Source organism: Rhodococcus sp. BP-241 (assembly GCF_019836145.1).
Lineage (GTDB): Bacteria > Actinomycetota > Actinomycetes > Mycobacteriales > Mycobacteriaceae > Rhodococcoides.
Genome location: NZ_JABUEI010000009.1, coordinates 1 through 202,156, shown reverse-complemented (window position 1 = coordinate 202,156; position 202,156 = coordinate 1). Strand labels below are relative to the sequence as shown.

Annotated in this window: 173 protein-coding genes and 1 tRNA gene; 79 read left to right on the top strand and 95 right to left on the bottom strand. The window is 67.6% G+C overall.

Annotated elements, in window-relative coordinates; genetic code table 11:
• Nucleotides 1-844 precede the first annotated feature (844 nt).
• The 3 genes from HQ308_RS17965 to HQ308_RS17955 are packed head-to-tail and all read right to left on the bottom strand — an operon-like array spanning nucleotide 845 to nucleotide 3,326.
• Nucleotides 845-1,483: a 3-oxoacid CoA-transferase subunit B gene (locus HQ308_RS17965; protein WP_222628178.1), complete on the bottom strand. Its 639-nt coding sequence runs from the start codon at nucleotides 1,481-1,483 to the stop codon at nucleotides 845-847.
• The gene (locus tag HQ308_RS17960; RefSeq protein WP_222628180.1) at nucleotides 1,480-2,136 is read right to left on the bottom strand and encodes a 3-oxoacid CoA-transferase subunit A; all 657 of its coding nucleotides are present in this window, start codon (nucleotides 2,134-2,136) and stop codon (nucleotides 1,480-1,482) included. Before HQ308_RS17960 ends, HQ308_RS17965 begins: the two co-directional genes overlap by 4 nt.
• On the bottom strand, nucleotides 2,136-3,326 hold the full coding sequence (locus HQ308_RS17955) for a thiolase family protein (protein ID WP_222628181.1): 1,191 nt from the start codon (nucleotides 3,324-3,326) through the stop codon (nucleotides 2,136-2,138). Before HQ308_RS17955 ends, HQ308_RS17960 begins: the two co-directional genes overlap by 1 nt.
• A gap of 84 nt (nucleotides 3,327-3,410) precedes the next feature.
• On the opposite strand from HQ308_RS17955, the gene HQ308_RS17950 reads away from it, so the two are divergent.
• The 5 genes from HQ308_RS17950 to HQ308_RS17930 all read left to right on the top strand — a co-directional run bounded on the left by HQ308_RS17950 (nucleotide 3,411) and on the right by HQ308_RS17930 (nucleotide 8,247).
• A complete protein-coding gene (locus HQ308_RS17950) occupies nucleotides 3,411-4,316 on the top strand; it encodes a LysR family transcriptional regulator (RefSeq protein ID WP_222647400.1) in 906 nt (301 codons plus the stop codon).
• A 215-nt stretch (nucleotides 4,317-4,531) separates the two neighbouring features.
• Nucleotides 4,532-5,734: a cytochrome P450 gene (locus HQ308_RS17945; RefSeq protein WP_222647399.1), complete on the top strand. Its 1,203-nt coding sequence runs from the start codon at nucleotides 4,532-4,534 to the stop codon at nucleotides 5,732-5,734.
• Nucleotides 5,731-6,708, top strand: coding sequence for a PDR/VanB family oxidoreductase (locus HQ308_RS17940; protein WP_261770264.1), 978 nt, complete (start codon nucleotides 5,731-5,733; stop codon nucleotides 6,706-6,708). Before HQ308_RS17945 ends, HQ308_RS17940 begins: the two co-directional genes overlap by 4 nt.
• 112 nt (nucleotides 6,709-6,820) lie before the next feature.
• Nucleotides 6,821-7,330: a hypothetical protein gene (locus tag HQ308_RS17935; protein WP_222628187.1), complete on the top strand. Its 510-nt coding sequence runs from the start codon at nucleotides 6,821-6,823 to the stop codon at nucleotides 7,328-7,330.
• A gap of 17 nt (nucleotides 7,331-7,347) precedes the next feature.
• Complete coding sequence (locus HQ308_RS17930) at nucleotides 7,348-8,247, top strand: LysR family transcriptional regulator (RefSeq protein WP_222628189.1); 900 nt, start codon at nucleotides 7,348-7,350, stop codon at nucleotides 8,245-8,247.
• Nucleotides 8,248-8,314: 67 nt separating this feature from the next.
• Here HQ308_RS17930 and HQ308_RS17925 read toward each other — a convergent pair whose 3' ends face one another.
• From HQ308_RS17925 to HQ308_RS17875, 11 genes are all read right to left on the bottom strand, one after another.
• Nucleotides 8,315-9,214 (bottom strand): dioxygenase, encoded by a 900-nt coding sequence (locus HQ308_RS17925; RefSeq protein WP_222628191.1) that lies wholly within the window; start codon nucleotides 9,212-9,214, stop codon nucleotides 8,315-8,317.
• Nucleotides 9,211-10,341 (bottom strand): maleylacetate reductase, encoded by a 1,131-nt coding sequence (locus tag HQ308_RS17920; protein ID WP_374198542.1) that lies wholly within the window; start codon nucleotides 10,339-10,341, stop codon nucleotides 9,211-9,213. The genes HQ308_RS17925 and HQ308_RS17920 overlap by 4 nt, the downstream gene beginning before the upstream one ends.
• A complete protein-coding gene (locus HQ308_RS17915; RefSeq protein ID WP_308115485.1) occupies nucleotides 10,290-11,012 on the bottom strand; it encodes an alpha/beta fold hydrolase in 723 nt (240 codons plus the stop codon). The genes HQ308_RS17920 and HQ308_RS17915 overlap by 52 nt, the downstream gene beginning before the upstream one ends.
• Entirely contained in the window at nucleotides 11,009-11,770 is a 762-nt protein-coding gene (locus tag HQ308_RS17910) for an SDR family NAD(P)-dependent oxidoreductase (protein WP_308115484.1), read from the bottom strand. The genes HQ308_RS17915 and HQ308_RS17910 overlap by 4 nt, the downstream gene beginning before the upstream one ends.
• A gap of 41 nt (nucleotides 11,771-11,811) precedes the next feature.
• Complete coding sequence (locus HQ308_RS17905; RefSeq protein WP_222628196.1) at nucleotides 11,812-13,017, bottom strand: VOC family protein; 1,206 nt, start codon at nucleotides 13,015-13,017, stop codon at nucleotides 11,812-11,814.
• Nucleotides 13,018-13,019: 2 nt separating this feature from the next.
• Nucleotides 13,020-14,039, bottom strand: coding sequence for a fumarylacetoacetate hydrolase family protein (locus HQ308_RS17900; RefSeq protein ID WP_222628199.1), 1,020 nt, complete (start codon nucleotides 14,037-14,039; stop codon nucleotides 13,020-13,022).
• Complete coding sequence (locus HQ308_RS17895; RefSeq protein WP_222628201.1) at nucleotides 14,036-14,458, bottom strand: nuclear transport factor 2 family protein; 423 nt, start codon at nucleotides 14,456-14,458, stop codon at nucleotides 14,036-14,038. The genes HQ308_RS17900 and HQ308_RS17895 overlap by 4 nt, the downstream gene beginning before the upstream one ends.
• Nucleotides 14,455-15,933 (bottom strand): aldehyde dehydrogenase, encoded by a 1,479-nt coding sequence (locus HQ308_RS17890; protein ID WP_222628203.1) that lies wholly within the window; start codon nucleotides 15,931-15,933, stop codon nucleotides 14,455-14,457. Before HQ308_RS17890 ends, HQ308_RS17895 begins: the two co-directional genes overlap by 4 nt.
• Nucleotides 15,934-16,110: 177 nt before the next feature.
• A complete protein-coding gene (locus HQ308_RS17885; protein WP_222628206.1) occupies nucleotides 16,111-16,956 on the bottom strand; it encodes a CoA ester lyase in 846 nt (281 codons plus the stop codon).
• A complete protein-coding gene (locus tag HQ308_RS17880) occupies nucleotides 16,953-18,116 on the bottom strand; it encodes a CaiB/BaiF CoA-transferase family protein (protein WP_222647398.1) in 1,164 nt (387 codons plus the stop codon). Before HQ308_RS17880 ends, HQ308_RS17885 begins: the two co-directional genes overlap by 4 nt.
• Complete coding sequence (locus HQ308_RS17875; RefSeq protein ID WP_308115814.1) at nucleotides 18,113-19,363, bottom strand: NAD(P)/FAD-dependent oxidoreductase; 1,251 nt, start codon at nucleotides 19,361-19,363, stop codon at nucleotides 18,113-18,115. The genes HQ308_RS17880 and HQ308_RS17875 overlap by 4 nt, the downstream gene beginning before the upstream one ends.
• A 133-nt stretch (nucleotides 19,364-19,496) precedes the next feature.
• Here HQ308_RS17875 and HQ308_RS17870 point away from each other — a divergent pair, with 133 nt between their 5' ends.
• On the top strand, nucleotides 19,497-20,459 hold the full coding sequence (locus tag HQ308_RS17870) for a LysR family transcriptional regulator (RefSeq protein ID WP_222628210.1): 963 nt from the start codon (nucleotides 19,497-19,499) through the stop codon (nucleotides 20,457-20,459).
• Here the strand turns inward: HQ308_RS17870 and HQ308_RS17865 are convergent.
• The 8 genes from HQ308_RS17865 to HQ308_RS17830 all read right to left on the bottom strand — a co-directional run bounded on the left by HQ308_RS17865 (nucleotide 20,420) and on the right by HQ308_RS17830 (nucleotide 27,407).
• A complete protein-coding gene (locus tag HQ308_RS17865; RefSeq protein WP_222647397.1) occupies nucleotides 20,420-21,646 on the bottom strand; it encodes an NAD(P)/FAD-dependent oxidoreductase in 1,227 nt (408 codons plus the stop codon). The genes HQ308_RS17870 and HQ308_RS17865 overlap by 40 nt on opposite strands.
• The gene (locus HQ308_RS17860; RefSeq protein WP_222628213.1) at nucleotides 21,643-22,464 is read right to left on the bottom strand and encodes a mesaconyl-C4 CoA hydratase; all 822 of its coding nucleotides are present in this window, start codon (nucleotides 22,462-22,464) and stop codon (nucleotides 21,643-21,645) included. Before HQ308_RS17860 ends, HQ308_RS17865 begins: the two co-directional genes overlap by 4 nt.
• Nucleotides 22,461-23,852, bottom strand: coding sequence for an MmgE/PrpD family protein (locus HQ308_RS17855; RefSeq protein ID WP_222628215.1), 1,392 nt, complete (start codon nucleotides 23,850-23,852; stop codon nucleotides 22,461-22,463). The genes HQ308_RS17860 and HQ308_RS17855 overlap by 4 nt, the downstream gene beginning before the upstream one ends.
• The gene (locus tag HQ308_RS17850; RefSeq protein ID WP_222647396.1) at nucleotides 23,849-25,036 is read right to left on the bottom strand and encodes a cytochrome P450; all 1,188 of its coding nucleotides are present in this window, start codon (nucleotides 25,034-25,036) and stop codon (nucleotides 23,849-23,851) included. Before HQ308_RS17850 ends, HQ308_RS17855 begins: the two co-directional genes overlap by 4 nt.
• Nucleotides 25,033-25,224, bottom strand: coding sequence for a ferredoxin (locus HQ308_RS17845; protein ID WP_222628219.1), 192 nt, complete (start codon nucleotides 25,222-25,224; stop codon nucleotides 25,033-25,035). The genes HQ308_RS17850 and HQ308_RS17845 overlap by 4 nt, the downstream gene beginning before the upstream one ends.
• A gap of 173 nt (nucleotides 25,225-25,397) precedes the next feature.
• Nucleotides 25,398-25,682 (bottom strand): antibiotic biosynthesis monooxygenase family protein, encoded by a 285-nt coding sequence (locus HQ308_RS17840; protein WP_222628220.1) that lies wholly within the window; start codon nucleotides 25,680-25,682, stop codon nucleotides 25,398-25,400.
• A complete protein-coding gene (locus tag HQ308_RS17835; protein ID WP_261770265.1) occupies nucleotides 25,679-26,197 on the bottom strand; it encodes a flavin reductase family protein in 519 nt (172 codons plus the stop codon). Before HQ308_RS17835 ends, HQ308_RS17840 begins: the two co-directional genes overlap by 4 nt.
• Nucleotides 26,198-26,207: 10 nt before the next feature.
• On the bottom strand, nucleotides 26,208-27,407 hold the full coding sequence (locus HQ308_RS17830; protein WP_222647395.1) for an acyl-CoA dehydrogenase family protein: 1,200 nt from the start codon (nucleotides 27,405-27,407) through the stop codon (nucleotides 26,208-26,210).
• 270 nt (nucleotides 27,408-27,677) lie between these two features.
• Between HQ308_RS17830 and HQ308_RS17825 the strand changes: the two genes are divergently transcribed.
• Together HQ308_RS17825 and HQ308_RS17820 are read left to right on the top strand one after the other, a co-directional pair.
• Nucleotides 27,678-28,619 carry an SDR family oxidoreductase gene (locus HQ308_RS17825; protein ID WP_222628226.1) on the top strand — a complete coding sequence of 314 codons (942 nt, stop codon included), beginning with the start codon at nucleotides 27,678-27,680 and terminating at the stop codon, nucleotides 28,617-28,619.
• Between the two features lie 118 nt (nucleotides 28,620-28,737).
• Entirely contained in the window at nucleotides 28,738-30,114 is a 1,377-nt protein-coding gene (locus HQ308_RS17820) for an MFS transporter (RefSeq protein ID WP_222647394.1), read from the top strand.
• Between the two features lie 63 nt (nucleotides 30,115-30,177).
• Here HQ308_RS17820 and HQ308_RS17815 read toward each other — a convergent pair whose 3' ends face one another.
• Both HQ308_RS17815 and HQ308_RS17810 read right to left on the bottom strand, forming a co-directional pair.
• A complete protein-coding gene (locus HQ308_RS17815) occupies nucleotides 30,178-30,723 on the bottom strand; it encodes a helix-turn-helix domain-containing protein (protein WP_261770266.1) in 546 nt (181 codons plus the stop codon).
• Nucleotides 30,724-30,787: 64 nt separating this feature from the next.
• Nucleotides 30,788-32,002 (bottom strand): 12-oxophytodienoate reductase, encoded by a 1,215-nt coding sequence (locus HQ308_RS17810; RefSeq protein WP_222647393.1) that lies wholly within the window; start codon nucleotides 32,000-32,002, stop codon nucleotides 30,788-30,790.
• A 236-nt stretch (nucleotides 32,003-32,238) separates the two neighbouring features.
• On the opposite strand from HQ308_RS17810, the gene HQ308_RS17805 reads away from it, so the two are divergent.
• Nucleotides 32,239-32,634 carry a 5-carboxymethyl-2-hydroxymuconate Delta-isomerase gene (locus HQ308_RS17805; RefSeq protein WP_222647392.1) on the top strand — a complete coding sequence of 132 codons (396 nt, stop codon included), beginning with the start codon at nucleotides 32,239-32,241 and terminating at the stop codon, nucleotides 32,632-32,634.
• A gap of 65 nt (nucleotides 32,635-32,699) precedes the next feature.
• Here the strand turns inward: HQ308_RS17805 and HQ308_RS17800 are convergent, their stop codons facing one another.
• Nucleotides 32,700-33,446: an SDR family NAD(P)-dependent oxidoreductase gene (locus HQ308_RS17800; RefSeq protein ID WP_222647391.1), complete on the bottom strand. Its 747-nt coding sequence runs from the start codon at nucleotides 33,444-33,446 to the stop codon at nucleotides 32,700-32,702.
• A 161-nt stretch (nucleotides 33,447-33,607) separates the two neighbouring features.
• On the opposite strand from HQ308_RS17800, the gene HQ308_RS17795 reads away from it, so the two are divergent.
• A complete protein-coding gene (locus tag HQ308_RS17795) occupies nucleotides 33,608-33,997 on the top strand; it encodes a nuclear transport factor 2 family protein (protein WP_222628235.1) in 390 nt (129 codons plus the stop codon).
• Between the two features lie 34 nt (nucleotides 33,998-34,031).
• Here HQ308_RS17795 and HQ308_RS17790 read toward each other — a convergent pair whose 3' ends face one another.
• A complete protein-coding gene (locus HQ308_RS17790) occupies nucleotides 34,032-34,844 on the bottom strand; it encodes an IclR family transcriptional regulator (protein ID WP_222628237.1) in 813 nt (270 codons plus the stop codon).
• 146 nt (nucleotides 34,845-34,990) lie between these two features.
• Between HQ308_RS17790 and HQ308_RS17785 the strand changes: the two genes are divergently transcribed.
• The 10 genes from HQ308_RS17785 to HQ308_RS17740 all read left to right on the top strand — a co-directional run bounded on the left by HQ308_RS17785 (nucleotide 34,991) and on the right by HQ308_RS17740 (nucleotide 46,318).
• Nucleotides 34,991-36,232: an FAD-dependent monooxygenase gene (locus tag HQ308_RS17785; RefSeq protein ID WP_222647390.1), complete on the top strand. Its 1,242-nt coding sequence runs from the start codon at nucleotides 34,991-34,993 to the stop codon at nucleotides 36,230-36,232.
• 23 nt (nucleotides 36,233-36,255) lie between these two features.
• On the top strand, nucleotides 36,256-37,953 hold the full coding sequence (locus HQ308_RS17780; protein ID WP_222647389.1) for a thiamine pyrophosphate-binding protein: 1,698 nt from the start codon (nucleotides 36,256-36,258) through the stop codon (nucleotides 37,951-37,953).
• A 53-nt stretch (nucleotides 37,954-38,006) separates the two neighbouring features.
• Nucleotides 38,007-38,429: a heme-binding protein gene (locus HQ308_RS17775; protein WP_222647388.1), complete on the top strand. Its 423-nt coding sequence runs from the start codon at nucleotides 38,007-38,009 to the stop codon at nucleotides 38,427-38,429.
• A gap of 101 nt (nucleotides 38,430-38,530) precedes the next feature.
• Nucleotides 38,531-39,823, top strand: coding sequence for a Rieske 2Fe-2S domain-containing protein (locus HQ308_RS17770; RefSeq protein ID WP_222647387.1), 1,293 nt, complete (start codon nucleotides 38,531-38,533; stop codon nucleotides 39,821-39,823).
• Nucleotides 39,824-39,832: 9 nt separating this feature from the next.
• Nucleotides 39,833-40,789: a PDR/VanB family oxidoreductase gene (locus HQ308_RS17765; protein ID WP_222647386.1), complete on the top strand. Its 957-nt coding sequence runs from the start codon at nucleotides 39,833-39,835 to the stop codon at nucleotides 40,787-40,789.
• On the top strand, nucleotides 40,786-41,187 hold the full coding sequence (locus HQ308_RS17760) for a nuclear transport factor 2 family protein (RefSeq protein ID WP_222647385.1): 402 nt from the start codon (nucleotides 40,786-40,788) through the stop codon (nucleotides 41,185-41,187). The genes HQ308_RS17765 and HQ308_RS17760 overlap by 4 nt, the downstream gene beginning before the upstream one ends.
• 87 nt (nucleotides 41,188-41,274) lie before the next feature.
• Nucleotides 41,275-42,747 (top strand): aldehyde dehydrogenase, encoded by a 1,473-nt coding sequence (locus tag HQ308_RS17755; RefSeq protein WP_222647384.1) that lies wholly within the window; start codon nucleotides 41,275-41,277, stop codon nucleotides 42,745-42,747.
• A 40-nt stretch (nucleotides 42,748-42,787) separates the two neighbouring features.
• Complete coding sequence (locus HQ308_RS17750; RefSeq protein ID WP_222647383.1) at nucleotides 42,788-44,401, top strand: FAD-binding oxidoreductase; 1,614 nt, start codon at nucleotides 42,788-42,790, stop codon at nucleotides 44,399-44,401.
• A complete protein-coding gene (locus HQ308_RS17745; RefSeq protein WP_222647382.1) occupies nucleotides 44,398-45,327 on the top strand; it encodes an oxidoreductase in 930 nt (309 codons plus the stop codon). Before HQ308_RS17750 ends, HQ308_RS17745 begins: the two co-directional genes overlap by 4 nt.
• Nucleotides 45,328-45,385: 58 nt before the next feature.
• Nucleotides 45,386-46,318 carry a LysR family transcriptional regulator gene (locus HQ308_RS17740; RefSeq protein ID WP_308115813.1) on the top strand — a complete coding sequence of 311 codons (933 nt, stop codon included), beginning with the start codon at nucleotides 45,386-45,388 and terminating at the stop codon, nucleotides 46,316-46,318.
• Nucleotides 46,319-46,327: 9 nt separating this feature from the next.
• Here HQ308_RS17740 and HQ308_RS17735 read toward each other — a convergent pair whose 3' ends face one another.
• From HQ308_RS17735 to HQ308_RS17710, 6 genes are read right to left on the bottom strand one after another with little or no spacing between them, the layout of a single operon-like run.
• Nucleotides 46,328-47,320: a cyclase family protein gene (locus HQ308_RS17735; protein WP_222647380.1), complete on the bottom strand. Its 993-nt coding sequence runs from the start codon at nucleotides 47,318-47,320 to the stop codon at nucleotides 46,328-46,330.
• Complete coding sequence (locus HQ308_RS17730) at nucleotides 47,317-48,270, bottom strand: fumarylacetoacetate hydrolase family protein (protein WP_308115812.1); 954 nt, start codon at nucleotides 48,268-48,270, stop codon at nucleotides 47,317-47,319. The genes HQ308_RS17735 and HQ308_RS17730 overlap by 4 nt, the downstream gene beginning before the upstream one ends.
• 44 nt (nucleotides 48,271-48,314) lie before the next feature.
• On the bottom strand, nucleotides 48,315-49,253 hold the full coding sequence (locus tag HQ308_RS17725) for a VOC family protein (protein WP_222647378.1): 939 nt from the start codon (nucleotides 49,251-49,253) through the stop codon (nucleotides 48,315-48,317).
• Nucleotides 49,250-50,269 carry an amidohydrolase family protein gene (locus HQ308_RS17720; protein WP_222647377.1) on the bottom strand — a complete coding sequence of 340 codons (1,020 nt, stop codon included), beginning with the start codon at nucleotides 50,267-50,269 and terminating at the stop codon, nucleotides 49,250-49,252. The genes HQ308_RS17725 and HQ308_RS17720 overlap by 4 nt, the downstream gene beginning before the upstream one ends.
• Entirely contained in the window at nucleotides 50,266-51,390 is a 1,125-nt protein-coding gene (locus HQ308_RS17715) for an FAD-dependent monooxygenase (RefSeq protein WP_222647376.1), read from the bottom strand. The genes HQ308_RS17720 and HQ308_RS17715 overlap by 4 nt, the downstream gene beginning before the upstream one ends.
• Nucleotides 51,387-52,373, bottom strand: a complete 987-nt coding sequence (locus HQ308_RS17710) for a fumarylacetoacetate hydrolase family protein (protein ID WP_222647375.1) — start codon at nucleotides 52,371-52,373, stop codon at nucleotides 51,387-51,389. The genes HQ308_RS17715 and HQ308_RS17710 overlap by 4 nt, the downstream gene beginning before the upstream one ends.
• Nucleotides 52,374-52,624: 251 nt before the next feature.
• Here HQ308_RS17710 and HQ308_RS17705 point away from each other — a divergent pair, with 251 nt between their 5' ends.
• On the top strand, nucleotides 52,625-53,827 hold the full coding sequence (locus tag HQ308_RS17705; RefSeq protein ID WP_222647374.1) for an MFS transporter: 1,203 nt from the start codon (nucleotides 52,625-52,627) through the stop codon (nucleotides 53,825-53,827).
• Between the two features lie 38 nt (nucleotides 53,828-53,865).
• Here the strand turns inward: HQ308_RS17705 and HQ308_RS17700 are convergent, their stop codons facing one another.
• Nucleotides 53,866-54,606 carry an IclR family transcriptional regulator gene (locus HQ308_RS17700; RefSeq protein ID WP_222647409.1) on the bottom strand — a complete coding sequence of 247 codons (741 nt, stop codon included), beginning with the start codon at nucleotides 54,604-54,606 and terminating at the stop codon, nucleotides 53,866-53,868.
• Between the two features lie 99 nt (nucleotides 54,607-54,705).
• On the opposite strand from HQ308_RS17700, the gene HQ308_RS17695 reads away from it, so the two are divergent.
• The 5 genes from HQ308_RS17695 to pcaD are packed head-to-tail and all read left to right on the top strand — an operon-like array spanning nucleotide 54,706 to nucleotide 59,722.
• Nucleotides 54,706-55,890, top strand: coding sequence for a 4-hydroxybenzoate 3-monooxygenase (locus HQ308_RS17695; RefSeq protein ID WP_222647373.1), 1,185 nt, complete (start codon nucleotides 54,706-54,708; stop codon nucleotides 55,888-55,890).
• Nucleotides 55,890-56,636 (top strand): protocatechuate 3,4-dioxygenase subunit beta, encoded by a 747-nt coding sequence (pcaH, locus tag HQ308_RS17690; RefSeq protein ID WP_222647372.1) that lies wholly within the window; start codon nucleotides 55,890-55,892, stop codon nucleotides 56,634-56,636. Before HQ308_RS17695 ends, pcaH begins: the two co-directional genes overlap by 1 nt.
• On the top strand, nucleotides 56,626-57,267 hold the full coding sequence (gene pcaG / locus HQ308_RS17685) for a protocatechuate 3,4-dioxygenase subunit alpha (RefSeq protein ID WP_222647371.1): 642 nt from the start codon (nucleotides 56,626-56,628) through the stop codon (nucleotides 57,265-57,267). The genes pcaH and pcaG overlap by 11 nt, the downstream gene beginning before the upstream one ends.
• The gene (locus tag HQ308_RS17680) at nucleotides 57,264-58,577 is read left to right on the top strand and encodes a lyase family protein (RefSeq protein ID WP_222647370.1); all 1,314 of its coding nucleotides are present in this window, start codon (nucleotides 57,264-57,266) and stop codon (nucleotides 58,575-58,577) included. The genes pcaG and HQ308_RS17680 overlap by 4 nt, the downstream gene beginning before the upstream one ends.
• Nucleotides 58,574-59,722, top strand: a complete 1,149-nt coding sequence (gene pcaD, locus HQ308_RS17675) for a 3-oxoadipate enol-lactonase (protein ID WP_222647369.1) — start codon at nucleotides 58,574-58,576, stop codon at nucleotides 59,720-59,722. The genes HQ308_RS17680 and pcaD overlap by 4 nt, the downstream gene beginning before the upstream one ends.
• Before the next feature lie 13 nt (nucleotides 59,723-59,735).
• On the opposite strand, the gene HQ308_RS17670 is transcribed toward pcaD, so the two are convergent.
• From HQ308_RS17670 to HQ308_RS17655, 4 genes are read right to left on the bottom strand one after another with little or no spacing between them, the layout of a single operon-like run.
• Entirely contained in the window at nucleotides 59,736-61,256 is a 1,521-nt protein-coding gene (locus HQ308_RS17670) for a long-chain fatty acid--CoA ligase (protein WP_222647368.1), read from the bottom strand.
• A 28-nt stretch (nucleotides 61,257-61,284) separates the two neighbouring features.
• On the bottom strand, nucleotides 61,285-61,746 hold the full coding sequence (locus HQ308_RS17665) for a MaoC family dehydratase (RefSeq protein ID WP_222628304.1): 462 nt from the start codon (nucleotides 61,744-61,746) through the stop codon (nucleotides 61,285-61,287).
• Nucleotides 61,743-62,648, bottom strand: a complete 906-nt coding sequence (gene couO, locus HQ308_RS17660; RefSeq protein WP_222647367.1) for a 4-hydroxyphenyl-beta-ketoacyl-CoA hydrolase — start codon at nucleotides 62,646-62,648, stop codon at nucleotides 61,743-61,745. Before couO ends, HQ308_RS17665 begins: the two co-directional genes overlap by 4 nt.
• Nucleotides 62,645-63,553, bottom strand: a complete 909-nt coding sequence (locus tag HQ308_RS17655) for an SDR family NAD(P)-dependent oxidoreductase (protein WP_222647366.1) — start codon at nucleotides 63,551-63,553, stop codon at nucleotides 62,645-62,647. The genes couO and HQ308_RS17655 overlap by 4 nt, the downstream gene beginning before the upstream one ends.
• Before the next feature lie 105 nt (nucleotides 63,554-63,658).
• Here HQ308_RS17655 and HQ308_RS17650 point away from each other — a divergent pair, with 105 nt between their 5' ends.
• Nucleotides 63,659-64,084 carry a MarR family winged helix-turn-helix transcriptional regulator gene (locus HQ308_RS17650; RefSeq protein ID WP_222647365.1) on the top strand — a complete coding sequence of 142 codons (426 nt, stop codon included), beginning with the start codon at nucleotides 63,659-63,661 and terminating at the stop codon, nucleotides 64,082-64,084.
• Here the strand turns inward: HQ308_RS17650 and HQ308_RS17645 are convergent.
• Entirely contained in the window at nucleotides 64,053-65,648 is a 1,596-nt protein-coding gene (locus HQ308_RS17645; RefSeq protein WP_222647364.1) for an IclR family transcriptional regulator, read from the bottom strand. The genes HQ308_RS17650 and HQ308_RS17645 overlap by 32 nt on opposite strands.
• Nucleotides 65,649-65,852: 204 nt before the next feature.
• Here HQ308_RS17645 and HQ308_RS17640 point away from each other — a divergent pair, with 204 nt between their 5' ends.
• A complete protein-coding gene (locus HQ308_RS17640; RefSeq protein WP_261776278.1) occupies nucleotides 65,853-66,923 on the top strand; it encodes a maleylacetate reductase in 1,071 nt (356 codons plus the stop codon).
• Nucleotides 66,920-67,858: a dioxygenase gene (locus HQ308_RS17635; RefSeq protein ID WP_222628323.1), complete on the top strand. Its 939-nt coding sequence runs from the start codon at nucleotides 66,920-66,922 to the stop codon at nucleotides 67,856-67,858. Before HQ308_RS17640 ends, HQ308_RS17635 begins: the two co-directional genes overlap by 4 nt.
• Before the next feature lie 22 nt (nucleotides 67,859-67,880).
• On the opposite strand, the gene HQ308_RS17630 is transcribed toward HQ308_RS17635, so the two are convergent.
• The gene (locus tag HQ308_RS17630) at nucleotides 67,881-68,528 is read right to left on the bottom strand and encodes a TetR/AcrR family transcriptional regulator (protein ID WP_222628326.1); all 648 of its coding nucleotides are present in this window, start codon (nucleotides 68,526-68,528) and stop codon (nucleotides 67,881-67,883) included.
• Nucleotides 68,529-68,662: 134 nt separating this feature from the next.
• Between HQ308_RS17630 and HQ308_RS17625 the strand changes: the two genes are divergently transcribed.
• From HQ308_RS17625 to HQ308_RS17600, 6 genes are all read left to right on the top strand, one after another.
• Nucleotides 68,663-71,323 (top strand): bifunctional 3-(3-hydroxy-phenyl)propionate/3-hydroxycinnamic acid hydroxylase, encoded by a 2,661-nt coding sequence (locus tag HQ308_RS17625; protein WP_222647362.1) that lies wholly within the window; start codon nucleotides 68,663-68,665, stop codon nucleotides 71,321-71,323.
• A gap of 200 nt (nucleotides 71,324-71,523) precedes the next feature.
• The gene (locus HQ308_RS17620) at nucleotides 71,524-72,678 is read left to right on the top strand and encodes an acyl-CoA dehydrogenase family protein (protein ID WP_222647361.1); all 1,155 of its coding nucleotides are present in this window, start codon (nucleotides 71,524-71,526) and stop codon (nucleotides 72,676-72,678) included.
• Nucleotides 72,675-73,694: an LLM class F420-dependent oxidoreductase gene (locus tag HQ308_RS17615; RefSeq protein WP_308115810.1), complete on the top strand. Its 1,020-nt coding sequence runs from the start codon at nucleotides 72,675-72,677 to the stop codon at nucleotides 73,692-73,694. Before HQ308_RS17620 ends, HQ308_RS17615 begins: the two co-directional genes overlap by 4 nt.
• A complete protein-coding gene (locus tag HQ308_RS17610; protein WP_222628332.1) occupies nucleotides 73,691-74,695 on the top strand; it encodes an NADP-dependent oxidoreductase in 1,005 nt (334 codons plus the stop codon). Before HQ308_RS17615 ends, HQ308_RS17610 begins: the two co-directional genes overlap by 4 nt.
• Nucleotides 74,696-74,777: 82 nt before the next feature.
• Entirely contained in the window at nucleotides 74,778-75,251 is a 474-nt protein-coding gene (locus tag HQ308_RS17605; protein WP_222628335.1) for a helix-turn-helix domain-containing protein, read from the top strand.
• A 289-nt stretch (nucleotides 75,252-75,540) separates the two neighbouring features.
• A complete protein-coding gene (locus HQ308_RS17600) occupies nucleotides 75,541-75,879 on the top strand; it encodes a hypothetical protein (protein WP_222647360.1) in 339 nt (112 codons plus the stop codon).
• 41 nt (nucleotides 75,880-75,920) lie between these two features.
• Here the strand turns inward: HQ308_RS17600 and HQ308_RS17595 are convergent, their stop codons facing one another.
• Nucleotides 75,921-77,126 carry an aminotransferase class V-fold PLP-dependent enzyme gene (locus HQ308_RS17595; RefSeq protein ID WP_222647359.1) on the bottom strand — a complete coding sequence of 402 codons (1,206 nt, stop codon included), beginning with the start codon at nucleotides 77,124-77,126 and terminating at the stop codon, nucleotides 75,921-75,923.
• 167 nt (nucleotides 77,127-77,293) lie between these two features.
• Here HQ308_RS17595 and HQ308_RS17590 point away from each other — a divergent pair, with 167 nt between their 5' ends.
• The 9 genes from HQ308_RS17590 (at nucleotide 77,294) to HQ308_RS17550 (ending at nucleotide 85,471) form a co-directional block, all read left to right on the top strand.
• Nucleotides 77,294-78,469, top strand: a complete 1,176-nt coding sequence (locus HQ308_RS17590; protein ID WP_222647358.1) for a PLP-dependent aspartate aminotransferase family protein — start codon at nucleotides 77,294-77,296, stop codon at nucleotides 78,467-78,469.
• Nucleotides 78,462-79,067 carry a helix-turn-helix domain-containing protein gene (locus tag HQ308_RS17585; RefSeq protein ID WP_222647357.1) on the top strand — a complete coding sequence of 202 codons (606 nt, stop codon included), beginning with the start codon at nucleotides 78,462-78,464 and terminating at the stop codon, nucleotides 79,065-79,067. The genes HQ308_RS17590 and HQ308_RS17585 overlap by 8 nt, the downstream gene beginning before the upstream one ends.
• On the top strand, nucleotides 79,060-79,797 hold the full coding sequence (locus HQ308_RS17580) for a B3/4 domain-containing protein (protein ID WP_222628348.1): 738 nt from the start codon (nucleotides 79,060-79,062) through the stop codon (nucleotides 79,795-79,797). Before HQ308_RS17585 ends, HQ308_RS17580 begins: the two co-directional genes overlap by 8 nt.
• A 3-nt stretch (nucleotides 79,798-79,800) precedes the next feature.
• Nucleotides 79,801-80,466, top strand: coding sequence for an FMN-binding negative transcriptional regulator (locus HQ308_RS17575; RefSeq protein ID WP_222647356.1), 666 nt, complete (start codon nucleotides 79,801-79,803; stop codon nucleotides 80,464-80,466).
• A gap of 127 nt (nucleotides 80,467-80,593) precedes the next feature.
• Nucleotides 80,594-81,268, top strand: a complete 675-nt coding sequence (locus tag HQ308_RS17570; protein WP_222628354.1) for a GntR family transcriptional regulator — start codon at nucleotides 80,594-80,596, stop codon at nucleotides 81,266-81,268.
• Between the two features lie 284 nt (nucleotides 81,269-81,552).
• Nucleotides 81,553-82,083 carry a DoxX family protein gene (locus tag HQ308_RS17565; protein WP_222628357.1) on the top strand — a complete coding sequence of 177 codons (531 nt, stop codon included), beginning with the start codon at nucleotides 81,553-81,555 and terminating at the stop codon, nucleotides 82,081-82,083.
• A 306-nt stretch (nucleotides 82,084-82,389) separates the two neighbouring features.
• Nucleotides 82,390-83,595, top strand: coding sequence for an acyl-CoA dehydrogenase family protein (locus HQ308_RS17560; RefSeq protein ID WP_222647355.1), 1,206 nt, complete (start codon nucleotides 82,390-82,392; stop codon nucleotides 83,593-83,595).
• Nucleotides 83,596-83,702: 107 nt separating this feature from the next.
• Complete coding sequence (locus HQ308_RS17555) at nucleotides 83,703-85,085, top strand: amidohydrolase family protein (protein ID WP_222628363.1); 1,383 nt, start codon at nucleotides 83,703-83,705, stop codon at nucleotides 85,083-85,085.
• Complete coding sequence (locus tag HQ308_RS17550; RefSeq protein ID WP_222628366.1) at nucleotides 85,082-85,471, top strand: nuclear transport factor 2 family protein; 390 nt, start codon at nucleotides 85,082-85,084, stop codon at nucleotides 85,469-85,471. Before HQ308_RS17555 ends, HQ308_RS17550 begins: the two co-directional genes overlap by 4 nt.
• Before the next feature lie 242 nt (nucleotides 85,472-85,713).
• On the opposite strand, the gene HQ308_RS17545 is transcribed toward HQ308_RS17550, so the two are convergent.
• Together HQ308_RS17545 and HQ308_RS17540 are read right to left on the bottom strand one after the other, a co-directional pair.
• A complete protein-coding gene (locus HQ308_RS17545) occupies nucleotides 85,714-86,370 on the bottom strand; it encodes a polysaccharide deacetylase family protein (protein ID WP_222647354.1) in 657 nt (218 codons plus the stop codon).
• Nucleotides 86,367-87,068: an alpha/beta fold hydrolase gene (locus HQ308_RS17540; RefSeq protein WP_222628371.1), complete on the bottom strand. Its 702-nt coding sequence runs from the start codon at nucleotides 87,066-87,068 to the stop codon at nucleotides 86,367-86,369. Before HQ308_RS17540 ends, HQ308_RS17545 begins: the two co-directional genes overlap by 4 nt.
• Before the next feature lie 123 nt (nucleotides 87,069-87,191).
• Between HQ308_RS17540 and HQ308_RS17535 the strand changes: the two genes are divergently transcribed.
• On the top strand, nucleotides 87,192-88,094 hold the full coding sequence (locus HQ308_RS17535) for an SDR family oxidoreductase (RefSeq protein ID WP_308115809.1): 903 nt from the start codon (nucleotides 87,192-87,194) through the stop codon (nucleotides 88,092-88,094).
• Nucleotides 88,095-88,205: 111 nt separating this feature from the next.
• On the opposite strand, the gene HQ308_RS17530 is transcribed toward HQ308_RS17535, so the two are convergent.
• The 5 genes from HQ308_RS17530 to HQ308_RS17510 all read right to left on the bottom strand — a co-directional run bounded on the left by HQ308_RS17530 (nucleotide 88,206) and on the right by HQ308_RS17510 (nucleotide 94,518).
• Nucleotides 88,206-89,150 (bottom strand): LLM class flavin-dependent oxidoreductase, encoded by a 945-nt coding sequence (locus tag HQ308_RS17530; protein ID WP_222647353.1) that lies wholly within the window; start codon nucleotides 89,148-89,150, stop codon nucleotides 88,206-88,208.
• 170 nt (nucleotides 89,151-89,320) lie between these two features.
• A complete protein-coding gene (locus tag HQ308_RS17525) occupies nucleotides 89,321-90,568 on the bottom strand; it encodes an acyl-CoA dehydrogenase family protein (RefSeq protein ID WP_222647352.1) in 1,248 nt (415 codons plus the stop codon).
• The gene (locus tag HQ308_RS17520) at nucleotides 90,565-90,867 is read right to left on the bottom strand and encodes a YciI family protein (protein ID WP_374198543.1); all 303 of its coding nucleotides are present in this window, start codon (nucleotides 90,865-90,867) and stop codon (nucleotides 90,565-90,567) included. The genes HQ308_RS17525 and HQ308_RS17520 overlap by 4 nt, the downstream gene beginning before the upstream one ends.
• Nucleotides 90,868-90,887: 20 nt before the next feature.
• Nucleotides 90,888-91,943, bottom strand: coding sequence for a VOC family protein (locus HQ308_RS17515; RefSeq protein ID WP_222647350.1), 1,056 nt, complete (start codon nucleotides 91,941-91,943; stop codon nucleotides 90,888-90,890).
• Nucleotides 91,944-92,793: 850 nt separating this feature from the next.
• Nucleotides 92,794-94,518 carry a BCCT family transporter gene (locus tag HQ308_RS17510; RefSeq protein WP_222647349.1) on the bottom strand — a complete coding sequence of 575 codons (1,725 nt, stop codon included), beginning with the start codon at nucleotides 94,516-94,518 and terminating at the stop codon, nucleotides 92,794-92,796.
• A gap of 311 nt (nucleotides 94,519-94,829) precedes the next feature.
• On the opposite strand from HQ308_RS17510, the gene HQ308_RS17505 reads away from it, so the two are divergent.
• Both HQ308_RS17505 and HQ308_RS17500 read left to right on the top strand, forming a co-directional pair.
• Nucleotides 94,830-96,095 (top strand): aromatic ring-hydroxylating dioxygenase subunit alpha, encoded by a 1,266-nt coding sequence (locus tag HQ308_RS17505; RefSeq protein WP_308115808.1) that lies wholly within the window; start codon nucleotides 94,830-94,832, stop codon nucleotides 96,093-96,095.
• A 31-nt stretch (nucleotides 96,096-96,126) separates the two neighbouring features.
• A complete protein-coding gene (locus HQ308_RS17500; RefSeq protein WP_222628389.1) occupies nucleotides 96,127-97,326 on the top strand; it encodes a hybrid-cluster NAD(P)-dependent oxidoreductase in 1,200 nt (399 codons plus the stop codon).
• 31 nt (nucleotides 97,327-97,357) lie between these two features.
• Here the strand turns inward: HQ308_RS17500 and HQ308_RS17495 are convergent, their stop codons facing one another.
• The 7 genes from HQ308_RS17495 to HQ308_RS23100 form a co-directional block, all read right to left on the bottom strand.
• Nucleotides 97,358-98,140 (bottom strand): IclR family transcriptional regulator, encoded by a 783-nt coding sequence (locus HQ308_RS17495; RefSeq protein WP_222647348.1) that lies wholly within the window; start codon nucleotides 98,138-98,140, stop codon nucleotides 97,358-97,360.
• A 62-nt stretch (nucleotides 98,141-98,202) separates the two neighbouring features.
• Nucleotides 98,203-99,393: an FAD-binding oxidoreductase gene (locus HQ308_RS17490; protein WP_222628405.1), complete on the bottom strand. Its 1,191-nt coding sequence runs from the start codon at nucleotides 99,391-99,393 to the stop codon at nucleotides 98,203-98,205.
• A gap of 62 nt (nucleotides 99,394-99,455) precedes the next feature.
• Nucleotides 99,456-100,685, bottom strand: coding sequence for an allantoate amidohydrolase (locus HQ308_RS17485; RefSeq protein ID WP_222647347.1), 1,230 nt, complete (start codon nucleotides 100,683-100,685; stop codon nucleotides 99,456-99,458).
• Nucleotides 100,682-101,296: a HutD family protein gene (locus tag HQ308_RS17480; protein WP_222647346.1), complete on the bottom strand. Its 615-nt coding sequence runs from the start codon at nucleotides 101,294-101,296 to the stop codon at nucleotides 100,682-100,684. The genes HQ308_RS17485 and HQ308_RS17480 overlap by 4 nt, the downstream gene beginning before the upstream one ends.
• On the bottom strand, nucleotides 101,269-102,915 hold the full coding sequence (gene pruA / locus HQ308_RS17475) for an L-glutamate gamma-semialdehyde dehydrogenase (RefSeq protein WP_261776260.1): 1,647 nt from the start codon (nucleotides 102,913-102,915) through the stop codon (nucleotides 101,269-101,271). Before pruA ends, HQ308_RS17480 begins: the two co-directional genes overlap by 28 nt.
• A 61-nt stretch (nucleotides 102,916-102,976) precedes the next feature.
• On the bottom strand, nucleotides 102,977-103,891 hold the full coding sequence (locus HQ308_RS17470; protein WP_222628425.1) for a proline dehydrogenase family protein: 915 nt from the start codon (nucleotides 103,889-103,891) through the stop codon (nucleotides 102,977-102,979).
• Between the two features lie 747 nt (nucleotides 103,892-104,638).
• On the bottom strand, nucleotides 104,639-104,833 hold the full coding sequence (locus HQ308_RS23100) for a hypothetical protein (RefSeq protein ID WP_374198540.1): 195 nt from the start codon (nucleotides 104,831-104,833) through the stop codon (nucleotides 104,639-104,641).
• A 298-nt stretch (nucleotides 104,834-105,131) separates the two neighbouring features.
• Here HQ308_RS23100 and HQ308_RS17465 point away from each other — a divergent pair, with 298 nt between their 5' ends.
• Complete coding sequence (locus HQ308_RS17465) at nucleotides 105,132-105,632, top strand: LysE family transporter (protein ID WP_222647345.1); 501 nt, start codon at nucleotides 105,132-105,134, stop codon at nucleotides 105,630-105,632.
• A gap of 360 nt (nucleotides 105,633-105,992) precedes the next feature.
• Here HQ308_RS17465 and HQ308_RS17460 read toward each other — a convergent pair whose 3' ends face one another.
• The 3 genes from HQ308_RS17460 to HQ308_RS17450 are packed head-to-tail and all read right to left on the bottom strand — an operon-like array spanning nucleotide 105,993 to nucleotide 108,923.
• Nucleotides 105,993-107,162 (bottom strand): thiolase family protein, encoded by a 1,170-nt coding sequence (locus HQ308_RS17460; protein ID WP_222647344.1) that lies wholly within the window; start codon nucleotides 107,160-107,162, stop codon nucleotides 105,993-105,995.
• A 49-nt stretch (nucleotides 107,163-107,211) separates the two neighbouring features.
• Nucleotides 107,212-107,679 carry a MaoC family dehydratase gene (locus HQ308_RS17455; RefSeq protein WP_222633456.1) on the bottom strand — a complete coding sequence of 156 codons (468 nt, stop codon included), beginning with the start codon at nucleotides 107,677-107,679 and terminating at the stop codon, nucleotides 107,212-107,214.
• 11 nt (nucleotides 107,680-107,690) lie between these two features.
• Nucleotides 107,691-108,923, bottom strand: coding sequence for an FAD-dependent monooxygenase (locus HQ308_RS17450; protein ID WP_222633457.1), 1,233 nt, complete (start codon nucleotides 108,921-108,923; stop codon nucleotides 107,691-107,693).
• Between the two features lie 81 nt (nucleotides 108,924-109,004).
• Here HQ308_RS17450 and HQ308_RS17445 point away from each other — a divergent pair, with 81 nt between their 5' ends.
• A complete protein-coding gene (locus HQ308_RS17445; protein ID WP_222633458.1) occupies nucleotides 109,005-110,642 on the top strand; it encodes a helix-turn-helix domain-containing protein in 1,638 nt (545 codons plus the stop codon).
• Nucleotides 110,643-110,646: 4 nt separating this feature from the next.
• Here HQ308_RS17445 and mmsB read toward each other — a convergent pair whose 3' ends face one another.
• The 7 genes from mmsB to HQ308_RS17410 all read right to left on the bottom strand — a co-directional run bounded on the left by mmsB (nucleotide 110,647) and on the right by HQ308_RS17410 (nucleotide 116,486).
• Nucleotides 110,647-111,558, bottom strand: a complete 912-nt coding sequence (mmsB, locus tag HQ308_RS17440) for a 3-hydroxyisobutyrate dehydrogenase (RefSeq protein WP_222647343.1) — start codon at nucleotides 111,556-111,558, stop codon at nucleotides 110,647-110,649.
• Complete coding sequence (locus tag HQ308_RS17435) at nucleotides 111,555-112,310, bottom strand: nitroreductase (RefSeq protein ID WP_222647342.1); 756 nt, start codon at nucleotides 112,308-112,310, stop codon at nucleotides 111,555-111,557. The genes mmsB and HQ308_RS17435 overlap by 4 nt, the downstream gene beginning before the upstream one ends.
• Entirely contained in the window at nucleotides 112,307-112,765 is a 459-nt protein-coding gene (locus tag HQ308_RS17430; protein ID WP_222647341.1) for a nuclear transport factor 2 family protein, read from the bottom strand. The genes HQ308_RS17435 and HQ308_RS17430 overlap by 4 nt, the downstream gene beginning before the upstream one ends.
• Before the next feature lie 32 nt (nucleotides 112,766-112,797).
• Nucleotides 112,798-113,805: a PDR/VanB family oxidoreductase gene (locus tag HQ308_RS17425; RefSeq protein WP_308115807.1), complete on the bottom strand. Its 1,008-nt coding sequence runs from the start codon at nucleotides 113,803-113,805 to the stop codon at nucleotides 112,798-112,800.
• Nucleotides 113,806-113,813: 8 nt separating this feature from the next.
• Nucleotides 113,814-114,836 carry a Rieske 2Fe-2S domain-containing protein gene (locus HQ308_RS17420; protein WP_222647340.1) on the bottom strand — a complete coding sequence of 341 codons (1,023 nt, stop codon included), beginning with the start codon at nucleotides 114,834-114,836 and terminating at the stop codon, nucleotides 113,814-113,816.
• Between the two features lie 156 nt (nucleotides 114,837-114,992).
• On the bottom strand, nucleotides 114,993-115,688 hold the full coding sequence (locus tag HQ308_RS17415; protein WP_222633463.1) for a VOC family protein: 696 nt from the start codon (nucleotides 115,686-115,688) through the stop codon (nucleotides 114,993-114,995).
• A 42-nt stretch (nucleotides 115,689-115,730) separates the two neighbouring features.
• On the bottom strand, nucleotides 115,731-116,486 hold the full coding sequence (locus HQ308_RS17410) for a polysaccharide deacetylase family protein (protein ID WP_222633464.1): 756 nt from the start codon (nucleotides 116,484-116,486) through the stop codon (nucleotides 115,731-115,733).
• 117 nt (nucleotides 116,487-116,603) lie between these two features.
• Between HQ308_RS17410 and HQ308_RS17405 the strand changes: the two genes are divergently transcribed.
• Nucleotides 116,604-117,656 (top strand): FCD domain-containing protein, encoded by a 1,053-nt coding sequence (locus HQ308_RS17405; protein ID WP_308115806.1) that lies wholly within the window; start codon nucleotides 116,604-116,606, stop codon nucleotides 117,654-117,656.
• On the opposite strand, the gene HQ308_RS17400 is transcribed toward HQ308_RS17405, so the two are convergent.
• The 8 genes from HQ308_RS17400 to HQ308_RS17365 all read right to left on the bottom strand — a co-directional run bounded on the left by HQ308_RS17400 (nucleotide 117,653) and on the right by HQ308_RS17365 (nucleotide 126,443).
• Nucleotides 117,653-118,699 (bottom strand): phosphotransferase, encoded by a 1,047-nt coding sequence (locus tag HQ308_RS17400; RefSeq protein ID WP_222633466.1) that lies wholly within the window; start codon nucleotides 118,697-118,699, stop codon nucleotides 117,653-117,655. The two genes, HQ308_RS17405 and HQ308_RS17400, sit on opposite strands and share 4 nt — an antisense overlap.
• A complete protein-coding gene (gene eno / locus HQ308_RS17395; protein WP_222633467.1) occupies nucleotides 118,696-120,009 on the bottom strand; it encodes a phosphopyruvate hydratase in 1,314 nt (437 codons plus the stop codon). Before eno ends, HQ308_RS17400 begins: the two co-directional genes overlap by 4 nt.
• Nucleotides 120,006-120,998, bottom strand: coding sequence for a C-terminal binding protein (locus tag HQ308_RS17390; RefSeq protein WP_222647338.1), 993 nt, complete (start codon nucleotides 120,996-120,998; stop codon nucleotides 120,006-120,008). The genes eno and HQ308_RS17390 overlap by 4 nt, the downstream gene beginning before the upstream one ends.
• Nucleotides 120,999-121,070: 72 nt before the next feature.
• Nucleotides 121,071-123,044, bottom strand: a complete 1,974-nt coding sequence (locus tag HQ308_RS17385; RefSeq protein WP_222633469.1) for an acetoacetate--CoA ligase — start codon at nucleotides 123,042-123,044, stop codon at nucleotides 121,071-121,073.
• Nucleotides 123,041-123,805 (bottom strand): fumarylacetoacetate hydrolase family protein, encoded by a 765-nt coding sequence (locus HQ308_RS17380; protein ID WP_261776258.1) that lies wholly within the window; start codon nucleotides 123,803-123,805, stop codon nucleotides 123,041-123,043. Before HQ308_RS17380 ends, HQ308_RS17385 begins: the two co-directional genes overlap by 4 nt.
• 1,148 nt (nucleotides 123,806-124,953) lie before the next feature.
• The gene (locus tag HQ308_RS17375; RefSeq protein ID WP_222633471.1) at nucleotides 124,954-125,124 is read right to left on the bottom strand and encodes a hypothetical protein; all 171 of its coding nucleotides are present in this window, start codon (nucleotides 125,122-125,124) and stop codon (nucleotides 124,954-124,956) included.
• Complete coding sequence (locus HQ308_RS17370) at nucleotides 125,121-125,450, bottom strand: hypothetical protein (RefSeq protein WP_222633472.1); 330 nt, start codon at nucleotides 125,448-125,450, stop codon at nucleotides 125,121-125,123. The genes HQ308_RS17375 and HQ308_RS17370 overlap by 4 nt, the downstream gene beginning before the upstream one ends.
• 24 nt (nucleotides 125,451-125,474) lie before the next feature.
• On the bottom strand, nucleotides 125,475-126,443 hold the full coding sequence (locus tag HQ308_RS17365; protein ID WP_222633473.1) for a PAS domain S-box protein: 969 nt from the start codon (nucleotides 126,441-126,443) through the stop codon (nucleotides 125,475-125,477).
• Between the two features lie 44 nt (nucleotides 126,444-126,487).
• Between HQ308_RS17365 and HQ308_RS17360 the strand changes: the two genes are divergently transcribed.
• Together HQ308_RS17360 and HQ308_RS23095 are read left to right on the top strand one after the other, a co-directional pair.
• Nucleotides 126,488-126,829 (top strand): alpha/beta fold hydrolase, encoded by a 342-nt coding sequence (locus HQ308_RS17360; RefSeq protein WP_222647336.1) that lies wholly within the window; start codon nucleotides 126,488-126,490, stop codon nucleotides 126,827-126,829.
• A gap of 104 nt (nucleotides 126,830-126,933) precedes the next feature.
• Entirely contained in the window at nucleotides 126,934-127,206 is a 273-nt protein-coding gene (locus HQ308_RS23095) for an EAL domain-containing protein (protein WP_222633474.1), read from the top strand.
• A 752-nt stretch (nucleotides 127,207-127,958) separates the two neighbouring features.
• Here HQ308_RS23095 and HQ308_RS17350 read toward each other — a convergent pair.
• The 3 genes from HQ308_RS17350 to HQ308_RS17340 form a co-directional block, all read right to left on the bottom strand.
• Nucleotides 127,959-128,030: transfer RNA gene (locus HQ308_RS17350), tRNA-Thr, on the bottom strand.
• A 25-nt stretch (nucleotides 128,031-128,055) separates the two neighbouring features.
• Nucleotides 128,056-129,192, bottom strand: a complete 1,137-nt coding sequence (locus HQ308_RS17345) for a diguanylate cyclase (protein WP_056695894.1) — start codon at nucleotides 129,190-129,192, stop codon at nucleotides 128,056-128,058.
• Between the two features lie 160 nt (nucleotides 129,193-129,352).
• The gene (locus HQ308_RS17340; protein WP_308115805.1) at nucleotides 129,353-130,444 is read right to left on the bottom strand and encodes a GGDEF domain-containing protein; all 1,092 of its coding nucleotides are present in this window, start codon (nucleotides 130,442-130,444) and stop codon (nucleotides 129,353-129,355) included.
• A gap of 202 nt (nucleotides 130,445-130,646) precedes the next feature.
• On the opposite strand from HQ308_RS17340, the gene HQ308_RS17335 reads away from it, so the two are divergent.
• Nucleotides 130,647-132,116, top strand: coding sequence for a threonine/serine exporter ThrE family protein (locus tag HQ308_RS17335; RefSeq protein WP_373425300.1), 1,470 nt, complete (start codon nucleotides 130,647-130,649; stop codon nucleotides 132,114-132,116).
• Between the two features lie 3 nt (nucleotides 132,117-132,119).
• Here the strand turns inward: HQ308_RS17335 and HQ308_RS17330 are convergent, their stop codons facing one another.
• The 4 genes from HQ308_RS17330 to HQ308_RS17315 form a co-directional block, all read right to left on the bottom strand.
• On the bottom strand, nucleotides 132,120-132,368 hold the full coding sequence (locus HQ308_RS17330; protein WP_027506921.1) for an MbtH family protein: 249 nt from the start codon (nucleotides 132,366-132,368) through the stop codon (nucleotides 132,120-132,122).
• Complete coding sequence (locus HQ308_RS17325) at nucleotides 132,365-133,738, bottom strand: lysine N(6)-hydroxylase/L-ornithine N(5)-oxygenase family protein (RefSeq protein WP_222647335.1); 1,374 nt, start codon at nucleotides 133,736-133,738, stop codon at nucleotides 132,365-132,367. The genes HQ308_RS17330 and HQ308_RS17325 overlap by 4 nt, the downstream gene beginning before the upstream one ends.
• An 86-nt stretch (nucleotides 133,739-133,824) precedes the next feature.
• Nucleotides 133,825-149,976, bottom strand: a complete 16,152-nt coding sequence (locus HQ308_RS17320) for a non-ribosomal peptide synthetase (RefSeq protein ID WP_222647334.1) — start codon at nucleotides 149,974-149,976, stop codon at nucleotides 133,825-133,827.
• Nucleotides 149,977-150,007: 31 nt separating this feature from the next.
• Entirely contained in the window at nucleotides 150,008-150,820 is an 813-nt protein-coding gene (locus HQ308_RS17315) for an alpha/beta fold hydrolase (RefSeq protein ID WP_027506922.1), read from the bottom strand.
• Between the two features lie 164 nt (nucleotides 150,821-150,984).
• Between HQ308_RS17315 and HQ308_RS17310 the strand changes: the two genes are divergently transcribed.
• From HQ308_RS17310 to HQ308_RS17300, 3 genes are all read left to right on the top strand, one after another.
• Entirely contained in the window at nucleotides 150,985-151,152 is a 168-nt protein-coding gene (locus HQ308_RS17310) for a hypothetical protein (RefSeq protein WP_200933864.1), read from the top strand.
• A 119-nt stretch (nucleotides 151,153-151,271) separates the two neighbouring features.
• The gene (locus HQ308_RS17305) at nucleotides 151,272-152,747 is read left to right on the top strand and encodes a trehalose-6-phosphate synthase (RefSeq protein WP_027506923.1); all 1,476 of its coding nucleotides are present in this window, start codon (nucleotides 151,272-151,274) and stop codon (nucleotides 152,745-152,747) included.
• A 13-nt stretch (nucleotides 152,748-152,760) separates the two neighbouring features.
• A complete protein-coding gene (locus tag HQ308_RS17300; protein WP_308115804.1) occupies nucleotides 152,761-153,516 on the top strand; it encodes an FAD-binding oxidoreductase in 756 nt (251 codons plus the stop codon).
• 3 nt (nucleotides 153,517-153,519) lie between these two features.
• Here HQ308_RS17300 and HQ308_RS17295 read toward each other — a convergent pair whose 3' ends face one another.
• The 4 genes from HQ308_RS17295 to dnaK are packed head-to-tail and all read right to left on the bottom strand — an operon-like array spanning nucleotide 153,520 to nucleotide 157,644.
• Entirely contained in the window at nucleotides 153,520-153,942 is a 423-nt protein-coding gene (locus HQ308_RS17295; RefSeq protein ID WP_027506925.1) for a heat shock protein transcriptional repressor HspR, read from the bottom strand.
• A 27-nt stretch (nucleotides 153,943-153,969) separates the two neighbouring features.
• On the bottom strand, nucleotides 153,970-155,151 hold the full coding sequence (dnaJ, locus tag HQ308_RS17290) for a molecular chaperone DnaJ (RefSeq protein WP_027506926.1): 1,182 nt from the start codon (nucleotides 155,149-155,151) through the stop codon (nucleotides 153,970-153,972).
• 43 nt (nucleotides 155,152-155,194) lie between these two features.
• Nucleotides 155,195-155,803 (bottom strand): nucleotide exchange factor GrpE, encoded by a 609-nt coding sequence (gene grpE, locus HQ308_RS17285; RefSeq protein WP_051613622.1) that lies wholly within the window; start codon nucleotides 155,801-155,803, stop codon nucleotides 155,195-155,197.
• A complete protein-coding gene (dnaK, locus tag HQ308_RS17280) occupies nucleotides 155,800-157,644 on the bottom strand; it encodes a molecular chaperone DnaK (RefSeq protein ID WP_027506927.1) in 1,845 nt (614 codons plus the stop codon). Before dnaK ends, grpE begins: the two co-directional genes overlap by 4 nt.
• Before the next feature lie 452 nt (nucleotides 157,645-158,096).
• Between dnaK and HQ308_RS17275 the strand changes: the two genes are divergently transcribed.
• Entirely contained in the window at nucleotides 158,097-158,954 is an 858-nt protein-coding gene (locus HQ308_RS17275) for an ABC transporter ATP-binding protein (protein ID WP_222647333.1), read from the top strand.
• 1 nt (nucleotide 158,955) lies between these two features.
• Entirely contained in the window at nucleotides 158,956-160,083 is a 1,128-nt protein-coding gene (locus HQ308_RS17270) for an ABC transporter permease (protein WP_261776257.1), read from the top strand.
• Between the two features lie 5 nt (nucleotides 160,084-160,088).
• Here the strand turns inward: HQ308_RS17270 and HQ308_RS17265 are convergent, their stop codons facing one another.
• Nucleotides 160,089-160,805 carry an SDR family oxidoreductase gene (locus tag HQ308_RS17265; RefSeq protein WP_222640629.1) on the bottom strand — a complete coding sequence of 239 codons (717 nt, stop codon included), beginning with the start codon at nucleotides 160,803-160,805 and terminating at the stop codon, nucleotides 160,089-160,091.
• A gap of 151 nt (nucleotides 160,806-160,956) precedes the next feature.
• On the opposite strand from HQ308_RS17265, the gene HQ308_RS17260 reads away from it, so the two are divergent.
• Nucleotides 160,957-161,802: a hypothetical protein gene (locus HQ308_RS17260; protein ID WP_222647332.1), complete on the top strand. Its 846-nt coding sequence runs from the start codon at nucleotides 160,957-160,959 to the stop codon at nucleotides 161,800-161,802.
• Nucleotides 161,803-161,826: 24 nt separating this feature from the next.
• On the opposite strand, the gene HQ308_RS17255 is transcribed toward HQ308_RS17260, so the two are convergent.
• A complete protein-coding gene (locus HQ308_RS17255) occupies nucleotides 161,827-163,122 on the bottom strand; it encodes a lipase family protein (protein WP_261776255.1) in 1,296 nt (431 codons plus the stop codon).
• Nucleotides 163,123-163,303: 181 nt separating this feature from the next.
• Here HQ308_RS17255 and HQ308_RS17250 point away from each other — a divergent pair, with 181 nt between their 5' ends.
• Entirely contained in the window at nucleotides 163,304-163,861 is a 558-nt protein-coding gene (locus tag HQ308_RS17250; RefSeq protein WP_222633014.1) for a hypothetical protein, read from the top strand.
• 2 nt (nucleotides 163,862-163,863) lie between these two features.
• Here HQ308_RS17250 and HQ308_RS17245 read toward each other — a convergent pair whose 3' ends face one another.
• The 3 genes from HQ308_RS17245 to HQ308_RS17235 all read right to left on the bottom strand — a co-directional run bounded on the left by HQ308_RS17245 (nucleotide 163,864) and on the right by HQ308_RS17235 (nucleotide 173,044).
• On the bottom strand, nucleotides 163,864-165,333 hold the full coding sequence (locus HQ308_RS17245) for a dynamin family protein (RefSeq protein WP_027506933.1): 1,470 nt from the start codon (nucleotides 165,331-165,333) through the stop codon (nucleotides 163,864-163,866).
• Nucleotides 165,330-167,252 (bottom strand): dynamin family protein, encoded by a 1,923-nt coding sequence (locus HQ308_RS17240; RefSeq protein WP_222647331.1) that lies wholly within the window; start codon nucleotides 167,250-167,252, stop codon nucleotides 165,330-165,332. The genes HQ308_RS17245 and HQ308_RS17240 overlap by 4 nt, the downstream gene beginning before the upstream one ends.
• A gap of 146 nt (nucleotides 167,253-167,398) precedes the next feature.
• The gene (locus HQ308_RS17235) at nucleotides 167,399-173,044 is read right to left on the bottom strand and encodes an IniB N-terminal domain-containing protein (protein WP_222647330.1); all 5,646 of its coding nucleotides are present in this window, start codon (nucleotides 173,042-173,044) and stop codon (nucleotides 167,399-167,401) included.
• Between the two features lie 308 nt (nucleotides 173,045-173,352).
• On the opposite strand from HQ308_RS17235, the gene HQ308_RS17230 reads away from it, so the two are divergent.
• The 6 genes from HQ308_RS17230 (at nucleotide 173,353) to HQ308_RS17205 (ending at nucleotide 181,786) form a co-directional block, all read left to right on the top strand.
• Nucleotides 173,353-175,233 (top strand): Hsp70 family protein, encoded by a 1,881-nt coding sequence (locus HQ308_RS17230; RefSeq protein WP_222647329.1) that lies wholly within the window; start codon nucleotides 173,353-173,355, stop codon nucleotides 175,231-175,233.
• Nucleotides 175,230-177,173, top strand: coding sequence for a LuxR C-terminal-related transcriptional regulator (locus tag HQ308_RS23010; protein ID WP_222647328.1), 1,944 nt, complete (start codon nucleotides 175,230-175,232; stop codon nucleotides 177,171-177,173). The genes HQ308_RS17230 and HQ308_RS23010 overlap by 4 nt, the downstream gene beginning before the upstream one ends.
• Nucleotides 177,170-178,270 carry a hypothetical protein gene (locus HQ308_RS17220; RefSeq protein ID WP_222647327.1) on the top strand — a complete coding sequence of 367 codons (1,101 nt, stop codon included), beginning with the start codon at nucleotides 177,170-177,172 and terminating at the stop codon, nucleotides 178,268-178,270. The genes HQ308_RS23010 and HQ308_RS17220 overlap by 4 nt, the downstream gene beginning before the upstream one ends.
• Nucleotides 178,271-178,397: 127 nt before the next feature.
• Nucleotides 178,398-179,507: a hypothetical protein gene (locus tag HQ308_RS17215; RefSeq protein WP_222647326.1), complete on the top strand. Its 1,110-nt coding sequence runs from the start codon at nucleotides 178,398-178,400 to the stop codon at nucleotides 179,505-179,507.
• A gap of 201 nt (nucleotides 179,508-179,708) precedes the next feature.
• Complete coding sequence (locus HQ308_RS17210) at nucleotides 179,709-180,980, top strand: S1 family peptidase (RefSeq protein WP_261776266.1); 1,272 nt, start codon at nucleotides 179,709-179,711, stop codon at nucleotides 180,978-180,980.
• Nucleotides 180,981-181,447: 467 nt separating this feature from the next.
• Nucleotides 181,448-181,786, top strand: coding sequence for a hypothetical protein (locus HQ308_RS17205; protein WP_051613628.1), 339 nt, complete (start codon nucleotides 181,448-181,450; stop codon nucleotides 181,784-181,786).
• A 67-nt stretch (nucleotides 181,787-181,853) separates the two neighbouring features.
• Here the strand turns inward: HQ308_RS17205 and HQ308_RS17200 are convergent, their stop codons facing one another.
• Complete coding sequence (locus HQ308_RS17200) at nucleotides 181,854-182,540, bottom strand: ammonium transporter (protein WP_222647325.1); 687 nt, start codon at nucleotides 182,538-182,540, stop codon at nucleotides 181,854-181,856.
• Between the two features lie 493 nt (nucleotides 182,541-183,033).
• Between HQ308_RS17200 and HQ308_RS17195 the strand changes: the two genes are divergently transcribed.
• Nucleotides 183,034-186,450 carry a (Fe-S)-binding protein gene (locus HQ308_RS17195; RefSeq protein WP_222647324.1) on the top strand — a complete coding sequence of 1,139 codons (3,417 nt, stop codon included), beginning with the start codon at nucleotides 183,034-183,036 and terminating at the stop codon, nucleotides 186,448-186,450.
• A 289-nt stretch (nucleotides 186,451-186,739) separates the two neighbouring features.
• The gene (locus tag HQ308_RS17190; protein ID WP_222647323.1) at nucleotides 186,740-187,660 is read left to right on the top strand and encodes a type IV toxin-antitoxin system AbiEi family antitoxin domain-containing protein; all 921 of its coding nucleotides are present in this window, start codon (nucleotides 186,740-186,742) and stop codon (nucleotides 187,658-187,660) included.
• 284 nt (nucleotides 187,661-187,944) lie between these two features.
• On the opposite strand, the gene HQ308_RS17185 is transcribed toward HQ308_RS17190, so the two are convergent.
• The 4 genes from HQ308_RS17185 to HQ308_RS17170 form a co-directional block, all read right to left on the bottom strand.
• Nucleotides 187,945-188,412 (bottom strand): SRPBCC family protein, encoded by a 468-nt coding sequence (locus HQ308_RS17185; protein WP_056444006.1) that lies wholly within the window; start codon nucleotides 188,410-188,412, stop codon nucleotides 187,945-187,947.
• A complete protein-coding gene (locus HQ308_RS17180; RefSeq protein WP_222647322.1) occupies nucleotides 188,409-189,461 on the bottom strand; it encodes an AAA family ATPase in 1,053 nt (350 codons plus the stop codon). The genes HQ308_RS17185 and HQ308_RS17180 overlap by 4 nt, the downstream gene beginning before the upstream one ends.
• On the bottom strand, nucleotides 189,458-190,087 hold the full coding sequence (gene pnuC / locus HQ308_RS17175) for a nicotinamide riboside transporter PnuC (protein WP_037186937.1): 630 nt from the start codon (nucleotides 190,085-190,087) through the stop codon (nucleotides 189,458-189,460). The genes HQ308_RS17180 and pnuC overlap by 4 nt, the downstream gene beginning before the upstream one ends.
• 69 nt (nucleotides 190,088-190,156) lie before the next feature.
• Nucleotides 190,157-190,843 (bottom strand): SOS response-associated peptidase, encoded by a 687-nt coding sequence (locus tag HQ308_RS17170; RefSeq protein ID WP_056444003.1) that lies wholly within the window; start codon nucleotides 190,841-190,843, stop codon nucleotides 190,157-190,159.
• An 85-nt stretch (nucleotides 190,844-190,928) separates the two neighbouring features.
• On the opposite strand from HQ308_RS17170, the gene HQ308_RS17165 reads away from it, so the two are divergent.
• Genes HQ308_RS17165 through galK form a run of 4 tightly spaced genes read left to right on the top strand, consistent with a single transcriptional unit; the run spans nucleotide 190,929 to nucleotide 195,589 of the window.
• Nucleotides 190,929-191,702: an ABC transporter ATP-binding protein gene (locus HQ308_RS17165; RefSeq protein WP_222647321.1), complete on the top strand. Its 774-nt coding sequence runs from the start codon at nucleotides 190,929-190,931 to the stop codon at nucleotides 191,700-191,702.
• Nucleotides 191,687-193,234, top strand: coding sequence for a hypothetical protein (locus HQ308_RS17160; protein WP_222647320.1), 1,548 nt, complete (start codon nucleotides 191,687-191,689; stop codon nucleotides 193,232-193,234). The genes HQ308_RS17165 and HQ308_RS17160 overlap by 16 nt, the downstream gene beginning before the upstream one ends.
• Before the next feature lie 55 nt (nucleotides 193,235-193,289).
• Nucleotides 193,290-194,435 carry a galactose-1-phosphate uridylyltransferase gene (gene galT / locus HQ308_RS17155; protein WP_222647319.1) on the top strand — a complete coding sequence of 382 codons (1,146 nt, stop codon included), beginning with the start codon at nucleotides 193,290-193,292 and terminating at the stop codon, nucleotides 194,433-194,435.
• Complete coding sequence (galK, locus tag HQ308_RS17150; RefSeq protein WP_222647318.1) at nucleotides 194,432-195,589, top strand: galactokinase; 1,158 nt, start codon at nucleotides 194,432-194,434, stop codon at nucleotides 195,587-195,589. The genes galT and galK overlap by 4 nt, the downstream gene beginning before the upstream one ends.
• On the opposite strand, the gene HQ308_RS17145 is transcribed toward galK, so the two are convergent.
• Both HQ308_RS17145 and HQ308_RS23005 read right to left on the bottom strand, forming a co-directional pair.
• Complete coding sequence (locus tag HQ308_RS17145) at nucleotides 195,580-196,596, bottom strand: DUF3068 domain-containing protein (RefSeq protein WP_162246758.1); 1,017 nt, start codon at nucleotides 196,594-196,596, stop codon at nucleotides 195,580-195,582. The genes galK and HQ308_RS17145 overlap by 10 nt on opposite strands.
• A gap of 5 nt (nucleotides 196,597-196,601) precedes the next feature.
• Nucleotides 196,602-196,781 (bottom strand): DUF2613 domain-containing protein, encoded by a 180-nt coding sequence (locus HQ308_RS23005; RefSeq protein WP_235579024.1) that lies wholly within the window; start codon nucleotides 196,779-196,781, stop codon nucleotides 196,602-196,604.
• 147 nt (nucleotides 196,782-196,928) lie between these two features.
• Between HQ308_RS23005 and HQ308_RS17135 the strand changes: the two genes are divergently transcribed.
• The 7 genes from HQ308_RS17135 (at nucleotide 196,929) to add (ending at nucleotide 201,611) form a co-directional block, all read left to right on the top strand.
• Entirely contained in the window at nucleotides 196,929-197,369 is a 441-nt protein-coding gene (locus tag HQ308_RS17135; RefSeq protein WP_051613630.1) for a phage holin family protein, read from the top strand.
• A complete protein-coding gene (locus tag HQ308_RS17130; RefSeq protein ID WP_222647317.1) occupies nucleotides 197,366-197,737 on the top strand; it encodes a DUF3618 domain-containing protein in 372 nt (123 codons plus the stop codon). Before HQ308_RS17135 ends, HQ308_RS17130 begins: the two co-directional genes overlap by 4 nt.
• Nucleotides 197,734-198,006: a DUF4235 domain-containing protein gene (locus HQ308_RS17125; protein WP_027506952.1), complete on the top strand. Its 273-nt coding sequence runs from the start codon at nucleotides 197,734-197,736 to the stop codon at nucleotides 198,004-198,006. The genes HQ308_RS17130 and HQ308_RS17125 overlap by 4 nt, the downstream gene beginning before the upstream one ends.
• Nucleotides 198,007-198,028: 22 nt before the next feature.
• Entirely contained in the window at nucleotides 198,029-198,607 is a 579-nt protein-coding gene (locus HQ308_RS17120; protein ID WP_222647316.1) for a hypothetical protein, read from the top strand.
• On the top strand, nucleotides 198,604-199,251 hold the full coding sequence (locus tag HQ308_RS17115) for a hypothetical protein (RefSeq protein ID WP_222633033.1): 648 nt from the start codon (nucleotides 198,604-198,606) through the stop codon (nucleotides 199,249-199,251). The genes HQ308_RS17120 and HQ308_RS17115 overlap by 4 nt, the downstream gene beginning before the upstream one ends.
• Before the next feature lie 84 nt (nucleotides 199,252-199,335).
• A complete protein-coding gene (locus HQ308_RS17110) occupies nucleotides 199,336-200,607 on the top strand; it encodes a pyridoxal phosphate-dependent aminotransferase (protein WP_027506955.1) in 1,272 nt (423 codons plus the stop codon).
• The gene (gene add, locus HQ308_RS17105; RefSeq protein ID WP_222647315.1) at nucleotides 200,604-201,611 is read left to right on the top strand and encodes an adenosine deaminase; all 1,008 of its coding nucleotides are present in this window, start codon (nucleotides 200,604-200,606) and stop codon (nucleotides 201,609-201,611) included. The genes HQ308_RS17110 and add overlap by 4 nt, the downstream gene beginning before the upstream one ends.
• Nucleotides 201,612-202,156 lie beyond the last annotated feature (545 nt).

Here is a 202,156-nt window from a genome sequence, read left to right as displayed (position 1 = left end):
CGGCTGACGTGTCAGGTCGACCGCCCGGCGGCGGAACTCCTCGGGATGGGCAGCGGGCATAGCTCGGACTCCTCTCCTGCAGCAGCAACGCTACAGATCAGGTGTCCGGGAAACCGGGTCAAGCTCCCTGACACAGCTGGAAGCGAGTAGAACCCATCCACAAAAGTCCTCGAGGATCCACGGACTGTCGTCCACGCGCCTGCCGAAAATCCACCGACAACCACACACGTCCACCTGCGTCCATCGAATGAGTTACGAACAAGTTGTGGCAACTCGTGACATCGAGCGGCATTTCGGGAGATGTCGCAGGTGCGTGGACTCCCCTGGACCTCGGCGGACCTCTACGGACGTACCGGGGAAAGCGTGAAACGAGAGGCCGGATCAGGCTATTTCGGCACATTCCTGCAGCTCAGAGGCATTTCTCGAGCCTCCTGTCGGGATTGAACTGACGACCTGTCGCTTACAAGGCTTCGACGACCGGATCAGGTGGATTCACCTGGACTCACGAAATGCGCCCTGAACTGCACGTTCGTCCATCGGCGTCCGCCGCGGTCCACCCCCGTCCGTCCCGACTTGTGACACTCTCGTGACACCGAGACCTTCCGTTGGGCACGGCGTGAGTTCTAATCTGACTGTGACACATGCTATCTCGTCAAGCGGCAATTGAAGACACTGCAAACACCAGAACGCACTCGACGCCACAGATGCTCGGCCGTCGCGAATGTCGGTGTGCGTGGAGTCGATAGTTCGTCGGCACCGGTCGTCGCAGGCTTGCGATGGGCCCTTCCGAAGGAACCTGAGTGCCCGGCGCCCGCCGCGAACTGCACCCGCGCTCGACTCGCCCTCACGTACGCCGCAGTGCCAGACCCACACGTTGCGACAACTCGTCACTCGTGATTCCGAACGTCTCGCGCACAGTCACTCCGGACGCACCGACGTCGAAGACAGCGAGGTCGGTGTAGATGCGCGAGACGCATCCGACTCCGGTCAGCGGGTAGCTGCACCGCTCGACGAGTTTCGAGGTTCCGTCCTTCGCAAAAAGGGACATCATCACGAACACCTGCTTGGCGCCGATCGCAAGATCCATCGCCCCACCGACCGCGGGGATGGCGTCCGGCGCACCGGTGTGCCAATTGGCGAGGTCACCGGTCACCGACACCTGGAACGCACCGAGCACACACACGTCGAGGTGCCCGCCGCGCATCATGGCGAAGGAATCGGCGTGATGAAAGTACGCCGAGCCGGGGAGCTCGGTGACGGGCGCTTTGCCGGCGTTGGTGAGGTCCGGGTCGATGTCGTCGCCGGTGGCCGCCGGGCCCATGTTGAGCATCCCGTTCTCGGTGTGCAGGACCACCCCCGAGTCGCCGGCGAGGTGATCGGCGACGGACGTGGGCAGACCGATTCCGAGGTTGACGAACGAGCCGGGTGCGATGTCGGCGGCGACCAGAGCGGCCATCGCGGAGGTCGAGAGCGGACCGGTCATACGGCGACCACCTTGTCGATGTAGATACTGGGAGTGACGACGTTCTCGGGATCGAGGTCACCGGTAGGGACGATCTCGCTCACCTGGGCGATAGTGGTCCGCGCTGCGGTCGCCATCACCGGACCGAAGTTTCGGGCGGTCTTGCGGTAGACCAGGTTGCCCATGCCATCGGACCGGTACGCACCGATAAGAGCCACGTCACCTGCCAACGGATACTCCAGGATGTACTGCCGACCGTCGATCTCGCGCTGTTCCTTGCCGTCGGCGAGCGGAGTTTCGACGGCGGTGGGGCAGTAGAAGGCTCCGATGCCGGCGCCCGCGGCGCGAAGACGCTCGGCCAATGTCCCCTGTGGAACGACCTCCAGGGTGATGGCGCCCGCACGATAGAGACCGTCGAACACCCACGAGTCGGACTGCCGCGGAAACGAGCAGATCACCTTCCGCACGCGCCCGGCAGCCAGCAGTGCCGCGAGGCCGGTGTCCCCGTTACCCGCATTGTTCGACACTACGGTCAGGTCCGTGGCGCCTTGCTCGATGAGGGCGTCGATCAACCGGACCGGCATCCCCGCCATACCGAAACCGCCTACCAGCACAGTGCTTCCGTCGGCGATCTCGCTGACGGCGTCCAACGCGGAGTCGCAGATCTGCACCATCAGTGAACCTCCCGGACGTTCTCGACGACGACAGCCAAGGCTTGGCCGACGCCGATGCAGATGGCCGCGACACCCCACCGTTCACGGGACTCGACCAACCGGTGAGCGAGCGTCCCGAGAATGCGTGCCCCGGAAGCGCCGAGCGGGTGGCCGATGGCGATCGCTCCACCCTTGGCGTTGACGATCTCCGGGTCGGTGAGTCCGTCAGCGAGCCAGGCGTCGACGCACGCGATCGACTGCACCGCGAAGGCTTCGTTGAGTTCCACCGCGGACACGTCGGACCATCCGATGCCGGCGCGGGCGAGGGCGCGGCCGGCCGCAGCAACCGGGGCGTACCCGAAGTCCTGCGGGTCGCAGGCGTGGGCCGCTCGTCCGGCTATGCGCACCAGGGGTTCTCCCAGATCGGCGTGCTCGGAACCGAGGAGCAACGCCGACGCACCGTCGTTGAGAGGTGACGCGTTGCCGGCGGTGATCGTCCCGTCGGCACGGAACGCAGGCTTCAGCCCTGCAAGTGAGTCGGCGGTGGAATCGTCGCGGATGCTCTCGTCGCGGGCCAGTCCCTCGAGAGGCACCACGATGTCGTCGTAGAAGCCCGACTCCCAACCCTGACGGGCCAGGCGGTGGGAGCGGGCGGCGAACTTATCCTGGCGCTTCCGCGAGATCCCGAACCGGTCGGCGAGCTGCTCGTTGCACTCGCCGAGCGAGATCGTCCACTCCGCGGGCATGCGCTCGTTCATAAGCCGCCACCCCAGAGTGGTCGAGACCGCGGTGACGTCGCGGGCGGGGAACGCCCGCGAGGGCTTCGGCATGACCCAGGGAGCGCGCGTCATCGACTCGACGCCACCGACGACGACGATGTCCGCATCGCCCGCGTCGATGGCGCGGGAACCGATGATCGCGGCGTCCAGGGACGAGCCACACAGCCTGTTGACCGTGGTGGCCGGCACGCTGGTCGGCAGCCCGGCCAGGAGCGTGGCCATACGACCGACGTTCCTGTTGTCCTCGCCGGCCTGATTGGCGCACCCGAACACGACGTCGTCGATCGACTCCGTGTGCAGAGACGGGACTTTCGCCATCACGGCTTTCAGGGCGGTGGCGGCGAGGTCGTCGGGGCGATGGCCGGAGAGCGAGCCTCCGAAGCGCCCGAACGGTGTCCGGACGGCGGAGTAGACGAAGGACGACGTGGTCATGGGTTCACCGTAGGACGCCGTACTGATCGTGTCCAAGACCTGATCACGATCGATTGAGTGCCTGAACCGATATATGCTGCGGTGGTGGACTCACGTGTTCTGAGACTGTTCCTCACCCTCGCCGAGGAGCGGCACTTCGGCCGGGCCGCCGCGCGCAGTCACATAGCCCAGCCGGCGTTGTCCCAGAATATCATCGGTCTCGAAACCGAGTTGGGAGTGCGCCTGTTCGACCGCTCGACACGGCGAGTCGAGATCACCGAGGCCGGCCGGCGGTTCACCGAACACGCGCAGCGCATCGTCTCGTCGGTGGACCACGCGGTCTCCGACATGCGCGCGTTCGCCAACGGGTTCACCGGCCGGGTGTCCGTCGGATTCGTCGGGACCGCCACCTACGACGTCCTCCCCCTGCTGGCGCACCGCGTCCGCGAGGACCTCCCCGACATCGACCTGCAGCTGCGCGGGGAACTGCTCACACCACAATTGCTCGACGGACTCGGCACGGGTGCATACGACCTCGTGCTGATACGTCCGGGACTCACCGATCGCCCCGCCCCCGCTGTCGAGCTGGAAGTACTGCGGACGGAGAAGCTGGTGGCCGTTCTTCCTGCATCGTCTCCCCATGCGAAGGAACCCGAGGTGAGCCTCGCCGATCTCGCCGACGACACGTTCCTGACCCACCCGTCCCAGTCACGCTCGACCATGCACCACCGTGTGATGGCAGCCTGCGCACGCGCCGGATTCGTGCCTCACACAGTGGAAGTCAGCGAAACGGCCACTCAGGTCGTCTCCGTCGCCGCAGGACTCGGAGTCGCTCTGGCGCCGGAAGCCGTGCGACACCTCGGCCTCGACGGAGTGGTCTACAGACCTCTGGCCGTCGATGAGACCGTTCAACTGTCGTTGGTCCAGCGCAGCGGCGACTCCACAGCCGCAATCGTGGCCGTTGTCGAACTCATTCGTTCCGTCATGTCGCGCAAGCGTTCCCCTGCGTAAGCACTCGGGTCTCCGAGGACAGCGCGATGAAGCAACGCTGCTTCGTCAGTGTGACGAAGCAGCAGCGCACGACTCGCACCCTCGTCGATGCGTGCAGTGCATAGCGACCAGAACATTGCCGGTGGTGGACCCCAGCCCGGCCCGATGATGACATATGTAGCGCAGATCACACTTTTCCGGTGATAGCTGGGAGAGATTTCACTCGAGGGGAACGCATGACCACCACGCCTGCGCCGTCGGAGAACGACGTCCGTCACCTAAGCGCTCACACCACGACACCGGACCATGCGCTGAAGGTGTACGACGACGCGCGAGCGCGCTGCCCCGTCGCGCACAGCGAGGAGCACGGAGGCTTCCATCTGATGCTCGATCACGCCACGGTGCGGGCGACAGCGGCCGACCACCGCCGATTCTCCTCGGAGCCTCAGGTCCTGCGGCCCATTCTCCCGCGGGAGTCCCTCGCCGCGTTGGAGATGGATCCGCCTCGACACGGTGACTGGCGCGCTCTGTTCGATCAGGCGGTGACTCCGCACGTCGTCAAGGTCATGGAGCCACTCGTTCGTCGTGACGTGAACCGCCACATCGACGCACTCGTGGCCGAGGACGGTGGAGATCTCGTGACAGGGCTTTCCGAGATGGTGCCGGCGGAGGCCATCTGCCGGTTGATGGGAATCGACGACGAGTTGGTTCCCGAGGTACGAGACCGTGCGGTCGCGATGCTCGGCGCGCTGGGTGACCCCGCCGAGTTCCCGGCAAAGCTCCAGCGATTCAGGGAAATCTCGCTGGCCGAGATCGGTAAGCGCAAGGAAGCTCCCCGAGACGACTTCCTGACCTACCTAACGACAGCGAAGGTGGACGGAGAACTCGTCGACGACGAGGGGTACATCGCCGTGCTGACCGGTTTCCTCGGTGCGGGTCACCACACGACCACGTCGGGGATCAGCAGCCTCGTTCTCGAGGTCTTCGGTCGGCCCGACGTACGGGCGCAGCTCCTCGCGGATCCGAGCTTCGTGCCGATCGCGGTTGAGGAAGCCTTGCGGCTCCGCCCCCCGTTCTTCGGGTTCTTCCGTCGAGCGACTGTCGACTCCTCGGTAGCCGGTGTGGACATCACGGCGGGCGACGACGTCTACCTGGGGTGGGCTGCGGCGAACCGGGACCCGTCGATGTTCGAGTGCCCGTCCGAGTTCCGACTCGACCGCGGACGGAACCGGCACCTGACGTTCGGGTCCGGCCTGCACACCTGCCCGGGCGCCCCGTTGGCCAGGATGGAACTCCGTGTGTGTCTGGAGGAACTGCTCCGTCGAGTACCCGACCTCGAGTTGGACACCCGATCTTCCGAATACCTGTTCGCCGGTGGTGACTACGCCTACGTCACCACGCTGCCCGCTCGCTTCCCTCGTCGGGACGACGCTCGATGAGCACAGGCATCCCGAGTTGGATGGTGCCCGAGGCGACTACGGCGTCGGCCGACACCATCAAGGTCGACGTCCTCGATCGACGCGCGGTCGCGCAGGACGTCGTCGAGTTGACGCTCGGCGGCCGCGGTCCGCTCCCGACGTGGACACCGGGCTCCCACATCGACATCCATCTCCCGGCCGATCTGGTGCGCCAGTATTCGTTGTGCGGGGACCCGGACGACGCCGAGGTGTACCGGGTCGCGATCCTGCGGGAGTCGGACGGCCGAGGCGGCTCGCTCCACCTTCATGACAGCGTCGCGAAGAACTCGATTCTCGAGATCTCGCCACCGCGCAACCACTTCTCTCTCGCACGAGCCGAGCGGTACGTCTTCGTCGCGGGCGGGATCGGCATCACTCCACTGCTACCGATGATGAGGGCCGCCGACGCGCAGGGAGCGGACTGGACACTCGACTACTGCGGCCGCACACGATGTGCGATGGCGTATGCGGATGTTCTGGAACCCGATCCGAGAGTCCGACTCGCCGCCGCGGACGAGGGCGGACGCCTGGACGTCGAGGCCGTGCTCGCCGCGCCCGGACAGGACACCCTCGTGTACTGCTGCGGTCCGAGTCGCCTCCTCGACGCCGTCGAGGCGGTGACATCGACATGGCCGGAGGGTTCGATTCACACGGAGCGATTCACACCCCGTGAAATCGACGAACCGGTCCTGCCGTTCGACGTGCAGCTCGCTCGCTCCGGTATGTCCCTGCACGTACCTGCCGATCGCGCCATGATCGACGTTATGGAGGATGCCGGTGTGGTGGTGCCCGCGTCCTGCAGGCAGGGCACGTGCGGAACATGCGAAACCATGGTTCTCGCCGGGGCGCCCCAGCACCGGGACAGCGTCCTCACGCGTGCCGAACAGGACGCCGGCGATTGCATGATGGTATGTGTCTCGCGCGCGAACGGCACATCCCTTCTTCTCGACATCTGAACGGGGACAGACAGTATGGGGCCCTGCCACACCGACAACCATGACGCTCACGCATGACCGGTACTGCATTTCCGACGGCATCGTCGACTGTGATCACTGGAACACTCGACATATGACGACCACACAGAACGAGGCCCTGTTCGACATGTACGGCACCGCGACCCACCGGGACCGCACCGTCGTGGTCGCCGTGGACGGTACGGCCGACGGCTCCTCCGTACGACGTCTGCGTGCCGTCGATCTCTCGATGGCGACCGCGGCGTACCGGCACAGTCGCGCGCAGGGTGGTCACGGTGGCCCGGTGCTTCTCGAGGTGGAGGTCGTTCTGGCGTCGACTGCTCGTGAAGCACGTGTGACGTACCGGGACCTCGCGCTAGCTCCTCGCGACGCACGGTCCAACTATCTCTACGTGGGAACGCCGGCCGGCCTTTCCGGACTCGTTGCCGATATCGGTGCTGCCGGAGTGGCCGATGGGGTTATCCTGATCCCGCTCGACGACCGGATGACGAGTCACCTCTTGGTGTCCGACGCCATTCCGGCCATGGTGCGTATCGGAACGGTCGACGCGCGGACTGCGGAATCGCTGTCGCAAGCATTGGCTCCCTTCGGGCGAGATACCTGACGGAAGGTTTGTCGAACATGGAGGTCCGTGAACTCGAGTGGTTCGTCGTCCTGGCCCGCACCGAGAACGTCACCAACGCGGCCACTCAGCTTCACGTGAGTCAGCCCACGCTGTCCCGGGCGCTGGCCCGCATCGAGCGACAGCTCGGCGTGAAACTGTTCGACCGCAACCAGAATCGACTGCGCCTCAACAAGTACGGCGAGATCTATCGCGCACATGCCGTCCGCGCCATGAGAGAGTTGACGCAGGGTGAGGAGCGCATCAGAACGCTCGTCGATCCCGAACGTGGCGTCGTGTCGCTGGGGTTCCTGCACTCGTTCGGATCGTGGCTCATCCCTTCTCTGCTGGACAAGTACCACGTCGCGTCGCCGCTGACGACCTTCGAGCTCGAAGGTGGTGCCGCCGATGCGATCGTCGAGGCAGTCCGTAGCGGTCGCATCGACGTCGGGTTCGTCGCACCCCGCCCTGTCGCCGAGGACTTGGCCTGGGTTCCACTCGGTCGTGAGCTTCTGTGCCTCGAGGTGCCCCAGAACGACGAATTCGCCGCGCGTGACTTCATTTCCATCGCCGAGATCGCCACTCGACCCATGATCACCCTGGGTCCGAGCTACGGCTTGCGGCACGTGGTGGACCGGTTGTTCGACGACGCGGGAGTCACCCCCATCATCAGCATCGAGGCGACCGAACTGTCGACCTTGCGCGCGTTGGTACGACACGGGAGCGGGATAGCCATCGTTCCGGTTCCTCCTGCGGGCCAGGAGAGTCCGACGGTCACCATTCCCATCATCGATGCGAACGCCTTCCGCTTCTACGGAGCCGTCACGCGGAATCACGGGCCCACCGGGAGCGCGGCGAAAGCGTTTCTCGAGTACGTCTCCGGCCATTTCGCGACGGCCGACGTCGAGGTGGACGCCTAGTACGTGACGCAACAGGCCGATACCACCGGCGGAACCGGGGGTATCGGCCTGTCGACGCGCTGCGCTCCTACTGCTCTGCCGGCGCCAGGACGATGTCGAAGCGCACATCGCTCCACGACGGGACGACACGCCCGTCGGGAGTCGGCTCGGAGGTGTGCCGGACGAAGGACTTGATCAAGGACTCCTTGACTCCGAACACGGCATCCTTCCACCCGATCTCGTCCCCGACGACGAAGATGTGCGTGACCAGACGTCGGTGCTCGGGGGCGGTCACCATGAAGTGCAGGTGGCTGGCTCGCATGGGCGAGCGATTCGTCGCGGTGAGCATGGCTCCCACCGGCCCGTCGTGAGGAATGGGATAGGGAGTCGGGGTGAGCGCCCAGAAGCGGAACCGGCCGTCCTCGTCGGCGAACAGGTGTGCCCGTGCCGCCGTCCGGCCGTCGTCGTACTGGACGTCGTAATTGCCGGCCTCGTCGGCTTCCCACACCTCGATACGCGCACCCGCGATCGGGTGTCCCTCAGTGTCCGACACGCTGCCGGTCACCCAGCAAGGCTCCCCCTCCGCGCCGAACGCCATGTCCGCGCCCTGGTCGATGTGCGGTGCGTTCTCCACGAAGAATGGTCCGAACACGGTGGCCTCCGTGGCATCGGCGACCGGGGGGTTGTTCATTCCGATCACCTGCATGGACAAGCCGAGCACGTCGGAGAGCAGGATGAACTCCTGCCGGGTGTCCGTACACGTCTGCCCGGTCCGGGTGAGAAAGCTGATCATGGACTCCCACTCGGGCTCCGTCAGGCGGAGCTCGCGCGCCGCGGCGTGTACGTGCCGGACGACGGTGTGCATGATCGACCGGAGCCGGTCGTCGGGCGTGCCGTCGAACGAGGCGAGCACCGTGTCGACGAGTGCCTGCTCTCGCGTCTCCTGCACGCTCGACACACTCTGCCGATCGTTCCTGGTGTCGGTCATCCCCGCTCCTCCTCGTCGTGCGGTGTCACGGGCTCGCCGGCCCACGCGGCGGTGATCAGTGTTCGCAGGTCCGGCCCGGTCACCGGGCGGGGGTTCGACGGCGGCGCCAACGGGAGCACCCTCTCCACTGCGAGGTCGATACCGCTCTCGGGCATGCCCAACTCACGCAGGGACTTGGCCGCCTCGAGACCGCGTCCCAGGTCGTACAGACCACGCGCGGCAGGCGCTCCCCCCAGTGCGTCGGACACTCGCCGCGCCGCGTCGAGGGCGCTCGCGGCGTTGAAGTCCACGACGTAGGGCAGGACGACGCCGTGGGTGTCCGCATGGGACAACGAGAACGCACCACCGAGAACGTGACAGATCTTGTGATGGAGGCCGCTCCCTGCCGACGCGAACGCCACTGCGGCGAGGTACGCGCCGTAGAGCATCGAGTCACGCGCGTCGAGATCGTCGGCGTCGGCGATCGTGGCGCGCAGTCCCGTCACCAGTGCCCGCAGGCCCTCGGTTCCCCACGCGACGTTGATGGGATCGGCTCGCGGTGCCCAGAAGCCGTCCACGGCGTGGGCGACGGCGTTGAGTCCGGACGCCGACGTGAGCGATCGCGGCAGGGAGGCGAAGAGCATCGCGTCGTACACCACGGCGACAGGCAGCACGCGGGGGTCCGACCCCGTCGTCTTCCGGTCGCCCTCCGTCTGTCCCCACACATCGGTCGCCTCGGATCCCGCGAACGTGGTCGGGACCGCGATGACGGGGATCGAGGTGTCGCGGGCGACGAACTTCGCCAGGCCGGTGGCGGACCCTCCGCCGATGCTGACGATCGCGTCGACCGCCTCGTCCCGCGCTCGGGCGACAGCGGCGTGCCCGTCCGCGACGGGAACGTGCTGGGTCACCCCGTCGATTCGCGCGACCACCGGCACACGAGCGGCGATGCCGTCCGCCAGGTCGGCCGCGAACGAATCCGCGATCACGAACACTCGGGTCGCGGACAGCGAGTCGAGTGCCGTGGCGACGTTGTCGACGGCGCCGCCGCGGCCGAACAACACGCGTTGTGCCGGCGTCCGGTGATCGAAGGCCTTCACGATCGAGCCCCCGCCGATCTCGCCGACGTTCGCAGAGAGTCCAGCCACCGACCGAGCCGAACGGCCACGGCGCTCGGCGCCTCCACGGTCGAGAGATGGCCGATTCCGTCCAACACCGTCAGTTCGGCGCCGGGGACGGCGGCGGCGATCTCCCCACCCCATGCCTGCGGCGTGATCGCGTCCTCGGTTCCCGCCAGCACGAGTGTCGGCACCGTCAAGAACGGGAGTTCGGCACGGCGGTCGCGCCTGGTCATCACCGCGGTCTGCTGCGCGATGAACACGTCGGGTCCGAGGTCGCGTGCCATCTCGGCCGCGAGCGCAGACACGTCCGAACGCCCCCGGCCCACCGCGGTGGAGATCAGCGTGACCGCCTCGTCGAAGCCGCCGCCTCGCACCATGTCGATCAACCCGAGCGAGTTCTGCCGACGGGCGTCGTCGGCCGCGACGGCAGAGGAGTTGAGCAGCGCGAGTCCCAGCACCGCGGGGGTACCGCGCAGAGCGATCTCGAGTGACACGTACCCGCCCATGGAGTTACCGGCCAGGTAGAACGAGTCCGGTGCCTGAGCCAGGACACTGTCGGCCATCTCCTCCATGGACGAGCCCTCGCCCCGAACGACGAGGGTCTCCGTCGTGGCGGACACGAGGTCGGCGACCGGCTGCCACAGCCTCTCGTCGGACCCCAGAGCCGGAACGAACACCAGCGGTGCCGCGGTGCTCACGATGCCGCCCCGTCGATTGCCAGGATGCATCCGGAGGTGAAGCCGGCGTGCTCGGACACCAGATAAGACACTGCTGCGGCGATCTCGGTGCCTGTCCCGGTCCGCCCCACCGGGATGGCGGCCCGGGTGGCGGCCTGCGCGTCCTCGGACAAGGCCTCGAAGATCGTGCGCACTCGTCCTGCGTCGGGCAGCACCAGACCCGGCGACACGGAGTTGACGGTGATTCCGGTGGACCCGAGATCCTTGGCGAGCTGCTTGGTGAGACCGTTGACCGCGGCCTTGGACGCGGCGTAGGGCAACCGGGCGCCGACGGTGCCGGACGGCCCGGCGAGTCCGTTGGCGACGGCGGACGAGAAATTGACGATCCGGCCGTACCCATGACGGATCATCAGCGGGACCGCCTCCCGGCAGCACAGGAATGCGCTGGTCAAGTTGTTGTCGAGCACATTCCTCCACACGTCCGCACTGAGGTCGTCCAGCGTGCGGACCTGCGCAGTGCCGCTGCCCCCGGCCGTGTTGACCAACGCGTCGAGCCGACCGAAGTGAGCGTCGATGTCCGAGAAGGCTGCGCTCACGGCGGCCTCGTCGGCGAGGTCGACTGCACAGCTCAGGATGTCGATCCCGGGCACGACCGTCTCGATGTGCTTCGCTGACTGCGCGAGACCCTCGTACTGGATGTCGAGCAGGACGAGCGAGAACCCGTCACGCGCAAGCTGTTCCGCGATTTCCGCACCGAGTCCCTGAGCTGCCCCGGTCACGGCCGCGACTCTGGTGTCCGACGTCGCACTTCCGGCGCCGGTCACCCGAGCGGTCCCCAGAACGTCTCGCCGCCGTACGTGTCCGACATGGGCGCGAGAGTCTCGGGCCACACGCCCGGTTCCACGACTCGACGACTCTCCGGCGAGCGCACCGCACCGTCCCAGCCGACCTGTTCCATGTAGTAGTAGAGCTGCATGACGTGACCGTCCGGTGCGACGGCATGGATGGCGTAGTCGACACCCGGATGAATCTGCTGCGGAAGGTCGATGAGCTTCGCTCCCCGAGCTTCCAGGAACGTCTTCGCCTCGCGGAGCTGCTCGTAGGATCCGAGCTGCACGCCGAAGGAGAGCAGGGTGGTGCTCTCGCTCAGTCCCAGCTCACTCCTGGTCTCGATCGGAAACAGAGCGATGCTGTGATGCTCGGTGTTGGCGCGGAGGAAGACGGCGCGCCGACCCTCCACGACTGTCTCCTCGGACTTCACGAGCCCGAGCGTCTCAGTGTAGAAGCGCTCCGCCGCATCGATATCGGCGACGAAGATGCTCACGGGACCGATACGCACCGGCTTGAAGGGACGGGACAGCAACACGCCGCCGACGTCGTACGTCTTGGGGAGTGTGTCGATCCAGCGGTGACCGGACGTCAGATCGATACCGTCGGCCTCGGCGTCGTCGAGCTCGGTCCCCTCCGACCGTGTGGGCAGCTCGGGATGCTCGTTCGCCCACGGCCACATGGCCTCCGGCTTGCTGACTCCGTCCCAGCCGACCTGCTCGATACCGTACTCGAGCTCGTTGGTGTGACCGGTCGGGTCGGGAAAGTACGTGTGCCAGTTCGATCCCGGATCGCGGCCGTAACGGTCGATCTTCGAGCCCTGCTCCTGGAGCCACAGGCGTGCCTGGACGACCTCGCGCAGCGATCCGACCTGCCAGGTGATCTGGTTGACCGTGATGTCCGGGCGAGCGGAATTCTCGTTCTTGTCCACCCACGGGCGCGGCATGAGCACCAGGGTGTGATGGTCGCTGTTGTGGCGGAGGAAGTAGATCCGGGTGTCCGCGAGACCGTCGAGCCACGGACCGGGGTCGTACTTGTTCAGATCCAGCATGTCCGCCACCACGAATCCGAGGATGTCGCGGTAGAAGGTCACGGCCTCACCCGTGTCGGCCACGCTGATCCCGAAGTGGTTGAGCCTGCGGATCTTGAACGGGCGGTCGTACTCGACCCCGCCGACGGCGTACTTCTTCGCGCTCATGGTCACTGCACTCCCGTCCGTGTGCCGGAAATCGTGTTCGTGACGGAACCGATCACGTCCGAGGAGACCTCGACGACGTCGCCCGGGCTCAGGAACGCGCTGTCGTCCTCGTACTTGCCCTCGGCATCTCGGGGGCTGGAGTCCACAGCGGTCCCCTTCGGCGTTCCGCCGCTGATGAGATCGCCGGGGAACAGCGTGGAGTCACGCGAGAGATACGCACCCAGGGCGGCGAACGAGTGGATCATCGACTTCGTGCTGCCGGACTGCCGGACCTCACCGTTGACCCGCGACTCGACCGCGATGTCCTGAGCATCGAGTCCTTCGTCGACGACGATCCACGGCCCGACGGTCGCCGAGCCGTCGAAGTTCTTCGAGTACTGGAAATCCGGACCGAACGACACGTTGTCGCGGATGGACCAGTCGTTCACCAGGGTGTATCCGTAGATGTACGAGCCGAAGTCGTCGGCCGCGATGTCCTTTCCTCGTCTTCCGAGCACCACGGCGACCTCTGCTTCGTAGTCGAGGAGGTCGGTGCGGCGCGGGAACGGGAGGTCGTCACCGTCGGCGGAGACCACGCGCGGATCCTTGACGAAGAACTTGGGCCCACCGCTCACGAGCCGGCCCAGCGTGCTCTTGTCGGAGTCGCTGGACGTGTTGTCCGCTGCGGCCTGCATATGGTCGGCGAAGTTCGCCAAGGCGGCGAAAATTCGAGAGGGTGTCTCGATCGGTGCATGCAGTCGCACCGAGTCGAGCGCGAACACGAGCTGTTCGCCGGCAGCGCCGGTGCGGACGGCGGAGTCCGAGAGATGATCGAGAGCGGCACGGACGGCGGCCAGTGCGGAGTCACCCTGCTCGATGAACGAGTTCAGGTCGGACGGCACCTCGTGCGCGGCACGCGCACTCGGCCGACGGGTGTCCGTGCTCTCGGCCAGATACTTGGTGTACGCGCCGTGGGCGTCGACGACGTCGTCGTCCACGACGACACCCACTCGACGGTGCGGACCGAAAACTGCGATCTTCATGAGACTCCCTGTGCTGATTGTCGTGTCGTGTCCCGTCGAGCCGGGTCGGCTCCCACGTCCTTCATGAGACGCCCGCCGTCGGGGGTGAGGCTGTAGATGGCGAGGCGAGTGATGAGACCGCCACGCACGGTGAAGAAGTCGCCGAGGATCACGTCGTGGCCGTCGGCCTTCAGGTCGATCTCGACCGCGACGCGCTCGCCGTCGACGACGTACTGCCGGGGCGAGGGCACCATCGTCGAGGACGACAACCCACCCTCGTACATCCGCCGGATCGCATCGGCACCGTCGAGCGTCCCGGTCGCGTTCTGCAACACTGCATCCGAGGCGAACAAAGCCGACACTGCCGCTGCGTCGCCTGCCGTGACACCCGCGAAGTAGGCAGAGACGACCTCGGACGGGGTCGCTGCGGTGTCGCTCATGCGCCGAGGTAGCGGGTCGAGGCGTAGACGGACTGATACTCGAAGTAGGCATTGATGCCCTCGGGGCCCAGTTCCCGGCCGAGACCGGAATCCTTGAATCCGCCGAACGGTGCCCCGAGGTCGAGGGTGTAGTAGTTCAGTCCGATCGTGCCGGTCCGGACCCGACGAGCGACCGCGAGAGCGCGGTCCTCGTCGGCGCTCCACACGGATCCGCCGAGGCCGTAGTTGCTGTCGTTCGCGATGCGCACCGCGTCGTCGTCGTCGTCGAACGGCATGAGTGCCATCACCGGACCGAATACCTCCTCGCGGGCCAACCGGTCGGAGTTGTCGACGTCGGCGAAGACCGTCGGCTGCACGAACCAGCCCCGGTCGAGGCCCTCGGGCCGGCCGCCGCCGGTCACCAGGCGTGCGTTCGAGTCCTTCGCGATGTCGATGTACCCGAGCACCTTGTCCCGGTGTGTGCTGGTCGCCATCGGCCCCATGGTCACGGCCGGGTCCAGAGGATCACCGAGGACGTACGAGTCGGCAAAGTTCGCGACGGCGTCGACGACCTCCTCGTATCGCGAACGAGCGATGAGAATGCGCGACTGCGTGGTGCAGGTCTGGCTGTTGTTGAGGAAGGAGGAGTTGTCCAGCCCCGCCACCAACGTGTCGATGTTCACGTCGTCCAACACGAGGGCGGCGGACTTGCCGCCGAGTTCGAGCGTGGATCGTCGCAGCAGGCGTCCGCATTCGGCCGCGATGGAGCGACCGGCCTCGGTGGACCCGGTGAACGCGATCTTGTCCACCAGCGGGTGCGAGACGAGCGACGCACCGGCATCACGATCGCCGAGCACGATGTTGAGAACGCCGGCGGGCAGGCCCGCCTCGATCGCGGCATCGGCGAAGACGTAGGAATCGAGGGCCGTCTCGGGGGACGGCTTGAGCACCACCGTGCATCCGGCCGCGAGTGCGGGCGCGATCTTGAACATCGCGAGGGCCTGCGGGAAGTTCCACGGCGCGATCGCTCCGACCACACCGACGGGAACGCGGCGGACGATCGTGGACCCGGCCTGGCTGGGGCGCACGTCCTCGAGGGGCAGGCTCTCGACGATGTCCGCGTACATCCGCAGAAGGGCACCGGGGGCTCCGCCGTTCAACGCCTGCGACAGTCCCAGGATCATGCCGTTCTCGCGGCTCACGAGTGACGCGGTGTCGCCGGCGCGGGCATCGAGCGCATCGGCGAACGCGCGCATCACGGTCGCTCGCTCGGCAGCGGTGGTCCGGCCCCACGGACCGTCGTCGAGCGCTCGCCGCGCGGCGCGCACCGCCACGTCGATGTCGGCCTCGCCGCCGAGAGCCGCGACTCCGATCCGCTCGCCCGTGGACGCCTCGATCTGGTCGCGCAACTCGAGGTGAACGGGGTCGGCCCAGACCCCGTCGATGAAGAACTTCGTGCGGTCGAGGTTGACGGTCCGGTCGACGGTGACAGACATATGAGCTCTCCTTGTACGAGGACGGGGCGGGTGACCGATTGCGGTGAGACCCCGATCACTGTCGATCCTGTGCTCGACCGGTCCGAGTCGCAAGGTCAGGAACTTCCTTGCCCCCATGTCCTCGACGCATCACCGCAGGTGATTCCATACATGCAGCACATGGGAGCCGTCGGCCGGTCAGTCGACGGGGGTGACGCCGGCGGCGCGCAGCACGGCGCGAGCCCGGAGCAGCACCGGCGCATCCACCATGTGGCCGTCGACCCGCACCGCGGCTCCGGCCGCGGCGGCACGCACGATCGCCCGAGCGGACTCGATCTCGCGATCCCCCGGGCGGAACGCTCGAGTGCTCTGCTCGATCTGCGACGGGTGGATCGCGAGCTTCCCGCGCATCCCGAGTTCGACCGCGTGGCGAAGATCGTCTGCGAGCACGTCGCCGTCGTCCAGTGCTGTCGTCACTCCGTCCACGGGTCCGGGCTTGCCGGCGATGCGGGAGGCGAGGACGAGTTCGGACCGGGCGTGGAGCATCGCCGTGCGGGTCGGTTCGCACCCGAGATCGACCGCATAGTCGAGGTGCCCGAACGCGAGGCGGGCCACGCTCGGGTCCGCGGCGATCACGCGTGCCCGGTCGAGTCCGACCGCGGACTCGACGAGCGCGACGACGGGACACCGAAGCCTTCGCGTGAGGTCCCAGTAATCGACGGTGTCGTCCGCCTTGGGCACCATGACGCCCACCAGCCCGACCGACTCGGACAAGCCGTCGATGTCGTCGACATGCTCGACGTCGTCCACCGAGTTCACCCGCACACATCCGCGACCGCCGCCGTCGAGCCACCGCACGACGTCTGCTCGTGCTGCCGACTTGTTCTCGCGTGCCACGGCGTCCTCGAGGTCGAGTACCACCACGTCCGCACCGGACCGAGCCGCCTTGTCGAACCGTGCCGGGCGATCGCCCGGCACGAACAGGAAGGTGGTCGCGTCCCGGATCAGCCCCGGGGTGCTCGTGGCGGCGACCCGCGTCGTCACCGGTGCATGCCCGCGGTGACCGCCGTGATCCCGAACTCCTCGAGGACCGCCTCGGTGTGCTGGCCCACCGAGGGGACGGGCCCCATCACAGCCGACGATCCCGACATCGTGACCGGTGGGATCAGAGCGCGCAGATCACCGACCGGGGACCCGTAGGTGCGCCAACGGTTTCGCGACTCGAGCTGAGGATGCGACGCGAGTCCGTCCATCGTGCGCAGGAGAGCGTTGGCGATGCCGGCCCGCTCCAGGAGCTCGGCGACATCTTCCGCGGACCAGGCCGTGAACACCCGCTCGATCTCGGACCGCAGCTCCGCGTTGTGCTCGACCCGGAGTGAGTTCCGTACGAATCGTGGATCCGTCGCCAGGCCCGGCAACCCCAGGATGCGGTCGCAGAAGACGGCCCACTCGCGTTCGTTCTGGATGCCGAGAAAGACCTCGTGGCGGTCCCCACAGGTGAACGGGCCGTACGGCGCGATCGCGGCGTGCCGCGCACCCGTTCGGCCGGGCGCGGTTCCGCCGTACATCGCGTAGTTGAGCGGGAAGCCCATCCACTCCGCCAGTGCCTCGAGCATCGAGATCTCGATGGTGGCTCCCTCGCCGGTGCGCTCACGGCGGATCACCGCGGTCAGCACACCCGAGTAGGCGTACATCCCGGACGCGATGTCGGCGATGGAGATTCCGACCTTGGACGGTTCGTCCTCGGTTCCGGTGATGGACACCAGACCGGCCTCGCACTGCACGAGCAGGTCGTACGCCTTCTTCGACGAGTAGGGACCCCCTTCGCCGTATCCGGAGATCGAGACGTGGATGAGCCGCGGATCGATCGCGCGCAGCTCCGCCGCGCCGAGCCCCAGCCGTTCGGCAGCCCCGGGCGCCAGATTCTGGACGAAGACATCGGCCCCGGAGACCAATTTGCGCAACGCTTCCCGGCCGTGGTCCGTCTTCAGGTCGAGTGCGACCGATTCCTTGGAACGGTTGAGCCAGACGAAGTGACTCGCCAGTCCGTTCACCGTCTCGTCGTACGCGCGGGCGAAGTCGCCGACGCCCGGGCGTTCGATCTTGATGACGCGTGCACCGAGATCAGCGAGTTGACGTGTCGCGAAGGGGGCAGCCACGGCCTGCTCCAACGACACGATCGTGAGTCCGTCGAGTGCGTTCACAATACGTTCTCTCGTTCGTCGGCGCGGGCCGGCCGCCCGATCCGGTCGGCCAGTAGAGAGGGGCTCTCGAGGGTCTTCGTGAAGCGGAGAACCTCGGCCGCGAACTCGCGGTCGTGCGACATCCGCCGGAACATCTCGAGGTCGCGATCACGCGCGACCGGATCTGACGAGTGGAACAGCAGCCTCTTGTTGGCCGAGGCGCGCGGGCTCGCCTTCTCGACGAACGCGGCACGGCGCTCGCGGGCGTAGGCGGTGAGCACCGAGTCGTCGGCCTGCCCGAGTGCGACGGCACCGAGCGTCTCGATGAGTGCGTAAGCGTCGAACAGTCCCATGGTCAGCCCGAGACCGCCGGTGGGGTTGGTGGCGTGTGCCGCGTCACCGGCGAGAAGCACACGACCGGCGCGGAACGACGACGCCGCGCGCTGGTGCATGCGGTACGGCGACGTCGCGACGATCTCGATACCTACCGCGACCTCTGGACCGAAGACGGCCGAGAGGAACGCAGGCATACGGTCGTCGATGGAGTCGGCCGGGAGAGCCGCATCCTCCATGTAGGTGTAACGCCAGGTGCCGTGGTCGCCGTCCTCGTCGATCTTCGCGATGATGGCCCCGTAGACGTCGTCGACGTAGAACGTCGACTGAGCCCACCCCTCACGATCGTCCGGGAAGCGAATGTTCGTGGCGACGAAGCGTTCCGGCCACGTCATCCCGTCGAAGCCCAGATCGAGAACTCGGCGGACGGTCGATCCGGCGCCGTCGGCGCCGACGAGCCACTGCGCCGACAGGACGGTCTCCGCGCCGGGCCCGGAGAACGTCACTGTGACACCGGCGTCGTCCTGCTTCACTCCGGAGATCGGGTGATCGAACAGCACTCGCGCGTTGTCGAACTTCTGCAACTCGCGCAGGACGACCGCGGCGAGCGCTCCCTGTCCGAGATGAAGATTGAAGGGCCTCGCCACCTTTCCCTCCAGTGCCTGCAGGCCGTACGGGATGATCTCGCCCGTGTCTCGCACGCGGTAGGCGTAGTCCTGCTTCAGGAAACCTGCGGCACTTGCCTTGTCGAGCAGACCGAGCCGAGACAACCCGTCGAGCGTCGACCAGTGGTAGACGATCGCGCGGGGGGTGTCCTGCAGAGCCGAGCCACGTTCGACGACGGTCACGCTGACACCCTGCTGGGCGAGACCCAGGGCGGTCAGCAGCCCGGTGGGTCCGGCTCCGGCGACGATGACCTGCTGTTGATGTTGCACGATTCCTCCGTACTCGTTCGCGACCCGACCCCTGTGCGTGCGGCAGATGCCGTTGTCGCTCCACCCATCACGATCCTGCACGGGGCTTCGGAAGGCCAATGCCATTGCCTCGTGGTTGCCATACACTCGGCGCATGGACATCCGGAGTGTCAAGTATTTTCTCGCCGTCGCCGAAGCCGGGTCCATCACCGAGGCCGCGAGGGCGCTGCACCTGTCGCAGCCGCCGCTGAGCAGCGCCATGACCAAGCTCGAGTCCGAGCTCGACGTCCGACTGTTCGAGCGGCACGCCCGCGGAATCGCGCTCACGGACGCCGGCCGGTACCTCCAGAGTGCGGGCAGACGGTTGGTCGCCGAGGAGAGGCGCATCGCGTCGGCACTTCGCTCGATGGGTCTCGGTCTCGACGGGGAACTCCGCATCGGCGCCGAACCCCTCGGCCTGTCGCACGTCGTCGGCGCTGCGGTGGCGCACTTCCTCGCCGAACATCCGCGCATCACACTGGAATTGGCCGATGCCAACCCTCGGACGCTGCTCGAGAACGTCGCCGACGGATATCTCGACCTGGCCGTGATCCCCGTTCTGCCCGAGGAACCGCTGCCCACCGTCAACGACGTCGCGTTCTCGACGACCGTCATCGCACGTTCGACCCTGACCCTGGTCGTTCCGCCGTCCTCGCGCCTGGCCGATCGCGGCGAGGTCTCGCTCGCCGACCTGCGCGACGAACGATGGATCCTGCCCACCAGGGTGCCGGGTGCACGGAGCCTGTCCCGGTTGCTCGACGACCGCTTCGCGACAGCCGGCGGCAGCCCGACGTCCGTGGTGTCCGTGCCCACGGTGGAGACCGCGGCGACCCTCGTCGCAGCGGGTGTCGGTGTGTCCGTGCTGAGTCGGGAGATGGCCGAGCGGCATTCGGGCGTGCGTGCGGTGGCTGTCGAGGACGGGTGGCCGGACCTCCCGCTCGGCGTGGTGCGGCGACTCGACGGCGTGATCACGCCGGTCGCGGGCCGGTTCCTCGACACCCTCGTCGCCCACGGACGCGGCGGTGTCACCGCGTCCGGTCAGGCCACGGGACTGGACGCGAGCGGAAGCATGGACTGAACCGTCTCCCATGACGTCTCCCGTCTCAACAGGGCACGGATCTTGACGAACTCGGCTCGACGTTCGAACGCCAGCACTCCGGCAACGACGTCGCCCGACCGGTAGACGTAGAGCGATCCGTCCTGTCCCGGGCTCTCCACTATCTCCTCGTCACCGGAGAGGAAGCCGGAGAACTGGATTCGCGTGCCGTGCTGATCGGACCAGAAGTACGGAACGGTGGCGCAGACCACCGGATCGGCCCCCGTCACGCTGTTGGCGGCATTGATGCCCGCGATGCGCCCCTGCTCGGCCGCGTTCGTCCAGTGCTCGATGCGCATCGTGCTGCCGAACCGGGCGTTGGGCCACCGTACGACGTCACCGGCCGCATAGACGCGGTCGGCAGCGCGCAGATGAGCATCGCATTCGATACCGTTGTTCAGGACGACCCCAGAGGACGCCAGCCACTCCGTCGAGGGCCGTACCCCGATCCCGAGCAGAACGACGTCCGCGGGCACGGTGGCACCGCTGCCGAGACGCAGCACGCGGCCCTCCGCGGTGTTCTCGAACCCCACCACGCCGTCGCCCAGCTGCAGGCCGACACCCGAATCACGATGCAGCGCCGCGTAGTCCGCTGCGACTCGATCACCGAAGCGGCCGAGCGGCTTCTCGGCCAGATCGACGATGGTGACAGCACGTCCGTCCTTCGCCAGGGTGGCGGCGAACTCACCACCGATGAAACCCGCACCGATCACCGCCACCGACCGGGTGCGATCGGACACCGCGTGCCGAAGGGCCGCCGCATCCTGGAATCGCCTCAGCGAGTACACATCCGGCAGATCCCGGAACAGTGGTGGGACGATCGGTTCACACCCGGTCGTGACGACGACCGCACCGTACTCGATCTCGCTCGCCCTCCCCGACCCGTCCACGACCTCCACCCTGCGTCCCCCGACATCGAGGGCCGTGGCGCGTGTGCCGAGTCGGAACTCCACTCCCCGCCCTCGCAGATCCGCCACCGACGGGTAGGTCAGCGCGGCCAGATCCAGGTCGTCACGCAACCCGACCTTGGACAGCGGGGGGCGTTCGTAGGGCGGATGCTCCTCGTCGCTCAGAACGGTGATCGCGAGGTCGGGGGCGTGCCGTGCGATGGCCTCCGCGGCACGGACGGCGGCCACCGAGCCGCCGACCACGAGTACGTCGGTACTCATCGCGGACCCACCTCGGTCACCGTGCTCGTCGCGCAGACGATGCCGGCCGCGCTGCGGGCGGCGGCACCCTTGTCGAGCCCGTCCTCTCCGGGTACCACCGTGAACGCCTGTGGACGGGTCATGGGCGACACCAGCCGGTAGCCGAACGTCCTGTCCTGCAACGACAGTCCACTGCGACGCATGTGCTCGGCCATCATGAAGGCCAGGAGCGGTCCGTGAATCACCAGTCCGTCGTAGCCTTCACGGCGACACCAGTCGAGGTCGTAGTGGATGCGGTGGGCGTTGTAGGTGAGGGCGGAGAACCGGAACAGCAGCGTCGCGTCCACGTCCAACGACAGAGTCGGACCGGTGACCGGCTCCTGCGCGGGCGCCGGCGTGGGGAGCGGGGCGGACCCACCCGCCCGGTACACGATGTCCTGCTCCTCGCGGACGACGATGCGCCCTCCCTGCGAGATCTCCTGCAGCACCGTGGTGAGCGTTAGCGGGCCCGTACGACCCACCTTGTCGACGGACTTCGCGATCGAAGTCACCTTGGTCGCCGGCTCACCGATGCGAAGACTCCCGAAGGTGGTCACCCGCCCGCCACCGAACATCCGGCGACGCCCCCCGGCGGGGGGAGCCGGTATCCCGGTGACCGGATGGCCGTCCTCCCCCAGGTCACGTTGGTTGTCGCGCGGCAGCAGGTACAGCCAGTGCCAGACGGGGGGCACGGTGTCGCCGAGACCGTGCGGTACGTCGATGTCCAGCAGGGCGGCCATCGACTCGACCGGTTCGGCCGAGATGACTTCGGTGCGCTCTTCGAAATCGGGCGAGGTCATGATGTGGGCACCCTTTCGGCGGCCAGGACGGACAGGAGCTCGGACAGATCGGGCGCCTCGTCGAGCGACTCCACGGCGTCGACCAGACGTTCCGCGACATCGCCGCCGAAGGGCTCGAGCAGGAGTGTGGCCTTCGCCACGACGTCGGCGTGACTCATCGGGTTCTTCGACGACCCGAACGCGAAGGTGGGATTGCCCGCGTCGACGGTCACGACCTCGCCGCTGCGCAGCCGCAGCTCGAGTCGAGGGCCGTCCTCGATCTCGATCGTGTCGTCGACGACCATCGAGATCTTCGCGAAAGTCGCGGCGATCTGCGGATCGGTCAGTCGTGGGGGGTCGTAATCTGCCAGTCCCAGCGGACGTCCGCACAGAGCGAGGGACACCGCATAGGGCAGGCTGAACTGGGCGTCGAACACCGTGTCGATCGGGTACACGGACAACATGTTCACTGCCGTGGTGCCCGCCGTGATCACGACGGCCTCGACGTCGTCGGGGGTCAGCGACCGCGCGGCGACGAGATCCTTCACCGTGTCCACCGCCGAGTGGGAGCCTCGGCAGCACGCGTACGGCTTGATGTAGGACGTTGCGACGTTGAGGTCCGTTCCGAGCCCCGCCAGTGCGCGCTCGGTGCCGTCCTCACCTCCCGCGTACAGCGAGAAGAGTCCGCCCCACGGGGCTTCGAAGAGTCGATGCGGGCCGGTCACGCCGCCCACGGCGAGGATCGCCGCGTCGACGCCCGTCTCCCCCGCCTTACCGGGGTGCACCCGCTTGCTCATCGCGCCGTCGTCGATGAACGCCCACACCCCTCCGGTGAACGACCCGGCGATCCCGAGCGCGTTCGTGTACTCGGCCTCGTCGGCGCCGAGACACGTCGCCGCGGCGGCAGCGGCGGCGAGCGAACCCATGGTGCCGCTCGAGTGCCACCCGCGGTCGGTGTGCAGCGCGAATCCGCCGAGGGCCTGCAGAGCGCGGTAGCCCACGTCGTACCCCGCGACGGTGGCCGTGAGGAGGGCACGTCCGTCGGCTCCGGCGCTCTCGGCGGCCGCGATCGCCGCGGGGAGGACGGTCGATCCCGCGTGTCCGGCTCCGCCTCCGTCGTCGAAGTCCCGAGCGTGCGCCGAGGTCCCGTTCACGAGCGCCGCCTGCGCGGGAGTCAGTCGTAGGCCGGTGCCCCACACCGTCGACCCGGCGTTCGTCGGGGTGAATCGTTCGAGCGCCCGGATCACTCCCTGCACCTCGGGGGTGACGCTGCCGACGAGTCCGATCGCGAGTGTGTCGAGGATGTGGTCCTTGATCCCCGCCACGACATCGACCGCGAGATCGTCGAAGCTCGTGCCGGCCCAGTGGGCCGCGAGCCGTTCGGTGAGTGAACGCGTGTGGTCGGTCATGACGCGGTGACCGGATCGAGATCCACAGCCAGCGAGCCGACCAACCACCGACCACCGCCGTGGCCGATCTCGGTTCCCTCGTCCACGACCACCGCGTCGGGATGGTGCTCGATGAGGTACCGCACGACCTCCTCCATCTCCACCTTGGCGAGGCTCTGCCCCAGGCATCCGTGGAGACCCGTGCTGAACGTGAGAGGCGGACTCGCTTCGCGGTCGAGGTCGAGCGTGTTCGGATCGGCGAATCGCTCGGGGTCCCGGTTGGCGGACCAGACGGCCACGTGTACGTCCGAGCCGGCGGGAATCGTGGTGCCCGCGAGATCGATGTCGACCGAGGCGATCTTGCTGACGATGCCGGGACGCGGATAGAGCCTGCACGCCTCCACGACCGCGGCCGGGATCAGTGACCTGTCCGCGATCAACCTCGCCCAGGCGGCTCGGTCGCGCAGCAGCGTCCACACGACGAGGCCCGTCTGATGCGCGGTGTTGACGGAACTGGCCTCCAGCATCGCGGTCGCCTCACTCAGGAGCTCCTCCGAGGTCAGCTTGCCGAGATCTTCCTGGCGGATGAGGAACGAGAGCATGTCGTCTCCGAGGCCGTCTCGCCGCTTGCGCGCGATGAGCTCCCGGAGATAGTCGAACAGTTCGTCGTACGCCTCGAGAATCGAGGATGTCAGACTCGGATCACGTTGCAGCAGAGCCAGAGTGCGTGCCGACAGGCTCGCGACTCGAGGAGCGTCCGCTGCGGGTGCGCCGGCCAGGTGGCAGTACACGCGTGCCGGGATCTTCTGATCGACGGCGGCATGGAAGTCGATCGGACCCGGTGCGCCTGTGGCGGGGTCGATCTCGGCGATGATGTCGCGCAGTACGGAGCGAATGTCCTCGACGGTCGACGGGCCCATGAAGCGCGCGAGCGGGGTCCGCAATCGCATGTGCCGCGGGCCGTCCGCCATGATCAGGCTGTTGGCGCGGAAGTCGTGCACGGGGCCGTCGGTGATGCCGAACTGTTCCATGAGGGTCAGGGCCGCGTTGACGAAGCGGCTGTCGCGGAGCACCTCGGTGGCGGTGGCGAAGTCCAGGACCGCATAGCCGTAGTCACCGTGCACGACAGCGCCGCTGTCGGTGGCTCCCCCGGTGTGCGCCGGGGAGTCCGGAGCGAAGGGGTCGAAGGCGTGAAGAGTACTCATGCGCGCGAGATCGCTCCCATCGGGCAGCAGAGGATGACCTCGTCGAGGTCCTGGTCCCGGTCGTCCGGGACCGTGTCGGCGAGCTGCTCGAGCAGCCCGTTGTCGGCGATCCGGAACACGTCGGGCATCAGAGCGGCACACGTGCCGTTCGCGTCGCACCGCGCGAAGTCGACCTTGACGTCGATCATGGGATACCTCTTCTCGGGTCGGAGTTCGGGTGACTCCGGCGGGGCCGGAGCGCGAACTATGTCGTACTTCACAGTGTCTCCCTGGTCCGGCCATCTGACAAATATGAATCTGGCACCCTTTCCATAGCTGTGAAGTATGGAAGGGGTGCCAGATGGTGAAACTTGCGCGGGGGTCAGGTCTCGTAGTGAACGACCTCCGGCACGGCGGCACACAGAGGTTGGATCAGCTCGCGGACCTGCGCGCCCGCGGACGAGGCCGCGAACACGTCGGTGTGATCCTCCAGGCGGTTCCAGACGGCGCGCAGAAGGAACGTGTCGTCGCGGTCGACGCTGCGGGACAGCGTGGCCTCCGAACACCCCTCCGCAGCGAGCAGGATGCTCCGGATGCTCTCGAATGCTGCCCTCAGGTCGTCGCCGGCGCCCGGCCGGACGGTCAGGGTGACGTGCTCGGCGATCACGGAAGCCCCCGCTCGGCGATCGCCGGCATGTCGACGAAACCGCCGCGCAGGAAGATGAGCGGTTCCGCCGAGTCACACTTGACGATCTCGAGTACCTTGCCGACCACGTGCAGATGGTCACCGATCCTGTCCACTCGATACGGCGCGCACTCCACCGTGACGGTCGCGCCCTCGAGCAGTGGCACACCGCGGGTCGAGGATCGCCAGTCCACACCGGCGAACCTGTCCTCGCCACGTCGCGAGAACGCTCGGCACATCTCCCGCGACTGCGCACCGAGGACGTTGATCCCGAAGTGTGCCGCCTCGGCGATGACCGGCCACGTCGTGGATGCGAGGTCGACGTAGAACGCGACCAGACGCGGTTCCAGCGAGACCGAGGTGAACGTGCCCACCGTCATGCCCGCCGGCCCCGCAGGTGTCCGCGCGGTGATGATCGACACGGATGTCGGGATGTGGCCCATGACCCGGCGATATTCCTCCGGACCGAGGGTCACCGACGCGTCGTCGTTCGTCATGACCGTCATCTCAGAGCCCGATGGTCCGATCGTTGTTCTCGAGGAGTTGACGGCCGTAGGCCTCGCGGCCGATCTCGGGCGTCACCAGAGCGTGGCGAGCAGCGGTCTCGCTGTCACGCCAGATGCGCCCGAGGACGTTCGCGTCGGCGAACGAGCCCGCGCCGTTGGCCGTCAGCAGGTAGTCGATCTCCTCGTTGATCAACTCGGCGACGACACCCGTGTCGTTGCGCACACGCGCGAGGGCCTCGGGGTCCGGCAGCACACCCTTCCCGGCCGCGCCGTCGATCTCGGCGGCGATCGAGTCGATCAACAGCTCCGCGAGGTGCAGTTTGGTGGCCGCACGCGCGACGTTCAGCTGATGGGTCGGCGAGTCCTTGGCCTGCGCGTACGCGGTGTAGGCGACCGGCTTCTTCGGCAGCTTCTCGCGGGTCAGTTCCAGGGCGTGGCGGCCCAGGCCGATCTGGGGGGCGACGAGGATTCCGGCCGCGACGGCGTTGAACGGCATTGACGCGATGGTGTCCTCGGTGAAGGGCGAGCGGAACTTCGAGGCGAACATGTCCGGAACCGCCTGGACCCGGTACTCGGGGAGGAAGTGATCCTTGACCACGATCGTGTCGCTGCCCGTTCCCTGCATTCCCGCCACGAACCAGGACGGCTCGATGGTGAACGCCTCGGCAGGGATCAGCGCCATCCCGGGGACACCACCCTCCAGGGTGATGGTGATGCTGGCCCACTGTGCGGCGAACGAGCCCGAGGCGTAGGGCCAGCGTCCGCTGACCAGGTAGCCGCCCTCGACCTTCTCGCTCTTGTCGCCCGGGGAGAAGATCCCGCAGATTCGCGCACCCGGATTCGGACCGAAGATGTCCTGCTGGGTCTGCTCGGTGAAGGTGCTTGCATACGCGGTGGCGATCAGGGTCAGTGCCGTGACCCATCCTGTCGAACCGTCGCCCCGTGCCAGTTCGGCGACGACGTCGCACGCCGTCTTGAACGAGGAACCGTGGCCCCCGAGTCGCTCGGGAACCATCACGTGGAAGAGCCCTGCTGCGGCGATCGCGTCGATCACCTCGGGAGAGACCTTGCGATTCTTCGTCGCGTCGGCCGCGTGTTCACGGATGAGGGGAATCAGCGCGGTCGCCCGCGCCACCAGGTCCGCGTCGGAGACCTGCAGGGTGTGCAGGTCGGAGAAATCGGTGTCGGCAAGCTGAGTCATGGTCGTGTCTCTTTCCCTCGAGGACGTCGTTCGGGCTTCGGTGGCCTCGATCACGTCGGACTCGTCCATCATGAGACGGCCGTCACGTTCTCACAATGTCGCAAAGTTACCCGGGTCCATACACCGGACACATCGAGTGCGCGATGCCGCGGACGCATGGCTTTCCCGACGATTCTGGCTGTGGACCACAGCCGGTGACGGTGTTGGTATGTAGCGCACGTCACAGTCGGCGCGGAGATGCCGGCGGGCCGTACACCACGAGGAGCACACATGAGTCGAACCATCATCAGCGGAGCATCGGGCGATCTGGGGCGGAGAGTGACGCGTCTACTCCTCGACGAGGACCCCGACCGGGAACTGATCCTGACGACCCGGACCCCGGAGAAGCTGGCAGATCTGGCCTCGGACACCGTGCAGATCAGGCATAGCGACTACGCGTACCCCGAGACCGTCCGACAGGCATACGAGGGCGGCGACGTCCTCTTTCTGATCAGTGGCCTCAACCTCGGACGCCGGGTGTCCGAGCACCGCGGCGCGATCGCCGCAGCACAGCACGCCGGCGTGGAACACATCGTCTACACCTCGGTCGGCGGGGTGCAGCCGGGCAATCCTGCGCTCTCGGCCATCGATCACTGTCAGACCGAGCAGGATCTGCGCGACTCCGGCATCGCGTACACATTCCTCCGCAACGCGCTGTACGCAGAGATCGTCAGCAACATCCTCGTCGCTCCCGCGGTCCCCTCGGGCATCCTGTCGCAGGCCACCGGTGACGGCTACCTTGCGCCCGTCGCGAAGGAGGACGTCGCACGCTCGGCGGCAGCGTGTCTGATGAATCCGGCGGCGCACGCCGGCCGGATCTACGAGATCACGGGTCCCGAACTTCTCAACTTTCACCAGATCGCCGCCCTCGCCTCGCACGTGCACTCCTCGCCCATCGAGTACACGCCGGTCTCCGAGGACGACCGTCTGGCGTTCTTCGACGCGGTCGGCATTCCCCGCACCTACGATCCGACCATGCCCCCGAGCCCCGACGGCCACCTGTGGGCGAGCGATGAACTCGTGTCCGCGGAAGTAGCTGTCGCGCAGGGGTACCAGGCCCTGCAGAGCCGCCACGTCGAGCAGATCACCGGACGTGAGCCGGAACCGCTGGCCACCGTCATGGAGCGCGTCCGCGAGGTGCGCTACGACAAGATCGAGGCCACCGTGGCGTGACCCACGCACTCCCGGCGGGGTCGGTCGTCCGCATCGACGGCCGACCCCGGTGGGCACCACTTCGATTCGCACACAGACTACTTCGATTCGCAGACACGACGGGGGACGACCACCGATCATGAGCACACCAGTGGAGCCGACACCACTACGGCCGCGCGCCGCGACGCACTCGCCGTCCGCGCCGCCGCCGACGGATACGCGACGGCGCGAGATCAGGCGAGTGGTGTTGTCGAGCTACCTCGGCAGCACCATCGAGTACTACGACTTCCTGCTGTACGCGACGTCGGCCGCGATCGTCTTCGCGCCCGTCTTCTTCTCCGACCTCTCCCCCGTCGCCGGCACCATCGCCTCGCTCGGCACCTTCGCCGCGGGCTACCTGGCACGACCGTTGGGCGGCATGATCTTCGGTCACTTCGGAGACCGGCACGGCCGCAAGTCCATGCTGCTGGTGTCGATGACCGTGATGGGCGCCGCCTCGTTCCTCATCGGCCTGGTACCTCCTGCCTCCGCCATCGGATCCTGGGCGGCGGTCATCCTGATCCTGCTCCGGGTTCTGCAGGGAATCGCCATCGGCGGGGAATGGGGCGGCGCAACCCTGATGTCGCTCGAGCACGTCGGGGGACGCGGCCGCGGCTTCGCCGCCGCGTTCACCAATGCCGGGGCTCCCACCGGGTCGCTGTTGGGCACGCTCGCCCTCACCGTCGTCGCACTCCTCCCGGAGGACGATTTCCTCACGTGGGGATGGCGCATCCCGTTTCTGCTCTCGGCGGTGCTTCTCGTCGTCGGCCTCTTCGTGCGCAGCCGGGTGTCCGAGAGCCCAGTCTTCACGGAAGCGTTGCAACGCAGCGCAGTACAGTCTTCGGACGACCGTCGGACCGCACCGATCATGAGCATCCTGCGCCGACCGCGGAACCTGGTCCTCGTCGCCGGCGGGTGCATGGCCGGCGTCGCCATCCAGATCATGTTCGCGACCTTCGCCATCGGCCATGCGACGAAGTCGGGTGTGCCCAGATCCGATGTGCTGCTCGGGTTCGCCGTCTGCCACTTCGTGGCGATCTTCGCGCTGCTCGGGTTCGCGTGCCTGTCCGATCGGGTCGGACGCAGACCGGTCATGCTCGCCGGTCTCGGCGCCTTCGCGCTGCTCGTCTTCCCGGTCCTCGCGCTGCTGTCCTCCGGGAATGCGTTCCTGGTGACAGTGGCCTTCGTTCTCGGCTTCTCCATCGTGCAGTCCGCGACGTTCGGCCCGATGGCCGCCTACATCGCGGAGCAGTTCGGCACGTCGGCACGCTACACCGGTGCGTCGCTCGGGTATCAGGCCGCGACATTGTTGGGAGCCGGCTTCACGCCGGTCATCCTGGTGTCGCTGCAGGCCGCCGCGAGCGGATCCACGTACCTCGTCGGGCTGTACATGATCGGGCTGACACTCGTCAGCGCGGTGTTCATCGGCCTCAGCCGCGAGAGCAAGGACCGAGACCTCGACACCTACGAGCACTGACCGTGCGTCGCCCGGCACCCTGCGGCCGGGCGGACCGGTCGAGCCCACGTCCACCCACCGCGATCAGACGCGGTGGGTGGAGTCGTTCCCGGGCGTACCGGCACCGGTGGCGGCGTCGAACAGCACGCGTGCCTCCTGGATGCGGTCGGTGTGGAGGAGCGCCCACTCGACGAGCGTCATGATCAGGTCGGACAGTTCGCGACCCATGGGGGTGAGGCTGTACTCGACGTGCTTTCGGACGTCCGCGACCACCCTCCGCTCGTACATCCCGTCTCGTTCCAGCACCCGGAGGTTGTGGGTGAGCATCTTCTGCGACAGGGGGTGGGTCGGATCGAGCGTGTCGAGCAGCCGACGCATGGCCGACGGCCGGAGGGGACCGACCCGCGAGATCACGAGAAGCCAGTTCCTCCAGTAGTTCCCGACGTGGCCGACGACGCCGACGACCGGGGCGGCCTTGTTCCGATCGAATTCCGCGAGCAGGCACGCCAGGTGCCGGCACAGATCCTCGGCGCCCTCGGAGGCGGCGGGAACACCACGAAGGACGACCATGATGTCGTTCATGACCAGATCCACCGACGTGGTGTCGCGTGCGGCGGAGTCTGCCGTCATGAGCCGTCCGTTCCTGACGTGGCCGAGGCATCCGGGCCGAGGGGCCGAGGGTGAGTCCGGGGAGTCAGTCCCCCTTGCGGGACTGGTCGACCAATTGCCCCTCGTGCGAATAGCTTTCGTAGGCCTCGGCGAGATCGCGGTACTTCCGGAACTCGCGGAGCCCATCGTAGTCGCCCCGCCGCACCCGATCCACGAAATCAGGATTCGATATCTGGGCACGTCCGACACCGATCAGGTCGAAGTCACCCCGGTCGAGGCCGTGACGCACGCGGACGATGTCCTCCTCCACCTGCAAGAGCGGTTCCTTGTCGTCGAAGACGTCGCTCGCCAGATCGGTGGACAGCCCGACGCTTCCGATCGTCATCACCGGCAGACTCGTCATGTCCTTCACCCACGCCGCGACACTTCTCCGGGTGTCCAGTTCGGGCCACCCCGGTGCGTCGAAGCGCCGCGCGGAGATGTGGAAGACGTTCGCGCCGGCACGCTCCAGGCGGTCGAGGAAGGGTCCGAGATCGTCCGGATGTTGTGCGATCTTCGCGCCGTAGTCCACTTCCTTCCACTGTGAGAACCGAACCGAGATGATGAAGTCCGGCCCCGTCGCAGCCCGTATCGCCGCGATGATCTCCGCGGGATACGACGCACGCTCGACCAGCGTGTCACCGCCGTACTCGTCGGTGCGCACGTTCGTCTCGTGCCACAGGAAGAGGTCGAGCAGATAGCCGTGTGCGCAGTGCAGTTCGATCCCGTGCGCACCGAGACTCCTGGCGATGACGGCACTGTCCACGTAGGCGTTCTTCGTGTCCTCGAGGTCCTGCGCGGTCATGGCCACCCCGTTGTGCCGTCCCTCCTGGATCAGGCCCGATGGGCTCCATGCGGGGTGATGCGGATACGGGTTCTCGATGCCGTCCACGACGAGCCGCAACGCACCCGGGTGCCACAGCTGCATCAGCACCACGACGTCACCGGTGCTCGTCACCTCGCGCACCACATGTCCCCAGTCGTCGGCGGTCCCACGCCCCAGAATGCTGAAGGCAGGTTGCCAGTAGCCCGCGGGATGTTCGGGGGCGGCGCCCTCCGTGATGATCAGCCCCGGCCCCTGTTCCGCCGTGGCTCGTAGTGTGGACGCCATCCCGGCGGTGGGCCGGTATCCGCGAGAGCCTCGCTGCATCGCCGGCAGGAAGAACCTGTTCCGGACCGTCGTGGATCCCAGCGTCACCGGGGAGAAGAGCGGATCCACCGTGAGCGATTCGCGGTCGGCGAGTACCGAATCTGATTGCATGTGAACACCTTTCGACAGTGATGATCGATCGGTTGTCAACGTTACGTGCGTCACTACGAACGTGACAATGGGGTACTTTTCGGTGCCCATTCCTCGTCGGGCGTCATGCAGCGGACGCATGATCACGGCCACGAAGCTGCCGTTGCACCGGCACCGTCCGGGCATGAGGATGAGTACGGGCGTACGCGCCGGAACGTCATGGTCGAGGTCGCCGACGCGAACGAGGGAGCACATCCATGCCGCACATCTCGATCGAGTACACGAGAAACCTCGCCGACCGGGTGGATGTCACAGCCCTGGTCGATGCTTTGCACTCCACGGCGCAGCGTCTGAACGTGTTCCCCGACTGGGGGATCCGAACGTTCGCGACGGTGGTCGACACGTTTCGCGTCGCCGACGACGTCGCGGGCGGGGATACCGGATACGTGCATGTACGCGTCAAGGTGGCGGGCGGACGGGACGAGATGGTTCTGCAGCGGATCGTCGACGAGTTCCACGCGACCCTCGCCGCGGCGCTGGCAGACCTCTGCGGCGACCGATCGGTGGGGTATCAGCTCGAGCTCTTCGAGTTCCGGCCCGCCACAACACGGTCGGGCGGCAGTATCCCCGGAGCGCCCGCGTTGTCGATGTAGCGGGGGCGCTGAGACAATGTGCGAGCCGGACTCGGGCGCGAGAGTCGATGGTGACGGTCGGCCGATCACCGCCGAGTGCTGCCCCCATCGACGACGAGGATCTGCCCGGTCACGAATTCGGCGTCGTCGGATGCGAGGAAGGCCACGGTGCCGGTGACATCGTCCGGTAGCTGGGTCCGTTTGATGTCCTGCAACCGCACACTGTTCTCGAAGAACGCGTCGTTGGTTTTGCTCACGGAGGCCGCCGTCCGCACCAGACTCGGAGCGATGCTGTTGGCCGTGATCCCGTGCGGCCCCAGGCTTGCGGACAGGGCGGAGGTGAAGCCGTTGAGCGCGCCCTTCGCCGAGACGTACGACACGAACGGTGGCGGTGGCGTCCAGTAACTCGACGACGAGATGTTGATGATGCGTCCCGCGACCGATCGCATCAGGTCGGGAAGAAAAGCCTTGGTCGTCAGGAAGGCACCGTCGACGTTGACCGCGAACGTTTTTCGCCACTCGGCGAAGGTGACGTGCTCGAAGTCGCCCATGAGAACGACCGCGGCATTGTTGACCACGATGTCGACACCACCGAAAGTCTCGCGCACCGTCTGTGCGAAGGAGTCGATCTCGTCCTCCGTCGAGATGTCGACCCGGCCGCTGACGAAGCGCGTGCCCTCCGCCTCGACGAGCGTGCGGGTATCCGAGGCGTCGTCGAGGTCCGCCACCGCGATGTCGGCTCCCTCCGATGCGAGCTTCACGGCTATCGCCTGGCCGATTCCTGTCGTACCACCGGTGATCACGGCGGTTCTGCCGGCCAGTCTGTTACTCACTCGAACTCCTCCACTGCCTGGGTCATCTGTCCGAGCCAGTGTTCTGCGTCGCCATCCGATATCGCATCGACTGTTCGTTCAACGAACATCGAGGCTCGGCGAACGCGTGCATGGGCTTCTCTGTGTGGGCCCGCACCCTCGACCCATCGACAGGAACAGACATGACCGTGATGACATACGCCCGAACGATCGACGGCGCCGAAGAAGCCTGGCTCCGGGCAATTCAGGAGGGAACCGACGACCAGCGCGAGCTGATGCTCGACGAGTGCACCGTGGTCCACGGACCCGTCGGCCATATTCACGGACGGGAGGAGTTCCTCGAATACAACGCGTCCATGGGCGCCATCGTCGAGGCCGAGACGAGCGATGTCCTCGTGGTCGAGCATCCGGGAGTCGCCATCGTCTCGTGTCACCAGAGAATGCGGGTTCGGATGGATGCGGAACTGACTCCGTTCCTGATCCAGGCCGGCGTGACCAGGGTCTGGTTCGACACCCCCGACGGGTGGAAGTTGGGATTCCAGCAGTTGTCGCGGCGCCAACCCGTCATGTGAACGCCGCCCGGATCGAGAACGGCGCGTCCGATCGTCACCTCGTCTTGTCGGAATCGACCGGTTCGGAAGAGTGGGAACGAATCGCGACCCCCGGCCGCCATCCCAGGGCACGTGAGATACCGATGCCGCTCGAGACGAGTTGTGGCACAACCGCCTGATGCTTGACCGACCCGGCCGAGACCACGACCGACAGAGCGGCCACGACCACCCCGCGCTGGTCGATGATTCGCGTCGCCACGGAATCGGCGCCGTCACTGAGCTCTTCACGGACCACGACGGTCCCCGTCGCGCGGCAGTACGCCAACTCCTTACGCAACACGTCCGGGTCGACGATCGTTCGTGCTGTGTAACGCCGCAGTGTCCCTCCCAGAACGGTGTCGATGAAGGCGGGGCTGCTGTGACCGAGCAACACCTTGCCCACACCCGAGCAATGAAGCGGAAGAAGACCGCCGACCTGCGACTCGAGTTCGATCGCGTTCGGTCCGGACAGGCGTTCGATCACCACTGCCCGGTCACCCTGCAGCACCGCCAGTTGAACATGTTGGTGCAGTGTCGCACTCAGGTCCTCGACGAAAGGTTGTGCCGTGGTCCTGAGCATCTCCGCATTAGGCGCCAGGGTGCCCAGACGCCACAGCGACAAGCCGATACGGAACATGTTGTCGGCTCCGCGCTCGAGTGCGCCCACTTCGGCAAGCTCGAGAGCAAGTCTGCGCGCAGTGGCATGCGGGAGTCCGGTTCGGCGCACGATGTCGGACAAGGTGAGCTCGGTGTGCTCGTAGTCGAATGCGAACAGTATGTCGGACAGACGCGATGCGACGCTTCGTCCCGGCTCGCTCGTACGCGACATTGGTCCCCCTCGGCTCCGGTATCAGACCACTGTACGGATATCCGTTGAACGAACACTGCTGTTCCCAGAACTTCGTCCCGACCGGATGCTGATCCTGTCGACACTCGCCTCGGCAATCACCGAACTCTCAAGGAGCTCAACAGATCATGGGATCGGACAGTATCGACATCGCCATCGTCGGCGGTGGCATCGGCGGCCTCGCGGCAGCCGCGTCGCTCCGCGCACAGGGCTTCGCGCCGATCGTGTACGAGCAGGCGCGGGCGTTGACCGAGATCGGCGCCGGCCTGGTGGTCGCACCGAACGCGGGACGGCTGCTGCGCGGGCTGGGAGTGCTGGAAGGACTGCTCACCCGCGCCGTGAGGCTCGACGTCGGCTGGGAGTTCCGTCGGTGGCAGGACGGGTCGGTGTTGTCGTCCGAAGATCTGGAATCGGCCTGCCGGGACCTCTACGGCGAACACACCTACACCGCTCACCGAGCAGACCTGCTCGACGCTCTGCGGTCGGCTGTACCGGAGTCGTCCGTTCGGCTCGGGATGCGCGCCACGTCCGTGTCGTTCGACGGCGAGGACGCCGTGGTGACGTTCGAGAACGGCGATCGGATACGTCCCGGGCTGCTCGTCGGAGCGGACGGTGTGCATTCCGTCGTCCGACGATCCATAGCCGGAGACCATCCCGCACGCGAGTCGGGGATCTGCGCTTTCCGTGCGCTCGTCCCGGCATCCCACGCACCGGAGTTCGCGACACGCGCCGCCCAGACGCTGTGGGTGGGCCCGGACCGCCACCTCGTGCACTACCCGGTCTCGAGCGGCAAGTTCGTGAACGTCGTGGCCTTCGCGCCCACCAGCGCCGCCACCGTCGAGTCGTGGAGCGCGACGTCCTCGACGGAGGAACTGGTCGCGGAGTTCGAGGGATGGGATCCGAGGTTGTCGAGGCTGATCGAAGCGGCCGGCACCCCGGGCCGGTGGGCTCTCCTCGATCGCGAACCCCTGGACGGATGGAATCGCGGCAACGCGACGATGCTCGGCGACGCGGCGCACCCGATGTTTCCGTTCTTCGCGCAGGGAGCCGCGCAGGCCATCGAGGACGCTGCCGTTCTCGCGCTGTGCCTCTCCGAGCACGGCCCCGACGTCCAGTCCTCTCTCGAAGCGTACGAAGCGATCCGCCGACCGCGGACCACGCGGATGCAGCACGTGTCACACGGTCGGTCACTGGTCAACCACCTGCCCGACGGCGTGGAGCAGAGGGCACGTGACGATGCCTACGCGGCCGGCGATCCCCTCACCGACAACGGGTGGATCTACGGATACGACCCCGTCGATGCCGTTGCACGACACACATTCTCCGCGGATGCCGACCGGCCTCCGGCCTTCCCACTCGGCACCTCGTGATCCATCCTTCGAAAGGCTTCCCGATGACATCGGCAACCGGCAGCGAACTCGTGGTTCGAGGTCTCCTCGACGCAGGCGTGTCCGTGCTGTTCAGCTTGAACGGCGCGCATGTGGACGGGATCTTCCAAGCCGCCCTGGACCAGGACCTCGACATCGTCGACGTCCGCCACGAGATGAACGCAGGACATGCGGCGGAGGGATACGCACGAGTCACGGGAGAGATGGGGGCCGCGGTCGTCACCGCGGGCGGCGGCTTCACCAACGTGCTGACCTCCATCACCAACGCCCACCTCGATCGAACGCCGATGCTGTACATCACGGGATCCGGACCACTGGCGACCGACCTGGTCAATGACCAGCAGGCCGGGTTCGACCAGGTCGCGATGGCGGCACCGGTGACCAAGTTCGCTCATCGCGTGACACGTGCCGACTTGATCCCCCGTGTTCTGGCGCAGGCGATCCGCACCGCCGAGTCGACACCGCGGGGCCCCGTCCTGCTCGACATTCCCTGGGACGTGCTCAGACAATCCGTCGAGACGACGGACACGCAGAACTACCGCACGGTGATCGACGGGTACGGGTGTGCACCGAACGACGTGTCGGATCGCATTCTCGACGCGTTGAGCACGGCTCGACGCCCGGTGGCGCTGGTCGGCAACGCATTCGGCTCGCGGGAGTCCCGCGCGCAGCTGCACGATTTCGCCTCGCGTGCCGGCATCCCGCTCGTCTCGGACTACGAGGGACTCGGCGCCCTCACGGGTTCGGACTGGCACGTCGGTCTCGTGCAGTCGTTGGCAACGCTCGCACCGGACGACCGACCCGACATGGTTCTCGTGCTCGGAGTGCGTTTCGGTCTTCCGACGCGGTTCGCGACAGGACAGCTGATTCCCGGGGACGCTCGCGTGTTCCAGATCGATCCCGACGGGAGGGAACTGGGCCGACTGCAGAACGTCGAGGTGGGCATCCAGGCCGATCCAGTGGCCACCGTCGCCCACTTCGGCGACCGTCTCGGTGTGGGAGCCGCACCTGCACAACGCAAGGCCTGGCTCGCGCGGCTGAAGCAGGCCACCGACGAGCACACCGCGAGCCTTCAGGCGGAGGCCGAAGCACACACCGGGGCCATACACCCGTTCCTCGCGGTGCGGACGATCGCGATGACGGTCCCGGACGAGTCGGTCATCGTCGTCGACGGAGCCTTGACCGAACTCTGGTTGTCCGAGACGATCGCGTCGGCGAACGTGTCGCACTTCCTCGGTCACGGCTATCTCAGTTCGATGGGATGTCAGATGGGCACCGCACTCGGTGCCCAGTACGCGAACCGAGAGCGCGCGACGGTTCTCGTCACGGGTGACGGAGCCGTGGGTTACTCACTGGCAGAGTTCGATTCGATGGTGCGCGCCGGGCTCCCGGTCGTCGTCATAGTTCTGAACAATCAAGCTTGGGGTGCGACGCTGCACACCCAGGAATGGCTGTTCGGCACGGATCGGGTGACGCACAACCGGCTGCCGAACGGCTCGTACAGTGCCGTGGCACGCGCGCTGGGCGCGGACGGCATCGACGTCGACACGCTGTCGGAACTGCGGCCCGCCATCGAGTCCGCGCTGCGGTCCCGCAGGCCGACCTGCATCGATGTCCGAGTGAGCCTCGACCCCATCCCACCCGAGGAACGCAGCTTGATGGGCGGCGGTCCGTTCACGACGGTCACGACTTCGTCGACGTGACGACACGACCCCACTCACGGATTCACCTTCACCCACGACCCGAGGACATCGACATGCGAGAACCACTCACCTACGAGATCGCCACGGCTGCTGCCGAACACGGCATCGCTCGCGCCCGGCAGGACGGCCGGGCGGTGTGCGTCGTCGTCGTCAACCGCAGCGGGATCATCAAGACGCTGCTGGCAGACGACGGTGTGGGCGTACTCGGTGTGGAGACCGCACGCCGCAAGGCGTACACGTCCGCAGTCAGCGGCAAGACCACCGCCCAGTTCGCCGCCTTCGCGGCATCACCCACGATGCAGCACTCGCCCGTGCATCTCGTCGACGCGGAGTTGCTCCCCGTCGCCGGCGGAGTTCCGATCGTCACCGCGGACGGCGAGGTCATCGGTGGGATCGGCGTGGGTGGGGCCGACGACATCACCGACGGAGCGATCGCCGGGGACGCCCTCGACTCGATCAGCGAATTGGTGGGGTGACCCGTGCCCCCACCCGAGCCCTCGACGACGGACACGGCGCGCCCGTCGAATCCGTTGTCGCTCAGCGTCACAACCATCACAACCGATCAGGAGACGATCCGATGACCACAGCAACGTCCGATACCGGTACAGGCTACGGGCGACCGATTCCCGCACACAACGCACGATTGACGGAGGTGGGTCCCGGCACACCGATGGGCGAAGCGCTGCGTCGCTACTGGCACCCGATCGCCAGTTCCGAGGCCTTGATCGCCGGAGCACTTCCGGAGCGTACCCGGGTCCTCGGCGAGAACCTGGTCGTGTTCCGTGACGGGCAGGGACGCCCGGGCGTCGTCTTCGAGCGGTGTGCTCACCGCGGGGCCAGCCTGCACTACGGTCGTGTCGAGGACGACGGCATTCGTTGCTGTTACCACGGCTGGAAGTTCGACGTCCAGGGTCACTGCCTCGATCAGGCCTTGGAACCCGGCGGAGGACTCAAGCGCGAGAAGGTGCGTCAGCCGTGGTACCCGGTCGAGGAGCGCTACGGCCTCGTCTTCGTCTACATGGGTCCGCCCGATCGCAAGCCTGCACTGCCACGATTCGACGCGCTGGAGGACCTCGGTGACGGCGAGAAGTACTACGCGAGTTGGCCGGTGCCACACGCAGCGATCACGGGGATGCCGAGCGACTTCAACTGGCTGCAGAACTACGAGAATGCGGCGGATCCCACCCACGTGACCTGGCTCCACTCCACGCACAGCGGCTTCCAGATGCTGGGAACGGGAACCTTCGGCTATCCGGAGCAGTTCTTCCACGCTCCCACCATTGCCGATCGGGTGACGTACGAGCGCACCGAACACGGCCTCAAGTACATCCACCGGTTCGAGCAACAGGATGACACCGGCGTCGTAGCCGACCTCGGATTCATGGTCGAACTGCAGCTTCCCAACGTGTTCGGTCTGCCCGACTACGTGCGGGTCTCGCCCGGTGTGCGGCACGACCAGGTGATGTGGGTCGTGCCGTCCGACGACACGAGCCACCGGATCTTCTTCTCGATCCGGTCGACCGATCCGCAGCGTATGAACGAGTTCGCGTTCGGCATCACCCAGGACGACAAACAGAACTACGAGATGACCGAGGCCGAGAAGCACCGGACCCCGGGAGACACCGAGGCGCAGAGCTCGCAGGGACCGATCACCTTGCACTCGGAGGAGACTCTGGCCACCGCGGATCGCGGTGTGGTCATGCTTCGCCGCATGCTGCTCGCCATGGTCGAGGACGTGGCGGAAGGACGGGACCCGATGAACATCGAGCACGACGACAGCTTCGTTCGACACGTCGACTCGGGCGTGCTCGCCGTCGAGCCGACGGAGCGCACGAAGAAGTCACGTACCGCTGCCGATGTCGGAGTCTGACGAACGCCCATGACCGACCAATGGCTCGACACCGTCGTCGAGAGCCGCAGAATGGCCACCGACCGCATCGAGGTGCTGGATCTCGTGCGGACGGACGGTGCCGAGTTACCGGAGTTCGAGGCGGGTGCCCACGTAGACGTCCTCGTCGACGCGGAACTGAATCTCGTTCGCCAGTACTCGCTCTGCGGACCGACACATGATCGGTCGCGGTACCGCCTCGGCATCCTCCTCGAACCCGCGTCGCGAGGCGGATCGGTGCGCATGCATGCGTTGACGAAGGGTGACCTGGTTCGGATCTCGTCGCCGCGGAACCGATTCGGAATCGCGGGCGACGCTCGCCGCCACGTACTCGTCGCCGGAGGGGTCGGCATCACCCCTCTGTTGGCGATGTCGTACGCGTTGCGTTCAGTGGACGCGGACTGGGAGTTGCACTACTGCGCACGCAGTCGCGACGACGCAGCCTTCGCCGATGAACTGGACGGTGATCCACGGGTCACCTTCCACTTCGACGACGGCCCGCCCGACCGACGTCTGGCGGTGACCACGGACGTGGGCCTTCCTCGGAGCGACACGGCACTGTACGTGTGCGGTCCCGGCGGCTTCATGGACTTCGTCATCACCTCCGCGGCGGACATCGGATGGGATCCGTCGTCCATCCACATGGAACGCTTCGCACCGTCGGAGGCTGCAGCGGCGGCCGGCGACGCCTTCGTGGTCCGGTTGGCTCGCAGCGGCGGGGAATTCGTGGTCCCTGCCACGGAGAGCGTGCTGGACGTGCTGACGGACAACGGAATCGACGCTCCGTACTCCTGCCAGCAAGGAATCTGCGGGGAGTGCATCGTCACCGTGCTCGCCGGGGAGCCCGACCATCGAGACGACGTCCTCACCGACCGCGAACGAGCGCTCGGACAATTCGCGACCTGTACTTCCCGATCACACTCGACCATTCTGGAGTTGGACCTATGACCACTGTTTCGCATGATCGCGACGTCGACGCCTCCGTTCTGGAGGCGGAGCGCCTGTGGCTGCACGCACTGACGATCGGGTTCGAGGCACTGCGCGAGCTGATGCTCGACGACAGCCACGTCGTACACGGGCCGGTGGGCAAGATCGATCCCGTCGACAGTTTCGTCGAGTTCCAGTCCCGACGCCGCCACGCCGTCGTCGCACGGGCCAGGGACACGAGGGTGACCGTTCGGGGTGAATACGCCGTCGTGTCGTGCCTGCAGGAGATGCACATCGTGTTCGACGAGAAACTGCCGCCGTTCCCGATCGAGGAAGTGGTCACCAGGATCTGGCGGAACACCGACGACGGATGGAGGGTGGCTCACATGCAGCAGTCCAAGCGGCTGCCCCCGGCCTGACATCCCGGACGGATCTCGACAGCAGCGTCCGCTGCGACACCCACATCCTGCGGCAGCGACCGCAATTCACGGAGGTACACGATCGTCATGACTCTGACCGAGGTCGCAGTGCGCACGACCCACCTGTTCATCGGCGGCCGACAGGTGGACGCCGAGGGCGGCCGTAGTTTCGACACCGTCGAGGCGCTGACGGGCACCCCCATCGCCCGCGTGGCAGCGGCATCGGTGGCGGACGTCGACAAGGCCGTCACCGCCGCCGCGGAGGCGTTCGCCGACTGGTCGTCGCGGCCACCGAGCGCGCGGCGGGCTGTGCTGTCGACTGCAGCGCGCCTGATGCGCGAGCGCGCCGACGAGTTGGTGGCGATGATGAGTCGGGAAATGGGGGCGACCCTGCCGTGGTGCAGGTTCAATGTGCACGTCGCCACCACCATGCTCGACGAGGCCGCCGCTCAGGCATATTCGGCCGTCGGCGAGGTGATCCCGTCGGACGTGCCGGGGCTGACGGCACTGGGGGTGCGTCAGCCCGTGGGTGTCGTCGTCGGAATCGCGCCCTGGAACGCCCCCCTCATTCTCGGCGTGCGATCCGTCGTCTGGCCGCTCGTGTGGGGGAACACCGTGGTCCTCAAGTCCTCCGAACAGACCCCCTGCACCCAGGCGGCGATCGTGGAGATCCTGCACGAAGCGGGAGCCCCGACGGGCGTCGTCAATCTGATCAGCAACGCCCCGGAGGACGGCCCCGCGATCGTCGAAGCGTTGGTCGCTCACCCGCACGTCACGCGAGTCAACTTCACCGGGTCGAGTCGTGTCGGTCGCATCATCGGTGAACTCGGAGGCCGCCACCTCACGCGCGTCCTCCTCGAACTCGGGGGCAAGGCGCCGTTCCTGGTGCTGCCGGACGCGGATCTCGAGGAGGCGGCCGCCGCCGCGAGCTTCGGGGCCTTCATGAACCAGGGCGAGATCTGCATGTCGACCGAGCGGATCGTGGTTCTGCGCGACGTCGCGGACGAGTTCAGCGCGCTGCTGTCCGCACGCGCGGGAAGATTGGTGGTCGGGCCACCGTCCGACGCCGCGTCACAGGTCGGCCCTCTGGTGCACAGCGCCGCCGTCGACCACGTCGTCGCCCTCATCGACGATGCCCGTGCGAAGGGTGCCGACATCCTGACGGGCGGATCCGCGGACGGTCTGTTCGTCGCACCGACCGTGGTGCGCGGCGTGACGCCGGCCATGCGCATCTACGACGAGGAATCCTTCGGGCCGGTCGTGTCGATCATCGAGGTGGACTCGGTGGACGAGGCCGTCGCGGTTGCCAACGACACCGAGTACGGGCTCTCCGCAGCAGTGTTCGGGAGGGACGCCGCGGCGGCACTCGACGTCGCGTCGCGCATCCGGTCCGGCATCTGCCACATCAACGGAGCGACGGTCCACGACGAGGCTCAGATGCCCTTCGGCGGAGTGGGCGCCAGCGGCTGGGGTCGGTTCGGATCCCGAGCGGCCCTGGACGAATTCACCGACCTGCGGTGGATCACCATCCAGTCGGGTTCACGGCACTACCCCATCTGACGACGATCATCCCTCTGCTCGACCGACCGTGAGGACACCCGTGACCCTGCACATCACCGACTTCGAACCGATCAGCGGCACACCGGTTCCAGACCCGTTCGTATTGTCCGAATCGGTGCGGGACCAATTGGTCTCCGTCGTCGGTCGAGAGAACGCGTCGATCGATCAGGCCGAGCGAGACGACTACCGCGATCCGTACTGGTTCCCCGAGGACCGAACCTACGATTCGTCTCTCGTGGTGTTTCCGCAGTCCACCGAGCAGGTTCAAGACCTCGTACGGATCGCGAACGCGAACTCCGTTCCCGTCTGGGCATCGTCGCAGGGCAGGAACAACGGCTACGGCGGCCCGTCCGCGCAGGTGCGCGGCTCGGTACTGATCTCGTTCAGGAAGATGAACCGCGTACTCGAGATCGACACGGAACTCGCCTATGCGGTGGTGGAGCCAGGTGTCCGATGGTTCGACCTGTACGAGGAACTTCACGCTCGCGGGGACGAACTGTTGGTCTCCGTTCCGGACATCGGCTGGGGATCGGTGATCGGCAACTCCTTGGACAACGGTGTCACGTTCATGCCGGCAGGATCCGACTTCTCCGCGCAGTGCGGCATGGAGGTGGTACTCGCCGACGGATCGCTCCTGCGGACCGGAATGGGAGCCCAGGAGGACAACGGAAGCTGGCACACGTACAAGCGTGGTCTCGGACCGGTACTCGACCCGCTCTTCATGCAATCGAACTACGGCATCGTCACGCGCATGGGTATCTGGCTGATGAAGCGACCCGAAGCCTATTCGCCGTTCTATCTGTCCATTCCGCGAGATCATCAGCTCGACCAGGCCATCGACATCGTGCGCGAACTTCGGCAGGAGGGCATTCTCCGCGGCGTCCCGAACATCCAGGACATGCTCACCGCGGGAGAGGTGCACTTCCCCGAGCACCGAGGGAAGTTTCCGAGCTTCGTGGCGCCGACATGGTCCGACGAACAACTGGACGAACTCGCGGACGAGACCGGAATCGGGCGGTGGGGCGTGCGGACGGCGCTGTGGTCGGACCCCGACACACTCGACCTCCACGAACGCAGGATCAGGCAGGCGTGGTCGGCGATCGAGGGCGGGGAGGTCACACGGCTGGCGACCTACACCGCCGAGAACTGGCACACGCTGGAGTCGGCCGGCTTCATGGATCGACTCTCCGGCGGGATTCCGTGCCGGGACTTCATCGACGCTCTCCCCGACTTCGTCGGACATGTCGGCTTCTCCCCCGTCGTCCCGCTTCGTGGAGCCGAGGTCGCGGGAGTCATGCGCCAGGTCCGATCGGAGGTGGTGGAGCGGACCGGGGTGAACTACTTCTGCGCGATATTCGTCACCAACGACCGGTCTGCCACCGTGGTCACGCCCGTGTTCTACGTGCGCGACGATCCGGCCCGGGTCGAGGCAGCGCTGGACACCGCCACGCACTTGCTGCGCCTGCTCGGGCAGCAGGGCTACTGCGAGTACCGAGCACATCTCAGCTTCATGGATCTCGCGCAGGAGCAGATGGGCTTCGGCGACCACGCTTACAGGCGGTTCGCCGAAAAGATCAAGGATGCAGTCGATCCCCGAGGGATCCTCTCGCCGGGTCGTCATGGGATCTGGCCGTCGAGCTACCGCCGTCGATGAAGCGAGCGACACCGACACGTGATCGACAGCCGTGGACCATCGACGACGCCCCCGACCAGAGTGGGCGGACCGTCGTCGTGACGGGATCGAATACGGGCATCGGGTACGAGACCGCTTCGGCCCTGGCCGGTCGTGGGGCACACGTGGTGCTCGCCGTCCGCGACGACGAACGGGGCCGTGCGGCAGCCACGCGCATGCGGGCGAGACACCCGAGGGCCGCCGTCTCGGTCCAACGGCTCGACCTGAGTTCGCTGGCCTCGATACGCGCAGCGGCCGAGCAGATCGCGGCCGACCATCCGCAGGTGAGCGTTCTGGTGAACAACGCCGGGGTCGCCCACTCCCCCCGCGCTTTCACCGAGGACGGTCTCGAGCGGATCTTCGGCACGAACCATCTCGGCCACTTCGCATTGACCGGACTTCTGCTCCCGTCTCTGCTCGACACACCGGGGTCTCGCGTCGTGACGGTCAGCGCCCTCGCACACCGACAGGTCGAGGACATCGACTTCGACGACCTCCGCCGCGTCGACGACTACGACCCATGGACGGTGTACGGAGAGTCGAAGCTCGCGAACCTGCTGTTCACACGAGAGTTGACCGGGCGATTGTCCGGCACGAACACCATCGCGGTCGCAGCCCACCCGGGTCTCGCACGAAGCGATCTCTCCCGCAACGCCTCTCGGCGCGAGAGAGCGCTGTTCCGCGTCCTCGCACCGATACTGCAGACGACCGCCATGGGGGCTCTGCCCACCTGCCGTGCCGCGACCGACCCCACGCTCGGAGGGGGCGAGTTCCTCGGTCCGCGTCGGCGTGGCATCCGCGGGGCGCCGGTCGTGGAAGAACCCGGCGTTGCAGCACGGGACGATCGGACAGCTCGGCGACTGTGGTCGATCTCGGAAGCGCTCACCGATGTGGTTTACCCGGTGTGACGAGTTGTCGAGGAGTTCATCCCGGTCCGAGGCAGGTTTGTCGGACTATGCTCGTCAGGTGCGGAAGGTCATCAGCGTCGCGAACCTCGACCTCAACTTGCTGGTGTCGCTCGATGCCCTTCTCCAACAGAAGAGCGTGACCCGAGCAGCACAGCAACTGAGCTTGAGTCAGCCCGCACTGTCGGCCGCATTGGCTCGCCTACGGCGCCACTTCAACGACGAACTTCTCTATCGCGTCGGCAACGAGTACCACCTGACTCCGCTCGCGGCAGAGCTCCGGCAGCGCGCCGGCCTCGCGCTCGACGGTGTCGAACGAGTCTTCGCCGCCCAACCGGAATTCGATCCCGCCGAATCGACGCGTGAGTTCGCGGTGTTGGTCAGCGATTACGGAATCACCGTACTGGGCGACACGCTTGCCGGACTCTTCGCCGAGGCAGCGCCCCATGCACGACTCCGGTTCCAGCCGACCAACCCGGATCTCGTTGCCCGCGCCGAACATACGCTGGTCGGCACCGACTTGATGCTCGTGCCGCACGGCTTCGTGACCGACCTTCCGCACCGGGATCTCTACCGCGATCGGTGGGTGATGGTCGTCTCGGCAGACAACGAGAGTGCGACCGCCGAGGTGACCGTCGACGACCTCAGGTCGTCGCCGTGGGTCGTGGTGTTCCACGGACAGACAGCGGCGACCCCGGCCGATCGCCAACTCCGCATGCTCGGCATCGAGCCGAAAGTCCAAGTCGTGACGGAGAACTTTCTGACCGTTCCCGGCCTCGTCGCGGGCAGCAACCGAATCGCGCTGCTGCAGGAGAAGTTGGTACGGCTCCTCCCCCTCAACTCGGGAGTCCGCACGATGCCGTGCCCGGTCGACGTCGGCGAACTGGTCGAGGCAATGTGGTGGCACCCGGTGTACGACCGCGATCCCGAACATGTCTTCCTGCGAGACATCGTGATTCGTGCCGCCGATCTGGCGACCGGAGAGCTCGGCTGACAACTGCCCCTACTTCACCGCGATCGGATTGACCGGCGCTCCGACGGCTCCCGTGACCGGGATCGGCGCTGCGGTCAGGAAGAACTCGTACGTTCCGTCCGTGGCGCAGTCCTCGGCCAGGGCGTCGGGGTCCCACATCTCGCCGAGGAACAATCCGATGTTGGGGATCGCAACCTGGTGCAGGGGTTGGAACGCGACATCGAACTCGTTGGGCCGCACTTCGAACCCCCATGTGTCGGTAGCGATCGCGGCGATCTCACTGTCGTGCAACCAATCCGCAGTGGTGAACGACAGTCCTGGCGCCGCGCCGCCGGCATAGTCGCCCCAGCCGTCGCGACGGGCCCTGCTCAACTGACCGGTGCGGACCAGCACCAGATCACCGCGCCGAATTTCGGACGTGCGGCCCTGCGCGGCGACCGTGGCGGTCAGATGCTCGGTGGTGATGGCGAAGCCGTCGGGAAGCTCACCGTTGTCGCCGAACTGCCTCCCGACATCGAGCAGGACACCACGACCGACGATGCCGTTGGCAACCGTTTCGATCCCGGTGACCCCGTCACCGAGACTGGTGACGACCGAACCTGCCGGTCGGCCGTTCCACGCCGTCCCGTGATCGAAGATGTGGCCCAACCCGTCCCACTGCGTCGAACACTGGAGGGGCATGGAGACGACGTCGTCGGCCCCGCCCAATCCGTGCGGGAAACCTTGAATTCCCGCTGCGGCATCGGTTCCGGTGTCGAGCATCGTGTGAACCGGGTTCGTCCGGCGACGCCAACCCTTCTGCGGTCCCGACATGTCGAAGCTCTGCGACAGCGAGAACGACTTACCCTCGACGATCAACGACCCTGCGGCAGCTCGCAGATCGTCGGTGAGGTAGTTCATCGTCCCGCGGACGTCGTCGTCGCCCCACCTGCCCCAGTTACGGTTCCTGGTCGCCGATCTGGCGATCTCGCCTTCGGGATCGGTGCGGTCGAGCGCCCGCCGGTTCTCGTGGGTGCTGGTCATGTGACTACCTTCCATGGGTGAGATCGGACATCCGCGCGTCCGTCCCTGATACGCCGGTGGTCCACGACCCTCGCAGGGGGAACCTCCGGCACCGCATGCGATGTTCCGACGGTGTTCTCCAGAGTGCCGATGCCCTCGACAGTCATGGTCACCACATCGCCCGCCTGCAGAGGTGGCGGTGTCTGCTCGCCCCGTCGACCCCACAGCTCGGCGAGACAACCCCCGTTTCCGACTGTCCCACTTCCGAGAACGTCCCCGGGATGAATCCACGAGTCACGAGACGCGTAGGCAACCAGAGCGTCGAAGCTCCATCCCATGTTCGCGAGCGAATCATGGCCGACACGTCGATCGTTCACGTCGACAGTGCACGACAGATCGAGGAATCCGTCGGTGTCACGACGGCTGTGGAATTCGTCGGCGGTGACGATCCATGGCCCCAACGTGCTGGCGAAGTCCTTGCCCTTCGCCGGTCCCAGGCCGACTTCCATTTCACGGCGTTGGATGTCGCGCGCGGACCAGTCGTTGAGAATTGTGTAGCCGAAGACATGCCGGTGCGCGTCCGCCATCGTGACGTCTCGACCGGACGTCCCGATGATCGCGGCAACTTCCAGTTCGAAATCGAGTGCGCGACATGCCGCGGGCGGTGCGACCACGGCCCCCGGGCCGCTGACGGTGTACGGGTTGGTGAAGTAGAACCGCGGGGCTTCGTACCACGCGTCGACGACGCCGACCTGCCCGTCGACACTGCGGCGCACACCCTCGACATGCTCTTCGAAGGCGACGAAGTCGCGCATGGTCGACGGCTGCAACGGTGCCAGCAGAGACACCTCGTCCAGCGCGACCGACGGCCCGTCCAGTGCGGCCGATCCGAGGTCGAGAGCACGAGGCAGTCCGGCGCTCAGCAACTCCTCCATCGAGACCGGCACGGCATGCACACGGTCGCCTCTCACGACACCGGCAGATGTCGCACCGCCGTGGTCGTACCTCGCGAACTTCATACCGGCGGCGCCACGAAGAGGCCCTTGTCAGGGTCGTTGAACGACTTCTTGGCGACGAACTCGTCCATCGCATTGGCAGTACCCCACTGATCGGACACCTCCGGTGCCGAGAAGTCGAGCAGGTGCGGATGCCAGGTGTCCTCGTCGAGAACCTCGAGCTCGGTGGTGTACTCCATCGTGTTCCCGTTGGGGTCGAGGAAGTACGAGAACGTGTTGTTCCCGGCCTTGTGGCGTCCGGGACCCCAGATCTTCTCGACGCCTGCCCTCAACATGCGCCCGGTTCCGCGCATGTACTCGTCGATGCCGCGAAGCTCGAACGACGCGTGGTGCAAGGACACATGGGGGCCTCGAGCGACGGCCATACTGTGGTGCTGCGGATTGGTCCGGAGAAACCACATCATCTCCCCCATCCGGGGATGGGTCAGCGTGTCCGACAACCGGAATCCGAACCACTTGTCGTAGAACGCGACCGTGGCCTCCGGATCGGGCGAGTTCAGGACCACATGAGACAGCTTGACCGGAATCGACTCCCCCTCCTCGACCTTCCGATGCTGCCTGACCGCGACATCGGCCGATACCTCGATGGTGCGTCCGTCGATGTCGAAGAAGCGGAACCCGTAGCCGCCGCCCATCGTCTGCAGAGTGTCCGGCTCGCCGACCAACTGCACACCGCCCACCGCGAGACGCTCGGCGAGGGCGTCGACACCTGCGGTGTCGGCCATCCCGTAGGACACCAGATCGAGCCTTTTGTCGGCTGCCTTCCGGATGCGGACGACGTACCGCTCGGGCGATCCCTCAGCCGCGAGGTAGGTCACGTCGCCGTCGCTTCCGACGTCGGTCAGCCCCCACTGACGGGTGTAGAAGTCGAGCTGCTGCTGGTAGTCGGGCACGGCGATGTCGATGTGCCGAAGATGTGTGAAGACGTAGTCGCTCATGAGGTGACTCCTGACGGTGCGGGGGACAAACCGAGACGAATTGCGTTGTCGCCGAGTATCGACCGGGTGATCGAGTCGGACAGGCCTGCTGCGCGGATCTCCGCGACCGGATCGTCGTTACCCATGTCGAAGGGATAGTCCGACCCGAGTACGACCGACTCCGGACCGACGGCATCGACGAGGGCTCGAAGCGCGCCCGCTCCGTGCACGAGCGAGTCGAACGTGATGCGAGACAGATAGCTGCTGGGGCGATCGGCGCACCGTCGCGCCTCCGGACGAACCTCCCAGGCGCGATCCGAACGGCCTATGTAGGTGGGGAGATACCCACCTCCGTGCGCCGCCAGCACTTTCAGGGCGGGATGACGATCGAGAACACCCGAGAAGATGACGTGAGAGAGTGCCGCAGCGTTCTCCACCGGCTGACCCACCGTGTTGGACAGGTAGAAGCGATCGAGACGCTCGTCGAGCGAGCACCCGAAGGGATGCAGGAACACCACCGCTCCCAGTTCTGCCGCGCGCGCCCAGAAGGGTTCCAGCCGTTCGTCGGACAGTTCGACACCCGGGGCGAACGAGGAGATCTCCACGCCGGCGAGCCCACAGGTCAGCACAGCGTCGTCGAGGGCCGCCACCGCCGCCTCCGGATGCTGCAGAGGAATCAGACCCAGACCGACGAGCCGTGACGGCTCCTCGGCGACCAACGCCGCGATGCCACGGTTCGCACTCTCGGTGACCACCCGAGCCACGTCACGGTCCGCCCAGTAGTGATACTGCGACGGCGACGGCGACACCACTTGCACGTCGATTCCGGCAGCGTCCATATCGGCGAGACGTCGATCCAGCCCCGTGAGTTGCGGGATGCGAGCGGCGACCATCTTCCCGGACACGGCGAGCGATTCGGCACCGTTGCGTCGGGCGTCGAGAGCCCGATGCTCCGCCAGACCCGGCTGTCCGGTGACGGCGGCCTCCACCTCGGGGACAATGGCGTGCGCGTGCACGTCCACTGTGCGGCCGGTCATGGTGCCTCGCTGACCAGAGTTGCGACGCGGTTCATCAGACCGGGCACGTCGGCCGAGGAATCACCCTCGAGCATCCAGGTTCCGATCTGGACCGACGCCTCCACCACGGCGCGCGCCCTGGGCAGGCGTCGCGCGGTGAAGGAGTCGAGAAGCGCGTCGTCGATGCCGTCCCCGCCCAGCAACACATCGGCCAGCACGACCGCATCCTCCAGGGCTTGAGCGCCACCTTGCGCGACCGTCGGTGGACAGCAGTGCGCGGCATCTCCGATCAGCACGACGCGGCCGCGGTGCCACGGACCCTCCAGCACGTGCGTCTCGAACCACGTGTAATTGATGGACGCCGGATCGTCGAGACGAGCTCTGATCTCGTCCCACGGTCCGTGATAGCTCTCGGCCAGGCCGGTCATGACGGCGAGGCGCTGCTCCGGCGACAGACCCGTGCGGTCGCGGGCATCTTCGACGATGTACGCGTACAGCGAGTTCTCGCCCGTCGGGCAGTATCCGGCGATGTAGCCGGCGCCGCCGTAGTACAGCTCCGTGCGCGTGACGGTGTCCGGTCGCGGTCCGACCAGCCGCCAGATACCCATGCCGGTCGGGCGCGGCACGAGGTCGATCCCGATCGCGGCGCGGGTCCACGACCTCACGCCGTCTGCTCCGATCACGACGTCGTACCGGCCGACGGTGTCGTCGGAGAAAGTCACCGTGACGCCGGATCCGTCCTGGGCAAGGGACCGCGCTGCCACACCGAACCTCATGTCGGCGCCGGCGCGTTCGGAGGCCGAGCGCAGGATGGATGTCAGCACGGGGCGCTCCATGCCCATGCCGGCGGGAAGGTCCGCGCCTCCCGTGCGAGCGTCGTCGACCTCGACCAACAGGGTTCCCCGGGGGTCCGGCGCGCGAATGCCGACGGTGTCGAAGCCGTAGCCCTGCTTCTGCACCTCGTCCCACACACCGAGCGACCTCAACATGCGAAGCGCGTTGCCCTGGAGGGTGATACCGGATCCTGCGGCATGGTCACGCTGCGTCCTCTCCACCACATCGACCGACGCGCCTCCCCTGGCCAACGCGATTGCCGCTGCTGCTCCGGCAATGCCGGCGCCGATGACGAGTACCGATGTCATGACGCGTCCACCACGCGGGTCTGCTGGTAGCCGAGTCCGGTGATGGTGGAGGTCATGACGTCACCGTCGCGCAGAAGTCGACCCCAGTGCATGCCGTTGCCTGCGGGGCTGCCGGTGAGGATCAGATCACCCGGCATCAACTGCACCGACTGGGACACCGCCGACACCAAGGCCGCGACGTCGAACAGCATGTCCTTCGTCGACTCGTCCTGCATCGCCTTGCCGTCGAGCTCGAGAGTCAGTCGCATCTCGGACACGTCCCCTGCTTCGTCCTTCGGCACGATCCATGGCCCCAGGGGCAGGAATCCCGGCGCGTTCTTGGCACGCAGCCAGTCGGTCCCGATTTCCGGCATGTCCCGCCGGAACACGAGTTCGCGCGTCGTGAGGTCGTTGGCGATGGTGTAGCCGGCGATGGCGTCCAAGGCCTCGTCGACGGACAACCCGTACGCGTGCCGACCGACGACGGCCACCAGTTCGAGTTCCCAGTCGTTCTTGTGTGTGCCTGCCGGAAGAACGACCGTGTCGTGCGGACCGGTCACCGCGGAGGGCAGTCCGACGAAGAAGTACGGATCACCCTCGGCCGCACGCTTGTCCATCATCTCGGCAGCATCGGCACGGACCTGATCCTCCGTTCGGCCGTCCGAGGGGTCGGCATGTTTGACGGCCAGGTCGATGACATGTGTCCGGTAGTTGGCGCCGGCCTGCAGGATCTGACGCGGTTCGATCGGTGCCGACAGCTGTCCGTCCTGAAGAGCTCTCCAGGTGCCGGCACCCGACTCTGCCGACGCACGCAGTATCGGTAGCACTCGGTCCCAGTCCTCGAGGACGGCACGCGTGGTGATCGGCGTGGCCAGTCCGAGATCACCTGCAATGGAATCCAACTCCAGCAGGTTGCCGGAAGCCAGAAGTACAGCGTGTGGTCCGTCGGCGAACACGGCGGTACCGAGTGCGAAAGAGGGCAGGGGCAGGGACGCAGTATCCACGGGAGAGTTACTTTCGTTCGGCGACGGTGTGATGACAGCCACTGTTGCGCCCCGCTGAGGCATCAGTCAAAGAAGCGTTGCAAATGATCAGTATCACTGGCAGTGATGTCCACCGCTGACCCTCGGCTATAACCCACGCTGATGACCGACGTCAGCATTCGCAATTTCCGTGACAGCCGACGACGGCACACACTGATCGCCGACACGTGACCCACCTCACGAAAGCCGGCTCACAGATGACGGAGAGACACATGGCTCGACTCGGTTCCGACCTCCCCGATCCCGGAAGAACGCCAGGTCGGCGGCACGGAATCCTGCTGGTCTCGCTGAGTTGCCTCCCGGTGCTGGGTGCGGTGTCACTCGCCCCGATCCAGCCACAGATGCAGGACGCCTTCGCCGACACACCCGGGGTCGACATCCTGGTGCCACTCACCGTCACGGCGCCGGCGTTGATGATCGGCGCGCTCGCGCTGGTCGCGGGACGGGTGATCGACAGGGTGGGCCGTATCCGTCTCCTGACCGTGGCACTGGTCGTGTACTCGCTGTTCGGAGTGGCGCCGTTCTTCCTGGATTCACTGCCCTTGATCGTGGCGTCGAGACTCGGTGTCGGTGTTGCCGAGGCCGCCATCATGACCTGTTGCACGACCCTGATCGCCGACTACTTCGAGGGGACCGAGCGCGCACGTTGGTTCGGGCTGCAGGTGGTATTCACGAGCCTGTCGGCCGTGGTGTTCATCGGAGCCGGAGGCGCACTGGCACAGAACGACTGGCGTTTCCCGTTCTGGCTCTACACCGTCGGCATCCTGTTCGCGATCATCGCGCCGCTCGTGCTGTGGCAGCCTCGCTCGACAGCCACGGTGCATCGAACGGGCGCACCGGTCCACTGGCGGCCGTTGCTCGTGCCGTTGGCCGTCACGCTGTTCGGTGGAGCGGTGTTCTACGCACCGATCGTCCAGATCCCGATCACGCTCGACGCCGTCGGTGTCGACAACGCAGGCACCATCGGCGCTGTCAGTGCCGTCGTCGCCGTCGCCACAGCTCTTGCCGCATTCACGTTCGGCCGAGTATCCGGTGCGGGTCCGAAAGTGTTGCTGCCGATCGCATTCGGGGCATCCGGCGTCGGACTGGCCATGGTGGGACTGGCGGCGACTCCCCTTCTGGTCGCGGCCGGCGGGATCGTCGCGTCGGCCGGGTGCGGACTACTGCTTCCCACACTTCTCCTCGCGGTCGTGAGCGACCTCGACTTCGCGCAGCGCGCCCGGGGAACAGGCGCGTGGACCGCAGCCATGTTCTCCGGCGAGTTCGCGAGCCCTCTCGTCGTCGTCGCGCTTGGCGCCGTGTTCGGTGGGCTCGGGAGCGCACTGGTCGCATTCGGCGCGGCAGCAGTTCTCCTCGCAGTTCTCGTTCCGACGCTGGCGGCCTTCCCGGACGTGAAAGCTCCGTCTCACTCGTGATCGCGCCGGACGGGGACCGCCCGCCCGCGCCCCGTGTGTCACGGACTCGAGTTGCGCATCAGGGCTTCACGTTCGAGCATGCGACCGACACCCCGCGCTGCGACCGTCATCGCGGTAACGAAGCGAGCGGTGTCGCGACCGAGACGCGGCACTACGACGCCGAGCGCAGCAACTGCGGCCCCGCCGGCGAGCACCGGCACGGCCACCGAGCACGCCCCCAACGTCATCTCCTCGCTCGTGGTCGCGAATCCGCGGCGGCGAGCCTCGTCGAGCTGTGCGGTCAGGACGGACCGATTGGTGAGCGTGTGAGCAGTCTGCCTGCTCAGCCGGTCCAACACCCTGCGCCGGACGTCGTCGGGCGCGTAGGCGAGGAGGATCTTGCCGACCCCCGTGCAGTGCATCGGCAACGTCTCGCCCACGCGGCTGACCACCGGGACCGACGTGCTTCCGGCCAGACGGTCGAGATACAGCGCTCCGTCACCCTCCCTCACCGCCAGATGCACTGTGGCCCGCGTCGCCGCGTGGAGGTCGTTGAGGAAGGGCGCGGCGACGTCGCGGAGGTCACTCTGGACGGCTGCGAGCAGGCCGAGGTGCCACATGCGCGGACCCACTTCGTACTCCATACCGTGACGGACCAGCGCGCCGTGCTCCACGAGCTGACGGATGATGCGCATCGCAGTCGGTCGAGGCAGACCTGCGCTGTCCGCGATCTCGGCGAGCCGCAGGGTGCGCCGAGACGTCGAGAATGCGTCGAGCACCGAGAAGACACGACCCACCATGGAATTCGTGCCGGCGGCCTCCGACGACTCCTCGGTGAATGTCACTCAGTGACACTATCCCGTCGACGGCAGTGGTGGCTGTCACTACCGTTCCCGAACATGACCACGACACGTACGCAGGTCGCCATCGTCGGCGGCGGCCCGGCAGGCCTGCTTCTGTCCCATCTGTTGCACGTCGCCGACATCGACAGCATCGTGCTGGACACCCGGACTCACCACCGGATCGCGACGACGCATCGCGCCGGCATCCTCGAACAGGACAGCGTTCGCCTCCTGACAGACAGTGGAGCATCCGACCGCGTTCTCGTCGACGGTCACGAACACGAAGGAATCGATCTACGGTTCGACGGAGTCAGCCATCGCATCGACTTCCGCCGCCATGCCGACGCCTCGTGCTGGCTCTATCCTCAGACCGACGTCTTCCTCGATCTTCATGCCTGCCGCACACGAGACGACGGTGATCTTCGATACGGTCTGGGCGACACGGATATCCACGATGTCGACGACCATCCCTATGTCACGTACACCGACGACGACGGTTCGGTACACCGAGTCGATGCCGACATCGTCGTCGGAGCCGACGGTTCGCGAAGCATGTGTCGCGCATCCGTTCGAGGCGCGACGCAGTACTTCCGCGAGTATCCCTTCGCGTGGTTCGGGGTCATGGTCGCGGCTCCGCCGAGTGCACCCGAACTGATCTACGCCCGGCACCGCGACGGCTTCGCCCTCATCAGCCAGCGGACGGCGGACGTTCAGCGCATGTACTTCCAGTGCGACGCCGCGGAGGACCCCTCCACGTGGTCGGACGACAGGATCTGGGAACAACTGCGGACCAGACTGTCCGGCCACGATGGATTCGAGCTGGAACACGGTGCTGTCCTGGAGAAGTCGGTGCTGCCCTTCCGTAGTTTCGTACAGACACCATTGCGCAGTGGTCGCCTCCTCCTCGTCGGGGACGCCGGTCACACCGTGCCTCCGACAGGCGCCAAGGGACTCAATCTGGCGCTCGCCGACGTTCGAGTTCTGGCGGAGGTTCTGGAACGAGCATTCACGACGGCGGACTTCGACGTCCTGTCGCAGTACAGCGATCGGGCTCTGGCGCGGGTGTGGAAAGCCCAACACTTCTCCTACTGGATGACGACGATGCTGCACCGACTGCCCGACACCTCGGATTTCGACGAACAACGCCAGTTGGCCGAGTTGACGAGCATCGTCGGCTCCGACAGCGGCTCCGCCTACCTCGCCGAGGGCTACACGGGGTGGCCCACGACAGGACGGCCGTGATGACTGTCCCGCCCGACCCCATTCTCCCTACCGCCTCGCCGTCGCAGCCCTATCGCGATCAGTCGGCGGATCACGCACCGCGAGACTTCGCCGATTACCGCACCACCTCGCTCAGGCATCCACGGTCATCGTTGATCCTCCTGCCGCAGAGGCTGACCGAGATCACGGGGCCTGTCCTGGGCGACGGGCGGGTCACCGAGTCCGATTCCGATCTGACGTCGGTCGCCGGCGGGGAGGCGCAGGGCCAACGCATCGTCGTGCACGGGCGCGTACTCGACAGCGACGGGCACGCGATCCCGAACACTCTGGTCGAGGTATGGCAGGCCAATGCGGCCGGGCGATACCGACACGCACGCGACACCTGGGCGGCACCGCTGGATCCGCATTTCGACGGTGTCGGACGTGTCCTGACCGATGCGCTCGGACGCTATTCGTTCACCACCGTCAAACCCGGTGCGTACCCGTGGGGTAATCACGCGAATGCGTGGCGACCGGCGCACATTCATTTCTCACTCTTCGGGACCGCCTTCACCCAGAGGTTGGTGACGCAGATGTACTTCCCGGACGACCCGCTCTTCTTCCAGGATCCCATCTACAACTCCGTCCCCGATGGTGCACGTCAGCGCATGGTCGGTGTCTACGATCACGATGCGACCCGCGAGAGTTGGGCACTGGGATTCCGCTTCGACATCGTCCTGCGCGGCCGCAACGCCACTCCGTTCGAGGGAGAAGACCATGACGACTGACACACCGGAACCCGTGTTCACACCGCGCTATTCGCCGACCCCCGGCAACTTCACGACGGTGCCGTTCGGTCAGACGCCATCGCAGACGGTCGGACCGTACCTCCACATCGGACTGCCGTGGCCGGACGGGCCCGATGTGGTTCCACCCGGCACCGCCGGACGAGTGGGGGTCTCGATCACCGTCATCGACGGGTCCGGAAGTCCCGTGTCCGACGCGATGATCGAGACCTGGCAGGCCGACGCCGCCGGCCGTTTCGATCACGCTGCCGATCCTCGGGGACGCGCTGCACCGTCACCGCACGGATGTCGAGGCTTCGGGCGGGCAGTCGCGGACGAGACGGGCACGGCTACCATTTACACGGTCAAGCCCGGCGCACTCCCCGCGGAGGACGGACGCACGGAGGCGCCGCACATCGATGTCGGTATCTTCGCCAGGGGAATGCTCGAACGCTTGGTCACCCGGGTCTACTTCCCGGACGAGACCGAAGCCAACGCGGTGGACCCCGTGCTGTCCACGGTGCCCGTCGAGCGCAGGCCTGCTCTGATCGCCGATTCAGTGCCCGGGGGCTACCACCTGCGGGTCGTCGTCCAGGACGAGAACGGGCTCGAAACCCCGTTCTTCCTGCTGTGAGCTCACCGTTGTTCGACCCCGTGTTCGGGTCGAGCGCTGCATCGGCCGCTCTGAGCGACGCGTCGTGGATCCGCGCGCTCCTCGACGTCGAGGTGGCGCTGGCACACTCGTGTGCCGACGTCGGCCTCGTTCCGGCGCTCGACGCAGCCGAGATAGACCGTGCCGCACAGCAACTGGCGATGTCCCTCGACCCTGCCGCGCTGGGCCACGAGGCCGCGGCCGGCGGGAACCCGGTCATCGCACTCGTCGAGAAGTTGAGGTCTGCCGCCGATGTTCCACCGCGGTCGGTTCACCTGGGTGCCACCAGCCAGGACATCATGGACTCCGCACTGATGCTGTTGATGCGCAGGGCCGGCGACGTGGTGCTCGGCGACGCGCGGCGGTGCGTCGACGCGGCCGAGGGACTGGCCCGTCGGCATCGCGACACTCCCATGGTGGCACGCACACTGGGACAGCAGGCGGTGCCGACCACCTTCGGTGCCGTGGCTGCGGGGTGGGCAGTCTCCGTTCACGACGCCTCGATCGCCCTGTCGGGCACCCTCGACGCCGCGCCGGTTCAGTTGGGCGGAGCAGCGGGCACTCTTGCATCGCTACATCCCCACGGGCCGGCCGTGTCCGCCGATCTGGCACGACGCCTCGGCCTGCGGGCTTCTCACGGACCGTGGCATACCGACAGGGTGCCGCTCGCCCGCATCGCGACGGCGTTCGGCGTTCTCGCCGGAGCTGTATCGGGACCGGCCCTCACCATCGTCTTGCTGAGTGCAACCGAAGTCGGCGAGGTGTCGGAGAACTCCCCGGGTGGATCATCCGCGATGCCACACAAACGCAATCCCGTCGCCGCGATCACCGCGCGGGCTGCCGCATCGAGGGTCCCCGGCTCGGTGGCCACCATCCTGTCCGCGATGTCGCACGACCACCAACGCGCCTCGGGCGCGTGGCATGCCGAATGGCTTACCACCACCGACATCGTTCGCGGAACAGGCGGCGCCGCGGCACGTCTCGCGGACTGCCTGACCGGACTGCGAGTGCACACCGACGTGATGCGTCGCAATCTCGACATCACCGGTGGAGCGATCCTTGCCGAGCGTGTCACTGCCGCATTGGCCGACCACACCGACGATGCGCGCGTGATCGTGACCTCGGCATGTGTCGACGGCAGGCCGCTGGACGAGGATCCCGCTGTGCTCGAACATCTGAGCGCCGACACGGTGCGAACACTGACCGACCCGGAGCAGTACACCGGCCATGCGGCCGACATCGTCGATTCTGCGCTCGACCACATCACCAGCACCCGTGGAGTGACGTCATGACCGTTGCACTCGCCCATGACGTCATCGCCGGTCCGCACGGGGCGGGCACCGTGGTTCTGCTCGGCTCGCTCGGATCGGATCGATCGATGTGGGATCCCCAGATCGCACCACTGTCATCGATCGCGACGGTGGTCAGAGCCGATCATCGCGGACACGGGGGCAGTCCGGCCCCGGACGGTCCCTACACGATCGCCGAACTCGGACACGACGTACTCGTTCTGCTCGACGAACTCCAGGTCGCGCGTGCGCATCTCGTCGGACTGTCGTTGGGCGGGGCAGTCTGCCAGTGGATCGCGATACATCGACCCGAGCGCGTCTCATCCCTCACGCTGCTGTGTACCGCTGCGCGGTTCGGTGACCCCACGGCGTGGACAGCTCGCGCCGACACCGTGCGACGCGACGGCCTGAGCTCCATTGCCGGCTCGATCGTCGAACGGTGGTTCACTCCCGCCCTGGCCGATCGCGACCCCGAACTGGTCGAGAGGTCACTCGCGATGCTGCACGGCGTCGACGACGAGGGATATGCAGCATGCTGCGAGGCTCTCGCGGTGTGGGATGCGCGACCGGACCTCGACCGCATCACGGCACGCACACTGGCCGTCGCCGGTGACGGGGATCCCGCGACGCCCTCCTCGGTCATGTCCGAACTCGTCGAGGGCATCCGGGGCGCCCGGATGGAAGTCGTCGGTCCCGCTGCTCACCTCGCGAGCATCGAACAGGCGGGAGACGTCACCCGTCTGGTTCTCGAGCACATCGGCGCCGATCCCGGCCGCGTCCGAGCCCGAGCCATCGGTGACTCGGTACGACGGTCGGTACTCGGTGACGAGCACGTCGACCGCGCAACGGCCGCGGCCACTGCCTTCACGGAACCTTTCCAAGATTTCATCACTCGCACCGCATGGGGTGACATCTGGAGCAGGCCCGGGCTCGATCATCGCACCCGCCGACTGCTCACGCTCGCGATCCTGACCGCGATGGGCAACGAGCACGAGCTCGACATGCACATCCGGGCCGCGCTGCGCGCCGGGATACCACCGGAGCAGCTTGCCGAAGTGTTCCTCCACACCGCCGTCTACGCCGGAGTCCCCAACAGCAACCGTGCGTTCGCCTCGGCAGCATCCGCTCTACGAGACGCGGACAGCTGACGAACGGACGTGCTCACTCGGCTGCCGCACCCGCGTCGCTCTCCGAGTAACGTTCGCGGAGTAGATCTTTGCGGATCTTGCCGGTCGGGTTCCGCGGGATGTCGTCCACGAGCACGTACCGCTTGGGCAGCTTGTACCTGGCGATCCGACCACCGAGTGCGTCGGCGAGCGAGCCGATCGTCATCTCGGCGCCGTCGGTGAAGGTGACCGCTGCCACGGCCGACTCGCCCCATCGCGGGTCCGGTACGCCGAACACCGCGCAACTCTCGACTCCGGGGAGGTCGAGCAAAGCGGCTTCGATCTCGGCCGGGTAGATGTTCTCGCCGCCGGAGATGATCATGTCCTTGAGCCGATCGACGATCGTGATGAAGCCCTCCGCGTCGGCGATCCCGATATCGCCTGTGCGAAGCCACCCGTCGTCGAAAACCTCCGCCGTCGCATCGGGTCGCCCCCAATACTCCGTCATGACGTTCGGTCCCTGGATCTGGATCTCCCCACGCTCACCCGCGGGCACCGGATTCGACATTCCGTCGACGATCCTGACATCGGTGAAGGTGTGCGGTACCCCGGCAGTGCCGACCTTCCGTTCGGCGTCCACCGAGGCCAGGATCGTGGCTCCGGGTCCACTCTCGGTCAAGCCGTAGCCCTGGCACATGGTGACGCCACGCTCGGCGTACGCGCGCAGCGTGCGGGGTGGTACAGGCGCCGCCGCGACGACGATTCTGCGCAGCGATGTCAGGTCGGTCTCGGCCCAGCGGCTGTGGGCCACGAGCGAGTCGAGAATCGTCGGTACACCAAACGTGTAGGTCACAGAACGTGATTCGACGATGTCGAGTACTCGACCGGCGTCGAAACCCTCCTCGACGATGACGACGCCGCCCTTGAACAGGATGGGAAGAGCGACCATGTCGAGGGCCGCCGTGTGAAACAGCGGCGCACACACCAGTGCGACCTCGTCGCTGCACAGATCCAGATCGAGGATTGCGTTCAGCACGGCGAACAGTACGTTGTCGTGCGACATCACGACGCCCTTGGGCCTACCCGTGGTGCCGGATGTGTACATGATGAAGCACGGATCCGCTCCCCCCACAGCCTCGTCGATGCGCCCGGAGTCGGCACCCGCGACGAGCGTGTCGTACTCGTCGTCCAGCACGATGCGCCGCACGCCGGACACTCCGACGGCGGTAGCGGCGATGTCACCGAGTTCCGCCGAATGCACCAACACCGAGAGGCCCGAGTCCTCCACAGCGAACGCGACTTCCGGAGCCGTCAGTCGTGCGTTCAGAGGTACGAACACGGCACCGAGAACTCCACAGGAGAACAGCAACTCGAGGTATGCAGGGTGATTGCTCGACAGGATCCCGACCCGGTCGCCGCGTCGCACACCCAGCCCTCGCAGAACGTGAGCGAGGCGCACCGTACGGTCGTCGACTTCGTCGTAACTCAGTGTTCTGCCCCTGAACTCGATCGCCGAGGCACCGGGGCTCTGCCTGACTCGCCGACGAATCCACGATCCCACACCGTGATCACGCATCTCGATCCGTTCTCTCGTTCTCGGTCTGTCAGGCGAACATGCGGTGGACGGCCTCGGCGACCACCGCGGGACGCCGGCTTCCCTCCAACTCGATGGTTGCGGCAATCGTGACCTGGGCGCCGTTCTCGGCGAGCTCGTCGTATGCCGTCACGACGGCAGCCAGGCGCACACGACCGCCGGCCGGCACCGGACTGACGAACCGAACCTTGTTCAGCCCGTAGTTGATCTTCGTGGTGACGTCACCGACGACGAGAAGCTCCTCCCACATGGGGATGATCAAAGACAGCGTCAGGTAACCGTGCGCCACCGGACCACCGAAGGGACTTTCGGCCGCCGCGCGGACAGGATCCACGTGGATCCACTGGTGATCGTCCGTGGCGTCGGCGAAGGTATCGATCCGCTGTTGCGGTACATCGATCCACGAGCTGGTGCCCAGCTCGGTGCCCACCAGACTCTTCAGCTCGGCCAGAGTCGCGATTCGCGTGGTCATGAGGTCTCCTTCGACGACAGGCCCAGGGCGGCCAGTGCATTGGTCTTGAGTACGAGAGGACGAACGTCGTCCCGGATGTCGAGCTGCGCGAAGTCCTTCATCCACCGATTCGGTGTCAACACCGGGAAATCGGAACCGAACAACACCTTGCGCCGGAGCATCGAATTCGCGGCCCGCACGAGCTGTGGTGGGAAGTATTTCGGAGACCAACCCGACAGATCGATGTACACATTGGACTTGTGGGTGGCAATGGAGATCTGGGCGTCGGCCCACGGAACCGCCGGGTGCGCCATGATCACCGTCAGGTCGGGGAAGTCCGCGGCGACGTCGTCCAGCAGCATCGGGTCCGAGTACCGCAACTTGATGCCGTGCCCACCGGGCAGGCCGGCACCGATGCCGGTCTGACCGGTATGGAACAACGCCGGCACGCCGGCTTCGGTGATGGCCTCGTAGAGCGGGTAGAACCGTCTGTCGTTCGGCTCGAATCCCTGCAGGCTCGGGTGGAACTTGAATCCGCGCACACCGAACTCGTCGACGAGCCGGTGGACGCGGCGAACCGCCGCAGCACCCTTCCACGGATCGACGGATCCGAAGGGAATCAGGACGTCGTTGTGGCGGGCTGCACCCTCGGCGATCTCCTCGACCGAGTTCGGCGAATGTCCGGTGGCTGCCTCGGCATCGACGGTGAACACCACGGCGGCCATGTTGCGGGCGCGGTAATGGTCGGCGATCGCGTCGATACTCGGGGTGCGGTCCGCGCCGGACCCGAAGTACTTCTCCGACGCCGCCATCAGGTCGTCGTCGAGCGATCGGTGTCCACACCCGTCGACCTCCACGTGGGTGTGCACGTCGAGCGCGACGATGGCATCGACGTCGACGGCGCATTCGTACTTCGCACTCATGACGTCGGCTCGGTCGGGATGTTCTCCCCGACCGACTGCAGGCTGCCGGCGAACGTCGATGCCCAGGCAGCCGCGATGTCCTCCGCTGCCCAGCCGCCGTCGTGGTAGGACGTGGCGGTCATGTCCGGATGAGTCCACACCGCGAGTCGGTCGCCACCAACAGCGAAGGCCTGCCCCGTGATCTCTGCACCCGCGTCGCTCGCGAGGAACGAGACGATGCCCGCGGCGTCGATGGGAGTGCCGAAACCGAGCTCGCGACGCGCGAACGGCGGAAGCTCCTCACCGTGACGCATGGCGTCGATGTACCCCTGCAGGAACGGAACACTCTCGGTCATCGACGTCGCCGCGACCGGGCACACCGCGTTCACGGTCACCCCGGCACGCTTCAGCTCCATCGCCCACGTTCGAACCATGCCGACGATCCCCGCTTTGGACGCGGAGTAGTTCGTCTGCCCGAAATTTCCGCGCTGGCCCGCCGGTGAGCCGATGCACACGATCCGTCCACCGTCCCCCTGTGCTCGGAAGTGGACAGCGGCTGCACGCGCGCAGGTGAACGTCCCGCGCAGATGGACGTTCACCACCGAGTCGAAGTCGTCGTCGGTCATCTTCCACAGAACCTTGTCGCGAAGGATGCCTGCGTTGGTGACCATGACGTCGAGTCGACCGAAGTTGTCGACGGCGGTGGCGACGAGTTCGTCGGCGGTGTCAGCGCTGCCGACCGGTGCGACCACGGCCACCGCCCGTCCACCCGCCTCGCGGATCGACGAGACGGCGGCCTCAGCGGTCGTTCGGTCGATGTCGTTGACCACGACTGCCGCCCCGTGGCGCGCAAGGTCCTTCGCGTAGGCCAGACCCAGTCCCTGGCCGCTGCCGGTGACGACGGCCACCGTGTTGTCGAGCCCCATATCAGTCTCCTTCTCGTGATCCGACATGACATAAACATCAATCATTGACATTGTCAACGATTAATATTCGCTACGATCGCTCCGGAGCGGAGAAGGAGGGATCACATGATCGACACCTCGCCCCTGTCCGACGACATCGGGTTCCTGTTGACCCGCGCGGGGACCTCGATGACACAGGCCGCCACCACAGCGTTGGCGCCCTTCGATCTCCGCGTTCGTTCGTATTCCGTCCTGGCGCTCGCATGCGAGGGTGAGGACGGCATCGGCCAACGACGGATCGCCGAGAAACTCGGCCTGGATCCGAGTCAGATAGTCGCCCTGGTGGACGACCTCGAGGACCGCGGCCTGATCTCCCGAACCGTCGACCCCGACGATCGCCGACACAAACGGATCAGCGCGACGACAGAAGGCCGGACGCTGTGCGCCGACGCTCAGCACGCTCTCGGCGCGGTACAGGCGAAGATCCTGAATTCGCTCGACGACAACGCTGTTCGACGACTCAGACGGGTTCTCCAGTCGCTGGTCCCGTGACCCGTCCGGTGCTCGATCGACGCGCGACGTCGAAGCCCAGATGACGGGAGAGTTCCGCGGCTCCCCGGACCACCAGGTCGGTCGCCGAGAGCCCGTCGCCACGGTCGGCGAGCACACCCTCGCGCAGTCCGCTCAGGGACAGCGACGCGGCGACCTCGCCGCGGTGGTCGAAGATCGGGGCGCCGATCGCAGCGATGCCGGGTGTGACGGTGTTGTCGCTCAGCGCGACACCGTGTGCCCGGATCTCCTCCAGTTGCGCGACGAGGGCCGTCCGGGAACCCACGTCGTCGAGCTCGACGGAGGCGTACTTTTCCCAGTTCTCCCGGTCCTCGAAGGCCAGCAGCGCCCGGGGGGCGGCACCGACGTGCAGGGGCAATGACCGCCCCAGACGCAGAACTCGACTGTTGACCCGGATGCCGTCGATCCGTTCGATGCACACCGCTCGGTTGCCGTGCCGGATACACAGGAAGGTGGTCTCACCGGTGGCCCGGTGGATCTCCTGCAGCACGGGCACTGCTGCCCGTCGGATATCGAGTCGCCGAGCGAATTCGCCGGCCAGCGACAGCACACGTCTCCCGACGCGGTAGCCGCCGCGGTGACCGATCTGCTCCACCCACCCGAGGCCGGAGAGTGTGGCGAGCATGCGGTAGACCGAGCTGACCGGTTCGTCGATCACGTCGGCGAGCCGGGCCGAGGTGACGATCCGCTCGTCCGCGAGCGCGTCCATCAGGGCGCCGGCCTTGACGATCAGTGCCGGAGCGCGGGTCCCGGTCGATGTGCCGGGCCGGTGGAACACGGCGCCGGGACGCGGGCCGATCGACGGGGGCCGATCCATGATGACTGCGAGCGCCTCGGCCGCGACCGTGAGCACCCGACCGGCTGCCTCCTCCTGTGCGAGCACGTCGGCTCGTAGTCCGGCGACCGAGATGACGCCCGCGGCGGTGCCGTCGCTGCGCCGCACACACACGGCCACGGACGCCACGCCCTCGACGATCTCGTTGTCGTCGACGCTCCATCCGCGGGCCACGGTCCGGTCGAGTCGGGTCCGTACCTCCTCGGCGGTCACCGGGGTCCCGGAGGCGACGCGGTCCAGCGATCCCGCGAGAACGGCGTCGACCGCTTCCTGCGTGTCGGACGCGAGAAGCGCGCGCGACGCGGCACCGGCATGACGGGGCAGGATCCGCCCGGGGGCCAACTCGCGCATGTCCACGCTCGCTCCGTCGACCAGATCGAGGCACAACACGCCGTCGTCGTGCCGTACGCAGAAGTACACGCTCATCCCCAGGCGCTCGCGGACCCAGTGCAGTCGTGTTCGCAGTTCTGCTCGGTCGACGAACGCTTCCACGGCCGCATCGCCCCACCGCACCATCGCGGAACCGAGTTCGACGCGACCGTCACCGGTCGGCCGCATCACCTCGAGTTGCTCGAGGGCGACCACGATGCGATGCACGGTCGGGCGTGGCTCGGCAACTGCCAGAGCGAGTTCCGCGGATGTCGACGGCCCGAGTCTGCTCACCTCGTCGACGATCTGCCCGGCCTTGGCGACCAACGCAATGGCGTTCACTCGGTGCTCGTCCTCTCTGTTACGGCGCGACTATGTCCGCAGCAATGATTTTACTGAATGGACATGGTGTTCACAGGGTGATAGTAAATGTCCGATGATGAGGACCGACCTGACGTCACCGGACGGGTCGGACCACCTTCGGGATACCAGAGGGGCAGGGAGATCGACATCGTGATTCGTGACTTCGTGTACGACGCCAACCCGATGCGGGTGCGTTTCGGTTCGGGCGCGCTGGCGTCACTGCCCGAGGAACTCGGGCAGATCGGACTGGATCGGGTATTGGTGCTCTGTTCACCCGGCCGGGAGGACACCGCGGAACTCGTCGCCGGCGTGCTCGGAGACCGATGCGTCGGAGTGCGCGCGGACGCGGTGATGCATGTCCCGGCGGACGTCGCCGAGCGCGCCGGCGCCGCGGCGGTCGACCTGGGGGCGGACGGATGCGTCACCGTCGGTGGCGGGTCCGCCATCGGCCTGGGCAAGATCATCGCGCTCGAGCACGGCCTTCCCATCGTCGCGGTCCCCACCACCTACGCGGGATCGGAGATGACCCCGGTGTGGGGTCTGACCACCGACGGACGGAAGGAGACCGGACGGGACCCGAAGGTGTTGCCTCGCAGCGTCGTCTACGACCCCGATCTCACCGTGTCCCTGCCGGTGGGGATTTCGGTGACCAGTGGCATCAATGCGATGGCGCACGCCGTGGAGGCGCTCTACGCCCCCGATGCAAGCCCCATCATCTCCCTGCTCGCCGAAGAAGGTGTTCGAGCACTCGCGTCCGCGCTGCCCGCGATCGCAGCCGAACCCGGCGACCGGGAGGCGCGCAGCGACGCGCTCTACGGCGCGTGGCTGTGCGGGGCGACCCTCGGCGCGACGACGATGTCGTTGCACCACAAGCTCTGCCACGCCCTCGGCGGCACGCTGAACCTGCCCCACGCGCCCACGCACACCGTGGTGCTCCCGCACGTCCTCGCGTTCAATTCTCCCTACGCACCCGCGGCCGTCGCCGCACTCTCGCGTGCACTGCCGGGTGACGGCGCCCCCGCGGATCGGTTGTGGTGGCTCTCGCGTGAGCTCGGTGCACCGAGCTCACTGCGCGAGTTGGGTATGGCCGAGGCGGACATCGACCTCATCGCCGACGAAGTCACGAGCCGCTCCTACGGCAACCCTCGACCGATCACCGCCGAGAATGTCGCATCACTGTTGCGAGCTTCCTTGGCGGGCGACCGACCGACCACCACACCGTCACCGAGTACAGATGAGCGAGAGCAGTCATGACCGATCAGGGCACGCCCGTCGTCACCCCCGAGCAGGCCACCACGGCGCAGGACACGGTGGAGCAGACGTTGACAGCCACCGTCCTCCGCTCGTTCGACGGCTGCGCCGACCCGCGACTGAGAACGGTGATGCAGTCACTGGTGACTCACCTGCACGCCTTCGTCCGCGACGTACGCCTGACCGAGGACGAATGGAACACCGCCATCGAGTTCCTCACCGAGGTCGGCCACATCACCGACGACCGCCGCCAGGAATTCATCCTGCTCTCCGACGTACTCGGGGCCTCGATGCAGACCATCAACGTCAACAACGTCGCCCACGGCGACGCCACCGAGGCAACGGTGTTCGGGCCGTTCTTCGTCGAGGACGCGCCGCGCATCGACAACGGCGGCGATCTCGCCGGCGGCGCCGCCGGACAGCCGTGCTGGGTCGAAGGCACCGTCCGCGACACCGACGGGCATCCCGTACCGAACGCACGCATCGAAGTGTGGGAAGCAGACGAGGACGGCTTCTACGACGTCCAGTACGACGACGACCGCGTCTCCGCACGCGCCCACCTCTACAGCGACTCCGACGGCGCCTACCGATTCTGGGCCCTGACTCCCACCCCCTATCCCATTCCGCACGACGGACCGGTGGGACGCATGCTCGCCGCGACCGGCCGCTCCCCGATGCGCGCCTCACACCTGCACTTCATGGTGAGCGCTCCCGAGCTCCGGACGCTGGTCACCCACATCTTCGTCAGCGGCGACGACCTTCTCCGCCACGACACCGTGTTCGGCGTCAAGGACTCTCTGGTCAAGGACTTCGTCGAACAACCCGTCGGCACAGCGACTCCCGACGGCCGAGACCTCGCGGACACCACCTGGTCGCGTGTGCGCTTCGACATCGTCCTCGCCCCCGGACGCACGGACAGTGGCGATCTTCGATCGTGACGCCGACTACCGGCGGCCCCTGTCACGAACGCGTGGACGCCGTGGCCGGGGACAGGAGATAACCGATCACGACATCCGTGAGTCGATGCCGGAGGTCGCTCCAGTCGAGGGTGTCGATGTCATCGTCGGCCGTGTGCAACAGTCGATAGGACAGTTCCGCGTCGATCAGATGGAAGACGAAATCGATGGCGGCGGCACGGTCCGGATGCGACACGGGGACACCGTCCAGCACTCGCGCGAAACGAACGCCCGTCTGATCGACCGCACGCAGGCCCACGTCATGGACCGCGGGGCTGGCTACACCGAGATGTAGGAAAACCTTCAGTACGCGCGGCCGGCTCATGACGGCATCGACTGCTGCGCCCACGGCGAAGGCGATCACCTGCTCGGGTTGCGCATCGTCGGCCGGAGTCGGTCCGTGGTCGTATCCGAGTTCGACCTCTCGCCGAAGAGTCTGCGCGAAACCCTCCTGCACGGCTGCCAGTAGCCGATCCTTGTCGCCGAACCGCCGGTACACACTTCCGACCGACACACCCGCGCGAACGGCCAACGCCGGCATGGTCAATGCATCCACTCCGCCCTCCATCAGGAGCGCGTACGCCGCCTCTGCTATCAGTTCCTGCGTACGACGGCTTCGTGCCTGAACGGCGACGGGCGGGACAGCGGTCATCTCGTCACTGTAATGCCACCCTTGACCCTCTCCATATGCAAATGTACAGTCACGTTCACATTCATTGTGACACCCGTCACCACCCGCCCTCACGTGCAGTCGACCGCACTGCGCAGCGCCGAACAGGAGCAGCCATGAACAATCCGAGCAGTGACGTCTTCGACGTGGCCATTGTCGGTTACGGCCCCACCGGTCTGGTAGCCGCGGCCAACCTGGGCCGCCTCGGCCATCGCGTGGCGGTGGTGGAGCGGTGGCCGAATCTGTACGGCAAGCCGAGGATCACCCACATCGACGGCGAGACCGCACGAGCAGTGCAATCCGTCGCCGATGTCGATCGCGCTCTGCGTGATTCGATTCCGGCCTCGTACACCTGGGTCAACGGTCGCGGAGATGTTCTTCTCGACGCTCGGATCGACGGGCACCGACCCATGGGTTTCGACGCCGACTACTCCGTCTACCAACCCGACATCGAGGATGCCATCGACGAGCGCGTCCGCTCGTCGGCGTCGGTCGAGTTCCTCCGCGGATGGGCGTTCAGCGGACTGACGCAGGACGAGGACGGCGTGACTCTGATGATTGCGGAGTGGGATCCGTTGCGTCGCAGCCGAAGCGACCAGATTCGCGAGATCAGAGCGAAGTACGTCATCGCGGCGGACGGTGGGCGGAGCGAGGTCAGATCTGCCCTCGACGTCTCGCGCGTCGATTTCGGGTTCAACGAACGGTGGCTCAACGTCGACGTCGAGTGGGTGAATCCACCCGACCCCGAATTCGCCGGAACCCGGCAATATTGCGACCCGGCCCGCGGACACATGTTCATGCAGATCGGAAGTTCGCGGCAAAGGTTCGAATTCGCCCTGATGGACCGCGAGAGCACCGAGGATTTTCTCGACCCGAACCGGGCATGGAGTCTGCTGAAGGAGCATCACGGACTCGGCCCCGACGACGTCCGCTTCATCCGCCAGATCGTCTACACGTTCGAGTCCCGCATCGCCGACGACTGGAAGGTGGGCAGAGTCTTCCTGGCCGGCGATGCCGCACACACGATGCCGCCGTATCTCGGACAGGGCGCGTGCGGCGGTATCCGCGACGCCGTGAACCTGACGTGGAAGTTGGATCTGGTGTTGTCGGGTCGGGCGTCGACGGACCTCCTCGAGACCTACGAACTGGAGCGTCGTCCACACGTGACCGCTCTGACGCACGGTTCGATCATGTTGGGGGCCATCGCCAACATGCATGATGTGGACAAGGCAGCGGAACGAGACAGGGCGATGTTGTCCGGAGAAGTGTCCCCGCCGCCGCTGGGTCCACCCCCACTGACATCGGGAGTGATCCGCACAGGGCCCGAGGGCACCGCGCTCCCCCGCGTCGGGACTCTGGTCCCTCAGGGACGCATCCGCCGGTTCGGCCGAGTGGGCCGATTCGACGACGTCGTCGGAGCCGGGTTCGCGCTGGTCGTCCGCGACGTCGTGGCACTCGACCGACACCGGCTGGCGCTGCTGAATCTCATCGGTGTCGAAACCGTGGTGCTGGCCGACATCGATGACGTGGACGGGGTGTACGAGTCCTATCTCGACGACCTCGACGTCTTCGGCTACGTCACGCGTCCGGACTTCGTGCTGTTCGGCACGACGCCCGATGCGGACGGTGTCGGTGACCTCATCGACGATCTCGCCCACGCACTCCGGATCACCGACATCGGCGAGTCGGACGTCGAGGGCCCGGCCGCTGCCCTGCACCGCGAGATCCCGTACACCCGACTCACCGACTACGGGATGGACTCCTCGGACGCACGCGACCTGCTCGATGCGACGGCCCTGGGTCGGCAGTGGTCGGACGTGGCGTCGGAGTGTGCCGATCGCCGCCGCGAACAGGGCCGCGTCGCCGAGGAGAGCGGACACCTCCTGACCGCACACGCTGCATACACCGCGGCAGCGGCCGCCGTGTACGTCGCTCAGATGGCGGTTCCGGTCACCGATGCGAGAAAGCGCCGGCTCTATCAGCGCCACGTCGCTGATCTCACGTCCGCTGCAGCAGTGAGCGAGTCCGCCGTCGAGCGGCTCCACGTTCCCTATCTCGACGGCGAGTTGAGCGGATGGCTGCTCCTGCCGGCGTCACGTGCTCCACATGCGACGGTCATCGTCTGGGGCGGTCTGAACGGTTGGGGCGCAGCATTTCTCGGCATGGCCCGCGCGCTGACCGACCGCGGTCTGGCCTGCGTTCTCGCGGAAGGACCCGGGCAGGGTCTCCCCTTGCTCGAACACGACCTCGTGCTGGACGAGAACGTGACCGCGGGATTCTCACGGTTCATCGACGTCGTTGTCGCCGATCAGCGCTTGAACGGACCGATCGGGATCCAGGGCAACAGTTTCGGTGGGCTGTTCGCGGCCCATCTCGCCGCCGTCGATCAGCGAGTCGACGCGGTGGGCATCAACGGTTCGCCTGCAGCTCCGTCACTGCCTCCGGGCGCTCCCGCCGCCGCGCTCGGCGCTTTCGCTGCGGTCATGGGAAGCGCGGACCGGACGCGCATCGACGCCGTACTCCATTCCTTGCGCTTCGACCCGGAGCGGAGCGGCATCACTGTTCCGACCCTCATCCTGCACGGTGACACCGACCCGCTCGTCGACGACAGCAATCCCGCGATCTACCGACGAGCCGCCCTTCCCGCCACCACGACGTACCTGCACTGGGCAGACGGGGAACACACGCTGTACAACCATGCCGCGGAACGCAACGCCGTGATCGCGGACTGGTTCGCCGACACACTCGCCGCTCGGGTCGACCGACCCGCCGGATGAGCGACGACGTGTCCGCTGTCGACGAGAGCCGGGTACGTCGACGGGAGCCGGGTACGTCGACGGGTCGTCACGGCATCTGGCCATCGCGCTACCGGCGCCGAGACTCGAGATGACTGTCGCGAAACTGGTTCACAAACTGAACTCCAAGTGGTAAGAAGTATGAACCACTCCAGTTCGCACCAGTGACGGGACGAAGACTGATGACCATCACAATCGACGACACGCATTCCGAGGCGACGGCGCACGAAGGCATCACCGACGTTGCCGAACGGATCGCACGAGCCGCGCACGGCATGGCGGATCGCATCGACGGGGACAGGCGACTTCCCGCCGACCTGATCGACGCGTTGACATCTTCCGGGCTCCTGAACGCCTGCACTCCGGCCGATCTCGGAGGGCTCGAGCTGCCGCCCGGCGAGGCATTTCGTTGCTCGGAGGCATTGGCGCGGGGAGATGCGGCGACCGGGTGGTGCACCTCGATCGCGATCACGAGCGGTCTGCCTGTCGCATTCCTGCCCGAAGCCACCCGGAACGACCTGTTCGGTGGCGGGCACACGGTCGCCGGAGGGGTGTGGGCGCCCCGCGGGACAGCGCGCCGTGCTCCGGGTGGGCTGGTGGTCTCCGGGAGATGGCCCTTCTGTAGCGGTGTCACTCACTCCGACGTGCTGTTCCTCGGCTGCCTGCTGGACGGCGAGCACCGCATTCTGGCCGTACCCACGTCGGACCTGACGGTGCTCGACACCTGGCACACCCTGGGCCTGCGCGGCACCGGAAGTCACGACACGGTTGCCGACGAGGTGTTCGTGCCCGAGGAGCGGGTGTTCACGCTCGCCGGCGGGCCCCTCATCGATCGCCCGTTGTTCCGCTTCCCGCCCCTGGGATTCTTCGCACTGTGCATCGCCGCGGCAGCGATGGGGAACGCGCGTGCTGCGATCGACGATCTGGTCGAGCTCGCCGCCGGAAAGCGGAGCGGGGGATCACGTCGAACGCTGGCCGAACGTGCGGCGACCCAGGGCGCCGTCGCAACCGCGGAAGCTGCGCTCGAAGGCGCCAGGGCCTTCTACTACCAATCCATCGACGAGGCGTGGCAGTACTGCCTCGGCGATGAACCCGTGCCGGTCGATGCACGTAACAAGCTGCGGCTCGCCGCCACTCATGGCGCCCGAACCTCCACGACGATCGTGGGGTCCATGTACGACCTCGGTGGCGGCAGCGCGATCTACGACGACTCGCCTCTGCAGCGCCGCTTCCGTGACGCCTTCACCGCATCGGCCCACTTCCAGGTCAACGAGGCCTCACGCGAGTTGAACGGGCGGGTGCTCCTGGGGCTTCCCACCGACACCACGCAGCTGTGACCACGTCGACGGACAGCACGCGACGGATCAACGCAGCACTGCCGTTGTGGCTGGACCGCGCGGACACCGAAGCGCTGGAGATCGCAACGACGGTCCGCAGGGTCGGGATGGACTCGCTGTGGATCGGGGAGATGGCCACCTACGACTCGTTCGCACTGGCCACTGCCATCGGCTCCCGTGCCCCGGGACTGCGCCTGACCCTCGGACCCCTTCCCATCAGCGTGCGCAATCCGGTCGCGATCGCCCTCGGGGCGAGCTCGGTGGCATCCCTCACCGGACGCTCGGTCGACATCGCGCTGGGTGCCTCGAGCCCGGCGATCGTGGGCGGGTGGCATGGTCGCGAGTGGAACCGTACCGCGGTGCGAATGAGCGAGACGATCGAATGCCTTCGGCAGATCCTTACGGGCGAACGGTCCTCGTTCGAGGGAACTCTGATCCGCAGCAAAGGCTTCCGCTTACGTCACCCACTACCGGATGCGCGAATCGCCGTCGGCGCGTTCGGCCCCAGAATGTGCGAGGTCGCCGCCCGCACCGCCGATGAGATCGTTCTCAACCTGGTCTCGCCGCAACGGGTCCGAGACGTCCGCCGTCAGATCGACGCCGACGCCGCAGCCGTCGGGCGCAGTCGGCCCCGCCTGTCGGTGTGGGTGCCGGTCGCCCTCCGTCCCGGAGATGCAGCGATCGCCCAGATCTCCAGCCAACTCGCCGTCTATCTGTCCCCACCGGGGTACGGGGAGATGTTCACGGAGCTGGGGTTCGGCGAACTCGTCGCTCGCGCGCGGGCGGGTGCGTCACGCGCCGCACTGGCCCGCGAGATACCCGCCGAACTCATCGCGGCCATCGGCGCGATCGGCAGTCCCGACCAGATCCACACACGACTGCAGGAATTCCTGGATGCCGGTGCGGACACCGTGGCCGTCGTGGCGTCCACGGCGGAGGACCCCGGCGGTAGCGCTGTCCTGTCCTGCGTTTCGGAATTCCGAGCCACATCACCGCACGAGGAGATCGCATCATGACCCGACTCAACACCCAGTGCCGTCTGGCCTCACGGCCGAACGGTCTTCCCACCTCCGACAACTGGTCCATCGTCGAACGACCGGTGCCTTCCGCCGGCGACGGCGAGTTCGTCGTCGAGGTCGGCCACCTGTCGATCGATCCCGGCACCCGAGCCAGCATGAACGCCGGCGACTCCTACCTGCCGGCAATACAGATCGACGCGGTGATGCGTGCGCTGGCCGTCGGCACCGTGATCGAATCACGGCACGAGAAATTCCCGGTGGGTTCCGACGTCTCCGGAATGTTCGGTGTGCAGGACTACGCCGTATCCGACGGCACGGACGTGACCATCATCGACACCTCGATCGCACCGGCACCGGTGCACCTGGGCGCCCTCGGCATCAGCGGGCTCACAGCCTATTTCGGCTTGCTCGACGTCGGTCGACTGCGCGCCGGCGACACGGTGGTGGTGTCCGGCGCGGCCGGATCGGTGGGCAGTATCGTCGGCCAGATCGCTCGACTTCACGGGTGCCGCACCATCGGCATCGCGGGAGGCGAGGACAAGTGCCGATGGCTGGTGGACGACCTCGGTTTCGACGCGGCCATCGACTACAAGAGTGCGAGCCTGCGACGCGAACTGAGAACCCACGCACCCGACGGGATCGACGTCTTCTTCGACAACACCGGCGGACCCGCCCTCGAGGCCGCTCTCAACCGACTCGCGCGTGGAGCCCGAATCGTATTGTGCGGTGCGATCTCCCAGTACAACGAACCCGGATCCGGCCCCGCCAACTACATGCAGTTGCTCGTCGCGCGCGCGTCCATGACAGGCTTCGTGATCTTCGACTACGAGGACCGCTATCAGGAAGGTGCGGACGCACTGGCGGCGTGGCTGGCGGCGGACGAACTGAAGGCCCCGATGTCGCTGCGGCGCGGTTCCGTCAGCGATTTCCCGGACACGATGCTCGAGCTGTTCCGAGGTGGGAATCAGGGCAAACTGATTCTCGAACTCGAGCACTGACCGCAGTCCGGTGACCGGTACGCACGATCTCGCCGACGGACGGCCGGTCGACGGTGCCGCACCCGACTACGATGACGTCATCATGAGAGACGATCCCCTGTCGCACAGATTCGACCATGAATCGGTAGCGCGAGCCCTCGGCGTCGTCGGCGAGCGCTGGACGATGCTGATCCTGCGTGAGGCCTTCTTCGGCGTGCGACGTTTCAGCGACTTCGTCCGAAATCTCGGTATCCCGCGTCCGACGCTGTCGGCTCGACTGCGCACTCTCGTCGACAGTGGACTTCTCGAGAAGGTCGCCCACCCGGACGTCGCCGACCGTCACGAATACCGCCTCACCGACGCGGGCAGGGACCTGTTTCCCACCATCGTTCTCCTCATGCGGTGGGGCGACCGGCACCTACCGCATCCCGCTGGTCCGCCGATCCTCCTACGCCACGGGCCCTGCGGTCGGATCGCCGCTCCGCGACTGGACTGCGATTGCTGTGGACAGGAGATCACGGCAAGAAATGTGTCGGCGGAAGCCGGGCCGGGGTTCGCGGGAGAATCGGGGTCCTGATCCGACGCTCGCGCAGGATCGGCGGGCAGGCGGAACCGACGTGGTCTAGACATGGGGAGTCGGTGCGGTGGTGGTCGGGGCCCTCCGGCCGCGCGTCCTCTCCGTGTCCACTCCTGCTTCGCGGTGTCACTCCATCGGGTACTTTCCGACCGTTCATCGCAACCTTGTCACCAATGTCCCCCGACAATGACATCCTCGCCCGGGGCAACCCGGGGCAGTCCTGCCCACCGCGGGAAAAGAGGCAGCAATGTCGGCAGATGACGGCCATCCCGCTGATCTCGATCGTTGCATGTCCGCTCTCCAGTCTGCGCTGACTTTGCAGGAGGTCGGGGCGGCGTTCCCCCGGACCGCAGCTGCCGTTCTGGACGCCGACGTCATCGGTCTCTACCGTTTCGACGCGGTGGGTGCGCCGCTGTCGGAGGTGTTGTCCGACGCAGAAGGCACATTTCTCCAGAACTGCGAGGACTACGGCCGAGCTGCCTTTGTCTCGATCTTCCTCGCCATCTGCGGCCCCCTGGTCGGAGGTTGGATTGCCGGTAGCAGCCCCGGGTATCAGGTCAACTTCTACGCGTTCGCCGCAGTTGCCGTGGTGGGATGCCTCGCCGTCGGTGCAATGCGAAAACTCTGACCACGCCTCACCGAGGCTGCGATGCACGATCACGACAGCTGTCAGCCCCGCACGATGTGCCGCACACGATCGACCACGAAGTCGATCTCGTCGGTCGTCGTGTAGTAGTGCGGCGACAGGCGCAGCACGGGTGGCAAACGGCGAGTCGACGAGTCGAGCGGCGTGCTGGCAGGGGGCGAGACCGACACGTTGATGTCGTATCGCGCGAGGGCCGTCATGATGTCGTTCGCCGACATCGCGTCGTGGGTGAGCGTGACGATCGCGGCGTGAGTTGTTCCGCGGTCCCGAAGAGTGACGCCCCGGATATCGGACAGTCCGGTACGGAGACGGTGGACGAGTTCGGCGTTCCGGATCCGGATGCGGTCGATGCCGACCGCGACGGCGTAGTCGACGGCGACCCCGAGACCCAGACGCGCGGCGTAATCCGCCTCCCAGGTCTCGAATCGCCGTGCGTCGTCACGTAGTTCGTAGTGATCCGGCGCGACCAGCGGAGCGCCGAACACGTCGATGAAAGCGGGTTCCAGTGAGGTGAGCAGATCACGCCGAACATATCCGAAACCGGTGCCGCGCGGCCCGCGGAGGAACTTGCGGCCCGTCGCGGTGAGAACATGGCACTGCAGTTGCTCGACGTCGATCTCCAGTTGGCCGACGGCCTGGCATGCGTCGAGCAGGTACGTCGCGCCGTGTTCTGCGGCGATTCGTCCGGTTTCGACGGCCGGACATATCGACCCGCCATTGGTCGGTATCCAGGTCGCGCTGATCAGACGCACACGATCGTCCATCGACCGTTCCAGTGCCTCGAGATCGAGATCGCCGGAGGAGTCGTCGGGGATGACGTCGACTGTCGCACCTGTCCGCCGGCATACCTGCAGTAGTGCGACATAGTTGGCCGCGAACTCGGACTCGGTGGTGAGGATACGGTCACCGGGCTCGAACGTCAGCGAGTAGAACACGCGTTGCCATGCTCCAGTCGCGCTGTCCGCCAACATGATCTCGTCCCTCGACGCACCGATCATCCCGGCGACACTGTCGTAGATCGCATCCACGCGGGAAGCACTCTCGGCGAACGCCTCGTAACCACCGATGCGCGCCTCGAGCGAGACATGACCGATCACAGCGTCGACGACAGGGGTCGCCATCATTGCTGCACCCGCATTGTTCAGATGTACGCGCGACGACACGCCGGGCGTCTCCGCACGGAAGCGGGCGACATCCTCGCCGGTCAGGGTGCGGGCCGACTCGTTCATGCGTGACCACCTCTGTCGATGCGGGCCGGAGTATCACTCCCTGCACTCCCCCGGCGGGTAGTCGAGTGCACTGCCCCCACATGAATCGCCGGACTCAGCCGGTGCTCTGGGTACTATGGTGCATCATACTGCACTGTCGAGTTTCTCTCACGGCGAACTGGAGAATCATGAGCCATTCATCCCAGCGAACTGACGTCGGCAACATTCGAGCGGCGAGTTCCCCCCTTCGCCCGGAATCGCTGGCGATACGCGCCGGCAGAGGGACAGGCGCCTTCGGCGATCCACTCAACGTCCCGATCACACCCGCGTCGAATTTTCTCGCTGCACCCACCTCGGACGGTCGTGAGTACTCGAGGGACGACGGAACTCCCTCCTGGGAAGCGCTGGAGGAAGTCCTCGGCGCCTTGGACGGCGGCGATGCCGTGGCATTCTCGTCCGGCATGGCAGCGGCGACCGCTGTGCTCGACTGCATGCCCTCGGGGTCGGTGATCGTGGCTCCCAACGCGTGCTATTCGGGGGTCCTCGCCGGGCTCGAGGACGGCCGTGTCTCAGGACGGTGGACTCCGGTACTGGTGGACATCTCCGACACTGCGGCAGTATCGGCGGTCGCCGCGGACCTGGTCTGGATCGAATCACCCACCAACCCGCTCCTCGAGGTCGCCGACATCGCCGCGATCACTGCCGCCGCCCACGACGCCGGAGCCCTCGTGGTCGTGGACAGCACCTTCGCGACGGCGCTGCGGCAGCGACCGCTCGATCTCGGTGCCGACATCGTCATCCACAGCGCCACCAAGTTCATCGGTGGTCATTCGGACCTTCTACTCGGTGTCGTCGTGACGTCCGATGCGAGTCTGCTCGCTCGGCTTCGCAGACGACGCGAGGTCGGCGGAGCGACTCCCGGTGCTCTCGAGACGTTCCTCGCGCTGCGGGGAGTACGCACGATGGCGTTGCGGTTGGCCCATGGCGAGAGGTCGGCAGGTGAACTCGCCCGACGCCTGCACCAGTCGCCGCACGTGCAGGGGGTGCGGTATCCCGGACTTCCCGACGACCCGGGTCATGAACGCGCCACCCGGCAGACGAGTGGCTACGGCGCGATCCTCGCGTTCGAGCTGGCCGACGCCGCCACTGCGGACAGCGTCTGCGAGGCGGTCGACCTGATCGTGTCCGCCACCAGCGTCGGAGGCGTCGAGAGCACGATCGAGCGGCGCGCCAAACTACCCGGCCAGGAGCACGTGCCCGCCGGACTCCTGCGGCTGAGCGTGGGATGCGAGGACATCGAGGACCTGTGGAACGACCTGACGCGCGCGATCGACGTCGCCGTCTCCGGGCTGTCGCGTGGCTGACGATTCTGCGCAGCTCGCCACTGCCATCGGCGCTCGCGTTCGGCACGAGAGGCATGCGCTCAGGTGGACGCTGGACCGTCTCGCCGATACGGCAGGAGTAAGTCGGCGCATGCTCGTCAACGTCGAGCAGGGCAGCGCGAACCCCAGCATCGGTACTCTTCTCAAGCTCAGCGACGCCCTCGGTGTGGGCTTGCCCGCGCTGGTCGAGCCGCCGGTCCCGGACCCGTTACGCGTCACCCGACAGGGAGAAGGCGCTGTCCTGTGGCGCGGAGACGCCGGCGGACGCGCCATTCTCGTCGTCGGTACGTCACCCCCGAACGTGGTCGAGTTGTGGGACTGGACTTTGGGTCCCGGCGACTGCCATCGCAGCGAGGCGCACGCGCCCGGCACCCGCGAGTTGTTACACGTCCGGTCCGGCAGCTGCACGATCGAGGTGGCCGATCGATCGGTTCACCTCGACGCGGGCGATGCGCTGACCTTCCGCGGCGACGTCGCCCACGCCTACCTGAACGTCACGGAGACGCCGGCAGCGTTCGCCCTGACCGTTTTCGAACCCCACGTGGGAGAACACGACAGAACGGATAGTCGTCATGCCTGAGGAGATCGATCTCGAACGAGTTCTCGACGGCGTCCACGTCGATGACGCGGTGTTCACGCTCCGCCCGGACTATCGAGTCGTGGTGCTGGCGGCGGACGGCCTGGAGCCGGGGCCGAGCAGTGTCGCCAGCGAGGCTCTGCTGCAGAAGGCGGAGGACCACGCACGACAGGTTCTGCTCGACACCGCGGTCGAAGACCTACCGCACATCGCCGCGTGGCGAGATGCGTACCGTGCTTTCGGCGCCAAACCTCAACGCACCAGGAACAGCGCGGAGGCCTTGCTGCGCAGAGTCGACTCGGGACTCCCCCGCGTCGACAGACTCACCGACACCTACAACGCGGTCTCGGTGCTTCATCAGGTACCCCTCGGTGGCGAGGACCTGTCGACCTACGCCGGACCCGCGCGGCTCGTCCGCGCCCGCGGGGACGAGCCGTTCGACACCACCGACAGGGGTGAACCGGTGCTCGAACACCCGCTACCGGGCGAAGTGGTCTGGCGGGACGACATCGGCGTGACCTGCCGACGGTGGAACTGGCGACAGGGCAGCAGGACACGACTGACCGAGCGCAGCACATCGGCATTGTTCATCTTGGACACGCTCGCAGCATTTCCTGCCGAATCTCTCACGGAGGCCGTGGCCCTGCTCAGCGGTCATCTCGACCACATGGGACCGAACGTCCGGACAGCCACGAGACTGATCGAACAGTCCGACGCGACGAGGGGCGACTGAGAAGTGTTCATTCAACCCTGGGATGCGGCGTTCTCGACGGCCGAGTGGCGCGAGTGGTTGGCCACGACGGACCGGTTCGGCACCCTCGTCGTCAACAACACAGACCCGTCCCGAGCACCGGTCGCCGTGCCCACACACTTCACCATGTCGTCCGACGAGGCGTTGGTGCTTCACCTCGCCAGACCCAATCCGATCTGGTCGCACCTGGAATCGGCTGCGGAGGTGCGACTCTCGGTCATCGGCGACTACGCCTATGTACCGACGTTCTGGCGCGCGAAGAACGGTGCGCCGGAGCACGAGGGTGTACCCACGAGCTACTACGCCGCCGTTCAGTTCGTGTGTCACCCCACGATCGTCGACGATCCGCAGGAGAAGGCCGACCTCCTCGAGACACAGCTCGCCGACTTCCAGCCCGAGGGGCGATACAGCACCGTCACCCCCGACAATCCGCCCTACGGCCGAATGTTGTCCGGCATCCGCGGAATTCGCCTCGACGTGCTCGAGGTCGAAGCAAAATTCAAGTTCGACGATGCGAAACCCGTCGAGTTTCGTACCCGAATCAGCGAGTTACTCGACCAGCGCTCGGTGGGCCTCGATGCGAGAGCAGCAGCGCAGCAGCGGCGGCGCGTCGACGTGGTGCGCTCGCGGAATCCCCGACACGACGAGTGATCCGAGGTATCGGGCGGGCCGGTCGCCGGCACGGGTGGTCATCGAGAATCGATGGTCGACAACAAAATAGATACTTCGATGTAAGATCCATTTTTTGCGACCGGGCCGGCGCCCACTGAGGAGTGACATGGCGGGGACTGGCGAGGCACGGTCCAGAACGGAGCTGGTGTACCGCGAGCTGCACCAGCGACTGGTCCACGGTCGGTTCGCACCGAATCAGCGACTTCATCTTGCCGACCTGTGCGCCGAGAGCGGCGTCAGCCTCAGCGTCGTCCGCGAGGCCCTCACTCGTCTCGCGACACAGGGACTGGTGCGGTCGGAGCCGAACAGGGGCTTCTACGCTCCCGACAACTCCATCACCGAACTCGCGGACCTGGCGTTCATGCGATGCAACATCGAGGAGCTGGCCGTCCGTCGCTCCATCGAGCGCGGCGACGCCGCGTGGGAGTCCTCGGTGGTCGCGGCACATCATCAGCTGACCCTGACTCCACTCGTGTCTCCACTCGTCGACATGGAAGCCGACCGTCGCTGGAATCTGGCGCACCGAGCCTTCCACGACGCGTGTGCAGCCGCGTGTGGGTCGAGGCGTCTGCTCTCCATTCGCGCGCGACTCTACGACGAGTCCGAGATCATGCGTCAGATGTCGGAACTGCCGAGCAGGAATGTTGCTGCAGAACACGCAGCCATCCTGACCGCGATCGTCGCGCGCGACGCCGACGAGGCGTCCCGCCGAGTTCGCGATCACATCGACACCACCGCACGGCTCGCGATCGCGTCGGTTCGATCCGACAGGGCCGACTGACCACTCGGCAGGACGCCGTCGGACGTCGAGCTGCCGTCTGCGAGCGCCGCGTCGTGCTGTGCCCAGTGCCGTTATGCGTCCCACGCATTCGGTCGCAGTGTTTCGTGATGGTGTACACGGGCATCGCCCAGTCACAAGATGGTCGCATCGACAACCTACGACACTCTCTTCCCGAGAATCCGGGGATGGGTGTCACTGCGGCGATGCGCTCGCGCACAGGCACTTCGGCGACATCGAACCGACATGCAGTTCGCACACACGCACGACCGCCCGACGACGGGGACATGACGATGACTGGACACGGGAACGGCACAGCGACGGACGTGGGGTTGCTGCTACTCCGATCTGCCGTCGGAGGGACTCTGTTCGCCCACGGCGCGCAGAAGCTGTTCGGATGGTTCGGCGGGCCGGGACTGACCGCCACGGCCGGCGGTATGCAGGCAATGGGTTTCGAGCCCGGGCGCCCGTCAGCCGTCGTTGCGGGAGTCAGTGAGACCGCCGGAGCGCTGATGATCGCCGGTATCGGCACCCGTGCGTGCGGAGCACTCGGCGCGGCAGCCATGGTGTCCGCTGCCGCGGTGAGTCGTCCGAGCGGGTTCTTCGCTCAGAACGGCGGATACGAGTACCCGGCCGTCCTCGCAGCTGCCTGCACGGCACTCACGCTCACCGGACCCGGCGCGATCTCCATCGATGCCCGCACCCCACACGCACTCGACAGGGAGCGCGTTGCGCTCGCGATCACGGTGGGCGCGGTGTCCGTGTCACTGGGCGTCGTCAGGGCACGCACGCTGCGACTGAAGAACATCGCGGGCTGATTCGGGTCGACACCGACACCGACTCCGACAGTCCGGCTCTCACCGGCGAACCGACGGCCGGGTACACCTGAACGACGTTCCATGCGCTGGACGCATGGTGGTGACGAAATATCGCGGTGTTGCCCGAGTCACATCCCGGCGCGATGATCGAGACGCGGGACTTCGCACCGATTTCACGGGTGCGGTTGGGGAAGGACAGCGCTGCAGGTCGACGAAACCTGGTGCAGTGCAGCCCATTGAGGCACCACTGACACTGTTCACCCACGGTCCCGATGACCCTGGACCATCGACCTATCGGAGGCACACATGACGATCACCATCGGGACCGACGACGACCACCCCGACACACTGGACCTGTCCCTCGTCGAACGGGCGACCGCGTTGATTCCGCTCCTCCGGGAAGAGGCCGCAGAGGGGACGAGGAACAGGCGACTCACACCGCGAGCCCTGAAAGCTCTCGACGACGCCGGCATCTTCCGCATGCTGCTGCCTCAGCGCCTGGGTGGGCCGGGAGCGACCTTCGAGACTGTTGCGGCAGTCGTCGCCGAGCTGGCCCGCGGTGACGGGTCGGCTGCCTGGGTCAGCAATCTCCTGGTGACAGCCACCGGCTTCGCGACCACCTTCTCGCAGCAGGCACAGGACGATGTGTTCGGCACCGACCTCCCCCACACCCGGCTCTCGGGTTCGTTCGCGCCGGGAAGCGTGGGTGAGGAAGTGGAGGGCGGCTACCGCATCAGTGGCCGCTGGCCGTACTCCACGGGATCGTTCGCCGCGGACTGGGCCACGGTCGGCGTTCTCATCGAGCAACCCGTCGGCCCACCACGATTGGGACTGGCACTCGTACCGTCGTCGGCGTTCACCCTCGAGGACACCTGGCTGGTGGCCGGCATGAAGGCGACCGGCAGCAACACGATCATCGTCGACTCCCACGTCGTGCCGTACCACCGAGTTCAGTTGCTGGAGGACATGACCGCCGGAAATTCGGCGACGCCCTTTCGCGACGAACCCCTCGCGCGGACGTCCATCCCCGCGGCGTCCGGCCTGCTGAGTGTCGCGGTGCACGTCGGACTCGCTCGTCGTGCACTCGAGATCTGCTGCGCCAAGGTGCCCGGCAAGCCGGTGATGTACACGTCCTATGCCGATGCCGCCGACTCCCCGACGCATCAGGTGGCTGTCGCGACCGCCAGTACCGACATCCACATCGCCGAGTTGTTGCTGACCGAAGCCGCCCGAGCCGTGGACGGGGCTGCCAGATCAGGAGTCGAACTGCCCTTCGAGGTACGCGCGAAACTCCGCAACAACATCGGCGTGGTCGCCGAGATGGCGAACGCGGCAATCGATTCGTTGATGACGGTCGTCGGTTCGGGGGCCTTCTTCGAGACCAACATCCTCTCGCAGATCTGGGCCGATGCCGCCATCATCACGCGCCACGCCTACATCGACCCCAACCTCGGACGAGAAGCCTACGGACAGGTGCTCCTCGGATCCGAGAACCGGGTCATGAGCCTGTGAACTACCGATCATCCTCGACAGACAAGGAATTCACCCCCGTGACATCACCCTCCCCAGCAGCCGCATCACGACAGCCGATCGTCTTTCGCAACGGAATCGTCGTCACCATGGACAGTGCGGACACCGTGCTCCGCGACGCCGACGTCCTGGTCGTGGACGGCAGGATCGCCGCAGTCGGCCATGGTGTGACCGCCCCGGACGACGCGCACGTCATCGATGCATCCGGCGGCATCGTCATGCCCGGAATGATCGACACTCATCGTCACATGTGGCAGTCGGTCATGCGCGGATACGGCGCCGACTGGACGCTGGCGCAGTACGCCGTGTGGTATTTCTTCAACCACGGCATCAAGTTCAGACCCGAGGACATCGCAGCCGGGAACGCAGTCTCCGCCCTGGATGCACTGGAATCCGGGGTGACCACGAGCGTCGACTGGTCGCACGGACTGCAGACTCTCGACCATGCCGAAGCCGCACGAGATGCGCTCGTGAGTTCGCCTGGCCGATTCTTTCTCGCGTACGGAAACGCGTGGGCACCGCCGGCGCAGTGGACTGCCGACCCCGCCATCCGATCCTTCCTGGCCGAGTGCCGCGACGACTCCGCTCTGTACGGAACCTTGCTCGCATTCGACGTCATGAACAAGGACGCCGAATTCCCGGAGATCGCTGCGTTCCACGCAGCCAGGGATCTCGGGTTGAGCGTGACCACTCATGCGGGCGTATGGGGCGGTATCGGGGACCAGTCCATCGACAACATGTACGCAGCCGGCGTGATGCAGCCCGGTCACACCTATGTCCATGCAGCGTCCCTGTCGGACAGTTCCTACCAGAAGATCGCGGGCACCGGCGGCAACGTGTCCCTGTCCACCGAGAGCGAGAGCACCTGCGGTCAGGGCTACCCTCCCGTCCATCACCTACGGCGCCACGGAATCGACGCTTCCCTCTCGATCGACAGCTCCGTCTGGTTCAGTTCCGACATGTTCTCTGCGATGCGGTCGACGATCGACGCCGCTCGCGCGTACGAACATCTGGTAGCCCACCAGAGCGGCGCCTCGGTGACCAACATCGGTCTGCGAGTCAAAGATGCTGTGGCACTGGCCACCCGAGACGGAGCCAAGGCGCTCGGCAAATTCCACGAGATCGGCTCGCTGGAGGTCGGCAAGTTGGCCGACGTCGTCCTGGTGAAGAACGACCGGTCGCCCACCTTCTCCACGATCCTCAACCCCTACGGACACCTGGTCTATCAAGCGTGCCGAGGCGATGTGCACACCGTTCTCGTCGGTGGACGCGTCGTCAAGTCCGAGGGTGCGTTGGCGGACGCAGACCTGGACGGGGTGAAGACCAGGATCGGCGACACCGTCGAGTATCTGCAACGAGAGTTGGGCGACGAGTGGGAGGCCGGTATGAACCCGGAACTGCCGGACACGGAGGTACTGGCCAATCCGTACCAGTTCCAGCGCGATGCCGAGACCGCGGGAAGCCCGTCATGACCAATGGCGACACCATCCTCGACCGAGTGTACGAGCGATGGAATGCGCACGATGTCGAGGGCGTGCTGTCGTTCTTCACCGACGATTTCGTCTACAAGGACCAGGCGACGGGCATGGTGTTCCACGGTGGACAGGAACTGGGCGACTTCATGCGATCCAGCTTCGTCTCGACTCCGGACCTGCGATTCGATCTCTTCAACACGGTCGAGACTCCGACAATCGTTGCTTCGGAGGCGATTCTGCGAGGTACCTTCGCGGAGGACAGTGGGCCCTTGAAGGCCACCGGTAAGCAGCTGGCCATCAAGTACGGTCTCATCGGAACTCTCGTCGACGGTCGAATCGCCACACTCACCGACTACTGGAATCTCGGCGAGCTCACGGAATGAGCAGCGGCCGCCTCGACAATCGAGGCGGCACCAGGACTGAACGGGTCGAGTACCGAAATCCGGTACTCGACCCGTTCGTGGTCGCACTGCTGCTCCTGACGACGCGGCACGGTGACAGGGTCCGGACGCGATACGCGTCGCGGACGACTCACTCGGCCGCGCAGCGGTTTCGGACACGTCGATACCCGGGGCGAGCGTTCCGTGCCTCGGTCATCCGACAGATGGCTGTTCGCACCGATGGGTCACGAGGTGCCACAGATGGCGTCGATGTCGCCGACCACGACCCCCTCGCGCAACGGCGTCGCATGAACGGGAATCTCCTGGACGATCCGGATACCGAGATCCTGGACCGTGTCGAGGAAGCGCGGGAGATGAACCATCGCACCGGTGGGAACGTCGTGGGTCACCAACACATTGTCGGCGCGCTTCGGTAATTCGGCGAGCGCCCGGTCGACCCAGAGGTCGGGCTCGTGTGGATCGCGGACGTAGACGTCCCACAGAACGACGGTGTATCTCCTCTCGATCAGATACTGGAGTGCGGCAGGGCTGAGTAGGTGCGGACCCATCGATCCTGCGCCGTTCGGGCGGAAGAGTTTGCGCCCTCCGGCCGCGTCGCTCAGCGCTTCGTCGGTCAGGGCGATCTCACCCACTTCGACAGCGGGGTCTGCGCGACGTCCGAGCGGAATCCCGTGCGTGGTGGTGTGATTGCCGATCCAATGACCCTCGTCGCGTGCACGCAGGACGAGATCACGTCGTGCAGGGTCGGCGAAATCCTGGCCGACGACGAAGAACGTGGCGCGAAGTCCTCGGCTCCGCAGCTCGTCGAGGACAGCCTCGGTCACACCGGGAGTCGGGCCGTTGTCGAAGGTCAGGGTGAGCGTGGGATCGGATTCGGTCACCGGATGTCCTCCGTTCGATCGGTCGCCGCGAGACCGGACAGCGTCTCCGCGAGCTCTGCCGGGTGGGTGACGAACAACGAGTGGCCGCCGGGAACGACGATCGGTTCGATGTCGAGCCTCTCTCGGCACGCTGCTTGTACCCACTCGGCATCGACCATCCGGTCGTCCGCTCCGACCACATAGTGTGCGGTGACCGTCGGCCACTGTTCGTCGGGTGGCGCGGGCAGTTCGCACTGTGGACGCAGATGCCGCGCGATCCACGCCTGTTGCTCGACCGTGCAATCGGCGAAGACGGTGCGCACCAACTCCGGAGTGGGGATCGTTCGGCCCTGCTCGTCCCTGGAACCGGCTGGTAGCGCGCCACTGGTGGCAGGACCGGGGTGTGGGAGTGTGCGGTAGGGAGGACTGGTTCTGCCCCCTACGACGGCCGCGCCGAGAAGAACCACTCCGTTCCACCGAGCGCGGTGCAGAAGGGCGGGAACGAGACGTCCTGCTCGGCTGTGCGCCACGAGGATCGATCCGTTCGTGGCACCGGTGTCGACGACAGCGTCGACGTACTCGGTCCACCCGGCCGCCGCGTCGTCGACCGGGAGATCCATGCTCACGACATCGTGGCCGAGGGAACGAAGCGCGGCTTTGAACGGCTGCCAGATCCACGCACCCTCGAATGCGCCGTGTACCAGAGTGAAGAGAGCCACGCGCACCTCGATAATCGATTGTATGTACCTAAATAGATATCATGCGCTATCCTCGATTATCAAGAGCCACCGACCGATACGGCTGGAGCGCAGCAGACGGACACCTCGGCGGACCGCACCGTGGTGGACCGGGGGGCGAGTATGCACTGGACGCATATTCGACCCTTCCCGGCGCCGTCCGATCGCCCGTCGAGACGGCCACGCACCGCCGCTTCGCGGCCCGATGGAAAGGCACGTGCCCACATGGATCTGGGAATCGAAGGACGTTGGGCTGTCGTCTGCGCGTCCACTGCAGGTCTCGGATTCGCAGCGGCGGAAGCACTTGCCACCGAAGGTGTGAATGTCGTGCTGAACGGACGGGACACGGCCCGCCTCGACGCTGCCCGCGACAAGCTTCGGACAATCGCACCCGCCGTCGAGATCAGGACGGTTGGTGCGGACCTCGACGAGGTGGCGACCACGGACGCACTGCTGGAGGCGTGTGCCGAACCGGACATCGTGATCACCAACAATGCCGGCCCACGCCCGGCGACTCTCCGGGACGCCACTCCCGATGACTGGTCGAAAGGGCTGTCGGGCAATCTTTTCAATCACCTGCGTCTGATCGACCGGGTGGTCGACGGAATGCAGGAACGGCGGTTCGGGCGCATTGTCAACATCACGTCGGCAATGGTGTCGGCGCCACAGTCGCAAATGACCGTGTCGTCCGCGGTCCGCACCGCGCTCACGTCGGTGTCCAAGTCGTTGTCACATGATCTCGCACCTTTCGGCGTCACCGTCAACAACGTGCAGCCGGAACGCATCGATACCGGCCGGATGCGTCAGATCGCTCAGATGGTGGCCGACCGTCGCAATATCACGATAGAGGAGGCACGCGCCGACATCGCTTCCACCATCGCGGCGAAACGATTCGGTCGCCCCGAGGAACTCGGGGCGACCGTCGCATTCCTGTGCGGAGCACGCTCCGGGTACATCACCGGTCAGAGCATTCGCGTCGACGGCGGCACGTACCCCGGCCTCTTGTGAGCCCTGTCGACCCCGAAACGACGCTGCCACCGCCAGAGTCCACCGACCCACCAGGGGTCGAACTTCAGACCGGGGTGGTGAGCCTCGGCGTCAGCTGCCTCACGGGTCGTGTCATGCGGTCTCACGGATGTCGGCGACAGACGACGAAGGCACGACAGGCACCACCTCGCGGGCGAACCGTTCCATCGAGGCGATCAACTCGTCGACGCTGTGATAGATCGGTTTCAGATTCATCGCTGTGGCGCCGGCGGCGGCGTATTCGGTGAGCCTTGTCGCCAGGTCCTCGCTGGTCCCGAGGAGGTTCCTGTCACCCAGAGCGGGACCGAACACGTCCTTGATCATGCCGGGGAACGCTTCGATCGCCTTGGCACGTGATTCGTCCGGTCGCATGTAGACATCCACGACCACCTCGCCGGCGAAGTCGGTGTCGTACTGGTCGTGCAGCTTCTTCAATTCTTCTATCGCGCCTGCGAGCTCGACCGGCTCGAGATGCGACGGGAGCCAGCCGAAGCCGCCTTTGGCAGTTCTGCGCAGAGCCGCCGGAGAGGTACCGGCGATCAGGATCGGAATGCCTCCGGACTGCGCCGGCTTCGGAAACATCGGCACATCCGTGAAACTCACGAGTTCTCCGTCGTACGATGCAGTGCCCTCGGACCACAGAGCCTGCATCGCCGCGATGCGTTCGTCCGTCAACTTCCCGCGCTTTCGCGCGGGCACTCCGAGCGCTCGCCATTCCTTCGCGGCCAGCTTGCTGCTCACCGGGAGGAACTCGGGGTCCGTCTCGTTGCCTCCGAGCCCGACGCCGATTCCCAGCAATACTCGCCCGCCGCTCAGTTGGTCGAGAGTGGCGAGCTGTTTCGCTGCCATCAGCGTCTCCCGCGCGGGCAGCAGCATGATGCCGAACAGCAGCTCGACCTGCTTGGTCAGCGCTGCAACGTGGGCATACGTCGTCATGGGTTCGTACACGGTTCGAATGTCTTGGGTACCGCTGTCGAGATCGCTACCGCACGCCATCAAGCCCCCATCGAAGAAGATGTGGTCGTGCGTCAGGCCCAAAAACCCAACTCGTCTGCGGCCTGAGCAACGTCTCGAATGGCGTTCGGGGTACCGACACGGTTGGACTGCGGTAACGCAATAGTGTATTTCATGAGAGCTCCTGGTCAGTTCGGCAACATCGTTCGACGCGGAGGACGGATCCCGCGTGGGTCACGCGGGACCGCCACTGGTCATCGACCCAATCGCGCCCTTCCCAGGTCCTCGTCGTACATCTCGCCCTGGGAGTTGTATATGTGTGTCCACGCCGTCGACATGTCGCGCCAGATGCGCGACATTCGTTCGGCCTGACCCGTCGCGGTGGTTCCTGCACTCCTGAACAGCTTGTTCGACATGGCATCCCAGGCGAGTAGTACTGCCTCACGACCCATCACCACTGTCTCGAGGTCTTTGCGGGCGGTGAACTCGGCCACACCGGCCTGTTGATCGCGGCATGCCTGCGCGTGCTTCTCACATCCACTGCGGATCAGCGCTCGTGCCGCGTCCAGTTGCGCGGCAGCTTTGCCGGCCCACCGGAGGTAGTAGCCGTTGTCGGCGCGAGTGGTGATCGGCGGGCGTACCGTGCGCTTGGTCTCGAGCAGCTTCTCGTACTCGTCGAGCGCTCCGAGCGCCATCCCGGTCATCAGAGCTGCGACGTCGAGGGAGATGGGACCGACTGTGCGACCGCTGTAGAGCGGGTTCTCGTACAGGGCCGAGCCCGCCGTACCCTCGCTGACATTCACGTCGAGGAAGAATGTGTCCAGCAGAACATGGTCGTGCGGAATCACGGCACCGTCGAATCGCACGCCGTTGGAACCGCTTCCGCGTAGCCCCAGAGTCCAACCCCAATCGTCGAGTTGCGTCCATGCCTCGCGCGGTGCGATGAACACCGCCGGCGGACCGATCGGCTTCCCGCCGGGCTCGGCGATCGGAAACGCCTGGCCGAGGTAGTGAGTCGAGTAGACGGATCCGGACGCGAACTGGAACGTTCCCTCGACGACCCACCCGTTCTCCACTTCTCGCAGCGTTCCGGTCGGCGCCGCGACCGAGGCGGCCAGGAAGTCTGCGCTCAGGATTGCGTCCTGCGCGCTGCGCGGGAACAGGGTCGCGACCTGCACGACGTGTCGAGCCGCCAGGCAGTACCCCCACGCGGTAGAGGGGCACCCGCGAGCCAGTTCGGTGACGATATCGGTGAACGCGGCGAGATCCTTCTCAAGCCCACCATACCGACGTGGGACGAGAACCCGGTACAGGTCGGCGCCGCGCATCCTGTCCACCAGGTGTTGCGGCGTGCGAGTCAGCGCTTCCGTCTCCGCCTGCGCGGCAATGAGATCCGGCACCAGCGCAGCAGCGCGCGCGACGAGTTCCGCTGATGTGGGCTCCGATACCGAGGCCGTGCCCGTTCCCGTGATCGGACCGTCCCGTGTTGTGTCGAGAGTCATGTCTCATATCCTTTCGATACGGCGCTCGCGCCACATCGGACGAGGGTCTGCATTCCGGCCACGATCTCGGGTGTCCAGACACCACCCGTGACGTACGGGTCCTGCTCGACGAACGCTCGCGCGACCGACACGTCACCCTCGAACACGAAATATCCCCCGACGTTGTGACCGCCCTCGGGATCGTGCAGCAGACCCAGGCCGGTGACACCCTCGGCCATGTACTTCTGTACGTGCTCGACGTGGCCGGCACGCAAGGGTTCACGACTTTCCACAGTCGAGTCGGCATCGAGCAAGCACACGATGAGAAACGTGGAACTCGTCACTTGCCGGCACCGGAAGTGACGTCGAACAGACGGCGACCGGGGAAGACCTGAGGAATGACGCGGGAATCCCAGTCGTGGTTCGCTGCGTGATCACCGGCCATCCACCGATCGAGATCCGAACGCGCACTGGACAGTCGCTCCGCGTTGATCTCGTCGACGTTCGACGGGTCAACACAGATCTCGAATTGCAGTCCGTCCGGCGACATCACGTAGAGAGACTTGACGTAACCGTGATCGATGATGATGTGCTCGACCCCGGCATCCGCCATCCGTCTCTGAATGGCATCCTGGCCGGCCTGGTCGGTCTCGAGAGCGACATGCTGAAAGATGTTCGTGTGGCCGATCAAGAACTGGTCCGAATCCACCTGAAAGAATGCAAGCGCCGAGCCGTCCGGCAATGAGTAGAAGGTGTGCACGAATGCCGTTCCAGGGGTGGTCACTCCCCATTCCGGGGGCATGGCGGCGAGGTCCGGATTCTCCTCCGGCGGACCACCGGCGACAACTTCTGCCCACGTGGCGACCAACGGCAGCCCCAGCAGGTCCTCCATGAACTGGCGTGTCGCCTCCGAATCGGCAACCGGGTACGCGTGGTGGTGCAACCGGCGCAGACCCGGTTGTGCCGAAGATGTCACGAAGTCGGAGTCGGCCGATGCGGCGTGTGTGATGGTCATTGATGTGCCCCTTTCGACATGACCGAGGACGCCTGTGCACCCTCGATGTGACGATCGTCTCTCCGCTGCATCAGGCTGTAAATATCCACGAATCTTTCGCCGCTCATGCATGTAGCGCATAAGCTTGCGGGACAGTCCAGGGATCTGGTAAGTCCATCTCGCAGGGCAGGAGATGTCCACAACGACGTGGACCGATGCGGGGCAGCCATGCACGCACTCTTTCGGACGCGGTCCGAGACCGCGATCCGATGGGCGATTCACGCCACCACCGCGGTCGCCGCCGCTACCGCCAGAGGGGTGATCGGGACACTCGGGTCCGGGCAACCTGCGGGGAAAGGCGCCGAGCTGCGCCATGTCGTAGCCGTCGGGATACGAGCGCATCCGCCGAGAGTCGCTGTTGCACAGTGCGGTGACGCGTGCAGGGACGAGCCTCGATACCGAACCCCTGGCGCGCATCGCGGCGTGCACCAGTAGCTGCGACGCTCCGGACGGGTGGCTGTAGCCCAGCGCCTCACCCAGTGGGGCATCCATGAGGCAGCGGCTGACGTGTGCGACGACTCGGGAGGGCACGGTCGGGGTGACGACGCGAGCAGCGCCAAGGTTGCGTCTGCCACCCGCCGACCGCCGGGGTGGAAGGCGGAGTACTCAGCTTCGTAGTCGTCCATCTGTTGTGCGAAGGCCTCGAGCGATTCCGGCGCGTCCGCGATCCCCATTGCTCACCGCGCGAGTGGTTCGCACCAATCACGGCCTCTCCCGGACCTTGACCGGCTGGCTGAGGGAACGTTTCGCGACGAGCGAATCGGACGCAGAGGCCACGTGTCGAATATTGTTCGCGCTCGGCGCATCACAGGCGCTACTCGACGACGACCAGTTCTCCGCCCGTCCGCTGAGTGACGCGAACCTCGCCGACGCGCTCGGTGACAGCTGTGGCACACGGATGGGCGACGCCATCGTCCCATAGGAGTGCGTGGACGTCAGGGCCGAACCGTGGGCACCGAGCCGCTCATCACGGGTGAGACCGACTCGCCGTGGCGCATCCCGGTGGGGGCTGACCGGGTGCGCTGGTGTGGCCGGCCAGTCACCTCGTCGCGGCGGCTCGACACGGCCCGACAGCCCGTTCTGCCAGGTAGTGGGCCACACCCCGGTCGGCGGCGCTCACGGTGCTGGACAGGAGGCGGCTTCCTACAGCGCACGGCGGCCGCGACACGTGTGTCGCAGCCGCCGGAGCTGGTCAGAGTCGCACAGGCCCTCGTTCGTCCTCGGGTACACCGTTGTCCGGTGAAGGGTCGAGAAGGGGTGTGGGCTCCGCGGCAGACTGCGCTCCGCCGTCGGTGCCGGTCGTGTTCGACGGCAGCGGCTCGGTGCGATCCGCCTTCTCGCCTTCTCCCGCGACGGGTTCGGCCCGGAGTTGCCTGACGAGGCTGATGCAGACACCGACCATCACCAGCAGGAACGGGATGCCGAAGACGATGACGGTGGTCTGGATGGCGTCGAGCCCACCGGCGAGGAGCAGCGCGATCGCCACGGCGCCGATCATGGTGCCCCACAGGACGACGAGCCAGGTCCGCGGGTGGAGTGACCCACCCTGCGACAGCATTCCCAGGACGAGCGACGCGGAGTCCGCACCGGCGACGTAGAACAGCATGATGAGCACGACGACCACGACGGACGTGACGGCGGGAACGGGCAGCGCTTCGACGAGGGTGAAGAGCGTGTTCTCGACACCGCTCGCGAGGGAGCCGGCCATGTCGGCAGTCCCGTCGAGCTGGAACCGGATCCCGGTGCCCCCCATGATGACGAACCACACGAGGCTCATGATCGTGGGAACGATGAGCACGCACACCACGAACTCCCGGATGGTCCGACCTCGGGAGATCCGGGCCATGAACGTGCCCACGAAGGGTGCCCAGGACATCCACCACGCCCAGTAGAAGATCGTCCAGGACGAGAGCCATTCGTTGCCGCCGAAGGTGCCCGTGCGGAACGACATCGGGATGAATTGGGAGACATAGTCTCCGAAGGACTCGACGAACATGTTCATGAGGAACACCGTGGGGCCGAGGACGAACACGAACACCATGAGGGCCACGGCGAGGACCGCATTGATGTTGGCCATCCACTTGATGCCCCGCTGGGTGCCGGTGACGGCGGACAGCACGAAGAGCGCGGTCAGCACCACGATGGCGATGATGGACACGGTGGTGGAGATGGGAGCACCGAACACGCGGGCGAGGCCACTGTTGATCTGGATCGCGCCGAGGCCGAGCGAGGTGGCCGCACCGAAGGTGGTGATGAACAGACCGAAGATGTCGATCGCGCGACGAGCGGGGTGCGAGGGATCGAGAGACGGAAAGACGATGGTGCTGAGCAGATTCGGCAGACCCTTGCGGAACGTCGCGTACGCGAGCGCGAGACCGACGACACCGTAGAGTGCCCACGGCTGCAGACCCCAGTGGAAGATCGTGTACTGCATTCCCAGCCGGGCGGCCTCCGTCGACTCCGGCGCCGCCATGTCCATCGGCGGCGTCAGCAGGTGCGACAGCGGTTCGGCCACGCCCCAGAAGATGAGTCCGATGCCCATGCCGGTCGCGAACATCATGGAAATCCACGAGACCGTGCTGAACTCGGGCCGCTCGTCGTCCTTGCCGAGTCGGATGCGACCGAGGCGCGAGAGTGCGAGGAACAGCATGAAGAAGACGAAGGCGGTGGTGGCAAGGACGTAAGCCCAACCGGTGCCGTCGATGATCGCGGCGAGGATCGCGGACGCGGTCGACGCGAGGGATGCCGGTGAGATCACGCCCCATCCGACGAACGCCAGGGTGAGAAGCAGTCCTCCGATGAAGACCACCTTGTCGACGGGGAGCTTCGCGTCGTCCGGCTCGATGTCGGTTCGATCGTCGTCCGGTGCTGCGTGAACGAAGTGATCGCCGTGGTGCTCGTGTTCTCTGGTGACCATACCGAGCCTTCCATGTCTCGTATCAAACGTGATGTGCGTCATACGAAACAACTACCGGGGCCGGATGTCAACCGGATGCGCGCTTTTCGACCAGTTGGTACCTGGTCTTAACACGAAACGGGACCAATCGGGCGCTGTCGCCCCGCGCCCCGCGTTCGCCGAGGTCGCGCCCGTTGCCGTGGGCGCCGGGTGTTTGCGAACGGTTGACAACAGCGTGCGCATCGGTAATCTTCTGTTTCACGCAGTGCGTATGTTTCGTGATACGAGACGACCGCGCGGCCTCCTCCTCTCAACCCTGGTCTGGAGTCGACGTGACCCTCTCGAACATCCTGGCGCCGTCCACGGACACCGACGCCCTCATCGATCGCCGTGCCGTCGGGTACAGCCTCGAAGCGCCCTTCTACACGGATCCGCAGATCTTCGACCTCGACATGGCGGCGATCTTCGCCCGCCACTGGCTCTTCAGCGCCGCCGAGGCAGAGATTCCCGATCCGGGCGACTTCGTCACCGTGGACATCGGTGCGTACTCCGTCATCATCGTCCGTGACGACGACGAGGAGGTGCGGGCGTTTCACAACGTCTGCCGGCACCGCGGCTCGCGAATCCTCCAGCAGGCGTGTGGATCAGTGGGCAATCTGGTGTGTCCCTACCACCAGTGGACCTACCGCGTCGACGGCGAACTGGTCTACGCCGAATCACAGCCGCCGGAGTTCGACCGGTCTCGACTGGGCCTGCGTCCGGTACACGTCCGCACCCTCGCGGGCCTCATCTTCATCTGCCTCGGTGACGAACCGCCCGGCGATCTCGACGAGGTCGCAGCGGTGCTCGAACCGTACCTCTCGCCCTACGGCCTGGCCGACACCAAGGTCGCGCACCAGGTCGACCTGGTCGAGGAGGGCAACTGGAAACTCGTCATGGAGAACAATCGCGAGTGTCAGCACTGCGACACCGCGCACCCCGAACTGATCACGGCCTACTTTCCGCTGTTCGGATACTCCGAGAACGACATCACCCCTCGGCTTCGTCCGGTGTTCGAGCGCTATCGGGCGGCCCAGGACCATCTGTCGAACGCGTGCAGCGTCACCGGGTTCCCGCGTGACGAGCGCCGGGAACTGGACACCCGCATCACTGGGTTCCAGGTCTCGCACCTGCCCCTCGACGGGGGTGGTGCGTCGTTCGGCGCGGACGGCAATCCGGTGAGCCGAAAGCTTCTGGGCGACATCGAGGACGAGCGGTTCGGTGACCTCTCCATCCACATGCAACCCAACGCGTGGTTCCACATGCTCAGCGATCACGCGGTCGTCTTCCGCGTGCTGCCCGTGGCTCCCGGCAGAAGCGTCGTGCGCACGACGTGGTTGGTGCACGCCGATGCGCAGGAGGGCGTCGACTACGACGTCGACAACCTCACCGCGGTCTGGAACGCGACCAATCTTCAGGACCGTGATTTGGTCGCCGGTGCGCAGCGAGGAGTCACCGACCCCGGCTATGTTCCCGGCCCGTACTCGATGGTCGAGGGCGACGTGGAGTCCTTCGTCAACTGGTACGTCGGGCGACTGCGTACATATCTCACCCCCTGACGCCCCACTGTCACGCGCCGAAAGGTTGACCATGTCGATCGACGAACTTCTCGCACCGCCCGCCGCGCCCACCGAACCGTGTGGTGGCCTCGCGGAGCGCGGCCTGGTGCTACCGGATCACTCTCCGGACTGCTGGGAGAGAGCCGACGAGGTGGTGCTGCGCTGTCGGGCCGTGCGCGAGATCACCCACGATGTACGGTCGTTCGTGTTCGAGCCGGTCGATGGCAGTGTGTTCCGTTTCGCCGCAGGGCAGTTCGTCACTCTTCGCGCCGAGATCGACGGTGATACCGTGTATCGCTGCTACACAGTCTCGTCGCCTCCGACGCGTCCGTATCACCTCACGATCACGGTGAAACGTGTACTCGGCGGGCCGGTGTCGAACTGGCTGCACGACACCATGGAGCCGGGGCGCGAGGTGGCGGTCCTCGCACCGTTGGGCGCCTTCACCCTCGGCATGGCGAAGACGTTGCCCGACAGGTATGTCTTCCTCTCCGCCGGCAGCGGGATCACCCCGATGATGTCGATGACGCGCACGCTGTTCGACGTGGGATCCGACGCCGACATCGTGTTCGTGCACAGTGCACGCACGCCCGCGGACATCATCTTCCGGCGCGAGCTCGACGCTATGGAGTCGGCGATGCCGAACCTGCGCGTGACCCATGTGTGCGAGAACGACTATCCCTCCGACCGATGGTCGGGACTGCGGGGCCGACTGACGTCGGCGATGCTGTCCTCCCTCGTCCCCGACCTGGCGGACAGGGTCGCGTTCACCTGTGGGCCGCCGGCGTACATGTCGTCGGTACGTCGCCTGCTGGACGACCTCTCGTTCGACATGGACCGTTACTTCGAGGAGAGCTTCTCGTTCGACTCGCTCCCCGCCCCGGACCGCGAGGCTGTGCACGAGTTGGAGCAGGAGGTCGACGACACCGGCTCCGGGGACGCTGGCCCCGACGAGGTGTCGGCTCCTGCGACGTTCACCGTGAACTTCGCTACCAGCGGCCGTTCCATCACCTGCAGCGCCGACCAGAACGTCCTGGAGGCTGCCCTGGCTGCCGGGATGCGGCTGCCCTCGTCCTGCGGTGAGGGAGTCTGCGGCACCTGCAAGACGACGTTGACCGCCGGTGAGGTGGACATGCGCCACAACGGCGGTATCCGGCCGAAGGAGATCGCGCGGGGCAAGGTCCTGATCTGCTGTTCGCGCCCCCTCACGGACCTCACGATCGAGAGCTGACCGCGCCGGCCGGGTAGGAACCGGTTGTCGATCACCCCTGCTTCGGGTGACCGTTGCGCTCGGAGATCGCCGCCGCGGCGGTCAGGACGTGCTCTGTGATGCCCGGGATCGAGTCGTCGTCGAAGCGGAACGTGGGGCCCGACGCAGTCACTGCGGCGACGACATCACCGTTGAGGACCCGGATCGGCGCCGCCACGGCGGCGAGGCCGATCTCGTGTTCCTCGTGGGTCACGGAGAAACCTTGCAGGCGGATCTGGTCGAGCTCCTTCTCCAGCAGGTCGACGTCGACGATGGTGTGCGGCGTGAACCGCTCGAGATCGTCGACGAGGAGTGCCCTCCGCTCGTCCTCCGGCAGGAATGCGAGGAACACCTTGCCCGCCGAGGTCGCGTGCAGCGGGGTGCGCTGACCGACCCAGTTGATGGTGGTGACAGCAGCGGATCCGATCACCTGGTCGATACTGACCACCGAATTCTCGTCGCGCACAGCGACATTGACCGTCTCGCCCACCTCCACGGCGAGATCCTGGCAGATGGGCCGGCTCACCACCGAAAGATCGTGCCCTCGGGCCGCTCCGGTGGCCAGCTGAACCACCCCGTACCCGAGTTGGTACTTTCCTCGGCTGGTCGCCTGCTCGACCAGCCCGCGTGCTTCCAGCGTGGCCAACAGCCTGAATGCGGTCGACTTGTGCAGGGACAGATCAGCGGCGATCTCGGTGACCGATCGGGCGCCGTGCCGACCGAGTATCTGCAGGATCGACACTGCTCGGTCGACCGACTGAACCGAGCTATCGGTGGACCGGGTGGCGTTCTCCATCATTCCACGATAACAAGTGGACGAGTCGCGTCAGGGCGCCGTCCTGCGCGGCTCACGCAGGATCACCGCATTTCACCGGCGCCGGCATACGGATTCAGGCTGAGCAGCGGGTCGTTCTCGGCGAAACGGGAGTAGCGGAAGTCGCGGGGGTCGACGTTCGGCAGCGAGGTGGTCCCGTCGGTGACCAGATCGGCGACCAGCGCGCCCACGGCGGGAGACATCTTGTAGCCATGTCCGGAGAAGCCGGTCGCGAGGAACAGTCCGTCCACGGGCGACGGACCGATGATGGGGTTGTAATCGGGAGTCACGTCGTACGCCCCGACGTAGGAACTGGTGATCCGCGGGTCCGGCATGTCGGGCAGGCGATGCCCCATCTTGTCGACGATCTTGTCGATGGTCGAGCTGTCGGCCCGGTTGACGTACTTGTCGGGATCAATGTATTCCGGCGCCTGGTGGTCGGAATTGCCCACGAGGAGTTCACCGTTGGGTTCCCGACAGATATAGGACAGTCCGGCGAGGTCCGAGAGCACGGGAACGACCGGCGTCGGAGCGCCCTGATCGACCATCACCAGCTGTGCCCGCTGGGCTCGAACGTCGAGCGGGAAACCCAGTGGTTCGGCCAGAGCGGGGGCCCACGGGCCGGTCGCGAGGATGACGGTCTGGGCGTGGATCTCGCCTCCGTCCGCCATGCGCACACCGTGTGCCCGTCCGGAGGCGTCGGTCAGGATCTCCGCCACGGGTGAGGACTGCCGGATCTTGACCCCCAGCCTGCGCGCAGCGGCCCCGAACGCCATGCCTGCCATGTAGGCCTCCCCGCGCCCACCACGTGGCTCGTAGGCGAACGCCGCGAAGTCGTCGAGGTGGAGCCCGGGCCACAGCTCACCCATGGCATCGTGGTCGATGAGCTCGACATCCACGCCGATGCTCTGCATCATCGCGACGTTCTTCCGAAGTGGTTCCACGTTGTCGGCGCCGACGCCGACGACGTACCCGCACTGCTGGAACGCCATGTCGTCACCGAACAGCTCGGTCGCGCGTTCGAAGGTCTGTACCCCGTACCACGACATCGCGGCGAGTGACGGATTGCCGTAGTGGGCTCTGACGACCCCACTCGATTTCCCGGTCATGCCCGAGCACACCGTGTTCCGCTCGACGACGAGAACGTCGGTCTCTCCTCGATCGGCGAGCGACCAGGCGATGGCGAGGCCTTCGAGGCCTCCGCCGATGATGAGGTAGGTAGTGGTCTCGGCCATCTTGGTCTCCTGCGGAGTCGATGCGCTCACGGGTCGTGAGCGGGGTGGGAAGGGGGATCGGATCAGCGGACGAGCAGGTCGGCGAGGACGTCCGCGAGAGCGACCGCCCCCGTCTCGGCGTCGGCGCCCTCCACGTGCTCCTCGGGAGCGTGGGAGATGCCGGTGGGATTGCGTACGAACAACATCGACGTCGGCAGGTGCTCACCGAGCACACCGGCGTCGTGACCGGCCCCGGTGTCGAGCACAGGGGCGTCGGGCAGGACGCGCCGGAGTCGGTCGCGAAGATCGACGTCGAAGGCAACCGTGGGGCTCACCGACGCCTCGGTCAGTGTCACGCGACAGTCCTCGTCCGCGGCCGCGATCCGCGCCGCGTCCATGATCGACGCGACCAGGGTGGCGACGACCTCGTCGGACGGATGACGGACGTCGAGCCACACGTCGACGCGGGAGGCGATGACGTTGGTGCCGCCGGGTACGGCATCGAGTCTGCCGACGGTGGCACGGGCACCGGTGGTGCGCCGGGCGAGAGCCCGGACACTCGAGACCGTCGACGCGGCCGCGACCATCGGATCCGATCGGTCGTGCATGAGCGTGGTGCCGGCATGATTGCCCTGTCCGCGAAAGGACAGCATCCATCGCCCGTGCCCGATGATCGAATTGCCGATGGCGATCGGCCGTTCGAGGTCGATCAGGCCCCGCCCCTGCTCCACGTGCAGTTCGACGAAGGACCCCACGCTCGCGAGGCGGGTCGGATCGGGTCCGATGTGGTGGGGATCGAGACCGTTGCGTGAGGCCAGTTCCGCGAAGGTGACACCGTCCGAATCGGTGAGGCCGCGGACCCGATCAGGATCGACATCACCTGTCAGCAGCTGAGATCCGAGACATGCCAATCCGTATCGGGAGCCCTCCTCCTCGGGAAAGACGGCGATCGAGAGGGGACGGTGCGGCGCGACGCCGCGCGAAACGAGGTGGTCGACGGCGACGAGCGCGGTGGCCACTCCCAGAGGGCCGTCGTAGGCTCCCCCGCCGGGAACCGAGTCGAGGTGGCTGCCGGTGACCACCGCGTCGCGAATCGGCAATCGACCCGGGTTCCACCACGCCCACACGATGCCGTTCCGGTCCGTCTCCACATCGAGGGAACGTCGCTCCGCCTGCTCGACGAACCACGCGCGCAGGTCGTGGTCAGCGGCCGAATGGATGGGACGGGTGAACCCGCCTCGCACCGGGTCGGCCCCGACGTCGGAGATGTCGGCGATCAGTCCTGCGACCGTCGACTCGGTGGTGGCGGTCATGGGATGGTCCTCTCCCTCTGTCGGTCAGTACGGTTCGTCGGTGCCCGAGTGATACGGATGCGGCCGAGGGCGGCCCGGTCCGCAGTCACGGTGATCGGCTCGTCTCCGAGTACGACGGTGTCGCCCCTGGTGCAGACGGCCCCGTCGGGCAGTCGGAGACGCCCGGTCAACAGCACGAGTGCGGTCAGCCGCGTCGGGCGGAGAACCGTGCGGCCGTGCATGCGGTGGTGGTCGAGCGATCCGGAGGCACGCTCGCGGAGCGTCATCAGGTTGAGCGCCCGGCTACCGTTGCCGGTGGTTCTGCCCCGTGCGGCGGCGTCGCCGCGGAAGCGGAGGACGTCGGCATGACGGAGCACGTGTCGTGTTCCGTCCACCAGAAGACCGACCGGGTTCTCCCCCAAGGCCATCAGCTGCCGATCATGGTCGGGAAAGACGGAGAAGTCGGCGTCCTCGTCCAGGACTGCGATGCTCAGGGTCCAGGAGGCGTCGGCGGCGGTCCACAGCCTGGTGGTGGTGCCTGCGCCGTTCGACCACGGTGTGGTGTGCAGAGCCGACGCCCGAACCAGGCTGTAGGACAAAGCCGTCAGACGCCCATGTACGGATAGGTCCATGTCGTCGCCGGTGCAAAGTTTTCCTTGACGAACCGGGCGTTGACCCAACGCTGCAGAGCGAGAGCGGATCCGGTCTTGTCGTTCGTTCCCGATCCTCGGCCGCCACCGAATTGCTGCTGCCCGATGGACGCCCCGGTGGGCTTGTCGTTCACATAGGTCATGCCCGCGGCCTCCCGTAGCGTGTCGAGTGCGGTGACGATCGCGGCGCGATCGGTGGCGAAGATCGAGCAGGTCAACGCATAGTCGCTGGTTCCGTCCACGAGGTCGAGCGTCTGTTCCCACCGGTCGTCGTCGTAGACGTGCACGGCCAGCAGAGGCCCGAAGAACTCCTCCTCCATGACGAAGGAACGCGGATCCTCGGTGACCACCACGGTCGGATCGACGAACCACCCCACCTCGCGATCGGTGGTGCCGCCCACGAGAATTCGGTGGCCGGGGGTGCCGACCACGCGATCGAACGCGGTTTGCAGGCGCTGCTGGGCTGTCTCGTCGATGACGGCACCGACGAAAGTTCCGTGTTCGACGATGTCTCCGACGGGCAGGGAGCCGACCGTGTCGGCCAACTTCGATTCCATCGTGTCCCAGATGCTGCGGGGGATGTAGGCGCGCGAAGCAGCCGAGCACTTCTGCCCCTGATACTCGAAAGCTCCACGGACGAGCGCGCTGTGGACGGCGTCGACGTCCGCAGACGGGTGCACGACGATGGCGTTCTTCCCGCCGGTTTCGCCGACGATGCGGGGATAGCTTCGATAGTTCTCGATGTTGTCGCCGACCCGCTTCCAGATACGACGGAACACCGAGGTGGACCCTGTGAAGGACAGCCCGGCGAAATCACGGTGAGCCGCGACCCGTTCGGTGACGTGCTCGCCCGAGCCGTGCACCAGATTGATGACACCCGGGGGGAAGCCGGCCTCCTCGAACACCCGCATCACGACGTCGCTCGACAACGCGGATTTCTCGGACGGCTTCCACACGACCACGTTGCCCATCAGCGCCGGAGCGGCGGGGAGGTTCCCGGCGATGGCGGTGAAGTTGAACGGCGTGACAGCGAGAACGAAACCCTCGAGGCCCTTGTGGTCCACGTAGTTGACCTGGCCGGCCGGTGACACGGGCGGCTGCACCGCGTAGATCTCCTCCGCGAGGTGTGCGTTGTAGCGGAAGAAGTCGACGAGTTCGTTGATGTCGATCTCGGCCTGGTGGTACGTCTTCGACTGGCACAGCATGGTGGTGGCCAGCAGTTCGTCGCGGTACCTGCCCGCCGCCAACTCCGCTGCCCTCAACAGAACGGCGGCACGCTCGAACCACGGCGTGGTCGACCAGCCGGCGCGCGCGGTAAGAGCGGCGTCGATGGCCTCGTCCACGATCGCGTCGGTGGCGGTCGGGATCCTGGCGAGGACGTGACCGTGATCGTGCGGTGCCACGACATCGGTGGTCTCGGTCGCTTCGGGTCGCCGGCCGCCGACGACATGGGTGAGCGTGCGAATGTCACCTGCAACGCGATCGAGCTCTTTGCGGAGACGCAGTGCATCGTCCGATCCCGGAGCGAAGTCACGAGCCGGCTCGTTCGCGGGCGCGGGAAGGTGGACGAGTCCGGTCATGGTGGTGCGAGGGCTGGTCATCGGGAACGGTCCTTCGATCGAAGCGGGTGCGGGGGACGTGGCGTCTCGGCGGCGATCGACGTCATCCGGAGACGAGAGAGCGGAGGAATAGCAGAAGATTGGCCGGCCGCTCGGCCATGCGTCGCATGAGGTACGGGTACCACTGCGTGCCGTAGGGCAGATAGACGCGCACCCGGTATCCGTCGGACACCAGGTCCCGCTGCAGATCTCGACGTACTCCGTACAGCATCTGGAACTCGAAGAGCCGCTTGTCGACACCCAGTTCGGCAGCGAGGCGCTTGACGGTGTCGATGCAGTCGTCGTCGTGGGTGCCGAACGCCGGGTCGGGCAGATTGCGCAGTGCCCACTCCGCGAGATGGTTGTACTGCGCCGTGACCTCGGCGGGATCCGAGATGCACGTCTGGAGGTCTTCCGCGTAGGCCCCCTTCACCAGACGGATCCGCGGCTTCACGGTGGTGAAACTCCGCAGATCGAGCGGTGTGGTGCGCATTGCCGCCTGAATCGCGACGCGGGTGTCCGGGTGGTCGGCAAGGAAGGAGCGGTACGCCTCCAGGGTGTCCCGTCCGACAGAACTGTGCTCCATGTCGACCTCGACGAGGACATCGGTGTCGTGGCCGGCGGCCAGCAGATCACCCAGGTTCGTGCGAGCCGCGTCGGTCGAGACGCCGATGCCGAGCTGCGAGAGCTTCACCGACACAGTCGATCCCGGGATCTCGGCGGCGATCGCGTGCAGCACCTCGATGTATTCCTTGGTCGCGGTCGTGGAGTCCTCGAGGTTGTCGACCTGCTCGCCGAGCAGGTCGAGGCTGACGTCGATGCCCTGCGCCCGCAGCTTCGTCGCCGCGGCGATCGCGTCGTCCAGCGTCGTACCGCCCACGTACCGCTCGACGAGTCCGCGACTCAGCCTGTTGGCAGTGACGGTCTTCTCGAGCTTCTTGTTGTTCGCCGCGGCAAGCAACATTCGATTGATGATCATGGCGACCTCGCGGAGGGTTGTGCGATCGGAGAACCGCAACAGCGGACAAAGTGGCAAACCACGGGCAGCTGCCACCAGACGTCTCGTATGGTGAAACTACTGCACTACGTGAGACGAAAGGCTACCTGCGGAACGGAAGATGTCAACAGGTGCTAGGCATGCTCTTCCCGCTTCGCTGCGGCGTTGGACATGATCGGTCGAGCCTCTGGTGGCACTGACGCGCCGAACGCCACGAGGATCCAGTCGCGTCCGCCGCGTGGGGTGCCTACCGACGCGGCTCATGCTCAGCGGAGCATGATCGTGAGAGATGGGAGGTCGCACCCAGCGGTGGGCCGAATCGACTTCCGACGTTCACCGCGCCGCCAACGGCGGCATGGGCGTGTCGGGCACTCTGCACTCGCCGCAGTCCGTCGGCCCTTCGATCCCTCTCCGGTAGTGACCCGATGTCCTACATCCTCTTCGACACCCGCTCCCCTACCTCGGTGAGCACACCGCCGCGTACTGAACTCAGCTGCTGGTGATCAACCCGGTCTGACCGGAATCGTTCATCACGGCGGACCGGTCGTATTCCGGCAGCCATGACCATTCGTACATCGGTGCTCGGTACCAATAACAGACATTCCTGCCACGACCAGTCGACCATAGGAGCTCCCATGATCATCCATCTCGCAAGCTTCGTCGACTTCCTCGGCGCACTTTCCAACATCTGCGGCGGCGCTGGCGAAGGCCTAGACGGACTCAGCTTCTTCAGCTGACCCGCCCAGCGGACACGCGCCACGCCGCAGCGGGCGCTAGCGGGTCCTCGACTCGCCGCACCCTGCACGACCGCTCACGATTCTGAGCGGGTCGTGCGCTGCTGTGTACAGGTGCTCTGTGTGCAGCTGCCGAGCGAAGCGCTTCTCGTGCGTTGCGCTCGACGAACAGCGGGACGAAGTCCCGCACCGAACGGCCCTCGAAACGGGCGTACTCCGAGCGACGACCTGTTCGACGTCCCGCCGACTCACGCCGGGCAGGACTGCGGCGAGCCGAATCTGCACCGCCACGAGGTGCTCCGACTCAATGGTGATGTCATGTGTTCAGCGTCCACCCATGCCAGGACGCAGTGAATGTTTTGGCGTTTGTTCGCAGAGGGAACGACATCCCGTCGAGGGCGTTGACGAACCCACCTACCGGCGCGTTCAGTGGAACGCATGCCGATCGAGACAGTGCTCGCGTTCTGCGGCGTCGCTCTTCTGCGTACGTGACGCCAGGACCCGGCTGGTTCGTGGTGATGCCCGCCGCGGTGACCTCTCGACGGACCGGGTGGGTCGCGGCGTGTGGGGTGCGGTGCGGGTTGCTGGTGCACATGAGCGCCGCTGCCGCCGGGGTGGCTGCCGTGATCCTGGCCAGCGCGACCGCCTTCTCGATCCTGAAGTGGATTAGTGTCGCATACCTGGTGTATCTCGGTCGGGAGAAGGCCGAACGGTCCGACCTGTGCACCGCCGAGGCGGCTCCGATCGGTGGTCCGCCCCAGGCCAGCATGAGTGCGGTGGTGGTGACTCTCGGTCGAAGGAGCCGTCGTTCGACATGGCCGCGCCCTGCAGGTTTCCGGAGTGACGAGCTGACGGGCGGTGATGCTGTTGATGCAGCAGCCTGGAACGCGACCAGCACCCCACGCCCGCGGCGAGGTGCTGAGCATCCGGACGGTGATCGCACCTGCCTGGACCAGGAGCCCTGCGATCGCGATTGGTTTCGGCGGTGACCCGCCGGACAGCCGGGGCACGAGCGCCGTCGAGATCAGTGTGCGCCCGTCCCGACGGCGGTGAAGTAGAAGCCGAGCTGCTCGCCTTCCTCTACGGCGCCCCGTATCGCTGCACGCGGCGACGACGAGCAGTCCGTCACGATCCCGCCTGCGACACTGTTGCCGTTGCCGATCAGCGTGAGCAGCGATGAAGCCGTCCGAGTTCGTCGTCATCGACCTTCACGAAGGGCAACTGACGCACTCTGTGTGACGTCCAGATCGAGCAACGTTCATGTCGTGGCTCCGACACGATGCAACCGTGCCGGGGAACCAGCTGTACTACAAATCCTGCGTGGTCGAGAGCTCGTGCGGTCGACATTCTCACAGGCGCTCGATCAAGGTCGCATTGGCCAGACCGCCACCCTCGCACATCGTCTGGAGCCCGTACCGGCCACCTGTGTCCTCCAGGTAGTGCAGAAGCGTCGACAGAAGACGGGTTCCGGATCCTCCGAGCGGGTGACCCAGAGCGATCGCACCGCCCCGAGGGTTCAGTTTGTTCGGGTCGGCGCCGAATTCGTGGGCCCAGGCGAGGGGCACGGACGCAAACGCTTCGTTCACCTCGTAAGCGTCGATGTCGTCGATGCAGATACCGCTCTTGTCGAGTATCTTTCGCGTCGCGGGAATGGGTGCTGTAAGCATGATCTCGGGGTCGGACCCCGCTACAGCGAAGCAGCAGAACCGGGCGCGGGGACTCAATCCGAGCTGGCGCGCCCTCTCCTCGCTCATGATCAGTGCCGCTGATGCGCCGTCGGTGAGCGGGGACGAATTGCCGGGGGTGATGGCCCACCTTATCTCCGGGTACTGCACCGCCATGCGCTCGGTGCGAAAGGCAGGGCGCATCATGGACAGGGCTCCGGTGGTGGTGTCGGGTCGCACCGTTTCGTCCACAGCGTGCTCTGAGCCGTCCGGCAAGGTGAGCGGCATGATCTCGCGCGCGAATGCAGCCGCGGATGCGGTTGCACGGCGGTGAGACTCGGTAGCGAACCCGTCCAGTCGATCGCGATCGAGCTGCCACCGGGCGGCAATGAGCTCGGCGGCGACTCCCTGATTGGGAAGATGCGGAAACCTGTCGGCAAGAGGGACCAGCGGGTCGATGCCGCCGAAGGGCGAGCCCATCGGGACGCGGCTCATCGACTCGACACCACAGGCGATGACGATGTCGTACGCGCCGGCGATCACCCCCTGTGCAGCGAAATGCGCAGCCTGCTGCGAGGAGCCGCACTGTCGATCCACGGTGGTGGCGGGTACCGACACCGGGAATCCCGCTGCGAGAGCGGCAGTACGAGCGATGTTGAACGATTGCTCGCCGAACTGGCCTACACAGCCGGCGATCACGTCGTCGACGAGAGCCGCGTCCAGGTCGTTGCGCTCGACCAAGTTGCGTAGGACGGAAGCAAGTAGGTCGGCGGGGTGGATTCTGGACAGCGCTCCACCCGGCTTCCCCTTTCCGGATGCCGTGCGGGCGATGTCGACTATGACTGCGGTAGGCATGACTCTCCTGATGGTGAGGACTCGAGTGTTCGGTGCAGCTCGACGACACTCAGTTCGATGCCGGGAAATACCGAATGAGCATGTCGGCGACACACGCCGGCTTGTCGAGACCGTCGATCTCGACGACGTTGTGCCACAGTGCATCCACAGCGTCAGTGTTCTGGTTCTGCCGGACCTCGGCGAGGTCGACGACCACCCTGATACGGGAGTCGACTTCGACGGCCTGCGGGAAGCGGACTTTCTCGAAACCGTAGGCGAGCGCGAGCCGCAGCCCGTCGACGACGAAAATTTCCTGCTGCTTTCCGCCGACCACCGCCAGACAGAGGCCACCGTGCGCGATGGTGCCGCGAAAGGTCGTGTCCGCAGCGCGCACAGGATCGACGTGAATCCAGTTGTGATCGAAACTGATGTCGGCGTAGGCATCGATGGCTGCCTGGTCGATCGTCACCCAGTCGCTCTCACCGAGGCGGTGTCCGACCAGCGCTGTCAGAGCCTTTACCCCGTCGATGTGTCGCATCGGTGTGCCTTTCAGAATCGTGAGCGGGAATTCACTGGAACGGTGGGCCCCATCGGAGCCCTGTCCAGCCATTTGCCGAAACGTTCACTGTGCGGCGCCAGGAGTGCAGCAAGCCGCTGACGTGCCCGAGTCACCCGGCCGCGCCCTTCCATGTGCACGAGGGCAGCCGAGGCTGCATCGCGGTTGAGGAGGCCGGCCGCCCGCCGCTCCGTCGCCGCACGCGCGATGATGTCCGCTGCCGCAGCGGGACGTTCTGCGGCGAGTGCCTCGGCGACAGCGTCGACCTCGAACACTGCATCGGGGATGCCGGAATTGAGCCCGCGACCACCGCCGAACGGGGGAAACAGATGTGCCGCTTCGCCGGCGAGGAGAACCCGTGCATGTGGGTCGGTGTAGCTGGTGGCTACCGAATGATTGAACCGGTAGACCGACGACCACGCCCGACGCTCGGCATAGCCGGGACCCGCTACCGCGGTGATCCACGCGCTCAGACCCGGTTCGGAAGCGAAGTGCTCGACGTCGTCGCCCGGATTGCATTCGAGGTCCAGACGCCAGCCACCGCCGAACGGCACCATCAGAACGTTGCGCCCGCCGACCGCTGGATGACGGTAATGGAACGAGCGGGTCAGTGACATCGGATTCTCGGGTGCGTCCTCGACGTCGACGATGATGAAGCTCGACTCCGAGCGACCACCGTCCATGCCGATGCCGAGGCACCGCCTCACACTCGACCGCGCGCCATCCGCGGCGACCACGTACTCGGCTCGAATCGTGGATGCGTCTTCCAACGTCAGTGTTGCGCCGTCAGCGTCGGTCGCGACCTGAGCCACCCCGTTCGCCCACCGAAACTCGACCGCCTCGGCGTGACAACGGTCCAACAGAACCGCCTCCTGATCCCTCTGCGACAGGCTGATTCCGAACTGGCCGCGAGGGGCGGGAGGAAAGCGGTGGTGGTAGACCTCTCGACCGGCATACGTCGTGCGCAGGTCGAGCCAGGCGCGGCTGCGATCGACGAGGGGCTCGGTGACACCGGGTGCGATGCGTTCGAGGAGATCCAGGGATTCGCGGAAGACGAATGTGGCGCGACTACCGGGGCGAGTGCGATCTTCCGGCTCGGCCTCGACCACGACGACCGGTAGGCCCCGATGGCGCGCCGCAAGGGCGGCCACCAGTCCCACCGGCCCTGCACCCACGATGACGAGCGGTGGGGCATCGGGATGGGGCTGAGCTGCGATGTCGTGCATTCATCGAGCATGCGGCAAACGCTGCCGTCACTCTATGTGCGAATCCGACGGCGATACGTCATTTCCTCGTAGCATTCATCCATGAGCGCGCGAATCATCTCCCCCGACGACATCCTCACGGCTGTGCAAGATGTTGTGTCGTCCAACGCTCAGAACGTGCCCATGGCGGCCCTTGCCTCGATCCGTTCACTCCTGGGCGCGGACGCAGCCGCATGGCTGGATCGCAGCGGGGCCCAGCTCACCAGTGTCGCGGTCACCGGCGTCCTGCAGCCCGAGACGCATCGACACATGGTTCTCAGCGCGTCGGAAGGTCTTGCAGGACAGGTTCTCGCACGGGACGAGCCGGTGTCGATGCGCGATTACGCGAGCACCATGGCAGGGGTGCACGGCCCCCCCGACCTGCTGCATCGCGAGGGCGTCGTGTCGGCAGCGGCCGTACCGGTGCGCAGCGGCACAGCAGTGACCGGCGTGGTGGTGCTCTTGTCTCGCCGCGAACGGCACTTCCGCGAGGACGAGCTGCGGCACGTCGTCGGGCTCGCCGGCATCGCGCAACAACTACGCGAGGCGCGGAAGACGCTGGAACACGTTGCTGCCCGGGCCGTACCGGCAGAGCGTCTCAACGACGCCGTGGACTTGGTGTCCCTCGAGCTGCTGAGGGGTCGAAGCGCGGACGAGGCCCTTGCCGCGGTCTCTGGCGTCGTGGGGGCGCGCCTCACCCTGCACGGAGTGCACCGTCGTGCGCCCTCGCGCGACACGACCACCGACGACGAGGTGCAAGAACCGCGTATACCTCACCAATCCGTCTCGATTCCCGGAGCAGAGAACACGACCTTGGATGCGGACGGCGCTGCCCCGAGTCGCACCATGCGATCGCTTGCGCAGATCGTCGGTCTCGACCTCGCGCGCCGACGCGCATCTATGGAGACCGAGATTCGACTGACCGATCAGTTCGTGCATAGCTTGTTGACGGCGAACACCGAGGAACTTGCTCGCCTCTGGAACCGCTCGTCCCTCCTGGGCATGGACCTCGAGGTGGCGCGAGCCGTGGTCTGCATCGGTGGAGAGGATCCGGTCAGCAGGCCGGTACTGAACACGATCGTCCGCGAGATGCGCTCTCGGACGTTCAGCGGCCAGGCAACCGTGTTCGACGGTGCGGTGATCGTGCTGTGGCCGGTGCCCGACTCGGCAGCTGAACGTCGGCTGCCGGAGCAGATTCGCGGCTTGCTCACCGCCTGCGGGTCCCCGCGGCTGACTGCGGGCCTCGGACCGGTGTGCCGCCGGGCGGACGACTACCCGACGTCGGTGAAGGAGGCTGTCTTCGCTCGCCAGGTCGCTCACTTCTCCGGTGACGGCCAGATCTTCGTCTCCAGCCAAGACCTCGGGATGTTCCGTCTGTTCGCCCACATCGGAGGTGTGGAGACCCTCCGCAGCAGCGTACGTGACACCCTCGGCCCTCTGCTCGATGCTGATGACACGACCGGGTCGGATCTCGTACACACCCTGAAGGTGTTCCTCGAGCGGGATCGTCGCATCGCCGAGACCGCGCGTGCACTTCACGTGCACGTGAATACACTTCGATACCGGGTCGAGCGGATCGGGAAGCTTCTACGTATCGACCTCGACAACTCGGAATCGCGTTTCTTTCTGACGTTGGCCCTGAGGCTGTTTCCGATCGTGGAGGCGGACGCTGCGCGAGTCCACCTTCTGGACAGGGAGTGAGTTCCTACACCGGTGATTCACCGGCGCGTATCTCGTCGATGACTGCAGAGAAGTCGACGGCGACGCCGTCATGGCCGTCGAGTCGCCGGTACAGCGATTCGGCAATCTGCCCGAGGCGCATCTCGGTACCCGTGGCCTCGGCGGCACTCAGCGCGAGGCCCATGTCCTTGAGCATCAACGCGGTGGCGAAACCGGGCGCGAAGTGGTGGTTCGCCGGACTGGTCGGCACGGGACCGGGGACCGGACAGTACGTCGTCACCGACCAGCACTGACCCGATGCCGTCGAGATGACGTCATATAACGCCTGGTGGGTCAGTCCGAGCCGCTCGCCCAGCACGAAAGCCTCCGAGACCGCGACCATGGAGATGCCGAGAAGTGCGTTGTTGCAGATTTTTGCGGCCTGGCCGGCGCCGTTGGAGCCGCAGTGCACGACGCGGCCGGCCATCGGGGTCAACACGTCGTGAGCTGCCGACCAGTCGTCGTCCGATGCGCCGACCATGACGGTCAACGTTCCGGCGGACGCGCCGCCTACGCCGCCGGAGACCGGGGCGTCGAGGGCGCGGTGCCCCGCTCCGAACGCCAGGCCGGCAGCCGCACGTGAGTCGTGAACGGCGACCGTGGAGCAGTCGATGAACAGGCTGTTCGACGGCGCGGCGTCGAGAACGCCCGAACTCCTCGGCGTGCCCCGGTAGACGTCGAGCAGGTGCGATCCGGACGGCAGCATCGTGATGACGACGTCTGCCTCACTTGCTGCTCCGGCCGCATCCTCGGCGATGACTATCCCGTCTCGAGCAGCTCGCTCCCCGGCTTCGGAAACGGGGTCGTACCCGACCACCTCGTGACCTGCCTTCACCAGATTGGCGGCCATCGGGCCACCCATGTTGCCCAGACCGATGAAGGCGATTCGTGCGCTCACGACAGTCCTGCTCCGGACTGTGAGGTCGGACCGGTTAGCTCCGGGCTTCCGCCGACCCAGGTGACGACGTCGTCGAGGTCGGCACGCCGGGTGCGAAAGGTGTTGGCTGCATTGTCGGGGTCGGCGTATCCGAATGCGATACCGCACACGACCAGCCGATTCGGCGGGATGGAAAGGTGTTCGTGAATGAAGTCGGCGTACTCACCCACAGCGCCCTGGGCAATCGAATCGACGCCCGACGACGCTGCCGCCGTCATGAAGTTGGCCACGTAGCCGCCGCAGTCGACGGCGCTGTACGTGCCGAGCGCCTCCTCGCTCGTGACGATGGCGACGTGAGGGGCGTCGAAGAAGACGAAGTTCCGGGCAGTCTGCCGGGTGTATGCGGCCTTGTCTCCACGGCTGACACCGACGGCATTGTAGAGACCGAACCCGCACTCGCGACGTCGCGCGAGGTAAACACCGGTGTATTCGCGCGGGGCGGGGATGTCTCGCGAGTGGGCGGCACCCGAGGCGGCGCGTTCGGCGAGCGCCGTCCTGAAACGCTCGGTTCCCTCGCCCCGAGTTACGTGCACGTTCCAGGACTGCACGTTGTTCCACGATGCCGTCTTCTGTGCCGTATGCAGAATTCGCTCGATCGTCTCGTCGGGAACCGGGCCGGGCAGGAACCCCCGGCAGCTGTAGCGTTCGGAGAGCAACCGATCGAAGACCTGGTGGTCGGCGCTGCTCGTCGCGGCGGAGGACTGGGCTGTCATCGAAACCTCACATTGTGGTCGTAATTCGACGGATTATGCTGTGCCATAGACTGTTCAGGCCCAAGCTCGACCGAACGCCGGCGCAATGCCTGAAACAACCCTGCGGCCCGGGCCGTGTCGATGTACTCCTCGACCCGTTGTATCCGACCGTCGACGACACGGATGAACATGGCCGCGTCGAGTGCGATCGACGTTCCGTCAGGCAGGTCGCCGCGAAGAACGTGCTGGCTGAACACGCCGTCACCGACCTCGCATCGTCGCACGACGTCGTACCGCAAGTTTCCGACGACGTCGGTGACGGCACCGAGCACGGCAAGGTTCTCAGCAACAGTCTGCTCGGTCGAGCCGTCGTTGTGCCAGATGAGGGCATCCGGCGCATACCATTGCGCCACCGCGTCGAAGTCTCGATCCTCGACGCACCGAAACCACGCTTCGACCACATCGAGTTTCGACATCGATCGCCTTTCGCTGTCGGTCCCGCTGTCGATCAGAGATCCAGGGTCAACGAACGAGTTCGCGCCCGAGAGACACACACGAACATCGTGGTGTTCGCAGCGCGCTCCGCATCGGTGAGAAGCGCATCGCGGTGGTCGACCTCGCCCGCCACCACCCCGGTCTCACAGGTGCCGCAGATCCCTTCTCGACACGAGGACGGAACATCGACGCCGGCGTGTTCCAGCACCTCGAGGACCGAGCTGCCGGGCGGTACCGACAACCTCGTACCCGTCGACGCGATCTCGACCTCGAACGTGTCGGTCAGGACCGTCTCCTCGGCCGGGTCGGCCCGAAATCTTTCGATGTGAAGTGCACCTGTAGGCCATGTCGCACAACGCTGTCGAACCGCGTCGAGGAGAACTCCCGGCCCACAACAGTAGACGAGGGTGTCGGCACTCGGGTTGCGCACGACTGCGTCGAGATCGAGCATCCCGCATTCGTCCTGCGGGTGTATCACGACCCGGTCACCGTAGGCCAGAAGCTCGTCGAGGTATGCCATGGACGCGCGGGTGCGGCCGCCGTACGTGAGCGTCCACTCCACCCCCGCTGCGTCGGCTGCGACCACCATCGGCAGGATCGGTGTTATACCGATTCCTCCGGCGATGAACCGATAGCGGGCTGCCGGCTCGAGCGTGAACCGATTCCTCGGTCCACGCGCTTCGATGACGTCGCCGACGGCAGCGAGGTCGTGAACGTAGGCGGACCCGCCTCGACCTTCCGACTCACGTAGTACGGAAATACGCCAGGCAGTTCCGTCCTCGGGGTCACCGCACAAGGAATAATGGCGCACGAGGCCGTTCGGGAGATGGAGCTCGATGTGCGCACCCGGCGTCCATGGGGGCAGCGGTCGCCCGTCGGCGCTCAGCATCGTCAGTTCGAGGACTCCGTCCGCGACGCTGCGCCGCGCCTCGACGACGAGGGTCAGGTCATACTCCGGACCGCCGCTGCGGACGAGCTCACCGGCCTGCGATGCGTGGGAATCGGTCTCCGTCGTCGACACGGCGGATCTCAGCTCTGCTCGGCTGCTAAGCGGTGTAGCAATCGACGGATGCGAAGAGTCGGCGCGTCTGCCGACACGCTCGCCTCGACGACACCGGGACGGTGATCGCGCGAGACGTACTCCTGCTGCCATTCCAGCGCCTCGACATCCTGTTCGAAGACGACCTTGATGAACGACGTCAACGTGTCGGGATCGATGACGAGAGGCACGTCCTGCCAGTACGCCCAGAACTGGTGGGTGGAACTCTCGCTTTCCGGTGTGATGCAGTGCAGCACCGCGAGCGACCGCAGATCTGTGGCATCGGGATCGTGCGGATCGATATGTTCGAATCCGTACATGAGTGCCGGCGTGACGGACAGGTACGCGGCGCGCTTGATGATGGGCAGCGCGGGGTCGGCACCGACATTGGGAGCATGAACCCCGAGGACGGTGTCGATGTTCTTGTAGTAGCCCACCGCCTTGTCGGCAAACCCGCGCGGCAGTTCGTCGGTCGAGAACATCACCGGCTCCGCTGCTGTGAACACGTCGTCGACGACGTCGTGCAGGTATTGCAGGTGGGTCAGGTCGAGTAGGTTCTCATGAATCAAGCCGTAGTTGGCGGGATTCCACGTATAGCCGGTGATGTACTCGTCGCGACCGGCCAGCTGGTCCCCGGGCCAAGGAATGAGCGCGGGATCGGCTGAGCTCGGGTCACTTCCGGTCCAGATCCATACCCAGGGTCCCCGGTGAAGCGCAGGATAGGAACGCACTCGAATCGCCGAGGGGTTCGCACCGCCGGGCACACCCACGCATCCACCGTCCTTGCCGTATCGGAAACCGTGGTAGCCACATTGGATGACGTCGCCGTCGAGTCGGCTCTTGGAGAGCGGGAAACGCCTGTGCGCACAACGGTCATCGAGCACGATCAGCGAGCCGTCGCTTGCCTCGTAGTAGCACAGCGGTTCTCCCAGGACGGTTCGCTGCTTCAACGTGCGGTCGAACTCGCTGCGGGCGCCGATGACGTACCACGCCTCCCGCACCAGCGGTGCCACCGCACCCGGAGCCTTGGTCCGCGTCGGTTCTGTGAGTGTCATTCATGTCTCCGATGGTCGATCGAGGGTGAGGTCCTTGCACGCTCGCAGGGTCACGAGACGGTAGAGTTCGCGTCGCGAGCGAGCCCTACCGCCGTTGGCCGACTGTGGCGTTCTTCAGGACAGATTCGGCTTGACCGGAGTCTCCGTGTGACTGAGGAGTTCACGGACCTGCTCGTCGCTCAGGCGATAGATTCCGTCGTCAGGAAATTCCATGTGGGGCTTGTCGAGGTCCAGCGCGGGTTGAGGAACGCTGCCCTTGATGCCGTCCGGGCTGACGTACTCGGACGGGTCGAGGAATCGGCCCAGTTCCTCCTTGTCGATGCCTGCGCGTTCGACCACCTCCGGGTCGATCCAGAATTCGGGATCGAACGGCTGGCCTGCGGTGATCTCGAGAGTCAGATTCTCCGGGCCGGCGAAGTAGATCGACTCACACGTTCCGTGGTCGAGAGGCCCCATGACCCACACACCCCTGCTTCGGATCCGATCACGCATGGCGTGCAGGTTCTCGATGCTGTCCAGATCGAAAGCGATGTGCTGAGCGACGCCGGCCGCAACCGTGCCTCCCGGGAATCCGGAGTGAGTCAGGCCCAACTCGACCTTGTCCGGGTTGTCGGGGTGCTGGACGAAGGACACGAACGACGTGGGACTCAACTCGAGGAAGCAGTGATATGCATCCGGCACGTTGTACATCCAGAACAGTGCATTGAGCTTGCAGCCGAGAACGTCGGTGAAGAATTCGATTTGTGTCTTGATGTCGCGTGTCGCGATCGCGAGATGGTTGATGCCCCGAGGATGAATGGTGACGGACATGGTGGTGCTCCTTCTTGTGGTGGGTGGGAGATGTCGCTTCGGTCAGATCGATGGCGCGAGCTGAGCCGCGGCGCGCGCGGCGACCGTGCCCGCGCTGAGCACGTCGACGTCCGGCGACGCCGTCGCACGTTCCAGAAAGGAGGTGACGACAGCGAGTTTGGCCTCGTCCGCGAACGATTCGAAAGGGTGAACTACCAAGGTGAGCAGTCCCCCTTCCGCGATCGCGACGTCTAACGTGTGATCGAGATGGTCGAGGTACTGGGCGGGGCTGCGGGGCCCGGCGGGGTGCATGTGGTACTGCCAGAAATCGATCATGTCCCACCTGAACGGGACACTCGGGATTCCGGGACTCAGCATGGAGACGGACGGAAAATCACCTTCGGTACCGCGATCGATGCTCGCGTCGAAGGCGTACCCGAGCTCACACAGAACTTCCGCGGTGCGGCTTCCTCGGTAGCCACCAGGTGCACGAAACCCGATTGGCTCGACACCGGCGAGTCCGAGCGCTGCGGTGCCGTCGAAGAGCCGCGACTCGCGTTGGCCGTCTGTGAGTTCGTCCCAGTTCTCGTGCATCCAGCCGTGGAGTCCTACCTCGTGTCCCCGCTCGGCTATCGAGTGGACGGCCTCGGGATGATGCAGCCCGTTCCAGCCCTCCACGAAGAAGGTGGCCGTAATTCCGAGACGCTCGAACAGGTCCAGGACCCGGGGAAGCGCTCGGATTCCCGGCTCGTGCGGATCCGGGCGGCTCGCGAGGCCGAGGGTGATCTCCGCGGCGCGTCCCAGGTTGTCGACGGTCACACACAGAACCGCATTTCCGTTGTCCACGTGAGTCCCTTTCCCTGCGCCGCCCTGTTTGCTGTGTCTCGAGTCACTCTACAAGCCGAGCCATGTATGCGCAAGCATTGATTCGCACAGATGCGTGCGCCAGCATTTCTTCGTTTAGACTGGCTTCAGTCAGGTATGCGCAGTCGCCGATGTCGCGTCGCACGTCTGCCACGGCGGTCCACGAGCGATCAGAGGGGACGGAACATGGGAGCAGAGACACCGCGTCGAAACTCGGACACACTCCGGGTGTGGCGCTCTCTCTGGGTGACCAGCCAGCGAGTCGGGGGAAGGATCGCCCGCGAGTTCGAGGAGACGAGCGGACTCCCCCTCGACTGGTACATCGTGCTCGCCGGCCTGTACGAGTCGAGCGACGCCGTCTATCAGCACCGCTTCAGCGAAACGACGAACCTCAGTCAGAGCGGGACCAGTCGCATGCTCGCGAAGATGGCAAGCGCCGGTCTGGTGGAGCGTGAGGTTGCGGCGCACGATCGCAGAAACGTGGTCCTGCGGCTCACCTCGAAAGGTCGAGACGTCGTGCTCCGTGCGACTCCGGAACACAACCGGGCGGTCGAGCAACATTTCGGCCGCCATCTGGACGACGATGTCGCCCCCTTGACGTCGCTACTCGACCGGCTCAGCAGCGGCGACGAACCACTGGGAGATCCTGCGCCGATGGAGCACGTCGTCAAATTCGGCAAGTCTCTGCTCTCTGTCACCGCAGACGAGGTGCTCGTCGCAGACGCTCTGCGTACTCGCGAGGCCCTCGAGCTGCCGCTACTGCTCGACGCCGCCCAGCATCTTCCTGAGTCCGCGGCGGCCGAGCTGCACAGCACCGTCGCGGAGATGGCGCAGAGGCTGGACGATCCCGAGACGTTCTTCAAGGTCGATTGGGAATTGCACCGCCAGTTGGCCGGCTACTGCCAGAACACGACGCTGCGCGCCATCTATCTTCAGCTGTTGTCCATCGTGGCGAGCAGCAACGCATCGGTCATCCCCACGGACGGCTTGCCGGAGTATCTCGGGCATAGACTCAGCGTCCACGCCCGGCTGGTGGAGGCAGTCCTCGGGGGCGACGCCGAACAGATAGCAGCGGCGACCGGCAACCATCAGTTCGCTGCCTCGGAGCCACTGCGCATTCGCTAGCAGTCTGTCGAGCGTCGGTTCGCGAGTTCGAACTCGGTGCTCGTCCGCGCGAGCACCTGTTCCAGATCATCGTGGTCGGCGGCGACTCCCCGTCGCGCCGCTGATCGAACGCCGTCGCGCTGGTGGTCGTCCAGGTACTCGACCGGCGAGAGCCCGTCGATGCGCGCCAGGAGAAGCAACGGAAGCAACTGTGCGACACGCGCACTCAGCGCTCGATGGCTTTCCCAGGTCACATGCTTCATGTAGGACGCGACCAACAGTGCCGCACTGGCGAGCAGCTCGTCGACCTTGTGCGAGACCACCATCGTCTTGAGCATCAGGTGAGCAAGGACGAACGCGACATCGAAAGCGGGATCGCCGAACCAGGCACACTCCGCGTCCAGCAGCACGGGACCGCTGTCGCCCAGGAGAATGTTCTTGGGGCTGACGTCTCCGTGGATCAGGACGCGTCGAGTGCTCATGGTCCTTTCCGCCGTCGCCCGGATGGCTGCGGCCAGATCCTCATGGCGCCGAGCGGTACTGGTCATGTAGGGATCGACCCGCAGTTGGCGGAAATTGTCGTCGGTGGCGAACTCGTGGGCCAGCTCGGAATCGTCGGCGCTCGCAGCGTGCAACCGACCGATCAGCGAGCCGACGGCAGCAGCGGCCGCCGGATCGACGCGTCCCGACAGCAGCTCGGCCTTCCACAAAGCATGGCTGACGGGTGGTAGATAGCTCATCGCGAACAATCCGCGATCCGCGTCGTGCGCCAGTGGGACGGGCACGGCGCCGGGAACCGTCCGGTGGGCAAAACGCAGCCAGTCCCACTCCACCTGATTGCGGCCGAGCGGAGCGTGCCACTCCCCCGCCACGTTCAGGCGTGCCAACGCACCCTTCACGCACAGCGAGTGTCGCGTCGTCTCGACGTGCCACAGTTCCGAGGAGACACCGCCCGTGAGGGCCTCCCACGTCTGCGGTTCGTGAGCCTCGGCGAGCCCGGCGTCGACCAGGAACTTGTGCGCCTCCTCGGGAATGACGGACACCGCGGCCTCGTCGGTCGTCATGCTCGCGAACCCATCCGGCGTTCCCATCGCTGTAATGCGGAGGTACCGGCGAACGGCACATCACCCTTCTCGTCGATTCGCAACAACTGGTTGTACTTCGAGAGTCGGTCGGAGTTGCGCATCGAACCGATCTTGATCTGCCCGGCGGCGGTTCCCACGGCGAGGTCGCTGATGAAACTGTCCTCCGTCTCACCGGATCGCGCCGAGACGACCGGTACATAACCTGCGCTCTTCGCCGCTCGCAGCACGGCGAGTGTGCCGGTAAGTGTCCCGTTCTGGTTGACCTTCACCAGAACACCGTTGGCTGCACCATGATCGATTCCGTGCTGGAGTCGAACAGGATTCGTGGTGAAGAGGTCATCGCCGATGAGGTTGACGCGGTGGTCCAACCGAGCGGTCAGCTCCGTCCATCCTTCCCAGTCCTCCTCGTCCAGGGCGTCCTCGACGGACACGATCGGATACGAGTGCACCCATTCCTCGACGAGATCGATGACCTCGGCGGTCGTTCGGCGTACGCCCTCTCGCCGGAAGGCGTAGGAACTCGTTGTCGGATCCCATAATGTATGTGCCGCAACATCGATCGCGATGGCAACGTCGCGGCCGGGGATCAGTCCGGCCCTCTCGATTGCCTCGACCATGAAGGCGAGGGCATCGTCGCCGGTGGCGAAACCCGGACTCAAACCGCCCTCGTCGGCGAGCAGCGTGCTGAGTCCGCGTGCGGACAAGGCCTTTTGCGCGGCGGCACGAAGGTCGACGGACATCGAGATGGCGTGCCGCGTGGACCCGGCTCCGACGGGGACGACGAGGAAGTCCTGGACGTCCATTCCGCCACGTGCGTGCAGACCACCGCTGAGGATGTTGACCATGGGCAACGGTATGGTGGGCGATCGGTCGCCGCCGACGAGCATTCCGATCCAGTCGTGGAGCGACAACCGCTGACAGGTCGCCGCAGCACGTGCGGCGGCAAGAGACACGGCCAGGACGGCGTTGGCACCCAGACGCCGAAGCCGGGTCGACCCGTCGAGTTCGACCAGCAGGCCGTCCAACTTCTCCTGGTCACGGACGTCGAGGCCGACGACCGCGTCGGCGATCTCGGAGGTGACGTGGGCGACTGCGCGGTCGACTCCCAGCCCACCCCACTCAGTTCCGCCGTCACGCAGCTCCCATGCCTCGTAGGTACCGGTCGAGGCACCCGACGGCACGGCCGCGCGCCCGACGGTGCCGCCACTCGTCGCGACGTCCACCTCGACGGTGGGACGACCGCGGGAGTCGAGAATCATCCGGGCATGGATCCCACTGATCGTGTTCACGTCGTGACGTCCTTGTCTGCGGCGACCATCGCCGGCGCGTTGCAGGGGTAGTTCGGGGACAGCCCGTTCGCGACGCGAATGACGTCCTCGGTCGCCTTGCGACGTAGTTCGAGGACGGAGTCGACCGACGAGAAGGCTATGTGGGGCGTAATGGTCACACCGGGGTGGCTCAGCAGGCCGGCCGGGACAACCGGTTCGTTTTCGAGAACATCGAGAGCGGCCCCGGCGAGGTGACCTGAGTCCAGTGCCCGGACGAGTGCATCGGTGTCCACCAGCCCGCCTCTGCCGACATTGACCAGAAGTGCACCGGGTCGCATCGAGCGAAGCTCCTTCTCGCCGATGATGAGTTCGGTTCGTGGAGTCAAGGGCAGGTGCAGGACCACGATGTCACTCCGCGAGAGCAGATCGGGCAACGTCGCCCAGTCGACTCCCGGTCTCGGTGCGTGGCTTTCACTGTGGACGACGATGGAGCATCCGAACGCACCGAGCTTGCGGGCCGTGGCGTGTCCGATCCGGCCGTAGCCGACGATGCCGACCGTCTTGCTACGCAGACGGCCGAGTAGCGCCGCTGCCGGCTGCCAGGTTCCCGAACGGACGTCGCGGTCGAAGATCGTGAGTCCACGCGTCCAGTTGAGCATCATGCCGACCGCATGGTCGGAGACCTCTTCCACGCAGTAGTCGGGCACGTTGGTGACGAGGACACCCCGACGCGTCGCCACGTCGACCGCGATGTTGTCGAGTCCGACACCCATCCGTGCCACGACTTTCAGTCTGCTCGACGCGGCGATGGCCGCGGCCGAGACCTGCGCCCAGCAGGTCATGACGGCGATCGGGTCGTGACGGGCGACGAGGCGCTCGATCTCGTCGCCCGGAGCCGGGGCAGCAGGGCCCTCGACCAACGTCAGACCCGCCGCCCGCAACAGATCGCGCTCGACGGTCGAATCGGGCCACGCGCGATCGGTGAGAAGTACGACGCTGTCGTGGGACATCGGTGCCTTCCGGTGCAGGTGTGGTGAGATGCCGGTCGACACCCGGCGGCTCGGGACAGTCGCGGAACGCCACTATTGTTGGGGAATCAGGGTTTTGGATAACCGAACGAATTGATCGAGCAACGACGCGTCGTCGAGAGACCGTACGTCGAGGACGTCGTCGACCGCGGCTCCTCGCAGGATGCGCTTCACGGGCACCTCGAGCTTCTTTCCGGTGCGTGTGTGGGGAAGTCCGGACGCCTGGAGGATCACATCGGGCACGTGCCGTGGCGAGGCTTCCCGCCGGATCGCGTTCACGATGCGCGAGCGCAACTCATCGTCGAGGACAGCGCCCGGCCGGAGTACGACGAACAGTGGCATCCAATAGCCCCCCTCGGGGAGCTCGACGCCCACCACGAGTGCCTCCAATACCTCCGGCATCTGCTCGACGACGGCGTAGATGTCCGCACTACCCATCCGCACACCGTTGCGGTTCAATGTCGCATCGGATCGCCCGTGGAACAGGACCGACCCATCGCCGTCGATGGTGATCCAGTCTCCGTGGCGCCACACGCCCGGCCACCGATCGAAGTACGTCGCACGGTAACGCTCCCCGCCGGGATCGTCCCAGAACCCGATCGGCATCGACGGCAGCGGGGCGGTGACGACGAGTTCGCCGATGCGGCCCGTGACAGGCTGACCCGCATCGTCCCAGCACTCCAGGGCGACCCCGAGCAGCGCGGCGGTCAGACGGCCTTCGCGCACGGGCAGGGTCGGAACCGGGCCGGCGAACCCGCTCACGATGTCGGTCCCTCCGGCGATGCTCTGCAGCGGCATGTCGACGCCGAATCGCGCCTCGACCCACCGGTAGGCGGAGGAGGGGACCACAGAGCCCGTGGCGCCGATCAGACGCAGGTTCGGCAACTGGTCTCGGTTCGGCGCCACGCCGCTCTTCTCGCTCAGTTGGAGATATCCCGGACTGGTACCGAACAAGGTGACACCGTTCCGGCTGGCGATGTCCCACAACGTCGCGGGCGACTGATGGTCGGGGCTGCCGTCATAGCAGACGACGGTGGCACCCACCAGGAGGGCAGCGGGCTGCATGTTCCACAGCATCCAACTGGGCGACGTGAACCAGAAGAACACGTCTCGGTCGGTCAGGTCCCAATGCAGCCACATCTGCTTCAGATGCTCCAGCAGTACCCCGCCATGGCCGTGCACTATCCCCTTGGGACGTCCGGTGGTGCCGGAGGAGAAGAGAACCCACAGGGGGTGGTCGAAAGGAACCCGAACAGGCCGAATCGGGTGTTCGCCCTCGGTGGCGTTCGACCAGCTCATGCCGGTGGACGCGTCGATAACGCCGTCCATGGAAAGCCCGATGCGGGGAACGATCACCGTCAGGCGCACGTTCGAGAGGGAACGCGCGAGTGTACGCACGTCGTCGCGCTTGTCGACTGTTCTGCCGCCGAAGCGGTAGCCGTCGGCCGTCACCAGCGCACTCGGAGTGAGCTGTCCGAGGCGCGCCTCGGCAGCCTCGCCGGAGAAGTCCTGTCCGCAGCAGGCCCAGGTTGCCCCGAGTGCGGCTGCGGCAAGGAACGCCACGATGGACTCGGGAACATTGGGGAGATATCCGACGACGACGTCCCCTTCGCCGATGCCCGCGGCTCGAAGGGTGGTGGCCAAAGCTCCGACCTGGCGGGCGAGCTCGGGCCACGACACGTGTCGTTGCTCGCCTGTCTCGGAGACGCCGATGATCGCGACGCCGGACTGATCGAGATGCCGCATCACCTGCTCGACGTAATTCAGCTCGACGTGGGGGAACCAACGCGCACCCGGCATCGCCGACTCGGCTAGCGTCGGCTCGAGGGATCCGGTGTGCGCGATATCGAAGTACTCGGCGAGGACGCGCCAGAATTGCTCGATATCGTCGACGGACCACCTGTGCAGATCGTGGTAGGTCGAGACGTCGATGGAGTGCGTGCTACGTAGCCAGCGCTGAAAGTCTTCGAGATTCACGTCGCCGATCTCGGCATCGACCGCCTGCGCCGAGCTTTCCGAACAGCTCACTGTTCGTCCCGGATCTCGTCGCGGAAGGTCTGCCTCATCTCGTCGCCGTCCATGATCGCGGACACGATGGTGTCGGCAGAGGTGAGGAAGCGCGGCGGCGTCATGCCGGCGCCGACCCCGGAGGGCGAGCCGGTGAATATCAGGTCCCCGGGCAGGAGCCGAACGATGCCCGACAAGTATGAGACGAGCTCGGGAATGGAGAAGATCAGGTCGGCAGTCGATCCCTGCTGAACGGTCCGACCGTTCAACGCACAGGTGAGCGGAATACTGGCAAGATCGGGGATCTCGTCGGTGGTGTAGAGCACGGGACCGATAGGCGCGAATCCGGGGTACGACTTGCCCAGGCTGTATTGGGGTCCGTCCTTCGGCCGCATCTGAACTCGGCGCTCCGAGAGGTCCTGCCCCGTGGTGACCCCCGCGATGTGTTCTCGCGCGCGATCCGCCGAGATGTGACGTCCGCCGGTGCCGATGACGACCACCACCTCGACCTCCCAATCGACGACGTCGGACGGCAGGGCAATCTCGCCATGTGGACCGGTGATCGAGCTCGGGAACTTCGTGAACACGAGTGGCACTTCCGGTACCGGCCAGCCACTTTCGGCGGCGTGCTGGCGGTAGTTGATTCCGACCGCGAAAACTTGCCTCGGGTCCGGACTGGGCGGGCCGGCCTCCGTCGCCAAGAAAGGCGTGCCGTCCGTGACAACCGTCCGGCTCTCGGCCCACTCGGTGAACTGCTGCCAGTCCGAGTAGAGCTCGGGCATGCACGGACCGAATCTCCCCCCGCTTGCGACTCCCACATCTACACGGAACCCGTTCTCGACGAGGGCAGCCCGACCCTGTACGTTCGCGATCTTCATGGCGCCTCCCGACTCGCACCCGCATTAGTTGCGCGCGCATGCATTGGTTTAAGGCTGACACATCGCTCGACATTCCGCAAGAATTCGGTCGACGACACCGCGAGTCGGCAGCCATGCGTTGCCGGCTGCGGACGTCGGCGACACGAGGGCAAGACGTAGCGGTGCAGTAGGCCCCGCGGCCGCCGTCGCCGCTCTCCGCGTCGGATACGGATACGCCGATAGCCTGAAACAAATTGTGGCAGAGTCGAACCGCGACTACGACGTGGTCGGCCGAACACCTACCGAAATACGTGGCCTCGCGCCGCCGCCATCCGACCACCGTGGGACGTCCGTGTCAGGAAGCCGACCATCCGCAACGGCGCACCAGTAGCGCCGCAGCCGCGGGCCACATCACGCCCAAGGTGGGTGTTGCACCTTTCGACCTCGCCCCTTCGATACCGGGAATTCTGCCGAAGGACACGCATACCGGTGAGGTCGCGGAATCTAGTTCGGTGATTTCGTCGAGCGGACCTCATCGCATCTCCCGATCGAGAAGACCGCGTAGGAACCCGCCATGCCTTACCTGACCGACACGTAAATCTGCTGCATCGGGTCGCCAAGATCTCTCGAATCTGGCGATCGGCGTCGGTTTCAGGCGCGTCGACTCTCGGCGTCATACGGAGTCAGACCCCCAGCTGCCTGGCTGGTGAGTTCCTCCGGTACATCAAGCTCCAGTTGCTCACGCCCTCATCTGGCGTAGCGCAGATGACGGCGGTGCGAGTGACCGATACCGGCCCCCGATCCGGAAAGTTCTCAGCCGGAGGCGCTCTGAGAAGTTTCCGGACCCCGCAGGGGCCGGAGCGCAGCGGAGGTCGGGTGTTGGCGATGAGGCAGGGAGTGCCGCACGATCGAAGATAGCCAGATGTGTCGAAAGAACGACGCTTTTCACAGGACGGAGCGCAGCGTCGGCCGCCTGGCTGTACGGGTAGCGACATCGGCTTCGGCGCCGCCTGCGGACACGAAAGAGGCCCGCACCCTGGGGTGCGGGCCTCTCCGTTGCGTGTGCTCGCTGGTCAGGACTGTTCGGGCGGCACCGTGGTCGGCTTGCCTGCTGCGGCGTCACGGATCCACTGCGGCACTTCGCGCCCACTGCGTTCGCGCATCGCGATCGACGCGCGCGCGGCGGCGGCGGCGACGCGGGGTCGCGGTGTCTTGTCGACTGCGCGGGATTCGGTGGTGGTCATCGCGGGTCCTCCTGCTCGTTCTGGTTGTCAGTGTCCTCTGTGTCGGCGAGTTCCGCCACCGTCGACCGAATCGCTCGGTCTGCCACCGCGACCAGAACTGCCTCCTCTGTCTTGGTGATGAGAGGTGAATCAGTGACGGTCGCGTAGACGTCCCAGCCGAGTTCGGCCTCGTCGTCGTCCTTGCTGAGGGTGTGGTCCAGGCACCAGGTGATGCGGTCCCATGCTTGGGCGCGTTTGTCGGCGACGGTGCGTTGTCGGATGGTGAGGGCGACCCCGACGACGGCGAGGACGCCGACGATCAGGGTCACCCATGCTTGTGCTGGCACGTGAGTTCCTTCCGGTGGTGCGGGTCAAGCGGCGGCGGTGTCGCCGCTGTCGGTGTCGGTGTGGGGGTCGAGGGCGTCGGCGAGCTCGTGAACGGTGGCGAGAACGGCGCGGGCGGTGTCGGTGACGGTGTCGAGGTTGCCGTCGGCCCATCCGGCGACGTAGCCGACGCTGTAGGCGGCGGTGTCGAGTCCCAGGATCCCCGCGAGAACGTACGCGACGGATTCGGCTTCGACCTCCATCCGGCCCCGGAGCAGCTCGCGCCGGTCGAATCGGGATTCGGTCTCGACGTCCTGGCGCACCGTCAGCTGACGGTGCGCCAACGCGTGACCGGACATCGAGCCGTCGCCGACGGGCACCACCACGTCGGTGCGCAGGGTGCCGGTGACCGCGTCGATGCGCAGCAACGGGTCCGTGGGCGCGCCGCGGCGGGCCACAGCAGCCGATCGCACGTCGAGCAGGGTCGCTGCTGTCGTCGTGGCCGCCGACACAGCATCGAGATCGGCGGAGACACCGAGCCGCGCGAGCCCGGCGAGCGCTGCCTGTCCGGTCGTGAGCCGGTCAGCGGCGTCCACGTCGACGAGCTCGGCGTCGAGTCGTGGGTGGCGGGGACGCTCGCGGATCAGTGCGGCGACCAGATGCGATGCGGTGGTGCGGCTCACGACGAACGCCGACAACACCACCGGAACCGGGACGTCGGTGCCGGTTCTGCGGACCTCACCGATTCCACGCCACGGCCGCTTCGCGCGCGCGGTGTGTTCGGCGTCCTCGACGGTGGACGTCGCGCCGGGGGTGAAATGGTCCGTCGTGGTCACGTTCGTGGCCAAGTTCTCGGTGAGCCCGACAAGGCGCAGTCCGGCCGGGTTGACGAACCGCACGATCCCGGCGGAGTCCCACAGCACGACCATGTCCGAGGACCGTTCGATCACCGCCCGCAGAACAGCATCGTCGACGTGGCCGCCCGTGGTGGGGTCGGCGCGGGGGTGACTCGGCAATCATCGATCCGTTCGCTCGGCGATCGATGGATGCGGGAAGGACCTTGCTGCTGCCACAGTTGTCGGCGCGGCCATGGGCGCTCTCGCGCGACACCGTGTTGCCCGACGTGCGCGGGCTCGCCGACTCCCCGTCGACCGAGGCCGCTGTGAACGCCCTCATCCACGGGCCGAAGCAGGAAGGCGCCTCGTCCGGCACAGTGCCCGAGCGGGTCACAATCGGTTGGGGACGACGAGATCTGGTGACAGTGCCGAAGCAAGCAGCGCGCGCTTCCGAGCTGTTCCCCGATGCCGTACTGCACTGGTTCGAGCGATGCGGTCACTTTCCGCAATGGGACGCACCGAAAGAAGCCACTCGATTGATTCTCGACCGCACCGACAGAGGATGAAGTCCGAACGAGTCGGACCAGTTCATGTCAAGCGCGGGTCGACAATTCGCCGGTGACCTCGATCGGGCCCTCGAAGAACTTGCCGCGTAGTAACGACTGTCGCGGTGTTGCTGCAACCGATCGTCGACACTGCCACCGGACGGATACGGGGAACCGAAGCGCTGCTTCGCCTCCCGCGCGGGAATACAGTTGCCGACCCGCTGTCGGTGGTCGCCGCAGCGAGCCGGGGAGGCATCCTCCCGGAACTGACATCCGCCGCCCTGCAGCACACCGGTCGGCGCATCGCACCAGTGCCGGCGACTTTCCGCACCCTGGACGCATCCACGTCGACGTTCTCCCTGTCGAACTCGACACCGCGCACCTCGAAGCGTCACTGAGAACCGTGTTCGGCACCGGTCTGCTACGACACGAGGAACTGGTTCTCGAAATCGCTGAGAACGCGATCGCGCCGCACAACGAGGACGTCCGCCGCGGCATCGCGAAGATGCACGCCCTCGGCGTGCGGGTCGGGCTCAACGACTCAACGACTTCGGCAGCACCGACACCAGCCTGTCGGCCCTCGCTGCGCTCGACGTCGACATCGTCAAACTCGCACCGGTACTCGTCGACGCGCTCGATCGACTGCCCGGGATGGCCACGGTCGTCCGCTCCCCGGTGCAGCTGACCGACAGCCTGGACGCCGTGGTCATCGCATAAGGTGTCGAAAGGCCCGGGCAGCTCGACATGCTGCGCCACCTCGGTGTGCCCCTCGCTCAGGGGTACCTACTCGGGATTCCCAGTCTGCCCACGCACACCGCACGGGCCGCCCCCACGTCGCACCTCGGCAGGCGCCGAACCAGGCCTCCGTCGGGCGGCCCGGGCCTTCCATATCGATGTGTTGGAAGCGAACGGTGCACCCCGTCCATCGAGGTACGAACACGTCCACGCCACCGGCGACCGACGTGAGGCGAGTGGTTTCCGTCCACAGAAGTCCTTGGAAGTCCAACGCCGGTAGTGGACACTTCTGCGCAAAGTCCCCAACAGCCCACCACATCAACCCGAGTCCACCGAACGAGTTACGAATGAGTTGTGACAACTCGTGACATCGAGCCCGGATTCAGGGCATTCTGCAGGTAAGCGGCCTACAGAGAGCCTCCTTTCGGGATTGAACCGAAGACCGCTCGCTTACAAGGCGAGTGCTCTACCACTGAGCTAAGGAGGCGTGCCCGGCGAACCGAGCTGCACCATCATAACGAGAGCCCCTCCTGCCGGCGCCCGCCCACCCCGTCGGTTCCGGGGTCGGCGACGCTGACCCTGTTCCCGCCCTGTCGCTTCGCCTGGTACATGGCGGCGTCAGCGCGATCGAGCAGGCTGTTGAGCATCACGGCGGTGTCGCCGCGGGCCTGCGACAGGGGTAGGGACGCCACCCCGATGGATGCGGAGATCGGTGTCGCGTCATCGTCTCGATGGATGGCGTGCAGCAGCGCGCGGGCGACGGCCGGTCCCCTCGACTCGTCGCCGGCGACGACGACCAGGAACTCCTCGCCGCCGATGCGCGCGGAGACGGCGTCGAAGGACACCCGACCGATCCGGGCGGCGGCGCTGCGGAGGACGTCGTCGCCGATGGTGTGGCCGAAGCGGTCGTTGACGGACTTGAAGGCGTCGAGATCGAGGCAGACGGCGGACACGACGGTGGCGCCGTCGGCGGGTGCGAGTCGCGCGCTGCGGAGCATCGACTCGACGTCGACGAGCAACCCGCGTCTGTTCCGTAGACCGGTCAGCTGGTCGTAGAACGCGCGCGCCGCGTCGTCACGCAGTGCGGTGAAGAACAGGTGATTGAGCGACGACGCGGCGAAGAGGACGACGAGGACGGTGACCAGGGTCGACACGGCGGCGGACACCTCCACCGACGTGGTGGTCACCAGTCGGAGGAACAGCAGCCCGGCGACGCCGATGGCCCAGGCCTCGTGGCAGACGAAGACGCGCACGCCGTGGAACGCATTGGCGTAGTTCCCCACCGTCACCAACAGCGCGGCGGAGATGACGACGATCTGGGACGGCGGCAACGCGAACAGCACCGCGGCGATGGTGACGTCGCCGATGATGACGAAGCGCAGCGACCACGTCCGGGAGAGGAAGTGGCCGCGCCCCCACATCAGACCGAGCGCGATGGAGACGACGGTGGCCACGGCGAACACCCACCCGGATGCGCCCAGTCCGGCGTCACGGGCTGTGACCAGATCCGCGACCGTCTTCACTGCGAGCAGGAAGCAGGCCGCGCTGATGAAGTACGGCGCCGACCTCAGGTAGGCGTGGGTCCGGTGGTAATTGGCGACCCACGCGTAGTCGATGTCGGACGACCACCACTCGCGGAGAACACGCACTCGAGCCAGCCTTGCATCGAAACGGACAACAGTGTCGACGGTGGTCCCCACACCGTCGTCGACCGCAATGGTAGGCACACGATCCCCGGTCGACACGGTCATTGCGGGAACAGAGCCCGAAAAAGACCGACCGAACGAGGTCTAGGATGGTTTCCGGTCGTCAGAGGCAGTGCGCGTCATCGCCCGTCGCGACGGCTGCGCGATGCCCACCGCACCGTTTCGCCTCGTACATGGCTCGATCAGCAGAGGCGAGGACCGTGTCCAGAAGGTCCCGAGTATCGACGCGGCCGTCCGGCAGGGGAACGGTGGCCACACCGATGGACGCAGTGACGGGGGTGGGATCGTCGGGGCGGTGAATGGCGTCGAGAAGGGCGCTCGCCATCTGCGGCCCGGGGTCACCCACACCGACGACCACGAGGGCGAACTCCTCCCCGCCCGTCCGCGCGCTGACGGCGTCCCCGGCGACCGCGGCGATCCGACCGGCCGCGCGTCTGAGCACCTCGTCACCGGCCGCGTGGCCGTGCCGATCGTTGATCGACTTGAACGCGTCGAGATCGATGCACAGGATCGACACCGCGACCGGCGTGCCGGCGGCGTCATGGATCTGCTTCTCCACGTCGACGAGCAGGCCCAGACGATTACGCAGCCCGGTGAGCTGATCGTGATAGGCCCGCACCGCGTCGTCGCGAAGCTGGGTGAAGAAGACGTGGTTCAGCGTGGATCCGCCGTACACGACGAACGCGATGACCAATGCGGTCGCGGCCACGACGACCAGGCTCTCGGACCCCACGGCGAGCGCTGGCAGCACCAGCGCCGTCGTCACCCCGAGGACGAGGATGCTGTGCACGAGGTACACGCGCAGGCCGTGGAATGCGCTCGCGTAATTGCCCACCGCGAGCAACAGCACGCTCTGGACGACGATCACCGACGACGGGGGCAGCACCACCAGCGGGGCGAGGACGACGATGTCGGCGACGGCCACGAACGCGACCGATCCGTAGCGACCCGGCATCCGTCCGCGGAGCCACCACAGCGCGAGAGCGGCGGTGACCGCTGCGGACACGAGGAGAACCGTCGGACGGAACCCGGCACCTCGGACGGTGGCCAGATCCGCACCGGTCTTCACGAGAAGCAGGACGCATGCGAACGCTATGAGGTAGGGCGCTCGCCGGATCGCGGTGCCGTGGCGGTGGTACGCCACGACGCTCTCGTAGTCGACGTCGGCCGCCGGGATTCCGGGGAGCACGCGCACGGTGGGCCGTCCCTGCAGTGTCGGACGTCGTCGCCCCCCGACGGTCGACGTGGTTCCAGCACTGTGCCACGAGTGGGCGCATCCGGACGCCGAAAACGGTGTGTGGGCGTGAGCCGCCTCGGTCAGGGAACACCCGGGTGGACCCGGTACCTTCGTCGGGACAACCGGACACCAGAGCGGACCGAGAGAAGGAATGACTTACCTGCAGGGCTTCGCGTCGACGTTACGACGCATGACAGGCGAGCGACGCGCCATCGTCGACACCCCGGCGGGTGCACCCAGTCCGCTCCAGCCCATCGACCTCACCGACGACGCCAGCGTGTCGGAGGTGCTCGACCTCGCGGTGCGTGTCGGCGAGGTGACCCTGGCCGCCGGGACCGGTGCCATCGACACCGCCAACCAGGTGCAGTTCATCGCCTCGACGTACGGCCTGGCCCGGTGCGACGTGGACGTCACCTACAACTCGATCGTCATCAGCGCCTACCGCGGCCCGACCCTCCCCCCGGCAAGCACGATGCGCATCGTGCACTACCGGTCCATGGACTTCACGCGCCTGGCCGACGTGGACGCTCTCGCCCGCAAGATCCGCCTGGAGGTGCCGACACCGGCGGTCGCGCTGGCGGAGCTGAAGGAGGTCACCCGGGCACCGCACCCCTACAACCGGTGGATCGCCACCCTGGCGTGGGCGGGCATGGCCGCGGCGATCTCCGTCCTGCTCGGCGGCGGTGTGCTGGTGGCCGCCGTGAGCTTCCTGTCGACGATGGTGATCGACCGCGTCGGCCGAGTGCTGAACCGTGCCGGTCTGCCCTTCTTCTTCCAGCAGGTGGTCGGCGGTTTCATCGCGTCGGCGCCCGCCATCACGCTGTACAACTTCCAGGAACAACTGGGCATCTCGATCCTGCCGTCCCAGGTCATCGCGGCCGGCGTGACAGTGCTGTTGTCGGGGCTGTCGCTGGTCGGCTCGGTGCAGGACGCCATCACGGGCGCCCCGATCACCGCCGCGGCCCGCTTCTTCGAGCTGTTGATGATGACGGGCGGCATCATCGCGGGCGTGGCGACGACCCTGCGACTGGCGGCGCTGCTGGGCGCCGAGCTGCCAGTCATGAGCAACGTCGCGCCTCCGGACCTCGCCCAGGTGCCCACCAAGGTGCTGGCCGGCGCCTTCGCGGCCCTCTTCTACGCACTGGCCTGCTACGCGGAGCGCCGAGGTCTCACGGCGGCGTTCGCCGGCGGTTTCGCCGGTGCGCTGGTGTTCCTCATCGCGCAGCAGGTCGGTTTCGGGCCGGTGCTCTCGTCCGCGATCGCCGCGACGGTGGTCGGCTTCGCTGGTGGTCTCATGGCTCGCCGAGCCCTGATCCCGCCGCTGATCGTCGCCGTCGCCGGTATCACCCCGCTGTTGCCGGGTCTGTCGGTGTACCGCGGCCTTTTCGCCCTGCTCAACGATCAGACGTTGCTGGGCCTCAGCGCACTGCTGGCGGCGGTGGGCACGGGCGGCGCACTGGCCGGCGGCGTCACGCTGGGCGAATGGGGTGCGCGCACACTGCGCCGCCCCCGCATAGTCGAACGCACCGAGTCCCTGCGTCGACCCATCATGAGACTGGGCCGCGCGGACTCGGTGCGCTCGAAGCTTCCGGTCAGGTCGCGGAGACGGTCCGCGGCGCGCTGGAAGTAGAGATCAGGAGGGATTCTCGACGCGGTGACGACCCGCGGCGTCCTCTTCCATGGCCTCGCGGAGACTGCGGGGACGCATGTCGGTCCAGTTCTTCTCGACGTACTCCAGGCACGCTGCCCGGCTCTCCTCGCCGAACACGACGCGCCATCCCTGGGGCACCTCGGCGAAGGTGGGCCACAACGAGTGCTGATCCTCGTCGTTGACCAACACGTAGAAGCGTCCGTCTTCGTCGTCGAACGGGTTGGTGCTCATCTTGCCTCGCTCACTGCAAACGTCGATGCCGGGCGTTCCCGGCGGGCCTTGTCGGTCTCGGCGCGGGTCGCCGCGCCTGTGGAACCGGTGTCGACCCTAGCAAGGACCGCGCCACCGGCACGCCTCGCAACGATGGAGTTCAGGATTTCTCCGGATCTGATCGCGACATTCGAGAGCAACGACGACGTGATGCCGTGCGTGGTCTCGGTGCCGCCCTGCAGGTAGACACCGGGTGCACCGGCGGTGTCGGCCTCCGGTGTCGCCAGCAGGCGATAGTCGCGTGTGACGACGCGGGGGCCGCCGTCCTCGGGCGCCAGTTCGCCGAGGAGCGGGCGCAGAGGCGCGGGCCGGAAGCCGGTCGCGAGCACGAGCGCGTCGCAGTCGAGGGTGTCGGCGATGCCGTCGATGCTGTCCCGGATGGTCACCTCGATGCCGTCGGCCGTCTCGACCACGCCGTCGATGGTGGACGCGCGGCGCATGAACAGCCGGCGGTGACCGCTGACGCGCTCCGCGTACTCTGCGCGGTAGAGCTCCTCGATCAGCTCGATGTCGACGACCGAGTAGTTGGTGCTGCGGTGCAGCGCGATGAGCCGCTCCCGCTCGAGGGCCGGTGCCCGGTGCAGTTCGTCGACCGCGGACGGATCGAAGATGCGGTTGGCGTAGGGACTGTCGTCGGCGGGGCTGTAACCGTACCGCGTGAAGACACTGTGGACCTCGGCGTGCGGGTAGTGACCGTGCAGGTACTGCACCACCTCGGCTGCCGACTGGCCGGCACCCAGCACCACGAACCGTCCGTGGGTCGGCTTCGGCAACTCGGCCATACGTGGCAGGAAGTCGTGGTTGTGGAAGCACCGTGCGGACAGCGATGCCCACTCGGGGACCCGCTGGGTCAACCCGGCGCCGACGGAGACGTTGCGGGTGCGCACAACTGTGCCGTCGTCGCACCGGACGGTCAGGACGTCGCCGTCCTGCGTGATGTCCGTGACCGACGTGCCGAAGCGGACGTCGGCGTCGACACGGTCGGCAGCCCAGGACAGGTAGTCGTGGAACTCGTGCCGCGTCGGGAAGAACGTCTGGTGATTGACGAAGTCCACGAGCCGGTCGCGTTCGTGCAGATAGTTGAAGAACGTGAACCCGCTCCGCGGATTGCGGAACGTGACCAGGTCCTTCGGGAACGCGATCTGCATCGTCGCGCCGTCGAGCAGCATGCCGGGATGCCACCCGAAGCTCTCCTGACGTTCCACGAACACCGCCCGGACGCGCTCGTGCTCCGCGCACGTCTCGTTGTGTTCCTCGATCGCGATCGCCAGCGCGAGATTCGCAGGTCCGAAACCGACACCCACGACGTCGAGTACTTCTGGACTGCTCATGCTTCTCCCACCCGTTCCGTCCCGGATCGGATCGTCGCGTGGACGTCGGGACCGTCGGTCAGCTTAGCCTAGCCTTTGCTGGTCCACTAGCCCTCGACGACCGATCGCAGGTGCAGAGTGAGCCGTTCCACGAACCGACCGATCGCCCCGCGATCGGCGCCCGCAGCGAACTGCAGCTGCGCGAAAAGTGCAGCGTCGTGGTCCGATTCGCTCTCGTGGACGCTCAGCGTCAGGTCGGCCCACGGTCGACCGACGGGTACCGGCAGGAGTGCCGCGCCGGCGTCGCCGAGATCTGCGACGTGGTGGTGCACCACCAGGAACTGCGGACGGTGCATCTCCGGCACGCCGGCGCCCTCGACGATGTCGACATAGGAAGGACCGGAACGGCTCAGCGCCGCGACGGTCTCCGCCTGCACCCGACGAGCCACCGTCGCCAGATCGGATCCTGTTCGCGTGCGGATCGGCACGACGTCGGCGAACGCACCCACCATGGCGTGCGTGCTCTCGTCGTCGCGGCCGGCGACCATCGTGGCAATCGCCAGGTCCGCGCCCGCACCGAGGTCGGTGAGAGCGAGCGCGAAGGCAGCGTGCAGAACCGACACGAGACCCGCACCCTCAATGGTGCGCAGCGCTCGCACCACGTCGACATCGATGTCGATCGCGACGGCGTCGGATCCGGACTCCCCCAGTGCGATCGGAAGACTCACCCGGCCCGGCACACCGTCCAGGGTCTCGCGCCACGACGCGATCGCCGAGTCGTCGGCATCCCGTCGGGCGACGGCCCAGCGCGCGACGTCGCCGTACCGCAGCGGTAGCGGCGTGAACTCCGGCGCCTCGGCACCGGAGCGCGCCTGCGCAGCGTGCATCAGATCGGTGAGCAACGGGACGACCGACCACTCGTCCACGGCCCAGTAGTGCATGACCAGGAGAACTATTGTTTCCCTAAACTCGTTCTGCAGCATAATGATTCGCAGACCCGGTCGCTGCGTGAGATCCAGGGGTTCCTGTGCGATCTCGTAGGCGCGGCGGCGAATGTCGTCTGCCCCGACGTCGACGGTCTCGAGCGCCACCGGGTCGCCGAGGGCGGACCCCTCGCCCGGCACCAGAACCGAGTGCAGCGGTTCGTGCCGCTCTGCGACATCGCGGACCGCGGCGGCGAGCACCGCGGTGTCCACGTCGGGCAGCTCGAGAACCAGAGCGTGGTCGGCCTGCACCACGTGCCCGTTCTGCAGCCTGGTCTCCTGCATCGGACTCAGCGGCACCACGTCGGGCCTGTCCGGGTGCGCGGTCAGGTGCGGTCCCTCGTGTCCACCGCGATCGGCGAGTCGCTCCGCCAAGGCGCGGACGGTCGACGCCTCGAAGACGTCGCGCACCGAGATGTCGACGTCGAGTTCGGCGCGGACGGCCGACACCCACTGCATCGCGGCCATCGAATGACCGCCGAGAGCGAAGAAGTCGTCGTCCGTCCCCAGCTCGTCCAGGCCCAGAACCGCTGCGGCACTGCGCACCAGCGCACGCTCGACGTCCGTGGTGGGAGCGCGGACGCCGACCACCGACGACCACTCCGGCTGCGGCAACGCAGCTCGGTCCAACTTGCCGTTGGGTGTCAACGGCAACGTCCCGTCGACCACCACGACGAGAGTGGGCACCATGTAGTCCGGCAGCACCGTCGCAGCGTGCGTCCGCACCGCGGCCCCCGTGAGATCGTCACGCCCGGTGACGTATCCGACGAGTCGGCTCACCTCGGACGACTCGTGCACGACGACGGCGGTCTGGTCGACACCGTCGAACGACGCCATCGCGGCCATGATCTCGCCCGGCTCGATCCGGAACCCCCGCACCTTGATCTGGTCGTCGACACGGCCGAGGAAGTCCAAGTTCCCGTCGGTACGCCAGCGTGCCCGGTCGCCGGTGCGGTACATCCTGCCGCCGGGAGCGGCGACATCCGGCACGAAGCGGTGCGCACTGAGCCCCGGCTGCCCGAGGTACCCGCGCGCCAACCCGCGGCCGGCGATGTACAGCTCCCCCGACACCCCGACCGGGACGGGCCGCAGCCGATCGTCGAGCACGTACGCGCGCTCGTTGGGATCGGGTACGCCGATGGGCACGGAGGACGTCCAGCCCGGACGGGCCTGCCACAGAGTGTTGTTGACCGTCGCCTCGGTCAGTCCGTACGCCGCGAGCAGGTTCAGATGCTCGGACCAGGCGGAGATCACCGCGGGCGGCACCGTCTCGGTACCGACGAGCACGGTGCACCCCTCCGGCAGTGCGCATCCCGGCGGGAGCGCCGCCATGAGCGACGGCGGGATGATCGCGTGGGTCACCCCGTGCTCGGCGCAGAAGTCGGTGAGCTCGGGACCCGCCACACGCGCGTCGTCGGGCACGATCACCAGCCGCGATCCCGTGCACAGGGCCATGGCGAGTTCGAAGACCGCGACGTCGAAGCCGACGGACGCGAACTGCAGGACCACCGATCCGGTGGTGAGTCGCATGCGGTCCTCCGCCGTGGCCACGAGTGACGAGATGCCCTCGTGCGGCACCACGACACCCTTGGGGCGGCCGGTCGAACCGGACGTGTAGATGACGTACGCCGCGAGTTCGAGCGAAGCCGGTCGCGCGAGCTCGGCACCGGTCGACGGCGGGATGTCCTCCACGAGGACGTGTTCGGCCGCCGACGGCACCTGCGCGGTGGCCGCGGCCGACGTCAGGGCGAGGGTCGCCCCGGAATCGGTGACCATGTACTCGAGCCGGTCCGCAGGATGCTTCAGGTCGAGCGGGAGATACGCCGCGCCCACCGCGAGGACCCCCATGGTCGCCGCGATGGTCCACACCGACCGCGGCACCGCGACCGCGACCACGGCCTCGGGGCCGACACCGCGCCGCTGCAACTCCGCGGCGATGTCGAGGACGCGCTCGTGCAGATCCGCGTATGTCCACGTCGTGATCTCGTCGACCACAGCGATCGCGTCCGGAGTGGTCTCGACCCACCGCAGGTACGACTCGAACAGCGACTCCTCGGGCACCGCACGGGCGGTGTCGTTGAAGCGCCGGAGGACGTCGTCGCGCTCGGTGGGCAGGAAGATGTCGACGTCGTCGACCACCGCCGTGGCGTCGGTCGCCAGTGCGTCGAGCACCGCGAGCTGACGTGCTGTGACGGCCTCGGCGGTCGACGCGTCGAACAGATCCTCGGCGTACTCGAGCTCGAGCACCAGGCGGTCCGAGGTGAGATCCTCGGTGTAGTTGAACACCAGGTCGAACTTCGCCGGTGTCATCAGCGCCGCGTCACCGTCGCCGAGCGGACCGGTGTGGTGGCTGATCATGACCTGGAACAGCGGGTTCCGCGACATGCTGCGCTCGGGAGCGACCCGCGCGACCACCGCGTCGAACGGCACATCCGCGTGCGCGAAGGCCTCGAGGTCGACGCTGCGCGCCTCCTCCACCGCCCGCTGCAGCGTGCAGCGGCCGTCGACCGCGGTGCGCAGAACCAGCGTGTTGACGAAGAACCCGACGAGCTGGTCGAGCCCCTCCTCACCGCGCCCGGCCACCGGGGCGCCGAGCACGATGTCGTCGGACCCGGTGATCCGGTGCAGCAGCACCGCAGACGCCGCGTGCAGGGTCATGAAGACACTCGCGTCGAGACTCCGCGCGAGTGTCCGCAGGGCGCGCACGGTCTCGGGATCGACGGTGCGACGCACCACCGATCCGCGATGACTCGGCCGCGGCGGACGCGGCCGGTCGGTCGCGAGTTCGATCTCGTCGGGAGCGCCGGCCAGGGCGGACTGCCAGTAGGCGAGCTGACGCCCCGCGAGCGACTCCGGATCTGCGGCGTCGCCGAGCAGGTCGGCCTGCCACAGCGTGTAGTCCGCGTACTGCACGGGCAGCGGAGGGCGGGCATCCGTGTCACCGGACAGTCGCGCCGAGTAGGCCGCCATCAGGTCGGCCAGCAGCGGCCGGTCCGACCACTCGTCGGTCGTGATGTGGTGCAGGACGAGCACGACGACGCACGAGGTGTCCTCGTTCCGCATCAGCGCCGCGCGGACAGGAATCTCCCGGCGCAGATCGAACGGCCGCGCCGTCATCTCGGCGACCACGGCGGCGGCATCGCCTTCGTGAACCGAGTACTCCGGTGACACGTCCGTCAGAACGTGCTGCGCCAGAACGCCGTCCGCATCGACGAAGACGGTGCGGAGCGACTCGTGCCGTTCGACGACGTCGCCGAGGGCGAGCCGGAACGCATCCTCGTCCAGCTGCTCGGGGAGCGGCAGCACGATCGGGAAGTTGTAGGCGGCCGAGTCCGGATCCAGCTGATGCAGCAGCCAGAGCCGTTGCTGCGCAGCCGACATGGGCACGACATCCGGCCGGTCGTACCGACGCAGAGCCGGCCGGGCGTCGTCGCCTCGCGATCCGACGAGTGCAGCGAGACCCGCCACGGTCGGCGCGGCGAACAGATCGCGCACACTCAGCTCGGTGCCGAGCGCGGTCCGTGCACGGCCGATGACGCGAGTGGCCAGCAGTGAATGCCCACCGAGATCGAAGAAGTCGTCGTGGATCCCGGTGCCGCGGCGGTCGAGCACGTCGTCGAACACGCTGCACAGCAGCCGTTCGACCTCGGTGCGCGGCGGCACCGCGTCGACGGCGCTCTCGTCCGGCGCCGGCAGTGCGGCGACGTCGAGCTTGCCGTTGACGGTCATCGGGAAGGACGAGACGAGCACTACGGTGGGCACCATGTAGTCCGGCAGGACCACGGCGCAGGCCGCCCGCACCGATTCGGCATCCGCGTCGGTGTCGACGTAGGCGATCAACCGGGCCAGCCCGCCCGGCCCCGTCGAGGTGACGACCGCGGCGCGGCGGACGCCGGCCACCGACGACACGACCGAGGCGACCTCACCGAGTTCCACCCGGTGACCGCGGATCTTGACCTGATCGTCGGTGCGGCCGAGGTAGTCGATCAGGCCCGTTCCGACGCGGCGACGCACGAGGTCACCCGTGCGGTACATGCGCTCCCCCGTCCCGAAGGGGTCGGCGACGAAGCGGTCCGCCGTGAGGCCGAACCGTCCCGCATAGCCACGGGCGAGTCCGGCTCCGGCGATGTACAACTCGCCGGCCACGCCGTCCGGTACGGGCCGTAGCCAGCCGTCCAGTACGTGCGCCTCGGTGGCGCGGATGGGCAACCCGACCGTCGGCGTCTCGCTCTCGTCGGTACCCGCGCCGAGAGTGTTGATCGTGTACTCGGTGGGGCCGTAGAGGTTGTAGCCGAGCACGCCGTCGGTGGATCGCAGTGCGGACCACACGTCGTCGCCGACGGCTTCACCGCCCAGCAGAACGAGTGCCGGTCGATGCCCGTCGAGCAGACCTGTCTCGAGGAGGAGGGATGCGTACGTGGGGGTCACATTGATGACGTCGATGCACTCCTCGTCGATGTAGCGGACCAGGGCATCGGCGTCGCGGCGCAGCACCTCGTCGGCGACGTGCACCTCGTGACCCTCGACGAGCCACAGGAGTTCTTCCCACGACATGTCGAACGCGAACGACACCGTGTGCGCGATCCGCAGTGCCCGACCGTGTGCCGCATCCACCACAGGGTCGAAGATGGCGGACCGGTGGTTCAGCTGCATGTTGGTCAGTCCGCGGTACGGCGTGACGACGCCCTTGGGCGTCCCGGTCGACCCGGACGTGTAGATGACGTAGGCCGGGTGATCGAGCCGGTGCGGCGTTCCGGGCGCGAACGCCCCCAGTTCGGCTGCGGTGACCGGTAACTCGTCGTCGAGCGGCTCGAGCACGACGATGCCGTCGCGTCCGCTCAGTCGGCGACCGACCGCCTCCGTGGTCACGGTGCACAGCGGACGAGCGTCGTCGAGCAGAGCACGGATGCGGGCATCGGGGTGATCGAGTTCGAGTGGCAGATAGGCCGCGCCGGTGCGCAACACGGCGAACAGCGCGACCACCATGTCGAGACCGCGAGGCAACGCGAGAGCCACCACGGTCTCCGGTCCCGCACCGCGGCCCAGCAGGACGCGCGCCAGACCTTCCACCCGGCCGGCCAACCCGGCGTAGGTGAGGTGCTCGGACCCGGCGACGAGTGCGATCGCGTCGGGATTCTTCTGCGCTGTGCGGAGCAGCATCTCGGTCACGGTGAGATCGGGAACCTCGTCGACCTGTCGGTCGAGGCGTGGCAGCGCCGGCAGAACCGAACGCGACCCCTCGGTCGCGAATCCGGCCACCAGGCGGGTGAACTCGTCCGCGATCAGGTCGACACGCTCGACGTCGATCGCCTCCGGCCGGTACTCGACCGTCACGGCGATCCGAGCGCCCGGCGTGACGACGACGGTGAGCGGATAGTTCGTGTGGTCGATGCTGTCGGTGCCCGCGACACCGTGCGCCGCGTTCAGGGACGCCGCCGAGTCCTCGGAGACGAAGTTCTGCACCACGCAGAGCGTGTCGAACAGAGTGCGGTGCGGCGACACCTCGATGATCTCGGCGAGACCGAGGTGATCGAACTCCATCGCCTCCACGCGGTCGCCCTGGACACGGCGGACCAGGGCGTCGACGCTCTCGCGGGGATCGAGCACGGTACGGACGGGCACCGTCGACAGGAACATCCCTGGTGCGGTGTCGAGTCCCTCGACCTCGGGCGGTCGGCCCGCGACCGTGATGCCGAAGACCACGTCGGTGCGGCCGGTGGCCGACGAGATCGCCAGTGCCAGAGCGGCCGTGACCACGGCGTTGAGCGTGACACCGCGCTGACGGGTGGCGGCGACGAGCGCGGCCGTCGTCGACGCATCGAGCTCGTCGCGTCGGCGCAACGGGATACCGACCGGCGGCGCGGCACGGTGCGCCACCAGCGTCGGCTCGTCGAGACCGGCCATCGCCGTCGCCCACGCGGTGCGGGCGGCGACGCGGTCGCGTTCCACGAGCCACGTCAGGTACCGCTCGAACGCGGTGTCCGCCGGCGCGGGCAGTCCCGGATTCTCGTAGCGGGCGAGCAACTCTCCCACCACCACACCGTTGGACCAGCCGTCCCAGACGAGGAACTGCCGGTTGATCACCAGTCGGTCGCGCCCTCCGTCGAGATGCAGCACGAGCACCCGCCACAGCGGTGGTGTCGACAGGTCGAACGGGGTGTCGCGGTCCTCCTGCATCCACCGCTCGGCCTCGTCGTCGTCTCCGGCGTGTGCCTCGCGGACGGGCACCTCGCGCGACGACGACACGACCTGCACCGGCACACCGGCGGCCGTCTGCGTGAACCCTGCGCGCAGCTGTGGGTGGCGGCGCTGCAGCCCAGCGAGGGCACTACGCAGCCGATCGAGATCGAGGCGGTGATCGAAGTCCAGCGCGAACTGCGCCGTGTAGATGTCGCGCTCCCCCGCGGACAGACTCTCGAAGACCAGCCCCTCCTGCAGAGGAGTCAACGGCCACACGGTCTCGACGGATCCCTGTGCGGTCAGCGCCGTCAGCTCGTCGGGAGTGAGGTCGACGAGAGGGACGTCCGACGGCGTGAGGATCGGCGGCCCGTCGTGTGTGCGGGCGGCCTCCGCGAGATCTCCGAGCGCCGTGCGGAACTCGTCGGTGAGCGAGGTGACCGCCTCGGACGACAGGTGCGCGGACGACCAGGCGAACTGGGCCGAGAGAGTCGGCTGTGCACCGTCCGTCACGTGCGCGTTGATCACCAGACGGTAGGGACCGCCCATGTCGGCATCGGGATCGGTACGCACGGTCTCCGGAGCCCTGTCGAACGGGGCCGACCCGGCGGCCGGCACCCGGCCCAGGTAGTTCAGCAGGATCTGCGACTGCTCACCGCGTGCGAGAAGGGCTGCGGTGCGGGCATTCCCGTAGCGCAGGAGCCCGTATCCGAGGCCACCGTCGGGCGCCGCACGCAGGGCCTCCTTCGTCTCCGCGAGCACCGTGACGGGATCGGCTCCCGGCCGCAGCCGGACCGGAGCGATGGACGTGAACCACCCCGTGGTGCGCGAGAGATCCGCCGCGTCCGACCGACCGTGGCGCTCGAGGTCGACCAGTACGTCGCGGTCGACAGACCACCGGGTGAGGGCGAGCCGGAGCGCTGCGGCGACGACGTCGGTCACATCGCCGCGCACGAGAGCGGGCACACTGCCGAGCACCCCGGCAGTGACCTCGGACGACACGTCGACGGTGCGGACGTCGCCCTGACCGACCACGGCGTGGTCGGTGTCTGCCGGTGTCTGCGGGAAGACCGGAGGTCGGCCGGTGATGAGCGCGCCGCCCGGCGCGGTGACGGCGATCCAGTGGTCCAGTTCCGCGAGACGAGCGGGGCTGTGGGCACTCTCGTCGAGCAGGCGCCCGTACTCCCGCAGTGAGGTCCGCACGCGGTCCAACGTCGGGGTCTGGCCGCTGTCGTGCGCGATCCACGCCAGTGCGAGGTCCTCGACGAGGATGCCCCACGAGACCCCGTCGACGACGAGGTGATGCGCGACGAGCAGCAGCCGGCCGGGCTCGGAGCCACGGTCGAACCACACGACCTCGAGCACGGCGCCGGCCTCGGGAGCCAGACGGTCGGTGGCGGCATCGGATTCGCGCGCGACGAGGTCGGCGAACGCAGACTCGTCGAGATCGACCGCGTGGACGCGGTGCACGGTGACCGAGGCCTCGGGGCGCACCGCGGTGGTCCAGACACCGCGGAGGTGACGGGTCAGGACGAGGCGCAGGCTGTCGTGATGTTGGACCAGCGCATCGACGGTGCGCTGCGGCGTGGTCTCCTCGACCGGAGCCGGAACCACCAGCAGCAGTGACTGGTTGAAGCGATCGGTGCTACCGGACCACTCGGACAGTCGGTGCACCACGGGGAGCGGGCGCACCTCCCCGACACCGGACTCCGCGACCGTGGCGGCCTGCGGAGTCTCGACCCGTGCGACCTCCGCGAGCGCACGCGGAGTGCGCTTCTCGAAGACGTCGCGGGCGGTGATCTCGAGACCGCTGCCCCGCGCCAGGTTGACGAGCCGGATGGCCAGGATGCTGTCGCCGCCGCGGGCGAAGAAGTCCTCGTCCTCACCGACCGCCGCTCCACCGAGAACGGTGTGGAAGTGGGCGCACAGCAGCGCGACCGGACCCGACCCCGTCTCCGTGGTGGTGGGAGTGTCCGCGCGAACGGCGGCCAGCAGCGCTGCCCGGTCGAGCTTGCCGCTGGGGCCGGTCGGCAGATCAGCCACCATGGACAGCGTCGTCGGCACCATGTGCCCGGGCAGACGGTCGGCCAGGTACGACCGCAGTGCGGCCTCGTCCACCGACCCCACCACGAACGCGGCGATCTGCGCGGTCCCGCGGTCGGTGCGCACCACCGTGGCGGCCCGGTCGACGGACGGATGCGAGCGCAGCGCCGCGTCGATCTCACCGAGCTCGATACGGAAGCCCCGCACCTTTACCTGAGTGTCGGCGCGACCGAGGTAGTCCAGCGACCCGTCGCGCCACCGCACGATGTCGCCGGTGCGGTAGAGCCTCTCCCCGTCCGGCCCGGCGATGAACCTGGTGGAGGTGAGACCGGGGCGGCGAAGATACCCGCGCGCCAGCTGCGGACCCGCCAGGTACAGCTCGCCCGGCACGTCCGGTCCCACCGGCGACAGCCACCCGTCGAGTACGCGGAACCCGACGGCGGGCAGCGCAGATCCGATGGGCGCCGCGTCGCCGGGGTGGTTCTGCACGCCCTGTGCGGCGGTGACGTCGACGGCCGCCTCGGTCGGGCCGTAGAGGTTGTCCAGGCGCACGTGTGGAAGCAGCTCGCCGACGCGGCGCGCGGACTCTGCGGACAATGCCTCACCGCTGCAGACGATCACGTGCAGCGACGTGCACGTCGCTACGTCCGGATCGGTGAGGAACGCGTCGAGCATCGAGGGGACGAAGTGCACCCAGGTGATCTGCTGCGCGCGGATCACCTCGACGAGACGGGCGGTGTCGCGGTGCGCATCCGGGTCCGCGAGCACGAGCGTCGCTCCGGACACCAGCGGTCCGAAGAACTCGCTGACCGAGACGTCGAAACTGGAGGGCGTCTTCTGCAGCACTCGGGTGCCCACGGCGAGCGGAGTGTGATCGCGCATCCACTCGAGGCGGGGCACGATGGCGCTGTGCGGCACCACCACTCCCTTGGGACGGCCGGTCGATCCCGAGGTGTAGATGACGTACGCGGCGTCGGCTGGGGCGGGCCCGGGTGCTGCCGTCGGCTCGGCCTCGAACGGTACGAGATCGCCGTCGATCACCGCGGCGGGATGCGCGTCCTCGATCATGAAGGCCAGACGCTCGGCCGGGTACCCCGGATCGAGCGGCAGGTACGCCGCGCCCGACCGGACGACCGCGAGCAGTGCGACCACCAGATCGATCGAGCGCGGAAGCGCCACCGCCACCACCGATCCCGGACCGGCGCCACGCTCGCGAAGACCGGCGGCGATCCGCTCGGCGCGCAAGTGCAGCTCGGCGTAGGTGAGGGACTCCTCGCCGTGGACGAGGGCGACGCCGTTCGGGGTGGTCCGGCGCTGCACCTCGAGGAGATCCACCAGGGTGGTCGAACTGTCGGACGAGGGCGCGTCGACGACCGCCGGACGGTCCGTCGGCATCACGGCGGACACCAGGGTGTCGGCCGGTGCGGTCGCGACGGCGACGACGGTGTCCAGCATCGACTGCGCCGTCGCTGCCGAGACCAGCGCCGCGTCGTACTTCAGCTCCAGCGTCAACCGATCACCCGGAATCACCATGAGCGTCAACGGGTACGGCGAGTTCTCCTCGACCCGAATACCCGTCAACGCGATGGTGCCGGACGGATCGGCGATGGCGGTGTCGCCCAACGGGTAGTTCTCCACCACGACCAGCGAGTCGAACAACGAGTCCACCCCCGCGACACGACGCAGCGTCGGCACGCCGACATGGTGGTGATCGAGCAGATCGGCCTGCTCCTGCTGCCAGCGCTGTACCGCGGAGGCGACGGTGTCGTCCGCTCGCAGTCTCCATCGTGCCGGGATGGTGTCGATGAAGAGCCCCACCATGGACTCGATACCGGCGACCGGTGCCGACCGTCCGGACACCGTCGACCCGAACACGACGTCGCGTCGACCGGTGGCGCGTGCGAGCGCGAGACCCCAGGCTCCGTGCAGCAGGGAACCCTGCGTCACCGCGGCATCGCGCGCACGTCCCGACACCACAGCGGTGACGTCGGAGGAGAGGTCGACCCGCACGGATGCGGTACCGCTGCCGGCGGCGCCGAACGCCGGGACGGGTACCGACTCGCGGACACCCTCGAGTGCGGCGCGCCAGACCCGCGCCGACGCGTCGATGTCGCGCTCGGCGAGGTGGCGGACCCACGCCGCGGGTGCCGTGACCGCCGGAAGAACCGGAGTGTCCCCGTAGTGAGCGAGCATCTCGCGCAGCATGATCGGGATCGACCACCCGTCCGCGACGATGTGGTGGATCGACTGCACGAGAGACGAGCGGGTCTCGTCGTGGCGGACGAGGGTGTAGCGCACCAGCGGCGCGGAGCCCAGATCCATGCCGGCGCCGGCGTGATCGGCCAGCACCACGTCGACGGTGCCGTCGGACACGGTGAACGGGACATCGACGGTGCGGTGCACCACCTGGACCACGCGCCCGTCGGCGAGGGGCCGGAAACTGGTGCGCAGCGATGCGTGTCGAGCCACCACGTGCTCGAGCGCGGTGCGGAGCACGGCACTGTCGACCGGGCCACTGATCTCGACCACCTGCCCCACGACGTACGGGTCCACACGACGACCGGCCTCCGGCCTACCCGCGTCCCCGAAGGTGCTGTGGAAGTAGATGCCGTCCTGCACCGCGGTGAGGGGCAGGACGTCCTCGACGTCGTCCGGGAGCGCCGCGACGTCGTCCGCGCCGAGAGCGGCGAGCGGGAAGTCGGCGGGGGTTCGGCGAGCGCTCGACGCAGATCCGGCGACGCGGTCGAGTGCGGCGGTCCACGCATCCACGATGCTGTCGTCCACCACACCGGGCACCCAGCGCAGGGTCGAGACGAGCTGTCCCCCGGTCTCGATCACGTCGATCGTCAGCGCGTGCGCCGCAGGCTGATCGGGGTCGGAGCCGCCGGTGACGGACACCCCCACGTCGGTACTGCGGCCGAGGTAGTTGAGCAGGACGCTCGGCGCCGCGGCCTCCGCCAGGGCGGGCTCGCGGCGCAGGTACCGCAATGCGCCGTATCCGACGCCCGACGCAGGTGCCGAGCGCAGCGAGTCCCGGATCTGCAGCAGGACATCGGCGTCCGAGCCCGGACCGGTCGGCAGCGCGACGGGACGAACGGTCGTGAACCACCCGACGGTGCGCGTCAGATCGACCCCAGCAGCCTCGACCCCCGCAGCCTCGACGACCTCGACGTCACGGCCGTGTCCCTCCACGTCCACGACGACCGACGGCGCCGAGTACCCGTCCCACGACGCGAGGGTGCGGGCGAGTGCTGCGAGGAGCACCTCGGTGGGCCCGGTGCGGTAGGCGGTGGCGACGTCGGTCAGCAGTGCCGCCGTGACGTCGGCGGGGGTGGTGACCGTGTGCGTCGCCGACAGTCGATCGGCCGCGGTGAGTGTGCGAGCACCGACGGAGTCGCTCGAGGTCGTCAGAACCTCACGCCACCAGAGTAGTTCGTGATCGAAGTGGCCGGCGTCCGCAGCATCGGCGACCAGGCTCGCCCAGCGGCGGATCGACGTGGTGACCGGTGGCAGCGTGGGCGTGCGGCCCTCGCTCAGTGCACCCAGTGCCGTCAGTAGATCCCCGAGCAGGATGCGCCACGACACCCCGTCGACGACGAGATGGTGCACCGACAGAATCAGCGTGTCGGCCTCGAGAGACACGGCCACCATGCCGCCCGGCCGCGTCGGATCGAGGCGGGCCACGGTGTCCGCGACGGAACCCGTGCCGAACTCGGGGGACACGGTGTCGGCCGGCACGGTCAGACCCTCGCTCCACACAGCACGCAGCGCCGGGTGGTGGGCGACGACGAGCTCGACGGCCGCACGCACGAGTACAGGGTCGGCGCCCGGAGGCAGTGCCACGGAGGCGGTCTGGTGGAACGCGGTGCCGATGCCGCCGTGCTCGAGTGTCCGCGCGACGATGGGCGTGGCCACCACCTCACCGACAGGATCGTCGTCGACGGTCACCAGCTCCGCCGGAGCCGCGCCGGCGATCGCCTCGGCGGTACGCAGGGTGAAGACGTCGCGCGGGCCGATCGCCAGCCCTCGTTCGCGGGCCTGCGCGACCACCGTGATCGCCACGATGCTGTCGCCGCCCAGGGCGAAGAAGTCGTCCGTGACACCCACACTCTCCACACCGAGCGCCGACGCCATCACCTCGCACAGCACGCGCTCCCGCTCGGTCCGCGGGGCCACGGCGTCGCCGCGCACCTGCTCCGGATCGGGCAGAGCCCGCCGATCGACCTTGCCGTTCGCGGTGGTGGGGAAGGCATCGAGCACGACGTAGGTGGACGGCACCATGTACTCGGGGAGGACGCGTGCACAGTGCGAGCGCAGCACCTCGGGTGTCAGCGCGGCGCCGTCCGGCACGACCCAGGCGGCGAGAAACGCTGCGCCCGCACCGGTTCGGCGCACGTCGACGGCGGCGCGTCGCACTCCGGGGCACGAGCCGAGCGCGGCCTCCACCTCCTCGAGCTCGAGGCGCATGCCGCGGATCTTGACCTGGTTGTCCACCCGGCCGAGGAAGTCGAGGGTGCCGTCCTCCGCCCAGCGGGCGCGGTCGCCGGTGCGGTACAGCCGGGCACCGGCGGGGCCGAACGGATCGGCCACGAAACGCGACGCAGTCATGTCCGGTGCGCCCACGTAGCCACGACCGAGGAGGAACCCGCCCGCGTAGAGCTCTCCCCCGACGCCGACCGGCACCGGGCGCAGCAGCGAATCGAGCACGTAGAGGCGGGTGTTCGGGTTGGGGCGGCCGATCGACGTGGCGATGCGAGGAGCGTCGCCCGTGTAGATCACATGGGACACACCGATGGTGGCCTCCGCGGGCCCGTACCCGTGATACAGCGTGGTGCCGAGTCGAGAGCGGAAGCGCGCGAACAACTCCGGAGTGAGCACCTCACCGCCGCACCACACGTGCCGCAGGCCGGACAACGATCCGTCCGTGTCGAGTGCCAGCAGCGCGTCGAGCATGGACGACACCAGGTAGACGAAGGTGACGTGGCGACGCGAGATGACATCCAGGAGGTACAGACCGTCCCGCTCGCCCCCCGGTTCGGCGATCACGAGGGTGCCACCCGACAGCAACGGGAGCAGGATCTCGTTCACCGAGATGTCGAAGGACAACGGCGCTTTGAACAACGACGCGTCGCCCGGTCCGAAACCGAGCACCCGATCGCGTTGCCACACCATGCGGGCACAGATGGCCTCGTGGCGGATCATGGCGCCCTTGGGCGTCCCGGTACTGCCGGAGGTGAAGATGACGTAGGCGAGCTGCGAGCCGTGCACCACGACGTCCGGCGCGGACGTCGGCCTGTCGCCGAACTTCCAGTCGTCGAGATCGACCGTCCACCGGCTCTTCTCGTGGCCCGCACCGGTGAGAACGACGCGGGTGTCCGCATCCTGCTGCACCCGCTCGCGGCGATCCGCCGGCCATCCCGGATCGAGCGGGACGAACGCGCCGCCCGCCACCATCGCGGCCAGCACTCCCACGACCATCTCGATCGAGCGCGGCATCGACACGGCCACGACACCCTCGCGGGGCAGGCCCGCGTCGAGAAGTGCATGGGCGAGCTGGTGCACCCGCTGCGAGAGCTCGGTGAACGTGAGCGTCCGCTCGCCCAGTACCACGGCCACCGCATCGGGGGTGGCGGCGACCTGCGCCGCGAACAGAGCGGGCACCGACGTCGACACGGACGGTTCCGCGGTGTCGTTGAAGGTGTGCAGTAGGCGATCGAGATCGGGCTCCGACATCGTCGACAGGGAGGACAGCGTCCGATCCGGCTGCGCGAGAACCTGATCGAGCACCCACTCGAAGCGGTCCCGGTGGCCGATCAGCGCGTCGTGGGCACCGGGGCGCGAGCGCAGGTCGAACACCAGCGGCTCGTCGTCCCGGCCGCCGGTGACGGTGACGTCGAGATCGCGCACCGGTCCGGTCTCGAGGCTGTGCATGTGCGCAGGAGAGCCGCCGATGTCGATGCCGTGCTCCACCATGAGGACGTTGATGCCCGGCCCGTGCACCATGCGGTCGCCGGAGTCCCGCAGCTCCCGAGCGATGTCCTCCCCGCGGAAGCGCCCGTGCCGGACCGCGCCGATCGATGCCCGCTGCAGTTCCCGCGCGACGTCGGCCACCGTCATCGACGGCGAGAGTCGCAGTCGCACGGGAAGGATGGTCGACGCCATGAACGGCGTCGTCCGCGCACGACGGCCCACGCGGGCGGTCGACGGTAAAGAGACGACGAGATCGTGACGGCCGGTGACCGCGGACAGGTACGCGATCCACACCGCCGGCGCGAGGCGGGTGCGTCGGACGTCCTCCGTCTCGGCGACGTCGTACAGCGGGGCGAGGCGGTCGATCGGTACCGAGACCCGCTCGGTGACCGCAGCCCCCGTGTCGGGCACGTCGGGCAGCAGCACCGGCGGCTCGGGGGCGTCGGCCATCTGGTCGAGCCAGTAGTCGCGGTCGCGACGGAAACCCTCGGACGCGCGGTACTCCGCATCGGCCACCACCAGCGGCTCGAGAGCCCACGCACCTCCGTTCGAACGACCGGCCTCCGGCGTGCCCGCGGGTGCGATTCCCCGCTCGGGATCCGCATAGCGCGCGCGGACCTCGTTGAAGATGATCGACATGCCGAAGCCGTCGACGATGCCGTGGTGATAGCGCTGGTGCCAGAGCACGTGCTCGTCCCCGAGGCGGAGGAGCGCCGTCGCGAAGAGATCGCGGGCGCCGCTGGTGTCCGCCGACGCGATGTCGGCCGCGATCCAGGCCTTCGCCTCCGCCATCGGGTCGGCAGCCGTGCGTAGGTCGACGACCCCGACCGACCACTCGTCGTCACTGCGGTACTGCACGGGCTCGGGACCGGAGAAGTCGAATCGCACGTGCAGCGCGTCCGCGTCGGCGATGACCGACCGGATGACGTCACACGCGCGGTCGAGGTCGAGCGGGCCGGTGATCTCGACGAGCAGCGAGATGACGAAGTCGGTGCGGTCACCCAGCAGGTGCTGCGCGGTCCAGACCTCTGTCTGTGCAGCGGTCAACGGCAGCACAGCGGTGGTGACGACAGATCCCCGAGACATGAACGTAGGCTAACCTAACGCTCGACCGGCGTTACTCGCGGAGGAACGTGAGAATCGCCTGATTGACCTCGTCGGGCTTCTCCAGGTATCCGTAGTGCCCCGCGTCGGCGATCTCGACGTAGCGGCCGCCCGGAACCAGGTCGGCCACCTCGCGCGAGAGGTAGGCGGGAATCATCCGGTCGTCGGCGAAGCCCATGGCCAGGCACGGCACCGTGATGTCGCGGTACGCGGACCGGCGGTCGAACGACTCGTCCAGAGAGAGCTGGGCACGCTGGCCCGGGGTCAGCGGCTGCACGGAGAACTCGAACAGGTCGAGCCAGTCCCGTGCCTTCGCGGGGTCGGCGAGCGACGCGGGAGAGAGGTTCAGGGCCGCCGTCACCGCGGCCGCGTACTTCGGCGGCAGCGTCGCCGAGCTGTCCGCCAGCTCGCGCTCGCCGGCGCCGAGCACCTTCTGGAACTCGTCGAGCCGGGCGTGACCGGCCGCGAAGATCGCTCGCGACACCAGGTCGGGCCTGGTCAAGGCCAGTTCCTGCGCCACGCGCGCACCCATCGACGTGCCCACGACGGCTGCCTTCTCGTCGGGGCCGGACCGCAGGTACTCGATGAGCGCCGCGGTGTCGGCGACCAGATCGTCCATCGTCATGCCGCCCGCGCACTCGTCGGTCGGGGCGATGCCGCGGTTGTCGAACGTGCACACCCGGAAGCCCGCGGCCGTGAGCGCCGGCACCTGATGCAGCTGCCACACCCGGCCGGGGCTGCCCGTCCCCATGACCATGACGACGAGCGGACCCTTGCCCGTCACGGTGTAGTTGAGGCGGATGCCGTTGATGGTGCCGATGGGCATGGCGGATGTCCTTCTTCCGATACGACAGCTGTTCGGGGCAGACGCTACCGGTCACGGTGCGCGTCCGGTTTTGCCGGGAACGAGCGCGAACTCGTAGAGTTCAGGTACGCGAGTGCGCCCCACCGGGCTGCACCACCACATCGTTCGACCCCAGGGAGACCCGCATGGCCACCGAGCCCGCCGAGACCGACATCGCCGACGAAGAGATCGAGACCCTGTCCGACGAGACCGCCCGCATGGCGCGTCGCGTCGTCGCCGCCTACGCGACGGACGCCGACGAGTGCCGCATGCTGCTGTCCATGCTGGGGATCAACCCGCCCGTCCGCGCCTGAGTGCCGCTCGCTCCTGCACTCCGATTGGCGTTCGGCGAGTGGGGTAAGCACGTGCTGACACCGTCGCGGCAGGCTGCCGGCCTCACCGCGCGCCCCGACGTCGAGACAGAGGATCAGCAGTGACCGCATCAGGTTCGGACTTCGTCGTCGTGGCCAACAGGTTGCCTGTCGACCTCGACACGGCGCCCGACGGTTCCCGAGTCTGGAAGCGCAGCCCCGGTGGTCTCGTCACCGCGCTCGAGCCGATCCTGCGGAGCAACAACGGCGCCTGGGTCGGATGGGCCGGTGTCCCCGACGTCGACGTCGACCCGTTCGAGGACGACGGCCTCGAGTTGGTCCCGGTCCCGCTCTCGCAGCAGGAGGTCGCCGACTACTACGAGGGCTTCTCCAACGCCACCCTGTGGCCGCTCTACCACGACGTCATCGTCCGGCCCGTCTACGACCGGAGCTGGTGGGACGCCTACGTCGAGGTGAACCGGCGCTTCGCCGAGGCCACGTCCAAGGCGGCCGCCGAGAACGCCACCGTGTGGATCCAGGACTACCAACTCCAGCTGGTCCCGAAGATGCTGCGCATGCTGCGCCCCGATCTGACGATCGGCTTCTTCCTGCACATCCCGTTCCCGCCCGTCGAGCTGTTCATGCAGATGCCGTGGCGCACCGAGATCGTCGAGGGCCTGCTGGGCGCGGATCTCATCGGCTTCCATCTGCCCGGTGGCGCGCAGAACTTCCTCTACCTCGCACGGCGTCTCGCCGGCCAGCCGACCTCGCGCGGCAACATCGGAGTCCGCTCCAAACTCGGTGTGGTGCAGGTGGGTTTCCGGTCCGTGCGCGTGGGCGCCTTCCCCATCTCCATCGACTCGGGCGATCTCGACGAGAAGTCGCGGCGCAAGCCGGTGCGCGATCGTGCACGAGAGATGCGCGAAGAGCTGGGCAATCCGAAGACGATCATGCTGGGCGTCGACCGACTCGACTACACCAAGGGCATCGACGTCCGTCTCGAGGCGTTCCTGGAACTGCTGACCGAGGGCCGGGTGGATCCCGAGGACGTCGTGATGATCCAGCTGGCCACACCGAGCCGCGAACGCGTCGAGAGCTACAAGCAGATGCGCGGCGAGATCGAGGGCATGGTCGGGCGCATCAACGGCGAATTCAGCCGCGTCGGACATCCGGTGGTGCACTACCTGCACCGTCCCATTCCGCGCGAGGAGCTCATCGCCTACTACGTGGCCGCCGACGTCATGCTGGTGACGCCCATCCGCGACGGCATGAATCTCGTCGCCAAGGAGTACGTGGCGTGCCGCAGTGACCTGGGCGGTTCCCTCGTGCTCAGCGAGTTCACCGGCGCCGCAGCCGAACTGCGCCAGGCGTACCAGTGCAACCCGCACGATCTGAACAGCGTCAAGGACGCGATGATGGCCGCGATCGAGCAGACGCCGGAATCGGGCCGACGCCACATCCGGGCGATGCGGCGCCAGGTCCTCGCGCACGACGTCGATCGCTGGGCGCGGTCGTTCCTCGCCGCGCTGGGACGCACCGGCGACGAGGAGCCCAACCAGATGATCTCCAACCGGGACATCGGTCAGGCGACGATGTGATGCGCGAAGACCGGTGACCGTGGTCGAAGCGCAAGTGGTGCAGTGCCATCGGCTGCGCCGTGATCTTCTGATCGTCCGCCTCGTCGGCGAGCTGGTTCCGTTCGCCGCGGGGCAGTCCGTCGCCGTGACGGTGCCCACCTCGCCGCACCTGCCTCGTCGGTACTCCCCCGCCCTGCCCCCGTCGCGAGACGGCAAGTACGAGTTCCACATTCGCGAGGTACCGGCAGGCTGGGTCAGTCGCAGCATTGTCCGCGAGACCCGTGAGGGCGACGTCTGGACTCTCGACGACCCGGCGGGCGACCTGCGTGTCGACGACACCGACGACGACGTCGTGATGGTCGCGGGCGGAACAGGTCTCGCACCGATGCGCGCGCTGCTGCTGGGCCTGACACGTCGGCCACGACCTCCGCGGGTGCGGCTCTACGTGGGAGGCAGGCACCCCCGCGATCTCTATGCAGCCGACATGCTGTCCCTGATGGCGCGATCAGCACCATGGCTCACGGTGATCCCGGTGGTGGACGAGCCCGTGGACCCGCCGTACCGCGACGAGTTCTTCGATGCCTCCGAGGCCGTGCGGCTGCAGACGGCACCCGACTCCGGCTTCGCACCTCACGAGTACCTCGTCGGCCGCGTCGGCGAGGTGGTGGCGCGGCGCGGGCCGTACCTGTCGCAGCGCGTGCTGGTGTGCGGATCACCGGCGATGTCGAGCTTCACGACGCGTGCCCTGGTGACGACGGGAACCCCGGCGGAGAACATCCGCACGGGGTGACGGTCAGGTCTGCTTCGGGTTGCGCGGCGTCCACACGACGAGCGCGTTACTGCGTTGCACCGGAACGAGATCGCGTCGGTACCCGGCGTGAACCTTGGCCAGCTCGGTCGCCATCTCGGTGACGCGGGCCTGCAGCGCCTCCACCTGATTGGTGAGTTCGATGATGCGCTTGATTCCCGCCAGATTGACGCCCTCGTCCTGCGAGAGACGCTGCACCTCGCGAAGCAGCGCGACGTCGCGCGGAGAGTACCGTCGCCCACCGCCGGTGGTGCGGAACGGCGTCACCAGTCCGAGACGGTCGTAGGTGCGCAGTGTCTGGGCGTGCATGCCGGCGAGCTCTGCGGCGACGGAGATGACGAAGATCCGGGCATCCGGGTCCGCGCCTGCGTCGCGCGCATCCTGCGGATCGCTGGGCGTCCGAGTCATCTCATCTCTCCTCTCGCATCAGAACCGTCAGGCTCCGGGCCACCCGGAGCGGGGATCGAAACCACTCGCCTTCTCCGCCGCAGCGTAGGCCTCGAGGGCATCACGTGCCGCGTCGTCCAACTCGGACGGCACGGCCACCTTCACCGTGACCAACAGGTCACCGATCTTCGACTTCTTGGGAATGCCGCGACCCTTCACCCGGAAGGTGCGGCCGTCCACCGTGCCTGCCGGAACCTTCAGACCGACTCGGCCGTCGAGCGTCGGCACCGACAGCGTCGTGCCGAGCACCAGTTCGCTGTACGCGACGGGAACCGTGAGGGTGAGATCGTCACCCGTGCGGCCGAACACGGCGTCGCTCTTCACGTGCACCGTCACCAGCAGATCGCCGGCGGCAGCGCCGCGCAGACCAGCCTCGCCTCGGCCGGCCACTCGGACACGTTGCCCGTCACTGACACCGGCCGGAACCCGCACCGTCACCGACCGGGTGCGGTTCTGCACGCCGGTGCCGCGGCAGTCGGTGCACGGATCGTCGATGATCGACCCGGTGCCCCGGCAGTCGTCGCACGGCTCGCTGAAGCCGAACGCGCCCTGGTTGCGGCTGACCACACCGGCACCGTTGCACCGTGGGCAGACCCGCGGGCTCGTGCCGGGCTTCGCGCCGCTCCCGTGACAGGTGGTGCAGGACGACGGGCTCGTGATGGACAGCGGGACAGACGTTCCCACCGCCGCGTCACGGAAGTCGAGAGTCACCTCGGCCGCGAGATCACTCCCGCGCCGGGGACGTGACGACGCGGCCTGGGTACGACCACCGGCCGCACCACGGTTGAACAACCCGCCGAACAGATCACCGAGATCGGCTCCGCCACCGGCACCTCCGAAGAGGTCACCGACGTCGAACCCGCCGGCCGTACCCCCGCCGCCGAAGTTGGTTCCGCCGCCCGGCGAGAATCCGCCGCGTCCGAAACCACCACTGGCGAACAGTGATCGGGCCTCGTCGTACTCCTTGCGCTTCGCGGGGTCGGAGAGCACCGCATTGGCCTCGCTGACCGCCTTGAAGCGCTCCTCCGCTTTCGCGTCCCCCGGATTGGAGTCCGGATGGTTGTCGCGCGCGAGCTTGCGGTACGCCTTCTTGATCTCGTCCTGCGACGCGGAGGAGGAGACGCCCAGCTCCTTGTAGAAGTCCTTCTCTATCCACTCCCGTTGGCTCACCGGTCGCCTCCTCCTCTCACATCACATCTTCGTTGTGGTCGAACTATGCCTGGTCGGATGCCGCGTCGGCGCCCGAACCGTCGACGACGGCGACCATGGCGGTGCGCAGAACTCGATCACGCACCTTGTACCCCTTGCGGAACACGCTGCCGACGACAGGATCGTTGCCGTCGCCCTCGTGCTGCACGGCCTCGTGCAGCGCGGGGTCGAACGCGTCGCCCTCGTCACCGAAGGCGACGAGACCCTGTGCGGTGATGACGGATTCGAGCTTGTCCGCCACCGACTTCAGCGGCCCCGTCTCGAGGTCACCGTGCTTGCGCGCCCGATCGAGATCGTCGAGCACACCCAGCAACTCGGCCAACACCGACGCCTTGGCGTTGTCGATGTCCACCTGCTTGTCCCGAGCGACGCGTCGCCGGTAGTTGGCGAACTCGGCGCTGAGGCGCTGCAGGTCGGCCGTCCGCTCGGACAGCTCGTCCTTCTCGGGTGCAGTCTCGGAATCCACGGAACCCTCGGACATCTCTGCCTCGAGAACCTCTGCTTCGTCCTCCACGTCACCGGGCTGGGGCGCCGTGGCGGAGCCCGCGAGGGACTCCTCCACGGCGGGGTCGACGTCGGGTGCGTCTACCTTCCCGGTGTCCTCAGCACTCACTTCTTGTCCGTGTCGACCGGCTCGTCCACGACCTCGGCGTCGACGACATCGTCGCTACCGTCGGTCGGGGCGGCGCCGTCGGCACCTGCTCCGTCGGCTGCTGCCGACTCGTACAGTGCCTGACCCAGAGCCTGCGACTCCGTGCTCAGCTTCTCCACCGCTGCCTTGATGGCAGCGATGTCGGTGCCGTTCAGAGCAGTGCGAGCCTCGGCGATGGCCGACTCGACCTTCTCCTTGGTCTCCGCAGGAACCTTGTCCTCGTTGTCCTTGACGAACTTCTCCGTCTGGTAGACGAGCGACTCGGCCTGGTTGCGGGTCTCGGCCTCCTCGCGACGGGTCTTGTCCTCCTCGGCGTGAGCCTCGGCGTCCTTGACCATGCGCTCGATCTCCTCCTTGGAGAGGCCGGAGCCCTCCTGGATCTTGATCGTGTTCTCCTTGCCGGTGCCCTTGTCCTTCGCCGTCACGTGCACGATGCCGTTGGCGTCGATGTCGAACGTGACCTCGATCTGGGGCACACCGCGCGGTGCGGGAGGCAGCTCCGTCAGCTCGAACGAGCCGAGAAGCTTGTTGTGCGACGCGATCTCGCGCTCACCCTGGAAGACCTGGATCTGCACCGATGGCTGATTGTCGTCCGCCGTGGTGAAGGTCTCGGACCGCTTGGTGGGGATGGTGGTGTTGCGCTCGATGAGCTTGGTCATCACGCCACCCTTGGTCTCGATGCCGAGGGACAGCGGCGTGACGTCGAGGAGCAGAACATCCTTGACCTCACCCTTGAGCACACCGGCCTGCAGTGCGGCGCCGACGGCCACGACCTCGTCCGGGTTGACGCCCTTGTTGGGCTCGCGTCCACCGGAGAGCTCCTTGACCAGCTCGGAGACGGCCGGCATACGGGTGGAGCCACCGACGAGCACGACGTGGTCGATGTCCTTGACCGCGATGCCCGAGTCCTTGACCACGGCCTGGAACGGCGCGCGGGTGCGGTCGAGCAGGTCGGCGGTGATCTTCTGGAACTCGGAGCGGCTGAGCTGCTCGTCGAGGAAGAGCGGGTTCTTGTCCGAGTCCACCGTGATGTACGGCAGGTTGATGGACGTGCTCTGGCTCGAGGACAGCTCGATCTTCGCCTTCTCCGCAGCCTCACGCAGGCGCTGGAGAGCCATCTTGTCCTTGGTCAGATCGATGCCGTTCTGAGCCTTGAACTTGTCGACGAGCCAGGTGACGATGCGCTCGTCCCAGTCGTCGCCACCGAGGTGGTTGTCACCGGACGTGGCGCGGACCTCGACGACACCGTCGCCGATCTCGAGCAGGGACACGTCGAACGTGCCGCCACCGAGGTCGAACACGAGGATGGTCTGTTCCTTCTCGCCCTTGTCCAGGCCGTACGCCAGAGCGGCGGCGGTGGGCTCGTTGACGATGCGCAGGACGTTGAGGCCGGCGATCTGGCCGGCTTCCTTCGTGGCCTGACGCTGTGCGTCCTCGAAGTACGCGGGCACCGTGATGACCGCGTCGGTGATCTCTTCGCCCAGGTACGCCTCGGCGTCACGCTTGAGCTTCATGAGCGTGCGCGCGCTGATCTCCTGCGACGTGTACTTCTTGTCGTCGATGCCGACGGTCCAGTCAGTGCCGATGTGGCGCTTGACGGAGCGAATGGTCCGGTCGACGTTCGTGACGGCCTGGTTCTTCGCGGACTGGCCGACGAGAACCTCTCCGTTCTTGGCGAACGCGACGATGGACGGGGTGGTGCGTGCACCCTCGGAGTTGGCCACCACGACCGGTTCGCCGCCCTCCAGGACGGACACGACCGAGTTGGTGGTCCCGAGGTCGATTCCGACCGCACGAGCCATGTGAAGACCTCCTGATAGATGCTGCTGTGATCGTTCGAGCGTCTGCCTGAGCGAACTGCGCTCAAGTCTGCCTGTCGGATTCTCGCCCCGTCAAGTCGTACTTGAGTGACCCACGCTCAATGGCAGTCGTACGGCTCAACGGAGGGGTGTACGAGTTTGTTCCCGGAGTGGTCGGCCGGCTGTGGTCCGCGTGTCTGGACCCACCCGATCGCGAGGCTTTCTGCGGATCGGCAGCATTCGACGCGAAAATGTGGCAAAACCTGCACTCGGCCGTGCCTCAGCATCCACAGGTCGACCGGATCGACGGGATCCCGCCTCCGGCAGCAAGTTGAGGGCACTCACGCATGGTCGGCGCGTGTGAACCCACCCGATCGCGAGGCTTTCTGTAGATCCGCGGAATTCGACGCGAGAGTGTGGCTGAGCACGCGCGTCCGACGGTTAGGGTCCACGGCATGTCACCGGTTCCCGGCACGACCCTGACGGCACGCGGCCTCACCCGAACCTTCGGCGGACACACTGCCGTCGCGCACGCCGACGTGACGCTCGCTCCCGGCACGGTCACCGGCCTTGTCGGGCCGAACGGCGCGGGAAAGACGACACTACTGCTCATGCTCGCCGGGCTGCTCGCACCCGATTCGGGCACACTCGAACTCGACGGAGCTCCCGTCGAGACGGTCACACTCCGGCGGGCCGTGGGGTGGATGCCGGATGTGTTCGGCACCTGGGACAGCCTGACCGCGTCCGAGATCCTGTCGACGTTCGGACGGCTGCACGGGCTGTCGTCGCAGGACGCCCGTGCCCGCGCCGCCGAACTGCTGCAGCAGGTCCACCTCGACGATCGCGCCGACCGACCCGCGCACGAGTTGTCCCGCGGCCAGAAGCAGCGGCTCGGGTTCGCCCGCGCTCTGGTCCACCGACCGCGCATCCTGCTGCTCGACGAGCCGGCGTCCGGCATGGACCCGCGCTCACGAGTCGAACTGCGCGACGAGGTCCGCCGGCTCGCCGACAACGGATGCGCCGTGCTGGTGTCGAGCCACATCCTCACCGAACTGTCGGAGATGGTGGACGACGTGCTCGTGATGACGGACGGGCGCACGCGGGAGTCGGCACCCGCCACCGAACGATCCTGGCGACTACGCGCGGTGGGCCGGCCTGCATCGTCGGCCGACATCCTGCACTTCCCCGACGAGGAGGCCGCGGCGCGACACCTGCGCACGGTCGTCGACTCGGGAGTGCTCGTCGCCGAGTTCGCCCGCGTCGACTCGGAACTCGAGGACGCGTACCTCGCCCTCGACGCGGACAGGACCTGACATGGCGGCACGGATGAGCAGCTGGTGGTCGGTGGTCGGCGTACTGATCGGCCTCGAACTCCGGCAGCGACTGCGCACCACGCGGTGGCGCGTCACCCTGGCGGTGACCTTCACGGTGATCTCGCTGGCCGTGTTCGGATCGATGTATCTGGCACTGTCCGTCGACGAAGCCGATGCGAACTACGACGGCTGGGCGCGCAACCTGTACGCGGTCGTGCTGGGAGTCGAGCTGTTCCTCGGCGTGGTCCTCGCCCCCACCCTCACGGCGACCTCGATCAACGGTGACCGCAAGGACGCGACACTCGCCGTGGTGCAGGCGACGCCGATCAGCCACTGGCAGTTGGCCGTAGGCAAACTTCTCGGGTCGTGGGTGTCCTGCCTTGCCCTCGTCGCCGTGGCGTCGCCGTACCTGGTGTGGGGCATCGTCGCCGCGCCCTACGGCATCGGCACCTCGGTGCTGGGCGTGATCGTTCTCTGCCTGATCTTCCTGTGCTACTGCGGGATCGGGCTGGGGTACTCCGCCCTGACCGCTCGGCCGGCAGGTTCGGCCGTCCTGACGCAGGCCACCGTGTTCTTCCTGGTGTTGGGCCTCCCGGCACTGTTCGGCCTGCTCTACTCGACCACGGCGGAGGACCACGAGGTGGTGGGCGCCGAGTACACGTACGTGGACGATTCGTTCGACACCGTTCCGGACTGTCGCGACGTGGCCACGGTGCGCTCCTACGAGCACACCGAGCGTATCTGGTGGCTGTTGGCGCCCAACCCGTTTCTCATTCTCCCGGACGTGGTGGCCGCACATGACAATCCGAGCGTACGTGTCTGGATGTCGGACGAGCGGCCACCCGATCCCAGCGTGGCGCGCCCGATAGCCGAGACGCTCTCGACGGCGCGCACGGGCCCGTACCTGACGGAGCCGACCTGCGCGGACACCGTGTCGACCTACCGCGTGAGCGCCTCGAACCGCAGCTTCTACGACGAGCAGGTCGCGTTCGAATCCGGAAAGGTCGGCGACAGTTGGTACCTCGGGCTGGCCGTCAATGTCATCCTGGGAGCTCTCGGACTCACGGTCGCCGCGCGGCGACTCCGCGTTCCGGCCCGCACCTTGCCGAGGGGCGTGCGGATCGCCTGAGGCGCTCAGCTCAGCCGTCCACCCCCGTCGACGTGGAGGGTGGTTCCGGTGACGAAGGTGTTGGTCAGGGCGAGCAGCACCGCTGCCGACACGTCCTCCGGGCGGCCCACGCGCCGTGCGGGATTGGAGGCAGCCGTCGCGTCGAACATCTTCTGCTTCCCGTCTCCCATGCCGTCCCACGAACCCGAGTCGACGATGCCGGGCGAGACGGCGTTGACCCGCAACGGTGCCAGTTCGACGGCCAACGCTTCCGCGAGGAATGCGACAGCACCGTTGGTCGTGGCCATGACGGCGAGGCCCGGCGCCGGCTTCCATGCGGCGACACCGGAGAAGAACACGAACGAGCCGCCGTCCCGCAGCGTGGGCGCGAAGTGCTTGGCCAGCAGGATCGGTCCGACGACCTTGGCTGCGAACGCGCGCTCGACGGCGGCGCGGTCGAGGTCTGCGACCGGGCCGTTGGCGTGGTTCGCCGCGAGCGACACGACGTGATCGAGAGGTCCGAGCGTGGTGACGGCGGCGGCGATGGACGATTCGTCGTCGAGGTCGAGGTGCACCGCCGATGCGCCCGAGCCGAGCTCGGCGACAGTGTCGGCCAGGGCCTCCGGGCGTCGACTGCCGAGGACGACTTCCGCGCCGGCGGCGAGCGCGTCCTCGGCGATGCGCCGCGCGATGCCCGACGAGCCGCCGACGAGAAGGATGCGGGTGTTCTGCAGAGTGCTCATGACGGTGTGTCCCTTCCGCGGCCCCGTCTCTCGCGGCCACGGAAGGTTCAGCGCACCGGGCCCGCAGCATCATCCCATCGCGCTATCGATAGTTCGGGGACTTGCCATTCGAACTCTCTATGGCCACAGCGTGGCGGCATAATCGACCAGCATGACGTTCGACGAGGTGGCCGACGAGCTGTACGGGCTGGACCCGTCCGACTTCGTCGCCGCGCGCACCGGCCGGCAGAAGCAGGCGCGTTCCGACGGCGACAAGGCCCTGGCCAAGCAGATCGGTGCGCTGCGCAAACCGACGATCGTCGGGTGGGTGCTGAACGTGACGGTGCGCGACGCGGAGGACGACGTCACAGACCTGCTCGACCTCGGCGAAGCACTTCGTGAGGCGCAGCAACATCTGAGGGAAGGCCGGAGGCCGGCCGGTCGACCGTCGGGTGCCACCCTCCGCACGTTGACGAAGCAGCGGCAACGCGCGGTGCGCGCGCTGGCGAGCCGGGCTGCGGAGATCGCGGAGGATCGCGGTCACCCGATCGGCGAGGACGTCGGGCGCGAGGTGACGCAGAGCCTGAATGCGGCGCTGTCCGATGCGGACATCGCCGACGAGGTGCGGCGCGGCCGGATGTTGGGGGCCGCCGAGTACAGCGGGTTCGGCCCTATGGGGCTGGTGTCCGTCGATCCCGAACCCGCCGAAGACGACAAACCTGCGCAAGAACCCGAACCCGACGACACCGCCGAACGGGAGAAGCAAGAGCAGCGGGCCCGCGCACAGGCCGAACTCGACGACGCCGAGGCTGCGCTGCAGGATGCGACCGAGGCGCTGGAGCACGCCGACCATCGCGTCGACGAGCTGAAGGAGTCGGTCGACGCCCTCATCGAGCAGCTCGAGAAGGCACGCGAGGACCTGGAGTCGGCGCAGGACGCGCGTTCCGAGGCGGCGTCGGAGAAGGACGCCTCGACCGCGAGGGTCCGGAACGCGACGAAGCGCCTCGATCGACTGTGATCGAGGCGCTTCGGCGGTGACGGGTCAGGCGCAGTTACCCGCTGTCGGAACGTCGCGGAACCGGGCGTCGAGCCAGTTGGTGCCGGCGCCGAGTCCGATGAAGTCGGGCAGGACGTGGCCGAGCGCGAGCCCGGGGAGGAAGAACGGCAGCTGCTGAGTGTTCAGCTGGACGTTCGAGCCCTTTCCGCACCAGGTTGCGGCGAGATCGACTGCCTGGCCGTGCGGCACGATGTCGTCGCCCGTGCCGGTGTCGATGTAGACCGGCGTGGTGGGTGTGCGGTTACCGATCTTGTTCTCGGCGAGAACCGTCTGCGCCTCGGGAATGCGCTTCAGGTAGTCCGACAGCGACTCGCCGGTGGTGATCCACTCGTTGGTGCGGTGGAAGCCCACGGTGAGTGCACTTTCCACGACGCACTGATTCTCGAGTGCCGCCAGCGCAGCCTTGCCGGCCGGGTTCGTCGACGCGTCGATGATCGGACCCAACTCGGGGTTGGACCGGCGCAGACCGTTCAGGGTGTAGCCGATGACACCGGTGAGGATGGTGCCGTCGACCTGCGCCAGCGTCGCGGCCAGATCGGCGACGGGCGCGCCGGCGTAGGTGCCCTTGATGTCCAGCTCCGGGGCGTACTCGGGAGCGAGCTCCACGGCCGCTGCCACGGCGCCGCCGCCCTGGGAGTAACCCCAGAGGCCGACCGGGGAATCGGAACCGACCTTGGTGTTGCCGAGCTGCTGCGCGGCGCGGGCCGCATCGAGCACCGCGTGCGCTTCCGCGGCGCGGTTGACGTAGGTGTGCGCTCCCGGAGTGCCGAGCCCGTCGTAGTCGGTGATGACGACGCCGTAGCCGCGGGAGAGCAGCGCGTAGGTGGAGAGGAGCTCGTACTCGACCATGAGTCCGAGCACGGGTGTGTAGGTGAGGACGTTGTTGAGCTGGTGCGACGGCGCGCACTGATCACCCTGGCCGTGGGTGCCGGGGGCGATCACCACGAGCGGGCGCGGACCGGGGCCGGTCCACTCGGCCGACGGGTCGATGTACGTCCCGGTGACGGCCACCGGCGCGTCGTTGGCGTCCTGCGACCGGTACATCAGGCGCGTCGCGGTGCCGGGGATCGGTCCCTGCGGCAAGGAAAGCGACAGTGCGAGATTCGACGGCCCGGTACGGATGAGGTCACCGTCGTTCCCGGCGGGAAGCGGTGAGGGGGGCGTGTAGAAGCTCGACGCCGGGCCGGGGGGTTCGGCGGTCGCCGTGGGCACCACCGCGCCGAACAGACCGAGACACATCACCAGACCGACGCCGGCAGACCGCAGTTTCCGCACATTCATCCCATCGACAACGGGGCCCTGGCGGGCCCACTACCGCCCTGACCGTAAGTGATGAGGCCCACTTCCGAGAAGGCCGTGTGACCCCGACCGCGGACTTCGTGCTCGATCACTTTCCGAGCCCGAGCGGACGGGGCCGGACCACAACAGGGTCCGGCGGAAACAGACCCTCTAGCCTGAAGCCATGAACGCGTCGGACAGTGTCGAAGGCTCGCAACCCCCGAAGCCGCCCCGCCCGTCGGTGCACGTGACGCCCATGCGGGAGCCGGTTCCCGACGAGCGCCCACGCGCCGTCGATGCCGCCGTGATCCTGTGGAGTCTGTGCCTCGTCGTCCTGGCGGCCACCGGCGCGCTGCTGGGACTCGACCACCAGGGACTACGGTCGCGCCTCGCCGACGTCCTCTCGGCCGACGCCCCCGGCACCTCGGCGGAGGACATCGACTCGACGGTCCTCATCACGCTCGTCGCCGGTGCTGCCGTCGGCGCCGTCGTTCTCCTGGTGGGACTGGCCGGCATCCTGCAGATCCGCGGCCGACGCCCCACCGGACGATCCACGCTGACCGTGGTCGGCATCGTCGCGGCCGCGGGATCGATCGCGTTCTGGATCGCGACCTCCGATGCGCTGGAGCAGCCCACGACGTATGCGCCGTTCGTTGTCGCGGCCCTCGCTCTGCTGGGTACCGCTCCGCTGTTCGTCCCCGCCGTCGGGCGATGGCTCGCAGCCGCTCCCGTCCGGCGCTGATCTCAGCGGCGGTCGAGCTCCGCGAGGATGCCCTCGGCGCTGCGCGCGGCGATGTCGCACGCCCGCGCCGTGAACCGGTCGAGCAGCGGATGGGACGCGCGGGAGCGCCAACTGCGGACCGCGTCGAAGGCCGTCTTGCGCTGCAGTTCCACCGAGTCGTCGGGATCGAGCCCCAACCGCGTCGTCGTCTCGGTGCCCTGCGCACCCACCAGTCGAGCGAGCTCCGCCTTCTCCGGCTCGGGCAGCCGCACCTCGCGTGCCCGTAGCTGACCGAGCAGACGCAGTTCCTTGAACCCGTGGACGTCGGCGAGGGTGGATCCCACCTCGTCGATGATGGCGCGCGATCCCGCGGCCGGTGAGGCGCGCAGCACGCGATCGAGAGCGACGAGGGCCGAGTGCGCCTTGAGCTGGTCGGCTCGCTCGCCGAACTGAACGTCGATGATGTGCCGTAGCTCCTCGAGTCCACTGCGCTCGACGAGTTCCCGTGCGAGCGAGGGCGAATCGCGCGTGCCCATGCGGATGAGCGTGACGGCCATCCGGATGCCGAAGAGCCCGAAACGGTCGACGAGTCCGGCGCGCGTCTCCGCATCGACGGGGAGTGGCATGTCCGGGCGGGAGAAGCGGTCGGCCGACAGCATCGCCAGTTGGAGGTCGTCGGGCGGAGCGTCGGCCAACGCGACGAGCGCGCCGAACTCGCTCTGCCGCAACGTCCGTGCCCCGAGGGCGAGCAGGCCGGCGACGGGCACGACGGCCTGGCACAGACCGGTCTTCTCGAGCTCCACCGCGAAGCGGGACGCCACTTCCTTGGCCGACATCATCGCGTCCATGCGACCGGCGCCCACCTCGTCGGCACGCGAGACGACGCCGACCACGCCGAGGGGGCCGGAGTCGCCACCGACCGCGTCGTTGATGCGGGTGAGGAACGACGTGTCGGACGCGCTCAGGGTGCGCAGGAGATAGACCACGGCGTCGGCGCCGGACGCGGAGTCCTCGGGCGTCAACATCGACAACGTCCGCTCGGACACGTCCAGGGACAGCGACGACGTGCCGGGGGTGTCGATGATGGTGTTGCGGGCCAGGGTTCGCGCCGGCCACTCGACGTCGAGGCGGTCCACGCGGTCCGCGGTGAGATCGCCGAAGTCGAACGACAGTCGACCACCCCGTCGCAACACCGGGATGCTCATCGAGCGGTCCCCGTCGTACCGGGCCGTCACCGAGGGAGACGTCCCGCGGCGGTACCACGTGACCACGCGGGTGCACTCGGTCGCGTCGGTGGGGGCGATGTCCTGTCCGACGAGCGCGTTGAGGAGCGTCGACTTGCCGGCCTTGAGTGATCCGGCGAGCGCGACGCGCAGCGGCTCGTCGAGCCGGTCCGCGCAGACGCGCAACGCATCCCGGACGTCCGGCTCCCGCACGTACTCCGCCTGCGCCGCCGCGACGAGTTCCCGCGCACGGTCGAGCGTGACACTCACGAGCCGGTACCGATCTGCGTGCGGTCCGCACGAGCCGCCTCGACGACCTTGTCTGCCTCGGCGGCCTCGACGGCCTCGGGGTCGAGCTTCTGCGCGATGCTGCGCAGTGCAGAGATCTTCTTCAGTGACTGCTCCAGTTCGACTGTGCGCGCGGCACGCTCGGACGAGGCGCCGGTCGCCGCCTCCTGCGCGGCCCGCAGCGAGTCGCTCACCGAGCGCACCGTCTGATCGGCCATGTCGGTGAAGTGGTCACGGAGCTGGCGCTGGACGAGCCGCAGGCGGTCTTTGGACTCCTTGCCCACCTGGAAGCTGACGTCGTCGGTGAACTTGCGGATGGCGACCTTCGCGTCGGCCCGCCGCTTGAGCACCCGCGCCTCCTTGTCGTCCTTGTAGGCCTTGCTGCCCAACAGGACTCCGGCGCCGAGCGAGATCGGATTGAGCAGCGCCAGTCCCATCATCGTCGTGATGAGTCCGAACATGAGCACGCCGCCGTAGGAGCCGCGCATGCCCACGAGCACCTTCGAGGTGATGCCCATCCGGCCGGACTCGAGGTCCCCCAGTGAGGTCACCGGGTCCATGACGCCGTCGACGTTCGCGATGTTCATCGCCGGGATGTGCGCATCGGCCGTCTCGGCGAAGTGCCGAGCGACCGTCTCGGCGAGCCACAGGGACCGCTCGTGCGCCCAGACGAAGTTGTCCCCCACGGCGGAGGCGATCTGGTCCTCGAGCCACTCACCGATGCGCGGCCAGTCCTTGCCCGGGTCTCCCCCGTCGACCGCCTCCTCCGCCTCACGGGTGATGACGCGCAGCCGGTCTCGCAGGTCGTGGTCGATGTCGGCGGCCAGATCGGTGATGCCGTCGTTGAGTGTCTGCTGCCACCGACTGCTGCGCTTCTGCATGTCCTCGGCGTTGGCCCGCGCCTGTTGCAGACCGGCCACCGCCGCGGCGGCGGTCTCCGGATCGCGAAGCGCCGCGAGTTCACTGCCCAGGGCGAGGGCGAGATGCTCGGACACCGAGCGGACGTCGAGAGCGACGGCCTTGCGAGTGGTGGCGTCGGCGCGCTGCACCACACCGCGGAGGAAGTCGTAGAGAGCCGGGAAGCCGGCCTCCTTGTCGAGCGAATCGTCCTTCAGCCGCAGCGCGTGCGAGCGGAGCATCGACGAGATCGGCATCAGCGGAACGTCGATGCCCTGCCGCGCGAGGTGCCCGCGATCGGCCTCGACGATGCGCCGCCAGTGCGGGTACAGGTCGGTCTTGGTCACCAGGCACGCGACCGCCGGGCACAGAGTTACCACCTGGCGCAGGAAGGCCACCTCGGGCTCGGTGAACTCCTGACTCGAATCGGACAGCACCAGAACGGCATCCGCCGACGTGACCAGACCCAGGGTGCTGTTGGCGTGCGGGTTGCCGTGGCCGCCGACGCCGGGGGTGTCGATGACGACGAGCCCGTCCTTCAGCAGCGGGCTGGGCACGGAGATCTCGAGGCGGAGGATCTCGCGACCCTCCGCGCGCGGGTCGGTCGGTGTGACGGCATGGATGTCCGCCATGGGGATGTCGATGCGCACCGGGTCGGCACCGATCTCGCCGACCACCAGCTCCGCCCGCTCGGTCTCCGCGTACGCGACCATCGTGGGCACCGCGGTGGTCTCGTCGTCGCCCACCGAACACACGTCGAGGCCCAGCAGCGAGTTCACGAACTGGCTCTTGCCCTGCTTGAGCGGTCCGACCACGACGATGCGCAGGCGCGGATCGAGCACCCGCTCACGCGCCGCCGTCAACCGGTCGAGAAGGTCGCGGCGACCGGCACCGGACGCCACCTCGCCCATCCGGGACAGGAGCTCGGCCAGCTGCGTCGCCTGCGTCGGCGCGGGGGTCTTCCCGGCGCCGGTCTGCACGGCGGGTGGTGCGTCGTTCTGCATGTGGTCCCGATCTGTCTGCGGTGGCAACGGGTCGAGCGCGTCTGTGAGCATTCACCATTTGCGGCGGTGTGACCCTCACGGTAAGCGCCGACGGCCCCGTACGCATAAGCGCGTACGGGGCCGTCCGTGTTACAGAGCGCGGGTGATCAGTTGGCGTCTCCCGCGTCGGCCGCGTTGTCATCGGCCACAGCGCCGGTGTCGAGGCCGTCGTCCGCGGAGCTCAGTCCACCGCCGAGGGTGTTCGACAGGCCGTCGGTCAGGCCACCGGTGAGTCCGCCGCCGAGCCCGGAGACGGTGTCGGTGAGGCCGTCGCCGACTCCGTCGACCGCCGCCGCGGGGCCGTCGAAGGCACCCTCGGCGTCGACGTCCTGCCAGGAGGTGGCCTCGCCGGCGATGTCGCCGCCGAGTCCGCCGTCCGTGGTCACTGCGCCGAGCGCGTCGCCGGTGACGTCGGTGACCGCGCTCAGGCCCAGTCCGTCGGTCGCTCCGGTGACGCCGCCGAGCACGGCGTCGGTGGAGTTCTGGAACTGGCCCACCGCGTCGGCGGTGGCGTCGATGCCGCCGTCGAGTGCGCCGGTGAACTCGGACGTGTTGTCCAGTCCGCCGGTGACCTCGCCGTCGGGCGAGATCTCGAAGCCGCCGAAGACGCCGCCCGCGCCGGTCGCAGCGCCGGTCAGGCCGCCCTGCAGCTCCGAGCCGAGCTCGAGCCCGCCCTGCGTGACGCTGTTCAGGCCCAGCCCGAGGCCGCTGGCGAGGCCGCCGCCCAGGCTCGCCACCGCACCGGTGACCGCGTCGGGATCGGTGACCGCGCCGCCGGCACCGGTGAGGGTGCCGTCCAGTCCGCCGGCGACCGCACCCACGGCGCCGAGGCCACCGGTCAGGGTGGTCAGTGCGCTGAGGCTGCCGTCGAGGCCGGTGTTCGCGTCGAGCAGTCCGCTGATCGGCAGACCCTCGGCGTCGAGCGCGCCGCCGGCGGAGACCGCCGTGTCGAGTGCGGCGTCGAGCATCGTGGTGAGGTCACCCGTGGCTCCGAGTGCCGTTCCCAGGGACGCCACCGGATCGCCGCCGCCGGCGATGTCGAGCAGAGCGCCGAAGGCTCCGCCGAGCTCCGCACCCGCCGTGCCGCCGACGCCGAAAGCTGCGGTCAGCGTCGCGGGCAGGTCGCCCGGGGCGCCGGTGTCCACGCCGCCGACGAGGCCGAGCGCCCCGTTGAGCGCGGTGCCGAACTGGCCGACCGGGTCGGTCTCCAGGTCGAGGACACCGCCGACGTTCAGTGCGTCGCCGAGTGCGGCGGAGACGATGCCGCCGAGGTCACCCTCGAGCAGTCCGTTCGCATCCAGATCGGCGAGCACCGTGCCGCCGAGCACCGTGCCCAGTGCGGTTCCCAGTCCTGCTGCGGCTGCGCCGCCCAGTCCCAGTGCCGCGGCCAGGCTGCCCGTGAGGTCCGGCAGCTCCGTGTCGGGCAGGCCGGCTCCCGCGACCAGGCCGAGGCCGGTCGAGACAGCGCCGCCGAGCAGGCCGGCGAGGTCTGCGTCCAGATCGAGATCCGGAGCCGCACCGAGCACCGTGCCGAGCGCGGCGTCGAGGTCCAGCCCACCGGCCAGCAGTGCACCGAGCTGGGCCTGCAGATCGGCGGTCAGGGAGCCCCCGAGGGCGGCACCGAGGGTGGCGCCGACCGTGGCGGCGACGTCGCCGCCGGCGGCCAGAGCACCGCCGAGTGCAGCGCCGACCGTGGCGGCGAGATCTCCGCCGACCAGGCCGTCGAGATCGAGCGCCCCGCCGAGTCCGAGCGCCGTGTTCAGGGCGCCGGCCAGGGTGGCCGCACCCTCACCGGTGATGCCGAGAGCGGCGGTGACGGCGGCACCCAGATCGGCACCCGCGGTCAGGTCGGTGACGCCGGCGAGGACGCCGCCGAGGGCGAGTCCGAGTTCACCGGCAGCGTCGCCGCCGAGGCCGAGAGCCACGCCGAGGGCGGTGGACAGCTGCGCCGCCACATCGCCGCCGAGCAGTGCCTGCAGGTCACCGGTGAGCAGCCCGCCGGCGCCGAGGGCAGCGCCGAGCGAACCGGCGAGCGCACCGACGATGTCGGTGTCCAGTGCGCCGGTCAGGCCGCCCAGCAGGTCGGCGTCGAGCAGACCGCCGACGGCTCCGAGCCCGTCCAGATCTGCGAGCCCGTCGAGATCGACCAGCCCGCCGAGTCCGAGTGCGCCGCCGAGGACCGTGCCGAGTGCGGCGTCCAGATCGACGCCGCCGCCCAGCAGACCTGCGAGCTGTGCGCCGAGGTCGCCCGACAGGGCGGTCCCGAGCACGCCGCCGAGGGCGGCGCCCACGTTCGCGGCCAGCGGGCCACCGGCCGACAGTGCTGCGCTGAGCGCGGCTCCGACGGTGGCGGCGACGTCCGCGTCGGCACCGAGGATCGCGGTGAGGTCGAGACCGCCAGCAGCTCCCAGCATCGCGTCGAGTGCGCCCGAGAGCGTGGCGGCGGCATCGCCGGTGACACCGAGTGCACCGGCGAGGACCAGTCCGAGATCGGCGCCGGCCGTCAGGTCGGTGGCCGCTCCGACGAGCCCGCCCAGTGCCAGGCCGAGGTCGCCACCCAGTGCGCCGCCGGCGCCCAGGGCGCCGGAGAGTGCGGCACCCAGAACGGCGGTGAGGTCGCCGCCGAGCAGTGCGGTGAGGTCGACGTCGGTCAGGCCGCCGACGTTCAGTGCGGCGGCGAGCGTGGTGCCGAGCGAGCCGACCAGGCCGGCGGCCGCGTCGGCACCGATGCCGAAGACCCCGTCGAGGTCGAGAGCGCCGCCCAGGACGGCGGTCAGTGCGGTGCCGAGATCGGCGCCGCCTGCCAGCAGTCCGGTGAGCTGGGCGCCGAGGTCGGCGCCGAGCACGGCAGCGAGGGTGGTGCCGAGTGTCGCGCCCAGTCCTGCGGCGACGTCGCCACCGGCGGCGAGTGCGCCCGAGAGCGCAGCCGTGATGTCGGCGCCTCCGACCACACCGAGTGCGGCGTCGAGCGCGCCGGCGAGCTGCGCGGTGAGTCCACCGGTCAGGTCGCCGTCGAGGCCGAGGGCCGCGGTGAGCGCCGCTGCGAGGTCGGCGCCGAGGACGCCGTCCAGGTCCAGACCCGCGGTGACCGTGCCGAGCACGTCGCCCAGGGCCAGGCCCACGTTCGCCGCCACGTCGCCGCCGGCCGCGAGAGCCGTCGCGAGTGCGGCGGAGAGCTGCGCGGCGAGGCCGCCGGTCAGCAGGCCCGCGAGATCGGCGTCGAGCAGACCGCCCGCACCGAGCACGGCTGCGAGCGAGGTGCCGAGCGTGGCGACGAGGTCGCCGCCGAGGCCGAGGGCACCGGACGGATCGAGGACACCGCCCAGCAGGGTGGTGAGGCCGGCACCGAGGTCCAGACCACCGGCGAGCAGGCCGACGAGCTCGGCGCCGAGGTCGCCGGACAGGACACCGCCGAGGGCCGCGCCGAGCGTGGCACCGAGGTTGGCTGCCACCGCGCCGCCGGCGGCGAGAGCGCCGGAGAGTGCGGTACCGAGGGTGGCCGCGAGGTCCAGGTCGCCGAGGACGCTGAGGTCGTTCAGCACGTTCAGGTCGCCCAGCACGCCGAGTCCGCCGAGCAGGTCGAGATCGCCGGCCAGGCCGAGGACACCGTCGAGAGCGGCACCGAGCTGAGCGGTGAGGCCCGCTGCGAGTCCACCGGTGAGTCCTGCGCCGACACCGAGTGCGCCGGTGAGGGCTGCGGCGAGGGTGGCACCGAGTCCGGCCACCGCGTCGACGTCGAGACCGCCCGCGACGTCCACGAGTCCGGCGAGCACGCCGCCGAGGGCGAGTCCGAGGTCGCCGCCCAGGTCGCCGCCGACGGCGAGAGCGCCGGCCAGCGCGGCAGCGAGCTGAGCACCGAGATCGGCACCGAGCAGTGCGGTCAGATCGCCACCGAGCAGGCCGCCCGCACCGAGGAGAGCCTCGAGGGAACCGCCGAGCGTGGCCAGGACACCGGCACCGAGGCCGAGTGCGCCGTCGACGTCGAGCAGGGCACCGAGATCGGCGAGAGCGCCGATGTCCAGCAAACCGCCGAGGCCGAGAGCGCCGTCGAGGATGGTGGCCAGTGCCGCACCGAGGTCCAGCTCACCGGCCAGCAGTCCGACGAGCTGAGCACCGAGGTCGGCCCCCAGGACGCCGCCGAGGGCGGCACCGAAGGCCGCGCCGAGCGTGCCGGCGACGGTACCGCCGGCGACCAGCACGCCGCTGAGGGCAGTGGAGAGAGTGGCGCCGAGCGTGGCCGCGATGTCGGCTCCGCCGGCCAGGGCGGCCGCGAGGTCCAGGCCACCGGCCAACTCCAGGACACCGTCGAGCGCGGCGCCGAGCTGCGCACCGATACCGCCACCGAGGCCGAGCACACCGGCGAGGGTCGCGCCGAGGGTGCCGCCGACGCCGAGAAGAGCGTCGAGGTCGAGTGCGCCGGACAGGCCGGTGACGGCTCCGAGGAGCGCGCCGAGGGAGGCGCCGAACTCACCGGCGACGTCTCCGCCGGCAGCGAGGGCTGCGCCGAGAGCCGCGGAGAGCTCGGTGGTCAGCGTGCCTGCCAGCGCGGCGACGACGTTCGCGTCGAGGATGGTGGTCAGCGTCGCGCCGAGATCACCGGCGACGTCGACGGCAGCGGCGAGTGCACCCGAGAGAGCAGCGGTGATGTCGGTGGTCACACCGAGCGCGCCACCGACGACGACACCGAGCGATCCGGCGACATCGAGTCCGGCGGTGAGGGCGGCGGCCAGATCGGCGCCGAGCGAGCCACCGGCGGTGACCGCTGCGCCGAGCACGCCACCGAGTGCGGCGCCGACATTCGCGCCGAGCACACCGCCCACCGAGAGTGCGTTGGAGAGAACGCCGGACAGACCGACTACGGCGTCGAGGTCGAGACCGGCGACGGTGCCGAGCACGGCGTCGAGGGCGGCCGTGAGCTGGGCTCCGGCACCCACGCCGAGGCCGAGCGCTGCGGTGAGCGCACCGGCCAGGGTGGCGCTGAGGTCGACCAGCGTGTCGAGGTCGAGGACGCCGCCGAGGGCGAGGAAGGCGTCGAACGCCGCGCCCAGTGCGGCACCGAACTCGGCGGCGAGGTCGCCACCGAGGGAGAGTCCGTTGGCCAGGACGAGGGCGAGGACCGTGGTGAACTGGCCCGCGATGTCGAGGTCGCCCAGGTCGATGAGGCTGAGGTCGAGTCCGCCGAGCAGGTCGATGTCGCCGATCCCGCCGAGGTCCAGCGAGGCCAGGTTCAGGCCGCTGAGGTCGAGCGAGGCCAGGTTCAGGCCGCTCAGATCCAGGTCACCGAGGTTCAGGTTGCCGATGTTGCCGATGCTGCCGATCGCCAGGCCGCCACCGATGAGGGTCGGGCTGAAGGTGAAGCCGCCCAGGTCGAAGCCCCCGAAGTTGTTGTTGCTGAAATTTCCGTTGTTGTTGTTGTTTCCGAAGTTCACCGCGTTGCTGCCGAACGTGGGGCCGCCGACGGCGACGTTGTTGCCGCCGAAGACGGTGCTGTTGTTCACGCTGCCCGCATTCACGACGGTCGAGTTCACGACGTTGGAGGAGCTGCCCGCGTTCACGATCGAGGCGAGACGCGATCCACCGGCGAACAGTCCGGACTCGGCGACCATGGGCGCCACGGCCACGATGTCGGCGTGGCACACGTCGGGCAGGCCGGCAGCGTCCAGCGAGGCCTGGGGGTTCGCGCAGTAGGCGGCGGCGGCCTTGTCGTCGCGAAGAAGGCTGAGGATGAAGTCGAGTACGGCGTTCGTGGCCATCGGGATCTCCTGGGTGTGTGTGAACCGGTGTCGGCAGACGGTGTGTGTGCAGGCGTCGAGGTGGTCGGGCCGACTGTCTCGGCACGTTGAGATCAAAACTAGGTCGACTAGTGAGGTGTCCCAACGGGGCGCAGCCCCCTTCCTGCACCCCGGGGGTCGACCCGGGGCAGATCGGGGTGACTAGGGGGCATAGGGGATAGGACCGCTCTACTCTTGTGACCTGTAACGAAACGGACCATCGGGACGACAGTGCCGGTGGACAGCTACGGCGTCACGGCGACGTGCCCGACAGCAGGTCCGACACAGCCTTGACGAGCACGAATATCGACGAGCACGGAAACGGAGTCGGCGCCATGGCAACGGATCAGGGACGGTCATCAGGTCTGGGACTGGACGTCGGCTCGAGCACCTCGACGGCGGTCGCCGTGGACGGTCCGGGACACCTCGGTGACGCCGTCACCGTCGTTCGATCCACCGCACTGTCGGTCACGCCCGACCGTGAACCCGCCCTGGCCGCGCCGGGCACCGTCGACACCACGGCCCTGACCGGCTTCGCCGGCCGCGTCGGCGATCCGGTCGCGCTGGTCACCGAGGACGGACGCAGCTACACCGGCGACGAGCTCTACGCGACGACGCTGGACTGCCTCGTCCGGGAGGCACGCACGGCCGGCGCCGACGACGACGCCGCAATCGTGGTGACCTACCCGACGTCGTGGCCCGAGTACACGGTGGACCGGCTCCGCAACGCGGCTGCCCGCCACGGCCTCACCGACGTCACCTTCGTTCCCGACGCTCTCGCCGCGACGGCATGGATGCAGCAGTCGCCGGACGCGGTGGCGGACGGCGTCGTGCTGGTCGCGGACCTGGGTGCGAGCGCCCTGACCGTGTCGGTCGTGCGCACAGGTGCCGATTCGGCGATCCTCGGACGCGGTGCGCGAAGCGAGGACGTCAGCGGCGCCCACATCGACCAGGTCGTGTTGGCGCACGTGCTCGACAACGTCGACTCCTCGTCGCTCGATCCCTTCGATCCCGCGACGGTCGAGGCCCTCACGACCCTGCGCACGCACTGTGCGACAGCCAAGGAAGCACTATCCTCCGACACCGAGACAGTCGTGCCGGTGCACCTGCCCGGCATCGACACCGACGTCCGACTGGTGCGGTCGGAGATCGAGGAACTACTGCGCGAGACGTTCGACGACGTCACCCGGGTACTCGGCGAGGCGCTGCGCACCGCGGGTGTCGACGGCGACGCAGTGGACCGCGTGCTGCTGGTCGGCGGCGGCGCGTCGATCCCCATGCTCACCGAGACCGTGTCCTCCGCGCTGCGCAAGCCGGTGACCGTCGGCGAACAGCCCGCGGCCACCGCCGCGACCGGAGCCGCACTGCTCGCCGCCGACATCGCTTCTGCCGGCGCAGAACTGAACCGCCCGGGTGCAGCGGCACTCGCTGCCGTCGCCGCCGGTTCCACCGTCGACGACGACGAGACCGACCTGCTCCCTCCGGTCACCGAGCGTCCCGCCTCGGCCCGCACCTCCACGCCCGCACCGGTGTCGCGCTCGGCACACGCCAAGGACGCCCCGTCGCGCGGTAAGCGCACCGCCGTCATCGGCGGCGTCGCCGCTGCCGTGATCCTGCTGGCCGCGGGTGGCCTCTCCGTCGGCACCGGCCTCGTCGGCGGATCGTCGGAGAACACCGGCCCCTCCACCAGCAGCGCGGTGGCCCCGGCCGCCGCGGACGGTTCCGTGAGCGCGACCCCGACCACCGCCGCCGCCGGCGTCGATCCCGTGACGGGGCAGCCGCGCACCACCGGAGCCGCCGGAGCGCCGACCAGCGGCGCCGCAGCAGCACCGGGGGCTGCGGTTCCCGGCGCGACCGCGCCCGGCTCGACCGGATCGGCCGCGGTACCAGGCGCCACCGCGCCGAACGCTGCTGTGCCGAACGCACCGGCGCCGCAGTTCACCGCTCCGAGCGTCCCGACGGCCCAGGTGCCCCAGGCTCCGGCCTACACCGCACCCTCGCTGCCGCAGTACACACCGCCGAACGTCATCGGCGGCGTCACGGACGGCCTCGGCAATGTGGTGGGAGGCGTCGGCGGTGTCGTGGGCGGTCTCGGGAACACCACGGGCGGCGTCGTCAACGGGCTCGGCAACACCGTCGGCGGTCTGACGAGTCCCCTCACCGGGCAGTGACTTCGCCCGACGAGCGGTCGGCTCTCGACGCTCTGCTGTCCGCGCACGATCACACCGCCCTCGTGGTGGTGACGCTCGCGTCGGTCGGTGTGGCCCCGGATCCGTACCTCGTCGCCGATGTCGCCGACGTCCCGATGCCCGATGCCGCCGCCGCCGTGGAACGCGCCCGGGGCTGCGGGGTCCTGTCCGACGAGGGCCTGCTGTCGGACTCCGCGCGCGGTGCCCTGCGCGTGGTGATGGGCGAGCACGGAATGCTCGGCGTGCTGCGTCGCCTGGCACGGGTGCACCTCGACAGTGGCGGTCTCGGTGGTGATCTCGCGGTCTCGCTCGCGGATGCGGGTCTGCGCGATCCGGATCTCGCACAGCACCTGGTCGACTTGGCCTCCGCCGCAGACCGTCTCGCCGCACGACGACTGTGGGACGCGGCCGCCGCGGCGGGCGCGCAGGGTACCGACATCTCCGTGCCCTACGCCGACGCCCTGCTCGCGAGCGGAGATCTCGACACTGCGGCGCTCACGGTGGACGCGGTGCTGTCCGCCGAGGCGCCGTCACCCGACGGAGTACGCGGAGCCGTTCGCGTCGCGTCCACGGTCGCACTGATGCGCGGCACCGCGTCACACGCCGCCGACCTCTACCGGTGGCTCGGGCCGGACCGCATCGGACCGGATGCGGCGTACGCGGTGACGACGCTTCTCGCCGTGGGGGACGCCGACTGCGCCGCGACGTTCGTCCGCGCGCACGGCGGCCTCCGCCCCGTCCCGCCCACGTCGGCGAACGCCCGCTCGACGCTGGTGGCCCGCGGGCTCCTCGACTCACTGACCGAACCCGCCACTGTGGCAACGGGTTCGCTGCTGCGCGCAGCCTCGATGGCCGACACCGCGGTGGGCGCCCGGGCCGAGCCGGAACATCCCGCGGTGATCGCGGCACTGATCGCTCTGCACACCGGCGACCCCGCCACCGCCCGAGCGGTGCTGACCGAGACCATCGCCGCGGATCCGGGATGCGCGGTGTCCACGCGGTGCCGTCTGCTGCTCGCCTGGTCGGCACTCGTGGCCGGCGACACGGGTGTCGATCCCACCTCGGGCGTCGACCCGGCCACGCTCCCCCAACGGGACGCCCTGTCCTACTTCGCACTTCGCGTCGCCACCGCCCGCCGACGCGGAGATACCGGCGCCCTCATGTCCGCGTGGCAGGAGGCCCGGCGCACCGTCGCGGAGGCCGAGCCCGATCTCTTCTCCCTCATCCCGCTCGGTGAACTGTGGCTCGCAGCAGTGCGTCTCGGGGACACGGCACGCATCGCGCACTCCGTCTCCGCGGCCACCGCACTGGTCGCCTCGCTCGGCGAACCACCGACCTGGGCGGCCACGTGGCACTGGTACGGCGTCCAGGCCGCGATCCTCGGCGGCGCCCCGGCCGACCTGCTGCCCCACGCTCGTGCGCTCGGCTCGTTCGCCGACCGCAGTCCCCACGCCGCAGCACTCGCCTCCGCAGGAAAGGCATGGCTCCGCGTCCTGCAGGGCGAGCCCGACGTCGCCGAGGTCGAGACGTCCGCTCGCACCCTGGAGAAGTTCGGGCACGCCTGGGATGCGGCACGGCTCGCCAGTGACGCCGCCCTGCGCGTCGCCGACACCCGCGACGCCACCGCCCTGCTGCAGATCGCCCGCGACATCGGTGCCGTCGCGGCGACGGCCGAGCCCACCGAGTCCGGTTCCGCGTCGCTGGGGGCGCTGACCGAGCGTGAGGCGGAGGTGGCGCATCATCTCGTACTGGGCCTGACGTACCGCGAGATCGGCGCCCAGATGTACATCTCGGCCAAGACGGTCGAGCACCACGTCGCACGGATCCGTCGACGTCTGGGAGCGCAGTCGCGCTCGCAGATGCTGTCGATGCTCCGCGCGGCCGGCTACGCACAGGACAAGGAACGACGGGTACACGCATGAACACCGGGCACGACGCCGCACCGATCACCCGAGCCACCGGGATCCACATCACCGATCTGACGTCGACGGCCGTCGTGGTGTCGACGACCTCGGGTGAACTGGTCCGCGTGCCGGTGACGGCCGAGACGGTCCTCTACCTCCTGCCCGACGGCACGACGACCCTGCACCGGCCCGACGCGCTGACGGCGGACATCGACGTCGTCGATCGCTTCATGGCTCGCGTCGGTGACCCGTCCGGCGTGGTCTCGTCCCGCGGTGTGCCCATGCGCGCCGAGGACCTCGTCGCGACCATGATGTTTTTGCTACTCAGTGAGACCGTCGACGCCGGCGAGGACGTCCGCGCCCTCACGGCCGGAGCTGCCCATCCAGCCGACTGGTCACCCGAGCGCATCGCCGCGCTGCGGGAGGCGCTCGACTTCGTCGGACTCACCGCGCTGACGCTGCATCCCGAGTCGGCCGATCCCCACGCCACCCTCGGCGCGTCGGAGGAACGGCTGGCCGCCGCCGCGGCCGCCGCACGTGCCGCCGCCGGGCTCGCGCCGACGACGGGGGCACCGCTGCTCGCGACCGCTGCCGCCTCGACAGCCACCGACAGCGGTGCGTCGAGGTCGACACCGCGCGGCCCCCTCGCCCTCCTCGTGGCGGCCGCAGTCGCGACCCTGCTGATCGTGGGCGGCGGTATCGCCTACCTCGCGTCCGATCGGACGGTCAGCACCGCGGTTCCGGCCGTCGAGGACGCCGCCGGTGTCACCGCGCGGCCGACGACGACTCGTCCCGCCCCGTCCACCAGCATCGGCTTCCCGACCGTCGTCCCCGGCGCACCCGCGCCCGTCGAGGCCACACGTGCACCTGCTCGCATCACCACGACGGTGCCCCCGCGCGCACCGGACCCCGAGCCGGCAATCGCGCCCGCTCCTGCCCCCGCGCCGGCACCCGAACCGGCACCCGAGCCCGTGCCCAGCGACCCGCCCGTCGTCGAGGAGCCGGTCGACCCCGCGGAGGGAACGGACCCGGACCCCGACGTTCCGGATACTCCGGACACTCCTGCCGAGCCCGAGTCACCCGCGCCGTCACCCGGCACCACGCCGGTCGGCTAGATCCCCCCTGTGCAGGGGCGGAGCTCAACCGGTACCCCATGACCGTGACGACCGGTACGGTGATCGGACGGGTGCTCGCGGTCGACGTGGCACCGTGTCCGCAACTCGCCGAGGGGGTCGAGTCCGAATGAGCGCGCGCAGCCAGGGGTTCGACGACCCCCGGGTCGACAAGACGATCCACCTCGTCATGGCGTTGACCGACGCCGAGACGGCCGTGTCGGTCGACATCGACGGTGGTACCGAGCTGTTCGAGTGCCCGACGGCGGTGGGCCTGGACTCCGACGGACGCGTCCGCCTCGACGACTCCGAACAGGGAGTTCGCGGATTTCTGTACGCGGTGGGAGACCCCCGCGGACTCGGTCTGGCCGACGGCCGCGTGGTGCGCGCCGAGGACCTCGTCGCCGGATTCGTCCACGCACTGACGGGCATGCTGTCGGAGCTCTACTCTTTGCCCGCCGACGCGCGATGCATGCTGCTCCACCCTGCAGGACTGTCCGCCGACTCGATCGCCGCACTGCGGGACGCCCTCGACTACGTCGGTCTGCAGGACTGCTCGCTGGCTCCCGCGACGTCGGAGAACCCGGCGGTGGCCGTGCGCGCCGCACCCTCGCATCGGTCGTCGCCGGCCACCACGGCGGCCTCGGACAAGGCTTTCGCGGCGATGGTGTCGGACTCGGCCACCGGCAGGACGCGCCGCAGTCGGACTCACAGGAGAACACCCACGCGCGCGGCTGTCTCGGTCGCCGCGGTGGCGCTCGCGTTCCTCGCCGTCGGCGGCGCCGTGGGCACCCACGACCTCGACTCCAGCTCGGTCGCGCCCCTGAACTCGCAGCAGGCCATCACGCCCGCCGCTCCCGTCGTGACGTCGTCGTTGGACAGCACCACGACGTCCGCCGCGCCGCTGCCCGTCCAGGAGCAGGCACCGGCTCCCGTGCAGGAGGCCCCGGCTCCGGAGATCGACACGCCCGACCCCGTCGTGCCACCCGCACCGCCTGCCGCCGCGGTGGAACCGAGCACCGGTCTCGGGCTCCCGACGGACCGGTTCCCGTTCGCGCCACCGGACATCGACTTTCCCGACTTCCCGTCGTTCCCCGAGGTGACCGTGCCGACGCCGCCGACCGTGGCGAGCAGTACACCCGCACCCACGACCACGTCGACCGCTCCCACGACCACGTCCACGGCGCCGTCCGTCGCGATTCCACGGCTCGGCCCGATGCTGTCTGTGAACCGTCCCTGACGCTCGTCGGGCGCCGGAAACGCTCAGGATGATGCCCTATGCTCGTGCGCTGGCATCGGTACCTCTGCAAACCATGTGCGGACCCGACGGGCCACGGACTGTCACCACTGCGAAGGGAACTTCTTGCGAAACTCGGCGGCCACAGCGGCCACGGGCCAGAGTCACTCCGAGTCGAGCGGCGCATCTCGCAGCGCACGGGTGATGGGGGTGGTGGGCGCGTCGCTGCTGACGCTGAGCCTCGGCACCGCCACTGCCGGCGCAGCACCCGCGTCGGCGGCTCCCGAGCAGCTGTCCGCGGATCGCCTCCCGTCCGAGTTGGTCGACGCCGTGCAGCGCGATCTGCACATGTCGCCGCAGGAGTACCTCGACCGCGCTGCCGAGGCGCAGAAGCTTCGTACCTACGCCGACGACTTCCGTCAGCAGCGCCCGGCGGACTTCGCGGGTGCCTGGATCGGCGACGACGGCGTTCCCGTCGTCGCGGTCACCACCTCGGAGGCCGCGAGCCAGGTGGCGCAGGACGGCTACCGCAGCCGCCAGTCCCCCGTGTCGGCGGACACGCTCGAGCAGTCCCTCGACGACTTCGGTCGCTGGGTGTCGGGTCTGCCCCGCGAGGTCTCGTCACAGATCAACTCGGCGGCTGTCGACGTGCTCGGCGGACGGGTGATCGTCGACATCGCCAACAGTCCGATCGGGCGCGCACTGAATCTGCCGACCGCCATCGCCAACCTCCAGGTGCAGCTGTCCCCACCCGCTCCCAGTCCGACGCCTCCGCCTGCCGTGATGGGCGGCGACGACTACGTGACGTCCGCCGGCGACATCACCACCGCGCCGCTCGAGGACATCGAGATCTGCTCGTTCGGGTTCAGCGCCACCGACGGGGCCGGCACGCCGGTCAGTCTTTCTGCGGGACACTGTGATCCGGGCAACTCCGCCTCGGTCTACCTGCCCAATCGTGACGACATCCGCGCCAGTACTCCCGTCGGCGACTTCACCACGTCGAATGTCGGCGGCAGCGACGGACTCGACTACTCCGTCATCGCGCTGAACGACGCCGGCGTGGCCGCCGGGCTCGACCAGCCCACCGTGCGGGGAGCCAACGGCACCGCCCTCACGATCACCGGAACGGCCTCGCCCGTCATCGGTGCCCCGGTGTGCAAGTCCGGTCAGGCGTCGTCCTTCACGTGTGGTCTCGTCGCTGCGGACCGCGTCGAGACGCAGCTCTTCCTGGGTGACGGCGACAGCCGCACGGTGCGTGGATTCGCCAGTACCGCCTGCACTCTCGCGGGTGACAGCGGCGGCGCCATCGTCACAGGGACACTCGCACTGGGCATCACCAGCGGATCCAACAGCGGCGCTGCTCCGAGCTGCGGCGAGGCGAACCTGGCCTTGGCTCAGTACGGCGGAACCGCCAGCCTGGGCATCCCTGTCGACGCCGTCACCGCGGCCACCGGAACGACCGTCCGCACGTCGTGAGATAGCACAACGTTCGGTCTCCTTGGTGCGGTAATGTCACCCGTCGAGGCAGGGTGCCTCCGCACCTCGATCGTGCGTCGTCGACACACGGAAGGCCCGACATGGGATACCTCCAGCTCGCTCTCACCGTCTTCGGATACATCATCGGGATCGTCACGAACGCCGGCGCCTTCGGAAGCTGACCTCCCTTCACCACACTGTCGCGGCCCCGTCGTCTTCGGACGACGGGGCCGCTGCCGTGAGTATCGAGGAATCAAAAAGACACGGGCACATCACTTTACGGATTCCGTCACGTAACGCACTCTGGCCACAGTGGTATCGTGGGACACGCGCAGTCCACTCCGTCACCAACGTCGGTGACGTTCGAGTGTCGACCGTTCCGTTCATCCCACGAGGAGGTGTACCGCTGTGCTGCGCTGCGTTCGATACCCGATGACCTTCGGCTGTTCCCCGAAGGAGGTATCGCTGTGACCGACATCGCCGATTCGTCACTCCCCCGCGAGACCCAGTCCCCGGCCGCGATCTACACGGCGGAAAAGATGTCGTCTGCACGGGCGGCCCTGAGTTCCGTTGCCCGCGATCCCCGACTCGCCGACGCTTCCGTGCTGTTGGGCGCGCTGTCGGTGGTGGCGTTCTGGAGCTTCGGCTTCGGTGTTCTGCTGGGCATCGCCGCGCTCGTCGCCGGCGTCCTGGCCACCCGCGTTCCCGATGCCGATCGCGCAGACACCGTCATCGGACTGCTCACCGGAGCCGTTGGTGTGATCGCGGGTGGCATCTTCCTCGCCGCCGCCGTTCCCTGGCTCTGATCCACTCCGCCTGAAACGAGAGAAGGCCGCCACCCGAGGGGTGGCGGCCTTCGTCGTGTTCCGAGTCTTACAAAGCGAACTTGGAGGTTCCCGGAGCAGCGTTGTACGTGTTGAGCAGATCGATTCCGGCGACGACCAGGGTCGGTCCACCCGCGACGATCGTGCCGATGACGCCGCCGACTGCAGCACCGGTGGGGATGGTGGCCAGGACGCCAGCGATGGTCGGTGCGCCGATGATGCCGCCGATGACCGCGCCGACGATCGTGCCGGTCAGTCCGCCGATGGAGGTGGCGAGACCGAGCTGCGAGGCGAAGGACTGCTCGGCAGCGGTGTTCTCGGCGGGCGATGCCACCGTGTTCTCGAGCGCGTTCGGGGCGAGGCCCATCGGTGCTGCGAGGTTCGGGATGAGCTTCACGGTGCGGCCCTCGTCGGTGTACTCGACACCGTAGGGGAACTCGACGCCGTTGAGGTTGAACGACAGCGGAAGGCTCAGGATCGCGTTGCCCTCCTCGTCCACCAGGTCGACGGTCTTGCCGTCGTCGGACGCACGGAACATGCCGGCGTCGACGGTGGTGACGACGCCACCAGCCTCGACGCGCGATGCCCAGTTCAGCTCGGAGTTCTCCGCGGGAGCACTCTCGGTGGTCGTCGCGGAGGGGGTGGTGGTGGCCGGCTGCGCGTACGCAGTACCGGTGGCCACGCCCAGGGAGGCGATCGCGATCGCAGAGGTTGCGACGAGTCGACGCAGTTTCATCTAGATGTTCCGTTCGTTCAGGTTCGTGGTGTCGGACCCCGACACGAGCACTGTAGCGGTTGACAGGGACACAACCGAATATCAGGTCCGTTTCCAGTGCTCGATCCGGGAATTGTCCGTGTGAACAGCCACGATGTGACCTCATTCACGGACGAGGTGGCTCGTGAAGGGTAACAAAATGGTCGCGATGAGGGGCGACTTCCTCGGCGGCCCGAAGTTACCCACGAGGCAAGTTAGGAATACCTGTGCGGGAGGCCTGTCGCTGTGCCGTAATACGGTAGGGCTCATCGCGTGTGCGGGACGGACCAGCCCTCCGTCCGACCTGCGGTGATGTCGACCGAAATGCTAAGTTACCGATCGGTAGAACCCTTGTGGTTACCGGCTGGTAACTTCGAGTGGGACAGATGCATCCGGGCTGACCGTCGGACCGCCCCCTGTGGCCGGCCGGAAGCGTAGGGCGACGGAATGGCCGTCGCCGAAGAAAGGCAGCGTCATGAATGCCCTGACGATCACCCTCGGCACCGTCGGTGCCCTGCTCAGCATCGTGTGTTGGGCCTACTTCTTCCGCGGTGCCGCGATGATGGTGCGATCCATCGCGCTGGGACAGCCGGACAGGACACGTCTGCGACCGTTCGTTCCGCGGTTCAAGCAGATGTGCATCGAGTTCGCTGCGCACACCCGGATGAACAAGTTCCGCTCCGTCGGCTGGGCGCACTGGTTGGTGATGGTCGGCTTCATGCTCGGCGCCATCCTGTGGTTCGAGGCCTACGGGCAGACGTTCAATCCCGAGTTCCACTGGCCACTCATCGGTGACCTCGCGATCTACCACCTCATGGACGAGATCCTGGGCCTGGGCACCGTCATCGGCATCGTGACGCTGATGATCATCCGGCAGCGGAACCACCCTCGCTCCCCCGAGCGCCTCTCCCGCTTCTCCGGCTCCAACTTCCGTGCCGCCTACTTCGTCGAGTTCGTGGTGCTGCTCGAGGGCCTCGGCATGATCTTCGTGAAGGCCGGCAAGATCGCCACCTACAGACACGCCAACCCGTGGACCGACTTCTTCACCATGAACCTGGCCAAGCTGCTCCCCGCGAGCGCGGTGCTGGTCTCGATCTTCGCCTTCGTCAAGCTCATGTCCGGCATGGTCTGGCTGCTGATCGTCGGCCGCAACATCACGTGGGGTGTCGCATGGCACCGGTTCAGCGCGTTCTTCAACATCTACTTCAAGCGTGAGGACGACGGCGGAGTCGCGCTCGGCGCGGCCAAGCCGATGATGTCCGGCGGCAAGGTCCTCGAGATGGAGGAGGCCGACCCCGACGTCGACGCGTTCGGTGCCGGCAAGATCGAGGACTTCACCTGGAAGGGCTGGCTCGACTTCACCACGTGCACCGAGTGCGGCCGCTGCCAGTCGCAGTGCCCGGCGTGGAACACGGGGAAGCCGCTCTCACCCAAGCTGCTCATCACTTCGCTCCGCGACCACGGCAACGCCAAGGCGCCGTACCTGCTCGCCGGTGGCCGCAAGGACATGGCGGGCGACGAGGTCGGCCTGGTCGACGCGGACGGCAAGCCGGACGAGGCCAAGCTCGCGAAGATCCCGCAGGCCGCCCGTGACGAGGCCGAGCGCCCGCTGGTCGGCGAGACCACCCTCGACGGCGGTCTCGGCGGAATCATCGATCCCGAGGTGCTGTGGAGCTGCACCAACTGCGGCGCCTGCGTCGAGCAGTGCCCCGTCGACATCGAGCACGTCGACCACATTCTCGACATGCGTCGCTACCAGGTGCTCATCGAGTCGGAGTTCCCCTCCGAGCTGGCCGGCCTGTTCAAGAACCTGGAGAACAAGGGCAACCCCTGGGGCCAGAACGCCAAGGACCGCACCAACTGGATCTCGGAGCTCGACTTCGACGTGCCGGTCTTCGGCCAGGACGCCGACAGCTTCGAGGACTTCGAGTACCTCTTCTGGGTCGGCTGCGCCGGCGCCTACGAGGACCGCGCGAAGAAGACCACCAAGGCCGTCGCGGAACTGCTCGCCACCGCTGGCGTGAAGTTCATGGTGCTCGGCGCCGAGGAGACCTGCACCGGCGACTCCGCTCGCCGCGCGGGCAACGAGTTCCTGTTCCAGCAGCTCGCGATGCAGAACATCGAGACCCTGAACTCCGTGTTCGAGGGTGTCGACGAGAGCCGTCGCAAGATCGTCGTCACGTGCGCGCACTGCTTCAACGCACTCGGCAACGAGTACCCGCAGGTGGGCGGCAAGTACGAGGTCGTCCACCACACCCAGCTGCTCAACCGCCTCGTGCGGGCCAAGAAGCTGGTGCCGGTGGCGTCGGTGCAAGAGGACGTCACGTACCACGACCCGTGCTTCCTGGGACGCCACAACAAGGTGTACGACGCACCCCGCGAGCTGATGGCGGCGTCGGGCTCCACACTCAAGGAGATGCCGCGTCACGGCGAGCGCTCCATGTGCTGCGGCGCCGGTGGTGCTCGCATGTGGATGGAAGAGAAGATCGGCAAGCGGATCAACATCGACCGCGTCGACGAAGCGCTCGACACCCTGGGTGGCAGCACCACCGCGACGCAGAAGATCGCGACCGGCTGCCCCTTCTGCCGGGTCATGCTCAACGACGGTGTCACCGCACGCCAGGAGGCCGGTGGCAACGACAACGTCGAGGTCATCGACGTCTCGCAGATGCTGCTCAGCTCGATCACGCGCCTGGACTCCGCACAGCTCGGCGAGAACATCAAGGTGGTGCCGCGGGCCAAGCCCGTGGTCGTCCCTGCCGAGGAGCCCGTCGACACCCCCAAGGCCGAGTCCGTCGCCACCGAGGACGTCGCCGCCGCAGAGGAGAAGGGTCGCGTCGAAGAGATCGAGACGGCCGCAGCGGGTGGCGATCCCGCTGCCCCCGCGCCCGGCAAGGGTCTGAAGATGAAGGGCCTGGCCAAGGCTCCGGGCGCCAAGGCACCCGGTGCGAAGGCTCCGGCCAAGCCCGCCGAGTCGCCCAACGCCGACGGTGACGACGCAGCCGACGCGTCCAAGCCGAAGGGCCTCGGCATGGCCGGCAAGGCGAAGGCACCGGGCGGCAAGGGGCTGCAGCTCAAGGGTCGTCCTCCGGGCGCGAAGGCACCGGGATCCGCCGCAGCTGCTCCGGCCGAGAAGCCGGAACCGACCGACGCTCCCACCGAGACGGCCAGTGAGGCATCCGAGTCGTTGCCGACGGTCAAGCCCAAGGGTCTCGCCGTGAAGTCCGGGTTCAAGAAGCCCGGCGCCACGGCACCGGGGTCGGCAGCTCCCGCTCCCGAGGCTTCTGCTCCCGCCGAGACTTCTGCTGCGGCGCCGGCCGAGGCACCGGCACAGGCGGCCGAGTCGATGCCGACCGTCAAGGCCAAGGGTCTCGCCGTGAAGTCCGGGTTCAAGAAGCCCGGCGTCAAGGCACCGGGTTCCCCGGCGGCTGAGGCACCGGCGGAGGCTTCTGCACCCGCCGAGGCTTCTGCTGAGGCACCGTCCGAGGCACCGGCACAGGCGACCGAGTCGATGCCGACCGTCAAGGCGAAGGGTCTCGCCGTGAAGTCCGGGTTCAAGAGGCCGGGCGCCAAGGCACCGAGTTCCGCGGCACCCGCCGCAGCGCCCGAGCCGGAGGCACCTGCCGAGTCGGAGGCACCGGAGTCGGCGGCACCCGCAGAGCAGGCACCCGAGGAGACGGCCGCTCCTACGCCGGAGTCGAACGGTGCTGCGGAGTCGAACGGTGCCGCCGAGTCGAACGGTGCCGCCGAGTCGAACGGTGCCGCCGAGTCGAACGGTACCGCCGAGTCGAACGGTACCGCGGAACCCGCAGACACCCCGGCGCCGCCGCAGCCGAAGGCCGGTGGGCTCGGGTTCAAGTCGGGAGCGAAGGCGCCGGGCAAGAGGTCGTGACCGAACACCCTCTGCACCAACCGAGCACCCCCTTCAGCACGCTGGAGGGGGTGCTCGCTTTATGACAGGGGTGTGTACACACCCTGGCGCTGGCCAACGCGTGCGGCAACCAGCGACCAAGCCTCCTTACCGAACACCTCCTGCACCAACCGAACACCGCCTCCAGCACTCCGCAGCAGGTGTTCGCCTGACGTAGGCCGTGTGCGCACGCTCATCCACAGGGTGCGCGCTGTCCACAGCGAGCGCACGGGCACCGATCGGAGACGCCAACGTCGGCAACGATCGACCGATGGCGCGCATCACCTCCCGCTCGGAGGCATTGACTCAGGGTTACACGGACTCCGAACTGCGGCGCATGTGCAGAACCGGAGATCTCACACGTGTGCGCCGTGGTGCCTACGTCAGCTCGGACGACATCGCGGACCTCTCCGGCCAGGAGCGCCACCTCCTCCTGGCGCGCGCGATGACGACGACCGGCAACACGGCCCCCGACGCAGTGCTGAGCCATGCGTCGGCAGCGATCGCTCACGGTATCGACTTGTGGAACGTGCCCCTCTCAGCAGTTCACATCACGCGCAACCGGCGTACAGGCGGCCGTACGGGCCCCGTGCGTCACGTTCATGCGTCGCCTTATGACGCCGACGAGGTCACCGATGTGGCGGGATTCCGCTCGACTACCGTCAGCCGCACCATTGCCGATCTGGCCTGTTGCCTGCCGTTCGAGGAAGCGGTCTGCGCGGCGGACGATGCAGCACGTCGATTCGGACTGGCAGGCGCGCAGGTCGAGGAAGTACTTTCTCGACGCCCCACCCGCAGTGGCCATGCGCGAGCCCACCGCGTAGCGCTGTTCATGGACGCCGGGTCCGAGAGTGTCGGTGAATCACGCAGTCGCGTGCTGCTACACGCTGCAGGCTTCGCGGTCTCCACTCAGCACACCATCACGTGCGGCAACACGTCCTACCGTGTCGACTTCTTGGTGGACGGCTCCAACGTGATCGGCGAGTTCGACGGTCGCGTGAAGTACGGACGGCTCGTACCGGCGGGCGAGACCCCGGCCGACGTGCTCTGGCGGGAGAAGCTCCGCGAGGATGCACTGCGCGACGCGGGCTACACGGTGGTGCGCTGGACGTGGCAGGACCTGGCCACGCCGAGCATCATCATCGAGCGCATCCGGCGAGCACTCGCCCGTAACCGCACACCCCCCGCATGAACCGCACACCCCCAGCAGCCTGCAGCGAAGGGTGTGCGCTCACTGCGCCAGGTGTGCACACCCCCTCCAGGCGCGGAGCGGACCCTGGCGCGCGCCCCTCCAGTCGCGGAGCGGACCCGGGACCCCTCAGCAACCGCGCAAAGCGCACACCCCCTACACGAACCGCACACCCCCAGCAGCCTGCAGCGAAGGGTGTGCGCTCACCGCACCAGGTGTGCACACCCCCTCCAGGCGCGGGCGGACCCGGCACCCCCCCGACCACCACCACGTGCCCACCGTGCATGTCAGGACTCGACGATCGCCTTGATCGCGGCGAGCGTGCGGGGAATCCCGTCGAGTGCGGCGGTACGGCGGATCTCGATCTCCTCCTGCGCGCGATCGCCGAACTTCGTGTGGAAGTACTCGATCCCCTGCTCGGTGAACAGCCACGATTCGGTGAGCTGCGTCGAGTTCTCGTCGATCGCCTCGAGGGTGTATCCCCACCGCACGAACGAGTCGCCGACGAGCCAGGCGAACTCGGTGCCCGGGATGGCGACGGCGACGGTCGAGACCGTCTCCCAGGTGCGGTCGGCGGTGACGTTGCGCCCGGTGAAGGTGGACCCGACCACGTCGGCGCTGCCACCGTCGTTCCACCAGCACTCCTGGCAGATCGGGCTCCACTCCCCGGTCCGGGTGACGTCGGAGACGAGGGCGTACACGGCGTCGGGCGACGCGGCGATCACGATGGAGTCGGAATGCTCGAGTGCGGTCATGCCTCGAGTATGCCGCCGAGCGGCGCCGTGAAGGTGGTTCGTCGCCGAAGTTCCTGCTCCGCCACCCGGATCGCCAACTGCAGGCGCTCCTCACGGCTCCCCGTCAACAACACCCAGGACCGGCCGGTGCGCGTGAGCGCGGCGAGGAACCACCCGGTCATGTCCGCCCGCACTTGTTCACCGTCACGAATACCGTCCTGCACGAACGGAACTCCGTGATGATCCGTCACCAGATACACCGCGGGTCGATCGTCGGCGACGGCGTGGTGTGACTCGGGGCCGAGGTAACGCCGCTCCCACACCGTCGTCGCGAACGCGTCGGTGTCGCAGATCAGCACAGGCGATCCGCGCCGCGCTGCCGCGCCCTCGTGGGCAGTCTGGGTGCGCGCGATGCGGGCGAAGTCGTCACCGGTCCACACGATGTCGTCGACCGATCCGACCTCCGCGACCTTGTCGAGGGTGTCCTGCCGGCCGAACTCGTCGACGCACTCGGTGTCCGGCCACCGTTGCCGAAAGTGGGCAGCCAGCGCTCCGGCGACGGTGGTGGTGCCCGTCGACTCGGAACCCACCACGACGATGCGTGTCGCCAGACCGGCTCGGGCGGGCGCGTCGAGGCAGCGCCACGAGGCGGCGAGGTTGCGACGACACGCGGTCCCGGACACCGGGAAGGTGCTGCGCGGCAGATCGAACGGCACGTGTCGAGCGTCGAACCACCGCGCCAGTTCCTCGCCGTACGGCTCGCTGGTGACCACCACGTCGACGGGCTCGTTCCCGAGGGCCGCGCGCATGCACGCCACCTGGGCCGCCCACACGGCCCGTGAGGCGTGGTCGATCGGTGCGTCGCAGACGATGCCGGTGATCGTGACCGTCTCGTCGCCTGCGTGCGACTCGGTCATCCACGCCACACGGTCTCGCAGAGACACCGACTCCACGGTGGCTGCCATCACCACGACGGTCACCCGGTCGGCCACCGTGGCGGCGAACCGGACCATCGCGTGGTGACCGACGTGCGGCGGATAGAACTTGCCGATGATCAGCGCGTGCCTCATGCCGGCACCTCGACGGCGGCGGGGGTCATCGACCGTGTCCACGCTCGCAGCCCGGCAACGCACAGCGCGATGAATCCCAGATAGAGAACACCGGTCAGCACCAGGTCCTTGTAGAGGTAGAGCGGCACGTACACGACGTCCGCGGCGATCCACAGGAACCAGGACTCACGACGCTTCGTCACCTGCCCCCACGTCGCCAGTAGTGACAACACGGTGGTCACCGCGTCCCAGAACGGCACGACCGACGTCGTCGCGGTGTCGAGGAACCACGTCATGGCCAGCGTGGCCGTCACGCCGACGGCGCCGAGCCACCACCATTCCCGACGGCTGGTGGACGTGACCACCAGCGGCCCCTGCGTGCCGCCGCCGACCCACAGGACCCATCCGGACACGGCGAGAGCGATGTAGACGAACTGCAGCGCCGCGTCGGCGAACAACCCGGCGCCGAAGAACAGCAGGACGAACGCGAGGTTGTTGGCGATACCGATGGGCCAGTTCCACACCGACTGCCGTGCGACCAGGACGACGCAGGTGGCGCCCGTGACGAATCCGACGACCTCGACCCACGACGTGGGTGCCCCGAAGGACACGAACGCGGTGGATCCGAGCCACTCGATCAGGGTCATGACGCCTCCTTAGCGTGATTATGCGCTAAGCATGGCGCAGAAGTGCTCGAAGTGCAACTCGGCCCCTGGTCAGGCCACCGGCTCGAGCAACTGCGGCCCGTTGTTGCGCACGCTGTTGACGGCCGTGCTCACCTCGTACGGAGACAGGTGCGGCTCGGGCATCGACTGGACCAGGTCCGCCACCGCGCCGAGATCGGTCAGCGTCGGGTCCAACCAGGCATCGCGCATGTCCGCCGGCACCACGACGGGTGACCGGTCGTGGATGTGCCCCAGCGCGTCGGTGGCCGTCGTGGTGAGCACAGTCGTGGTCCACACCCACTTGCCCGGATCATCCTCGGGCAGTGCGGGATCCGGCCACAGCTCGTACAGTCCCGCCATCGCGAGAACACCGTCCGTGTGCAGGAAGTGCGGGATCTTCTTCCCCTCGCGCTTCTCCCACTCGTAGTACCCGTCGGCGGGAACGAGGCAGCGCCGCTTCGCCGCGGCCTTGCGGAACGCCGGCTTCTCGGTGATGGTCTCGGACCGCGCGTTGATCAGCCTGCTCGCGATCTTTCGATCCTTCGCCCACGACGGGATCAGACCCCATCGGACCGTCCGCAGCTGGCGCGCTTCCTCCCCACGCTCGAGCACGATGCGCACCGGATCCGTGGGCGCCACGTTGTAGGACGGTTCCGGCGCCTCCCCCAGCGCCACGGCGGCATCGAAGATGGACGACAGATCGTCGTCGGACCGGGTACTGGCGTAGCGACCGCACATCCCTCGATTCTGCCCCGCTCGGGTAGCGACATGCCAGGCGGTCTGGTTAGTGTCGGAAAGTACCGCAACCGACGAGGGGGATCGCATGTCGACCGTGGACGAGACACCCGGCGCGCTGCAGTCGTGGGGGCTGAGCAAGCAGTACGACGGGAGCGCACCGGCCGTGCGCGACCTGTCCTTGTTCGTGCCGGCCGGCACGCTGTACGGGCTGGTCGGACCCAACGGAGCCGGCAAGACCACGTTCCTGTCGATGGCGACGGGCATTGTGCGCCCGTCCGCCGGGCAGGTGTGGATCGACGGTCACGACGTGTGGGCCGATCCGGTCGCCGCCCGCGGGCGCGTCGGACTGCTTCCCGACGGGCCGTCCCTCCCCGAGGCCCTGCCCGGTCGGCGGGCTCTGCACTACGTCGGAGTGCTGCACGGTCTCGATCCCGCGGTGGCGCACGATCGCTGCGAGGAACTGCTCGCGGTGCTGGACATCGCCGAGGCCGGTGACCGCGCGGTCTCCACGTACAGCGCCGGAATGAAGAAGAAGATCGGCCTGGCCGCGGCGATGATCCACTCGCCGCGGCTCCTCGTGCTCGACGAGCCGCTGGAGGCGGTGGACCCCATGTCCGCCCGCACCATTCGGCACCTTCTCGAGAGTTTCGTCGCGCGGGGCGGCACCGCGATGGTGTCGAGCCACTCCATGCCGCTCATCGAGCAGATGTGCTCGCACGTGGCCATTCTCGCCCGCGGCTCTCTGCTGGCCGCCGGCACGATCGACGACGTGCGTGCCGGCGGCACCCTCGAGGGCGCGCTGTTCGACGCGGTCGGCGGCGGTGACCAGGCGGCCGAGTTGCCATGGCTGGGCTCATGATCAGCGCGCCGGTCCGCACACTGTTGTCGTTGGATCGCGAGATACGCAGAGCAGCAACCGGATCGGGTGCCCGCATCGCGATCGTGATCACCGCGATCGCGTCGCTCGGGGCGATGTACGCGATCACGCTGAGCGCACAGCCCTCGGCGCGTGCCACGCTCGCCGCACTGTGCGCCGTGGTGGTGGTCGTCCTCACCGTCGTCGCTCCCCTGCTGACCGGAGTGGGCGACCGCGGACTCGTCCCGGCGCACGTGCGCCATCTACCGGTGCGTGCCGACGATCTCCGGAGAGCCCTCGCCCTCATCGGTGCGCGCAGCGGGGTGACCGTCTTCCTCGTCGTCGGACTCGCCCTCACACCCGTCGCGGTCCCGGACGTCTCGCCCGTGGCACGCATCGTGACCGCCGTGATCGCCCTGCTCACCGTCGGTGTCGCGCTCGCCGTGTCCCGTGTCGCCGTCCTCCGCCTGGATGCGGCATCGCGCACTCCACGCGGCCGCATCCTCTCGACGATCGGTGGCACCGTCGTCGCCGCGGCCGCGTACGCGGCCTTCCTCCTGCTCGGCAACGTCTCGACGTCGTTCGCCGACAACACCTTCCTGCGCACCGCGGTGCGCGTCCTGCCGACGGGATGGGCGGCGGTGTCGAGCGAGGCAGTCGACGACGGGAGGTGGTGGGTGCCCGTCCTCGTCGCCGTCGCGCTCGCCGGACTCGGCGCACTGGTGGTGCGGTGGTGGACCTCGGCGGTGTCGGCCGCGCTCGACAGCACGCCGCCCCGCTCCCGGACCGACCGCCGTCGGACGACGACGTTCCGTGCGCGTGGACCGATGATCACGGCCATCGCCGCCGAGAGCAGGTTGCTGCTGGTCGATCCGCGCCGAGTGGGACTGCTGACGATGCCGGGGGTGTTCCTGCTCGTCGGAGTCGTGCTCATGGCCACCTCGACCGACATCTACGGCCTGCAGTACGGCGCACCGATCGTGATCCTGCTGACCAGCAGCATGTTCGCCAACTCGTACGGCCTCGACGGCGCAGCGGCGTGGCGCGTCACGTCGGTGCCGGGTGTGGCGCGACGCGTCATCGACGCGCGTCTCGTCATCGCGGCGGTGGTGGCCGTGGTGTTCGGCGCCGTCGGGACTGTCCTCGGTCGCCTCGTCGGCGATCCGTCGCCGCGCACTCTCCCCGTGGCGGCCGCCGTCGTCGTGGCCGCGTCCCTGGCCACTGCCGCGGCCGGCGCCGTGCAGTCGGCTGCCAGCCCGTACGTCGTCGCAGGACAGACCGCGGGGAGCGCGTTCAATTCCCGCGGGTCGATGACCGGCCGTGCGATCGGGTGGACGCTCGCCGTGATGGCCGGGGGTGCACTCCTGTGCCTGCCGGGCGTCCTGATCGCGCTGGCCCTCCCGGGCGTCCTCGTCTGGCTCGCGCCCGTCGTCTCCCTGCTGCTCGGCGGATGCATCGTGGCGGTAGCCCGCCGTCGAGCCGTCGCTCTGGTGACCAGCCGCGGCCCGGAGATCTTCGCAACCGTCAGCGCCTGATCACGATTCCGTGCACGATGTGGTCCGGGGAGCCGAGAGCGAGGAACACACAGGCATGACCATGCACGAACCGTCGACGCACGTCGTTCGCAAGACCAGCACCACCCTCGCCGACGGTCGAGAGTTGCTGTACTTCGACGACTCCGAGCCCTGGGTGTCCGGGGAGAAGACGCGGGACCTGGTGGACACGCGCCCCCTCCCCGCGTCGGAGTCGTTGTCGCAGATGCGACTCGACGTGCTCACCGGCGACTGGGTGGTCATCGCCGCGCAGCGGATGGACCGCACGTTTCTCCCACCGCCCGACGCGTCCCCGCTCGCGCCGAGCCGCCCGGGACGCCAACCCACCGAGATCCCCGCTGCCGACTACGACGTCGTGGTCTTCGAGAATCGCTTCCCCTCCCTCGCGCAGTCGGCAGCGGCGCAGCACCTTCCGTCGCACGTCGACGGCGAGGAGCTCTGGCCGCTCGCTGCCGGCACGGGCCGGTGCGAGGTGGTGTGTTTCGCCAGCGACCCCGACGCCTCCTTCGCCTCGCTCGACCTGCACCGGGTGCGCACCATCGTCGACGTGTGGGCCGACCGCACCGAGGCACTGTCCGCCCTCCCGGGGGTGCGCCAGGTGGTCTGCTTCGAGAACCGGGGGCGGGAGATCGGGGTGACCCTCACTCACCCGCACGGGCAGATCTACGCCTACCCGTACCTGCCGCAGAGGACCGACGCGATGATCCGGCAGTCCCGGCTGCACCGGGACCGCACCGGTCGCTCACTGCTGTCCGACGTACTGGACACCGAGCTGCGGTCCGGCCGCCGCATCGTCGTCGACACCGAGTACTGGGTGGCCTACGTGCCGGCGGCCGCCCGCTGGCCCGTCGAGGTGCACCTCGCCCCGCGCCGCGCCGTTCCCGATCTCGCTGCGTTGTCGACGGCCGAACGCGACGCGTTGGCCGGTGTGTATCGCGCTCTGCTGCGTGCCGTCGACGACTTCTTCGAGGGCGTCGACGAGGCTCCGTACATCGCAGCGTGGCATCAGGCTCCCGTCGGTGCGGACCGTGATCTCGGGCGTCTACACCTGCAGCTGTTCTCGATGATGCGATCGCCGGGGCGGATGAAGTTCCTGGCCGGATCCGAGTCCGCCATGGGCGCGTGGATCAACGACACCACACCCGAGGCCATCGCGGACAGGTTCCGGGAGGTGCTCGCGTGACCGCGTGGCTGCCGGTCGTCGACGAGGCCGAGCTCGCCGACGGTGCCGTCGAACGGTTCCGCACGACCTTCGGCGGCGAGCCGGACGGCGTCTGGATCGCGCCGGGACGGGTGAACCTGATCGGCGAGCACGTGGACTACGCGGGCGGGCTCGTCCTTCCCTTCGCGTTGCCCTACGTCACCGCCGTCGCGGCCCGCCGACGCGACGACGCAGTACTGCGGGCGGCGTCGACAGGCTCCGACATGCACTGGGGTATCGCACTGTCGGCCATCGCTCCCGGCAGCCCGGACGGGTGGGGCGCGTACGTCGCCGGCGTCTCGTGGGCGCTGGGGCTCACGATGGGCGCGGACATCGCGGTGCACTCGTCCGTCCCCGTGGGCTCCGGCCTGTCCAGCTCGGCAGCTCTCGAATGTGCTGTGGCGGTGGCGCTTCGGGACCTGTTCGATCTCGACGCCGACCGGCGGGCGCTGATCGACGCGTGCATCCGCGCCGAGAACGAGATCGCCGGCGCATCGACGGGCGGGATGGATCAGTCGATCGCGATGCTCGCGGAACCGGGCCACGCGCTGCTGCTGGACTGTCTCGACTTCTCCTCCCGGCAGATTCCGCTCGATCTGCCGGATGCGGAGATCCTCGTGATCGACACGAACGCACCGCATCGGCTGGTCGACGGTCAGTACGGCCGGCGGCGCGCGTCGATCGAGAAGGCGTGCGCCGACCTCGGCGTGTCGACGCTGCGCGGTCTCGACCCGGAGGCGGCGGCGTCCGCGATGACCGACCAGGTGTCGGCGGCACGCGTCCGGCACGTCACCAGCGAGATCGTCCGCGTGGAGCAGGCGGCCGAACTCCTGAACGCCACACCCGATCTCGCGGCGTTGGGGGCGCTGCTGACCGCATCGCACCGATCACTGCGTGACGACTACGAGGTGAGCTCGCCCGAACTGGACTCCGCCGTCCGGGCATCGCTGGACGCCGGCGCGTTCGGCGCCCGGATGACCGGCGGCGGGTTCGGCGGTTCGGCCATCGCCCTGGTCGACCGGACGCGCACCGAGGCGGTCGCGGACGCGGTCACCGAGGCGGCATCGGCAGCCGGGCTGCCCACCCCCACCTTCCTCACCGCCACCCCGTCCGGGGCAGCGCACCGTCAGCGCTGAGAACGCCGACCCGAGACGACGAGTAGCGCGGCACCCAGAACCAGACCGACACCCCCGACGGACCACAGCAGCACAGGTCCGCGGTCGGTGAGCCACATCAGCTTGGTGGCCGACTCGCGGGCGCGGTCGAGCTGCTCCTTCTGCCCGTCCTCGTCGAGCCCGAGGGTCGCCTTGAACACGGTGACCTCCGGAACGGCAGGGTCGCGCGCGAAGTACTGGTAGGGCTGCTCACGACCGCCGACGAGACTGCCGCTGCGCGGCTCGACGTAGATGTCGCGAACGGTGGAGTAGTACCGCTTCATGGTGATCGACTGCTCACCGAGCCCCTCGAGCCCCCACTTCGACGCGGGCAACGTCACGGAGTTGATCGGCGACTGCGTCGTCTCGGAGAGATCGGCACCGGTGACCTGCGTGCGGAAGTGGTAGATCGGGAGCCCGTCCATCGAGATCTCCTCGACGAACTCGGCAGGGAAGCTCGTCCAGGCCGTCGCGTCGTAGACCGAGTACGTGATCGGCTGGGTGTCGAACGGGAAGCGCTGCTGATATCCGGTCCGCGGCACCGGGATGGCGGGCTTGCCGACGGTGGTCTGCAACGACGCCACCGGATCGACGGGCTGCGACGTGCGTCGATCGACGGTGACCCGGTCGACCGACGCGGTCAGCAGACCGGCATCGCCCTCCCGGTCCGCACGGCGCACGGTCGCGCCGGACTGGAACGTCACGCGATCCGCGTCGCTCGGATCCTCGGTGGTGATGAAGCGCTGCACCACCAGCGGGACCCCGGTGGCCACGGACAGCGGGCCGGGACGCGTGATGGACGTCGCGTCGAGCACGTCGCCGCCGGTTCCCGGATCGGTGACCGCGACCGTCGTGGTGCGGATGTCCAGGGGCGTCACCGCGAGTCGATGCTCGACGTAGGTGGGCAGCATGATCGCCCCCACCACGGCCGCACTGCCGATCGCGAGCAGGACACACGCGCTGCCGCGCAGGAGGGTCGGTCGCGCCACGTCGGTCACCTGCTCCCGTACTGCACGTCGCCGAGCACCGAGGCCGACGGATCGGCGGTGACCACCGGCTCCGGCCGGACGGTCTCCTCAGCGGACCATGTCAGGCCCACCACCGCGCCGGCGGACAACACCCCACCCACGAGCAGGCTGGCCACAGCCGGCACCACGACACTTCTCACAGCCACGTCCCCCACATCCGATCCTCGACGTCCAACTGTGTCATTTCGGACACCGCCCGAGGCCGTCCCGACGTTGTGAACAGTCCACGATCTGGGCGCGGACCTCTGGAGGCTCCCGTTTCGCCCGGTCGGGTCGCGGGTACAACCCGGCTCATGAACGAAACCCGGCACACGAGCGATACGGGCGGCCGCGCACCGGCCGCGGCCGATCTGTCCACCGTGCAATTGGTCGAGCGCCTGACCCAGCAGGTGAGCACGCTGGTGCGCACCGAGGTGAGCAGCGCACTCGACGAGGTCAAGTCGAAGGGCACCAAGCTCGGGGTCGGCATCGGTGTCTCCGGCGCCGGCGCCCTGCTGCTGTTCCTGGGCCTCGCGACCCTCGTCGCCACCGCCGTCCTCGGCCTGGCGACGGTGCTCGACCCGTGGCTCGCGGCACTGATCGTCGCCGTCGTCCTGCTGATCGTCGGCGGCATCCTCGCCAAGGTCGGCGCGACCAAGGCGAAAAATGCCGTTCCGCCTGCACCTGCCGCCACCGTCGCGAGCGTCCAGCGCGACGTCGAGACCGTCCAGAACGCCCGAAAGGCTCACTCATGACCGACCCGAAAGACGCGTCCGAACCGCGTCACGCCCTGCGTACCGAGGCCGATGCCGAGCCGCCGTCCGTCGAGCAGCAGCGCGAGGAGCTGGCCGAGACCGTCGAGGCGCTCGCGGCCAAGGTCGACGTGCCCGCTCGCGTCTCCGCCGCGGCCCACGAGTCGACGGAGAAGGTGCAGGAGGTAGCTCAGCAGGGCGTCGCCAAGGCACAGGAGGGTGTCGCGCAGGTGAAGGAGAACCCGCAGGTCGCGGGCATCTCGCTCGCCGGTGCGCTCGCCGCCGTGGTCCTCGTGGCCCTGGTCCGCCGCCGCCGTGCGCGCACGGCGCTGCGCCGGCAGACCGTCCTCGACATCCTGGCCGGCCGATGACCAGCACGTCGAAGGCCTTCTACAAGCCGCTCTCCCTGGCCACGAGCATCGTCGGTGGACTGGTCGCCGGACAGATCTTCAACCAGATCTACAAGCGCGTCGGCAAGAACGACGCCGAGATGCCCGATCCGAAGGACCTCTCGCGCACCAACCGTGAGGTCCTGATCGCCGCAGCGCTGCACGGTGTCGTGTACGGGCTGGTCAAGGCCGGGGTCGACCGCGCCGGCGCCAAGGGATTTCGCGCACTCGCCAAGGAAGACCCCAAGTGACGATCATCAGAAGGAGCCTTTCGTGACCGAGAACCAGGGTGCAGCCGCCGAGGCGCGCACCGACTTCGTCGACAAGATCAAGGGCCGTGCCAAGGAAGTGGCCGGCGCCGTGACCAACAACGACGAACTCGCCGATCGCGGGCGGCTCGAGCAGGCGGAGGTGGAACGCCGCCGCGAGGCCGAGGCCACCGAGACCGCCGCCGCCCTCGAGATCGAGGAGGCGCAGCAGGACATCGCGGAGACGGAGGCCGAGGCGGACGTCGCACGGCAGTCTGTCGAGGACCGCACCGACGCGTCCGAGGCTGCGGCACAGAACGACCGGCTCCGTGCGCACACGACGGCGGAGGCCGACGCGATGCGTGACGCCGAGCAGGGTCGCGTCGCCGCCGAGGCACAGTCGGAGCGGCGCATCGCCGAGGCCACCAGCGAGCGGCAGCAGGAGGAGGCCCGTGCGGCCGACGAGATCTCCGCTGCGCGAAGCGAGTACGACGAGAAGCTCGACGAGGCCGACGCACTGGAGCAGGAGGCGGCGCAGGCACGCGAGCGCGCCGCCCGGGCCGAGCGCGAGGCCGCGTCGACCGACACCGAGGAGACCAAGTGAGCCTGTCCCTGCCCCGCCGGATCCTGCGACTGCAGTACTCGATCGCACGACTTCCGTTGCAGGCGTTCGAGTCCACCGTGATCAGTCGGCTCGACGCCGAGGGTCCGGTCCGTGCGACGTACCAGCAGATCGTCGGAGGCATCGACGCCACCGCGGGTGCCGTCCTGGGTGACGAAGACCTCGCGCGGCGCGGCCAGAAGATGCGCAGTGCGGCCGCTGATCTCGAGAAGGCCACCCGTCTCGAGGCACAGGCCCGCGAGAAGCGTGCACAGGCGACCCGCGAGACGCAGAACAGGGTCGACGAGGCGACGACGCGGGCGAAGAAGGCTCGCGAGACCGCCGAGGAGAAGGCGACCGACGCGGCCGACCAGGAGATCGAGAACAAGGTGGCCGCGGGCAAGAAGGCCGCCGCACGACTCGAGGACCGCAAGTCGCGCGCCGACGACATCGCTGACAAGCGGATCTCGGCGGCCGAGGCCGAGCGTGAAGCGAAGCTGTCGGAGGTCGAACGCCGCGAGGCCGAGGCCAAGGCTCCGCGCACCGAGGAGATCGAGGACGCGGCGGAGAAGCTCGAGGACGCCGCCGAGAAGCGCGACGACGCCGAACGCCTGGCGGACGTCGCGGAGGCGTCGAAGGACAGCTGACACCGCCCGTCGACTCACCGTCTGCCCCCGACAGTCACTGGACTGCTCGGGCGCAGACCACTCGACGGGGCCGACAGTGAGACGATGGCGGACGTGAGCACATCAGACACGACGCCGCGCCAGGCCGGCCAGCGCACGCTGCGCCCGCTCGAGCAGTCCGTCAAGCTGCAGAACGTCCTCTACGAGATCCGTGGACCCGTGCACGCCCACGCCGCCCGTCTCGAGGCCGAGGGCCACCGCATTCTGAAGCTCAACATCGGCAACCCGGCGCCGTTCGGCTTCGAGGCACCCGACGTGATCGTGCGCGACATGATCGCCGCGCTCCCCACGGCTCAGGGGTACTCCGAGTCCAAGGGCATCATGTCGGCCCGCCGCGCCATCGTCACTCGCTACGAGCTGGTCGACGGCTTCCCGTTCCTCGACGTCGACGACATCTATCTCGGCAACGGCGTGTCCGAGCTGATCACGATGACGATGCAGGCGCTGCTCGACGACGGCGACGAGGTCCTCATCCCGGCGCCCGACTACCCGCTGTGGACGGCGATGACGACGCTGTCCGGTGGCAAGGCGGTGCACTACCGCTGCGACGAGGAGAACGACTGGAACCCCGACCTCGCGGACATCGAGTCGAAGATCACCGATCGCACCAAGGCGCTCCTGGTCATCAACCCGAACAACCCGACGGGTGCGGTGTACTCGAAGGAGGTGCTGCGGGGGATCGCGGCGCTGGCACGCAAGCACAGCCTGTTGCTGCTGGCCGACGAGATCTACGACAAGATCCTCTACGACGGCGCCCAGCACGTGTCCATGGCGACGATGGCGCCGGACCTGCTGTGCCTCACCTTCAACGGTCTCTCCAAGGCCTACCGGGTGGCCGGATACCGCGCGGGCTGGCTCGCGATCACCGGACCCAAGGACCACGCCGCAGGCTTCCTGGAGGGCATCAATCTGCTGGCGTCCACCCGGCTGTGCCCCAATGTGCCTGCGCAGCATGCCATTCAGGTCGCACTCGGTGGCCACCAGAGCATCGGGGACCTCATCCTGCCGGGCGGGCGACTACTCGAACAGCGTGACGTCGCGTGGGAGGGACTCAACGCCATTCCCGGCGTGAGCTGCGTCAAGCCGCGCGGTGCGCTGTACGCCTTCCCGCGCCTCGATCCCGAGGTGCACGAGATCCACAGCGACGAGAAGCTGGTGCAGGACCTGCTGCTGCAGGAGAAGATCCTGGTGGTGCAGGGAACCGGCTTCAACTGGCCCGACCACGATCACCTGCGCATCGTCACGCTGCCGTGGGCCCGCGATCTGCGCACGGCGATCGAACGGTTCGGCAACTTCCTGTCGTCGTACCGGCAGTGACCGTCAGGGCGTTCGTCGAGGCGCTGCCCAAGGTGGAGCTGCACGTCCACCTCGAGGGGTCGATGTGGCCGAGCACGCTGAAGGCGCTGGCCGACAAGCATCAGGTCGAGGCCATCCCGCGCACGGAGGACGCGCTGCGGGAGTGGTTCGAGTTCCGCGACTTCCCGCACTTCATCGAGGTGTACCTGACGTCGATCGGCGTGCTGCGCGATCCCGAGGACTTCGCGCGGCTCGCGTACGACAGCCTCACCGCGCTGGCGACGCACGCCGTGCGGTACACCGAGATGCACATCAGTCTCTTCGGGCACCTCATGCGTGGGGTGGACGCGGCGGCGGTGTTCGAGGGTGTCGAGGAGGGCCGGCTGCGTGCTGAGGCCGAGACCGGCATCGTCGCGCGATGGATCCCCGATTTCCCCGGTGACTTCGGTACCGACGCCGCGAACCGCACCCTCGACGCCGTGCTGGCGCATCGCGTCGACTCGATCGTCGGATTCGGCATCGGGGGCATCGAGGTGCCGCGGGCGGAGTTCGCCGACGTGTTCGCGCGGGCGAGCGCGGCGGGACTGCACTCGCTCCCCCACGCGGGCGAGACCGGCGGGCCGGACAGCATCTGGTCGGCGCTGCGCGATCTGGGGGCCGAACGCATCGGCCACGGCATCGCCGCGCTCGGCGACCCCGAGCTCGTCGCGCACCTGATCGAGCACCGGATCCCGCTCGACGTCTCCCCCACCTCCAACATCCGGACCCGCGTCGTCGCGTCGCTCGACGTGCACCCGCTGCCGGCCATGATCGACGCGGGGCTGACGGTGACGCTCAACAGCGACGACCCGTCGATGTTCGGCACCGACCTCACCACCGAGTACCTCGCCGCGCACGGCATGGGGCTGGACGCGTCGGCCCTGCGCTCGCTCGCCCTCGCAGGGGTGGACGCGTCGTACGCGGACGCGGACCTGAAGGAGCAGTTGCGGGCGGAGATCGCGGCGGTCGAACTCCCGGAGGTCTAGGGGCGCTGCACGTCCTCCAGCCACCCGCACCCCTCCCCGCAGACTGCAGGGGGTGTGCGCCTCACGGAACCCGCGCAGCACGGCGTGCCCGTGTTCCCGCGGGCGTTCCAGGTTCCCGCGGATGCTGCAACACCTACGAGAACCCGGAACCCCTACGGGAGCGCCGGCACCACCGCACGCCCTCCAGCCACCCACACCCCTCCCCGCAAGCTGCACGGGGTGTGCGCCTCACGGAACCCTCGCAGCACGGCGTGCCGGTATTCCCGCGGGCGTTCCAGGTTCCCGCGGATGCTGCAACACCTACGAGAACCCGGAACCCCTACGGGAGCGCCGGCACACTTCCCTGACCTGCACTTGGTGTGACGCGCAGTGCCATACACCGCGCTGTGTGACACAACACAACGTCTCGGGCACATTTTTCAACCCCGTGATGATCGAACCGTGCGTTCGCGGGTATGTTCGTACATGAGCCCTTCGGGGTTCCGAAAGCGCCGAACGGCCCCCCACCCCCCCGGTGGGCCGCTCGGTCGGTGGCGGGGGACACC

Bases quoted from the DNA above. Each gene is read 5' to 3' on its own strand.
- HQ308_RS17965 (WP_222628178.1), bottom strand. From the start codon at position 1,483: ATGACCGGTCCGCTCTCGACCTCCGCGATGGCCGCTCTGGTCGCCGCC.
- HQ308_RS17960 (WP_222628180.1), bottom strand. From the start codon at position 2,136: ATGGTGCAGATCTGCGACTCCGCGTTGGACGCCGTCAGCGAGATCGCC.
- HQ308_RS17955 (WP_222628181.1), bottom strand. From the start codon at position 3,326: ATGACCACGTCGTCCTTCGTCTACTCCGCCGTCCGGACACCGTTCGGG.
- HQ308_RS17945 (WP_222647399.1), top strand. From the start codon at position 4,532: ATGACCACCACGCCTGCGCCGTCGGAGAACGACGTCCGTCACCTAAGC.
- HQ308_RS17940 (WP_261770264.1), top strand. From the start codon at position 5,731: ATGAGCACAGGCATCCCGAGTTGGATGGTGCCCGAGGCGACTACGGCG.
- HQ308_RS17935 (WP_222628187.1), top strand. From the start codon at position 6,821: ATGACGACCACACAGAACGAGGCCCTGTTCGACATGTACGGCACCGCG.
- HQ308_RS17930 (WP_222628189.1), top strand. From the start codon at position 7,348: ATGGAGGTCCGTGAACTCGAGTGGTTCGTCGTCCTGGCCCGCACCGAG.
- HQ308_RS17925 (WP_222628191.1), bottom strand. From the start codon at position 9,214: ATGACCGACACCAGGAACGATCGGCAGAGTGTGTCGAGCGTGCAGGAG.
- HQ308_RS17905 (WP_222628196.1), bottom strand. From the start codon at position 13,017: ATGAGCGCGAAGAAGTACGCCGTCGGCGGGGTCGAGTACGACCGCCCG.
- HQ308_RS17900 (WP_222628199.1), bottom strand. From the start codon at position 14,039: ATGAAGATCGCAGTTTTCGGTCCGCACCGTCGAGTGGGTGTCGTCGTG.
- HQ308_RS17895 (WP_222628201.1), bottom strand. From the start codon at position 14,458: ATGAGCGACACCGCAGCGACCCCGTCCGAGGTCGTCTCTGCCTACTTC.
- HQ308_RS17890 (WP_222628203.1), bottom strand. From the start codon at position 15,933: ATGTCTGTCACCGTCGACCGGACCGTCAACCTCGACCGCACGAAGTTC.
- HQ308_RS17870 (WP_222628210.1), top strand. From the start codon at position 19,497: ATGGACATCCGGAGTGTCAAGTATTTTCTCGCCGTCGCCGAAGCCGGG.
- HQ308_RS17865 (WP_222647397.1), bottom strand. From the start codon at position 21,646: ATGAGTACCGACGTACTCGTGGTCGGCGGCTCGGTGGCCGCCGTCCGT.
- HQ308_RS17860 (WP_222628213.1), bottom strand. From the start codon at position 22,464: ATGACCTCGCCCGATTTCGAAGAGCGCACCGAAGTCATCTCGGCCGAA.
- HQ308_RS17855 (WP_222628215.1), bottom strand. From the start codon at position 23,852: ATGACCGACCACACGCGTTCACTCACCGAACGGCTCGCGGCCCACTGG.
- HQ308_RS17850 (WP_222647396.1), bottom strand. From the start codon at position 25,036: ATGAGTACTCTTCACGCCTTCGACCCCTTCGCTCCGGACTCCCCGGCG.
- HQ308_RS17845 (WP_222628219.1), bottom strand. From the start codon at position 25,224: ATGATCGACGTCAAGGTCGACTTCGCGCGGTGCGACGCGAACGGCACG.
- HQ308_RS17835 (WP_261770265.1), bottom strand. From the start codon at position 26,197: ATGACGAACGACGACGCGTCGGTGACCCTCGGTCCGGAGGAATATCGC.
- HQ308_RS17830 (WP_222647395.1), bottom strand. From the start codon at position 27,407: ATGACTCAGCTTGCCGACACCGATTTCTCCGACCTGCACACCCTGCAG.
- HQ308_RS17825 (WP_222628226.1), top strand. From the start codon at position 27,678: ATGAGTCGAACCATCATCAGCGGAGCATCGGGCGATCTGGGGCGGAGA.
- HQ308_RS17820 (WP_222647394.1), top strand. From the start codon at position 28,738: ATGAGCACACCAGTGGAGCCGACACCACTACGGCCGCGCGCCGCGACG.
- HQ308_RS17815 (WP_261770266.1), bottom strand. From the start codon at position 30,723: ATGACGGCAGACTCCGCCGCACGCGACACCACGTCGGTGGATCTGGTC.
- HQ308_RS17810 (WP_222647393.1), bottom strand. From the start codon at position 32,002: ATGCAATCAGATTCGGTACTCGCCGACCGCGAATCGCTCACGGTGGAT.
- HQ308_RS17805 (WP_222647392.1), top strand. From the start codon at position 32,239: ATGCCGCACATCTCGATCGAGTACACGAGAAACCTCGCCGACCGGGTG.
- HQ308_RS17795 (WP_222628235.1), top strand. From the start codon at position 33,608: ATGACCGTGATGACATACGCCCGAACGATCGACGGCGCCGAAGAAGCC.
- HQ308_RS17790 (WP_222628237.1), bottom strand. From the start codon at position 34,844: ATGTCGCGTACGAGCGAGCCGGGACGAAGCGTCGCATCGCGTCTGTCC.
- HQ308_RS17785 (WP_222647390.1), top strand. From the start codon at position 34,991: ATGGGATCGGACAGTATCGACATCGCCATCGTCGGCGGTGGCATCGGC.
- HQ308_RS17780 (WP_222647389.1), top strand. From the start codon at position 36,256: ATGACATCGGCAACCGGCAGCGAACTCGTGGTTCGAGGTCTCCTCGAC.
- HQ308_RS17775 (WP_222647388.1), top strand. From the start codon at position 38,007: ATGCGAGAACCACTCACCTACGAGATCGCCACGGCTGCTGCCGAACAC.
- HQ308_RS17770 (WP_222647387.1), top strand. From the start codon at position 38,531: ATGACCACAGCAACGTCCGATACCGGTACAGGCTACGGGCGACCGATT.
- HQ308_RS17765 (WP_222647386.1), top strand. From the start codon at position 39,833: ATGACCGACCAATGGCTCGACACCGTCGTCGAGAGCCGCAGAATGGCC.
- HQ308_RS17760 (WP_222647385.1), top strand. From the start codon at position 40,786: ATGACCACTGTTTCGCATGATCGCGACGTCGACGCCTCCGTTCTGGAG.
- HQ308_RS17755 (WP_222647384.1), top strand. From the start codon at position 41,275: ATGACTCTGACCGAGGTCGCAGTGCGCACGACCCACCTGTTCATCGGC.
- HQ308_RS17745 (WP_222647382.1), top strand. From the start codon at position 44,398: ATGAAGCGAGCGACACCGACACGTGATCGACAGCCGTGGACCATCGAC.
- HQ308_RS17735 (WP_222647380.1), bottom strand. From the start codon at position 47,320: ATGACCAGCACCCACGAGAACCGGCGGGCGCTCGACCGCACCGATCCC.
- HQ308_RS17725 (WP_222647378.1), bottom strand. From the start codon at position 49,253: ATGAGCGACTACGTCTTCACACATCTTCGGCACATCGACATCGCCGTG.
- HQ308_RS17720 (WP_222647377.1), bottom strand. From the start codon at position 50,269: ATGACCGGCCGCACAGTGGACGTGCACGCGCACGCCATTGTCCCCGAG.
- HQ308_RS17715 (WP_222647376.1), bottom strand. From the start codon at position 51,390: ATGACATCGGTACTCGTCATCGGCGCCGGCATTGCCGGAGCAGCAGCG.
- HQ308_RS17705 (WP_222647374.1), top strand. From the start codon at position 52,625: ATGGCTCGACTCGGTTCCGACCTCCCCGATCCCGGAAGAACGCCAGGT.
- HQ308_RS17700 (WP_222647409.1), bottom strand. From the start codon at position 54,606: ATGGTGGGTCGTGTCTTCTCGGTGCTCGACGCATTCTCGACGTCTCGG.
- HQ308_RS17695 (WP_222647373.1), top strand. From the start codon at position 54,706: ATGACCACGACACGTACGCAGGTCGCCATCGTCGGCGGCGGCCCGGCA.
- pcaH (WP_222647372.1), top strand. From the start codon at position 55,890: ATGACTGTCCCGCCCGACCCCATTCTCCCTACCGCCTCGCCGTCGCAG.
- pcaG (WP_222647371.1), top strand. From the start codon at position 56,626: ATGACGACTGACACACCGGAACCCGTGTTCACACCGCGCTATTCGCCG.
- pcaD (WP_222647369.1), top strand. From the start codon at position 58,574: ATGACCGTTGCACTCGCCCATGACGTCATCGCCGGTCCGCACGGGGCG.
- HQ308_RS17670 (WP_222647368.1), bottom strand. From the start codon at position 61,256: ATGCGTGATCACGGTGTGGGATCGTGGATTCGTCGGCGAGTCAGGCAG.
- HQ308_RS17665 (WP_222628304.1), bottom strand. From the start codon at position 61,746: ATGACCACGCGAATCGCGACTCTGGCCGAGCTGAAGAGTCTGGTGGGC.
- couO (WP_222647367.1), bottom strand. From the start codon at position 62,648: ATGAGTGCGAAGTACGAATGCGCCGTCGACGTCGATGCCATCGTCGCG.
- HQ308_RS17655 (WP_222647366.1), bottom strand. From the start codon at position 63,553: ATGGGGCTCGACAACACGGTGGCCGTCGTCACCGGCAGCGGCCAGGGA.
- HQ308_RS17650 (WP_222647365.1), top strand. From the start codon at position 63,659: ATGATCGACACCTCGCCCCTGTCCGACGACATCGGGTTCCTGTTGACC.
- HQ308_RS17640 (WP_261776278.1), top strand. From the start codon at position 65,853: ATGCGGGTGCGTTTCGGTTCGGGCGCGCTGGCGTCACTGCCCGAGGAA.
- HQ308_RS17635 (WP_222628323.1), top strand. From the start codon at position 66,920: ATGACCGATCAGGGCACGCCCGTCGTCACCCCCGAGCAGGCCACCACG.
- HQ308_RS17630 (WP_222628326.1), bottom strand. From the start codon at position 68,528: ATGACCGCTGTCCCGCCCGTCGCCGTTCAGGCACGAAGCCGTCGTACG.
- HQ308_RS17625 (WP_222647362.1), top strand. From the start codon at position 68,663: ATGAACAATCCGAGCAGTGACGTCTTCGACGTGGCCATTGTCGGTTAC.
- HQ308_RS17620 (WP_222647361.1), top strand. From the start codon at position 71,524: ATGACCATCACAATCGACGACACGCATTCCGAGGCGACGGCGCACGAA.
- HQ308_RS17610 (WP_222628332.1), top strand. From the start codon at position 73,691: ATGACCCGACTCAACACCCAGTGCCGTCTGGCCTCACGGCCGAACGGT.
- HQ308_RS17605 (WP_222628335.1), top strand. From the start codon at position 74,778: ATGAGAGACGATCCCCTGTCGCACAGATTCGACCATGAATCGGTAGCG.
- HQ308_RS17600 (WP_222647360.1), top strand. From the start codon at position 75,541: ATGTCCGCTCTCCAGTCTGCGCTGACTTTGCAGGAGGTCGGGGCGGCG.
- HQ308_RS17595 (WP_222647359.1), bottom strand. From the start codon at position 77,126: ATGAACGAGTCGGCCCGCACCCTGACCGGCGAGGATGTCGCCCGCTTC.
- HQ308_RS17590 (WP_222647358.1), top strand. From the start codon at position 77,294: ATGAGCCATTCATCCCAGCGAACTGACGTCGGCAACATTCGAGCGGCG.
- HQ308_RS17580 (WP_222628348.1), top strand. From the start codon at position 79,060: ATGCCTGAGGAGATCGATCTCGAACGAGTTCTCGACGGCGTCCACGTC.
- HQ308_RS17570 (WP_222628354.1), top strand. From the start codon at position 80,594: ATGGCGGGGACTGGCGAGGCACGGTCCAGAACGGAGCTGGTGTACCGC.
- HQ308_RS17565 (WP_222628357.1), top strand. From the start codon at position 81,553: ATGACGATGACTGGACACGGGAACGGCACAGCGACGGACGTGGGGTTG.
- HQ308_RS17560 (WP_222647355.1), top strand. From the start codon at position 82,390: ATGACGATCACCATCGGGACCGACGACGACCACCCCGACACACTGGAC.
- HQ308_RS17555 (WP_222628363.1), top strand. From the start codon at position 83,703: ATGGACAGTGCGGACACCGTGCTCCGCGACGCCGACGTCCTGGTCGTG.
- HQ308_RS17550 (WP_222628366.1), top strand. From the start codon at position 85,082: ATGACCAATGGCGACACCATCCTCGACCGAGTGTACGAGCGATGGAAT.
- HQ308_RS17525 (WP_222647352.1), bottom strand. From the start codon at position 90,568: ATGACTCTCGACACAACACGGGACGGTCCGATCACGGGAACGGGCACG.
- HQ308_RS17515 (WP_222647350.1), bottom strand. From the start codon at position 91,943: ATGCGCTCGTATCCCGACGGCTACGACATGGCGCAGCTCGGCGCCTTT.
- HQ308_RS17510 (WP_222647349.1), bottom strand. From the start codon at position 94,518: ATGGTCACCAGAGAACACGAGCACCACGGCGATCACTTCGTTCACGCA.
- HQ308_RS17500 (WP_222628389.1), top strand. From the start codon at position 96,127: ATGTCGATCGACGAACTTCTCGCACCGCCCGCCGCGCCCACCGAACCG.
- HQ308_RS17495 (WP_222647348.1), bottom strand. From the start codon at position 98,140: ATGGAGAACGCCACCCGGTCCACCGATAGCTCGGTTCAGTCGGTCGAC.
- HQ308_RS17490 (WP_222628405.1), bottom strand. From the start codon at position 99,393: ATGGCCGAGACCACTACCTACCTCATCATCGGCGGAGGCCTCGAAGGC.
- HQ308_RS17485 (WP_222647347.1), bottom strand. From the start codon at position 100,685: ATGACCGCCACCACCGAGTCGACGGTCGCAGGACTGATCGCCGACATC.
- HQ308_RS17480 (WP_222647346.1), bottom strand. From the start codon at position 101,296: ATGGACCTATCCGTACATGGGCGTCTGACGGCTTTGTCCTACAGCCTG.
- pruA (WP_261776260.1), bottom strand. From the start codon at position 102,915: ATGACCAGCCCTCGCACCACCATGACCGGACTCGTCCACCTTCCCGCG.
- HQ308_RS17470 (WP_222628425.1), bottom strand. From the start codon at position 103,891: ATGATCATCAATCGAATGTTGCTTGCCGCGGCGAACAACAAGAAGCTC.
- HQ308_RS17460 (WP_222647344.1), bottom strand. From the start codon at position 107,162: ATGCCTACCGCAGTCATAGTCGACATCGCCCGCACGGCATCCGGAAAG.
- HQ308_RS17455 (WP_222633456.1), bottom strand. From the start codon at position 107,679: ATGCGACACATCGACGGGGTAAAGGCTCTGACAGCGCTGGTCGGACAC.
- HQ308_RS17450 (WP_222633457.1), bottom strand. From the start codon at position 108,923: ATGCACGACATCGCAGCTCAGCCCCATCCCGATGCCCCACCGCTCGTC.
- HQ308_RS17445 (WP_222633458.1), top strand. From the start codon at position 109,005: ATGAGCGCGCGAATCATCTCCCCCGACGACATCCTCACGGCTGTGCAA.
- HQ308_RS17435 (WP_222647342.1), bottom strand. From the start codon at position 112,310: ATGACAGCCCAGTCCTCCGCCGCGACGAGCAGCGCCGACCACCAGGTC.
- HQ308_RS17430 (WP_222647341.1), bottom strand. From the start codon at position 112,765: ATGTCGAAACTCGATGTGGTCGAAGCGTGGTTTCGGTGCGTCGAGGAT.
- HQ308_RS17415 (WP_222633463.1), bottom strand. From the start codon at position 115,688: ATGTCCGTCACCATTCATCCTCGGGGCATCAACCATCTCGCGATCGCG.
- HQ308_RS17405 (WP_308115806.1), top strand. From the start codon at position 116,604: ATGCGTGCGCCAGCATTTCTTCGTTTAGACTGGCTTCAGTCAGGTATG.
- HQ308_RS17400 (WP_222633466.1), bottom strand. From the start codon at position 118,699: ATGACGACCGACGAGGCCGCGGTGTCCGTCATTCCCGAGGAGGCGCAC.
- HQ308_RS17390 (WP_222647338.1), bottom strand. From the start codon at position 120,998: ATGTCCCACGACAGCGTCGTACTTCTCACCGATCGCGCGTGGCCCGAT.
- HQ308_RS17380 (WP_261776258.1), bottom strand. From the start codon at position 123,805: ATGCCCGAGCTCTACTCGGACTGGCAGCAGTTCACCGAGTGGGCCGAG.
- HQ308_RS17375 (WP_222633471.1), bottom strand. From the start codon at position 125,124: ATGACCACCACCGAATCCCGCGCAGTCGACAAGACACCGCGACCCCGC.
- HQ308_RS17330 (WP_027506921.1), bottom strand. From the start codon at position 132,368: ATGAGCACCAACCCGTTCGACGACGAAGACGGACGCTTCTACGTGTTG.
- HQ308_RS17325 (WP_222647335.1), bottom strand. From the start codon at position 133,738: ATGAGCAGTCCAGAAGTACTCGACGTCGTGGGTGTCGGTTTCGGACCT.
- HQ308_RS17320 (WP_222647334.1), bottom strand. From the start codon at position 149,976: ATGTCTCGGGGATCTGTCGTCACCACCGCTGTGCTGCCGTTGACCGCT.
- HQ308_RS17315 (WP_027506922.1), bottom strand. From the start codon at position 150,820: ATGCCCATCGGCACCATCAACGGCATCCGCCTCAACTACACCGTGACG.
- HQ308_RS17310 (WP_200933864.1), top strand. From the start codon at position 150,985: ATGGCCACCGAGCCCGCCGAGACCGACATCGCCGACGAAGAGATCGAG.
- HQ308_RS17295 (WP_027506925.1), bottom strand. From the start codon at position 153,942: ATGACTCGGACGCCCAGCGATCCGCAGGATGCGCGCGACGCAGGCGCG.
- dnaK (WP_027506927.1), bottom strand. From the start codon at position 157,644: ATGGCTCGTGCGGTCGGAATCGACCTCGGGACCACCAACTCGGTCGTG.
- HQ308_RS17275 (WP_222647333.1), top strand. From the start codon at position 158,097: ATGTCACCGGTTCCCGGCACGACCCTGACGGCACGCGGCCTCACCCGA.
- HQ308_RS17270 (WP_261776257.1), top strand. From the start codon at position 158,956: ATGGCGGCACGGATGAGCAGCTGGTGGTCGGTGGTCGGCGTACTGATC.
- HQ308_RS17265 (WP_222640629.1), bottom strand. From the start codon at position 160,805: ATGAGCACTCTGCAGAACACCCGCATCCTTCTCGTCGGCGGCTCGTCG.
- HQ308_RS17260 (WP_222647332.1), top strand. From the start codon at position 160,957: ATGACGTTCGACGAGGTGGCCGACGAGCTGTACGGGCTGGACCCGTCC.
- HQ308_RS17255 (WP_261776255.1), bottom strand. From the start codon at position 163,122: ATGAATGTGCGGAAACTGCGGTCTGCCGGCGTCGGTCTGGTGATGTGT.
- HQ308_RS17250 (WP_222633014.1), top strand. From the start codon at position 163,304: ATGAACGCGTCGGACAGTGTCGAAGGCTCGCAACCCCCGAAGCCGCCC.
- HQ308_RS17240 (WP_222647331.1), bottom strand. From the start codon at position 167,252: ATGCAGAACGACGCACCACCCGCCGTGCAGACCGGCGCCGGGAAGACC.
- HQ308_RS17235 (WP_222647330.1), bottom strand. From the start codon at position 173,044: ATGGCCACGAACGCCGTACTCGACTTCATCCTCAGCCTTCTTCGCGAC.
- HQ308_RS17220 (WP_222647327.1), top strand. From the start codon at position 177,170: ATGAACACCGGGCACGACGCCGCACCGATCACCCGAGCCACCGGGATC.
- HQ308_RS17215 (WP_222647326.1), top strand. From the start codon at position 178,398: ATGAGCGCGCGCAGCCAGGGGTTCGACGACCCCCGGGTCGACAAGACG.
- HQ308_RS17210 (WP_261776266.1), top strand. From the start codon at position 179,709: ATGGGGGTGGTGGGCGCGTCGCTGCTGACGCTGAGCCTCGGCACCGCC.
- HQ308_RS17200 (WP_222647325.1), bottom strand. From the start codon at position 182,540: ATGAAACTGCGTCGACTCGTCGCAACCTCTGCGATCGCGATCGCCTCC.
- HQ308_RS17195 (WP_222647324.1), top strand. From the start codon at position 183,034: ATGAATGCCCTGACGATCACCCTCGGCACCGTCGGTGCCCTGCTCAGC.
- HQ308_RS17190 (WP_222647323.1), top strand. From the start codon at position 186,740: ATGGCGCGCATCACCTCCCGCTCGGAGGCATTGACTCAGGGTTACACG.
- HQ308_RS17185 (WP_056444006.1), bottom strand. From the start codon at position 188,412: ATGACCGCACTCGAGCATTCCGACTCCATCGTGATCGCCGCGTCGCCC.
- HQ308_RS17180 (WP_222647322.1), bottom strand. From the start codon at position 189,461: ATGAGGCACGCGCTGATCATCGGCAAGTTCTATCCGCCGCACGTCGGT.
- pnuC (WP_037186937.1), bottom strand. From the start codon at position 190,087: ATGACCCTGATCGAGTGGCTCGGATCCACCGCGTTCGTGTCCTTCGGG.
- HQ308_RS17170 (WP_056444003.1), bottom strand. From the start codon at position 190,843: ATGTGCGGTCGCTACGCCAGTACCCGGTCCGACGACGATCTGTCGTCC.
- HQ308_RS17165 (WP_222647321.1), top strand. From the start codon at position 190,929: ATGTCGACCGTGGACGAGACACCCGGCGCGCTGCAGTCGTGGGGGCTG.
- HQ308_RS17160 (WP_222647320.1), top strand. From the start codon at position 191,687: ATGGCTGGGCTCATGATCAGCGCGCCGGTCCGCACACTGTTGTCGTTG.
- galT (WP_222647319.1), top strand. From the start codon at position 193,290: ATGACCATGCACGAACCGTCGACGCACGTCGTTCGCAAGACCAGCACC.
- HQ308_RS17135 (WP_051613630.1), top strand. From the start codon at position 196,929: ATGAACGAAACCCGGCACACGAGCGATACGGGCGGCCGCGCACCGGCC.
- HQ308_RS17130 (WP_222647317.1), top strand. From the start codon at position 197,366: ATGACCGACCCGAAAGACGCGTCCGAACCGCGTCACGCCCTGCGTACC.
- HQ308_RS17125 (WP_027506952.1), top strand. From the start codon at position 197,734: ATGACCAGCACGTCGAAGGCCTTCTACAAGCCGCTCTCCCTGGCCACG.
- HQ308_RS17110 (WP_027506955.1), top strand. From the start codon at position 199,336: ATGGCGGACGTGAGCACATCAGACACGACGCCGCGCCAGGCCGGCCAG.